At 38.3% G+C, this 230,686-nt stretch carries 225 protein-coding genes, 1 pseudogene and 1 riboswitch (2 of these 227 only partly in view); of the genes and pseudogenes, 211 read left to right on the forward strand and 15 right to left on the reverse strand.

Annotated features, from left to right (window positions below; translation table 11 throughout):
• The 9 genes from H9632_RS01305 to H9632_RS01345 form a co-directional block, all read left to right on the forward strand.
• Nucleotides 1-707 carry the 3' portion of a dihydroorotate dehydrogenase electron transfer subunit gene (locus H9632_RS01305; RefSeq protein ID WP_191702324.1) on the forward strand. 67 nt of this gene lie to the left of the window's left edge, so 707 of the gene's 774 nt are visible here — the last part of the coding sequence; its start codon lies beyond the left edge, outside the window; its stop codon occupies nt 705-707.
• Nucleotides 704-1,615, forward strand: a complete 912-nt coding sequence (locus H9632_RS01310) for a dihydroorotate dehydrogenase (RefSeq protein ID WP_191702325.1) — start codon at nt 704-706, stop codon at nt 1,613-1,615. Before H9632_RS01305 ends, H9632_RS01310 begins: the two co-directional genes overlap by 4 nt.
• Before the next feature lies 1 nt (nt 1,616).
• On the forward strand, nt 1,617-2,324 hold the full coding sequence (gene pyrF, locus H9632_RS01315; protein ID WP_191702326.1) for an orotidine-5'-phosphate decarboxylase: 708 nt from the start codon (nt 1,617-1,619) through the stop codon (nt 2,322-2,324).
• 1 nt (nt 2,325) lies between these two features.
• Complete coding sequence (gene pyrE / locus H9632_RS01320; protein WP_191702327.1) at nt 2,326-2,958, forward strand: orotate phosphoribosyltransferase; 633 nt, start codon at nt 2,326-2,328, stop codon at nt 2,956-2,958.
• A gap of 629 nt (nt 2,959-3,587) precedes the next feature.
• The gene (locus tag H9632_RS01325; protein WP_191702328.1) at nt 3,588-4,604 is read left to right on the forward strand and encodes an ABC transporter ATP-binding protein; all 1,017 of its coding nucleotides are present in this window, start codon (nt 3,588-3,590) and stop codon (nt 4,602-4,604) included.
• Nucleotides 4,601-5,548: an ATP-binding cassette domain-containing protein gene (locus tag H9632_RS01330; RefSeq protein ID WP_191702329.1), complete on the forward strand. Its 948-nt coding sequence runs from the start codon at nt 4,601-4,603 to the stop codon at nt 5,546-5,548. Before H9632_RS01325 ends, H9632_RS01330 begins: the two co-directional genes overlap by 4 nt.
• A gap of 1 nt (nt 5,549) precedes the next feature.
• Nucleotides 5,550-6,512, forward strand: a complete 963-nt coding sequence (gene opp4B, locus H9632_RS01335; RefSeq protein ID WP_191702330.1) for an oligopeptide ABC transporter permease — start codon at nt 5,550-5,552, stop codon at nt 6,510-6,512.
• Between the two features lie 37 nt (nt 6,513-6,549).
• Nucleotides 6,550-7,461, forward strand: a complete 912-nt coding sequence (locus tag H9632_RS01340) for an ABC transporter permease (RefSeq protein WP_191702331.1) — start codon at nt 6,550-6,552, stop codon at nt 7,459-7,461.
• 19 nt (nt 7,462-7,480) lie between these two features.
• Nucleotides 7,481-9,322: an oligopeptide ABC transporter substrate-binding protein gene (locus H9632_RS01345; RefSeq protein ID WP_191702332.1), complete on the forward strand. Its 1,842-nt coding sequence runs from the start codon at nt 7,481-7,483 to the stop codon at nt 9,320-9,322.
• Between the two features lie 115 nt (nt 9,323-9,437).
• On the opposite strand, the gene H9632_RS01350 is transcribed toward H9632_RS01345, so the two are convergent.
• Nucleotides 9,438-11,120: an Rqc2 family fibronectin-binding protein gene (locus H9632_RS01350; protein ID WP_191702333.1), complete on the reverse strand. Its 1,683-nt coding sequence runs from the start codon at nt 11,118-11,120 to the stop codon at nt 9,438-9,440.
• Between the two features lie 239 nt (nt 11,121-11,359).
• Here H9632_RS01350 and H9632_RS01355 point away from each other — a divergent pair, with 239 nt between their 5' ends.
• From H9632_RS01355 to H9632_RS01420, 14 genes and pseudogenes are all read left to right on the forward strand, one after another.
• A complete protein-coding gene (locus H9632_RS01355; RefSeq protein ID WP_191702334.1) occupies nt 11,360-12,235 on the forward strand; it encodes a YicC/YloC family endoribonuclease in 876 nt (291 codons plus the stop codon).
• A gap of 16 nt (nt 12,236-12,251) precedes the next feature.
• Entirely contained in the window at nt 12,252-12,869 is a 618-nt protein-coding gene (gene gmk / locus H9632_RS01360) for a guanylate kinase (RefSeq protein ID WP_191702335.1), read from the forward strand.
• A 4-nt stretch (nt 12,870-12,873) separates the two neighbouring features.
• Nucleotides 12,874-13,098, forward strand: coding sequence for a DNA-directed RNA polymerase subunit omega (rpoZ, locus tag H9632_RS01365; protein ID WP_008403352.1), 225 nt, complete (start codon nt 12,874-12,876; stop codon nt 13,096-13,098).
• Nucleotides 13,099-13,186: 88 nt separating this feature from the next.
• Nucleotides 13,187-13,720 (forward strand): annotated as a pseudogene (gene coaBC / locus H9632_RS01370) (bifunctional phosphopantothenoylcysteine decarboxylase/phosphopantothenate--cysteine ligase CoaBC); the annotation flags it as partial.
• Nucleotides 13,721-13,746: 26 nt separating this feature from the next.
• Complete coding sequence (gene priA / locus H9632_RS01375; protein WP_191702337.1) at nt 13,747-16,155, forward strand: primosomal protein N'; 2,409 nt, start codon at nt 13,747-13,749, stop codon at nt 16,153-16,155.
• 24 nt (nt 16,156-16,179) lie between these two features.
• Entirely contained in the window at nt 16,180-16,671 is a 492-nt protein-coding gene (def, locus tag H9632_RS01380; RefSeq protein ID WP_191702338.1) for a peptide deformylase, read from the forward strand.
• A gap of 3 nt (nt 16,672-16,674) precedes the next feature.
• Entirely contained in the window at nt 16,675-17,616 is a 942-nt protein-coding gene (fmt, locus tag H9632_RS01385) for a methionyl-tRNA formyltransferase (RefSeq protein WP_191702339.1), read from the forward strand.
• A complete protein-coding gene (rsmB, locus tag H9632_RS01390; RefSeq protein WP_191702340.1) occupies nt 17,613-18,980 on the forward strand; it encodes a 16S rRNA (cytosine(967)-C(5))-methyltransferase RsmB in 1,368 nt (455 codons plus the stop codon). The genes fmt and rsmB overlap by 4 nt, the downstream gene beginning before the upstream one ends.
• A gap of 3 nt (nt 18,981-18,983) precedes the next feature.
• The gene (gene rlmN / locus H9632_RS01395) at nt 18,984-20,132 is read left to right on the forward strand and encodes a 23S rRNA (adenine(2503)-C(2))-methyltransferase RlmN (RefSeq protein ID WP_191702341.1); all 1,149 of its coding nucleotides are present in this window, start codon (nt 18,984-18,986) and stop codon (nt 20,130-20,132) included.
• A gap of 10 nt (nt 20,133-20,142) precedes the next feature.
• Nucleotides 20,143-20,889, forward strand: coding sequence for a Stp1/IreP family PP2C-type Ser/Thr phosphatase (locus tag H9632_RS01400; protein WP_191702342.1), 747 nt, complete (start codon nt 20,143-20,145; stop codon nt 20,887-20,889).
• Nucleotides 20,890-20,891: 2 nt separating this feature from the next.
• Nucleotides 20,892-22,856, forward strand: coding sequence for a Stk1 family PASTA domain-containing Ser/Thr kinase (gene pknB / locus H9632_RS01405; RefSeq protein ID WP_191702343.1), 1,965 nt, complete (start codon nt 20,892-20,894; stop codon nt 22,854-22,856).
• Between the two features lie 12 nt (nt 22,857-22,868).
• Nucleotides 22,869-23,750, forward strand: a complete 882-nt coding sequence (gene rsgA / locus H9632_RS01410; protein ID WP_191702344.1) for a ribosome small subunit-dependent GTPase A — start codon at nt 22,869-22,871, stop codon at nt 23,748-23,750.
• Between the two features lie 2 nt (nt 23,751-23,752).
• The gene (rpe, locus tag H9632_RS01415; protein WP_191702345.1) at nt 23,753-24,418 is read left to right on the forward strand and encodes a ribulose-phosphate 3-epimerase; all 666 of its coding nucleotides are present in this window, start codon (nt 23,753-23,755) and stop codon (nt 24,416-24,418) included.
• Nucleotides 24,415-25,044 (forward strand): thiamine diphosphokinase, encoded by a 630-nt coding sequence (locus H9632_RS01420; protein WP_191702346.1) that lies wholly within the window; start codon nt 24,415-24,417, stop codon nt 25,042-25,044. The genes rpe and H9632_RS01420 overlap by 4 nt, the downstream gene beginning before the upstream one ends.
• Before the next feature lie 198 nt (nt 25,045-25,242).
• Here H9632_RS01420 and rpmB read toward each other — a convergent pair whose 3' ends face one another.
• Nucleotides 25,243-25,431: a 50S ribosomal protein L28 gene (gene rpmB / locus H9632_RS01425; RefSeq protein ID WP_004227417.1), complete on the reverse strand. Its 189-nt coding sequence runs from the start codon at nt 25,429-25,431 to the stop codon at nt 25,243-25,245.
• A gap of 218 nt (nt 25,432-25,649) precedes the next feature.
• On the opposite strand from rpmB, the gene H9632_RS01430 reads away from it, so the two are divergent.
• From H9632_RS01430 to H9632_RS01890, 94 genes are all read left to right on the forward strand, one after another.
• Nucleotides 25,650-26,525 (forward strand): diacylglycerol/lipid kinase family protein, encoded by an 876-nt coding sequence (locus tag H9632_RS01430; protein WP_191702347.1) that lies wholly within the window; start codon nt 25,650-25,652, stop codon nt 26,523-26,525.
• Nucleotides 26,526-26,750: 225 nt separating this feature from the next.
• Entirely contained in the window at nt 26,751-27,113 is a 363-nt protein-coding gene (locus H9632_RS01435) for an Asp23/Gls24 family envelope stress response protein (protein ID WP_008403339.1), read from the forward strand.
• Nucleotides 27,114-27,131: 18 nt separating this feature from the next.
• Complete coding sequence (locus tag H9632_RS01440) at nt 27,132-28,778, forward strand: DAK2 domain-containing protein (RefSeq protein ID WP_191702629.1); 1,647 nt, start codon at nt 27,132-27,134, stop codon at nt 28,776-28,778.
• Between the two features lie 167 nt (nt 28,779-28,945).
• Nucleotides 28,946-29,134: a hypothetical protein gene (locus H9632_RS01445; protein WP_191702348.1), complete on the forward strand. Its 189-nt coding sequence runs from the start codon at nt 28,946-28,948 to the stop codon at nt 29,132-29,134.
• Nucleotides 29,131-29,793 (forward strand): L-serine ammonia-lyase, iron-sulfur-dependent subunit beta, encoded by a 663-nt coding sequence (gene sdaAB / locus H9632_RS01450; RefSeq protein ID WP_191702349.1) that lies wholly within the window; start codon nt 29,131-29,133, stop codon nt 29,791-29,793. The genes H9632_RS01445 and sdaAB overlap by 4 nt, the downstream gene beginning before the upstream one ends.
• A 12-nt stretch (nt 29,794-29,805) precedes the next feature.
• The gene (sdaAA, locus tag H9632_RS01455; RefSeq protein WP_191702350.1) at nt 29,806-30,726 is read left to right on the forward strand and encodes an L-serine ammonia-lyase, iron-sulfur-dependent, subunit alpha; all 921 of its coding nucleotides are present in this window, start codon (nt 29,806-29,808) and stop codon (nt 30,724-30,726) included.
• A gap of 149 nt (nt 30,727-30,875) precedes the next feature.
• Complete coding sequence (gene recG, locus H9632_RS01460; RefSeq protein ID WP_191702351.1) at nt 30,876-32,915, forward strand: ATP-dependent DNA helicase RecG; 2,040 nt, start codon at nt 30,876-30,878, stop codon at nt 32,913-32,915.
• 142 nt (nt 32,916-33,057) lie between these two features.
• Entirely contained in the window at nt 33,058-33,621 is a 564-nt protein-coding gene (gene fapR / locus H9632_RS01465) for a transcription factor FapR (protein WP_191702352.1), read from the forward strand.
• A gap of 5 nt (nt 33,622-33,626) precedes the next feature.
• The gene (gene plsX, locus H9632_RS01470; RefSeq protein WP_191702353.1) at nt 33,627-34,622 is read left to right on the forward strand and encodes a phosphate acyltransferase PlsX; all 996 of its coding nucleotides are present in this window, start codon (nt 33,627-33,629) and stop codon (nt 34,620-34,622) included.
• A gap of 24 nt (nt 34,623-34,646) precedes the next feature.
• On the forward strand, nt 34,647-35,600 hold the full coding sequence (gene fabD / locus H9632_RS01475; RefSeq protein ID WP_191702354.1) for an ACP S-malonyltransferase: 954 nt from the start codon (nt 34,647-34,649) through the stop codon (nt 35,598-35,600).
• A complete protein-coding gene (gene fabG / locus H9632_RS01480) occupies nt 35,591-36,337 on the forward strand; it encodes a 3-oxoacyl-[acyl-carrier-protein] reductase (RefSeq protein ID WP_191702355.1) in 747 nt (248 codons plus the stop codon). The genes fabD and fabG overlap by 10 nt, the downstream gene beginning before the upstream one ends.
• A 117-nt stretch (nt 36,338-36,454) precedes the next feature.
• On the forward strand, nt 36,455-36,691 hold the full coding sequence (acpP, locus tag H9632_RS01485) for an acyl carrier protein (RefSeq protein ID WP_191698438.1): 237 nt from the start codon (nt 36,455-36,457) through the stop codon (nt 36,689-36,691).
• A gap of 604 nt (nt 36,692-37,295) precedes the next feature.
• Entirely contained in the window at nt 37,296-38,057 is a 762-nt protein-coding gene (gene rnc / locus H9632_RS01490; RefSeq protein ID WP_191702356.1) for a ribonuclease III, read from the forward strand.
• A 1-nt stretch (nt 38,058) separates the two neighbouring features.
• Nucleotides 38,059-41,622, forward strand: a complete 3,564-nt coding sequence (smc, locus tag H9632_RS01495; RefSeq protein ID WP_191702357.1) for a chromosome segregation protein SMC — start codon at nt 38,059-38,061, stop codon at nt 41,620-41,622.
• 14 nt (nt 41,623-41,636) lie between these two features.
• Entirely contained in the window at nt 41,637-42,881 is a 1,245-nt protein-coding gene (gene ftsY, locus H9632_RS01500) for a signal recognition particle-docking protein FtsY (RefSeq protein WP_191702358.1), read from the forward strand.
• 134 nt (nt 42,882-43,015) lie between these two features.
• Nucleotides 43,016-43,351 (forward strand): putative DNA-binding protein, encoded by a 336-nt coding sequence (locus H9632_RS01505; protein WP_191702359.1) that lies wholly within the window; start codon nt 43,016-43,018, stop codon nt 43,349-43,351.
• A gap of 12 nt (nt 43,352-43,363) precedes the next feature.
• Entirely contained in the window at nt 43,364-44,722 is a 1,359-nt protein-coding gene (ffh, locus tag H9632_RS01510; RefSeq protein ID WP_191702360.1) for a signal recognition particle protein, read from the forward strand.
• Nucleotides 44,723-44,816: 94 nt separating this feature from the next.
• A complete protein-coding gene (gene rpsP, locus H9632_RS01515; protein ID WP_191698432.1) occupies nt 44,817-45,089 on the forward strand; it encodes a 30S ribosomal protein S16 in 273 nt (90 codons plus the stop codon).
• A gap of 27 nt (nt 45,090-45,116) precedes the next feature.
• Nucleotides 45,117-45,350, forward strand: a complete 234-nt coding sequence (locus H9632_RS01520; protein ID WP_008403311.1) for a KH domain-containing protein — start codon at nt 45,117-45,119, stop codon at nt 45,348-45,350.
• A 249-nt stretch (nt 45,351-45,599) separates the two neighbouring features.
• Nucleotides 45,600-46,121 carry a ribosome maturation factor RimM gene (rimM, locus tag H9632_RS01525; RefSeq protein ID WP_191698431.1) on the forward strand — a complete coding sequence of 174 codons (522 nt, stop codon included), beginning with the start codon at nt 45,600-45,602 and terminating at the stop codon, nt 46,119-46,121.
• Nucleotides 46,118-46,846: a tRNA (guanosine(37)-N1)-methyltransferase TrmD gene (gene trmD, locus H9632_RS01530; RefSeq protein WP_191702361.1), complete on the forward strand. Its 729-nt coding sequence runs from the start codon at nt 46,118-46,120 to the stop codon at nt 46,844-46,846. The genes rimM and trmD overlap by 4 nt, the downstream gene beginning before the upstream one ends.
• A 131-nt stretch (nt 46,847-46,977) precedes the next feature.
• Nucleotides 46,978-47,322, forward strand: a complete 345-nt coding sequence (gene rplS / locus H9632_RS01535) for a 50S ribosomal protein L19 (protein WP_191698429.1) — start codon at nt 46,978-46,980, stop codon at nt 47,320-47,322.
• Between the two features lie 207 nt (nt 47,323-47,529).
• The gene (gene lepB, locus H9632_RS01540) at nt 47,530-48,093 is read left to right on the forward strand and encodes a signal peptidase I (RefSeq protein WP_318245167.1); all 564 of its coding nucleotides are present in this window, start codon (nt 47,530-47,532) and stop codon (nt 48,091-48,093) included.
• A 209-nt stretch (nt 48,094-48,302) separates the two neighbouring features.
• Complete coding sequence (ylqF, locus tag H9632_RS01545) at nt 48,303-49,256, forward strand: ribosome biogenesis GTPase YlqF (protein WP_191702362.1); 954 nt, start codon at nt 48,303-48,305, stop codon at nt 49,254-49,256.
• 192 nt (nt 49,257-49,448) lie between these two features.
• Entirely contained in the window at nt 49,449-50,222 is a 774-nt protein-coding gene (locus H9632_RS01550; RefSeq protein ID WP_191702363.1) for a ribonuclease HII, read from the forward strand.
• A 4-nt stretch (nt 50,223-50,226) separates the two neighbouring features.
• Nucleotides 50,227-52,149 carry a hypothetical protein gene (locus H9632_RS01555; protein WP_191702364.1) on the forward strand — a complete coding sequence of 641 codons (1,923 nt, stop codon included), beginning with the start codon at nt 50,227-50,229 and terminating at the stop codon, nt 52,147-52,149.
• A complete protein-coding gene (locus tag H9632_RS01560) occupies nt 52,146-52,448 on the forward strand; it encodes an EscU/YscU/HrcU family type III secretion system export apparatus switch protein (RefSeq protein WP_191702365.1) in 303 nt (100 codons plus the stop codon). The genes H9632_RS01555 and H9632_RS01560 overlap by 4 nt, the downstream gene beginning before the upstream one ends.
• A 181-nt stretch (nt 52,449-52,629) precedes the next feature.
• Complete coding sequence (sucC, locus tag H9632_RS01565) at nt 52,630-53,811, forward strand: ADP-forming succinate--CoA ligase subunit beta (RefSeq protein ID WP_191702366.1); 1,182 nt, start codon at nt 52,630-52,632, stop codon at nt 53,809-53,811.
• Nucleotides 53,808-54,710, forward strand: coding sequence for a succinate--CoA ligase subunit alpha (sucD, locus tag H9632_RS01570; RefSeq protein WP_191702367.1), 903 nt, complete (start codon nt 53,808-53,810; stop codon nt 54,708-54,710). Before sucC ends, sucD begins: the two co-directional genes overlap by 4 nt.
• A gap of 105 nt (nt 54,711-54,815) precedes the next feature.
• Nucleotides 54,816-55,709, forward strand: a complete 894-nt coding sequence (dprA, locus tag H9632_RS01575) for a DNA-processing protein DprA (protein ID WP_191702368.1) — start codon at nt 54,816-54,818, stop codon at nt 55,707-55,709.
• A 123-nt stretch (nt 55,710-55,832) separates the two neighbouring features.
• The gene (gene topA / locus H9632_RS01580; RefSeq protein WP_191702369.1) at nt 55,833-57,917 is read left to right on the forward strand and encodes a type I DNA topoisomerase; all 2,085 of its coding nucleotides are present in this window, start codon (nt 55,833-55,835) and stop codon (nt 57,915-57,917) included.
• Between the two features lie 18 nt (nt 57,918-57,935).
• A complete protein-coding gene (gene trmFO / locus H9632_RS01585; protein ID WP_191702370.1) occupies nt 57,936-59,249 on the forward strand; it encodes an FADH(2)-oxidizing methylenetetrahydrofolate--tRNA-(uracil(54)-C(5))-methyltransferase TrmFO in 1,314 nt (437 codons plus the stop codon).
• Nucleotides 59,250-59,511: 262 nt separating this feature from the next.
• On the forward strand, nt 59,512-60,411 hold the full coding sequence (xerC, locus tag H9632_RS01590; protein ID WP_191702371.1) for a tyrosine recombinase XerC: 900 nt from the start codon (nt 59,512-59,514) through the stop codon (nt 60,409-60,411).
• 19 nt (nt 60,412-60,430) lie between these two features.
• The gene (gene hslV, locus H9632_RS01595; RefSeq protein WP_191702372.1) at nt 60,431-60,973 is read left to right on the forward strand and encodes an ATP-dependent protease subunit HslV; all 543 of its coding nucleotides are present in this window, start codon (nt 60,431-60,433) and stop codon (nt 60,971-60,973) included.
• Nucleotides 60,973-62,364, forward strand: a complete 1,392-nt coding sequence (gene hslU, locus H9632_RS01600; RefSeq protein ID WP_191702373.1) for an ATP-dependent protease ATPase subunit HslU — start codon at nt 60,973-60,975, stop codon at nt 62,362-62,364. Before hslV ends, hslU begins: the two co-directional genes overlap by 1 nt.
• An 85-nt stretch (nt 62,365-62,449) precedes the next feature.
• Nucleotides 62,450-63,229 (forward strand): GTP-sensing pleiotropic transcriptional regulator CodY, encoded by a 780-nt coding sequence (gene codY / locus H9632_RS01605; RefSeq protein ID WP_191698416.1) that lies wholly within the window; start codon nt 62,450-62,452, stop codon nt 63,227-63,229.
• Between the two features lie 539 nt (nt 63,230-63,768).
• Entirely contained in the window at nt 63,769-64,158 is a 390-nt protein-coding gene (gene flgB, locus H9632_RS01610; RefSeq protein ID WP_191702374.1) for a flagellar basal body rod protein FlgB, read from the forward strand.
• A gap of 2 nt (nt 64,159-64,160) precedes the next feature.
• On the forward strand, nt 64,161-64,625 hold the full coding sequence (gene flgC, locus H9632_RS01615) for a flagellar basal body rod protein FlgC (protein ID WP_191702375.1): 465 nt from the start codon (nt 64,161-64,163) through the stop codon (nt 64,623-64,625).
• 7 nt (nt 64,626-64,632) lie between these two features.
• Nucleotides 64,633-64,941: a flagellar hook-basal body complex protein FliE gene (gene fliE, locus H9632_RS01620; protein WP_191702376.1), complete on the forward strand. Its 309-nt coding sequence runs from the start codon at nt 64,633-64,635 to the stop codon at nt 64,939-64,941.
• A 57-nt stretch (nt 64,942-64,998) separates the two neighbouring features.
• Entirely contained in the window at nt 64,999-66,588 is a 1,590-nt protein-coding gene (fliF, locus tag H9632_RS01625; RefSeq protein ID WP_191702377.1) for a flagellar basal-body MS-ring/collar protein FliF, read from the forward strand.
• Nucleotides 66,589-66,602: 14 nt separating this feature from the next.
• A complete protein-coding gene (gene fliG / locus H9632_RS01630) occupies nt 66,603-67,616 on the forward strand; it encodes a flagellar motor switch protein FliG (RefSeq protein WP_191702378.1) in 1,014 nt (337 codons plus the stop codon).
• Entirely contained in the window at nt 67,609-68,406 is a 798-nt protein-coding gene (locus H9632_RS01635) for a FliH/SctL family protein (RefSeq protein WP_191702379.1), read from the forward strand. The genes fliG and H9632_RS01635 overlap by 8 nt, the downstream gene beginning before the upstream one ends.
• Before the next feature lie 5 nt (nt 68,407-68,411).
• On the forward strand, nt 68,412-69,737 hold the full coding sequence (gene fliI / locus H9632_RS01640; protein ID WP_191702380.1) for a flagellar protein export ATPase FliI: 1,326 nt from the start codon (nt 68,412-68,414) through the stop codon (nt 69,735-69,737).
• 2 nt (nt 69,738-69,739) lie between these two features.
• The gene (gene fliJ / locus H9632_RS01645; RefSeq protein ID WP_191702381.1) at nt 69,740-70,186 is read left to right on the forward strand and encodes a flagellar export protein FliJ; all 447 of its coding nucleotides are present in this window, start codon (nt 69,740-69,742) and stop codon (nt 70,184-70,186) included.
• A 28-nt stretch (nt 70,187-70,214) separates the two neighbouring features.
• Nucleotides 70,215-70,805 (forward strand): MotE family protein, encoded by a 591-nt coding sequence (locus tag H9632_RS01650; protein WP_225223615.1) that lies wholly within the window; start codon nt 70,215-70,217, stop codon nt 70,803-70,805.
• A 25-nt stretch (nt 70,806-70,830) separates the two neighbouring features.
• Nucleotides 70,831-72,120, forward strand: coding sequence for a flagellar hook-length control protein FliK (locus H9632_RS01655; RefSeq protein ID WP_191702383.1), 1,290 nt, complete (start codon nt 70,831-70,833; stop codon nt 72,118-72,120).
• A gap of 3 nt (nt 72,121-72,123) precedes the next feature.
• A complete protein-coding gene (gene flgD / locus H9632_RS01660) occupies nt 72,124-72,813 on the forward strand; it encodes a flagellar hook assembly protein FlgD (protein WP_191702384.1) in 690 nt (229 codons plus the stop codon).
• Between the two features lie 12 nt (nt 72,814-72,825).
• The gene (locus H9632_RS01665; protein ID WP_191702630.1) at nt 72,826-73,200 is read left to right on the forward strand and encodes a TIGR02530 family flagellar biosynthesis protein; all 375 of its coding nucleotides are present in this window, start codon (nt 72,826-72,828) and stop codon (nt 73,198-73,200) included.
• Between the two features lie 97 nt (nt 73,201-73,297).
• Entirely contained in the window at nt 73,298-74,278 is a 981-nt protein-coding gene (locus H9632_RS01670; RefSeq protein WP_191702385.1) for a flagellar hook-basal body complex protein, read from the forward strand.
• A 75-nt stretch (nt 74,279-74,353) separates the two neighbouring features.
• Nucleotides 74,354-74,578 carry a flagellar FlbD family protein gene (locus H9632_RS01675; RefSeq protein ID WP_191702386.1) on the forward strand — a complete coding sequence of 75 codons (225 nt, stop codon included), beginning with the start codon at nt 74,354-74,356 and terminating at the stop codon, nt 74,576-74,578.
• A complete protein-coding gene (fliL, locus tag H9632_RS01680) occupies nt 74,565-74,990 on the forward strand; it encodes a flagellar basal body-associated protein FliL (protein ID WP_191702387.1) in 426 nt (141 codons plus the stop codon). Before H9632_RS01675 ends, fliL begins: the two co-directional genes overlap by 14 nt.
• Before the next feature lie 42 nt (nt 74,991-75,032).
• Nucleotides 75,033-76,028 carry a flagellar motor switch protein FliM gene (gene fliM / locus H9632_RS01685; protein ID WP_191702388.1) on the forward strand — a complete coding sequence of 332 codons (996 nt, stop codon included), beginning with the start codon at nt 75,033-75,035 and terminating at the stop codon, nt 76,026-76,028.
• Entirely contained in the window at nt 76,021-77,250 is a 1,230-nt protein-coding gene (gene fliY / locus H9632_RS01690; RefSeq protein ID WP_191702389.1) for a flagellar motor switch phosphatase FliY, read from the forward strand. Before fliM ends, fliY begins: the two co-directional genes overlap by 8 nt.
• A gap of 24 nt (nt 77,251-77,274) precedes the next feature.
• Nucleotides 77,275-77,637 (forward strand): response regulator, encoded by a 363-nt coding sequence (locus H9632_RS01695; protein ID WP_191702390.1) that lies wholly within the window; start codon nt 77,275-77,277, stop codon nt 77,635-77,637.
• A 4-nt stretch (nt 77,638-77,641) separates the two neighbouring features.
• Nucleotides 77,642-78,325 (forward strand): flagellar biosynthetic protein FliO, encoded by a 684-nt coding sequence (locus tag H9632_RS01700; RefSeq protein WP_191702391.1) that lies wholly within the window; start codon nt 77,642-77,644, stop codon nt 78,323-78,325.
• On the forward strand, nt 78,322-78,987 hold the full coding sequence (gene fliP, locus H9632_RS01705; protein WP_191702392.1) for a flagellar type III secretion system pore protein FliP: 666 nt from the start codon (nt 78,322-78,324) through the stop codon (nt 78,985-78,987). The genes H9632_RS01700 and fliP overlap by 4 nt, the downstream gene beginning before the upstream one ends.
• Nucleotides 78,988-79,000: 13 nt before the next feature.
• Nucleotides 79,001-79,270, forward strand: coding sequence for a flagellar biosynthesis protein FliQ (gene fliQ / locus H9632_RS01710; RefSeq protein ID WP_191698397.1), 270 nt, complete (start codon nt 79,001-79,003; stop codon nt 79,268-79,270).
• 4 nt (nt 79,271-79,274) lie between these two features.
• On the forward strand, nt 79,275-80,051 hold the full coding sequence (fliR, locus tag H9632_RS01715; protein WP_191702393.1) for a flagellar biosynthetic protein FliR: 777 nt from the start codon (nt 79,275-79,277) through the stop codon (nt 80,049-80,051).
• Nucleotide 80,052: 1 nt separating this feature from the next.
• Nucleotides 80,053-81,147, forward strand: a complete 1,095-nt coding sequence (gene flhB / locus H9632_RS01720) for a flagellar biosynthesis protein FlhB (protein ID WP_191702394.1) — start codon at nt 80,053-80,055, stop codon at nt 81,145-81,147.
• A gap of 23 nt (nt 81,148-81,170) precedes the next feature.
• Nucleotides 81,171-83,204: a flagellar biosynthesis protein FlhA gene (gene flhA, locus H9632_RS01725; protein WP_191702395.1), complete on the forward strand. Its 2,034-nt coding sequence runs from the start codon at nt 81,171-81,173 to the stop codon at nt 83,202-83,204.
• On the forward strand, nt 83,201-84,397 hold the full coding sequence (gene flhF / locus H9632_RS01730) for a flagellar biosynthesis protein FlhF (RefSeq protein ID WP_191702396.1): 1,197 nt from the start codon (nt 83,201-83,203) through the stop codon (nt 84,395-84,397). The genes flhA and flhF overlap by 4 nt, the downstream gene beginning before the upstream one ends.
• Complete coding sequence (locus H9632_RS01735; RefSeq protein WP_191702397.1) at nt 84,381-85,259, forward strand: MinD/ParA family protein; 879 nt, start codon at nt 84,381-84,383, stop codon at nt 85,257-85,259. The genes flhF and H9632_RS01735 overlap by 17 nt, the downstream gene beginning before the upstream one ends.
• On the forward strand, nt 85,260-85,403 hold the full coding sequence (locus tag H9632_RS19105; protein ID WP_404828999.1) for a hypothetical protein: 144 nt from the start codon (nt 85,260-85,262) through the stop codon (nt 85,401-85,403).
• A gap of 26 nt (nt 85,404-85,429) precedes the next feature.
• Nucleotides 85,430-86,398: a protein-glutamate methylesterase/protein-glutamine glutaminase gene (locus H9632_RS01740; protein ID WP_404829000.1), complete on the forward strand. Its 969-nt coding sequence runs from the start codon at nt 85,430-85,432 to the stop codon at nt 86,396-86,398.
• Nucleotides 86,399-86,413: 15 nt separating this feature from the next.
• The gene (locus H9632_RS01745) at nt 86,414-88,507 is read left to right on the forward strand and encodes a chemotaxis protein CheA (protein WP_191702398.1); all 2,094 of its coding nucleotides are present in this window, start codon (nt 86,414-86,416) and stop codon (nt 88,505-88,507) included.
• A 21-nt stretch (nt 88,508-88,528) separates the two neighbouring features.
• Entirely contained in the window at nt 88,529-88,978 is a 450-nt protein-coding gene (locus H9632_RS01750) for a chemotaxis protein CheW (protein WP_191702399.1), read from the forward strand.
• 52 nt (nt 88,979-89,030) lie between these two features.
• Complete coding sequence (locus H9632_RS01755; RefSeq protein ID WP_191702400.1) at nt 89,031-89,669, forward strand: chemotaxis protein CheC; 639 nt, start codon at nt 89,031-89,033, stop codon at nt 89,667-89,669.
• On the forward strand, nt 89,666-90,169 hold the full coding sequence (locus tag H9632_RS01760; RefSeq protein WP_191702401.1) for a chemotaxis protein CheD: 504 nt from the start codon (nt 89,666-89,668) through the stop codon (nt 90,167-90,169). The genes H9632_RS01755 and H9632_RS01760 overlap by 4 nt, the downstream gene beginning before the upstream one ends.
• A complete protein-coding gene (locus tag H9632_RS01765; RefSeq protein WP_225223616.1) occupies nt 90,166-90,540 on the forward strand; it encodes a multidrug transporter in 375 nt (124 codons plus the stop codon). Before H9632_RS01760 ends, H9632_RS01765 begins: the two co-directional genes overlap by 4 nt.
• A 144-nt stretch (nt 90,541-90,684) precedes the next feature.
• Nucleotides 90,685-91,455, forward strand: coding sequence for a FliA/WhiG family RNA polymerase sigma factor (locus H9632_RS01770; RefSeq protein ID WP_191702402.1), 771 nt, complete (start codon nt 90,685-90,687; stop codon nt 91,453-91,455).
• Nucleotides 91,456-91,467: 12 nt separating this feature from the next.
• Entirely contained in the window at nt 91,468-91,773 is a 306-nt protein-coding gene (locus H9632_RS01775; protein ID WP_191702403.1) for an RNA polymerase subunit sigma, read from the forward strand.
• An 8-nt stretch (nt 91,774-91,781) separates the two neighbouring features.
• Nucleotides 91,782-92,378, forward strand: coding sequence for a DUF6115 domain-containing protein (locus tag H9632_RS01780; RefSeq protein ID WP_191702404.1), 597 nt, complete (start codon nt 91,782-91,784; stop codon nt 92,376-92,378).
• A gap of 159 nt (nt 92,379-92,537) precedes the next feature.
• Nucleotides 92,538-93,260 carry a 30S ribosomal protein S2 gene (gene rpsB / locus H9632_RS01785; protein WP_191702405.1) on the forward strand — a complete coding sequence of 241 codons (723 nt, stop codon included), beginning with the start codon at nt 92,538-92,540 and terminating at the stop codon, nt 93,258-93,260.
• Between the two features lie 158 nt (nt 93,261-93,418).
• Nucleotides 93,419-94,306: a translation elongation factor Ts gene (gene tsf / locus H9632_RS01790; protein ID WP_191702406.1), complete on the forward strand. Its 888-nt coding sequence runs from the start codon at nt 93,419-93,421 to the stop codon at nt 94,304-94,306.
• A 162-nt stretch (nt 94,307-94,468) separates the two neighbouring features.
• Complete coding sequence (gene pyrH / locus H9632_RS01795) at nt 94,469-95,194, forward strand: UMP kinase (protein WP_191698381.1); 726 nt, start codon at nt 94,469-94,471, stop codon at nt 95,192-95,194.
• Nucleotides 95,194-95,751 carry a ribosome recycling factor gene (gene frr, locus H9632_RS01800; RefSeq protein ID WP_191702407.1) on the forward strand — a complete coding sequence of 186 codons (558 nt, stop codon included), beginning with the start codon at nt 95,194-95,196 and terminating at the stop codon, nt 95,749-95,751. The genes pyrH and frr overlap by 1 nt, the downstream gene beginning before the upstream one ends.
• Nucleotides 95,752-96,115: 364 nt before the next feature.
• Nucleotides 96,116-96,910: an isoprenyl transferase gene (locus H9632_RS01805; RefSeq protein WP_191702408.1), complete on the forward strand. Its 795-nt coding sequence runs from the start codon at nt 96,116-96,118 to the stop codon at nt 96,908-96,910.
• On the forward strand, nt 96,907-97,704 hold the full coding sequence (locus H9632_RS01810; RefSeq protein ID WP_191702409.1) for a phosphatidate cytidylyltransferase: 798 nt from the start codon (nt 96,907-96,909) through the stop codon (nt 97,702-97,704). Before H9632_RS01805 ends, H9632_RS01810 begins: the two co-directional genes overlap by 4 nt.
• A 97-nt stretch (nt 97,705-97,801) precedes the next feature.
• The gene (gene dxr, locus H9632_RS01815; RefSeq protein ID WP_191702410.1) at nt 97,802-98,947 is read left to right on the forward strand and encodes a 1-deoxy-D-xylulose-5-phosphate reductoisomerase; all 1,146 of its coding nucleotides are present in this window, start codon (nt 97,802-97,804) and stop codon (nt 98,945-98,947) included.
• Nucleotides 98,948-99,084: 137 nt separating this feature from the next.
• Nucleotides 99,085-100,341 carry an RIP metalloprotease RseP gene (gene rseP / locus H9632_RS01820; RefSeq protein ID WP_191702411.1) on the forward strand — a complete coding sequence of 419 codons (1,257 nt, stop codon included), beginning with the start codon at nt 99,085-99,087 and terminating at the stop codon, nt 100,339-100,341.
• Between the two features lie 358 nt (nt 100,342-100,699).
• On the forward strand, nt 100,700-102,406 hold the full coding sequence (locus H9632_RS01825) for a proline--tRNA ligase (RefSeq protein WP_191702412.1): 1,707 nt from the start codon (nt 100,700-100,702) through the stop codon (nt 102,404-102,406).
• 381 nt (nt 102,407-102,787) lie between these two features.
• Nucleotides 102,788-107,113, forward strand: coding sequence for a PolC-type DNA polymerase III (locus H9632_RS01830; RefSeq protein ID WP_191702413.1), 4,326 nt, complete (start codon nt 102,788-102,790; stop codon nt 107,111-107,113).
• 302 nt (nt 107,114-107,415) lie between these two features.
• On the forward strand, nt 107,416-107,901 hold the full coding sequence (rimP, locus tag H9632_RS01835; RefSeq protein WP_191702414.1) for a ribosome maturation factor RimP: 486 nt from the start codon (nt 107,416-107,418) through the stop codon (nt 107,899-107,901).
• Nucleotides 107,902-107,914: 13 nt separating this feature from the next.
• Nucleotides 107,915-109,042: a transcription termination factor NusA gene (gene nusA, locus H9632_RS01840; RefSeq protein WP_191702415.1), complete on the forward strand. Its 1,128-nt coding sequence runs from the start codon at nt 107,915-107,917 to the stop codon at nt 109,040-109,042.
• A 38-nt stretch (nt 109,043-109,080) separates the two neighbouring features.
• Nucleotides 109,081-109,359 carry an RNase P modulator RnpM gene (rnpM, locus tag H9632_RS01845; protein ID WP_191702416.1) on the forward strand — a complete coding sequence of 93 codons (279 nt, stop codon included), beginning with the start codon at nt 109,081-109,083 and terminating at the stop codon, nt 109,357-109,359.
• Entirely contained in the window at nt 109,356-109,664 is a 309-nt protein-coding gene (locus H9632_RS01850; protein WP_191698370.1) for a YlxQ family RNA-binding protein, read from the forward strand. The genes rnpM and H9632_RS01850 overlap by 4 nt, the downstream gene beginning before the upstream one ends.
• A 14-nt stretch (nt 109,665-109,678) precedes the next feature.
• Nucleotides 109,679-112,186, forward strand: coding sequence for a translation initiation factor IF-2 (gene infB, locus H9632_RS01855; RefSeq protein ID WP_191702417.1), 2,508 nt, complete (start codon nt 109,679-109,681; stop codon nt 112,184-112,186).
• On the forward strand, nt 112,186-112,464 hold the full coding sequence (locus H9632_RS01860) for a DUF503 domain-containing protein (RefSeq protein WP_191698368.1): 279 nt from the start codon (nt 112,186-112,188) through the stop codon (nt 112,462-112,464). Before infB ends, H9632_RS01860 begins: the two co-directional genes overlap by 1 nt.
• A gap of 58 nt (nt 112,465-112,522) precedes the next feature.
• Nucleotides 112,523-112,867 carry a 30S ribosome-binding factor RbfA gene (rbfA, locus tag H9632_RS01865; protein WP_191702418.1) on the forward strand — a complete coding sequence of 115 codons (345 nt, stop codon included), beginning with the start codon at nt 112,523-112,525 and terminating at the stop codon, nt 112,865-112,867.
• Between the two features lie 407 nt (nt 112,868-113,274).
• On the forward strand, nt 113,275-114,186 hold the full coding sequence (gene truB, locus H9632_RS01870) for a tRNA pseudouridine(55) synthase TruB (protein WP_191702419.1): 912 nt from the start codon (nt 113,275-113,277) through the stop codon (nt 114,184-114,186).
• Nucleotides 114,187-114,196: 10 nt separating this feature from the next.
• On the forward strand, nt 114,197-115,144 hold the full coding sequence (ribF, locus tag H9632_RS01875; RefSeq protein ID WP_191702420.1) for a riboflavin biosynthesis protein RibF: 948 nt from the start codon (nt 114,197-114,199) through the stop codon (nt 115,142-115,144).
• A 137-nt stretch (nt 115,145-115,281) separates the two neighbouring features.
• A complete protein-coding gene (gene rpsO, locus H9632_RS01880; protein WP_191698364.1) occupies nt 115,282-115,551 on the forward strand; it encodes a 30S ribosomal protein S15 in 270 nt (89 codons plus the stop codon).
• A gap of 272 nt (nt 115,552-115,823) precedes the next feature.
• A complete protein-coding gene (gene pnp / locus H9632_RS01885) occupies nt 115,824-117,938 on the forward strand; it encodes a polyribonucleotide nucleotidyltransferase (RefSeq protein WP_191702421.1) in 2,115 nt (704 codons plus the stop codon).
• Nucleotides 117,939-118,046: 108 nt separating this feature from the next.
• Nucleotides 118,047-119,273, forward strand: coding sequence for a M16 family metallopeptidase (locus H9632_RS01890; protein WP_191702422.1), 1,227 nt, complete (start codon nt 118,047-118,049; stop codon nt 119,271-119,273).
• 42 nt (nt 119,274-119,315) lie between these two features.
• Here the strand turns inward: H9632_RS01890 and H9632_RS01895 are convergent, their stop codons facing one another.
• Genes H9632_RS01895 through H9632_RS01910 form a run of 4 tightly spaced genes read right to left on the reverse strand, consistent with a single transcriptional unit; the run spans nt 119,316 to nt 121,745 of the window.
• Complete coding sequence (locus H9632_RS01895) at nt 119,316-119,936, reverse strand: hypothetical protein (protein WP_191702423.1); 621 nt, start codon at nt 119,934-119,936, stop codon at nt 119,316-119,318.
• Nucleotides 119,933-120,529 (reverse strand): ATPase, encoded by a 597-nt coding sequence (locus H9632_RS01900; protein WP_191702424.1) that lies wholly within the window; start codon nt 120,527-120,529, stop codon nt 119,933-119,935. Before H9632_RS01900 ends, H9632_RS01895 begins: the two co-directional genes overlap by 4 nt.
• Nucleotides 120,526-121,371 (reverse strand): ABC transporter ATP-binding protein, encoded by an 846-nt coding sequence (locus H9632_RS01905; protein WP_191702425.1) that lies wholly within the window; start codon nt 121,369-121,371, stop codon nt 120,526-120,528. The genes H9632_RS01900 and H9632_RS01905 overlap by 4 nt, the downstream gene beginning before the upstream one ends.
• A gap of 2 nt (nt 121,372-121,373) precedes the next feature.
• Entirely contained in the window at nt 121,374-121,745 is a 372-nt protein-coding gene (locus H9632_RS01910) for a GntR family transcriptional regulator (RefSeq protein ID WP_191702426.1), read from the reverse strand.
• A gap of 407 nt (nt 121,746-122,152) precedes the next feature.
• Here H9632_RS01910 and H9632_RS01915 point away from each other — a divergent pair, with 407 nt between their 5' ends.
• The 60 genes from H9632_RS01915 to H9632_RS02210 all read left to right on the forward strand — a co-directional run bounded on the left by H9632_RS01915 (nt 122,153) and on the right by H9632_RS02210 (nt 188,060).
• On the forward strand, nt 122,153-122,425 hold the full coding sequence (locus H9632_RS01915) for a YlmC/YmxH family sporulation protein (protein WP_191702427.1): 273 nt from the start codon (nt 122,153-122,155) through the stop codon (nt 122,423-122,425).
• Nucleotides 122,418-123,194, forward strand: a complete 777-nt coding sequence (locus H9632_RS01920; protein ID WP_225223617.1) for a dipicolinate synthase subunit A — start codon at nt 122,418-122,420, stop codon at nt 123,192-123,194. The genes H9632_RS01915 and H9632_RS01920 overlap by 8 nt, the downstream gene beginning before the upstream one ends.
• A complete protein-coding gene (locus H9632_RS01925; protein WP_191698355.1) occupies nt 123,187-123,777 on the forward strand; it encodes a dipicolinate synthase subunit B in 591 nt (196 codons plus the stop codon). Before H9632_RS01920 ends, H9632_RS01925 begins: the two co-directional genes overlap by 8 nt.
• Nucleotides 123,778-123,861: 84 nt before the next feature.
• On the forward strand, nt 123,862-124,902 hold the full coding sequence (locus H9632_RS01930; RefSeq protein WP_191702429.1) for an aspartate-semialdehyde dehydrogenase: 1,041 nt from the start codon (nt 123,862-123,864) through the stop codon (nt 124,900-124,902).
• A gap of 15 nt (nt 124,903-124,917) precedes the next feature.
• Nucleotides 124,918-125,829 carry a 4-hydroxy-tetrahydrodipicolinate synthase gene (gene dapA, locus H9632_RS01935; protein ID WP_191702430.1) on the forward strand — a complete coding sequence of 304 codons (912 nt, stop codon included), beginning with the start codon at nt 124,918-124,920 and terminating at the stop codon, nt 125,827-125,829.
• A gap of 243 nt (nt 125,830-126,072) precedes the next feature.
• Nucleotides 126,073-127,740 carry a ribonuclease J gene (locus tag H9632_RS01940; protein WP_191702431.1) on the forward strand — a complete coding sequence of 556 codons (1,668 nt, stop codon included), beginning with the start codon at nt 126,073-126,075 and terminating at the stop codon, nt 127,738-127,740.
• Between the two features lie 268 nt (nt 127,741-128,008).
• Entirely contained in the window at nt 128,009-130,288 is a 2,280-nt protein-coding gene (locus H9632_RS01945) for a DNA translocase FtsK (protein ID WP_191702432.1), read from the forward strand.
• Nucleotides 130,289-130,494: 206 nt separating this feature from the next.
• A complete protein-coding gene (locus H9632_RS01950; RefSeq protein WP_191702433.1) occupies nt 130,495-131,223 on the forward strand; it encodes a GntR family transcriptional regulator in 729 nt (242 codons plus the stop codon).
• Between the two features lie 61 nt (nt 131,224-131,284).
• Nucleotides 131,285-132,388: a BMP family lipoprotein gene (locus tag H9632_RS01955; protein WP_191702434.1), complete on the forward strand. Its 1,104-nt coding sequence runs from the start codon at nt 131,285-131,287 to the stop codon at nt 132,386-132,388.
• A 320-nt stretch (nt 132,389-132,708) separates the two neighbouring features.
• Nucleotides 132,709-134,250: an ABC transporter ATP-binding protein gene (locus tag H9632_RS01960; RefSeq protein ID WP_191702435.1), complete on the forward strand. Its 1,542-nt coding sequence runs from the start codon at nt 132,709-132,711 to the stop codon at nt 134,248-134,250.
• Nucleotides 134,250-135,299: an ABC transporter permease gene (locus H9632_RS01965; protein WP_191702436.1), complete on the forward strand. Its 1,050-nt coding sequence runs from the start codon at nt 134,250-134,252 to the stop codon at nt 135,297-135,299. Before H9632_RS01960 ends, H9632_RS01965 begins: the two co-directional genes overlap by 1 nt.
• Before the next feature lies 1 nt (nt 135,300).
• The gene (locus tag H9632_RS01970) at nt 135,301-136,260 is read left to right on the forward strand and encodes an ABC transporter permease (protein ID WP_191702437.1); all 960 of its coding nucleotides are present in this window, start codon (nt 135,301-135,303) and stop codon (nt 136,258-136,260) included.
• 571 nt (nt 136,261-136,831) lie between these two features.
• Nucleotides 136,832-138,094: an EF-P 5-aminopentanol modification-associated protein YfmF gene (gene yfmF, locus H9632_RS01975; RefSeq protein WP_191702438.1), complete on the forward strand. Its 1,263-nt coding sequence runs from the start codon at nt 136,832-136,834 to the stop codon at nt 138,092-138,094.
• A gap of 3 nt (nt 138,095-138,097) precedes the next feature.
• Nucleotides 138,098-139,402 (forward strand): EF-P 5-aminopentanol modification-associated protein YfmH, encoded by a 1,305-nt coding sequence (yfmH, locus tag H9632_RS01980; RefSeq protein WP_191702439.1) that lies wholly within the window; start codon nt 138,098-138,100, stop codon nt 139,400-139,402.
• Nucleotides 139,399-140,127: an elongation factor P 5-aminopentanone reductase gene (gene ymfI / locus H9632_RS01985; protein ID WP_191702440.1), complete on the forward strand. Its 729-nt coding sequence runs from the start codon at nt 139,399-139,401 to the stop codon at nt 140,125-140,127. The genes yfmH and ymfI overlap by 4 nt, the downstream gene beginning before the upstream one ends.
• Nucleotides 140,128-140,176: 49 nt before the next feature.
• Entirely contained in the window at nt 140,177-140,434 is a 258-nt protein-coding gene (locus H9632_RS01990) for a DUF3243 domain-containing protein (protein WP_191698343.1), read from the forward strand.
• A gap of 203 nt (nt 140,435-140,637) precedes the next feature.
• Nucleotides 140,638-141,426: a DUF3388 domain-containing protein gene (locus tag H9632_RS01995; RefSeq protein WP_191702441.1), complete on the forward strand. Its 789-nt coding sequence runs from the start codon at nt 140,638-140,640 to the stop codon at nt 141,424-141,426.
• A gap of 54 nt (nt 141,427-141,480) precedes the next feature.
• Complete coding sequence (locus H9632_RS02000) at nt 141,481-142,377, forward strand: helix-turn-helix domain-containing protein (protein WP_318247656.1); 897 nt, start codon at nt 141,481-141,483, stop codon at nt 142,375-142,377.
• Between the two features lie 46 nt (nt 142,378-142,423).
• Entirely contained in the window at nt 142,424-143,002 is a 579-nt protein-coding gene (pgsA, locus tag H9632_RS02005) for a CDP-diacylglycerol--glycerol-3-phosphate 3-phosphatidyltransferase (protein WP_191702443.1), read from the forward strand.
• Nucleotides 143,003-143,162: 160 nt separating this feature from the next.
• Nucleotides 143,163-144,422: a competence/damage-inducible protein A gene (locus H9632_RS02010; RefSeq protein ID WP_191702444.1), complete on the forward strand. Its 1,260-nt coding sequence runs from the start codon at nt 143,163-143,165 to the stop codon at nt 144,420-144,422.
• A gap of 167 nt (nt 144,423-144,589) precedes the next feature.
• Nucleotides 144,590-145,654, forward strand: coding sequence for a recombinase RecA (recA, locus tag H9632_RS02015; RefSeq protein WP_191702445.1), 1,065 nt, complete (start codon nt 144,590-144,592; stop codon nt 145,652-145,654).
• Between the two features lie 560 nt (nt 145,655-146,214).
• Nucleotides 146,215-147,768 carry a ribonuclease Y gene (gene rny, locus H9632_RS02020; protein WP_191702446.1) on the forward strand — a complete coding sequence of 518 codons (1,554 nt, stop codon included), beginning with the start codon at nt 146,215-146,217 and terminating at the stop codon, nt 147,766-147,768.
• Nucleotides 147,769-148,425: 657 nt separating this feature from the next.
• On the forward strand, nt 148,426-149,337 hold the full coding sequence (locus H9632_RS02025; RefSeq protein ID WP_191702447.1) for an ATP-grasp fold amidoligase family protein: 912 nt from the start codon (nt 148,426-148,428) through the stop codon (nt 149,335-149,337).
• Between the two features lie 47 nt (nt 149,338-149,384).
• Nucleotides 149,385-150,338, forward strand: coding sequence for a glycosyltransferase family 2 protein (locus H9632_RS02030; RefSeq protein ID WP_191702448.1), 954 nt, complete (start codon nt 149,385-149,387; stop codon nt 150,336-150,338).
• Between the two features lie 246 nt (nt 150,339-150,584).
• Complete coding sequence (locus tag H9632_RS02035) at nt 150,585-151,403, forward strand: NAD-dependent epimerase/dehydratase family protein (RefSeq protein ID WP_191702449.1); 819 nt, start codon at nt 150,585-150,587, stop codon at nt 151,401-151,403.
• 95 nt (nt 151,404-151,498) lie between these two features.
• Complete coding sequence (locus H9632_RS02040) at nt 151,499-152,296, forward strand: TIGR00282 family metallophosphoesterase (protein WP_191702450.1); 798 nt, start codon at nt 151,499-151,501, stop codon at nt 152,294-152,296.
• 194 nt (nt 152,297-152,490) lie between these two features.
• Complete coding sequence (locus H9632_RS02045) at nt 152,491-153,399, forward strand: LCP family glycopolymer transferase (protein WP_191702451.1); 909 nt, start codon at nt 152,491-152,493, stop codon at nt 153,397-153,399.
• Nucleotides 153,400-153,732: 333 nt separating this feature from the next.
• Nucleotides 153,733-154,014 carry a stage V sporulation protein S gene (locus H9632_RS02050; protein ID WP_191702452.1) on the forward strand — a complete coding sequence of 94 codons (282 nt, stop codon included), beginning with the start codon at nt 153,733-153,735 and terminating at the stop codon, nt 154,012-154,014.
• A gap of 334 nt (nt 154,015-154,348) precedes the next feature.
• The gene (locus H9632_RS02055) at nt 154,349-156,082 is read left to right on the forward strand and encodes a 2-oxoacid:acceptor oxidoreductase subunit alpha (RefSeq protein WP_191702453.1); all 1,734 of its coding nucleotides are present in this window, start codon (nt 154,349-154,351) and stop codon (nt 156,080-156,082) included.
• Between the two features lie 2 nt (nt 156,083-156,084).
• Nucleotides 156,085-156,951, forward strand: coding sequence for a 2-oxoacid:ferredoxin oxidoreductase subunit beta (locus H9632_RS02060; RefSeq protein WP_191702454.1), 867 nt, complete (start codon nt 156,085-156,087; stop codon nt 156,949-156,951).
• A gap of 684 nt (nt 156,952-157,635) precedes the next feature.
• Nucleotides 157,636-157,962 (forward strand): geranylgeranyl pyrophosphate synthase, encoded by a 327-nt coding sequence (locus H9632_RS02065; protein WP_191702455.1) that lies wholly within the window; start codon nt 157,636-157,638, stop codon nt 157,960-157,962.
• Between the two features lie 137 nt (nt 157,963-158,099).
• Nucleotides 158,100-159,245 carry a radical SAM family heme chaperone HemW gene (gene hemW / locus H9632_RS02070; protein WP_191702456.1) on the forward strand — a complete coding sequence of 382 codons (1,146 nt, stop codon included), beginning with the start codon at nt 158,100-158,102 and terminating at the stop codon, nt 159,243-159,245.
• Nucleotides 159,246-159,411: 166 nt separating this feature from the next.
• Nucleotides 159,412-160,437, forward strand: coding sequence for a heat-inducible transcriptional repressor HrcA (gene hrcA / locus H9632_RS02075; protein WP_191702457.1), 1,026 nt, complete (start codon nt 159,412-159,414; stop codon nt 160,435-160,437).
• A gap of 82 nt (nt 160,438-160,519) precedes the next feature.
• Nucleotides 160,520-161,077: a nucleotide exchange factor GrpE gene (grpE, locus tag H9632_RS02080; protein WP_318247657.1), complete on the forward strand. Its 558-nt coding sequence runs from the start codon at nt 160,520-160,522 to the stop codon at nt 161,075-161,077.
• Between the two features lie 138 nt (nt 161,078-161,215).
• The gene (gene dnaK / locus H9632_RS02085; RefSeq protein ID WP_191702459.1) at nt 161,216-163,069 is read left to right on the forward strand and encodes a molecular chaperone DnaK; all 1,854 of its coding nucleotides are present in this window, start codon (nt 161,216-161,218) and stop codon (nt 163,067-163,069) included.
• A gap of 514 nt (nt 163,070-163,583) precedes the next feature.
• Entirely contained in the window at nt 163,584-164,705 is a 1,122-nt protein-coding gene (gene dnaJ / locus H9632_RS02090) for a molecular chaperone DnaJ (protein WP_191702460.1), read from the forward strand.
• 14 nt (nt 164,706-164,719) lie between these two features.
• Nucleotides 164,720-165,658: a 50S ribosomal protein L11 methyltransferase gene (gene prmA, locus H9632_RS02095; RefSeq protein ID WP_191702461.1), complete on the forward strand. Its 939-nt coding sequence runs from the start codon at nt 164,720-164,722 to the stop codon at nt 165,656-165,658.
• Between the two features lie 66 nt (nt 165,659-165,724).
• Nucleotides 165,725-166,468 (forward strand): 16S rRNA (uracil(1498)-N(3))-methyltransferase, encoded by a 744-nt coding sequence (locus H9632_RS02100; protein WP_191702462.1) that lies wholly within the window; start codon nt 165,725-165,727, stop codon nt 166,466-166,468.
• A gap of 336 nt (nt 166,469-166,804) precedes the next feature.
• Nucleotides 166,805-168,382 carry a phytoene desaturase family protein gene (locus H9632_RS02105; RefSeq protein WP_191702463.1) on the forward strand — a complete coding sequence of 526 codons (1,578 nt, stop codon included), beginning with the start codon at nt 166,805-166,807 and terminating at the stop codon, nt 168,380-168,382.
• Nucleotides 168,383-168,452: 70 nt separating this feature from the next.
• A complete protein-coding gene (locus H9632_RS02110; protein WP_191702464.1) occupies nt 168,453-169,067 on the forward strand; it encodes a PH domain-containing protein in 615 nt (204 codons plus the stop codon).
• A gap of 764 nt (nt 169,068-169,831) precedes the next feature.
• Nucleotides 169,832-171,181: a tRNA (N(6)-L-threonylcarbamoyladenosine(37)-C(2))-methylthiotransferase MtaB gene (gene mtaB, locus H9632_RS02115; protein ID WP_191702465.1), complete on the forward strand. Its 1,350-nt coding sequence runs from the start codon at nt 169,832-169,834 to the stop codon at nt 171,179-171,181.
• Nucleotides 171,182-171,366: 185 nt separating this feature from the next.
• On the forward strand, nt 171,367-171,843 hold the full coding sequence (locus tag H9632_RS02120) for a hypothetical protein (RefSeq protein ID WP_191702466.1): 477 nt from the start codon (nt 171,367-171,369) through the stop codon (nt 171,841-171,843).
• 19 nt (nt 171,844-171,862) lie between these two features.
• On the forward strand, nt 171,863-172,393 hold the full coding sequence (locus H9632_RS02125) for an adenylate cyclase (RefSeq protein ID WP_191702467.1): 531 nt from the start codon (nt 171,863-171,865) through the stop codon (nt 172,391-172,393).
• Between the two features lie 97 nt (nt 172,394-172,490).
• Nucleotides 172,491-173,159 (forward strand): deoxyribose-phosphate aldolase, encoded by a 669-nt coding sequence (gene deoC / locus H9632_RS02130; RefSeq protein ID WP_191702468.1) that lies wholly within the window; start codon nt 172,491-172,493, stop codon nt 173,157-173,159.
• Between the two features lie 110 nt (nt 173,160-173,269).
• Entirely contained in the window at nt 173,270-173,443 is a 174-nt protein-coding gene (gene rpsU / locus H9632_RS02135; RefSeq protein WP_004227078.1) for a 30S ribosomal protein S21, read from the forward strand.
• Nucleotides 173,444-173,893: 450 nt separating this feature from the next.
• A complete protein-coding gene (locus H9632_RS02140) occupies nt 173,894-175,228 on the forward strand; it encodes an NfeD family protein (RefSeq protein ID WP_191702469.1) in 1,335 nt (444 codons plus the stop codon).
• The gene (gene floA, locus H9632_RS02145; RefSeq protein WP_191702470.1) at nt 175,225-176,232 is read left to right on the forward strand and encodes a flotillin-like protein FloA; all 1,008 of its coding nucleotides are present in this window, start codon (nt 175,225-175,227) and stop codon (nt 176,230-176,232) included. The genes H9632_RS02140 and floA overlap by 4 nt, the downstream gene beginning before the upstream one ends.
• 23 nt (nt 176,233-176,255) lie before the next feature.
• A complete protein-coding gene (locus tag H9632_RS02150) occupies nt 176,256-176,723 on the forward strand; it encodes a hypothetical protein (RefSeq protein ID WP_191702471.1) in 468 nt (155 codons plus the stop codon).
• 135 nt (nt 176,724-176,858) lie between these two features.
• Nucleotides 176,859-177,401, forward strand: a complete 543-nt coding sequence (locus tag H9632_RS02155) for a hypothetical protein (protein WP_191702472.1) — start codon at nt 176,859-176,861, stop codon at nt 177,399-177,401.
• A gap of 56 nt (nt 177,402-177,457) precedes the next feature.
• Entirely contained in the window at nt 177,458-177,694 is a 237-nt protein-coding gene (locus H9632_RS02160) for an RNA methyltransferase (protein WP_191702473.1), read from the forward strand.
• On the forward strand, nt 177,691-178,800 hold the full coding sequence (locus H9632_RS02165; protein ID WP_191702474.1) for a sporulation protein YqfD: 1,110 nt from the start codon (nt 177,691-177,693) through the stop codon (nt 178,798-178,800). Before H9632_RS02160 ends, H9632_RS02165 begins: the two co-directional genes overlap by 4 nt.
• A gap of 2 nt (nt 178,801-178,802) precedes the next feature.
• The gene (locus H9632_RS02170) at nt 178,803-179,762 is read left to right on the forward strand and encodes a PhoH family protein (RefSeq protein WP_191702475.1); all 960 of its coding nucleotides are present in this window, start codon (nt 178,803-178,805) and stop codon (nt 179,760-179,762) included.
• An 893-nt stretch (nt 179,763-180,655) separates the two neighbouring features.
• Nucleotides 180,656-182,773 carry an HD family phosphohydrolase gene (locus H9632_RS02175; protein ID WP_191702476.1) on the forward strand — a complete coding sequence of 706 codons (2,118 nt, stop codon included), beginning with the start codon at nt 180,656-180,658 and terminating at the stop codon, nt 182,771-182,773.
• Nucleotides 182,774-182,784: 11 nt separating this feature from the next.
• Complete coding sequence (gene ybeY, locus H9632_RS02180) at nt 182,785-183,270, forward strand: rRNA maturation RNase YbeY (protein WP_191702477.1); 486 nt, start codon at nt 182,785-182,787, stop codon at nt 183,268-183,270.
• Nucleotides 183,257-183,607 carry a diacylglycerol kinase family protein gene (locus H9632_RS02185; protein WP_191702478.1) on the forward strand — a complete coding sequence of 117 codons (351 nt, stop codon included), beginning with the start codon at nt 183,257-183,259 and terminating at the stop codon, nt 183,605-183,607. Before ybeY ends, H9632_RS02185 begins: the two co-directional genes overlap by 14 nt.
• Nucleotides 183,608-183,723: 116 nt before the next feature.
• The gene (locus H9632_RS02190; protein ID WP_191702479.1) at nt 183,724-184,131 is read left to right on the forward strand and encodes a cytidine deaminase; all 408 of its coding nucleotides are present in this window, start codon (nt 183,724-183,726) and stop codon (nt 184,129-184,131) included.
• Complete coding sequence (era, locus tag H9632_RS02195) at nt 184,118-185,032, forward strand: GTPase Era (protein WP_191702480.1); 915 nt, start codon at nt 184,118-184,120, stop codon at nt 185,030-185,032. Before H9632_RS02190 ends, era begins: the two co-directional genes overlap by 14 nt.
• A 138-nt stretch (nt 185,033-185,170) precedes the next feature.
• Nucleotides 185,171-186,358: a CapA family protein gene (locus H9632_RS02200; protein WP_191702481.1), complete on the forward strand. Its 1,188-nt coding sequence runs from the start codon at nt 185,171-185,173 to the stop codon at nt 186,356-186,358.
• A gap of 61 nt (nt 186,359-186,419) precedes the next feature.
• Nucleotides 186,420-187,193 carry a DNA repair protein RecO gene (recO, locus tag H9632_RS02205; protein WP_191702482.1) on the forward strand — a complete coding sequence of 258 codons (774 nt, stop codon included), beginning with the start codon at nt 186,420-186,422 and terminating at the stop codon, nt 187,191-187,193.
• A gap of 81 nt (nt 187,194-187,274) precedes the next feature.
• Complete coding sequence (locus tag H9632_RS02210) at nt 187,275-188,060, forward strand: MBL fold metallo-hydrolase (RefSeq protein ID WP_191702483.1); 786 nt, start codon at nt 187,275-187,277, stop codon at nt 188,058-188,060.
• A gap of 78 nt (nt 188,061-188,138) precedes the next feature.
• Here H9632_RS02210 and H9632_RS02215 read toward each other — a convergent pair whose 3' ends face one another.
• Complete coding sequence (locus H9632_RS02215; RefSeq protein WP_191702484.1) at nt 188,139-188,951, reverse strand: EcsC family protein; 813 nt, start codon at nt 188,949-188,951, stop codon at nt 188,139-188,141.
• A gap of 65 nt (nt 188,952-189,016) precedes the next feature.
• The gene (locus H9632_RS02220; RefSeq protein WP_191702485.1) at nt 189,017-189,481 is read right to left on the reverse strand and encodes a hypothetical protein; all 465 of its coding nucleotides are present in this window, start codon (nt 189,479-189,481) and stop codon (nt 189,017-189,019) included.
• Between the two features lie 247 nt (nt 189,482-189,728).
• Here H9632_RS02220 and H9632_RS02225 point away from each other — a divergent pair, with 247 nt between their 5' ends.
• The 7 genes from H9632_RS02225 to H9632_RS02255 all read left to right on the forward strand — a co-directional run bounded on the left by H9632_RS02225 (nt 189,729) and on the right by H9632_RS02255 (nt 197,853).
• Entirely contained in the window at nt 189,729-190,871 is a 1,143-nt protein-coding gene (locus tag H9632_RS02225) for an acyl-CoA dehydrogenase family protein (RefSeq protein ID WP_191702486.1), read from the forward strand.
• Nucleotides 190,868-191,920: an acyl-CoA dehydrogenase family protein gene (locus H9632_RS02230; RefSeq protein WP_191702487.1), complete on the forward strand. Its 1,053-nt coding sequence runs from the start codon at nt 190,868-190,870 to the stop codon at nt 191,918-191,920. The genes H9632_RS02225 and H9632_RS02230 overlap by 4 nt, the downstream gene beginning before the upstream one ends.
• 13 nt (nt 191,921-191,933) lie before the next feature.
• On the forward strand, nt 191,934-192,740 hold the full coding sequence (locus H9632_RS02235; RefSeq protein WP_191698292.1) for an enoyl-CoA hydratase/isomerase family protein: 807 nt from the start codon (nt 191,934-191,936) through the stop codon (nt 192,738-192,740).
• Between the two features lie 23 nt (nt 192,741-192,763).
• Nucleotides 192,764-193,723: a TAXI family TRAP transporter solute-binding subunit gene (locus H9632_RS02240; protein ID WP_191702488.1), complete on the forward strand. Its 960-nt coding sequence runs from the start codon at nt 192,764-192,766 to the stop codon at nt 193,721-193,723.
• A gap of 26 nt (nt 193,724-193,749) precedes the next feature.
• The gene (locus H9632_RS02245) at nt 193,750-195,723 is read left to right on the forward strand and encodes a TRAP transporter permease (protein ID WP_191702489.1); all 1,974 of its coding nucleotides are present in this window, start codon (nt 193,750-193,752) and stop codon (nt 195,721-195,723) included.
• Between the two features lie 5 nt (nt 195,724-195,728).
• Complete coding sequence (locus tag H9632_RS02250; RefSeq protein WP_191702490.1) at nt 195,729-196,868, forward strand: CaiB/BaiF CoA transferase family protein; 1,140 nt, start codon at nt 195,729-195,731, stop codon at nt 196,866-196,868.
• A gap of 211 nt (nt 196,869-197,079) precedes the next feature.
• Nucleotides 197,080-197,853: an IclR family transcriptional regulator gene (locus H9632_RS02255; RefSeq protein WP_191702491.1), complete on the forward strand. Its 774-nt coding sequence runs from the start codon at nt 197,080-197,082 to the stop codon at nt 197,851-197,853.
• A 438-nt stretch (nt 197,854-198,291) separates the two neighbouring features.
• On the opposite strand, the gene H9632_RS02260 is transcribed toward H9632_RS02255, so the two are convergent.
• Nucleotides 198,292-199,680 carry a glycine--tRNA ligase gene (locus tag H9632_RS02260; RefSeq protein ID WP_191702492.1) on the reverse strand — a complete coding sequence of 463 codons (1,389 nt, stop codon included), beginning with the start codon at nt 199,678-199,680 and terminating at the stop codon, nt 198,292-198,294.
• 400 nt (nt 199,681-200,080) lie between these two features.
• Between H9632_RS02260 and H9632_RS02265 the strand changes: the two genes are divergently transcribed.
• The 9 genes from H9632_RS02265 (at nt 200,081) to H9632_RS02305 (ending at nt 209,318) form a co-directional block, all read left to right on the forward strand.
• Nucleotides 200,081-200,719: a helix-turn-helix transcriptional regulator gene (locus H9632_RS02265; protein WP_191702493.1), complete on the forward strand. Its 639-nt coding sequence runs from the start codon at nt 200,081-200,083 to the stop codon at nt 200,717-200,719.
• An 8-nt stretch (nt 200,720-200,727) separates the two neighbouring features.
• A complete protein-coding gene (locus tag H9632_RS02270) occupies nt 200,728-201,543 on the forward strand; it encodes a pyruvate, water dikinase regulatory protein (RefSeq protein WP_191702494.1) in 816 nt (271 codons plus the stop codon).
• 310 nt (nt 201,544-201,853) lie between these two features.
• A complete protein-coding gene (gene dnaG / locus H9632_RS02275) occupies nt 201,854-203,683 on the forward strand; it encodes a DNA primase (protein ID WP_191702495.1) in 1,830 nt (609 codons plus the stop codon).
• A gap of 30 nt (nt 203,684-203,713) precedes the next feature.
• Nucleotides 203,714-204,841, forward strand: coding sequence for an RNA polymerase sigma factor RpoD (gene rpoD, locus H9632_RS02280; protein ID WP_191702496.1), 1,128 nt, complete (start codon nt 203,714-203,716; stop codon nt 204,839-204,841).
• Between the two features lie 165 nt (nt 204,842-205,006).
• Complete coding sequence (locus tag H9632_RS02285) at nt 205,007-205,564, forward strand: hypothetical protein (protein ID WP_191702497.1); 558 nt, start codon at nt 205,007-205,009, stop codon at nt 205,562-205,564.
• A 176-nt stretch (nt 205,565-205,740) separates the two neighbouring features.
• The gene (locus tag H9632_RS02290; protein WP_191702498.1) at nt 205,741-206,877 is read left to right on the forward strand and encodes an acyl-CoA dehydrogenase family protein; all 1,137 of its coding nucleotides are present in this window, start codon (nt 205,741-205,743) and stop codon (nt 206,875-206,877) included.
• Between the two features lie 150 nt (nt 206,878-207,027).
• Entirely contained in the window at nt 207,028-207,366 is a 339-nt protein-coding gene (locus H9632_RS02295; protein ID WP_191702499.1) for a c-type cytochrome, read from the forward strand.
• Nucleotides 207,367-207,504: 138 nt separating this feature from the next.
• Nucleotides 207,505-208,200, forward strand: coding sequence for a tRNA (adenine(22)-N(1))-methyltransferase (locus H9632_RS02300; RefSeq protein ID WP_191702500.1), 696 nt, complete (start codon nt 207,505-207,507; stop codon nt 208,198-208,200).
• Nucleotides 208,197-209,318 (forward strand): Nif3-like dinuclear metal center hexameric protein, encoded by a 1,122-nt coding sequence (locus H9632_RS02305; RefSeq protein WP_191702501.1) that lies wholly within the window; start codon nt 208,197-208,199, stop codon nt 209,316-209,318. Before H9632_RS02300 ends, H9632_RS02305 begins: the two co-directional genes overlap by 4 nt.
• A gap of 536 nt (nt 209,319-209,854) precedes the next feature.
• Here the strand turns inward: H9632_RS02305 and H9632_RS02310 are convergent.
• Both H9632_RS02310 and H9632_RS02315 read right to left on the reverse strand, forming a co-directional pair.
• Complete coding sequence (locus tag H9632_RS02310) at nt 209,855-211,669, reverse strand: dihydroorotate dehydrogenase (RefSeq protein WP_191702502.1); 1,815 nt, start codon at nt 211,667-211,669, stop codon at nt 209,855-209,857.
• A 154-nt stretch (nt 211,670-211,823) separates the two neighbouring features.
• Nucleotides 211,824-212,792, reverse strand: coding sequence for a 4-hydroxy-3-methylbut-2-enyl diphosphate reductase (locus H9632_RS02315; RefSeq protein WP_191702503.1), 969 nt, complete (start codon nt 212,790-212,792; stop codon nt 211,824-211,826).
• 196 nt (nt 212,793-212,988) lie between these two features.
• Between H9632_RS02315 and H9632_RS02320 the strand changes: the two genes are divergently transcribed.
• Nucleotides 212,989-213,267: a DUF1450 domain-containing protein gene (locus H9632_RS02320; protein WP_191702632.1), complete on the forward strand. Its 279-nt coding sequence runs from the start codon at nt 212,989-212,991 to the stop codon at nt 213,265-213,267.
• 163 nt (nt 213,268-213,430) lie between these two features.
• Nucleotides 213,431-214,237 (forward strand): SDR family oxidoreductase, encoded by an 807-nt coding sequence (locus H9632_RS02325; protein WP_318247662.1) that lies wholly within the window; start codon nt 213,431-213,433, stop codon nt 214,235-214,237.
• A 115-nt stretch (nt 214,238-214,352) separates the two neighbouring features.
• Here the strand turns inward: H9632_RS02325 and vrrA are convergent, their stop codons facing one another.
• Nucleotides 214,353-214,889 (reverse strand): VrrA/YqfQ family protein, encoded by a 537-nt coding sequence (vrrA, locus tag H9632_RS02330; RefSeq protein WP_191702505.1) that lies wholly within the window; start codon nt 214,887-214,889, stop codon nt 214,353-214,355.
• Between the two features lie 324 nt (nt 214,890-215,213).
• Between vrrA and H9632_RS02335 the strand changes: the two genes are divergently transcribed.
• The 4 genes from H9632_RS02335 (at nt 215,214) to H9632_RS02350 (ending at nt 219,669) form a co-directional block, all read left to right on the forward strand.
• Nucleotides 215,214-216,530: a DEAD/DEAH box helicase gene (locus tag H9632_RS02335; protein ID WP_191702506.1), complete on the forward strand. Its 1,317-nt coding sequence runs from the start codon at nt 215,214-215,216 to the stop codon at nt 216,528-216,530.
• An 85-nt stretch (nt 216,531-216,615) separates the two neighbouring features.
• Complete coding sequence (locus tag H9632_RS02340) at nt 216,616-217,503, forward strand: deoxyribonuclease IV (RefSeq protein ID WP_191702507.1); 888 nt, start codon at nt 216,616-216,618, stop codon at nt 217,501-217,503.
• A 123-nt stretch (nt 217,504-217,626) separates the two neighbouring features.
• Nucleotides 217,627-219,045 carry a D-alanyl-D-alanine carboxypeptidase/D-alanyl-D-alanine endopeptidase gene (gene dacB / locus H9632_RS02345; protein WP_191702508.1) on the forward strand — a complete coding sequence of 473 codons (1,419 nt, stop codon included), beginning with the start codon at nt 217,627-217,629 and terminating at the stop codon, nt 219,043-219,045.
• Nucleotides 219,046-219,057: 12 nt separating this feature from the next.
• Nucleotides 219,058-219,669 carry a pyroglutamyl-peptidase I gene (locus H9632_RS02350; protein WP_191702509.1) on the forward strand — a complete coding sequence of 204 codons (612 nt, stop codon included), beginning with the start codon at nt 219,058-219,060 and terminating at the stop codon, nt 219,667-219,669.
• A 110-nt stretch (nt 219,670-219,779) separates the two neighbouring features.
• Here H9632_RS02350 and H9632_RS02355 read toward each other — a convergent pair whose 3' ends face one another.
• Entirely contained in the window at nt 219,780-220,013 is a 234-nt protein-coding gene (locus H9632_RS02355) for an isopropylmalate synthase (RefSeq protein ID WP_191702510.1), read from the reverse strand.
• A gap of 110 nt (nt 220,014-220,123) precedes the next feature.
• Here H9632_RS02355 and H9632_RS02360 point away from each other — a divergent pair, with 110 nt between their 5' ends.
• The 12 genes from H9632_RS02360 to H9632_RS02415 all read left to right on the forward strand — a co-directional run bounded on the left by H9632_RS02360 (nt 220,124) and on the right by H9632_RS02415 (nt 228,759).
• On the forward strand, nt 220,124-220,870 hold the full coding sequence (locus H9632_RS02360) for a metal ABC transporter ATP-binding protein (RefSeq protein WP_191702511.1): 747 nt from the start codon (nt 220,124-220,126) through the stop codon (nt 220,868-220,870).
• Nucleotides 220,871-220,886: 16 nt separating this feature from the next.
• Nucleotides 220,887-221,753, forward strand: a complete 867-nt coding sequence (locus H9632_RS02365; RefSeq protein WP_191702512.1) for a metal ABC transporter permease — start codon at nt 220,887-220,889, stop codon at nt 221,751-221,753.
• Entirely contained in the window at nt 221,750-222,160 is a 411-nt protein-coding gene (locus H9632_RS02370) for a Fur family transcriptional regulator (protein ID WP_191702513.1), read from the forward strand. Before H9632_RS02365 ends, H9632_RS02370 begins: the two co-directional genes overlap by 4 nt.
• 52 nt (nt 222,161-222,212) lie before the next feature.
• A riboswitch (cobalamin riboswitch) is annotated at nt 222,213-222,394 on the forward strand.
• 157 nt (nt 222,395-222,551) lie between these two features.
• On the forward strand, nt 222,552-223,112 hold the full coding sequence (locus H9632_RS02375) for a hypothetical protein (RefSeq protein ID WP_191702514.1): 561 nt from the start codon (nt 222,552-222,554) through the stop codon (nt 223,110-223,112).
• A complete protein-coding gene (locus H9632_RS02380; protein WP_191702515.1) occupies nt 223,099-224,052 on the forward strand; it encodes an ABC transporter substrate-binding protein in 954 nt (317 codons plus the stop codon). Before H9632_RS02375 ends, H9632_RS02380 begins: the two co-directional genes overlap by 14 nt.
• A gap of 65 nt (nt 224,053-224,117) precedes the next feature.
• The gene (locus tag H9632_RS02385) at nt 224,118-224,660 is read left to right on the forward strand and encodes a bifunctional adenosylcobinamide kinase/adenosylcobinamide-phosphate guanylyltransferase (RefSeq protein ID WP_191702516.1); all 543 of its coding nucleotides are present in this window, start codon (nt 224,118-224,120) and stop codon (nt 224,658-224,660) included.
• A gap of 3 nt (nt 224,661-224,663) precedes the next feature.
• Nucleotides 224,664-225,446 (forward strand): adenosylcobinamide-GDP ribazoletransferase, encoded by a 783-nt coding sequence (cobS, locus tag H9632_RS02390; protein ID WP_318247658.1) that lies wholly within the window; start codon nt 224,664-224,666, stop codon nt 225,444-225,446.
• Nucleotides 225,419-226,015 carry a histidine phosphatase family protein gene (locus tag H9632_RS02395; RefSeq protein ID WP_191702518.1) on the forward strand — a complete coding sequence of 199 codons (597 nt, stop codon included), beginning with the start codon at nt 225,419-225,421 and terminating at the stop codon, nt 226,013-226,015. Before cobS ends, H9632_RS02395 begins: the two co-directional genes overlap by 28 nt.
• Nucleotides 225,967-226,395 (forward strand): bifunctional adenosylcobinamide kinase/adenosylcobinamide-phosphate guanylyltransferase, encoded by a 429-nt coding sequence (locus H9632_RS02400; RefSeq protein ID WP_191702519.1) that lies wholly within the window; start codon nt 225,967-225,969, stop codon nt 226,393-226,395. Before H9632_RS02395 ends, H9632_RS02400 begins: the two co-directional genes overlap by 49 nt.
• Complete coding sequence (locus tag H9632_RS02405; protein WP_191702520.1) at nt 226,382-226,876, forward strand: ECF transporter S component; 495 nt, start codon at nt 226,382-226,384, stop codon at nt 226,874-226,876. Before H9632_RS02400 ends, H9632_RS02405 begins: the two co-directional genes overlap by 14 nt.
• A complete protein-coding gene (locus H9632_RS02410) occupies nt 226,873-227,544 on the forward strand; it encodes a hypothetical protein (RefSeq protein WP_191702521.1) in 672 nt (223 codons plus the stop codon). Before H9632_RS02405 ends, H9632_RS02410 begins: the two co-directional genes overlap by 4 nt.
• A 144-nt stretch (nt 227,545-227,688) precedes the next feature.
• Nucleotides 227,689-228,759 (forward strand): branched-chain amino acid aminotransferase, encoded by a 1,071-nt coding sequence (locus tag H9632_RS02415; protein ID WP_191702522.1) that lies wholly within the window; start codon nt 227,689-227,691, stop codon nt 228,757-228,759.
• 289 nt (nt 228,760-229,048) lie between these two features.
• On the opposite strand, the gene H9632_RS02420 is transcribed toward H9632_RS02415, so the two are convergent.
• Both H9632_RS02420 and H9632_RS02425 read right to left on the reverse strand, forming a co-directional pair.
• Nucleotides 229,049-230,587: a flotillin family protein gene (locus H9632_RS02420; RefSeq protein ID WP_225223620.1), complete on the reverse strand. Its 1,539-nt coding sequence runs from the start codon at nt 230,585-230,587 to the stop codon at nt 229,049-229,051.
• 19 nt (nt 230,588-230,606) lie between these two features.
• A protein-coding gene (locus H9632_RS02425; RefSeq protein ID WP_191702523.1) for a hypothetical protein crosses the window boundary here: on the reverse strand, nt 230,607-230,686 show its 3' end. Its footprint extends 451 nt past the window's final position; only the last 80 of its 531 coding nucleotides appear in the window; its start codon lies off the right edge, out of view — the gene reads right to left on this strand; its stop codon occupies nt 230,607-230,609.

Below are 230,686 nucleotides of genomic sequence, written 5' to 3' on the forward strand. Positions count from 1 at the left end.
CACTACAAGGACAACTGGTTCAGGACATGACTCCTGGCCAGTTTGTTCATGTAAAGGTGTCGGATACATTCGAACCGTTGCTGCGTAGACCGATTAGTATCGCAAATGTAAATAAAGAAAAAAACCAATTTACAATGATTTATCGTGCAGAAGGCCGCGGAACAAAATTCCTTGCAACAAACCGTGAAGGACAAATAGTGGATGTATTAGGGCCTCTTGGAAATGGCTTCCCTGTTGAAGCAGCGGAACCTGGTCAAACAGCGCTTTTAGTCGGCGGAGGTATTGGTGTACCACCACTACACGAATTATCTAAGCAACTAAATGCGCGCGGTGTGAAAACAATCCATGTTTTAGGTTTCCAATCGGAAGATGTGTGCTTCTATGAGGAGCAATTTAAGGTTTTAGGCGACACTTACTTTGCAACTGTAGATGGAACGAAAGGAACGAAAGGTTTTGTCACAACTGTATTCGACCAAGTGAAACCTGAATTTGACGTATTTTACTCTTGCGGTCCGTTACCGATGTTGCGTGCATTGGAAGCCTACTATCCGGAAAAAGAGGGCTATTTATCTTTTGAAGAGCGTATGGGCTGCGGTATCGGGGCGTGCTTTGCCTGTGTATGTGATACAACTGAAAACTACGAAAAAGATTATGTTAAAGTGTGCTCTGACGGGCCAGTATTCCCGAAAGGAGTTGTGGCATTATGAGCCGATTAAATTTACAACTTCCAGGATTAGAACTAAAAAACCCAATTATGCCTGCTTCAGGTTGCTTCGGCTTCGGGCGCGAATATGCAAAGCTATATGACCTATCACTTCTTGGTGCAATCATGATTAAAGCAACAACTGTAGAAACACGTAAAGGGAATCCAACGCCACGTGTGGCAGAAACTTCTGCTGGGATGTTAAATGCGATTGGATTGCAAAACCCGGGTATTGAAAAAGTTATGGGGGAAGAACTTAAGTTTTTAGAAGACTATGATGTACCGATTATTGCAAATGTTGCGGGTACGGAAGTTGCAGACTATGTAGAAGTCGCAGAACGTATATCGAAGGCATCTAATGTAAAAGCCTTGGAATTAAATATCTCATGCCCGAACGTAAAATGCGGGGGGATCCAATTTGGAACAGACCCTAGTACTGCTCAACAATTAACTGCTGCTGTTAAGGCTGTTTCAAGCGTACCGGTTTATGTAAAATTATCGCCAAATGTAACGAATATTGTCGACATCGCAAAAGCTGTTGAGGCAGGCGGAGCAGATGGCATTACAATGATTAATACACTTGTGGGTATGCGTTTGGATGAGCGAACAGGCAAACCAGTCATCGCTAATGGAACAGGTGGATTATCCGGTCCAGCTATTAAACCAGTTGCTATTCGTATGGTATATGATGTTTATAAAGCGGTAAATATTCCGATTATCGGTATGGGTGGTATAACATGCGCGCAAGATGTCATTGATTTTATGTCTGCAGGTGCATCAGCCGTTGCAGTTGGTACTGCAAACTTTGTCGATCACTTCGTATGCCCTACGATTATTGAAGAATTACCAGGCTTGCTAGATGTATTGCAAGTTGAACATATTTCAGAAATTATCGGAAGGAGCCACCGTTAATATGAATACAAAACCAATTATTGCATTGGATTTTCCGAGTGAAAAGGATGTAATGGGCTTTTTAGCGCAGTTTGAAGAAAAGCTTTTCGTTAAGATTGGAATGGAGCTTTATATGCAGGAAGGTCCTAGCATCGTTCATCGAGTAAAAAGTGAAGGACATGACATCTTTTTGGATTTAAAGCTTCACGACATACCTAATACTGTAAAGTCGGCTATGAAGGGCTTAGCACGACTTGGAGTGGACTTGGTGAATGTTCATGCGGCGGGAGGACGTGCCATGATGGAAGGCGCTTTGGACGGGTTGGAAGCCGGAACAGAAGCAGGGAAAAAACGTGCTGCACTCATTGCAGTGACACAGCTAACATCAACAACAGAACTGCAAATGCAAAATGAACAAAAAACCGGCTTATCGCTTCAAGAGTCAGTTTTACATTATGCTCAGTTAACGAAACAAGCTGGCCTTAACGGGGTAGTATGCTCAGTTCATGAAGCGCACGCAATACGTGAAGCTTGCGGTGAAGATTTTTTACGGGTAACCCCAGGTATTCGTATGCTTGGCGGTGAGGCGCATGACCAAAAACGTATTGCTACACCAGATGGAGCAAAAAAAGATGGTTCATCCCTTATCGTAGTCGGTCGAGCTATAACAGGGGCAGACAATCCTGTCGCTGCCTATAAAAAAGTTTCTAAACTTTGGGAGGAAAACTAATATGTCATTACAAAATAAAATCGCACACGCAATGTTAAAGGTAGGAGCTGTTGAACTGAATCCAACCGATTTATTTACATGGGCTTCTGGTATTAAATCTCCTATATATTGTGATACACGTTTAACAATTTCTGATCCAATTATTCGTAAACAAATTGCTAATGGATTAGCAGAGATTATTAAAGAAGATTTTTCAGACTGTGATGTAGTAGCAGGTACAGCAACAGCAGGTATCCCACACGCTGCATGGGTTGCTGATATTTTGGAATTGCCAATGGTATATGTACGTTCAAAAGCAAAAGAACATGGGCGCGGCAAACAAATTGAAGGGAAATATTCAAAGGGTCAAAAAGTAGTCGTAGTAGAGGATATCATTTCGACCGGTGGCTCAGCGATCACCGCAGTAGAGGCATTGCGAGCGGCGGGCTGTGAAGTTTTAGGTGTTGTCTGTGTATACACTTATAATTTACCTAAAGCAGAGCAAGCATTTGAAGCAGCGGATGTAAAATATACTTCATTAACAAATTTTGATTTTTTAGTTGATGCGGCTAAAGAATCAGGTAATATTCAAGAAAAAGAAATCCCATTCTTGAAAAAATGGCATAAAGACTTAAAAGATGGAAAATTAAAATAAAAAATTATTATAAATTTTCGAAAACGTGTGAAAGTAAAAAAAATTTACTTTACACGTTTTTATTATAGTTATATAATCCAGTTATAAAAATTTTCAGTTTTTTTAAAAGTGAAGTTTAATAGAATGTTAGTGTATTAAACTTTTTTAGTGAATTTGTTAAGTTTGTTTTATGTAAAAAAGATATAAATACAGTCATAAACGCAATTTATTTATAAAAAATTAATGGAAAATTTTAATTTTAAAGAATAGTTTGCTATTGATAATTTCCAAATGTTAAATTAGAATAGTTAGAAAGTTTAATAATTAATATGTAAATTTATTTCTTTATAAATTTGACAAAAAATCAACAAATTATTAACACTTGAAAAATCTGATTATTATAAAAAGTTTTAATCTTTTAAACAAGGGTATATAACCCGTTTGGGAAATTTAAAGCTGGAGTAACAATCGTAGATTTGAGCTAAGTACATATGAAAAACAGTTGGTCAAAAGTATTTCATAAACTATCGGCTACTGAGGAAAATGTACTGTAGTTCTCGAGTAAAGATGCAATTACGCCAGAGCGTACTTGATTATAGGATGAGCTTAGCTGAGTTGAAAGAATGTTTGTGAAGAAAGGAGCGATTTTAATGTCTACGAATACGAACGAATTATTAGAAATCCGAAATTTACGTACGAGTTTCCGTATTAAAGATACATACTACCCAGCTGTAGACAATGTTTCATTAACGCTTCGTAAAAATGAAATTTTAGCAATTGTAGGAGAATCAGGTTGTGGGAAGAGTACATTAGCAACTTCAATCGTTGGATTACATAATTCAATTAATACAAAAGTTGAAGGTGAAATACTTTATAACAATCAAAATTTAGTAAATTTAACGGATACTCAATTTAACAAACTGCGAGGCAACGACATTGGATTCATATTCCAAGATCCTTTATCGGCATTAAATCCGTTAATGAGAATTGGAGAGCAAATTGAGGAAGGTTTAGTTTATCACACTAAATTAAACAAAACACAGCGTGAGAATCGTGTATTGGAACTATTGGATCAAGTGGGAATTCCAAACGTTCAACGTGTTGCCAAACAATTCCCTCACCAATTATCAGGTGGTATGCGTCAACGTGTAATGATTGCGATTGCTTTGTCAGGAAAGCCGGCAATTATAATTGCTGACGAACCGACAACGGCACTTGACGTAACAATTCAAGCACAGATTTTGGACTTATTAAAAACACTACAGGATGAAATTCAGTCAGGCATTATTCTGATTACGCATGACTTAGGTGTTGTTGCTGAAGTAGCAGATCGCGTAGCTGTAATGTATGCCGGAGAAGTTATTGAAGAAGCATCGGTTGTAGAGTTATTTAGAAATCCAAAGCACCCTTATACAAGATCATTACTGAAATCTATCCCTCAAACGAATAGTGAGAATGAACAATTGGAAGTAATTCAAGGGATGGTACCTTCTCTTGTGAAGCTGCCGCGCCAGGGCTGTCGTTTCTCCTCTCGTATCCCGTGGATTCCACAATCAGCACATGAAGAAAACCCAGAGCTTCACGAAGTGGCTCCAGGACATCTTGTACGCTGTACTTGCTGGAAGGAATTCCATTTTGAGGATGAGGAAGGGAGCGTAAATCAATGAGTTTTATGCAAGTAGAAGATTTAAAAGTTCACTATCCTATCCGAGGTGGATTTTTTAACACAGTAGTTGACCATGTTTATGCAGTAGATGGTGTAACAATGGAATTTGAACGTGGAAAAACTTACGGTCTAGTAGGAGAATCTGGTTCAGGGAAGTCAACGACTGGTAAAGCGATAATTGGACTAGAGAAAATTACATCAGGCCGCATTATTTACGAAGGTGAAGAAGTTACGAATGCACGACGTAAACGTGATTCAGCATATAACCGGGATATTCAAATGATTTTCCAGGATTCACACTCCAGTATGAATCCCAAAAAACGTGTTTTGGATATTTTAGCAGAGCCAATTCGCAACTTTTTGAAATTGTCTCCGCAGGAAGAACGTAAACGCATTAATGAGCTTCTTGCAATCGTTGGTATGTCAGAAGATGTTTTACTGAAATATCCGCATGAATTCTCAGGTGGTCAAAAGCAACGTTTAGGGATTGCTCGTGCAGTAGCATGTAACCCTAAAATGATTATTGCAGATGAGCCAGTATCAGCACTTGATTTATCTGTTCAGGCACAAGTTTTAAACTTTATGAAGGACATTCAGGAGCAATACGGAATAAGTTATTTATTCATTTCGCATGATTTAGGGGTAGTTCGTCATATGTGTGACAACATCTCAATTATGTATAAAGGTAGATTTGTAGAGACAGGAAAGCGTGAAGATATATACACAAATCCAAAGCATATCTATACGAACCGACTACTTTCTGCTATTCCTGATATAGAGCCAGAAACGAGAAATGAGCGAAAGCTTGAACGTCAAAAAGTAGAAGCAGCATACCGTGAAGAACAGCATAAATATTATGATGAGGATGGAAAAGTATATCCTTTAAAATCGATTTCAGACACACATAAAGTGGCCATGTCTGTAGATGAAAAGGAGCGTGTATAGTATGTGGAAAACGATAATTCGCCGTGTATTAATAATGATTCCGCAGCTATTTATTTTAAGTCTCCTAATTTTTATATTAGCGAAACAAATGCCGGGGGATCCTTTTACAGGCTTAATTACACCGGAAACGGACCCGAATGTACTTGAAGAAATGAGAATTAAAGCCGGGTTCTATGACCCATGGTATGTTCAGTACTATAACTGGATTGCCAATGCTGCACAAGGAGACTTTGGACAAAGTTATACGTATAAAAAACCGGTTGCCGATATTATCGGAGCTCGTGGATTGAATACTTTATTACTTTCATTATTAAGTGTAATTTTAGTATATTTAATTGCCATTCCACTTGGGGTGCTTGCAGGTCGTTATCAAGAATCGTTTTTGGATAAATCAATCGTCCTATATAGCTTTATCTCTTATGCTATCCCGACGTTTGTATTATCGTTGATTTTCGTATACGTATTTGGGTACAGGCTCATGTGGTTTCCAACAAGTGGTACGGTAGATATATCTCTCGATGCAGGGACGTGGGAGTATTATTGGAGCCGTTTCTACCACCTGCTGTTACCAGCTATAACATATGCGCTGTTAGGGACAACAGGGATTATTCAATATTTACGTACAGAGATTATTGATGCAAAGACGATGGATTATGTGAAAACAGCGCGCAGTAAAGGGATTCCGATGAAGAAAGTATATTCTCGACATATCTTCCGGAACTCACTATTACCAATCGCAGCATTTTTAGGATTCACGATTACCGGATTACTTAGCGGATCAATTTTCATTGAAACTGTATTCGGATATCAGGGTATGGGTAAATTATTTATCGATTCAATTTTAAGTCGTGACTACAGTGTCATTACAGCACTAGTTATGTTATTTGGCTTCTTAGCATTATTAGGTAGTCTATTGTCCGACATTATTTTAAGTATTGTTGACCCGCGTATTCGCATAGACTAATCAAATTAATAATGACTAAGGAGAGGTGATTTTAATCATGGAAAATAATAATGCACAGACAGTAGATAAGTTAGAATCTCAAAGCTCTCCGCCAACTGGAATTCAAGTTATTTTGCGGGAGTTTAAAAAAGATAAATTAGCAATGTTCTCTTTAATAGGGGTTATTTTATTAATAGTTACAGTTATGGTTTTAGCGGTTGTGATCGACCAAGCTAAAATCATGAACATTCAATTATTGGAGCGCTTTACTGAACCGGGGGTAAGAGGTTATATTCTTGGTGCCGATGAAGCTGGTCGAGATATGTTCGGTCAGCTAATCATAGGTGCAAAAAACTCGATTTTAATTGCAATCGCCATTACGATTCTTGCCAATTTTGTTGGTATTGCTTTAGGGATTATCATGGGGTACTACGGTGGATTTATCGATAACTTCTTCATGCGTATTATCGACTTTTTCATCACTCTACCAACTCTTATGATTATCATCGTAGTTATAACAATCATTCCATCATACGGAATAATGGATTTAATTTTAATTATTGCAGCATTTCAATGGATGTCGACGGCAAGACTTGTGCGCTCAAAAGCACTATCTGAAGCACGTCGTGATTACATTAGTGCCTCTAAAACAATGGGTACTAGCGATTTCGCGATTATGTTTAAAGGTTTATTGCCAAACTTAAGCTCATTGCTAATTGTCGAAGTGACATTAAGCTTTGCAGGTAACGTAGGGATCGAAACAGGTCTCTCGTTCTTAGGTTTCGGTTTACCACCGTCAACACCTAGTTTAGGTACTTTAGTAAGTTATGCTATGAACCCGATAATCTTATCGAGTAAATGGTGGATATGGTTACCCGCGTCATTATTAATTTTAATTATGATGCTTGGTATAAATTACGTCGGCCAAGCGCTACGTCGTGCAGCTGACGCAAAACAACGTTTAGGATAAAAAAAGGGAGGAAAAACAAATGATGAAAAAGAAAGGTCTTATGCTTTCTTCTGTATTTGCTACTGCGTTAGTATTAGCTGCTTGTGGAGGGGACGATACAGAAACTACAAATGAAAAACCGGTTGAAAAGGAAGGCACTGCAACAGAAGATACTAAAAATGACGGTGCTACTACAGCCGAAGCACCTACATTACCAGAAGAAGTAACAAACGATGGTGAAGTTATTCAAGGCGGTACTTTAAAGTTCGCTTTAGTAACAGACACTCCATTCTCAGGAGTTTTGTTAGCTGAATTATACGAAAATGGTTATGACGCTGATATTATGGACTTTATGACAAACTCTATTTTTGCTACAGATGGTGACTTCTTAATTACTGATGAAGGTATCGCAAAATTAGATGTTGACGCTGATAACAATAAAGTTACAGTAACAATACAACATGATGTTAAGTGGTCGGATGGTACGCCATTAACTGCTGATGACGTTATTTATGCATATGAAATTATTGGTCACCCAGATTATACAGGTATCCGTTTTGATGCTGACTTCCAAAACATTATCGGTGCTACAGAATACAAATCAGGCAAAGCAGATTCGATCTCAGGTATTAAAAAGATTGATGACAAAACTGTAGAAATTTCTATGACTAAAGTTTCACCAGCAATTTACTCTGGTGGTGATGGTTTATGGGGTTATGCAGCGCCTAAACATTACTTAGAAACAACACCAGTCAAAGATTTAATTTCTTCACCACAAGTTCGTAAAGCTCCAGTAACTTTAGGTGCTTTCAAATTAGACAAATTAATTGACGGTGAATCTGTTCAGTTCGTAGCCAACGAGCACTACTGGAAAGGTAAACCGAAATTAGATAAAGTTGTATTGCAAGTAGTACCTCCAACTTCTATCGGTGAAGCATTACGTACTGGTCAATATGATATGGCATCATCTTATCCGACTAATCAGTATGACGGCGTAAAAGATTTAGAAAACTTAACAGTTTTAGCTCGTCCAGAGTTAGCATACTCTTATATTGGTTTCAAACTTGGTAAATGGGATAAAGCTGCAGGTGATGCAGGTTTAAACATTACTGATGAAAATGCAAAAATGAACGATGCTAAGTTACGTCAAGCTGTTGCTTATGCAATGGATATCGAGCAAGTTGGAGAGCGCTTCTACCAAGGCTTACGTTCTCGTGCAACATCATTAATTCCACCGGCGTTCGCATCATTCCATGACAACACTTTAGAAGGATATAACTATGATCCTGAAAAAGCGAAAGCATTATTGGAAGAAGCAGGTTATAAAGACGTTGATGGCGATGGTATCCGTGAAGATAAAAATGGTGAGAAATTTGCAATCCGTTTAGCGAGTATGTCAGGTTCAGATACTGACGAAGCAATCGTAGAGTACTACCGTCAAAACTGGAAAGCTGTAGGTTTAGATGTACAGTTAACTACTGGGCGCCTAATCGAGTTCAACAGCTTCTACGATAAAGTAAAAGCAGATGATCCAGAAATCGATATGTTTATGGCAGCTTGGGGTACAGGTACGAACCCATCACCACTAGGTTTATACGGTGAAGCTTCTGCATTCAACTACAGCCGTTTCGTAACACCTGAACTACAAACTTTATTAGCAGATATCGACTCAAAAGAAGCGATTGATGCAGGTTACCGTGCTGATGCATTCCGTAAATGGGAAGAGTACATGTTTGAGCAAGCAACAACAGTTCCAATGTACTTCCGTACAGAAATCATCCCTGTTAACAAACGTGTGAAACAATACAATGTTAACTACGCAAATGATTCAATGGATAATTTACATTTACTTGAAGTAACAGCTGAAGACCCAATTAAATAATCTTTAGCACAAAGAGAGCCGCTTAGAATAATTTTCTAAGCGGCTCTTTGTATTTAAATAAACATCTATACAATTTCATAAAAAATAGACGGAAAAATTCCAGGAAGATTTTTAGCTATTTTTTCAACTGCATAACGACTGCTTCATCAGGTGTAACATAAAGTGTTTTTTGTTCAAAATAAATCACAAATCCGGGTTTTGCACCATTTGGTTTTTTTACATGGCGGATTTCAGTATAATCTACTGGAACCGAAGACGAATCACGTGCTTTTGAGAAATAAGCACTTAATACCGCGGCTTCTTTCAATGTTGTTTCATCCGGATTTTCAGAATGAATGACAACATGTGAGCCTGGAATATCCTTCGTATGCAGCCAGGTTTCATTACGCTTCCCAATTTTGAATGTCAAATAATCATTTTGCTTATTATTTTTGCCCACAGAAATGGGTACTCCCGTTGAAGAAATAAACTTTTCAGGATCTGGTTTCGTCGGTTTCTTCTTACGTTTCGCTTGGCGAATACGAAGTAATCCCTGTTCAGCAAGTTCTTCGCGAATTTCTTCAATGTCAGAAGGAGAAGCCTGCTGTACTTGCTGTGTAAGCATTTCTAAATAGTTGATATCTTCGGCTGCTTTTTTCTTCTGTTCCTCTATCATAATTAAGGCTGTTTTTGCCTTATTGTATTTCGTGTAGTAACTTTGTGCATTTTCAATCGGTGTTTTCCTTGGGCTGATTGGAATTCTAACTGTCTCCGCATTTTCACTATAGTAGTTCTCTACATCTACAAACTCCGCACCTTTTGAAAAATTATAAAGGTTTGCCATTAATAACTCTCCGTAAAGTTGGAACTGATCCAAGTTTTGTGCACGTTCGTAATCTTTTTGGAGCTTTTTTTGTTTGAGTTTTAATTTGTTTAATTCATTTTGCAGCCAGCGTTCCAAATCACCGGCCTGCTGCTTCACACGGTCACGTTTGGCACGGGCAAAAAATACTCGGTCCAGTAATTCGCCTAGCGTTTCATATATTGTTGAGACACCGGATAGATGTGTCAAATTGGTAGGTGAAAAATAAATTTTACCTTCTTGCTCCATATAGGTTGGCTGAGCGCTTGTTGCAATTTCATTCATTAGCTGTCGGCAGGCCGTAACTGCATCCGTTGTGGATAAACGATATAATAATTCGGCAGCATGGAGAGGAGAAAAACCTGCAAAATGCTCAATTATTTCCTTCGTCGTTACTTCCTTAGAAAAGAACTGCTTAATTTCTTCATCTGATAAACTAGTAAGCGCAATCTTTTGCTGTTTTGGTGGCGCAATATACTGCTGACCAGGCAAAACAGTTCGGAAGCTGTTCATCGATGGGGGTAAATGTTTTAAACTATCGATAATCGTATCTGTTTTAGCATCGATTAATAATAAATTACTGTGACGTCCCATAATTTCGATAATAAGTTTTCGCTTTACTGCGTCACCTATTTCGTTTTTGCTATCTATTTCCAGTGTAATTACTCGTTCAAAGCCATCTTGAACAACAGACTGAATAAACCCGCCTTCAAGATGTTTGCGTAAAAGCATGCAAAACATAGGGGGGTCTGAAGGGTTTTCTATAGATTGATTAGTTAGGTGAACACGTGAGTATGAAGGGTGAATAGAAAATAATAACTTCACGTTTTGACCGGCTGCACGGATTTGTAATACGACTTCAAGTGCATTCGGCTGATAAATTTTTGTAATTCGTCCAGATGTTAAGTTTTGTAATTCCTTGCTCATTGAACGAGTAAATAGTCCGTCAAATGCCATCTCTATGCCTCTTTCATTAAATAAGTCTATTTGATTATTTTATCATACCATTTTTTCATTCAATTCTGTAGTTGCTCCAATATACTGTAATGATAATTAAACATTTATTAAAAAGATAAAAACTATTTTATTACAACCTAACTATGATAAAATATGTTTCTATACAATAAACGTTAAAGCAATATATGTAGAACATATGCTATAATTGAAACAATATGTAAAGAAGGATGTGACGAACCTTGGTACGCAGTATGACCGGATTCGGCAGGGGGGTCACAACAACGAAAAACTTTCAACTGACTGTTGAGATTCGTGCTGTGAATCATCGTTTTTTAGAAATTAATACTAAGTTTCCAAAAGAATGGATGGAATCTGAAGTTATAGCCAAAAAAATGTTGTCGGATACTATTTCCCGTGGGAAAATAGATGTTATCATTTTTTTGAAGGAGCTTCATGATACACAACAAACAATCCATATTAATTGGTCGCTGCTTAATTCTTTCCTTCAGGCAAAAGAAGAATTGTCCCAGACGGTTCCGATGCAGGAAAAATGGACAATGCAAGAAATTGTAAGTCTTGAACAAGTGCTTCAAGTGGAAAAGGTAGAGCTCCAGCAGGAGGAAATCGTTGAAGCTGTAAAAAGTGCTTTGTCTGAAGCCATTACAAACTTGATTGCCATGCGTGAACGCGAAGGACAGGGCTTAGAGGGCGTAATGTTACAGTATAAAGCAGAGCTTGAAGCGCAAATTGCACATATAAGACGAAGTGCGCCACTTGCTGTTGAAAAATATCGGAATCGTTTAATGAATCGATTGGAAGAAGTAGCGATTGGGCAAACTTTAGATGACCGCCTGCTTACAGAAGTTGCGATTTTTGCAGAGAGAATTGATATTACAGAAGAGCTGGATCGTCTGGATAGTCATTTTAATCAGTTAACAGAAACGCTAAACGAACGAGTTGCAATTGGTCGGAAGCTTGACTTCATCATGCAGGAAATGAACCGTGAGATTAATACAATAGGTTCAAAAAATCAATCAACCGATTGTTCAGCTGCAGTTGTGCAAGCTAAAACAATTTTAGAAAAAATGCGAGAACAGGTTCAAAATATTGAATGAAATAAAGGAGTTACTTATGAAGAAACAACGTGGATTATTAATTGTTTTATCTGGTCCATCAGGTGTGGGAAAAGGTACGGTACGTAAAGAACTTTTTTCGCAGCCTGATACAAATTACGAATACTCGATTTCGATGACAACACGTAATCCTCGCGAAGGCGAAGTAGATGGTGTAGACTATTTCTTTAGAACACGTGAGGAATTCGAAGTATTAATCGAGCAAGGAGGGTTACTTGAACATGCAGAGTTTGTCGGCAATTACTACGGTACACCGCTTGCATACGTACAAGAAACACTAGAAGCCGGGCGCGATGTCTTTTTGGAAATCGAAGTTCAGGGAGCAGCCCAAATTCGTGAGAAAGCACCAGATGCGTTGTTTATCTTTTTAGCACCACCAAGCATAACAGAACTTGAGCAACGTTTAGTTGGACGTGGTACGGAAACAGAAGATGTCATCGCCCGTCGTATTGCAACCGCTCGTGAAGAAGTCGAAATGATGAGTTTATACGATTATGTTGTAGAAAACGACCAAGTTCATAATGCATGTGATAAAATTAATGCAATCATTGTAGCAGAACACTGCCGTCGTGAACGTGTAGAAAAACGCTATTTGTCAATGTTGAGAGGAGAATGAAACCATGTTATACCCATCAGTGGATAAATTAAAAAAACAAATCGATTCTAAGTATTCTTTAGTGAGCTTAGCATCAAAACGCGCCCGCCAAATGCAAGAAGAGGGTGGCGAGCATTTAAGCTCATATGTTTCTTATAAGCCAGTAGGAAAAGCATTGGAAGAGGTAGCTGCTGGTAAGCTGCGTAAAGTTCAGCAAGATGCTTCTACTGTTTATGAAGACGAAATTTAGTTTTTGCGCATAATCGAATAATTTTTGAGTAGAAGCTCCCTAAGAATCTTTCTTTGGGAGCTTATCCTTTGAAAGGACGGTTAAAGTGATGAAGAAAAACAATGTATTACTGTGTGTTTCCGGTGGAATAGCCGTTTATAAAGCTGTGGCGTTAGTAAGTAAGCTGTCACAGGCAGGGTTTAATGTAAAAGTAATAATGACGGCATCTGCGCAAAAGTTTGTTACACCTTTAAGCTTTCAAGTGATGTCAAAAAATGATGTGTTTTATGATACTTTTGATGAAAAAGATTCAAATGTCATTGCCCATATCGATTTAGCAGATTGGGCAGATTTAATCATCGTGGCACCAGCAACAGCAAATGTTATTGCTAAAATGGCACATGGAATGGCTGATGATATGTTGACGACTACACTTCTGGCAACTACTGCTCCAGTCTGGGTAGCACCCGCGATGAATGTACATATGTATGAGCATCCAGCAGTTCTACGCAATATCAATCAACTACATGAAGATGGCATTCGCTTTATCGAGCCGTCTGAAGGATTTTTAGCATGTGGGTATGTTGGAAAAGGTCGTTTGGAAGAGCCGGAGAAAATTACAGAACTTGTAGTGAATCATTTTTATCATCAATTAGGAAGCGATGAACAATGAAATTTGCACAAGTAATCGTCGATGTTTCAGCTTATCCGGTGGACCGTCCGTTTGATTATTTAATACCGGAAGATTGGGAAGAATTAATCGATTTGGGGTGTCGAGTAAAAGTACCATTTGGGCCACGGAATGTACTCGGTTTTGTCGTAGGTATTACGTCCGAGTCTGAAGTGCCAGTAGAAAAAGTGAAGCCGATCACCGAAATACTTGATATAGAATCGATTTTAACAGAGGAAATGCTCAGTTTGGGAAAATGGCTAAAGCACCAAACAATCTGTTACGAAATTGATGCTCTGCAAGTAATGCTGCCAGGTGCTTTGCGGGCAAAGTATGAAAAGTATGCAGTCTTAAATGGGGAACCTTCACATTTACCAGCAATACTTCAGCCATACTATTTGAAAACAGCAAAAGTCAATTTATCTCATTTTGAAAAAGCAAATTTATTAAAACCGATAAAGCGTGCAGTTAAAGATGGTCTTATAATTATCGACAATGAAGTGAAACAAAAAGGGCAAGTTAAGCAAATACGGAAAGTCCAAATACATTCCCAGGAACAATTGGAAAATGTATTGCAGCAAATAGGTAAACGTGCACCGAAGCAAGTAGCGTTAGTCGAATGGATGATGCAGCATGCGGGGGAAATCTTATTGCCTGATGATATTTGCGAAGCAGTGCATATTACAAATAGTGTCTTGAATAGTGTCATTGATAAAGGTGCTGCAGCGTATATTCAAGAGGAAGTATATCGTGATCCGTTCACAAAAAATGTTGAGAAAACTGAATTTCTACAGCTAACAGATGAACAGGATCATGCTCTATCTAAAATTATTGCTGCTATAGATGATCAGCGCCAGGAAACGTTTCTCCTGCACGGTATTACAGGTAGCGGGAAAACAGAAGTGTACTTGCAGGCGATTCAACGTACTATCGCTGATGGAAAAGAATCAATCGTATTAGTACCTGAGATTTCACTGACACCCCAAATGACAGAGCGTTTTAAATCACGTTTCGGCGATGAAGTAGCTGTAATGCATAGTGGGTTATCTGTTGGTGAAAAATATGATGAATGGCGAAAAGTACAACAAGGAAAAGTAAAGGTTGTCGTTGGAGCTCGTTCAGCTATTTTCGCGCCTTTTAAAAATTTAGGATTAATTATTCTGGATGAAGAGCATGAGTCCACATATAAGCAGGAAGATTCACCTCGTTATCATGCTAGGGATGTAGCAATCTGGCGTGGGAAATATTATAACTGTCCGGTTATTTTAGGTAGTGCGACGCCTGCTTTGGAATCTTTTGCGCGGGCGAAAAAAGGTGTATATACATTGCTTACATTAGCCCATCGTGCGAAAAACCAAGCATTGCCTACAGTTCGTATTGTAGATATGCGTGAACAACTGCAGGCGGGAAATCGCTCAATGTTTTCCGAACCATTAATGGAGGCCTTGCAGGATCGACTGGATAAAAAAGAACAAACCGTGCTTTTTTTAAACCGCAGAGGGTACTCTTCCTTTGTTTTATGTCGTGATTGCGGAACAACCGTACAATGTCCGAACTGTGATATTTCCTTAACATATCATCGTTATCAGGAAAAGCTGAAATGCCATTATTGCGGTCATGATGAATACATTCCGGAAACTTGTCCTGAATGCCAAAGTGAAAACATTCGTTATTTTGGAACAGGTACACAGAAGGTAGAAGAGGAAATTTATAAATTGTTTCCTGAAGCACGTGTACTGCGAATGGACGTAGACACGACAAGGCAAAAAGGGGCACATGAAAAAATGCTCGATGCATTTGGGCGCGGGGAAGCGGACATTCTGCTCGGTACACAAATGATTGCAAAAGGTTTGGATTTCCCAAATATTACGTTAGTCGGGGTTTTAAGTGCAGATACTTCCCTCCATTTACCGGATTACCGGGCGGCAGAAAAGACGTTTCAGCTTATGACCCAAGTAAGTGGACGAGCAGGGCGCCATGAAAAATTAGGTGAAGTATTTGTACAGACGTATACGCCCGATCATTATGCGATCCAGTTATCGAAAGATCAGGATTATACACCGTTTTACGAACGGGAAATGCATGCCAGGCATATAGCGGGATATCCACCGTATTATTATATTGCGCTTGTTCAAGTTTCTCACGAAGATGTGATGCTTGCTGCAGAATATGCAGGACGTGTAGCGGAATATTTGCGAGAGAATTTATCATTTAATGTTTCGGTGATTGGGCCAACGACTGCCAGTATTGCCCGGCTCCAAAATAGATATCGCTATCAATGTTTGATAAAATATAAAGTAGAGCCTCAATTAATTCCAGTCCTTTTACAGCTTATTAAGCTGTATCGCTCGGAATGGATAAAAAAAGGCATTGTGCTGACAGTTGATTTAGATCCAACAATGATCTAATGCATATAGAAAGAGGTAGTAGAAATGGCTATTAAAGAAGTAGTAAAAAACCCAGCGAATGTATTATCGCAAGTAACAAAAGAAGTAGAAGTGATTGATGAAAGTACGATTCAGCTTCTGGATGATTTATATGACACAATGGTCGAAAACGATGGAGTTGGAATCGCGGCACCTCAGATCAACGTAGGCTTACGAGTAGCGATTGTGGAATTAGGTGAAGATATTCTTGAAATGATTAACCCAATTGTACTTGAAACCCGAGGTGAAGCAGAAGATGTGGAAGGCTGCTTAAGCTTCCCTGACCTTTTTGGTATGGTAAAGCGACCAACTTACGTAAAAATTGAAGCATCTGATCGTGAAGGCCGTGTATATGAGCTTGAAGCGGAAGATTTTGAAGCACGCTGTATATTGCATGAAATCGATCATTTAGATGGTGTATTATTTGATTCCAAAATGACGCGGGTGTTGACAGACGAAGAAATAGAAGAGCTGTACGCGGATGTTGAGGAGGAATAATCGATGACAAAAATCGTATTTATGGGAACGCCTGCCTTTTCAGCGCCAATTTTGCGTATGCTTCATGAAGAAGGCTATGATGTTCTAGCTGTTGTTACTCAACCGGACAGACCTGTAGGGCGGAAAAAAGTATTGACGCCACCACCTGTAAAAGAAGAAGCACTAGCATTAGGCTTACCAATAATTCAACCTGAAAAGTTGCGCGGTTCGAAGGAGCTTGAAGAAATTTTAGCATTAAACCCGGATTTAGTCGTAACAGCTGCATTCGGTCAAATTTTACCGAAAGAACTTCTTGAAGCCCCACGACTAGGCTGTATTAATGTACATGCCTCTCTTTTACCTTTATATCGAGGCGGGGCACCAATTCACCAGTCGATTATCGATGGTCAGTCAAAAACGGGTGTGACGATTATGTATATGGCGGAAAAGCTTGATGCAGGAGATATCATTTCCCAAAGCGAAATTGCAATTGAAGATACGGATCATACAGGCAGTATGTTTGAAAAGCTTAGTATGGTCGGTCGTCAATTATTAAAAGAAACAATGCCTTCGATTATTGATGGGACGAATGAACGCATCGTTCAAGATGAATCGCTTGTGACATATGCTCGCAATATTAGCCGTGAGCAGGAGTTGATTGATTGGAATAATGATGCACGTGCATTGTATAATCAAGTGCGCGGACTACATCCATGGCCAGTAGCATATACAACTTTTGAAGGGGCTAATTTTAAAATTTGGTGGGCAAAAGTTGGGGATACTACAACGAATGCGACACCAGGAGCAGTAGTGAAAATAGCAAAAGATTACTTCGAAGTTGCAACAGGTGATGGAAATACCTTGGCACTATATGATGTCCAGCCAGCCGGGAAAAAACGTATGACCGCAGAAGAATATTTACGTGGAACGGGCTCGAAATTACAGATTGGGGACCGTTTTGAATGAGTAAAAATAAAAAAAAGCAAGAAATTTGGGATGGCAATGTACGGGATGCGGCTTTGACGATTTTATTAACGGTCGATAAAAGCCAAGCCTACAGTAATTTATTATTACACCAAACGATTGAAAAATATAAAATAGAAGCAAAAGATCGCGGCCTGTTAACCGAGCTGACATATGGAACTTTACAGTATAAGCTGACACTGGATTATTATTTAGAACCCTTTATTCATGGCAAGGTTGATATTTGGGTTCGTTGGCTGCTCCGCATGTCGCTGTATCAAATGCATTACCTAACACGTATTCCGGCACATGCTGCAGTTAATGAAGCTGTGGAAATTGCAAAACGTCGTGGTCATAAAGGAATTGCATCAATGGTAAATGGAATTTTACGTTCCATTTTACGAGAGGGTGTTCGTTCGACAGATTTAATTGAAGATGCTAATGAGCGTTTAGCTGTGGAAACGAGTCATCCACAGTGGTTAGTCAATCGTTGGGTTGAAAGCTATGGCTATGAACAGACGCGTGAAATGCTTCTTGAAAACAATATTGCACCGTTGCAAACTGTGCGAGTAAATACGACGAAAGCAACTGTTGAACAGGTTTTGACAACACTTGAGCGTGAAGGTGTAAAAGCGCGTCGCAGTGAATTTATGCCTGAGTGTATACATCTGGAAAGTGGTCAAGCAGCACGAACAGGAGCTTTCCGAAATGGACTTATTACGATTCAGGATGAAAGCTCAATGCTACCGGCAAAAGTACTGAATCCACAGCCGGGCATGAAGGTGCTGGATATGTGTGCAGCTCCTGGCGGGAAAACGACGCATTTAGCGGAAGTGATGAAAAATGAAGGCTCAATTTTAGCGACCGATCTACATGTAAAAAAATTGGATTTAATCGATGAGAATGTTGCACGTTTAGGATTGAATATTATCGAAACAGCACCGCTTGATGGAAGAAAGGCAGCTAACTTATTAGCGAAAGAAAGCTATGATGCAATACTTGTTGATGCCCCTTGTTCAGGACTTGGTGTAATGCGACGTAAACCGGATATTAAATATACGAAGCGCGAAGAAGATTTGGAAAGTTTACAAACAATCCAGCTAGCAATTTTAAATAATGCAGTACAGCTACTAAAGCAAAACGGACGATTAGTGTACTCAACGTGTACAGTTGACCGGAGAGAAAATGAAGGCACGGTACAAGCCTTCCTAAAAGAGCATCCTGAAATGAATTTGGAGCCAATAGAAAATTTACCAGAACAACTAAAAGCGAAACAACAGAACGGGATGCTGCAAGTATTCCCACAAGATATCGGTAGTGACGGATTTTTCGTTGCTGCATTCGTAAAAAAAGGAGCGTCCAATTAACTAATGGAGCAAGAACAATTAAAACAATTTGATGAACGAATTCAGGATTTAGTGGAAGAAACAACAGATAAACCAGTACGTCGTGTGAAAAAGGAAAAACCTCAGTTAAAACCTTCAATCTATTCATTGCGTCTGGATGAAATGAAAGAATGGTTAACATCGAATGGGGAAAAAGCCTTCCGTGCAGGGCAAATTTATGAATGGCTTTATGAAAAGCGTGTTCAAACATTTGAGGATATGTCAAACTTGCCGAAAGCATTACGTGAAAAGCTAGAGGCTGAATTTGCTTTAACTACGCTTTCAACAATTATTAAACAGGAGTCGAAAGACGGCACTATTAAGTTTTTATTCCAATTGCAAGATGGTTATTCAATCGAAACGGTATTAATGCGTCATGATTACGGAAATTCAATCTGTGTAACGACTCAAGTAGGCTGCCGGATTGGCTGTACATTCTGTGCTTCAACGTTAGGCGGTTTAAAACGCCACTTAATGGCTGGCGAAATTGTTGAGCAAGTTGTAAAAGTGCAGCAGCAATTGGATGAAACAGATGAACGTGTATCATCAATCGTAATTATGGGAATCGGTGAGCCATTTGATAACTATGATGCGATGATGAACTTCCTGAAAATCATGAATGATGACAAAGGTCTAAATATCGGTGCACGTCATATTACCGTTTCGACATCTGGTATCGTACCGAAAATTTATGAATTCGCCGATGAAGGCATGCAAATTAACTTTGCTGTATCACTTCACGCGCCAAATCAGGAAGCTCGCCAAAAACTAATGCCGATTGCAAAAGCATATAAATTAGAAGATCTGATGGAAGCGGTAAAATATTATACGAAGAAATCTGGACGCCGTGTAACGTTTGAATATGGCCTAATGTCCGGAGAAAATGACACAGAAGAAGTAGCGTTAGAACTTGCCAAGCTTATTAAAAATATTAAATGTCATGTCAACTTAATCCCTATTAACTACGTGCCGGAGCGCGATTATATTCGTACGTCACGCAGTAAGATTTTTGCCTTTGAAAAAACGCTTAAAGAGCAAGGTATTAACGTAACAATTCGTCGTGAGCAAGGTGCTGATATTGCAGCTGCTTGTGGCCAGTTACGTGCACAGGAACGATCACACGAAACAAAGTAGGTGGACTATAGTGAACTTTACAGTGGAAAGTGATATTGGGTTAAAGCGAAAAATAAATGAAGATCGGGCCGCGTTTTTTGAGCGTCCCGATCATTTTAAGCTTGCAATTTTAGCAGATGGTATGGGTGGACATAATGCAGGTGATGTTGCGAGTGAAATGGCCATCACGGAAATGCACAGGCTTTTTAAACTGGTGGATGCAGAAGATTTTGCATCGAAACAATTAAAGTTGGAATGGTTACGCAATGCGGTTTCACATATTAATCAAAAAATTTATCAATATTCCTTAACACATGAAAATTGTCAAGGTATGGGAACGACGATGATTGCGGCGCTGCTTGATGAAAATGAATGCCTTATTAGTCATGTAGGCGATAGTCGCGTTTACCATTTTGCAGATGAAGAAGTAAAGTTAGTAACAAGAGATCATTCTTATGTAAATATTTTATTAGAAAATGGGGAAATTAGTGAAGAAGAGGCAATAAATCATCCTCAGAAAAATTTTATTTTAAAAGCATTAGGTACAGAAATTTCAATTGAACCAGATTTTTATGAATTGACTTTATCGAATGAAGCCTACTTACTCATTTGTTCAGATGGTCTAAGCAATAAGCTAACGACAACAGAAATGGCCACAATTATTTCGCCCCAAATCTCCATAGAGGAAAAGGGGAAAAAATTAGTGCAACTGGCAAATGACCGTGGTGGCGAAGATAATATTTCCCTTATTTTAATGACAACGGTGCAGGAGGTGTAGCAATGCTTGTAGGAAAACATATAAGTGGCCGTTATAAGATATTACAATTAATTGGCGGAGGCGGTATGTCAAATGTGTATTTAGCACATGACATTATTTTAGGTCGTGATGTCGCGATCAAAATTTTACGCTATGATTTAGCAAATGAAGAAGAATTGCACCGTCGTTTTCAGCGTGAGGCATTGTCCGCTACAAGTTTAACAAATCCTAATATCGTTAGCATTTATGATGTTGGCGAAGATGGAGATATGCACTATATTGTTATGGAATATATTAAAGGGAAAACATTGAAACAATACATACAGGAGTTTTCACCTTTATCAGCAGCGCGCAGTGTTCATATTATGAAACAGCTCACTTCTGCGATGGCACATGCACATGAAAATGGCATTATTCACCGGGATATTAAGCCGCAAAATATATTAATGGATGAAGAAGGCAATGTGAAAATTACCGATTTCGGGATAGCGACATCGCTTGGAGCCACAAGCTTCACTCAAACAAATTCTGTCATAGGGACGGTTCATTATTTATCGCCGGAGCAGGCGCGTGGCGGCATTGCAACGATGAAATCCGATATTTATGCACTTGGTATCGTGTTATATGAGCTGTTAACAGGGGAATTGCCATTTTCAGGTGAATCAGCTGTATCAATTGCCTTAAAGCACTTACAGACAGAAACACCTTCTGTTAGAGAATTTGATGCGAGCATTCCGCAAAGTGTAGAAAATATCGTATTAAAAGCAACTTCAAAAGATGCAAATCACCGTTACAATAACGCAGAAGAAATGGAAGAAGATTTAGATACTTGTTTATCTATTCAACGAGTGAATGAACCTAAATTTGTACCACCTGTAGATAATGGTGCAACAAAGCTGATCCCAATCATAAAAGACCCTAAACCTGTAGTAGCACCCGTTCAACAACCATCTACAGGATTGACTGAAGAAACAGTACGCATGGAGTCAAAACCGACAATAGAACCGCAAGAGCAGAAGAAAAAAAAGAAGAAAAAATGGCCGTTAATTGTCGGCATATTAGCTGCTTTAGCGATAATTTTTACCGTCATTGCATTTATGATGACCCCGAATAAAGTCGTGATAGAAGATGTGACAAACGAAACATTAGAGGATGCCATCCGTATTTTACAGGAACAAGGCTTTGTTATTGGCGAACAAGAGGAACGTAATTCTGAAGATATTGAAGCCGGTAAAATCATTGAAACAAATCCGATTGCCGGTCGAGAAAGAGAAAAAGGTTCGGAAATTGATTTAATTGTCAGCATTGGGAAAGCACCTACCTCTATGACGGATTTTGTAGGGATTCAACGGGATCAAGCTATACCTCTCTTAGAGGAAGGTGGCTTTAAGGACTACAAATTTGAAGAGGTGTATTCTTCTGATCATGTACCAGGCGAAATTATTGAGCAAACACCAGAAGCTGGAGAAGAAGTACTCTTCAATGAAACGGATGTCGTATTGACGGTTAGTAAAGGAAAAGAAGTTGTAGAGGTTCGAAATTTACTTACTTTTAACGAAGCCAACCGCAAAGAATACGAACTTAGTTCAGGTTTTAAAGTGAATGTAACAGGTGAGGAACATTCGGATAAACCAGTCGGAGAAGTAATTAGTCAAACACCAAAGGCAGGCACAAAGCTTGAAAAGGGTGGAACGATTAATGTAGTAGTGTCTAAAGGTCCACAGGCGAAAAAAGAAAAGTCATATAGAGATACTATCGAAATTCCGTACGAACCGACCGAAGAAGGTATGGAACAAACGGTAACGATATATATTCAGGATAAAACACGTTCGTTGGTTGAGCCTGTAGAGACATTTACGATTACCCAAAACACGATGTATCAAATTGAACTATTTATTGTGGAAGGTGATAAAGCAGCCTACCGAATTGATCGTGATAACAGTGTCATCGAAAATAAAACAATTACGTACGAAGAATTAGTGGAATAGAGGAGGAATTGGATGGCGAAAGCCCAAATTCGAAAAGCATTAAGTGGTTATTATTATGTTGAAAAAGAAGGCGAATTAATTCAATGCCGTGGACGTGGGATTTTCCGTAATCGCGGAGAATCTCCACTTGTCGGTGACTTTGTAGAATATTCGTATGATGGAGAATCGGATGGTTCTATTGATAAAATTCTGGAACGACAAAATGAGCTAGTTCGACCACCGATTGCGAATGTTGACCAGGCATTACTTGTATTTTCTGCAAAAGAGCCTGATTTTAATACGGTTCTGCTTGACCGATTTTTAGTCGTGCTCGAATCGTTCCAAGTACAACCGATTATTATTTTAACGAAAATAGATTTATTGAATGATGCAGAACGTGCGCATTTACAAACATATATCGACGACTATAAAGAAATTGGTTATGAGATTATTGAAACATACATTGATGATCCAACATTACTGGAGAAAATCAAACCATTCTTGCAAGAAAAGACATCAGTGCTTGCGGGACAATCAGGTGTTGGAAAATCAACCTTATTAAATACATTACTTCCTGAATTGGATTTGAAGACAGGCATTATTTCAAAAAGCTTAGGGCGCGGGAAACATACAACACGCCATGTTGAACTAATTGAAGTTTGTGGCGGGTTGTTGGCGGATACACCAGGGTTTAGTTCATTTGATTTTGAAATGATAGAAAAAGAAGAGCTGACATCTTGTTTACCGGAGTTCGAGCGAATCAGCGAGAATTGTAAGTTCCGTGGGTGCCTACATATTAAGGAGCCGAAATGTGCGGTAAAACAAGCGGTAGAAGCTGGTGAAATTCGCTCGTACCGTTACGAGCATTACGAACAAATTTTACAAGAAATTATCGATCGAAAGCCGAGGTATTAGACATGATTAAAATTGCACCATCGATTTTAGCAGCAGATTTCGCAAAGCTGGGGCAAGAAGTGAAGGAAGTAGAAGCGGCAGGAGCAGAATTGATTCATATCGATGTAATGGACGGTCATTTTGTACCGAATATTTCATTCGGTGCGATTGCATTGGAAGCGATTCGCCCACTATCAACTTTACCGATGGACGTACATTTAATGATTGAAAATCCAGACCAATATATTGAGCAATTTGCTAAAGCAGGCGCGGATTATATTACTGTTCATGTGGAAGCATGTAGACATCTGCACCGCACAATCCAATTGATCCGCTCTTACGGTGTAAAGCCGGGTGTCGTGTTAAATCCACATACGCCGATTGAAACGATTCAGCATATTTTGGAAGATGTAGATATGGTATTATTTATGACTGTAAATCCCGGCTTTGGCGGACAAAAGTTCATCGAATCGGTAGTGCCAAAAGTAGCGGCATTATCCAAAATTATTAAAGAACGCGGTTTAAATATCGAAATTGAAATTGATGGTGGCATTAACGCAGAAACTATTGTTCCGTGTGCTAAAGCAGGAGCAACGGTCTTTGTAGCAGGCTCAGCTATTTACAGTAAAGAAGATCGCGCACAGGCTTTACAGGAAATTAAACAGGCAGGACTAGCGGCAATCCAGTGATTGTAGCAATCTGCTCAGGCGGCCCCATAGATGAGGTCGCCTTTTCTTTAATGCCTGATAAATGGATAGGGGTAGACCGGGGTGCTTTATATTTAATTGACGAAGGCATTTACCCGAACCATATTGTAGGGGATTTTGATTCAGTCACAGCGGGGGAATTTGCGCGAATCTCCGAAGTTATTGATCATATTGAACAATTTCAGGCAGAAAAGGACGAAACAGATACAGATTTGGCATTGCAAAAAGCAATAACCTTTGAGCCGACGGAAGTATTGTTGACGGGTGTTACAGGTGGTCGTTTAGATCATTATGAAGCGACATTACGATCAGTATTTTTAATGCAGCAACAATATCCTCATATAGTATTTAAAATTATTAATTTACAAAATACTATTCAATTTTTACTCCCGGGCACACATATGCTGGAACAATCCGATTATTCATATGTTTCCTTTTTTGCATATGGCAAGACACTTCAAAATGTTACTTTGCGCGGTGTTAAATATGAAACAGTGAATGAATTGATTGAGCAAGGCACATCTCGTTTTACAAGTAATGAAATAATAGGCGAAGGGTCTATTTCATTTACGGGTGGCATATGTTTAATGATAAAGAGTAAAGATTAAGGAGGAACAACACTGAAAGTTTATACATTTCAAATGCCGAAATGGTTAAGTGGGGTAGCGAGAGGCTGTGTGAAGTTGTTTCGTAGAGAAAAGAAAGAAAAATAAAGTTCCTGACTACAGCTCATAAAGATTGGGGGCTGTAGTTTTTTTTTGCATAAAAATAGAGTACCAGCAAAAGAGCCGATACTCTATACGCGATTAAACGCGTTCGATTTTACCTGATTTTAAAGCACGAGCAGAAACCCATACACGTTTAGGCTTACCGTCAACTAAGATACGAACTTTTTGAAGGTTAGCACCCCAAGTACGTTTGTTAGCGTTCATAGCGTGTGAACGGTTGTTGCCTGTACGAGCTTTACGGCCAGTAATTACGCATTGTTTTGGCATTGTAAAATTCCTCCTTACAGCTGAATCTGAAATCTTTATTTCAGTTCGTTATTTCACATACCATAATAATTTAACATACCAAAGCAATGAGTGCAAGACATTTTACATAACCTTTCAAGAAAAAAACCTTTACACCATATTTAAAATTATAGATTAAAAATTCTTGATAAAAGGTAATAGAATATATGAAAAAATATATTTTATTGGGGGAAATTTACATGAAAAAATGTATGGTCATTATAAATCCGTCTTCAGGAAAAGAGAAAGCGTTAGAATACGAAAAAAAAATTATTGCCCAGTTACATAATTATGAAGTGGTGATGAAAGAAACAACGGGTGAAGGGGACGCGACCAAACATGCTAAAAAGGCATGTGATGAGCACTATGATACTGTGATTTTAGTAGGTGGAGATGGAACATTAAATGAGGGGATTAACGGTATTGCTGAACAGCCGCATAGACCGGTTGTCGGAATTGTCCCATTAGGAACAGTTAATGACTTTGCACGTGCGCTAAATATTTCCCTCAATCCGGATGAAGCTATAGCTTTACTTGGAGGACGTACAAGAAAGGCGGATATCGGTAAGGTAAATAATAAATATTTTACAAACATTATTGCCATCGGTTCATTGGCGGAAGCAGTTGGAGAAGTATCGGTAGAGCAAAAAACATCACTTGGTGCACTCGCCTATTTATTGGAGGGCGTAAAAGCAGCGATCGAAAATGACTCTTGCAATATAGAAATAACAGCAAACGGACAAACTTATAAAGAAGATATAATGCTTTTTATATGTGTGTTAACCAACTCTGTCGGCAGCTTCCGACAAATCAATGAAGACGCTGACACGTCGGATGGTCTACTGCACGGTTTTATCGTGAAAAGCACTAATACATTACAGGTAGTCGGTACAGCAAAAAATCTCATAACTGGAAATCATGAGAAGGACGATAATATTACTAAATTTGATGCACAAGAAATTCAAATTAATGCAGATGAAGCACTTCCTTTAAATGTTGATGGTGACTTAATTAGTCAATTGCCGGCGAAAATTACAGTTTTGCATAATCATATCGAATTTTATTGTAATAATTAGCAATTATTAATTATGCTCCCGTATAACAATTGGATTTTGTCGAATACTAGATTATCAAGTTTGAACAACTCCATAAAGGAATGGAATGGAAATTTTTTAAATAAAAAAATTGAAGTTTGGTAAAAAGATGACTTCAAGCTAGACGTGGATGAACGTTTTCTTTTATAATCAACTTTTGTGTAGTACAATATAGATTAGTTAAATAGAGCCAAGGGGGCATTCACTATGTCAGTAGAATTAAATAACGAATTCGGTCATATTGATATTTCCAATGATGTTATTGCTCAAATTGCTGGTGGAGCAGCGATTGAATGTTATGGCATTGTAGGCATGGCATCAAAACATCAAATTCGTGATGGATTAACAGATATTTTACGAAAAGAGAATTTTGCTAAAGGTGTGCTCATCCGCCAAGAAGGTGATGACTTACATATTGATATGTACATTATTGTAAGCTACGGTACAAAAATTTCTGAAATCGCTTATCAAGTACAATCAAAAGTAAAATATACAGTAAATAAAACATTAGGTATGAGCGTTAAATCAGTCAATATTTTTGTACAGGGCGTTCGTGTTGCGAATGTGTAAGAGGAGGAAATGAATCGAATGAAGTCTCTAGACGGAATTAAATTTGCTGAAATGGTCCAAATGGGTGCACATCACCTATACCAAAATGCAGCATATGTTGATTCACTAAATGTATTCCCTGTGCCGGATGGTGATACAGGGACAAATATGAATTTATCAATGACATCTGGTGCAGATGAAACAGAAGCAAATGTAAGTGCACATATCGGTAAAACTGCACAAGCGCTATCAAAGGGCTTACTTATGGGAGCACGTGGTAACTCAGGTGTAATTTTATCTCAATTATTCCGAGGCTTCGGTAAAGCAATCGAGAAAGATGCTGAAATTGATGCTAAGGGCTTAGCGAATGCATTCCAAGCAGGAGTGGATACTGCCTATAAAGCCGTTATGAAACCAGTGGAAGGTACTATTTTAACGGTAGCACGTGAAGCTGCGGCAAAAGGTGTCGAAGTAGCAGAAACTGAAGATAATATGATTACGGTAATGGAAGCATTTATCGAAGAAGCAAAACAATCATTAAATCGTACACCAGATCTTTTACCAGTATTAAAAGAGGTTGGTGTTGTAGATAGTGGTGGCCAAGGCTTACTATTTGTTTACGAAGGATTCCTTGCTTCAATGAAAGGTGAACCTTTACCAGCGAAAAATGAATCTTCACTAGATGATTTAATCAATGCTGAACACCATCGTGTACAGGATTTCATGGACACATCTGATATTGAATTCGGATATTGTACAGAGATCATGGTGCGATTTGAAGAAGATAAAACGCCATTTGACGAAGAGCAGTTCCGTCAAGAATTAAATCCAATGGGTGATTCATTATTAGTGATTTCAGATGATGAAATTGCGAAAGTACATATTCACTCGGAAACTCCAGGAGCTGTACTTGCAGCTGGTCAAAAATATGGCAGTCTAATTAAAATTAAAGTAGATAATATGCGTGAACAGCATTCTGCTATCGTAAATGATGCACCAAAAGCACCTGCTAAACAGCAAAAAGCAAAAGTTCCATATGCAATTGTAACGATTGCAATGGGAGAAGGTGTTTCAAATTTATTACGTTCAATCGGTGCTTCCTATGTAATTGAAGGTGGTCAAACTATGAACCCTTCTACAGAGGATATCGTAAAAGCAGTACAGGAAATTGGTGCAGAACGTGTATTAATTTTACCGAATAACAAAAACATTATTATGGCAGCAGAACAGGCAGTGGAACTTTTAGAAATTGAAGCTGCTGTTGTGCCAACAAAAACAATACCTCAAGGGATGGCTGCTATTTTAGCATTCAATCCTGCCGAGTCGGTTGAAGACAACAAAAATAATATGACATCAGGCTTTGCACATGTGAAGACAGGTCAAGTAACATTTGCAGTACGCGATACATCGATTGATGGTGTTGAAATCCGCAAAGATGATTACATGGCATTAGCTGAAGGCAAAATTATTTTATCGACTCCTGAATTGATGAATGCAGCGAAAAAAGTGCTTGAAGGATTAATGGATGAAGATTCAGAAATCGTTACAATCATTTTTGGTGAAGATGCTACAGCAGAGCAGGCAGATGAATTACAAAACTTTATTGAAGAAAATTATCCAGATGCAGAAGTGGAAATTGTTGAAGGTAAGCAATCCCTTTACCCATTCATTCTCTCTGTAGAATAAATAGTAAAAGCAGCTGGGATAATCCGAAAAACATCAATTTTTCTCACAGAGAAATAATTGATGTTTTTCTGTTTGCAATAATGTGGGATTTAATTTACGAGGTAACCTATAATAAGTGGAGATATTCCGCTTTTATTATAGATAAAGTACTTATATGGGCTAAAATAATGAAAGATATTCCGCTTATCCACGGAATAGGATTTCTTCGTTTATTTTTCAATCAGGAAGAAATGGCCGTTTATCCTTATAATGGTTATTATTCTGTTTTAACAACAAGAAGTTTGTTAATTGCAGAGAAAATGAGTACACTAGAGGTATATGAAAGTATGAAAGAAAATGGGGGATTATCATTATGAAATTTACATCTGTTTTTGATATTATCGGTCCAGTCATGATTGGACCATCCTCTTCACATACAGCTGGTGCAGCACGCATTGGTCGTGTCGCGCGTGATTTGTTCGGACGTCAACCTAAATGGGTAAAAATATATTTATATGGTTCATTTGCTGAAACTTATCGGGGACATGGCACTGATGTGGCTATTGTCGGAGGATTACTGGACTATGATACAGATGACGAACGTATTAAAACAGCTTTTGCCGAAGCGGAAAAAGCCGGTTTACAATTTGAATTTATTCCAGAAACAGCAAATAAAGAACATCCAAATACAGCACGTCTTTTAATGGGCGATGACGAATCGGAAATGAGTGTTGAGGGTATTTCAATCGGTGGCGGTAAAATTGAAATTAGTGAAGTAAATGGCTTCAAGCTGCGACTTACTGGAGGAATGCCGGCTATTTTAGTCGTACATGATGACCGTGCTGGATGTATCGCAAACGTAGCCAATTGCTTAGCCATGCATGACGTAAATATTGGGCATATGGAAGTATCACGCATCGAACGTGGCTTAACTGCTTTAATGGTTATTGAAGTGGACCAGAATATAGATCACCGTCTATTAGAACAAATTTCTTACATCCCGCATATTACGAAAGTTTCAAAAATTAATAATTAAGGGGTGACAAATATGGATGTATTATTTCGTAGTGTACGAGAATTGGTGGAATTAGCAGAGACAGAAGGAAAGCTTATTTCCGAATTAATGATAGAGCAAGAAATGTTAATTACAGGCCGGTCGCGGGAAGATATTTTTGCACAGATGGATCGTAACTTGACAATCATGGAAGAAGCGGTTGAGCGCGGCTTAAAAGGAGTACAGTCCGTAACAGGTTTAACTGGTGGAGATGCTGTACTCATTCAAAATTATATTAAAAAAGGCAATACATTAGCCGGAGACCTTTTACTTGATGCTGTCAGCAAAGCTGTTGCAACAAATGAAGTGAATGCAGCAATGGGTACAATTTGTGCGACTCCAACTGCAGGTTCAGCGGGAGTAGTTCCGGGCACATTATTTGCTGTGCAAAATAAATTGAACCCAACGCGTGAACAAATGATCCGCTATTTATTCACTTCAGGAGCATTTGGTTTTATCGTGGCAAACAATGCCTCGATTTCAGGAGCAGAAGGTGGCTGTCAGGCAGAAGTGGGAAGTGCATCCGCAATGGCTGCTGCAGCGATTGTCGAAATGGCTGGAGGCACTGCTCAGCAAAGTTCGGAAGCATTCGCAATTACATTAAAAAATATGCTTGGTTTAGTTTGTGATCCGGTTGCCGGCCTTGTAGAAGTACCATGTGTAAAGAGAAATGCAATGGGTGCATCGAATTCACTCGTTGCAGCGGATATGGCGTTGGCAGGTGTGACAAGCCGCATCCCTTGTGATGAAGTTATTGGTGCCATGTATCGTATCGGCCAGGCAATGAGTCCGAACCTAAAAGAAACGGCACGGGGTGGCTTAGCGGCAACACCAACTGGCAAAGCCATTACACATGCGATTTTTGAAGGTGGAGACTTAAAAAGCCTTTTGAAATCACGGGTAAACAGCAATTAATATTTAAGTGGATACCGTCAGAATAACTGTTTGTGCTAAAGATCTTTAAGATTTTTTAGCACAAGCTTTTTTTAGTTTTAAAAGGGAACGTATGCACTTGTTTTATGCTATTCTAAAAGGACAAATATTTCGTAAAGGAAGTGTCGACAATGATCCATGAGCCAGTTTCACAATTAAAAGGTATCGGAAAAGAAACAGCTGAAAATTTAATGAAAATTGGCATACATACCGTTCATGATTTGATTTGGACATTTCCGTATCGCCATGAAGACTTTCGATTGAAAGATTTAACAGAAACACCCCATAATGAGCGTGTCACTATTGAAGCTCGTGTTGAAAGTGAACCAACAGTATTATTTTTAGGAAAAAATAAATCGCGACTTCAATTTACGGCACTCGCAGGAAGACATTTAATAAAAGTAGTATTTTTTAATCAAAATTATTTGCGACAAAAGCTATTAACCGGCAACATTATTACGGTAACAGGAAAATGGGATCGTGGTCGTCAGGTAATTGTTGGTTCCTCAGTAACATTTGGACCGAAAATCGATCAGGTTGATTTCGAGCCGGTATATAGTTTAAAGGGAAATATCCAGCAAAAGCGTTTTCGTAAATATATGCGACAAGCATTAGATACTGTAAAGGAACAATTAACTGACACATTACCGACAGCATTGCGCGAAAGTTATCAATTGGTAAGTATTCAGGATGCGCTTGAAGGTGTACATTTTCCGTTAAATGCTGAACATGCAAAACAGGCGCGCCGTCGTTTTGTTTATGAGGAGCTATTACAATTTCAATTGCGTATTCAAGCCTTAAGAAAAGCAAATAAGGAAAATGAAAAGGGAATTTCAATTCGCTTTGACTTAGAAAAATTAAAGGTCTTTATCGCCACATTACCCTATGAGCTTACGGGTGCTCAAAAGCGAGTAGTCAATGAAATATGTAAAGACTTACTACTCCCGCAACGTATGAACCGCCTTCTCCAAGGGGACGTAGGTTCCGGTAAGACTGTTGTGGCTGCAATCGGTCTTTATGCGGCGGTAACAGCGGGCTATCAAGGGGCTTTAATGGCGCCAACCGAAATTTTAGCAGAGCAGCATGCTGAAAACTTACATACATGGTTTGATGCAATTGGTGTCAAAGTCGCTTTATTATCTGGCTCGACAAAAGCAAAGGCCCGTCGTGAGTTATTGGCACAGCTCGCAACAGGAGAAATTGATATACTGATTGGTACACATGCACTGATTCAGCCGGATGTTCAATTCCATAAATTAGGTTTTGTAATTACAGATGAACAGCATCGTTTTGGAGTGGAGCAACGTCGTGTATTACGTGAAAAGGGAGAAAGTCCAGATGTATTGTTTATGACCGCCACTCCTATTCCCCGTACATTGGCAATTACAGCCTTTGGTGAAATGGATGTTTCTATCATTGATGAATTGCCTGCAGGACGTAAGGAAATCGAAACTCATTGGCTAAAAAAAGAGCAGTTAAATAGTGTATTAATGCGTATGAAACAAGAACTTGCATCAGGTCGCCAAGCTTATGTTATTACGCCATTAATTGAAGAATCCGATAAGCTTGATGTGCAAAATGCAGTCGAGGCTTACGAACAATTGAAAGCATATTTCGGTAATCAATTTGAAATAGGGCTCATGCATGGGCGCTTACATTCAGATGAAAAGGATGCGGTAATGCGCGGTTTTAGTGAAGGTAACATCCATGTTCTTGTTTCAACGACCGTAGTTGAAGTAGGGGTAAATGTTCCAAATGCAACATTTATGACAATTTATGATGCGGAACGATTTGGTTTAGCCCAACTTCACCAGCTGCGTGGACGTGTTGGCCGGGGAGAGCATCAATCGTATTGTGTGCTTATAGCGGATCCAAAAACAAATGAAGGAAAAGAACGCATGATGAGCATGACGGAGACGAATGACGGATTCCGATTAGCTGAAAAAGATTTGGAGCTTCGGGGCTCAGGAGATTTTTTCGGTAAGCGTCAAAGTGGATTGCCGGAATTTAAATTGGCTGATCTTGTCCACGATTACCGTGCTTTGGAAACCGCAAGACAAGATGCTGCTAAAATGCTGTATGAAGAAGCATTTTGGCACGATGATGAATATGAGTACCTTCGTAAAGAGTTAGAGGCTTCCGGTGTTCTGCAAGGTGAACGGATTGATTAGTTATTAGAACAGCTAGAAACATAGGTTTTTTTGGAACGCAGCAAAAATATGTTGCGTTCCTTTTTTTATACCTGTATATTGATATTAGTACCAAGTGCTAATACTAATCTTTTATAAAATTAAAGGTAGGTAACAAATACGTATGAAGCGTTCCAAAAAAGAGCGACAGTCATTATTGACTGAAAAAATCGCCGACAATCCTTTCGTTACTGATGAACAATTAGCAGCTGAATTTAATGTGAGCGTTCAAACGATTCGACTGGATCGGATGGAACTTGCTATCCCGGAATTACGAGAGCGTATTAAAGATGTTGCTGCTAAAAAGTATGATGAAGTAAAATCATTACCACTAGATGAAGTTATCGGTGAAATTATTGACATTGAGTTGGATAATCGGGCTATCTCCATTTTTGATGTTGGAGAAGAGCATGTATTCCAACGCAACGGCATAGCACGTGGGCATCATTTATTTGCACAGGCTAACTCTTTGGCGGTAGCGGTAATTGATGACGAGCTTGCCCTTACAGTAAAATCAAATGTTGCTTTCGTAAAACCTGTTCGTGCGGGTGACCGTGTCGTAACGAAAGCAATTGTAAAGGGGAAAAACCCGGAAAAAAACCGTACATTTGTTGAAGTAATTTCTTCTGTTGATAACGAATTGGTTTTCAAAGGGGAATTTGAAATGTACCGTACGAAAGGTGAATAAATAATATGAAAATAGCAGTAGACGGTATGGGTGGAGACAACGCCCCACAAGCTATCGTAGAAGGTGTGCTACTCGCACTGGAAGACTTTGAGAATATAACAATTGATTTATATGGTGACGAACAAAAAATGGCTCCATATTTAAAAAAACATACCCGTTTAACGATCATACATTGCGGTGAGGTAGTAGAAGCCGAGGATGATCCGGCGCGTGCTGTACGTCGTAAAAAGGACTCTTCAATGGCACGTATGCTGGATGCTGTTGCTGAAGGAAAAGCAGATGCTTGTTTATCAGCGGGAAATACAGGTGCTTTAATGGCGGGTGGTCTATTTAAGGTAGGACGTATAGAAGGCGTATCACGCCCTGCATTAGCAACGACATTACCAACGATGAATGGGGAAGGCTTCTTAATGCTGGATCTAGGTGCCAATGCGGATGCCAAAGCCGAAAATTTACTTCAGTTTGCCATTATGGGTGATATTTATGTAAAGCAAGTACGTGCGCAAAAAGCTCCGCGCATTGGATTACTGAACATCGGTACAGAAGATAAAAAAGGCAATGAGCTGACAAAATCAGCATTTACAATGTTGAAGGAAGCTGACTTTAATTTCAAGGGGAACGTGGAAGCGCGTGAATTATTGAATGGTGTTGCAGACGTTGTCGTAACAGATGGTTTTACTGGGAATATGGTACTCAAAACAATCGAAGGAACTGCGGGTACAATTTTCAAAATGCTGAAAGAAACATTGTTTTCTACAACAAAAACGAAAATCGCAGCTGCTTTAGTAAAAAATGATTTAAAACAATTAAAAGATAAAATGGACTACACAGAATATGGTGGTGCAGCATTATTCGGTTTGAAAGCACCGGTTATTAAAGCTCATGGTTCATCGAATGCACGTGCCATTTATAGTGCTATTCGCCAAGCGACGATTATGGTAGAGCATGAAGTTTGCGAAACGATTGCCAAAACAATCGAGCAAATGCCAAAGCCAGAATAAGAACTTTACAAAGGGGATTATGTAATGACAAAAATTGCTTTTATTTTTCCAGGACAAGGTTCACAATCTGTAGGGATGGGCGCGGAGTTCGTTGGTAATGATGAAAAAAGCAAACAGTTTTATGAGCGAGCAAATGACGTTCTGCAACTTCCGTTGTCGGACTATATGCTGAACGGTCCTCAAGAAACGTTAACGCTAACTTACCATGCTCAGCCTGCCTTGTTAACAACTGGGGTAATGATTGCCAATAAGCTGATGGATGCGGGCGTTACACCGCATTATACGGCGGGACACTCATTAGGAGAGTATAGTGCATTTGTCATTTCGGGAGTTATTGGATTTGAGGATGCAGTAAAAACGGTTCATGAGCGGGGTGTATTTATGGACGAGGCGGTACCTGCAGGTCAGGGAGCGATGGCAGCGATTTTAGCGTTAGATGCTGAAAAACTAGACGCTATATGCCAAAAAGTTTCCGCTGAAGGTGAAGTTGTGCAAGTAGCAAACTTCAATTGCCCGGGTCAAATTGTGATTTCAGGGACGAAACAAGGTGTTGACGAAGCATGCAAAAGAGCAAAGGAAGCAGGAGCTAAACGAGCATTGCCATTAGTCGTAAGTGGTCCATTCCATAGTTCATTAATGCAGAAGGCTGCACATAACTTAAAAAATACGGTAGAAAAATTAATCCTACAAGAACCTAAGATTCCAGTAGTAAGCAATGTTACTTCAGAGCTATTAACATCAGTAGAATCAATTAAACAAGAAATGGTTGCACAAGTAACTAGCTCAGTAAAATGGGAGCAAAACATTGAGAAGCTGATTGCAGAAGGCGTAACAATTTTTATTGAATGTGGACCTGGAAAAGTATTATCAGGTTTAGTGAAAAAAATTGACCGCAATGTACAAACATATTGTGTTTATGATGAGGCGAGTTTAACGCAAGTTATCGAAGCATCAAAGGAGTGGAAACAATGGGTTTAGTTGGTAAGTGTGCAGTCGTAACAGGGGCTTCCCGAGGTATTGGTCGCGCTATAGCGTTACATTTGGCAAGCGAAGGGGCTAAAGTGGTTGTCAATTATAGCGGCAGCGAGCAAAAGGCACTAGAAGTTGTAGAAGAGATTAAAAATAACGGCGGAGAAGCTATTGCCGTACAGGCGAATGTTGCAGAATCCGATTCCGTTCAAAACTTAATGAAAACAGCAATTGATACGTATGGATCGATTGATATTCTAGTAAATAATGCAGGTATTACACGCGATAATTTATTGATGCGTATGAAAGAAAACGAATGGGATGACGTCATCGATACAAATTTAAAAGGCGTTTTCCTATGTACAAAAGCTGTAACACGCCAAATGATGAAGCAACGTTCAGGTCGTATTATTAATATTTCCTCTATAGTAGGTGTAGCAGGAAATGCAGGACAGGCAAATTACGTGGCGGCAAAGGCCGGTGTTATCGGATTAACGAAAACAACTGCCCAGGAACTCGCATCCCGGAATATATTAGTGAATGCTATCGCTCCAGGTTTCATCACAACTGAAATGACGGAAGCATTGCCGGAAGAGATAAAAGAAACAATGTTGAAGCAAATTCCATTAGCGAAACTAGGTCAACCAGAAGATGTTGCGAAAGCGGTTGTATTTTTTGCCTCGGACAGCGCCAACTATATTACAGGACAAACACTGCAAATAGACGGCGGCATGGTGATGGCTTAATATTAAATATATAAGTTTCACCGCCCGTGAAAAGCGAGCTCTAGTTTCGCTTGTTAGTAGTAGAAACCATTATTAGTTATATTATTAATCAGTATTCATTGAGGGGAGGTGACTGATTTGTCTACAGTATTTGAGCGTGTTTCAAAGGTTATCGTTGACCGTTTAGGCGTTGATGAAAGCGAAGTGAAATTAGAAGCATCATTCCGTGAGGATTTAGGTGCAGATTCATTAGATGTTGTTGAGTTAGTAATGGAACTTGAAGATGAGTTCGATATGGAAATTTCTGATGAAGATGCAGAAAAAATTGCTACAGTTGGTAATGCAATTTCATACATCGAAAGCAAAATTAGCTAATTCATAGAATTATTGGGGCTGTATTAAAAGTCGATTTGACTTTTATACAGCCCTTTTATGTATTGGGGGGAGATAAACGGAGGAATTTTGCTAATTTGGATTTAGTCTTTTAGCAAAAATATAAGTTTTCAGCGCCCTCCTAAATAAGGGGAGATTTTACCGTTATTTGAATGATGTAGCTCATTTTTAGGATAAATAAGGGAACGTTTTACCGTTATTTCAAATAAAATCGTGAAATTTCATGTTTTTTTTAGTCAATAACGGAAATTCCTTCCCTTATTTTTACTATTTTTTTATTTATTTTCGAAATAAGGGAAATTTGTTCCGCTATTTATCTCATTATGCAATTCAATTTCTCTAACGTGCTTTCCCCGTAGCGTAGCAGAACGGACTTCATGAGCAAATCTTATTTTTCAATTTTTACTTTCCCCTCAAACCAAAATTCCGGAAGGGGAAATTAACTGACTTTTCAGGTGAATTATCCGAATTTATTGGAGAAACAAAATAAAAAGGTTTTCGGTACTATTTTGGCTGATACCCTTTGCACAATACTATAGAACAAGGTAAACTAAACGTGAGAAACTAATAGGAAGGCAGAAACTCTATGACCCAAAGAAGAAAAGGGAACAACCACAAACCTGGTGTACTCCCTGAAAAAGTAAAATCGCAATTCCAAATTTTCCAAGATGAAATGAATATTCATTTTCAAAATAAAGCTTTATTATATCAAGCTTTTACGCATTCATCCTATGTGAATGAGCATCGCCGCAAACTATTTACGGACAACGAACGATTAGAATTTTTAGGGGACGCTGTACTAGAATTATCTGTATCCAAATATTTATTTGAAAAATTCCCAAATATGAGTGAAGGCGAGCTTACTAAATTACGTGCATCAATTGTATGTGAGCCGTCGCTCGTTGTATTTGCGAATGAACTTGATTTCGGACAATATGTTTTATTAGGTAAAGGGGAAGAACTAACTGGTGGTCGTGAGCGTCCAGCATTGCTTGCTGACGTATTTGAATCATTTATTGGTGCCCTTTATTTAGATCAAGGCTTAGATGTAGTTGTAGCCTTTTTAGAGCGTATCGTATTCCCTAAAGTTGAAGTCGGTGCTTTTTCGCATGTGATGGATTTTAAAAGTCAATTGCAAGAAATTATACAACAAACAAATAACGGTCTTTTATACTACGAAATTGTTGATGAAAAAGGTCCGGCACACAATAGGACATTTGTTTCCCGTGTGCTGCTAAATGATGACGAATTGGGTATTGGCCGTGGAAAATCAAAGAAAGAGGCTGAGCAGCAAGCGGCGCAGAGTGCCATGCTAATGCTTAAGCAGTCAAAGCAAGAGGGGGAATAACATGTTCCTTAAGAGACTCGAAGTAATAGGTTTTAAATCTTTTGCCGAGCGAATCGGAATCGATTTTGTCCCGGGTGTTACAGCAGTTGTAGGACCAAATGGAAGTGGGAAAAGTAATGTAACTGATGCGGTTCGCTGGGTATTGGGTGAACAGTCTGTTAAAAGTTTACGTGGTGCTAAAATGGAAGATGTTATTTTTGCAGGAAGCGAATCACGTAAAGCATTGAATTTTGCAGAAGTAACACTTGTACTGGATAATACAGATCAGCAAGTAGCGATACCATACACTGAAGTAAGTGTAACTAGACGTGTATATCGTTCAGGTGAGAGCGAATATCTACTTAACAATCAGCAATGTCGCCTAAAGGATATAACGGATTTATTTATGGATTCAGGACTTGGAAAAGAAGCATTTTCCATTATTTCGCAAGGACGAGTTGATGAAATTTTAAACAGCCGTCCCGATGATCGCCGCAGTATTTTTGAGGAAGCGGCTGGTGTACTCAAGTACAAGCAACGCAAGAAAAAAGCGGAGCATAAGCTTGTTGAAACGGATGAGAATTTAAATCGTGTTTTAGATATTCTGCATGAAATTGACCAACGTCTTGAACCGTTAAAAATTCAGGCATCAAGTGCAAAAGATTATGTACGTATGACAGAGGAATTAAAAGATTTTGATATTGCATTAATGGTGCATGACATCAGTACATTTGAAAATACATTGCAAAATTATATTAAAGAACAGCAAAAACTAAATACGGCAGAAAAAGAACATGCCATCGAGATATCAAAAGTTGAACAACAATTGCGTAAAATGCGCAATGAGTTAAAAGCAATTGATGACGTATTGGATAGTTCGCAAGAGCAGCTTGTTGAAGCCAGTGCTGAAGTAGAGCGCTGGGAAGGACGGAAAGCGCTATTTAACGAAAAGCGCTCGAATGCCGAAAAGCAAGCGCAACAATTGCATGAAAGCTTAACAGAAGCATCAAACACTGTTATTGAACTGGAAAAAGCAAAGCAGGAAAAACATCAGCAATTCACTGAAAAACAAAAAATAGTTTCACAAATTCGTTCGGCCTTGAAACAAGTTGATCAGGCATTGACGCGTTCAGCTTCTGAAATTGAACAGGAAATTGAAGAAGCAAAAAATACGTATATCAATTTGCTTAATGAAGAGGCAACAGTTAAAAATGAATTAAAACATATTGATCAACAATTAACGCAAGAGCAGGCTTCTGTAGAACGTATGACAGGTCGTTCTTCAGAAGTACAAAAAGATCTGACGGAAGCCCTTTTGGCAAAGGAAATGACAGAGCAGGCCCTTGAGCAGACTGTACAATCCGTTAAAGAACAACTTAGCCAATTTGATGTAATGCAAGTTCAATTAAAAGCTTCTTCATCAGATTTAGATGAGAAGCAGGCGCTATTATATAAGGCATATCAACATCATCAGCAATTAAAGGCACGAAAAGAAACATTGGCGGAATTAGAGGCTGATTTTTCCGGGTTTTTCCATGGTGTTAAGGAAGTGTTATTAGCACGTGATCGTGGGGAGCTGCATGGAATTGAAGGTGCTGTAGCGGAACTGATTCAAGTTGAGGCAAAGTACTCTCAAGCAATTGAAACCGCATTAGGTGCAGCATCTCAGCATATTGTTACAGTAAACGAACAACATGCCCAAAAGGCAATAACTTGGCTGAAGCAAAAGCGTGCAGGACGGGCAACATTTTTACCGAAAACAGTTATGCGTTCTCGAAAAATCCATGCACAGCAACTAAGTGATATTCAATCACACCCAGCATTTATAGCATTAGGATATGAGCTTGTTAGCTATGCACAGGAAAATACGACAATAATTGAAAACCTTTTAGGTAATGTACTTGTAGCCTCTTCGTTAGAGGGTGCGAGTCAAATAGCGCGTTTATGTGGATTTAAATACCGTGTTGTAACTCTTGAAGGAGATATCGTAAATGCAGGTGGTTCATTGACAGGTGGTGCTTTGAAACAACAAAGCTCACTATTTTCAAGGAAAGCCGAGCTCGATAAACTTGTCGCTACATTAGAGGGGATGGAAGCAACAATCCATTCCGCTGAGCAGACAGTAGCGAAGAAAAAAGAACAAATTGCCGAAATGCGTGATGCATTGGAAGAGTTGAAGCTTCAAGGTGAGTCGATGCGAGAGCAAGAACAGATTCATCGGGCAAAGCTTTTAGAGTTGGATATGATTGTGAAAAGTTTGCAGACGACTGCTACGATTACACAATCGGAGCAATCATCCGTTTCTACAAGAAAGCAATCGTTAAGTGTAGAGCAAAAAATTGCCCAAAAAAGATTAGCAGAATTGAGCGAAGAATTGCAGGAAATACAGCAAACGGTTGATGAGCTCACACTCGCTAAAACTCAAAGTGAAACGCAAAAAGATGTATTACGTGAACAGTTGGCAGTCCAACGATCAGAACTTGCAGTTGCACAAGAACAGTTAACGCAAGTACAGGCATCCATTGCAGGAATTGAGCTAAACTTAACGAAAGCACAGAATACGGTCGAAAAAATTTCCCAGGAAATAGAGTGGATCGAATCTGAAGATGGATTAAACGGACCTTCTGCAGATGAGTTGGAACAAACAATCATTCAATGGGTGACAAAAAAGGAAGCATTAACAGAGATTATTCAAAAAAATCGTTCATCTCGTTCAGTTCTACACGAACAAATTACGGAAAATGAAATTCATTTACAGGAAATTCAGCGTGTACATAAAAGTTATGTTGATGCATTGCGAGCTTTAGAATTAAAGCGCAATCGCACTGAATTTGAAATGAATAATTTACAAGAGCAGCTACTCGAACAGTATGAGCTGGATTTCTTATCTGCTCAGGCCGAAGTAATTGATATAGAGAATGAAGAAGATGTGCGCCGTAAAGTAAAGTTATTAAAACAATCCATTGAAGAGCTTGGTCCAGTCAACCTGTCAGCAATCGAAGAGTATGATCGGGTGCAGGAACGTTATACATTTTTAAGTGAACAGAGAGAAGATCTAGTCTCTGCAAAAGATACGCTACACAAAGCGATTGGTGAGATGGATGAAGAAATGACGGAACGATTTAGCGAAACATTTAGGCAAATTCGTCAGCAATTCGTTATTTCATTTAGGGAGCTATTCGGAGGCGGTACAGCAGATCTAGTATTAGTGGATCCTAGTAACATGCTAGAGACAGGCATTGAAATTATTGCCCAACCACCAGGAAAAAAACTGCAAAGCTTAAGTTTGCTCTCTGGTGGTGAACGTGCATTGACAGCCATTGCTCTATTATTTGCTATTTTAAATACACGACCTGTCCCATTCTGTATTTTGGATGAGGTTGAGGCAGCATTGGACGAATCGAATGTAGCACGGTATAGCGATTATTTACGTAAATATAGTGACCATACACAATTTATCGTCATTACTCACCGTAAAGGTACGATGGAAGGTGCGGATGTTCTATATGGAATTACAATGCAGGAATCAGGTGTGTCGAAGCTTGTTTCGGTAAAACTGGAAGAACAAACGGAATTAGTAATGTAAGGGAGTGTCAATAAATGAGCTTTTTTAAACGACTAAAAGAAAAGCTAACTGGCGGTAATGAGGAACTGGAACAAAAAGTTGACCAACCAGAGCTGGATGAACAGCAACTGGCTGATAACCTCCAACCTAAATTGATTGAAGAAACGGCAATTAAAAACTCCGTGGAACAAGAAGCCGTTGAAGTAGATGTTTCACATGTGGAAGAATCAACACCTCAAGAAGAACCGTCACTGAGCGATAGTGATACAGCGTTAGTAGTTGTTGATGAACAGGCAGAAGAACAAATTAAACCTTCTGCGTGGTCCATCACACAAAAATTCAAAGCCGGTTTGGAAAAGACGCGTAATTCATTTACTTCCAAAGTGAATGATTTAGTAGCCCGTTACCGTAAAGTTGACGAAGATTTCTTTGAAGAACTAGAGGAATTACTGCTACAAGCAGACGTAGGATTTGAAACGGTTATGGATTTAATGGATAAATTGCGCTATGAAGTACAGCGTGAAAATATTAAAGATACAAACGGTATTCAATCCATTATCTCTGAAAAATTGGTGGAAATTTATGAATCTGGTGAAGAAAACTTAACTGACTTAAACATTCAGCAAGATGGCGATTTAACAGTTATTTTGTTCGTTGGTGTTAATGGAGTTGGTAAAACAACGACAATTGGTAAATTAGCACATCGTCTGAAATCTGACGGTAAATCAGTTATGCTTGCTGCAGGTGATACATTCCGTGCAGGCGCAATTGATCAGTTACAAGTGTGGGGCGAACGTGTTGGGGTGGAAGTAATTGCGCAATCTGAAGGTTCTGACCCAGCAGCGGTGATGTATGATGCGATTCGTGCAGCGAAAAAACGCGGTGTCGATATTTTAATTTGTGATACAGCAGGTCGTTTGCAAAATAAAGTCAACTTGATGAACGAACTTCAAAAAGTACACCGTGTCATTTCACGTGAAATTCCAAATGCACCACATGAAGTGCTGTTGGCATTGGATGCAACAACAGGTCAAAATGCGCTTGTACAGGCACAAACTTTCAAAGAAGTAACGAATGTTACAGGTATTGTGTTAACAAAGTTGGATGGTACTGCTAAAGGCGGTATTGTATTGGCTATTCGCAACAAATTGCACATTCCAGTAAAATTCGTTGGCCTTGGTGAAAAAATGGATGACTTGCAGCCATTTGATGCAGAACGTTATGTTTATGGTTTATTTGCTGATGGATTGGAAAAGGAATTAGAAAAAATAGAAGATTAAATATGAACGAGCAACTGTGGAAATTTGTTGCTCGTTTTTTCCGTTAACATTTTCCTTGGACAAGGAGATTACCTTGACAGTAACTGCTCACAAGATTATGATAAGATAGACAAATTATGATTGGAGAGATAAAAATGCTACTTGAAAAAACAACACGCATGAACTTTCTCTTCGACTTTTATCAAGCACTATTAACAGACAAACAGCGCAGCTATATGGAACTTTATTACTTGGACGATCACTCGTTAGGAGAGATCGCCGAAAGTTATAACATTTCACGCCAGGCAGTTTATGATAATATTCGCCGTACTGAGGCGATGCTTGAAGAATATGAAGAAAAATTAAATTTATTCGAAAAGTTTCAACAACGTCAACAAGTATTAAAACAATTGACGAATGCGATACAAGATGAAGCTTCTACAGTAGAATTGAAGCTGGCATTGGTTGAACAATTAAAGGAATCGGATTAGGAGGCGAACGAGTTGGCTTTTGAAGGTTTAGCAGAGCGACTCCAAGGTACGATCCAAAAGATTAAAGGTAAAGGGAAAGTTACGGAACAAGACGTTAAAGAAATGATGCGTGAAGTCCGATTTGCCTTAATCGAAGCGGACGTAAACTTAAAAGTAGTAAAAGAATTCGTTAAAAAGGTTAGTGAGCGTGCGGTCGGCGTCGACGTTATGAAGTCATTAACGCCTGGTCAGCAGGTCATTAAAATTGTACAGGATGAATTGAAGAACTTAATGGGTGGAGAACAAAGCCCTATTAAATTCAGCAACCGTCCCCCAACAATCATTATGATGGTAGGGTTACAAGGTGCCGGTAAAACGACGACTACAGGTAAATTGGCAAATGTATTACGTAAAAAATACAATAAAAAACCACTATTGGTTGCAGCGGATGTATATCGTCCAGCCGCTGTTCAGCAATTACAGACAATTGGGAAGCAGCTTTCTTTACCAGTGTTCTCACTTGGTACAGAAGTCTCCCCAGTTGAAATTGCACGTCAAGCGATTGAACATGCAAAAGAAGAGCATCATGATGTTGTATTAATCGATACTGCAGGTCGTCTCCATATTGATGAAGAGCTGATGCAGGAACTGAAAGACATTCGCGGATTAAAAGAGCCGGACGAAGTATTTTTAGTTGTAGATGCGATGACAGGTCAAGATGCGGTAAATGTTGCGCAAAACTTTAATGAAGCAGTCGGCATTACGGGCGTTGTTTTAACAAAATTAGATGGTGATACACGTGGTGGTGCGGCTTTATCAATCCGTGCCGTTACTGAAAAGCCGATCAAATTTGTTGGTATGGGCGAAAAAATGGATGCATTGGAGCCATTCCATCCAGAACGCATGGCATCACGTATTTTAGGAATGGGTGACGTATTATCACTCATTGAAAAAGCTCAGGCGAACGTTGATATGGAAAAAGCGAAAGAACTTGAAGAAAAGTTTATGACGCAATCTTTCACGTTTGATGACTTTATTGAGCAGCTTCAAGCCGTGAAAAAAATGGGACCGCTGGATGAATTACTAAAAATGATTCCAGGTGCAAACAAAATGAAGGGCTTAGATAATGTCAAGGTTGATGAAAAGCAAATGGGGCGCATTGAAGCGATTATTTATTCGATGACACCAAAAGAAAAGACAAACCCTGAAATTATTTCGGCGAGCCGCAAAAAACGTATTGCAACTGGTTCAGGCACGACAATACAAGAAGTAAACCGCTTATTGAAACAGTTTGAAGATATGAAAAAAATGATGAAACAAATGACAGGTATGACGCAGGGTAAAGGTAAGAAAAAGATGAAAATGCCTGGTTTAGATTCGTTATTTAAATAAAAAAATAGGGTGTTAAGAAAAAACACTTTACAAACCACTAAGACATTGATAATATAATATCTTGTGTGAAACTTATTCGGAGGTGCTATATAAAATGGCAGTTAAAATTCGCTTAAAACGTATGGGAGCTAAAAAATCTCCTTTCTATCGTATCGTAGTTGCAGACGCTCGTTCACCACGTGACGGCCGTCAAATCGAAACAGTAGGTACTTACAACCCACTTACAGTTCCAGCTACAGTACAAATCGATGAAGAGAAAGCTCTTAAATGGTTAGCTGATGGTGCAAAACCATCTGATACTGTACGTAACCTGTTCTCAGAACAAGGTATCATGGAGAAATTCCATAACGCTAAATACAGCAAATAATTCAATGATTAATTCGGAGGTGGCATTATGCAGCAGCTGATTGAAGCAATTGTTAAACCATTGGTCGATTATCCTGAAGACGTTCGTATTGAGACGGACGAAACTTCAAATCGAGTTGTTTATAAGCTTTTTGTTCATCCAGAGGATCGAGGGAAAGTGATAGGCAAGCAAGGACGTGTTGCGAAGGCAATTCGTACGATTGTGTACTCAGCAGCGGGCGGCCACCAGAAGAAAAAGACATATGTCGATATATTGGATTAATAAAAGAAGGGTGGCATTTTGCTGGCCCTTCTTTTTTTTGTTATGATAATTCAATCAGCGATATTTTATTGAATGATTACAACTAGTTGATTGGAATGGAGGTGGCGACTCCAGCGGGAAGAGCGAAATTTATTTTGCGACGAAAGCATAGCGTCAGGAGCACCGTCGCCTGAGATACAGGCTCAGGCCGTGCCCGCGGAAAGCGTCCACCGAAATGGAAATCAACGGGATATTAGAGGTGGAATATACATGGAATGGTTTAATGTAGGACGTATTGTAAATACACATGGAGTTCGTGGAGAACTTCGGATTTTATCGACAACAGATTTTGAAGAAGAGCGTTTTGCTGTAGGTTCTAAATTAGCGGCATTTAAAAAGGATGATAAAAAGCCGACTTGGGTAACAATCGCTTCATCCCGTCGCCATAAAAACTTTATTTTAGTAACATTTGAAGGAATGGAAAACATTAACCTAGTGGAGCCTTTTAAGGAAGGTCTACTGAAAATAACGATGGATCAGCTGGAAGAAGACGAGCTGGATGAAAACGAATACTATCACTTTGAAATTAAAGATTGTGAAGTGTTTTCAGAAGAAGGCGAATTAATTGGAGTTGTAACCGACATTCTGGAAACCGGCGCCAATGATGTATGGGAAGTTAAAGCATCAGGCGGTAAAAAGCATTACATTCCTTATATTGAGGATATCGTAAAAGAAATCGATGTCGAAGAGAAGAAAATTATTATTCATGTAATGGAAGGTCTATTAGAATGAAGATTCATGTATTGAGTTTATTTCCTGACATGTTTTCAGGTGTCTTTGGTGCATCGATATTAAAAAAGGCTCAGGAAAAAGGTGCGGTGGAGTTAGCAGTAACAGATATTCGGGACTATAGTGAAAATAAGCATAAGCAGGTTGATGACTACCCGTATGGTGGTGGTGCAGGAATGGTATTAAAGCCAGAGCCAATGTTTAATGCTGTTGAGGCTATTACGGAAGGTCGCAAGCCACGCGTTATTTTAATGTGCCCACAAGGTGAGCGCTTCACCCAGAAAAAGGCAGAGGAATTAGCGAAGGAAGAAGATTTAGTATTCTTATGTGGTCATTATGAAGGATATGATGAGCGTATTCGTCAATATCTTGTAACTGATGAAATTTCCATTGGTGACTTTGTGTTAACAGGAGGAGAGCTTCCAGCCATGACGGTAATCGACGCGGTTGTCCGCTTATTGCCGGGGGTACTTGGGCAGGAAGATTCGCATATCCAAGATTCATTTTCCACAGGGCTACTAGAGCATCCACATTATACACGACCGGCTGATTTTAGAGGCATGAAGGTACCGAATATACTGTTGTCAGGTAATCACGCGAAAATCGACGCCTGGCGTGAGGAGCAATCATTTGTCCGTACATTGGAACGCAGACCCGATTTATTCGATGCATTAGAATTGACGGATAAACAATTGAAATTGCTTGAAAAGATTAAGAGTGAAATGTAAAGCAAAACTACTTGCAAGCTTGTAAATTTTATGATAAGATTCATTTTGTGCTTCTATGTAGGCACTGAATTACGGTGTTCCGCTGTGGCTGAGATTAGCGTGCAAGAGCATCTGTCCAAGGAGAGAAAACAATGTCAAACATTATTACAGAGATCACTAAAGATCAATTACGTTCAGACTTACCGTCATTCAAACCAGGTGACACAGTTAAGGTACACGTTAAAATCGTTGAGGGTACTCGTGAGCGTATCCAATTATTCGAAGGTGTAGTTATTAAACGTCGTGGTGGCGGAATTAGCGAAACTTTCACAGTACGTAAAATTTCTTACGGCGTTGGTGTAGAGCGTACTTTCCCAGTACACACTCCAAAAATCGCTAATTTAGAAGTAGTTCGTAAAGGTAAAGTACGTCGTGCTAAACTTTACTACCTACGTAACCTACGTGGTAAAGCTGCTCGTATTAAAGAAATTCGATAAGAACTATTTAGAAGGGGCTTGTATCTACAAGTCCCTTTCTTTCTTTCTTTCTTTCTTTCTTTCTTTCTTTCTTTCTCAAATAAATTGTATTAAATATACGTTTATATACATAAAGCTTATTAGTTGGATAAATAAATACAGGTTAGATTTTTGCTTGAAATACATATTTCGTATACAATAAATGTGATGAGCAAGGGGGATAGCTACGTGGAAAAAACTGAAAAAGAAAAAAATGAGCTGTGGGAATGGACGAAAGCTCTACTTATTGCGTTTGCAATTGCCGCATTTATTCGCTACTTTTTATTTACACCGATTGTAGTAGATGGGGACTCAATGATGCCAACCCTTGAGAATGGTGATCGGATGATTGTTAACAAATTTAGCTATAAAATCGGCGAGCCTAGTCGCTTTGACATCGTCGTATTCCACGCACCTGAACAAAAAGATTATATAAAACGCGTCATTGGCGTTCCAGGAGACTTTGTGGAATATAAAGATGACCAACTATACATTAATGGTGAAGCGATTGATGAACCATATTTAGATGCATATAAAGCACAAATTAGCGAAGGCAACTTAACAGGTGACTTCTCCCTAAAAGATATTGATCCATCATTAGATGTAATTCCAGAAGGTTATGTATTCGTAATGGGCGATAATCGCCGCTTCAGTAAAGATAGTCGTCATATCGGTATTGTCGAGCAAAAGGAAATTATCGGTAATACGAGTATTATTTTCTGGCCATTAAGCGAAATTGAAATCGTAAAATAATATTTATCGTTCTAAATTATAAATATTGTCTAAAATGAGGGGGATAGTCTAAACTCCTCATTTTTTTGTTTAAGAAATTATCATTATCACAAATGTGAATAACTAAGCAATGGGTTTCTAAGTTTTAAAAAAAAGCAGGAAGTCTGGGCTGAACGAGTAACACAATTGTAAATGAATAGAGATATGAACTATTTTCAGGAGGTATTAATATGACAATTCAATGGTTTCCCGGACATATGGCAAAGGCGCGTCGTCAAGTATCGGAAAGTTTAAAGCTAGTAGATATCATTTTTGAACTGGTGGATGCACGTTTGCCTTTATCATCACGTAATCCAATGATTGATGAGGTAATCCATCAAAAACCACGTCTACTTGTTTTAAATAAACAAGATATGGCAGATGAGCATGAAACACGTCGCTGGATTCAATATTTCGCTGACAGAGGATTTAAGGCAGTGGCAATCAACTCATTGGAAGGTAAAGGCTTACAGGCAGTCACAAAAGCTGCACAGGAGATCCTAGCTGACAAATGGGACCGTATGAGATCAAAAGGTATGAAGCCTCGTGCAATTCGGGCAATGATTGTAGGGATTCCGAATGTAGGGAAATCAACATTGATTAACCGTTTGGCAAAGAAAAACTTAGCGAAGACGGGAAATACACCAGGGATCACGAAAGCACAGCAATGGATTAAAGTCGGTAAAGAGATCGAACTTCTGGATACACCAGGTATTTTATGGCCGAAGTTTGAGGATCAGGAAGTCGGCTACAAGCTTGCTCTGACAGGTGCCATTAAAGATACAATTACTAATATGGAAGACTTGGCTGTATACGGCTTAAACTTTTTAGCATTACATTACCCAAATCGAATGGAAGAACGTTATAAAATTTCCTCTGTGTCTGAAGAATTAGTTGAAACATTTGATGCCATTGGAAAATTACGTCGTGTATTTGGACAAGGTGGGGAAATTGATTACGATCAAGTAGCAGTATTGATTGTACGTGATATTCGTGATCAGCATCTTGGAAAGCTCACATTCGACTTTGTGTCTGAGCAAGTTGAAAAAGAGCAATTAGCGGAAGCGATTGAAATAGAAAATGAAGAACGTCGACAAAAAACAGCAGCACTTCGTCGCCAACAAAAACAAGAAACTGAGCAATAAAATTAGGAGCAAAGCCTTTTTCATTATTTGAAAAAGGTTTTTTCTTTTATAATAAAAAAGAATAGACGATATAACAGTTAGATCCAAAGTTAAGTTGATTGGAATTAAGGGTAGGATCAAAAGTTATACCCGTAATAGAAATCAACTCTATATAATTAGTTACTATGAACATAAAAGATTAGAGGAATATAAATGAAAACAATCAAAGAGATAACAGAAGCATTAAAGGCATCTACACAAATTGAGCCGTGGATGGATCAGATTGCACAAGATGAACGTGCAGGTGTAATGAAAGTATGGACGCAATTTCAAAAACGTTTAGAAAAAGTAGAGGTACTGCAAAAAGCGCATGACGAGAAACTACAATTTGATGCAGGGTATCTGCCATATGAAGACGCTTATATAGCAGGTACTGATGAAGCGGGACGAGGTCCATTAGCGGGACCTGTAGTAACAGCGGCAGTTATTTTACCAAATTACTGTCAGGAATTGTTAGGTGTAAATGATTCAAAGTTATTGTCTAAGGAGAAGCGCAAAGAGTATGCGGAGCGAATAAAAAAACATGCACTTTACTATGCCGTTCATTTTCAAAGTGTAGAAGAAATTGACCGCTTGAATATTTATGAGGCGACACGGCAATCGATGTTAAAAAGTATAGAAGCACTTGAGGCAACGCCACATTTTATTTTAGCGGATGCAATGACGTTATCGGTAACGATTCCCCAAGCGTCAATAATAAAAGGTGATGCACGTAGTTTAGCGATTGCAGCAGCGTCCATTTTAGCTAAGACAGCACGTGATGAGTATATGGAAAACTTGGATTTACAACACCCACAATACGGATTTGCACAACATGCCGGCTATGGTACAAAGCAGCATTTAGAAGCACTCCAGCAGCATGGACCAACAGCTCATCACCGAAAAACATTTGAACCGATAAAATCGATGCTTCAAAGAAGGGAGTAATGGCATGAACTTCGCATCTTCAAATTCCATCCAAACAAATATGACACAACAAACGACAGCAAATCAGCCATTATCATTGAAACAAGACCAAATATTTCACGGGACAATTAAGCAGCTATATCCAAATCAAATGGCGGAAGTTCAAGTAGGAAATCAAAAGCTTATGGCTAAGCTTGAAGTGCCTTTAAAGTTAGGGGACGCACATTTCTTTCAAGTAACCGCAACGAATCCACAAACAGAGCTGAAAGTTGTAACAGGTCCCATGTCCCAATCTATGACAGCGGGACAGCAGTTGTCCCAATTATTAGAAACGATGAATTTACCCAAATCGAATGAAATGCAACAAGTACTCTCACATTTTATGAAGAATCAGATCCCACTTGCAAAAGAACAGTTGCTAGCTGCAGAAAGTTGGATGAAAGCCTTGCCTCCCGGAGTAGATAAAAATAATGCTCTACAAGCATTGCAGCGAATGGTTGAGTTAAAGATGCCATTTACGAATACAGTGTTCCAAGCGTTAACACAAGGAATAAAAACTGATGGATTATCTACCAATTTGGCAAATTTGGCTCAACTGTTGGCAAATCAACCAGGCGGAAATGAAACGATTAAATTAAATTTACGCCAACAAATCGAGCTGCTGGCAAAGCCGTTGAACAATGAAACAGGTGGCATACTACTTGCACGGGCAACACAAACACTAGTGGATAATGGTGCGCCCATTGCTTCCAAGCTTCAAGCACTGACAATCTTAAAGGAAGCGGGAATTTTACCGCAAAATGCAACTATACACAATTGGCAAAATATTAATCAACAGGCAAACCAACAAGCCATTAATCAATCTCCTGCATCACCGTTACTAAAGGAAGCAGGGCAAATGCTGCGACAGTTGACGCAAACTGCCCCCGAGCATATAAAGCCGATGATGGATCAAGTAAAGGCTTGGATTAATAACGAAAATCTGTTGTCCCAAACACAAAAGCAGCAATTACAGCAGTTATTGACACGTTTTGAACAGATACCTGCGTCAAAACAGGGAATAGAAGCATTGACAAACCAAATACAGCAACACTTGACAAGTGGATACAGTGAAAGTATAACGTCAAAGTTATTTATACAAAATGACCAAGGAATTTCCGCAAAGGACCAGCTTCTTTCATTGATTAAGCCGGATTCTAATCTCCCGCTCGCTGATCAGCTTTTGCGAAATTTAGTGAAAGTTACGGCTGATAGTCCACAGCCAGTCATGCAAAGCACTCTTACTCAAGCTGAGGCACAAGTACAATCAGCTGTAGACAGCCGTGCAATGGAACAAGCAATAAAAACAGTTTTAAAAGGGCTGGGAGTTAGCTATGAGGCAACGCTTGCAAACAAGGCTGGTGATATACAAGTGATTGCACAGCAGCTTAAGCCGCAGCTATTAGCACTTCTTCAAGATGTTCAGACCCCCACTGTCTTAAAGGACACGGCTGAGATGGTAATGGCCAGACTGAATGGCATGCAGCTGTCTTCAGGAGAAAACGGGCATCAGCATCAGCTTGTAATGCAACTGCCATTGGACTTTTTCGGAAAGAAAATGGATGCAACACTTCAATGGAATGGCCGTATGAAGGAAGATGGTAAAATTGATGCCAATTTTGCGCGGATTATGTTTTATTTAAATATGGAATCGTTGCAACAAACCGTCATTGACATGCAAGTACAAAATCGGGTAGTAACGATTAATGTATATAATGATATTCCAAATCTGAATTCATTAGCTGAATCATTAAAAGCTACACTAAAGACGGGTTTACTTGACAAGGAATATACATTATCCGGTTTATTCATCAAACCTTTTGGAAATCAGGAAATAAAAACAACTGGCTCAAAGCTTTCAAAACAATCGGAAGAACAACAACAAGGTGGTGTGGATATTCGGGTATGAACGAAAAAAAATATGTGCGAAAAGAAGCAATTGCTCTATCATATGACTCTCAGAAAAGTAGTGGACCTACAGTTATCGCAAAAGGGAAAGGTAAAATTGCAGACAACATACTAGAGCAAGCCACCATGCATGATGTACCTATATATGAAGATCCAAACTTAGTAGAACTGCTCGGCCAATTGGATTTAAATACGTCCATACCAGAGGAACTGTACCAGGCTGTTGCTGAAGTATTTGCCTTTATTTATCACTTAGATGACAAGCACAAGCTAACCTTAAACAGCAAGAGAATAACGTGAAGTTTATCTTTTTAGGAGGATATATCTTTCGGGAAATCAGAAAATATATTTAGAGAGAATTTTTTGACATAAAATAAAGTAAAAATTGCTTGTGTGACAAATATAGACATTGTCTGAATTATTGTATAAAATAGATTATGTTAGTAGAATAATTTCCAAATGTCCGATGGGAGGATGTATCATGAATATCCATGAGTATCAAGGGAAAGAAATATTAAGGCAGTACGGCGTTGCGGTTCCAAAAGGGAGTGTCGCGTTTTCACCAGACGAAGCAGTAAAGGCTGCGAAAGAACTAGGTTCAAATGTAACAGTTGTAAAAGCACAAATCCATGCAGGTGGGCGCGGTAAAGCAGGGGGCGTAAAAATCGCAAAAAACTTAGATGAAGTTCGCTCTTACGCAAAGGAACTGCTAGGCAAAATTTTAGTGACACACCAAACAGGTCCAGACGGTAAAGAAGTAAAACGTCTTTATATAGAGGAAGGTTCGGACATTAAAAAAGAGTACTATTTAAGTTTAGTATTAGACCGTGCAACTTCTAGAGTAGTAATGATGGGTTCTGAAGAAGGCGGTATGGATATTGAGGAAGTAGCAGAATCAAATCCTGAAAAAATCTTCAAGGAAATCATTGATCCAGTGACAGGCTTAAATGCCTTCCAAGCGCGACGCATGGCGTTCAATATGAATATTCCGGCTAAATTAGTCAACAAAGCAGTAGGGTTGATGCTGGGCATTTATAAAGCATTTATCGATAAGGATGCATCGACAGTGGAAATTAACCCACTTGTAGTTACTGGGGATGATCAAGTAGTGGCGCTTGATGCAAAATTCAATTTTGATGCGAATTCACTCTATCGTCATAAAGATATTGTTGAATTACGTGACTTTGATGAAGAAGATGCAAAGGAAATTGAAGCATCTAAATATGACTTAAGCTATATTTCTTTAGATGGCAACATTGGCTGTATGGTAAATGGTGCAGGTCTTGCAATGGCAACGATGGATACGATTAGCTACTACGGCGGTTCACCCGCAAACTTCCTTGATGTTGGGGGCGGTGCAACAGCTGAAAAAGTAACAGAAGCATTTAAAATTATTTTATCAGACAAAAATGTAAAAGGTATTTTTGTCAACATTTTCGGTGGAATTATGAAGTGCGACATCATTGCAGAAGGTGTTATTACAGCTGCAAAAGAAGTAGGCTTAAAAGTTCCGTTAGTTGTGCGTTTAGAAGGAACGAACGTAGAACTTGGTAAAAAATTATTAAATGAATCCGGTTTAAATATTGTAGCCGCTGACTCTATGGCTGATGGCGCACAAAAAATCGTGGAATTAGTTGAATCTGAAGGCGGGGTTAAGTCATGAGCGTATTCATTAACAAAGACACAAAAGTAATCGTACAAGGGATTACAGGAGAAACAGCCCTTTTCCATACGAAACAAATGTTGGAATACGGAACAAAAATCGTTGCTGGGGTAACACCAGGTAAAGGCGGTCTTGAAATTGAGGGTGTTCCTGTATTCAATACTGTCCAGGAAGCTGTGGATGCTACTGGTGCAAACGTATCGGTAATTTATGTTCCGGCACCATTTGCAGCAGATGCAATTATTGAAGCGGTGGATGCTGGTTTGGATATGACTATTTGTATAACAGAGCATATTCCTGTCCTTGATATGGTAAAAGTTAAGCGTTATATGGAAGGCAAAAAAACGCGCTTAGTTGGACCAAACTGCCCTGGTGTTATTACTGCAGAAGAATGCAAGATTGGTATTATGCCAGGTTATATTCATACAAAAGGTCATGTTGGTGTTGTATCTAGATCTGGAACATTAACATATGAAGCAGTACATCAATTATCTCAAGCAGGTATTGGTCAAACAACAGCAGTAGGAATCGGTGGAGACCCAGTAAATGGTACAAATTTCATCGATTGTCTTAAAGCGTTCAATGAAGACCCTGAAACATATGCAGTAGTAATGATTGGGGAAATAGGCGGTACTGCGGAGGAAGAAGCTGCAGAATGGATTCAGGCTAACATGACGAAACCAGTAGTAGGCTTTATCGGCGGTCAAACAGCTCCTCCAGGTAAACGTATGGGTCACGCAGGTGCCATCATTTCCGGAGGTAAAGGAACAGCTGCTGAGAAAATTAAAGCAATGAATGCAGCGGGAATTGAAGTTGCCCCAACACCTTCCGTTATTGGTGAAACATTAATTAAAGTAATTAAAGAAAAAGGTCTATACGAAGTTTGTAAAACACATTAATATTAAAGATGTAGCGGACGCCTCGCTACATCTTTTTCGTATGTCTACCTCACTATTTTTAAAAGCGGTCATTTTAATTTCTTCTATTATAAAAGGAGTGTTGAAATGATGAATCTATTGAATGAACAACTATTAAAACTACACTATATCCTTCCTCTAACATGGCAAAAATTCCAAAATTTGATGACTATTTTAGATGATTTCGACAAAATATTACATTTTTCACCAAAAAATTTAGCAATACATTTAAATATTAAAGAAGAAAAAGCAATACAGCTTATTCGACATTACAAAGAACTATTGTCAAAATCGATGACGAAATATTATGAACAAGAAAATATTCACGCCATTCCCTATACAAGCCAATTTTATCCGCAACGCTTGAAACAACTATACGATGCACCAGCAGTTCTTTATGCAAAAGGGGATATACAATTATTAAATAAGTCAAAAATAATTGCGATCATTGGTTCCAGAGGTGCAACAAACTATAGTGAGGAAGTATTGAAAATGCTGATTCCTCCACTAATCGATGAACAATTTATCGTAGTCAGCGGTCTTGCTAAAGGAGCAGACCGACTTGCACATGAGGCAACAATTGGTTATGGTGGAAAGACAATTGGTGTATTAGGGCATGGGTTCTTCCATAATTATCCGAAAGAAAATATAGTACTAAGCAAGTATATGGCAAGCCAACATTTATTAGTAACAGAATACCCTCCCTATGTAGGAGTGCAGAAATGGCATTTTCCTGCACGTAACCGGATTATCAGCGGTCTAAGTGAAGCACTTATTGTCACAGAAGCAGCGCTTAAAAGCGGTACATTAATTACTACAGAGCTTGCACTTGAACAAGGAAAAGAAGTGTTTGCGGTGCCTGGGAATATATTCAGTGAGCAGTCGCGCGGGACAAATAAATTAATAAAAGAAGGGGCAATTCCGGTATGGAATGGCTTTCAAATCCTTCAGGAATTACAAATGTTTTCAAAATACCGTTGAAAAAAAGTTGCATTATTAGCCAATCTGTTATACATTTTGCAACAGGAAAGCTTTGAAAAACATTGACAAATTCATTTGATTGAATTTAAGAAAATAACAATACCTCTATAAGGAGGAAAACAGATGGCAGATTATTTAGTAATTGTAGAATCACCTGCAAAGGCAAAAACAATTGAACGATACTTAGGGAAAAAATATAAAGTAAAAGCGTCAATTGGACATGTTCGTGATTTACCACGCAGTCAAATGGGAATTGATACCGAAAATAATTATGAACCAAAATATATTACGATTCGAGGTAAAGGTCCGGTACTCCAGGATCTGAAATCAGCAGCAAAAAAGGTAAAAAAGATTTATCTCGCAGCCGATCCAGATCGTGAAGGGGAAGCAATTGCCTGGCATTTAGCCACTGCATTGAATGTAGATATTCATTCCGATTGCCGTGTCGTATTTAATGAAATCACGAAAGAAGCCATATTAGAAAGCTTCAAACACCCACGTCCGATTAATATGGATCTAGTTGATGCACAGCAAGCGCGTCGTATTCTAGATCGTCTAGTAGGTTATAATATTAGCCCGATTCTATGGAAAAAAGTGAAAAAAGGATTATCGGCAGGCCGTGTGCAATCGGTTTCATTGCGTTTAATTATCGATCGGGAAAATGAAATTAAAAGCTTTATACCAGAAGAATATTGGTCAATTGATGCTAGTTTCGAGAAAAGTAAAAAGCAATTTGATGCTTTCTACTACGGAGACGGTAAAGAAAAAATTAAGCTAACAAATGAAGCACAGGTGAAGGATGTTTTAAAACGTGTAAAAGGCTCTGACTTCGAAGTTATGAATGTTGTAAAGAAAGAACGTAAGCGCAATGCATCACCAGCCTTCACAACATCGTCACTGCAACAAGAAGCCGCGCGTAAATTAAACTTCCGTGCGAAAAAAACAATGATGCTTGCCCAACAACTTTATGAAGGGATAGAGCTAAGCAAAAAAGAAGGGGCAGTCGGATTAATTACGTATATGCGTACAGACTCTACACGAATTTCCGATACTGCCAAGTCGGAAGCAATGTCGTATATCGAAACAAAATACGGCAAAGATTTCATCGCTTTAGAGCAAAAGCAAGTGAAATCAAAGGCGAATGCACAAGATGCCCATGAAGCGATTCGACCAACGAGTGCGATGCGAACGCCAGAAGAATTAAAAACGATTTTAGGCCGTGACCAGCTTCGTCTGTACCGTTTAATTTGGGAACGTTTTATTGCTAGTCAAATGGCGCCAGCTGTCCTAGATACGGTAACAGTGGACCTTCAGAATAACGATGTATTATTCCGCGCAAATGGTTCTCAAGTAAAGTTTGCGGGGTTCATGAAACTTTATATTGAAGGAACAGATGATCAAGCAGAAGAAACGAATAAACTTCTGCCTGAAATGAATATTGGCGATAAAGTAAAGTCACTTGAAATCGAGCCGAAGCAACATTTCACACAACCACCACCGCGCTATTCGGAGGCACGTCTTGTGAAATCGTTAGAAGAGCTGGGTATAGGTCGACCATCAACATATGCGCCGACATTGGATACAATTCAAAAACGTGGTTATGTTCAACTGGATGCAAAACGTTTCGTACCTACGGAGCTTGGAGAAATTGTCCATCAGGCAACACTGGAGTTTTTCCCGGAAATCATTAACATAGAATTTACTGCACAAATGGAACAGAACCTGGATGAAATCGAAGAAGGCATTACACAATGGGTAAATGTAATCGATGAATTCTATAAAGATTTTGAACCACGTGTTAAACACGCAGATGAAGTGATGGAAAAAATCGAGATAAAAGATGAGCCGGCAGGGGAAGACTGTGAAAAGTGCGGCAATCCAATGGTATTTAAACTTGGACGTTACGGGAAATTTATGGCTTGTTCAAACTTCCCTGATTGCCGTAACACAAAAGCGATAGTCAAACCAATCGATGTAAAATGTCCAACATGCGACGATGGTGAAATTGTTGAGCGTAAATCCAAAACGAAGCGTATTTTCTACGGGTGCAATCGCTATCCGGAGTGCGACTTTGTATCATGGGATAAGCCGATTAGTAGACCTTGTCCGAAATGTAGTTCATTATTAGTAGAGAAGAAATTGAAAAAAGGTGTTCAAATTCAATGTACAAACAGTGAATGTGATTATGAAGAAACACCGTCACAATAAAATGAAGAGGTAACAAAAATGACACAACAAATAGTAAATGTAATTGGAGCAGGTTTAGCTGGTTCAGAAGCAGCTTGGCAAATTGCGAAGCGCGGTGTGAACGTACGTTTATATGAAATGCGCCCAGTAAAGCAAACACCTGCACATCACACAGATAAATTCGCTGAGCTTGTATGCTCAAACTCTTTACGTGCAAATGGCTTAACAAACGCTGTTGGTGTAATCAAAGAGGAAATGCGTAAATTGGATTCTGTTATTATAGCAGCAGCGGACAATAGTTCAGTACCTGCCGGTGGTGCCTTGGCTGTAGACCGACATGAGTTTGCGGGACATGTAACAGATAAAGTTAAAAATCATCCGCTAATTGAGGTTATCAATGAAGAAGTAACTGAAATTCCTGAAGGGATTACTGTTATTGCGACAGGACCATTAACTTCCGAAGCGTTAGCGAAGGAGATTCAAGGTCTTACTGGGGAAGAATATTTATACTTCTATGATGCAGCGGCACCTATCATCGAAAAAGATTCAATCAACATGGACAAAGTATACTTGAAATCACGCTATGACAAAGGTGAAGCAGCATATTTGAACTGTCCAATGACGAAAGAAGAGTTCAATGCATTCCGTGAAGCATTAATTACTGCAGAATGTGCACCACTAAAGGAATTCGAAAAAGAAAAGTATTTCGAAGGCTGTATGCCAATTGAAGTGATGGCTGCCCGTGGTGAAAAAACGATGACATTCGGTCCGATGAAGCCAGTAGGTTTAGAAGATCCTAAAACAAATAAACGCCCATATGCCGTTGTTCAATTGCGTCAAGATGATGCTGCAGGAACACTTTATAATTTGGTAGGTTTCCAAACACACCTAAAATGGCCGGAACAAAAGCGTGTATTCTCCATGATTCCGGGTTTAGAGAATTTAGAAATTGTAAGATACGGGGTAATGCACCGTAATACATTTATCAACTCACCAAAGGTATTAACGCAAACTTATCAATTAAAGGCTCGTCCAAATCTATTCTTTGCTGGTCAAATGACAGGTGTGGAAGGCTATGTAGAATCTGCAGGCAGTGGGTTAATTGCAGGAATCAACGCAGCTCGCATGGCGCTAGGTCAAGAGTTGCTGTACTTCCCGCACGAAACAGCTTTAGGTGCGATGGCTCGTTACATTACACATACAGATGCGAAAAACTTCCAACCAATGAACGTAAACTTCGGCATTTTCCCGGAGCTTGGCGAACGTATTAAATCAAAGCCGGAGCGAGCAGAACGCCATGCAAACCGCGCATTAGAATCAATTCAGAATTTTATTAATACTCAAGTAGTTTAATTGCGAAAAGCCCTTAAAGACTGATATACTTTAGGGGCTTTTACATTTATGCTATAAAATTCAGTGAAATATTGGGTAAACTAGAAAAATATTGTGATAATTATTGGAATTGCCGAATAAATACAAGAAAAGTGAATAATTCTAGCATATTTTACTTGAAAAGTTATCATGATAGGTATAGTGTCAATATGTATGTTTTTTTAGGAAATATTAAGTGTCCATACACATCATTTCTCTTTTGGAATAACTGGGGGTATACAGGATGGATGTAACATTGCAAAATCATTTAGAACAATTTATTCGCTACGTACAGTTGGAAAAGAACTTTTCTCTACATACTGTACGAGAATATCAATCTGATTTACATGAGTTCTTTGCATTTTTACATTCTGAAGGTGTACAAAAAATTACAGAAGTTGAATATATCCATGCACGTTTGTATGTAACAAAGCTTTATGATGAACAAAAAGCAAGAACTTCCATCTCAAGGAAAATCTCATCTATCCGTTCTTTTTTCCGGTTTTTAAATCGAGAACTGAATATTGATGATGCTCCGTTTCGTTCACTTTATCATCCGAAAAAGGAAGAGCGATTACCGAGCTTTTTTTATGAGGAAGAATTAAAACAACTATTCGAAAAAAATGAAGGCAATGAGCCTATCCAAATTCGTAATATCGCATTGTTGGAGATTCTATATGCTACCGGCATGCGTGTAAGTGAATGTGTAAGTTTAGAGCTTGCAGACATCGATTTTCATTACAGTATCGTCCGTGTCATGGGAAAAGGCCGTAAAGAGCGAATTATTCCCTTTGGACAGTATGCACATGAGGCACTTACTCGTTATATAGAGCAGGTCCGTCCATCTTTAATGAAAAAAGAAAACCATCAAAAAGTCTTTGTCAATATGCGAGGTGGCGAACTTACTACCCGTGGTGTGCGTTATATATTAAGTGAAATGATCGATAATGCAAGTATGCACACTAAAATTTATCCACATATGCTGCGCCACACATTTGCTACGCATTTATTAAATAATGGAGCGGATATGCGTACAGTTCAGGAATTACTTGGACACGCGAATTTATCTTCAACTCAGATTTATACTCATGTAACGAAAGAAGCTTTAAGAAAGACATATATGAATAGTCATCCGAGAGCATAAAGTTAAGGGGGAATGAAATATGGGTCAAATTCATGCGACAACGATATTCGCCATTCATCATAAAGGTGAATGTGCAATGGCAGGGGATGGTCAAGTTACATTAGGGAATGCAGTTGTAATGAAGCATACGGCACGTAAGGTCAGACGTCTGTTTAATGGGAAAGTTTTAGCGGGATTCGCAGGTTCTGTCGCAGATGCTTTTACATTATTTGAAATGTTTGAGGCGAAGCTCAATGAGTATAATGGGAATCTACAAAGGGCTTCAGTCGAAGTAGCAAAGCAATGGCGTGGAGATAAAATGCTACGACAGCTTGAAGCGATGCTGCTCGTCATGGACGAATCAACATTGCTGCTTGTATCAGGTACAGGTGAAGTTATTGAGCCGGATGATGGGATTTTAGCGATCGGCTCCGGAGGTAATTATGCTTTATCGGCTGGTCGAGCATTGAAGAAACATGCTGGAGATCATTTATCGGCAAAGGAAATCGCAGAAGCTGCATTAACGACTGCTGCGGATATTTGTGTGTTTACAAACCATAATATAATCTTGGAGGTATTATAATGACTTCGATCAATTTAACACCAAGACAAATTACGGAACATTTGAATCGACATATTGTTGGTCAGGAAACAGCCAAGCGCGCTGTGGCGATTGCATTACGCAACCGTTACCGCCGTTCATTGCTAAGTGAAGAATTAAAAACTGAAGTAATACCGAAAAATATATTAATGATTGGACCTACTGGTGTAGGGAAGACAGAAATTGCGCGTAGAATTGCTAAACTAACAAATGCCCCATTTATTAAAGTGGAAGCAACAAAGTTTACGGAAGTTGGATATGTAGGTCGTGATGTTGAATCAATGGTGCGTGACCTAGTAGAAGCGTCTCGGCGCCTTGTGAAAGACGAAATGGTTGAAGCAGTAAAGGAACAGGCTGAGCGCAATGCAAATGAAGTGCTAATAAAATTATTAGTCCCTTCAAAAGTAAAAGAAAAGCTGACGCAAAATCCATTTGAAATGCTCTTTGGACAAAAAGACACAGCACAAGAAGATGCTGCTCAACAAGAAGAGCCTGAGATTCGTACTAGACGTGCGCAAATTGCTCAGGATTTAAAAGACGGAAAATTAGAAGAACAGTGGGTAACGATAGAAGTGACGGAAAGTGCACCATCACTTTTTGATGCGATGCCCGGAATGAATATCGATAATGCGAATGGTATGCAGGATATGCTGTCTAATTTAATGCCGAAAAAAACAAAAAAACGTAAAGTCCAAGTAAAGGATGCACGCCGCATTTTAGTTCAGGAAGAAGCCAATAAACTAATCGATACAGATGCTTTATCCAGTGAAGCAATTAACCGTGCAGAGCAGTCCGGTATTATTTTTATTGACGAAATTGACAAAATTGCGAGTAAAGGTTCTTCATCTGCCGAAGTATCCCGTGAAGGGGTGCAACGTGATATATTACCGATTGTAGAGGGGTCAACTGTAACAACGAAATATGGAACTGTAAAAACCGATTACATGCTTTTTATAGCAGCAGGTGCGTTCCATATATCTAAGCCGAGCGATTTAATCCCAGAATTGCAAGGGCGATTCCCAATTCGTGTAGAACTTGAAAAATTAACGAAGGACGATTTTGTACGTATATTACAGGAGCCTGATCAATCGTTAATTTTACAATATAAAGCATTACTTGAAACGGAAGGCGTTACACTTGAATTTACAAAAGAAGCAATTGAACGTATTGCAGAAATTGCTACTGAAGTAAATCAGGAAACGGATAATATTGGTGCGCGTCGACTTCACACAATTTTAGAACGATTACTTGAAGAACTTTCTTATGAGGCTTCTGAAATTGCACCAGCACATATCGACATTACCCCGAACTATGTCGATCAAAAATTGTCGAATATAGTAAAAAACAAAGATTTATCACAATTTATTCTTTAATTATAAGTTGAATTAGTATCTTTAAATTGTAAAAACCTTTAGAATATTAAGTGAATTAAACAAGTCCTGTAGGAGGAAAATAGAAATGAATTTATTAACAAAAACACGAAAAATCAATTCGATGTTACAAGCATCTGCTGGGAAACCGGTTAACTTTAAAGAAATGGCAAATACTTTAGGTGATATAATCGAAAGTAACGTATTTATCGTAAGCCGTAAAGGGAAGTTACTTGGTATTTCCATTCACCAGCAAATCGAAAATGAGCGTATGAAAAAAATGTTTGAAGTGCGCCAATTCCCAGAAGCATATACACAAAACTTATTCAATATTACTGAAACATCTCCTAACTTGGATGTTAATAATGAACATACAGCATTCCCTGTTGAAAACAAAGACTTGTTTTCAAACGGATTAACTACTATTGTTCCTATTATTGGTGGCGGTGACCGTTTAGGAACGTTAATTTTAGCTCGCATTAGCGATCAGTTTGAAGATGATGATTTAATTCTTGCTGAATATGGCGCAACAGTAGTTGGTATGGAAATCTTACGCGAAAAGTCGGAAGAGATTGAAGAAGAAGCTCGTTCGAAGGCTGTCGTTCAAATGGCAATTAACTCGTTATCTTATTCTGAACTTGAAGCGATTGAGCATATTTTTGAAGAGCTTGATGGCAATGAAGGTTTGCTTGTAGCTTCTAAAATTGCAGACCGTGTAGGAATTACTCGCTCGGTTATCGTTAACGCTTTACGTAAGCTGGAATCCGCAGGTGTTATTGAATCGCGTTCGTTAGGGATGAAGGGAACATATATTAAAGTATTGAACGATAAATTCCTTACAGCTTTGGCAGAAATCAAAATGAAATAAATAATAAACAGACATGATGAGGTTTTTCTACCTTGTTGTGTCTTTTTTTTTGAGGGCGATTTGGGTACTTTTTACTGTTTATGTAAAACAAATGATAGTTATGGATTGGTTGCTACAATAAAATAAATAATATTTATACCTATATAAAAATAAAACCGTATGACAAAGGGTTTGTTACAATTTTATGAATTATTATTATAAAGTCCAACTTTTACAGGGTTTTAGTGTATGATATTTGAGTCTAATTTATATATTAGTTCTATTAAATCATTTATAATGAAAGGTATTATATATTATAAATTAGTATTTTCCTGATTGCAGGATAGAATGATAGGTTCAAAAGGATTATATTACTAGGAAATATATATTTGTTTTTCACTAAAATGCCAATTAATAAAGAAAAAAAATCGCGAAAAATGGTTAATTTAGACTATCTAATAGGGTCTAAAGTCGATAGACACTGCGAAAAAATATAATTACAATTGTATTATTAAGATTTCCTGTACATTATTTAGTAAACAATGAATGAGGTGAGCATTTTGGATTTATTTGGTGGTACTATAAACAGTCTGGAAAAAGGACTTTCGTACGCTACATTAAAGAATAAAGCAATTTCCCAAAATATTGCGAATGTTGATACACCGAACTATAAAACGAAAGAAGTAAGCTTTAAAGATGTTTTTAATGATGTGAAAAAAGATTCAATCTCGGCCAATCGAACAGATGCTAGACATTATGATTTTAAAATGGAAATCGGTGGCAATGGTGTGTACTCAAATAATTTCCGTACTAGGCCAAATGGTAATGCAGTGAATATGGATGCGGAACAAGCTAAATTAGCTGAAAATACCATTTACTACAATGCCCTTATCGATCGAATTGGTAGTAAATTTTCTACGTTAAATAACGTTGTCAAAGGGGGGAGATAGTCATGTCGATTTTTCATAGTATGAATACGACAGCTTCTGCCTTAACAACGCAACGTTTGCGAATGGATGTTATATCGTCAAATATAGCAAATGTAGATACGACCCGGGCAAAGCAAGTGAACGGGGAGTGGGAGCCGTACCGTAGGAAATCTGTTACTTTAAAAGAACAGGAAGGTCAATTTTCCAGCTTCCTGAATAGTGCGATGGGTAAAACGGTGAAAAGCGGTGCTGGGAATGGCGTGAAAGTTTCTTCTATTAAAGATGATACTGAGACACCATTTAAGCTAGTTTATGACCCTACACATCCTGATGCGAATGCAGATGGCTATGTACAAATGTCAAATGTTGATTTATTAAAGGAAATGGTTGATTTGATTTCAGCGAGCAGATCGTATGAGGCGAATATAACTGTTTTTAATGCAAACAAAAACATGTTAACAAAAGCTTTAGAAATTGGGAAAGGATGATTATTAAATGGCAATTAATCCAATATCGTTTATGTCTCCCGCACAATCTGTGAATGAATTAAATGTTCAGAATCAAATAACACCTGCAAATGCACAGCAACAATTTGCTAATACTTTAAAAGAAGCGATTGCTAGTGTAAATGAACATCAAAAAACATCAGATACAATGACACAAAAATTAATCAATGGTGGAGATGTTGATTTATTTGAAGTAATGGTTGCAGCGCAGAAAGCAAGTGTTACTTTAAACACAACAATTGAAGTTCGTAATAAAGCTGTAGAGGCTTATCAAGAAATTATGCGTATGAGTGTGTAATGATTTGAACAACGAATAATAAATTGTTGGGCATTCACTATTAGCGGAGGATTCATAATGAATGAACGACTTACTAAAATTAAAAGCGACTCCACTGGTTTTTGGCAAAGTCGCACAAAAAATCAAAAAGGTGCGATAATTGGAGCACTTTTAGCTGTTATTGTAATTGCAGCTACTATTACATATTTTTCTACCCGCACTACAATGGCACAATTATTCCCGGAAATGTCTCAAGCTGAGGTAGGAAGAATTACGGAAGTGCTTGCTTCGCAAGGTGTAAAATATGAAGTGACAAATGGTGGAACAATAATATTGGTCCCGGAAAATAAAGTGCAGGATCTGCAAGTATCCTTAGCAGCACAGGGGTATCCAGATTCTGGTGAAATTGATACTTCATTCTTTACATCAAATGCCGGGTTTGGGATGACGGACAACGAATTTAATGTTATAAAACAAGCGACAATTGAGACAGATTTAGCTAATTTAGTCCGTAAATTCGAAGGTGTTAAAGATGCAAGTGTCATGATAAGTTTGCCGGAAGAAGGCGTATTCCTTAAAGATGCAAAAGGTGAAGCGCAAGCGGCTATAGTATTAAATACAGCTCCAGGGCATAAGTTTTCGGATGACCAAATTAAAGGATTATTTAATTTAGTTTCAATGAGTATTCCGAACTTACCAAAAGAAAATATAACGATAATGAATCAATATTCTGAATATTATGACCTTGCTTCTGCAGAAAGTGGAGGTAATGGGATAAATACTGTTACTGGGCAGATGGAAGTGAAAAAAACGATTGAACGTGACTTGCAGCGTCAAGTTCAGCAAATGCTTGGAACGTTAATCGGTCCCGAAAAAGTCGTAGTAAATGTTTCGGCCGATATTGATTTTAAAAAAGAAAATCGTGAAGAAAATTTAGTACAGCCTGTAGATGAAGAAAATATGACAGGTATAGAAATAAGTGCCCAACGTATCACTGAAACATATTCAGGTGGGACCATGGCAGACGGTACTACAGAAGCTGGAGGGGTTACGGATAACTTTGTTGATTATGTGGAAGGTTCTACAGGGGATGGCGATTATGAACGTGTAGAAGAAACAATTAACAACGATGTAAACCGTATACGCCGAGAAATCCAGGAAAGTCCATACAAAATCCGTAATTTAGGCATTCAAGTAATGGTAGAGCCACCTAACGCAGTGGATGAATTTGATCAAGGTGTTCGTACAGATATTGAACAAATTTTATCGACAATTGTACGTACTTCAATTGATCAAGAAGCTGCCGGTAATTTAACAGATGAAGAGATTGCTAATCGTATAGTTGTATCTGTTCAGCAATTCCACGGTAACGATTCGACTAATGAACAACCAGAATCAGTTATTCCTTGGTGGATATGGGTAATAGGTGGAATTTTACTGGTTGCAATTATATTGCTAATAGTTTACGTAATTCGTACACGTAGACGCAAACAAGAAGAAGAAGAGCTGGAAATATTAGAACAGCAACAACAATTAATTGAAATAGAAGATATTTCTGAAGAAAAAGAAACTGAAGCGACTGTACGCCGTAAGCAATTAGAAAAAATGGCAAAAGAAAAGCCAGAAGATTTTGCAAAGCTATTGCGTAGTTGGATTGCTGAAGACTAATAGGAGGTTCAGCTGTGTCCAAGAAAGATAAAGACTTGTCAGGAAAGCAAAAGGCTGCTTTACTGCTGATTTCTCTAGGACCGGAAGTCTCGGCTTCTGTATATAAGCATTTAAGCGAAGAGGAAATTGAACGCCTCACACTGGAAATTTCCGGTGTAAAAAAAGTAGAATCGAATGTTAAAGAAGAGATTATAGAAGAATTTCATCAAATAGCACTTGCGCAAGATTATATTACGCAAGGTGGTATTGGTTATGCAAAGACAGTTCTTGAAAAAGCATTGGGTGCTGAACAAGCGCAGGCTATTTTAAATCGTCTAACTTCCTCGTTGCAAGTAAGACCATTTGATTTTGCTAGAAAAGCAGATCCGTCACAAATTTTTAACTTTATTCAAAATGAACACCCTCAAACAATTGCGCTTATTCTTTCTTATTTGGAACCAGGGCAAGCAGGGGTAATTCTTTCTTCATTGCCTCAGGAAGTTCAGGCGGATATTGCTAAGCGAATTGCCATTATGGAATCTACTTCACCAGAAGTAATTAGTGAAATTGAATCTGTACTGGAACGTAAATTATCATCGACAGTTACGCAGGATTACACGGAAACAGGTGGCGTCGATGCAGTGGTGGAAGTATTAAATGGTGTAGACCGTCAAACAGAAAAGACAATTCTCGATGCGCTTGAAATTCAAGATCCAGAACTTGCAGAGGAAATTAAGAAACGCATGTTTGTGTTCGAGGATATTGTTACGCTGGACAACCGTTCAATTCAACGTGTTATCCGCGACTGTGAAAACGAAGACTTACTATTATCAATGAAAGTTTCTTCAGACGAAGTTAAGGAAATTATTTTCCGCAATATGTCGCAACGTATGGCTGAGACATTCCGTGAAGAAATGGAAATTATGGGGCCAGTACGTCTGCGTGATGTAGAAGAAGCTCAATCCCGCATCGTTGCAGTAATACGCCGCTTAGAAGATGCAGGGGAAATTATAATTGCACGTGGTGGAGGAGATGACGTAATTGTCTAGAATCATCCGTTCAACAAATGCACAAAAAGCAGAAGAAGCGTCTACTGTAGAAATTAAACTTCAAAACTTCTTCGAGCCAATTCATTATGCGAAAACGGAAGAAGAACAAATGGACGATACACCTCAATTAACTATTGAAGACATTCAACATGAGCGTCAAAAAATGTTAAAAGAGACATCAAATGAAATAGAGAATCAAAAACTTCAGTTTGAGCAATATCGTAATGAACAGCTCGCTACAATTGAAGCGCTAAAGCAATCGTGGGAAGAAGAAAAAAAATCACTTCAACTGGAAGCGTATGATGCAGGATTTGCACAAGGGTACGAGGATGGTGTCCAAAAGGCAAATGCAAATATGCAACAGCAATTGCAAATAGCCAATAATACAATGACTGATGCACAGAAAAATGCTGCCGCCTATATTGAATCGCAAGAAGCGGTATTACTGGAACTAGCTATGACGGCTGCGGAGCGTATTATTAATGCACAGCTTGACCGTAATGATCAGCATTTTGTTTCAATTATTGAACGTGGATTAAAAGAGGCGCGTGAAATGAAAGAAATAAAATTGTATGTAGCGCCTGAATACCATGCGCTCATTACAGAGAATCATAATGAATTGGCTGAAATGTTTCCTGTTAATGTACCCTTTATGATTTTTGTGAATGAAGATTTAGAGTCTACTGAAAGTTATATAGAAACGAATCATGGACGAATTGTCGTATCGATAGATGACCAATTGCAAGAACTTCGCCGACAATTATATGAACTAATCGAAAGTAAGGACTGATATAGATGAAAGCGGCTCAATTAGTTGAACAGATTCCTAATTTAAATACATTTAAAAAATATGGAAGAGTTACTCGGGTTGTAGGCTTAATGATTGAGTCGCAAGGTCCGGAAAGTTCTATTGGTGACGTATGTAAAATCCATGTTCAAACGTCCAAAAATGGTACACAAGTTTTGTTAGCTGAAGTAGTGGGCTTTAAAGATGAAATCGTCATTTTAATGCCGTATTCGTCTTTGAAGGAAATATCAATCGGCTGTCTCGTAGAAGGAACTGGAACACCGTTAGAGGTGAAAGTAGGTCCGGAACTAATCGGGAAAGTATTGGATGCGATGGGGAATCCGTTTGATGGGCAATCGTTGCCGAGAGGTTTAACAACAGTCCAAACAGAAAAGGAGCCCCCAAATCCATTAAGTCGTCCCCCAATAAATGAACAATTGGAAGTTGGGGTAAAGGCTATAGACGGGATGCTTACTGTAGGAAGCGGTCAACGTGTCGGTATATTTGCCGGCTCAGGCGTTGGTAAAAGTACATTGCTAGGTATGATTGCACGTAATACAGAGGCGGATATTAATGTAATCGCTCTTGTTGGTGAGCGTGGACGGGAAGTTCGTGAATTTATTGAACGTGATTTAGGTCCTGAAGGATTACAGCGTTCTGTCGTAGTGGCAGCCACAAGTGATCAGCCAGCACTTATGCGAATAAAAGCAGCGTTTACAGCTACAGCGATTGCAGAATATTTCCGTGATCGTGGGAAAAACGTAATGTTAATGATGGATTCCGTAACCCGTGTAGCGATGGCCCAACGTGAAATTGGACTTGCTATCGGGGAACCCCCTGCGACTAGAGGGTATACACCTTCTGTATTCGCCATTTTACCAACGTTATTGGAGCGTTCCGGAACGAATGTTAACGGGACAATTACCGCATTTTATACTGTGTTGGTAGACGGTGATGATATGAATGAGCCGATTGCTGATGCAGTGCGCGGAATATTAGATGGACATATCGTATTGGATCGGAATCTTGCGAATAAAGGGCAATATCCTGCGATAAATGTGTTAAAGAGCGTAAGCCGATTAATGAATCATATCGCTGATCCGGAACATGTTAGTGCAGCAAGCCGATTGCGGGAGTTGTATTACACGTATTCGAAATCGGAGGACTTAATAAATATTGGTGCTTATAAACGTGGTACATCTAAAGAAATCGATGAAGCCATTTTGCATGAACCGCTTATTACCGAGTTTCTAAAGCAAGGATATAAAGATAAAGTTTCAATCGATCAAACTGTAAATGAAATTATCGCGTTATCGAATGGTGGTGCACGTTAAGTATGAATTACAATTATCGTTTTGAAAAAATTCTTATTGTAAAAGATCAGGAAAAAACAGAATCTGAACTCGCATTTAAAGAATCAGTCCATGTGTTTGAGGAAATTGCGACAAAGTTATATGAACTATTGAAGAAAAAAGAAGATTTAATTGACTATCAGCAGGAACGCTTAAAAGTAGGCTCTTCCATAGATGAAATTAATCATTATTCCAAATTCATCGATAGTATGGAAAAAACAATTGAAGATGCCCAGCAAAAAGTAACACAGGCACGGGCGAAAATGAATTGGCATGAGCAAAAATTATTAGAAAAAAACTTGGAAGTACGTAAATATGAAAAAATGCGTGAAAACGATTTTGAAAGATTCAAAGAAGATCAGTTACGCATTGAAGCAATGCAACTAGATGAGCTTTCGACGATTGCGTTTTTCAAGAAAGAAATTAGGTGATTCCGTGGCAAAAAGAGATAAAAATAAAATGGAACAACACATGAAAGATAATGAAGTAGAAAATCAAGCCGGTTTTTTCAAAAAGTTTTTCTATTTATTTTTAATTCCATTTATGTTCCTCATTGCAATTTTATTAATTATTACATCTGTGACGGAATATAACGTGTTTAAAATGGCGGATGGTGTCGTTGAGAAAATTCCATTTATCAGCTCGGATGAAGGCGACGGCGTAATTGAAAACAGTTTATTAAATGAAGAAAAAGTTGTAGAACTACAAGCGGAAATTCAGGAAAAAGAGGCTCAAATTTCCCAACTGCAATCACAAATAGATTCTTCTGCACTTGAAAAGGAAGAGCTGTTAGTTGAGCAGGAACGTCTACTGTTTGAAATTGAAAAACTAAAGCGCAATCAGGAAGAGACGCAAAAGGAATTTAAAGAAATCTTATCAACTTTTGAAAAAATGTCGGCTAAATCAGCAGCACCGATACTGGTTCAAATGAGCGATACGGAAAGCTTACGTATAATGTCGAGCATGAAACCCGATACATTATCAGCAATTTTTACAAAAATGACTCCTGCAGATGCGGCTCGTTATACCGAACTATTATCTCAACAATAAGTGACTTTGAAGGGAGGTGGAACAAATGAATATAGGAATGTTACAAACAAAAATGCCAAAGCAGATATCGAACTCAAATACAGTACAATCTTCTGTACCCGATGCAAAGGCTTTTGGAAGTGTGTTTCAATCCATCGTCTCATCAACAAAGCAAACTGTTCAACAAATAGAATCAACTGAAGATTCTTTAGCTAACAGTGTGATAGGCATTTTAGAAAATGATTCATTGCCAAGTTTGTTACAGCAGTTAGGTATTGAGATGGACGAGTCGGAGTTATTTGCTTTCATTGGCGAGGAAGGTACACCAATTGCAGTTGATGAAATGTTGTCACTTGAAAACATAGCAGAACTTGTAGGCATGACTGAGGAGCAACTTACTCGAATTATTGATCAGTTATTAGGTAATACGAATCATGAAAGTAAAGATATTTGGTCAATTATCGAGCAAGCACCACAAATTTTGAGTGAAATATTAGCGACAATTCAAGGGTTACAACAAAATGATTCCTTAAATGTTCAACCGAAAGAATTACAACAAGTCGTTCAATTTTTAAAGTTGACACAGCTTTTAGGAAATAAAGTTGACACAGTGTATCAGCAGGAAGTTCAATTAGCACAATTAAAAGAAGCGTTATTAGCATTAGCAAATGAAGCTCGAAAAACAGTTGATCTAGAGCAAAATACGACGAAAACAACTAATTTCCAACAAATAGTACAACAAGTAACACAGCAATCGGCTCAGCAAAACAGTCAAAATCAGTCACAACAAAATCAACCAGCTCAACAGACTACTGTGAAAATTGAATCTGATACACAACCGGCTATTCAATTACAGCAACAAGCAACTCAAATAAAAAACGTAACAATTACATTACCAGCTGAAAAACCAGCGCAATCAGAGGCACTATTAAAAGAAATTCAAAACCTAATCAATCGTAGTCAACTTTCTGGTCAACAAGGCAATATGAAATTATTTTTAAAGCTATTCCCAGAAAACTTAGGTCAAATCCGTATTGAATTAGTGCAAAAAGATGGTGTACTTACTGCTCGATTATTAGCAACGACTGCAATTGGTAAAGAACTATTAGAAAATAATATGAACCAATTAAAAGCTGGTTTTGTAGCGCAAAATATCCAAATGGATAGAATAGATGTCGCGCAATCATTACAGGATGCGGATCGTAATACTCGTGACCAAAGCTTCTTGAATAACTTCTTTGGTAAACAAAAGGAAGAAGATGAAGTAGAGGAAAAAGAAGATAATCAAGAAGAAGAAGTTATCTCGTTTAAAGATTTATTAAGTGAGGAGGTATAGTAAATGACAAACCCAATTTCAAACGATTATTATTTACCTGCAAATAATCCCAATTTCAAAGTAACAGATAAGCAAGATAATGGAGCACTTGGAAAAGATGCGTTTTTAAAAATATTAATTACTCAGCTTCAAAATCAGGACCCAACAAGCCCGATGGACGATAAAGAATTCATTGCACAAATGGCTCAATTCTCATCTTTAGAGCAAATGCAAAATATGACAAAGGCGATGGAGAATTTACTCGCATCTCAAGAGCAAACACAGTTGATGAATTATTCTACTTTCGTAGGCAAAGAAGTAAAATGGCATGAGCTTACAGATAAACTAGATGCAGATAAAAAACCAATTTATAACGAAGGTACAGGCGTTATTAAAGAGTTGAAATTTGTAGACGGTGACGCAGTATTCGTCCTAGCAGACGGAAAAGAAATAAAGCCTGGTAATATTTCATCTATTTTAGGTAGTGACAGTTCAGCACAACCGAGTATCCCAGCTGGAAACCCATTAGCAGAAGCTAGTCAGCTTATTGGACAAAAGATTCAATATACGAGTGGAGACCAGTTAATTGAAGCCATTATTGAAGCTATTAAAACGAATAACGTGAATATCGAGTATATTTTAAATGATGGATCACGTTTAACGAAAGAACAATTTACTATCATCACACCAAATACTGAAACAGCACCAGAGTAAGAGGGGAATATGATGAATAGAGTAAATATACAACATATACCGTATTATCCACCTACTCAGCCAGCCGTGAAACAAAAAACTGAACAAGTTTCAAAGCAATCATTTATTGACCATTTGAAACAAGTAACAGTCGAAGAACTTAAAATGAGTAAGCACGCATCGGAACGTCTGAAAGAACGTAATATTTCAATTTCAGCGAAAGAATGGCAGCAAATTACTGAAAAGGTTTCCGAGGCAAAAGATAAAGGTGTGAAACAGCCATTGGTTCTTCTTGAACAGGCGGCTTTAATAGTAAGTGCCAAAAATGCAACGGTCATTACAGCTTTAGACCGTACCGAAGCAAAACAGCAAATATTCACAAATATCGATGGAACAATTCTCTTATAGGCTGGACCTTCAGAAGTAAGGAAGCCTACAGTTGTTGACTGATTGAGACAACTGAACAAAAATATAAAAGTGGAAATTGAAGGGAGAACGACATAATATGTTACGTTCAATGTATTCAGGTATCTCAGGGTTAAAAAACTTCCAAACGAAATTAGACGTGATTGGGAATAATATCGCAAATGTTAATACTTACGGATTTAAAAAGGAGCGCACAATTTTTAAAGATTTAATTTCACAAACACAAGCAGGTGCATCTGCTCCTACTCCAACTCGTGGGGGAGTAAACGCAACTCAAGTAGGTTTAGGTTCTCAATTAGCAGCAATTGATACTATTCATAATCCAGGATCAATGCAAACAACAGGACGTATTCTTGACTTAGCAATTTCAGGTGATGGTTTCTTCATGGTAGCCGACTCGTTGGGTGAACCAGATCCTATTACTGGTGATATTGCAGACCCAGGTTATGAAAACATTCTTTATACGCGAGCTGGTAATTTCTATATGGATAGAAATGGTTATTTAGTAAATGGAGAAGGTAAATATTTAGTAGGTCATGCTAATGATGCTTTATCGATTGACGATACAACTACAATTGATGGTAGTGAAGCGGATAATGATAAAGCAAATAATGGTTTACTTTTACCAGGAAACTTAATTGATGGGAGTGGTGGTGCGCCGCAAATTGATTTAGCAGCATTTAGTAACCCTATTCGTATTCCTACTACAGCACAATCAATGACAATTGGTCAAGATGGAACAGTTAACTATGTTGACTATAAAGGAGACCTCCAATATGCTGGACAACTTATATTAGCGAAGTTTCCAAATGCATCAGGGTTACAGAAAAATGGAGGTAACTATTTCCAAGAAACTGCAAACTCGGGAGTTGCATATGGTCAAACAGCTACTGTTGAAGGTATTGGCTCTGTTCAATCAGGATTCATGGAAATGTCCAACGTAGACCTTTCTGAAGAATTCACTGAAATGATCGTGGCACAACGTGGATTCCAGGCGAACTCACGAATTATCACAACTTCAGATGAGATTTTACAAGAGTTAGTTAACTTAAAACGATAATCTAAAATATATATTATATATTCATTGTAAAGGAGGGTCGGGCCGGCTCTCAAGTGCAGGTCCGGCCCTATTTCAATGATCGAAATCACTCGCTTAAATGGCAAAGCATTTACTTTAAATGCATTATACATAGAAACAGTCGAAGCTTTCCCAGATACTCAAATTACGCTGACGACTGGGCGTAAATTCATTGTTTTAGAAACTGAAGAACAGGTGCGGCAAAAGGTAAAGGTCTTTTATCAGAATATACAAGTTTTATCAAACCCGCATCTAAGAGGTGAAAAAGATGAAGAACAATAAATTATTAACAATTATGCTAATTATATTAGTGACGATAACACTTATAGGTGTTATTGTAGTGGTGTTATTAACACAGCTAGACAAAGAATCGCCAAGTGGTCCAACGATTGATGATATCGTTGAGTCTTCTGTCGATATACCTGAAATCACAACAAATTTAGCTGATGGAAGCTTTGTTCGAATTTCATTAAAAATTCAAGCATCAGATAAAAAAGCAGGTGAAGAACTGTTAAAGCGTGACTTCCAAGTGAAAAATATTGTCATTCAGGAACTTTCAGAAACGGAAGAAGAGGCTTTAGAGGGGAAACAAGGTAAAACGGCATTCCAAAATGCAATAAAATCTCAAGTAAATGAGTTAATGCAAATTGGAGAAATTACACAAGTATATATTACTTCATATGTACTTCAATAAATTAGTTTACATTATTTTATATCTTGAAATGGAGGTGGGCAAATGGCAGGAGATATAATGTCCCAATCCGAAATTGATGCGCTTTTGTCAGCGATTTCAACAGGTGAAATGTCGGCAGCAGACATGAAAAAAGATGACGAAACACGGAAAGTTAAAGTATATGACTTTAAACGTGCTTTACGCTTTTCTAAAGACCAAATCCGAAGTTTGACCCGTATACATGAAAATTTTGCAAGGCTATTAACAACCTTCTTTTCCGCTCAGTTAAGGAGCTATGTACAAATAACAGTTGCATCTGTTGACCAAATTCCATTTGAAGAATTTGTTCGTTCTATACCGAATATGACATTGATCAATGTTTTCGAGGTTCCACCATTGGATGGTAATATTCTAATGGAAATTAACCCGAATATTGCCTATTCAATGTTGGACCGATTGATGGGAGGAACGGGTGCAAGTCATAGCAATGTCGATAATTTAACCGAAATAGAAACAAAAATTATGACCAATCTATTCGAACGTTCATTTGATAATTTGCGGGAAGCATGGGAAAATGTCGCTGAAATCGATCCTATGCTAGTAGAATTGGAAGTTAATCCGCAATTTTTACAAATGATTTCACCGAATGAAACAGTAGTTGTTATTTCTTTGAATACTATCATCGGGGAAACAACTGGGATGATTAATATTTGTATTCCACATGTTGTATTGGAGCCAATTGTACCGAATTTATCTGTCCGTTACTGGATGCAGACTAATACGAAGGAGATTTCTCCTGAGCAAACTAAGATGCTTGAAAAACGAGTGAAACAAGCAAAATTACCTGTTATTGCCGAATTAGGCACGACAGATATTACGATTGAAGATTTCTTGATGATGACGATTGGAGATGTCATTCCACTAAATCAAAAAATTGAACATCCGTTGACATTAAAAGTGGGGGATTTACCTAAATTCACCGTTCAGCCTGGTAAACTAAATAAAAAAATGGCTGTCCAGATTATCGAACCTTTGAAAGGAGGAGACGAAGATGAGTGATGAAATGCTCTCCCAAGAAGAAATTGAGGCCCTATTAAGAGGCGAGACATTGGATGATGTTTCAGCTAACCTTGAGCCTCAAAATGAAGAAGTAAAAGTTGAGGATTATTTAACTCCAATAGAAATTGATGCATTAGGTGAAGTAGGGAATATATCATTCGGTAGCTCCGCAACTGCTTTATCCGCATTATTAGGACAAAAGGTAGATATAACAACGCCAAGTATTTCAATGATTAATCGTAATCGTTTAGAAGAAGAATTCCCTAATCCGTATGTTGCCGTACAAGTAGAATATACAGTTGGCCTATCCGGCATGAATTTACTTGTTATTAAACAATCGGATGCTGCAATTATTGCGGATTTAATGCTAGGTGGGGATGGCTTAAACCCTAAACCCCAGTTAAATGAAATACAATTAAGTGCAGTTCAGGAAGCAATGAATCAAATGATGGGTTCTGCCGCTACATCTATGTCAACTGTATTTAATCAAAAGGTGGATATTTCTCCACCATCCATTGATTTAATGAATATTTCTCAAAATGAAGGTACAGATAATATACCGCCGGATGATTTATTAGTAAAAATTTCATTCAGACTACGCATTGGGGAATTAATAGATTCTAATTTAATGCAATTACTACCTTTAAAGTTTAGTAAAAAAATAGTAAAGTCATTAATGGGAGAAACTGATGAGCCTATTGCCGCAACTACAGCAGTTCCTCCTGCACCTGTGTCATCGTCAGCACCGCAACAAACGATACAGCAGCAGGAACAGGTACAGCAAGCGCAAGTTCAACAGCCAATGCCTGAACAACCGACACAACCAATGTATCAGCAACCAATGCCTGAACAACCGGCTCAACAGTCTATGTATCAACAACCAGTTTATTCGGCACCGCCAGCAAATGTACAGCAAGCTCAATTTGCCAACTTCGAATCTGCAAATATATCACAGACAGAAGCGCGCAATTTAAATATGCTGCTTGACATTCCATTGCAGGTTACAGTAGAGCTAGGGCGAACAAAACGTTCAGTAAAAGAAATATTGGAGCTTTCCAGTGGGTCTGTAATTGAGCTAGATAAGCTAGCTGGTGAACCTGTAGATATTTTAGTAAACAGCAGGTTAATCGCAAAAGGTGAAGTTGTAGTAATTGATGAGAACTTTGGTGTTCGAATCACAGATATTTTAAGTCAAGCCGATCGCTTGAACAATCTAAGGTAGTTTTCTAATTGGAGGAATCAGATTATGTCTAAAAGGATTTTAATTGTTGACGATGCGGCTTTCATGCGCATGATGATCAAAGACATTTTAACAAAAAATGGATACGAAGTAGTTGGGGAAGCAGCTGATGGTATACAAGCAGTTGATAAGTACAATGAGCTACGTCCGGATTTAGTAACAATGGATATTACAATGCCTGAGATGGATGGTATTGCTGCATTAAAAGCCATTAAGGGCACAGATCCAAACGCTGTTGTCATTATGTGTTCAGCAATGGGTCAACAAGCTATGGTAATTGATGCCATTCAAGCCGGTGCAAAAGACTTTATAGTCAAGCCTTTCCAAGCTGACCGTGTAATTGAAGCCATTCAAAAAGCATTAGGTTGATGTCATGAAAGCAAAAAAATCATTTCGATTTTGGCTCGCTGTTGGAATAGTATTGATAACGGCATTATTTACACCAATCTCAAATGGAACTTTTGCGATGGTTAGTAACGTTTACGAGAACTGTAATGAAAACCCTGAAGTATGTTCGGAAGAAAATATTTCAGAAGACAATGCTACAGATGCCGACGCAGAAAATACTGAATCGGCATCTGTCAGCATCGGGTTCTGGGACTACATAAAAGTTTTAATAGCGCTTGTATTTGTACTAGGGCTATTATTGTTTATTTTGAAGTATTTAAACAAGCGTAACTCAAACTATCAACAAAATGCCGTAGTTAAAAATATCGGCGGCTTGTCTGTAGGGCAGCAAAAGTCTGTACAATTACTGCTAATCGGTAAAAGTGTATATGTAGTAGGTGTAGGTGATAATATTCAGCTTCTCAAGGAAATTGATTCCGAAGAGGAGATTGAACAATTGCTTAGTCAAACTGAAAGTAACCAAAATATGATGAAAACATCACCTTATATTGCAGAGTTATTTAAGAAATTTTCAAAAAAGAATCGACCAGAGGATATTTCAAATAGCCCTAAATTTAATGATATGTTCAATGAAAAAATAGGGGAAATAAAGAAACAGCGTAGTAATGAGTTAGAGCGTTGGAAAGAACGGGAGCGTGATGAACGATGAACGATCTTCTTTCCGTCTTTTCTGAAAGCGATCCGGGGAATGTATCCACATCGGTTACGCTATTATTCTTGTTGACGGTTCTCTCTTTAGCACCAAGTCTTTTAATATTAATGACATCGTTCGCTCGTATTGTCATTGTTTTGTCTTTTACAAGAACGGCCTTAGCTACAAACCAAATGCCTCCTAACCAAGTCATTATTGGTTTGGCCTTGTTTTTGACATTTTTTATAATGGCACCAACATTCCAACAAGTAAATGAGCAGGCATTGCAGCCACTCTTTGATGAAGAAATAAATTTAGAGGAAGCGTATGAGCGAGCAACGATACCATTTAAACAATTTATGGCACAGCATACAAGGCAAAAAGATTTAGAGTTATTTATAGAATATAACCAAGCAGAGTATCCGGATTCGATTGAAGAAATTCCGATGACGCTAATAGTACCTGCATTTGCTTTAAGTGAAATTAAAACAGCATTTCAAATGGGTTTTATGATTTTCATTCCGTTTTTAGTTATTGATATGGTTGTCGCAAGTACACTTATGTCGATGGGGATGATGATGCTACCTCCAGTAATGATTTCACTACCATTTAAAATATTGTTGTTTGTACTCGTCGATGGTTGGTATTTAGTGATGAAATCTTTACTTCAAAGTTTTTAGGGGATGATACATAGTGACACAGGAAATGGTCATTGCAGTTGCAGAAAATGCAGTTTTTACAATATTGATAGTTTCGGGACCATTACTTTTAATCGCGTTAGCTAGCGGTCTAGTTGTAAGTATATTTCAGGCGACAACTTCCATTCAAGAGCAGACATTGGCGTTCGTACCAAAAATCGTAGCTGTACTGGTTGCGATTATATTTTTTGGTCCTTTTATGATTTCGAGAATGACAGATTATTTTCATGATATTTTGAATAATTTAGTCCGGTATATTGGGTGAGGAAATGACGGAAATAATACCGAATCTATCAATATTACTATTAATCTTAGTTCGCGTTTCTGCTTTTTTTGTCACTGTACCTTTATTTTCTTACCGTACAATTCCCCCACAAGTACGCATTACATTGGCGGTTGTTTTAGCGTGGATGATGTATTACACGTTTAATATGGAACCATTTGAAATAAATGGTGTGTATTTATTGCTCGTTTTAAAAGAGGCGATTATCGGGCTGATGTTAGGTTTAGCTGCGATGATTATTCTATCTGCTGTTCAGATTGCAGGTGGGTTCATCGATTTCCAAATGGGATTTGCGATGGCAAATATTATTGATCCTCAAACAGGAGTACAATCTCCTTTAATGGGGCAATTTCTAAACTTTTTAACGTTGCTTTTATTGTTGGCGATTAATGGTCACCATCTACTTTTGGATGGTATATTTTATAGTTATCAGTTTTTACCTATGGACCAATTCTTTCCGAACTTTGGGGAAGAAGGAACCGTATTGTTTATTATGAAAATGTTTGTTTCTGTTTTTGCCATTGCATTTCAAATGTCAGCTCCAATAGTTGCAACTCTGTTTTTAGTAACATTAGCGTTGGGGATTACCGGGAAAACCGTGCCACAAATGAATATTTTTGTTATCGGCTTTCCTATTAAAATAGCGGTAGGCTTTCTTGTAATGATAGTGACTATGGGTGTATTAGTTGGAGTTATGAAGGAACTGATTGAATTTATGATTGTTTCATTACGTGAATTAATGGTTATTTTAGGTGGTGGCTAAGATGGAGTTAAAACTTTTAATAGAAGTAGATCTTCAGTTTTTTGCAGGAGAAAAGACTGAAAAGGCAACACCAAAAAAGCGACAGGATGCACGTAAAAAAGGACAAGTATTAAAGAGTCAAGATGTAACTGCAGCTGTATTATTATTACTGTCATTTTTCTTTTTACTCTTTTTTGCACCATTTATGTATAACGGGGTAAAAGGATTTTTACTACAAGGGCTTGAGCGCAATATGTTAATTGAAACGCTGAATGCCGAAACAGTTATGTATATGTATGTCGAGTCCATAAAAGAGATGGCGATTATAGTTTTACCTATTATGGTTGTCGCCATGATTGCAGGTATTGGAGCTAACTTTTTTCAATTTGGCTTATTATTTACAACAGAAACTTTAAAAATCGATTTAAAGAAAATGGATCCTATTAAAGGGATAAAAAAAATTATATCTGTCCGGGCAATCGTCAATTTAATTAAATCATTATTGAAAGTGACATTGATTGGAACGGTTACCACAGTGGTAATCATCATCTACTTAGAAGATGTATTATCGCTTGCTTTACATAGTCCCGCAGAAATATTGGCGACTGTTGCCTATTTATCTGCCATTATGGGAATAGCGGCTTCTATAATGCTCGTGTTCATCGCATTGATTGATTATATTTATGAAAAATACGAATATGAAAAACAATTGAAAATGTCAAAGCAGGATATTAAAGATGAACATAAAAATTCGGAAGGCGATCCTTTAATTAAGTCCAAAATTAAACAGCGTCAACGGGAAATGGCGATGCGTAGAATGATGCAGGAAATCCCTGCCGCAGACGTGGTTATTACAAACCCGACCCATTATGCCATTGCGTTAAAATACGATGAGGACCAAATGGACGCCCCAAGAGTAGTGGCAAAAGGTACTGATTTTGTCGCACAAAAAATAAAACTCATTGCAAAAGAACATGATGTCATTATGGTCGAAAACAGGCCACTTGCCCGTGCAATGTATGATCAAGTGGAAATCGGCCAAGCAGTGCCTGAAGAATTTTTCAAAGCGGTCGCTGAAGTTCTTGCATATGTATACCGTATTAAACGCAAAATTTAACAGAGATTTCAGGAGGGACATCAATGCAAATACGCGATTTAGGGGTTTTAGCTGCAGTCATTATGGTTGTAGCGATGCTCATTATCCCTCTTCCACCTTGGCTATTAAGCTTTTTGATTATCGTCAATATTACATTGGCGCTTCTCGTATTATTAACAGCAATGAATATGAAAGAAGCCCTTGATTTCTCGATTTTTCCGACTGTTATACTTTTATTGACACTTTTCCGTTTGGCCTTATCCGTTTCTACTACGCGTGCAATTTTAGCAGAAGGTGATGCAGGACAAGTTGTAGAAACATTCGGGAATTTCGTGACGGGCGGTAACATTTTAGTCGGTTTAGTAATATTCCTATTACTAGTTATTATTCAATTTATCGTTATTACAAAAGGTGCTGAGCGAGTTGCAGAAGTAGCTGCACGTTTCACCTTGGATGCGATGCCGGGTAAGCAAATGAGTATTGATGCTGATTTAAATGCAGGGATGATTTCAGAAAAGGAAGCGCGTGAACGACGTGAAAAGGTAGCGGGAGAAGCGGACTTTTATGGTGCCATGGATGGTGCTACAAAATTCGTAAAAGGTGACGCTATTGCTTCAATTATCATGGTAGGAATAAACTTACTTTTCGGTATGATTATTGGTATGATCCAAATGGAGCTAAGCTTTGGCGAAGCTGCAGCAAAATATTCGTTACTAACAGTAGGTGACGGGCTTGTATCACAAATTCCCGCGTTATTAATTTCAACCGCTACAGGGATTGTAGTAACACGTGCTGCCTCTAAGGGAAATCTTGGTTCGGACATCACCGATCAATTATTTGCGCATTCAAAATTACTATATGTTGCTGCAGGTACGATTTTATTACTTGGATTGTTTACACCGATCCCAGATTGGATAACAATTCCAGTTGCTGCAGTATTGGCAATTGGTGCGTTCCTAATGGATCGTAAAAAGGATGAAACACCAGAAGAAATGTTGGAAATTGAGGAAGAAGTGGCTTCGGATACGATGAAGAGTCCCGAAAATGTTATTAACCTATTAAATGTAGATCCAATTGAATTTGAATTTGGATATGGGTTGATTCCATTGGTGGATGCTGCGCAAGGTGGAGATTTACTGGACAGAGTTGTTATGATTCGTCGTCAACTTGCATTGGAACTTGGGATTGTTATTCCAATTGTTCGTATTCGTGATAATATACAGCTACAACCGAATGAATACCGAATTAAGATTAAGGGTAATGAAATGGCAAGAGGTGAATTACTGCTGGACCATTATTTAGCAATGAGTCCTGGAGATGACGACTCTATTGATGGAATTGATACAATTGAGCCATCATTCGGTCTTCCTGCAAAGTGGATTACAGAAGCAGTAAAAGAAGATGCAGAAATGTTTGGATATACAGTAGTAGATCCACCGAGTGTGGTATCAACTCATTTAACTGAAATTATTCGAGCAAATGCCCATGATTTACTGGGACGTCAAGAAGCGAAACAATTAATAGACCACTTGCGAGAAACGCATGCGATATTAGTGGATGAATTAATTCCAGCGCCACTTTCAATTGGAGAAGTGCAAAAAGTATTGGCAAAATTATTGCGTGAAAATGTTTCCGTACGCAATTTACCAATCATATTTGAAACGCTAGCAGACTATGCAAAGCTTACGAGTGATACAGATATATTAACCGAGTATGTAAGACAAGCATTGGCAAGACAAATAACGGCTCAGTTTGTGGGTGGTCAACAAGCTTTGAAGGTCATTACTGTTTCTGCAAAGGTGGAAAAGTTATTGGCAGACAGCATTCAGCAAACAGACCATGGTAACTATTTAGCAATGGATCCACAAGAATCACAATTTGTTCTAGAAGCAATTGCAAAAGAAGTTGAGCGAGTTTCTTATATGGAGCAATCACCAATCATGCTATGTTCACCTGGTGTGCGTTTGTATTTAAGACAATTGACAGAGCGTTATTTCCCGCAGGTTCCAATTCTATCCTATAATGAGCTGGATGCAGCAGTAGAAATTCAAAGTGTTGGGGTGGTGAATGTCGAATGAAGATGAAAAAGTATAATGCACCTTCCATTGCCGAGGCTATGAAACAAATCCGGTCAGATTTAGGCGAGGATGCAGTGATTTTAAATTCAAAAGTTGTTATAACGAAAAAGTTTTTTGGTTTGGTAAAAAATAAAAGTTATGAAGTAATAGCTGGCTATGATCAAGTGGAGAAAAAATCAACCTACTTTCCTTTACAAGACATTCCCTCTATCCCATCTTTCAGGGATGGTGGATCAACACCTATGATTCAGCCATCTACACATGTGGAACAACCTAAAAAGGCTTCGCAAGTGGATGGATCTGCACTATCAGGAAATTTCGGGAAAGAAATTGCTGAATTAAAGTCTATGATACAATCAATGCAACGTATGTCGACACAATCTCAATATCCTGATGAATTCCTACCATTTGTCGATTTTTTACAACAGCAGGAACTTGGAGAGGAGCTTATCACAGCAATTAGTGATGAGCTTTTTGAATATTACAGTCAAAATGGCAATCAAATTACGTGGGATCAAATGCAGGAGATTGCTAAAGACTATTTAAGAAAAGAATTATACGATCTTCCGATTAGTGGAATATTGTATGATAAAAAATATATAAACGTTTTAGGTCCAACAGGTGTCGGAAAAACGACAACGATTGCAAAAATAGCAGCACGCTCAGTTTTGGAAAAGAAAAAGAAGATTGGATTTATAACGACCGATACATATCGAATTGCAGCGATAGAGCAATTGAAAACTTACGCGGCTCTATTACAGGCACCTGTAGAGGTCGTTTATAATGCTGCGGATTATGCTGAGGCGATAAAAAAATTAGCCCATTTAGACTTAATTTTTATCGACACTGCCGGAAGAAACTATAAAGAAGCTAAATATGTAGAAGATTTAAAGTCTCTAATTCAATTTGATGACCAACTGGAATCTTACCTAGTGTTGTCTTTAACGGCAAAGCAAAAAGACTTAGAATCAATTATTGATCAATTTAAAGACATAAATATAGAAAAATTTATCTTTACAAAGCTTGATGAAACAAATTCTATTGGCACTATGTTTAATTTAATGATTAAATATAATAAGGGACTCGCTTACTATACTAATGGTCAAGAAGTACCAGAAGATATAGAACAACCAAGTAGTGATAACTTACTAGAGCTTTTTTTCAAGGAGATTTTAGATGAAGGATCAAGCTGAGAAACTACGTCAAAAAATGCTTGGAAGCGAAGAACATATAGGAAGATCAATTGCAGTTGTAAGTGGAAAAGGCGGAGTAGGAAAAAGCAATTTTACAACCAACTTTGCAACACTATTAGCTAAAGCAGGTAAAAAGGTAATCATCCTGGATATGGATATCGGGATGGGGAATGTCCATATTTTAGTGGGCAAGTCTGTGAAATATAGTTTGAAAGATTACTTGGATGGTCAAGTGGCACTGGATGATGCTACGTTTAAAACAGAAGAAGGTGTCAGCTATATATCAGGCGGATCAGGTATGTCGTCATTAATGGATTGGTCCCCGGCTGTATTTGAACGTCTAATAAATGCTTTTGAATCACTGCAAAAGGAATATGATTTTGTATTCTTTGATATGGGTGCTGGTGTCGTTGAGTGGTCGCTCGATTTATTGACATCAATCGAGGAAATCATCGTTATTTCAACAGCTGAACCAACTTCCTTAATGGATGCCTATTCGATGATGAAGTTTATTCACCTAAAAGACCCTCAGAAGGAGTTTTATTTATTATGTAATCGTGCATTTACAGCAGATGAAGGCTTGGAAACGACTCAGCGGTTAAAAACGGTCATGGTGAAGTTTTTGGAAAAGGATGTCCACATTCTTGGGTCCCTTCCGGAGGATCCAGTTGTTCGCCAAGCAGTACGTCAGCAAACCTTGTTTACGACGTCCTATCCAGACGCTCCTATCTCAAAAACTATGGGCAAGCTCGTTCAGCAGTTTTTAACAGCAGCAACAGAAATGAAAGAAGTGCATGCTTCTAGTCAATCGAGTAAGTTTTTATCCAAATTAAAAAACATCTTTTCGAGAGGTCGTGGTTAAATGAACATCCTAAAGAAAAGTAAGTTATTGGTTGTTGACGATTCTGCCTTTATGCGGAAGTTAATAAGTGATTTTTTTTTGGACCATCCAGACATTGAAGTAATAGGAGCAGCACGCAACGGCAAAGACGCACTAAAAAAATAGAACAGCTAAAACCGGATGTAGTGACTATGGATGTTGAAATGCCCGAAATGAATGGCTTGGATGCTTTAAAGGAAATTATGCTAAAGTATCCTGTGCCTGTCGTCATGCTTTCAAGTACGACGAAACGAGGAGCAGATAATACCTTAATGGCCATGGAGTATGGTGCTGTTGACTTTGTAGCTAAACCGAGTGGAACAATTTCGTTAGATTTACATAAAATTCAAGATGAGTTAGTTCGGAAAGTGGTTGGAGCTTCGAAAATTTCCATCTCGAAGTTGAAAAAGCCGTTACGTACATCTTTAGCCATTAATCAACCAAAACGTATGACATTTGCGAATGAAGAATCCATTAACCGTAAAAAGACAAAACCGTTGGAAACGATTAATTCTGCAATCCCCCTAAAAGTATGGGGGAAAACGTCCAGAAAAATTATATTAATCGGTACTTCTACAGGAGGTCCAAGGGCATTACAGGAAGTGATTACAAAAATACCTGCATCTGTAAACGCACCGATTTTGATCGTTCAGCATATGCCTGCAGGATTCACAAAATCGTTGGCCACAAGACTTGATCATTTAAGTGATATTCATGTAAAAGAAGCAGAACAAGGTGATATATTACAAAATGGAACGGCTTATATTGCCCCAGGCGGATATCATCTTAAATTAAGAAAAGTCGGTTCAACGTTCGCTGTCTTACTGGACCAAAATGAGCCCCCACGATCGGGGCATCGCCCATCTGTAGATGTCATGTTTGAAGATGTAAGTCAATATTCCGAGTTTGATAAAATTGCAGTAATTATGACCGGAATGGGTTATGATGGTTCTAAAGGTCTAGTTTCACTAAAAAAAACAGGAAATGTAATTGCTATTGCAGAGTCAGCCGAAACGTGTATCGTTTATGGGATGCCAAAAGCTGCCGTGGAAACGCAGCTTATAGATGAAGTGGCGGATGTTGATATTATTGCACAGACAATTATGAAATATATGCCTTAAAAAGGGGTGTCTTAAATGGAATTAAATCAATATTTAGAAATGTTTATTGAAGAAAGCAAAGAACATTTACAAGCATGCAGCGAACATTTATTAGAATTAGAAAAAAATCCGGACGATTTAACAATTGTTGGAGAAATATTCCGTTCTGCCCATACATTAAAAGGGATGGCAGCAACAATGGGCTATGAGGATTTAGCAGATTTAACACATAAAATGGAAAATATACTAGATGCCATCCGTAACGGAAAAATTAAAGTTACTGCAGAAATTTTGGACGTTGTATTTGAATCTGTCGATCATCTTGAAGAGATGGTGTTTCATATCGCTGATGGTGGAGATGGAAAACGGAATGTCCAAGAGACTGTTGAAAAGTTAAAGCGTATTGAATCGGGAGAACCAGCTACAATGGTAGCCGAAGAAAAATTAGCACAATTGGAAAGTGCAGCTACAATGGTTGTCGAGCCAAATGAAAAAACTTTTCTTACAGCAGCTGATTTAAAATTATCTTATGATGACTTTGAAAAGACAGTTATTTTCCAGTCATCAGAACAAGATTTTAATGCCTATGAAATTACGATAGCTTTACGAGAAGATTGCTTATTAAAAGCAGCCCGTGTTTATATGGTATTTGAAATTTTGGAAAAAAACGGTGATGTAATTAAATCATCGCCAACCGTAGATAGACTGGAAGAAGAACAGTTCGACAGTGAATTCCATGTTGCTTTTATTTCGAGGGAGTCATCTGTAGATTTACATAAAATGTTGATGAAAGTTTCCGAAATTGATAGCGTCATTGTCAATGAAATTCATCAGGATGTGTTTGTTACAAAAACAAATGCGATTGACGTACAAGTACCTATTCAGGATGAGGTGGCACCGTCAGCCAATGATGTTTCTGTTCCTGCCGAAAAACAAAAAACGGCATCAAATACTAACAGTAAATCTAGCGGCCATACTACTAGCAAAACAATTCGTGTAAATATTGAACGTCTAGATATTTTAATGAATTTATTTGAAGAGCTTGCAATTGATCGAGGTCGTTTATTGTCGATTGCTAATGAAGTCAATCACGGAGAATTAAATGAAACGGTGGAACGTATGAGTCGCACAATGGGCGATTTGCAGAATATCGTCTTGACAATGAGGATGGTTCCGGTAGAAACAGTATTTAACCGTTTCCCTAAAATGGTACGTCAGTTATCCCGTGATTTAAATAAAAAAATTGAACTTAATATTGTTGGTGCTGAAACAGAGCTTGACCGTACAGTAATCGATGAAATAGGAGATCCACTCGTCCACTTAATTCGAAACTCTGTAGACCACGGCATTGAAAGTCCGGAAGTACGACGTTCAAAAGGCAAGCCGGAAGAAGGAACAGTCGAACTCCGCGCCTACCATAGCGGTAATTATGTCTTTATTGAAATAGAAGATGATGGTGCAGGAATTAATCGTGATAAAGTGTTGGCAAAAGCCCTTTCTAAGGGAATCGTAACACATGAACAGTCATTGGCTATGACAGACAAGCAAATTAATGAGCTGATTTTAGCGTCAGGATTCTCGACGGCGGATGTCATTTCTGATGTTTCTGGTCGCGGTGTAGGTTTGGATGTTGTTAAAACGACAATTGAATCATTAGGTGGTAATATTTCCATCGAATCGACACAAAATGTTGGTTCTGTATTCTCTATCCAATTACCATTAACTCTATCGATAATTTCTGTTATGTTAGTGGAAATTGAAAAGGAAATTTATGCAATTCCATTATCGTCAATTATTGAAACATCCATTATCCGTACTTCTGATATCTTAAATGCCCATAATCAAAAAGTTATTGATTTCCGTGGGAAAGTTGTACCGCTTGTCTTCCTTGAAGAGATTTTCGAAGTACCGCGTGAAGAGAAAAATGATGATGGCTTCCATTCTGTCGTTATTGTTCGTAAAGGTGACAAGTTAGCGGGATTAGTAGTGGATTCATTTATAGGACAGCAGGAAATAGTCCTGAAGTCATTAGGGAATTATTTGACAAATATTTTTGCGATTTCTGGTGCAACGATTTTAGGAAATGGTCAAGTGGCATTAATTGTGGATTGTAATGCATTAATGAAGTAAAAAGGATAAGAGGTGTGAAAGATGACGAATGCAATAGAGCAAAAAAACTTAAAAGTAATTGTATTTCAATTAGCTGATAAAGAATATGCAATTCCTGTTTCTCACGTTAAGGGAATTGAAAAATTAATGCACATTTCCCGTGTACCAAAAACAGAGCGTTATGTTAAAGGCGTGATTAATCTTCGAGGCGTCGTAACACCAGTTATCGATTTACGTGAACGTTTTGACTTGCCGATATCGGGAAATGAAGATACAACACGAATTATTATAATAGCATTGGAAACAATGGAAGTTGGTTTTATAGTTGATTCTGCAAATGATGTGTTAGACATTGATGCGACATCTATTGAACAGCAACCAGAAGTAGTTGGCTCCCTTGACGAGGATTTTATCGCAGGGGTTGCCAAATTAGAAAACCGTTTATTGATTTTACTTCATTTGGATAAAGTGTTAAATACAATTGAGAAATAATAAATTTTCCAATATTATCTTATGTGGATTCTATTTAAAGTAGGGATTATAAATGAACTTCAATGAAAATATTACTTCGATCCATTTAGATGTATTGAAGGAAATTGGAAATATCGGTGCTGCACATGCTGCTACGGCATTATCAAATTTATTGCAGAAGAAAATAGATATGCGCGTACCAGATGTAAAAATGGTTTCATTTAATGAAATGATGGAACTGGCGGGTGGGGCGGAAAATGTCGTTGTTGGAATTTATCTTCGTATTGAAGGTGATGCTAATGGGAGTATGTTTTTTATCCTACCGCTTGAGCAGGCCAATCGATTTATTCGTAGCTTAATACGTGATGATTCTTTTGATTTTAATACGCCTCCTTATTCTGACTTAGGTTTATCTGCAATGCAGGAAATGGGCAATATTTTATCGGGCTCTTATTTATCTGCTTTATCTGATTTTACTGGACTTAAAATCTATCCGACTGTACCGGGATTAAGTATTGATATGTTCGGGGCTATTATTAGTATTGGGCTTATTGAACTATCGCAAATAAGCGACACTGTAATTGTTATAAATACATCTATTTATGAGGAAGCGATTTCCGATGATAAGGCGGTGAAGGGGCATTTCTTTTTAATGCCGGAACCGGATTCATTTGCAACAATTTTTAAAGCATTAGGAGTACCTACTACATGATTGTTACTAATTTAAATGATGTGATTAAAGTAGGGATTGCACAAATGGATATCGTTAAAGCTCCTAATACGATTCGTACTTCAGGTCTAGGTTCCTGTGTTGGAGTTGTTATTTATGACGAATCTAAAAAAATAGGTGGAATGGTTCATGTAATGTTACCTGATTCAAGCCTGAATCGTACCAACACTATTAATGAAGCCAAATTTGCTGATACGGGTATTCTTGCTTTAGTAGACAGTTTAAAGCGAGAAGGGGCACAAAGCTATAAAATGAAAGCTAAAATTGCCGGTGGGGCACAAATGTTCCAATTTACATCAGATAAAGATTCGATGCGTATCGGTCCAAGAAATGTCGATGCCGTAAAAACCCAATTGAAAAAGCTGAACATACCCATTATTTCAGAAGACACTGGTGGAAATAGTGGTCGCACAATCGAGTTTAGTCCAGTAACAAACATGCTCAATGTCCGAACAGTTAATAAAGGAGTGAGTGAAATATGATGTTTGGTTCAATATTTTATAACTTATGGGCAGCATTACTATCGTTCGCTGTTTATTTTATTTGGGCAATTCAAAATCCATATGCTTTGCCATTCCAAATAATAAGTACATCTTTTTTAGTCGCGTTCATTGCATTTTGTGGTACGTATTTCCTTCGTTATTTCCTAGGCTATGTTTTCTATACACCGGAAACTCCTGTCTTTGTAGAAACCGAAGATGAGATTATAAGTAAAACAACGATAGACGAGAGTAATCAGCAATTCACAACTCGTAGTAATCAGTCCACAATGGAATTTGATGAAGAAAATACGGAGGATATTGCTCAAGTTGTTCGAACGATGTTGCATGGCGATGAGGCACTTTCACGATAAAAGAGTCGTACTTTCGGCTCTTTTTTTGTATTCAGGAAAATGTGTAGATGTTGTGTCTCACAGTTCCTTACATGTTTATTTTTGGGCTTTTTGGTATAATGAATAGTAATTATACTCACTTTAAAATAAAAGGGGGAGGTACGTTTGACTGAGCAAGGACATGGAGACGAACAAGCATTATGGATTCGTTGGACAAAAAACCGAGATCCCGAAGCAGGAGACATTTTAATCAAAAAATATAAGCCACTTGTAACGTATCATGTTCAGCGTATAGCTACTGGACTTCCTAAAAATGTTTCGAGAAATGATTTAATGAGTCTCGGAATGATGGGACTCTTTGACGCATTAAATAAATTTGATATAAATCGAGATTTAAAATTTGATACGTATGCTTCCTTTCGCGTACGTGGTGCAATAATCGATGGACTGCGAAAAGAAGACTGGCTTCCACGTTCAGCACGTGAAAAGGCTAAAAAGTTGGAAGCTCAAATTGAAACACTTGAGCAAAAACTCATGCGCCATGCAACACCTGAAGAAGTTGCTGCACAGATGAATTTACCTGTGGAAGAAGTTTATCAAACCTATCAGGAGCACTTCTTTTCGAATGTGCTCTCAATAAATGAACAGCTTGATCAAGAAGACAGTGAAGGCAAATCTTTCGTCATTCGCGATGACCAAACAAAGACACCCGAACAGCAAACAATACATTTAGAGCTTTTAGGAGATTTGGCGGAAAATATAAAAAAGCTAAACGAAAAAGAACAGCTTGTCATTAGCTTATTCTACACAGAAGAAATGACATTGACTGAAATTGGGGAAGTATTGGAGTTATCTACGTCACGCATTTCTCAAATACACTCTAAAGCACTGTTTAAATTACGTAAATTATTATCTTCAGAAATGATTAATACGTAAGGAGGCGTCTGTATGAGTCTAAAAGGGCTGGAGCTGCAAATTGCTATACCAAAAACATTTGATGCTGGCAAAATGGCGGATCAGCGTCAACAAAACAATATTCTTCAGCAAATGCATGCTAATGAAACACTTAAAAAGGAAATAGAACGCAAGCAACTATCGGTAAACGAATCGGATAAAATGGATGCTCTAAAAGATGATGACGAACAATCTGAACACAATCAGTCACAAACGCAGCAAAATAAGAAAAATAAAGACCAATTGGAACAAAAAGCACAACATCCTTTTAAGGGAAATCTTTTTGATTTTAGTGGTTAGGAGAAGTTATGACGACAGTACTAATAGTTACGCTCTTTCTTGTTCAATTAATAACAATTTTTGCCATTGTCATCTTGAACAGCAAACTTTCCAAATTTCATGATTTGGAAAAGCGTCAAAATGAATTGGTGAATGAGATGGATAACGCCATTAGTGTGTATTTAATGGAAATGAGAGAAGAAAATGACCGACTAATTAATGAACTGAAAAAGCAGCCTGTTCTTCAAAGATCAGTGCATTTAAATACAGATAAACAGAGTAGTACACAGTATTCGGCAGATGAACAGATGGTAAAGAGCCAAAATCAAGCTGCCACTGTAACAAACAAAATAAATCAGGTTTCAGAACCAGAACCGCGTAAATTTATTCCTGTCAAGCAAGCTGCACATGCCTACAAGAAGCAAAAAAATCAGCAGTTTGATGAGGTTGAAGAGTCCGTGGAAACAGAATTATTCAAAGATGCCGAACATGTACCGTCAAAACCGTTAACAACTGAACAGCAAGCAGTCGAGCTTTACCGAAACGGAAAGTCAATAGAAGAAATTGCTAAAATTATGCAACGAGGCAAAACTGAAATTGAACTTCTAGTAAAGTTCCATGCGTAAAGGAGTTGCACTTGAAAGACGAGTATGATATAGTTACAAGCGGTGTTAACAATACACACGTATTTTGATGTAGTAAGTGGTGCTCGTAAGTCTACGGGTAGCTTGTTGCAGATGAAAAATGCGGAGGAAAAAAACCAAACATATTAGGAGGAAACACTCATGTCAGTAATTTCAATGAAACAATTACTAGAAGCTGGTGTACATTTCGGTCACCAAACTCGCCGTTGGAACCCAAAAATGAAGAAATATATCTTCGTAGAGCGTAACGGTATTTACATTATCGATTTACAAAAAACGGTTAAAAAATTAGAAGAAGCATACGATTTCATGCGTCAAGTTGGTCAAGACGGTGGTAAAGTTTTATTCGTAGGTACGAAAAAACAAGCACAAGAAGCGATCAAAGAAGAAGCTGAACGTTCAGGTAACTACTACATCAACCAACGTTGGTTAGGTGGTACTTTAACAAACTTCGGTACAATTCAAAAACGTGTAAAACGTATGAAAGATATCGAAAAAATGGAAGAAGACGGTACTTTTGCTGTACTTCCTAAAAAAGAAGTAATCCAACTTAAAAAAGAACACGAACGCTTAGTTAAATTCTTAGGCGGTATCCGTGATATGAAAGCTGTTCCAGACGTAATGTTCGTAGTAGACCCTCGTAAAGAGCGTATCGCAGTTGCAGAAGCAATCAAATTAAACATCCCTCTAGTTGGTATCGTAGACACTAACTGTGATCCAGATGAAATTGATTACGTAATCCCTGCAAACGACGATGCTATCCGCGCGGTTAAATTATTAACTGCTAAAATGGCTGACGCTTTATTAGAAGCAAAACAAGGTGAAGAAGAAGCTCCAGAAGTAGAAGAAGCTACAGCTGAGTAATTCACTGTTAAAAAAGGTGATAAGTGGATGAACCCCTTATCACCTTTTTTTGAGAAATGAATGTAAAAATGTGTGAATCGTTGAAACTTCGCGATTTATCGCTTAAAGTATGAAATAGTGTGAATAAATTTTTCAATATATCTAGGAGGAAACTCAACATGGCAAACGTTACTGCACAATTAGTAAAAGAATTACGCGAAAAAACAGGCGCAGGTATGATGGACTGTAAAAAAGCTTTAGTATCTACAGAAGGTGACATCGATGCTGCAATCGATTTCCTACGTGAAAAAGGTTTAGCTGCTGCTGGCAAAAAAGCTGACCGTATCGCTGCTGAAGGTACAACTTACATTTTAGAAAACGGTAATGAAGCAATTCTTTTAGAAGTAAATGCTGAAACAGATTTCGTTGCGAAAAACGACAAATTCCAATTCTTAGTTTCTTCATTAGCAGAGCAATTATTAACTGCTAAACCAGAATCAGTAGAAGCTGCTATGGAATTAGAAAAAGACGGCGTGAAAATCGTTGATCAAATTTCTACTGCTACTGCAACTATCGGTGAGAAAATTTCATTACGCCGTTTCGAAATTAAAACTAAATCAGATGCAGATGCTTTCGGTTCATACTTACACATGGGCGGCCGTATTGGTGTATTAGTAGTTCTTGAAGGTTCTACTGACGCTGCCGCTGCAAAAGATATCGCAATGCATATCGCTGCAATCAACCCAACTTATATTTCTCGTGATGAAGTTTCTGCTGACGAAGTTGAACGTGAGCGCAAAGTATTAACTGAGCAAGCGTTAAACGAAGGTAAACCAGAAAACATCGTAGCGAAAATGGTAGAAGGTCGTCTTGGTAAATATTTCGAAGACGTATGTTTATTAGACCAAGCTTTCGTTAAAAACTCAGATCAAAAAGTACGTGACTTCGTGAAATCTTTAGATGCTACTGTAACAAGCTTCACTCGTTATGCTGTTGGTGAAGGTATCGAAAAACGTGAAGATAACTTTGCTGAAGAAGTAATGAGCCAAGTTAAAGGTAACAACTAATTAAATTACAACTTAAATTTACCATAATTTAAGCAAACAGTAGGGAGCACCATTTGCGTGTTCCCTATTTTTAAAGAAATCTATTTTTGATTTAAGTGAAGTACGATACATAGAAAATACAATCGTATTTCCTTATAAATAAATGAGTAACGGAGGTCTACTATGAGTGTGTCACAATACAAACGAGTAGTAATTAAACTAAGCGGGGAAGCATTAGCTGGGGAATTGGGCTTCGGTTTCTCACCAGATGTAATTAAATCAATCGCTGCAGAAATTAAAGATGTTATCGACTTAGGCGTAGAGGTCGCATTAGTTGTCGGCGGCGGCAACATTTGGCGCGGGAAAATCGGTGCTGAAATGGGTATGGAGCGTGCCAATGCAGATTATATGGGAATGTTAGGAACAGTGATGAATGCACTTGCCCTACAAGACTCTCTAGAAAATCTAGGTGTTCCAACACGTGTTCAATCATCAATCGTTATGACACAAGTGGCAGAGCCATATATTCGACGTAAAGCAGTTCGTCATCTGGAAAAGTCACGTGTCGTAATTTTCGCTGCAGGAACAGGTAACCCTTATTTCTCGACTGATACAACAGCAGCATTGCGTGCCGCAGAAATTAATGCAGATGCAATTTTAATGGCGAAAAACAACGTGGACGGCGTTTATTCGGCAGATCCAAAATTAGATTCTGAAGCAGTTAAGTATGACACACTTACGTATTTAGACGTTATTCAACAAGGTTTACAAGTAATGGATTCAACAGCTTCAACATTATGTATGGATAATGATATTAAGCTTGTCGTTTTCAACTTGTCAGAACGTGGTAATATTAAACGTGCCGCAATGGGCGAAAAAATTGGAACAGTTGTTAGGAGAGATGCATAATGACTAAACAAGTATTGAATCAAGCACAGGAAAAAATGACAAAATCAATTGGTGCCTTCTCACGTGAATTAGCTTCAATTCGCGCTGGTGTAGCGAATGCTGCATTATTGGATCGAATTTCAGTGGATTACTATGGCTCACCGACACCTATTAACCAAATGGCTGGTATTTCTGTACCAGAAGCGCGTCTTTTAGTTATCCAACCATATGATAAATCTATTTTAGGTGAAATTGAGAAAGCAATTATGCGTTCTGATATTGGTATTACACCGACAAACGATGGTAATGTTATTCGTTTGGCAGTACCTGCTTTAACAGAAGAGCGTCGTAAAGAGCTAGTAAAACAGGTGAAAAAAGAAGCAGAAGAAGCAAAAGTGGCTGTACGTAACGTACGTCGTGATGCAAATGATGACTTGAAAAAGTTAGAGAAAAACGGAGAAATTACAGAAGACGAATTACGCGGCTTCGGTGAAGATATCCAAAAACTAACAGATAACTCAATTACAAAAATCGACGAGTTAGTAAAAGAGAAAGAAAAAGAAATTTTAACAGTTTAATCCTAAAACTTCACTAAAAGATTGTTATTGAATCCGTATTGGAATTTACTTTCCTCGGTGAAGACACTTTCGCGCTATTGGACCACTTTAGCGCGAAATCTTTTTTCTACCGTTAAAAGAACTTTAAATGGATTAAAACGTCCTGTTAGTAAGGACGTTTTTTTAATAATGGAGATAGATGATCTATGTTAACTTTTATCTGAAGTTAAAGTATAAATTGTGAATATGATACATATGCAAGTTAATAAAAGGACAATTTTGATTATTTCAAAGAAGAGTTAGTGATGTGATAAGGACATGCTATCCCTTTTTTGATATGATGGAGAAGTAGGTAGTCCGATTTGTGCAGTTGGGGGAATTAACTATGTTTAAAAAACTTTTTGGGAAAAATACAAGTAAAGAGCAACCATTCAGTGATGGAAGTATGGACTTAGTTAAGGGAGAGGATATCCCTACCCATATTGCAATTATTATGGACGGAAATGGACGTTGGGCGAAAAAACGTTCGATGCCAAGAGTTGCAGGACATCATGAAGGAATGAAAAATGTCCGGAAAATAACACGTTGTGCTTGTGATTTAGGAGTAAAAGTATTAACGCTGTATGCATTTTCGACGGAAAATTGGAAGCGGCCTAAATCAGAAGTTGAATTTTTAATGCGTTTACCAGAGCAATTTTTAACATCCTTTTTACCGGAGCTTATGGAGCGTAATATTAAAGTCGAAATGATTGGTGTAATGGATTCCTTGCCGGAGTATACTCAATCAGCTCTTAAAAAAGCGATGAATGAAACGAAAGATAATACAGGATTAGTTTTAAATTTTGCGATGAATTATGGTGGTCGCGCGGAAATTGTTATGGCGATGCAGCAACTGATGAATGACGTTGAAGCTGGAAGACTGACAATCGACGAATTAAATGAACAACATATTTCAAAATATGTAATGACAGCTCATTTACCAGAACCCGATCTATTGATTCGGACAAGTGGAGAAGTTCGCATAAGTAACTTTATGCTATGGCAGCTTGCTTATACGGAGTTTTGGTTTACTGATACGCATTGGCCGGATTTTAACGAAGCATGTTTAAAAGAGGCGATTTCTGTGTATCAAAACCGTAACCGTCGTTATGGAGGGCTGAAAGGAGAAGAAACAAATTGAAACAGCGCATCATTACTGGAGTAATTGCTGCAGCACTATTTATTCCATTCGTAATTTATGGAGGCGGACCGTTTGCGGTTTTAATGAGTATCATCGCAGTTGTTGGCTTTTATGAATTATTGAAAATGAAAGGAATTTCAATTGCATCCGTTCCGGGAATGTTAGGGACACTTGCATTGTTACTATTAGTAGTACCGAGTGATTGGTCCAAAAACGTAGTTGAATTTCTACAATATGAATCAACTTTAATGATTGTATACGGTATAATTGCCTTATTATTAATTTATACAGTCCTTGTAAAAAATAAAATGACTTTTGATGAAATCGGTTTTATATTAATTGGCGCCTTTTATGTCGGACTTGGTTTCCATTATTTTATCGAAACCCGGTTTATCGGATTAGAATATGTCGTATTTGTATTGTTAATTGTTTGGACAACAGATTCTGGCGCATATTTTGTTGGGCGTAAGCTAGGGAAAAATAAATTATGGCCGGAAATATCCCCAAAAAAGACTGTTGAAGGTTTTGTCGGTGGCATCGTCATCGCGGTATGTTTTGCTATCGCATTGCAACTTATGTACCCGATCACTTCAAGTTGGATTCAATTAATTATTGTAACGATTGTAGCATCGATTGTCGGGCAAATGGGTGACCTTGTTGAATCTGCAATTAAGCGACACTACGGTGTGAAGGATTCAGGCAATATTTTACCAGGGCATGGGGGCATTTTAGATCGTTTTGACAGCCTCTTATTTGTAGTGCCTTTACTTCATTTCTTGCACTTTTTTGCTTAATTTCTTTCAGTAAGTATGTAGATACACGCAAAAAAACAGGCTGTATCAAACGAAATTGCGTTGTAACGCAATTGATTTGTTAGGAGGAAGTATCATTGTGAAAAAAATCAGTTTATTAGGTGCAACGGGCTCCATTGGATGGCAAACGTTTGATGTTTTACTTGCACATCCAAATGCTTTTCGGCTTGTTGCTTTTTCTGCCGGAAAAAATATTGAAAAATCCCGTGAAATTATTCAAAAGTTACAACCGGAGCTAGTTTCAATGCAGACAGAGGAAGCGGCGAAAACTTTACAGAAGGAATTTCCGCACGTTTCCTTTACATATGGTGAAAAAGGATTAGTGGAAGTTGCGACACATTCCGATTCAACGGTACTTGTCAATGCAGTTTTAGGCAGTGTCGGGTTGGAATCTACACTTGCAGCAATACGTATGGGAAAAACGATTGCCATTGCGAATAAAGAAACACTTGTAACAGCAGGACACCTTGTGATGTCAGAAGCACAAAAGTACAATGCACCGATATTGCCTGTAGATAGTGAGCATTCTGCTGTTTTTCAATCAATGAACGGCGAAAATAAAAAACGTATTGAACGGATCATTTTAACAGCTTCAGGTGGTTCATTCCGCGATAAGGCACGTGATGAATTAGTCGGTGTAACGGTAAAAGACGCTCTGAATCATCCGAACTGGTCGATGGGGGCTAAGATTACGATCGACTCTGCAACGATGATGAATAAAGGACTTGAAGTTATTGAGGCACATGTATTATTCAATATGCCGTATGACAATATCGATGTATTACTGCACCGTGAAAGTATTATTCACTCTATGGTGGAGTATGTAGATACTAGCGTTATAGCGCAGCTTGGAACACCGGACATGCGTGTGCCGATACAGTATGCGCTTAGCTATCCGGATCGCTTGCCCCTTTCAAATGGTCAACGTTTAAACTTAGCCCAAATTGGACAACTTCACTTTAAGGAAGTTGATTTTGATCGATTCCGTGCCCTAAAACTTGCCTATGACGCCGGTCGAATGGGCGGTACAATTTTAACGGCAATGAATGCGGCAAATGAAGCGGCTGTCGAATTATTTTTACAAGAAAAAATAACATTTTTAGAAATTGAAGAATGTATTGAGCGTATTATGAATAGTCATAACAATATCGCATTACCAGATTTAGAAACAATTTTACATGTAGATAGTGAGACAAGAAAAACAGTAGCAAGCATGGTAAAATAGTGAAGTGCGAGAAAAAAGAGTGTCAGTCAACTATAAGTTGGACATTCATATGCGCATAGAGCGTATTTTTTAATCAGTTAACGCTAGAAAAAAAGAGAACTAACTTTATGACTCAGTTCCAATGAAGGTGGGAGATTATGCAAACAGTTATAGCCTTTATTTTAATTTTTGGCTCACTCGTTTTTTTCCATGAGCTAGGTCACTTCTTACTTGCAAAGCGCGCGGGCATAATGGTACGCGAATTTGCGATAGGTATGGGACCGAAAATTTTCGGTATGACGAAAGGTGAAACCATTTATACGCTGCGTCTTTTGCCAATTGGCGGCTACGTGAGGATGGCTGGTGAGGATACTGATACCGTAGAATTACAACCGGGTTATCGGGTAGCTTTAATAACGAACGAAGACAATATTGTAGAAAAAATTATACTAAATCAAAAAACACATTATCAAAATGTTATATTTTTGGAAGTGGAACGAGCAGATTTAGAACGTGAACTTTGGATTGAAGGCTATGATGAGGATGACCAATTCGTACGCTACAATGTATCGCGTACAGCAATGGTTGTTGAGAACGGAATGGAGCAAATGATTGCACCTCTAGACCGCCAATTTAATTCAAAATCTGTCGGTGCTCGTGCAATGGCGATTTTCGCAGGTCCATTATTCAATTTTATTTTAGCGTTTTTCATCTTCCTTGTTATCGGACTTATTCAGGGAATCCCTTCCGAAGAGCCAATCATTGCAGAAGTAATCGATAATAACGTTGCGAGCAATGCAGGTATAATGGAAGGCGATAAAGTCGTGAAGGTAAATGGTCAAGCTATTTCTACCTGGGAGCAATTATCAACACAAATATACGATAATCCGAATAAAACACTAACATTTGAAGTTGAACGTGAAACAGGAAATGAAATAATTGAACTGACACCAAAACAAGTTGAGCAGGAAGACGGCGCAACTTATGGACAAATTGGTGTTATGCGTACGATGGAAAAAAATCCACTCAAGGCAGTTGTCTATGGTGTGGAGGAAACTTACAATATGATTGTTCTCATTGGTACTCTTGTTGGTAAATTGGTTACAGGCCAATTCTCGATTGATGCTTTGTCCGGTCCGGTAGGGATATATAAAACAACTGAAACTGTTGTAACTTTCGGTCTTTATAATATTCTATACTTCGCCGCAATGCTAAGCGTAAACTTGGGAATCATGAACTTGCTTCCTTTACCGGCACTTGACGGAGGCCGCCTATTATTCTTCGCAGTAGAAGCGGTAAGAGGTAAACCAATTGATCGTCAAAAAGAAGGCATGGTTCACTTCGTCGGAATTCTGCTCTTGATGATATTAATGGTCGTAGTGACCTGGAACGATATCCAGCGATTCTTCTTCTAAAATTAATTAAGATGATTTAGCTAAGTGACCAGCAAGTAGATTGGAATGAAGGGGAGGCGACTCCTGGGGGAATAGCGTGACGCCTGAGACTACAGGCTCAGGCCACGCCCCCCGGAAAGCGTCCGACCCGTAATGGAAATCTACCCCATGTCGATGTAGAATCTCTTTTAAACAAAATAGGTTTAAAAATGACGGCTTTGAGCGTTTGTATGAATAATACTAGCGTTCAAAGCTAAATTTGATTAGTATTATAGAAGTAGCATTTAATTTAGTTAATGTGTATTCAACAATCATTGGCTATAGCGCAGATAATAATGAAATATAGATCATTCTTAAATTAAAAAAGGTGGCACTACTTATGAAACAAACAAAAACGTTTATTCCTACTTTAAGGGAGAATCCAGCTGATGCCGATGTAAAATCACACCGCATGCTAATGCGTGCAGGCTTTATCCGCCAAAACGCATCGGGAGTATACTCATACTTACCATTAGCTCGCAAAGTATTAGCGAAAATCGAGCAAATTATCCGTGAAGAAATGGAAGCAGTTAATTCCATTGAGTTATTAATGCCAGCACTTCAACCAGCTGAACTATGGCAGGAATCAGGTCGTTGGGAAGCATATGGTCCAGAACTTATGCGCTTAAAAGACCGTCATGACCGTGATTTCGCATTAGGGGCAACACATGAAGAAGTAATTACAACTTTAGTTCGTGATGAAATAAAATCATACAAAAAGTTACCGTTAACACTTTATCAAATTCAAAGTAAATTCCGTGATGAAAAACGTCCACGCTTTGGTTTATTACGTGGTCGTGAATTTATCATGAAAGATGCGTATTCATTCCATGCTTCTCGTGAGTCGTTAGATGCGACTTATGATGATATGTACCGTGCATATTCAAATATTTTCTCTCGTCTTGGCTTAAACTTCCGTGCAGTAATTGCGGATGCTGGAACAATCGGCGGTAAAGGTACTCATGAATTTATGGTTCTATCTGAAATTGGTGAAGATACAATCGCCTACTCGGATTCTTCGGACTATGCTGCCAATATTGAAATGGCGGAGGTTGTTGTAGAATATACAGCACCTACAACGCCAATGAAAGAAGTTGAAAAGATCGCAACACCTGATCAAAAGACAATCGAAGAAGTTTCGGCATTCTTAAATGTAGAAGCATCGAATGTTATTAAATCATTAGTATTTAATGTTGATGGGGAACTGGTTGTTGTTTTAGCACGTGGCGACCACGAAATTAACGATATTAAGCTTAAAAATGCATTGGGAGCTACATCTGTAGAGTTAGCTGATGATGCTGCTATAAAAGAATTGCTGGGCTGCGCACCAGGTTCAATTGGTCCAGTTAAATTACCGGTCAATGTAAAAGTTATTGCCGATAATGCAATTAAATCAATTCGTAATGGTGTAGCCGGTGCGAATGAAGATGGCTTCCACTTATTAAACGTAAATCCTGAGCGTGACTTTGCAATCGGTTCTTATGAAGATATTCGCTTTATCCAAGTAGGAGACCCTTCTCCAGATGGTGAGGGAGTTATTAAATTTGCTGAAGGAATTGAAGTTGGTCATATCTTCAAATTAGGTACAACTTATTCAGCAAAATTAAATGCTACGTTCCTTGATGAGCAGGGGAAAGCACAACCGTTTATTATGGGATGCTACGGTATTGGGGTTTCACGCTTATTAGCTGCTGTTGCAGAACATTTCCAAGATGAAAACGGATTTGTATGGCCTGCACAATTAGCTCCATATGATTTACAATTAGTACCGATTAATACAAAAGACGAAGCACAAGTACAATTAGCAGACGAACTATACGGTGTATTAAAATCGTATCGTTATGACGTGCTATATGATGACCGTGCTGAGCGTGCAGGCGTTAAATTTGCCGATGCAGACTTAATTGGCTTGCCTGTCCGTATTACAGTAGGTAAAAAAGCTTCTGAAGGTTTAGTAGAAGTGAAGTTCCGTGCGACTGGCGAATCGGCAGAATGGGCTAAAGAAGAAGTAGTAGATCGTTTAAACGAATTTTTCCGTCAAAACTAATAATTTGTTAAGATAGAGAGAATGGGAAAGTACAATTTACATGTACTTTCTTTTCTTTTTCATGTGAAGGGTCTGTTGTTGATGGGGGAATGAAGTTATCACTGAATAAGGGTGAAATTTCCGCTTATTTGATAAATTAATTGAAATTCAGCCAAAATAGAGGTAAAAATTCCTCTTATCTATGCTGAATAACATGAAAGACACTGATTTTTCAATGGATAACCGGAAAAACTACCCTTATTTACCTCTAAATGATGCTTATTTTGCAAATAACGGTAAAAACTCCGCTTATTTTAAACGAAGGGGATTGCTTTTTCGTGCCCTGCCGGAATTCCTCCACCTCATATTGAAAAAAGCATTAAAAAGAAAGGGTTGAAACAATTGTCAAAACAGGAAGGAAGACAAAAATTCCTACTATTAATCCAACAACTTGAATTAACTGATGATGTCTACATGTCCTTTTTTGAAAATGGCACACTCGAACGAGTAACCGTCCATAAAAAGAAAAGAATTTGGCATTTTAAAATTAAAATAGAAAATATTTTGCCATTCCAAGTGTATCAATTACTTCGTATGCGTCTAGCAGAGAAGTTTTCTCATATAGCCAATGTCCTATTAACAGTAGAATCCCACAATCCTGTAGTGAATGAGCAGCATATTCTTGACTATTGGCAAGTGGCAATTGAACAAATGGGTGACATGTCGCCATTATTGCGCGAAAACCTCATGAAACAAACACCACGATGGACAGGTCATAAGCTTGTAGTGACATCGATGCTGGAAGTGGAATATTTATCATTAAAATCAAAGTATACGGAGAAAATTGCAGAATCCTATAAAACATTTGGTTTTCCACATATTCCGTTAGAATTCCAACTTATCGAAGAGTCGGATGAGTTCATCGCACAGCAGGAAGCTTTTTACGAGCAGCGTAAAGAAGAGGAAGAACGTTTGTCAAAACAGGCAATGGCCGATTTTGCAGCACGTGAAAAAGAGAAGGCGAATAATCCGGGTGCTGCGATGCAAGGAGATGCTCCATTCCAAATTGGTGCACTTATAAAAAATCCAGAGCCAGTTGAAATCCGTACAGTGTTGGAAGAAGAGCGTTCAATTGTATTGGAAGGCTTTATTTTTGCTTGTGAAGTGAAGGAACTGAGAAGTGGCCGTTCATTATTGGAGCTTAAAATTTCCGACTACACCGATTCTCTACTCATAAAAATGTTCTCAAACGGTGACGAAGATGTTGTGAAAATGAAGCAAATAAGTAAAGGAATGTGGGTTCGTGTACGCGGCTCAATCCAACTTGATACATTTGCCCGTGATTTAGTTATGATGGTGAAGGATATTAATGAAATCAAGCATGAACCTCGTAAAGATCATGCTCCAGAAGGTGAAAAACGAGTTGAGCTTCATTTGCATACGCCGATGAGCCAGATGGATGCTATGACGTCCGTTGATAAATTAGTTGCCCAAGCAGCAAAATGGGGGCATCCCGCAATTGCGATAACCGATCATGCAGTCGTGCAGGCATTCCCTGATGCATATGCTGCAGGGAAGAAAAATGGCATAAAGGTTATTTATGGTGTGGAAGCAAACTTAGTGGATGACGGGAAGCCAATTGTGTATGATCCGATTGATATTGATTTGGAGGAAGCTACGTACGTCGTATTTGACGTAGAGACAACAGGTTTTTCAAATGTATATGATACGATTATCGAGCTAGCGGCTGTAAAAATAAAAAATGGCCAAGTTATAGATACGTTTGAACGTTTTTCAAATCCCCATCGCAAACTAACAGCAAAAATCATTGAACTTACACATATTACAGATGATATGCTCGTCAATGCACCAGAGCTTAATGATGTAATCCGTGAATTCCATGACTTTATTGGCGACGGGGTTGTCGTTGCCCACAATGCAGCGTTCGATTTAGGTTTCTTATATGTTGCCTACAAAAACGCAGGCATTGAAGTAAGGCATCCAGGTATTGATACGGTCGAGCTTTCCCGACTTGTAAATCCCGGACAAAAATCGCATAGCTTAAAAACATTAACGAAAAAATATAATATTGAATTAACACAGCATCACCGGGCAATTTACGATACGGAAGCTACCGGTGAACTATTCCTGCATTTACTCAAACAGTCCGCCGATTTAGGTATAAAAAACCTGATTGAAATGAATGACCATGTCGGCGGCGAAGAAGGATATAAGCAGGCACGCCCAAGTCACTGTACAGTATTGGCAGTGGATGATGCTGGCTTGAAAAATCTTTTCAAATTAATTTCGATATCGCACACGGAAACATTTTATCGAGTACCACGTATTCGCCGTTCGGATCTGCAGCGGTTACGCCAAGGTTTAATTGTCGGTTCAGGCTGTTCGAATGGTGAGTTGTTTGAAACAATGATGAATAAAACACAGGAAGAAGCCGAACGCATTGCAAAGTTTTATGATTATTTGGAAGTCATGCCAAAACCTGTTTACTCTCAATTGGTTGATGGGGGTACGGTACATGATGAATGGGCTTTGGAGGATATTATTCGCCGTATCGTAAAACTTGGTAAAAAGTTGAACCTGCCTGTTGTTGCAACAGGAAATGTCCATTACCTGCATGAAACAGATGCAAAGTTCCGCCAAATTCTAGTCGGTTCGATGGGTGGTGCAAATCCACTGAATCGTAACCCTTTGCCAAAAGTCCACTTCCGTACGACAAATGAAATGTTGAAGGAATTCGACTTTTTAGGACCAGATTTAGCGAAAGAAGTTGTTGTAACGAATACACAGCTAGTTGCAAATATGATTGGTGATGTAAAACCGATTAAAGATGACTTGTATACACCGAAAATTGAAGGTTCTGATGACGAAGTAACGAATTTAACATACGAAATGGCACATCTGATTTACGGGGAAAATTTACCGGAAATTGTACAAGCTCGAATCGATAAAGAGCTAAAATCCATTTTAGGACATGGATTTGGCGTTATTTATTTAATCTCGGCAAAGCTTGTAAAAAAATCATTGGCAGATGGATACTTAGTAGGTTCACGTGGTTCGGTCGGATCATCACTCGTTGCCACATTTATGGAAATTACTGAAGTGAATCCGTTGCCTCCGCATTATGTCTGCCCTAATTGTAAACATTCGGAGTTTATCGCAGATGGATCGGTTGCATCCGGTTATGACTTACCGAACAAAGAATGTCCAGAGTGTGGGGCACAGTATAAAAAAGACGGTCAGGATATCCCGTTCGAAACCTTCCTTGGATTTAAGGGAGATAAAGTACCCGACATCGATTTGAACTTCTCGGGAGAATATCAGCCGCAAGCCCATAATTACACGAAGGTGCTTTTCGGTGAAGAATATGTATTCCGTGCTGGAACAATAGGGACAGTTGCGGAAAAGACAGCATATGGCTATGTAAAAGGTTATGGAAGCGATAATGGTATAACGTACCGCAATGCCGAAGTAGATCGCTTAGTTCAAGGATGTACAGGCGTAAAACGTACAACAGGGCAACACCCAGGCGGAATCATTGTTGTACCGGATTATATGGATATATATGATTTCTCTCCAGTACAGTTCCCTGCAGATGCGCAAGACTCTGAATGGAAAACAACTCACTTTGACTTCCATTCGATTCATGATAATATTTTAAAACTCGATATACTTGGTCACGATGATCCAACTGTAATTCGTATGTTACAGGATTTATCAGGAATTGATCCAAAGACAATTCCAACAGATGACCCAATTGTCATGAAAATTTTTAGTTCGACAGAGACACTTGGTGTGACAGATAAACAAATAGGTGCAAAAACAGGTACGCTTGGCATTCCTGAGTTTGGTACAAAGTTTGTTCGTCAAATGCTGGAAGAAACAAAACCAACGACATTTAGTGAACTTGTACAAATTTCCGGACTTTCTCATGGAACGGACGTTTGGTTAGGAAATGCAGCCGAGCTTATTAAAGACGGTACTTGTGTATTAAAAGAAGTAATTGGCTGTCGTGACGATATTATGGTGTATTTAATCTATCAGGATTTAGAGCCATCATTTGCCTTTAAAATTATGGAATCTGTACGTAAAGGAAAAGGCTTAACAGAAGAAATGGAAGCTGAAATGCGCGCGAAAAAAGTACCGGAATGGTATATCGATTCATGTAAAAAGATAAAATACATGTTCCCGAAAGCCCATGCCGCAGCCTATGTTTTAATGGCGGTACGTATCGCATGGTTTAAAGTCCACCATCCAATACTTTATTATGCAGCCTACTTTACAGTGCGTGCATCTGATTTTGATTTAATTGCGATGACACAGGGTTCTGTCATGATTCGTAAAAAAATTGATGAAATTAATATGAAGGGGCTCGATGCAGCTCCGAAAGAAAAAAGTTTGTTAACGGTTATGGAAATTGCGCTTGAAATGTGTGAACGAGGCATGAGCTTCAAGAAAGTGGATTTATACCGTTCACATGCGAGTGAGTTTATAATTGAAGGGAATTCGTTGATTCCACCGTTTGATGCGATACCTGGACTTGGTACAAACGTAGCAAAACAAATCGTAGAAGCGCGAAAAAACGGTGAATTCCTATCAAAAGAGGATTTACAGCAACGTGGTCGTGTATCGAAAACTTTAATTGAGTACATGGATGAATTAGGCTGCCTTGAAGGTATGCCGGATGCCAATCAGCTTTCACTATTTTAAGACGAAATTATATTGTAGCATACAGCAAAAGGCAATATTTGCATTCAATAAGCCTTTATGCTATGCTAAAATCAATAATTTGTTGATAGTTCGCCAGCAAAAGAGTGGGTTTTCCCGCTCTTTTCTGTTGTTTACACAACTATTTATCTTCATTCAGCAAGCGTTTTAAAACGCTTGCTGAATGAAGATAAACCACTGGCGAATATCACAAATTTCAATTGAAACAATTCAATGAATACTCGTCTTTTGTTTAACAAATAACATCATGATTTTTAAGAGACAAAGACGCTAGGGAGGATACGATGAGCAAAGTTACGTCGATCATTGAAGAGCTAGTGACACCGATCGTGGAAGAGCTTGAATTAGAATTAGTTGATATCGAGTTCCTAAAAGAAGGACGCGACTGGTTCCTTCGTATTTACGTTGATACACCTGAGGGCGGCATTGATATTTTACAATGCGCACAAGTGAGTGAACGTTTAAGCGAGAAACTGGATGAAAACGATCCAATCGAGCAAAACTATTATTTAGAAGTTTCTTCACCAGGAGCCGAACGTCCATTAAAAAAACAACAGGACTTTGAAAAAGCAATCGGCAAATACATTTTTGTAAAAACTTATGAGCCAATTAAGGATTTAAAAGAATTCTATGGTTATTTACGCGCATATACAGATGAATATTTAGAGATCGAATTCCGTATTAAAACACGTAAAGTTACAGTACAAATTGAAAAAGAAAAAATTGCGCAGGCACGTCTTGCCATCGATTTTTCAGATAAGCAAATTTAGGAGTGAAAACAAAATGAGTAGTGAATTACTAGATGCCCTAACTGCCCTTGAAGAGCAGAAAGGTATTTCAAGAGATGTATTGATTGAAGCGATTGAAGCGGCTTTAGTAACTGCGTATAAACGTAACTTCAACCAAGCACAAAACGTTCGTGTCGACCTTAACCTTGAAACAGGTTCAATGGTCGTTTATTCGCGTAAAGACGTAGTGGAAGAAGTAGAAGACGATCGCTTAGAAATCGCATTGGAAGATGCGAAGTTTATTAATGCAGCTTATGAAATTGGTGACATCGTAGAAGAAGAAGTAACACCACGTAACTTCGGGCGCATCGCAGCACAGACTGCAAAACAAGTTGTAACACAACGTGTACGTGAAGCAGAACGCGGTTTGATTTATGAAGAATATGTAGACCGTGAAGATGATATCGTTACTGGATTAATTGAGCGTCAAGATGCACGTAATATTTACGTATCCATCGGTAAAGTAGAAGCAGCATTACCAGTGAACGAACAAATTCAAGGTGAAGTGTATAAGCCAACTTCACGCATCCGTGTTTACATTACTAAAGTTGAGCGCACAACACGTGGTCCACAAGTAATCGTATCTCGTACTCATCCTGGATTACTGCGTCGTCTATTTGAAATGGAAGTTCCGGAAATTTATGATGGCACAGTTGAAATTAAATCAATTGCACGTGAAGCGGGAGACCGTTCAAAAATCTCTGTATATGCACATAATGAAGAAGTAGATCCTGTAGGCTCATGTGTTGGTGCAAAAGGTGCACGTGTGCAAACAATTGTAAACGAACTAAACGGCGAGAAAATCGATATCGTTGAATGGTCTGAGGATCCAGTCGTATTCGTTGCAAATGCATTAAGTCCTTCAAAAGTTTTAGACGTTCAAGTAAATGAAGAAGAAAAGTCAACAACGGTTGTTGTACCGGATTATCAACTATCTTTAGCAATCGGTAAACGCGGTCAAAATGCACGTTTAGCCGCAAAATTAACTGGTTGGAAAATCGACATTAAGAGTGAAACTGATGCACGTGAATTAGGAATCTATCCTTCTGAAACGAGCACATTCATACCACATGAAGATAATGAAGATGTACAATTTGATTTATATGGTGACGATGAAGAATAATCATCTGTTGGAATGATTTTGCAAGGAGGGTGAGCAAAATGGTCGTTAATAGAAAAATTCCTTTACGTAAATGTGTCGCAACAGGTGAGATGCTTCCAAAAAAGTCAATGATTCGAGTCGTTCGTTCTAAAGAAGGCGAAGTAACAGTTGACATTACAGGAAAAAAATCCGGTCGTGGAGCATATGTTTCTAAAACGGAACAAGCGGTGGAAATCGCACGTAAAAAGAATATTTTAGATCGCCAGCTTGATGCAAAAGTGCCGGATGAAGTGTATGAGGAATTGCTGACACTAATCCGCAGGGAGTCGATTTTATGACAAACCCTGCATTGCTACAGCTATTAGGCTTAGCGGCACGTGCTCGAAAAACAATCTCTGGAGAAGAGCTTGTCATAAGGGAAATTCGTAATGGCAAAGCTAAACTAGTATTTTTAGCATCGGATGCTTCAGCGAATACAAGTAAAAAAATTCAAGATAAATGTACGTTTTATAACGTTGAGTATTATGTTTTCGGAGATCGATATGATCTTGGACATGCTACCGGGAAGGAAGCCCGTGTAGCGATTGCTATTACAGATAGCGGATTTGCTAAAAAAATGTCTAGTCTACTCAACGAAAATTAATCGGGGGTGAGCAGATGAGCAAAGTAAGAGTTCATGAATATGCGAAAAAGGTAAATAAAACAAGTAAGGAAGTTATTGAGAAGCTTGCAAGTTTCAATCTGCCAGTGAAAAATCACATGGCGGTAATTGATGAACAGGCGGTATCAAAACTAAATTCTGTCTTTAAGCAAGCAGCAGAACCAACGAAAGATTCTCCTGCAAAACCATCTGTCAAAGCTGTAAATGCATCGCCAAAACCTGGTGAGCAAGGGCAGAGAAACGCACAACAGAATCTAAAGCAGGATCGTCCACAATCTGCTTCAACTAACCAACAACCGAACAAACCAAGAAACGCCCAAGGGCAAACAAGATCGCAACAACCGAATAAACCGGCAAACGCCCAAGGGCAAACAAGATCGCAACAACCGAATAAACCGGCAAATGCCCAAGGGCAAACAAGATCACAACAACCGAACAAACCAGCAAATGCCCAAGGGCAAACAAGACCGCAACAACCGAACAAATCAACAAATGCCCAAGGGCAAACAATATCGCAACAAGGCGAAAAACAAAGAAATGAAAAAGGTAACCAAAATCGAAATATGACTCAAAATACTAATAACAACCGCAAAGGCGGAACGAACCAAAATAATAGTAATAATAAAGGCGGTAACACGCAGAATAAGGGTGGCTACCAACAACGTAGAAAGCCAGGAATTAATGGCGGTAAACGTCGTACGCATCGCCCAGCACCGCAGCCAATGGTACAAAAAGAATTACCGGAAAAAATCACGTTCTACGAAAGCTTGTCAGTTGCAGAACTTGCAAAAAAATTACACCGTGAGCCATCGGAAATTATTAAAAAATTATTCATGCTTGGTGTAATGGCAACAATTAACCAAGAGTTAGACAAAGATGCGATTGAGCTTATTTGTGCTGACTACGGTGTAGAAGTGGAAGAAGAAATTCGTATCGACAAAACAGATTTAGATACGTACTTCGATGATTCAATCGTAGAAGTGGATGAAAATGCTTTAGAAGAGCGTCCACCAGTTGTAACAATCATGGGTCACGTTGACCACGGTAAAACAACTTTACTTGACTCAATTCGTAACACAAAAGTAACTGCTGGCGAAGCAGGTGGTATCACTCAACATATCGGTGCTTACCAAGTTACTGAAAATGGCAAGAAAATTACGTTCTTAGATACACCAGGACACGCAGCATTCACTACAATGCGTGCGCGCGGAGCATCTATAACAGACATCGCGATTATCGTTGTAGCAGCTGATGACGGTGTAATGCCTCAAACAGTAGAAGCAATCAACCATGCGAAAGCAGCCGAAGTACCAATTATCGTAGCTGTAAACAAAATGGATAAACCTTCAGCAAACCCTGACCGCGTTCAGCAAGAATTAACAGAGCATGGCTTAGTTCCTGAAGCATGGGGTGGAGAGACAGTCTTTGTTCCAATTTCAGCACTAAAAGGTGAAGGAATCGATGAATTATTAGAAATGATTCTTTTAACTGCAGAAGTTGGGGAACTAAAAGCGAATCCGACTCGTGCTGCTATCGGTTCAGTAATCGAAGCACAATTAGACAAAGGTCGCGGTGCTGTTGCAACATTATTAGTTCAAGATGGTTCATTACGTGTTGGTGACCCAATCGTAGTTGGTCACGCATATGGTCGTGTACGTGCTATGGTAAACGATTTAGGTCGTCGTATTAAAACTGCTGGCCCATCAACTCCAGTAGAAATTACTGGTCTAAATGAAGTACCACAAGCGGGTGACCGTTTCGTTGTATTCCAAGACGAAAAAACAGCTCGTCAAGTTGGTGAGTCACGTTCAATGACTGCGATTCAAGCACAGCGTTCTGAAAAGCAACGTGTAACACTTGATAACTTATTTGAACAAATGAGCCAAGGCGAGATGAAAGAATTAAACTTAATCGTAAAAGCAGACGTACAAGGTACAGTGGAAGCAATGGCTTCTTCATTAATGAAAATTGATGTTGAAGGTGTTAACGTAAAAATCATCCACACAGGTGCGGGTGCTATTACAGAATCAGATATTTCACTTGCTGCTGCATCAAACGCTATTGTTATCGGATTTAACGTACGTCCTGATACGAACGCTAAGCGTGCTGCGGATGAAGAAGGTGTAGATATTCGTCAACACCGTATCATCTATAAAGTAATCGAAGAAATCGAACAAGCGATGAAAGGGATGCTTGATCCAGAATACGAAGAAAAAATCGTTGGTCAAGCGGAAGTTCGTCAAACAATCAAAGTCTCTAAAGTCGGTACAATTGCAGGTTCATACGTTATTGAAGGTAAAATGGTACGCGATGCGGGTGTACGTGTAATCCGTGAAAACGTTGTTGTTTTTGAAGGCGAATTAGATTCATTAAAACGCTTTAAAGATGACGCAAAAGAAGTAGCAAAAGGCTATGAGTGTGGTATCACAGTTAAAAACTACAATGACATTAAAGAAGGCGACATTATCGAAGCCTTCGTAATGGAAGAGATTGTTCGTAAGTAATGATTGTGTATGCAGAGATTGAATTCATCATTCAGACTGCCCACTCATTAAAAGAAAAGCGTGCTGTTCTACAACGAATGGTAATGCGGACGAAACAAAAGTTCAATGTTTCCGTTGCTGAAATTGACCATCAAGATGTATGGCAGCGTACAAGATTAGCACTTGTGTCAGTTGCTTCTTCCAAAGAAGCTGCTGAACGCGAGCTAATGCGTGCAGTACACTTTTTACAGTCAAATCCACAATGGGAACAGTTGGATTTTTATCGTGAATATTTGTAAAGTCCACATATAGTGGAAATTAAAACATCAATTACGCAAGTTAAATGAGGTGACATTTATGTCTCTACGTTCTAATCGAGTTGGCGAGCAAATGAAAAAGGAAATTACTGAAATCATTGCACGCAAAATCAAAGACCCACGCGTAGGTTTCGTTACAGTTACAGATGTAGCCGTAACAGGAGACTTACAGCAAGCAACTGTTTATATTACATCGTTAGGTAATGACCGAGAACGTTCGGAAACATTGCAAGCTTTAGAAAAAGCATCTGGTTTTATCCGTTCTGAAGTTGGTTCACGTATTCGCTTACGCCGTACGCCTGAACTAGCATTCGAATTCGATACAGCAATCGAATACGGTAATAAAATTGATGCATTACTACGTGGATTACACGAAGATAAATAAAACTAAGAAGTCTGCACTGCATAACTATGCAGGCAGACTTTTTTGTTTTAGAAGTTACTTTAAAATCAGAGGTTTTGTGAAGGAAATAAATTTTATGCTAAGGTAGAGTCACAATACAGCTGGAGCCACAACCTCAGGAAAGCGGGCACTTCACTTTGATTAAATTTAAGGAGAAATTCCGCTTATTTGGAAAATCGAGTGAAAAAAGGTCAAAATAGCGGTAGGAATTTCCTCTATTCACCTAAAAACCATTTAAAAATATGATTTTTCGATGAATAAGGGAAATATCTACCCTTATTTCTCTCAAAATAAGACCTTATCTACAAATAACAGTAAAACTTACCGTTATTTTAATTTCGACTAACCTGGGATTCGCACACATGGAGTACAAATAAAGGAGCAAGCATATGAACGGTATTTTGCCATTATGGAAAGAGCGCGGCATGACAAGTCATGACTGCGTGTTTAAATTACGAAAAATATTAAAGACAAAAAAGGTAGGACATACAGGGACACTGGATCCAGGTGTTGAAGGTGTTTTACCAATTTGCATAGGCCAGGCTACAAGAATTGCAGAATATTTAACTGATGCAGGCAAAACGTATGAAGCGGTCGTTTCAATCGGACGTACGACTACAACAGAAGATGCAGAAGGGGAAACTGTCGAACAAAACAGCGATGTTAAATCCTTCTCGCGTGCTGATATTTTACAGGCACTTACAACGTTAACGGGAGAAATCGAACAGACGCCTCCAATGTTCTCGGCTGTAAAAGTAAACGGGAAAAAGCTTTATGAATATGCGCGGGCAGGTCAGACGGTAGAGCGCCCAACACGTAAAATTAAAATATATGAGCTGGAATTATTAGATGATGCCGAAAAATTTGAGGGAGAAGAAGTGACATTCCAGGTCCGCATTAAATGTTCAAAAGGCACTTACATTCGAACATTAGCCGTTCAAATTGGGGAAGCATTAGGCTACCCGGCACATATGCATGAACTTGTTCGTACTGCTTCAGGTACATTTACAAAGGACAATTGTTTCACTTTAGCACAAATCGCTGAAATGATGGAATCCGGAGAACAGGGGAAATTTTTACTGCCTGTTGAATATGCCTTGTCGGATTATCCCTTTATTGAAATTACGGCTGATATTGAAAAACAAATTTTCAATGGACAAGTTCTCCCAATGCATGCATTATTAAAAGAACATGATAAAATTGTGTATGGTGTAGAGGGACGAGCATTTGCGGTTTATATCGCCCATCCGACTAAACAAGGGCAAATGAAGCCAGATAAAATGTTCCCCGAAATTAATTAGGAGGCACATAATGAACGTTATTCATTTAAAATACCCCCATCAATTAGCTCAAAAAGGAAAACAGCCCTATTCATTGGCAATCGGTTTTTTTGATGGGGTACATAAAGGGCATCAAGCGGTTATTGAGGCTGCAAAACAAAAAGCAGAAGAACTAAATATTAAAAGTGCTGTCATGACATTTGATCCACATCCATCAATCGTATTAGGTGGACGCAATGAAAAGGTGTTTTATATTACGCCACTTTCACAAAAGTTGGATACGCTGGAAAAACTAAATGTCGATACTGTATTTGTTGTGAATTTCACATCAGATTTTGCGAAGCTAACACCTGAACAATTTATCGAGTATTTTATTATTGATTTAAACGTTTTGCATGTTACTGCAGGCTTTGATTTCTCATTTGGAGCATTCGGAAAAGGGAATATGGAGCTTATGGCACAATTATCAAACGGTAAATACGGTGTGACAGTTATTGATAAGCTTTCAGATATTGAAGAAAAAATAAGTTCTACGCGTATTCGAAAAGCGTTACAAGACGGTGAGATGGAGCAAGTTCGTAACTTATTGGGGCGTGCATTTGAAGTTCCAGGTATTGTTGTCCATGGGGATAAGCGCGGACGTACGATGGGATTCCCTACAGCAAATGTGCAGGCAATGGAAGGATGTTACATACCAGCTACTGGTGTCTATGCAGTAAAAATTTTAGTGCAAAATGAGTGGTATAAAGGTGTATGCAATGTTGGCTATAAACCGACTTTCCACAATCCGGACGAAAAGCGACTATCCATCGAAGTGCATATTTTGGATTTTGATAAAAATATTTACGGTGAAGAGGTAATCGTAGGCTGGTATAAACGTATTCGCAGTGAACGGAAATTCAACGGAATAGAAGCTTTAATTGAGCAAATCGAAATGGATAAACAACAAGCAATCGCCTATTTTGAAGAACTGCGCTAAATAGTTGCACACATATAAAGAACTATGGTACTATTCATAAGTACGAAACTCTCGTATGAACCTTAGCTCGGCTTTCACGCAACTCCAGCGATTGCTGTGCTATTGGGGATATTTTATTTATTAGGAGGTCATTTTAAATGGCAATTACACAACAACGTAAAAACGAAATTATCGCTGAGTACCGCGTGCACGAAACAGATACTGGTTCTCCAGAAGTACAAGTAGCTGTATTAACTGCAGAAATCAACGCTTTAAACGCTCACTTAGCTACTCACAAGAAAGATTTCCACTCTCAACGTGGTCTTCTTAAAATGGTAGGTAAACGTCGTCATTTATTAAAATATTTACGTGAAAACGATGTAGCTCGTTACCGTGAATTAATTACTAAACTTGGATTACGTCGCTAATCTGACAATATAAAAAGCGGGATTTTTCCCGCTTTTTATTATGTTTTGAAATCAGTCAGCTTTCCATAACAATGGTGCGATGTTTAACTTCTTTGAGCAGGTGTATAAACGCCTGTTGAAAGAAGTTAAACCATTGCTGGAAAGTTTAAAATAATGATTAAATTTATATAAATTTAATCAAAAAATTTAGCATAGAAAACGCTTTTTTGATACACTTACTATGGTACATAAAATGATACGTAGAGTGTTTCAATAAGAAAGGGGTTCAATTAATGAACGAAAAAAAAGTCTTTTCGTATGAATGGGCAGGTCGTCCACTCGTAGTAGAAGTAGGTCAGTTAGCAAAACAAGCAAATGGTGCGGCAATGGTACGCTATGGCGAAACAGCAGTGTTAGCTACAGCAACAATGTCTAAACAACCAAAGCCATTAGATTTCTTCCCGTTAACAGTTAACTTTGAAGAACGTCTATACGCAGCAGGAAAAATCCCAGGCGGTTTCATTAAACGTGAAGGACGTCCATCAGAAGCGGCAGTATTAACTTCTCGCTTAATCGACCGTCCAATCCGTCCAATGTTCCCGGATGGTTTCCGTAATGAAGTACAATCAATTTTAATGGTTATGTCAAATGATTCAGATTGCCCAGCAGATGTAGCGGCAATGTTTGGTTCTTCATTATCATTAGCTATTTCGGATATTCCATTCGATGGACCAATCGCTGGTGTTCATGTAGGCTATATCGACGGTAAATTCGTTGTGAATCCTACAGTGGAACAAGCAGCAAAATCGACTGTTCACTTAACAGTAGCAGGTAATAAAGATGCGGTTAACATGGTAGAAGCAGGTGCTTTAGAAGTAACTGAAGACATCATGCTTGAAGCAATTATGTTTGGCCATGAAGAAATCAAAAAGTTAATTGCCTTCCAAGAGCAAATTATTGCTGAAGTAGGTAAAGAAAAATTAGAAGTAACATTATATGAACTAGATGCAGACTTAACAGTAGCGATTAAAGCTGAATGTGAAGCTGATATGAATACAGCGATCCAAACAGTGGACAAGCAATTACGTGAAGAAAATATTACAGCTGTAAAAACACGTATTATCGAAGGATATGAAGCTCAAGAAGCTGATGATGCGACGATGAAGCAAGTTAAGGCTATTTTAGATAAAATGGTAAAAGATGAAGTGCGTCGTTTAATTACAGAAGACAAAGTTCGTCCGGATGGTCGTAAGCAAGATGAAATCCGTCCACTTTCTTCTGAAGTTGATTTATTGCCACGTGCCCACGGTTCAGCTTTATTCACACGTGGACAAACGCAGGCATTATCAATTTGTACATTAGGTGCTTTAGGTGATGTACAAATTATTGACGGCATAGGTATTGAAGATTCAAAACGTTGGATGCACCATTACAACTTCCCACAATTCTCAGTTGGGGAAACAGGTCGATACGGTAGCCCAGGTCGTCGTGAAATCGGTCACGGTGCATTAGGTGAGCGTGCGATTTTAGCAGTAATGCCATCAGAAGAAGAATTCCCGTATGCAATTCGTTGTGTATCGGAAGTATTAGAATCAAACGGTTCTACTTCTCAAGCATCGATTTGTGCTTCTACAATGGCACTTATGGCTGCCGGCGTTCCAATTAAAGCACCAGTTGCAGGTATTGCAATGGGTCTTGTTAAAAAAGGCGAGCACTATACAGTATTATCAGATATCCAAGGTATGGAAGACCACCTTGGTGACATGGACTTTAAAGTGGCAGGTACAGCTAAAGGTGTAACAGCACTTCAAATGGACATTAAAATCGATGGTCTATCTCGTAATATTTTAGAAGAAGCATTAACTCAAGCGAAAATCGGTCGTTTGCACATTTTAGATCATATGATGTCAACGATTTCTGATTCTCGTACTTCATTATCACAATATGCACCAAAAATCGTTTCAATCAAAATTAACCCTGACAAAATCCGTGACGTAATCGGACCGGGTGGTAAAGTAATCAATAAAATTATTGATGAAACAGGCGTTAAAATTGATACAGAACAAGACGGCACAATCTACATCGCTTCAGCAGATGAAGCAATGATTAACCGTGCAAAAGAAATGATCGAATCAATCGTACGTGAAGCTAAAGTAGGCGAGTACTACTTATCAACAGTAAAACGTATTGAAAAATTTGGTGCATTCTGTGAAATCTTCCCAGGTAAAGACGGCTTACTACACATTTCGGAAATTCAGGAAGAACGTACGAAAGAAGTAGAAGACGTATTAAAACTAGGCGATGAATTACTTGTGAAGTGTATTGAAATTGACAAGCAAGGTCGCGTAAACTTATCACGCAAAGTAGTTATTAAAGAAGAAAAAGAGCGCGCAGAACAAGGGAAATAATTAATTCCAAGCGCTTTTAACAAGATGAAAAGGGAGGTTGTACACTATTGTACAGCCTCTTTTTTAAATAAGATGATTAATAAGAGCCGAATTAAAGGAGAAAATTTTATGGTACAAGTAATTACAGCAAAAAATGGTGTGCGCATTGTGACAGAGCAGATGCCTCATGTCAGATCTTTATCGGTCGGAATATGGGTCAATGCAGGCTCACGCTATGAAATGAAAGAAGAAAATGGGATTACCCATTTTATCGAGCATATGCTATTTAAGGGAACAAAAAACCGGACAGCCCGTCAAATTGCCGAAGAATTTGACCGTATTGGTGGGGAGATTAATGCCTTCACGTCAAAAGAGCATACGTGCTATTATGCAAAAGTGCTGGACCATCATGGGGAGCTGGCAGTTGATATTTTAGCCGATATGTTTTTTAATTCCTTATTTACGCAGGAAGACATCGAGCGGGAACGACAAGTTGTGCTAGAAGAAATTTATATGAGTGAAGACGATCCAGCTGATGATGTACATGAAAAATTATGGGGAGTAATGTTCCCTGAAGATGCGTTAGGGCGACCAATTTTAGGAACACCCGAAACGTTGGCAACATTTGACGAAAAGATGATTCGCGGATATATGGCGAAACATTACGGTCCTCAAAATGTTGTCATTTCGATTGCTGGTAATATTGAAAAAGATTTATTGGAAAAAGTAGAAGCTTTATTTGGAAACTATGAAGCAAGCTCGGAATCGATTGTTTCCAAGCCTTCTTATCCTACATTTATACCAGGTGAAATTGAAAAAGTAAGAGATACAGAACAGGCACATATCGCCATTTCATTTCCCGCGATTTCTGTAAAAGATCCAAAAATGTACAGCTTTATTGCACTGAACAATATTATTGGCGGTAATATGAGCTCTCGTCTATTCCAGGAAGTACGGGAAGAGCGCGGACTGGCGTATTCCGTATTCAGCTATCAGTCAAGTTTTGAGGATGTTGGAACATTTACAATTTATGCTTCAGCTTCCAAACAAAACTTGGATGCGTTAAAGCAGCAAATAGATCAAACTTTATTTGATCTCGTAACAGGCGGGATAACGGAAGTTGAACTTGATAATGCAAAGGAACAACTAAAAGGCGGCTTCGTATTAGGCCTTGAAGGAACCGAAGACTTTATGAACCGTAACGGGGTTAATGAGCTTATTCATCAAAACCATCGTACTGTTGATGAAGTATTGGAAAAAATTGATGCAATCTCAATGGAAACCATCGATGAGCTCATTACACAAATTTTATTAACCGAGCCCGCGATTGCCATTATCGGACCGGAAAACGAATAAAAGAAAGGACAGCGCAGCTAACATTTAGCAAGCGCTGTCCTTTTAAAATTCAGCTGTCTTAAATTTTGTTACGGCTGTTTTATAGTATTGATAGTAAACAATTAACCCAATAATCGGCAAGAAGATTGCCCCCATTAGTTTGATGTCCATAATACTAAATATAAGCATGATGAAGAAATGCACAATAGTAAAGATGAACAAATAACCGATAATGGACCAAATTGAAATACTTTTCGTACCCTGTGAAGGATTGCTTAAATAGTTTTTCAGCATCGAACCAATAGAAGCAATTCCTGCAGTAAAGAAGATGACGATAAATGATAATTCAAAGGCCTCTATTTGATTATCCGAATATATAATCGTTTGATAAATTCCAATAGGAAGCAGAATGATAAGTATCTGTAGTAAACTGAAAATAAATAAACTTTTCACAAAGTCTTTAGGCGCAATCGGCATTACCCGAAACTTTCTTATGAAGTGGTTTTCGAGTAAATAACTAATACTTAATACGGGCGTTAAGCTTATAAAATATATTGTCACAAAACCTAAATTAATTTCTCTAAGGATAACCCACTGAATTGCTATGAGCCCTATAATGAATAAAAATGCGGTAAAGAGTAGCTTTCGTGATAAATAAAAATGTATTTTTAACAGTGAAATCATGTGACGTCCCTCCTGTTTTCACGAAAATAAGTGATGCTTGCTGCGATGATAATAAGTACTAGTGAACTAAAGAATAATAGTATGCTGTGAAATGTTGAAAGCCTAATAATCAAGGATATTAATTGTGTAAAAGCTAACGGGATAAAAAACATGGAAAGGTTAACGTAATACCCATATTTGATACGGCGTAACAGCAGGAAAATACTAATTATTAAAAAGCTGATAACAATGCTTAACAAAATTTGTTTGGCAGAAGGAAGTACAAGCTGCTGCTCTAGTAAAGTTTGAATAACCGAAGTTACTACGATTGTATAAAGTATATAGTACAAGGCGTACCGACCGATAAAAGAAATATCCACAATGAAAAACGTCTTTTTTGAAATAGGAAATAAACTTGTCATGACGAGCTGGCTTTCGCGTAAATCCAAATAAGTTGCACACAGCACCGTTATGCTGATAGAAAGAATAAAATAGGCAGCGAATTCGCCACCTTCAAATAATAGAGGGAGCGCGAAAAATGATGCCACAAGTGGTGTAAACAAAATCCATGCAGACAACTCTTGTTCATAATAACGGAAAAGCATCTGTTTCATCGTTGTCGCCCCTTTACGAAAAACAGCATCAGATCATCAATCGTCGGTTTTTGCAGTTCAATAACAGGGTTCACAAATTCACGCATAACTAAGTACTCGACTCCAAATAAATAATCCCGTTTACCGACAATCGAATGATTCGGAATTACTTTCGCTTCTTCAAGTGATCCTTTCCAAATCCCATAGCCGTACAGCAAATCGTCTTTGTTTTCACTAAACAGAATTTCGCCTTCATGAATAAATGTAATCGTATCCGCAATTTTCTCTAAATCAGTTGTATTATGAGAAGAAAACAGTATCGCATGGTCTTCCTGTTCCATAAAGTTTTGTAGCATACCCAGCACTTCATCGCGTACAATCGGATCAAGTCCGGCCGTTGGTTCATCCAACAGTAAAAGTTTCGGTCGATGTGCCAATGCCAATGATAGAGCTAGCTTCATTTTAGTTCCTTTGGACATCGTTTTGATTTTGTCGTATTTTTGTACATCTAGCTGTTCTAGTAAATCATTAAAATAAGGACGATCCCAGGTAGGGTACACATTGCCGTAAAGTACATCTAATTCTTTAGTAGTAAAGTTTTCAGGTACGTGCAGTTCATCAAACACTACCCCGATTTGAGCCTTTAACTCCACTTCGTGCGCAATATGGTCCTTTCCGAACAGGAGAATATCGCCCTCTATTTTTTTGAGTAAATTTAATATGACTTTTATTGTCGTAGATTTCCCCGCACCATTTTGCCCGATAAAACCTGCAATCGTTCCGCTTTCAACAGTAAAGGATATATTATTTAACCGGAAATTCTTGAATTGTTTCGATACATTTTTTACTTCAATTGCATTCATCGTCATTCCTCCAATAGTAAATCGAGTAAGTCATGCAGTTCCTGTTTTTGCACATTTGCCGTTCTTGCAATGGATACTGCTTTAGTAAAATGAATTTCAATCTGACGAATTAGCTCTTCGCGCAAAAAATCCTGATTGCGCTCGGATACATAGCTACCTTTGCCGGCAATGGTTTCAATAAATCCATCCCGTTCTAAATCTGCATACGCCCGCTTTGTCGTCATTACACTAATTTTCAGTTCTTTCGCCAATGCTCTTATAGAAGGAAGGGAATCCCCTGTTACAAGAACACCAGTCAATATAGCCTGTTTTAACTGGTCGGTAATTTGCTCATAAATCGGCTTGTCGCTATTATTACTTAATTTGATTATCACTGTTTTCACCACCTAATGTAAAACTGTATATGTACAGTATATACAGTTATTCGATGTGTGTCTACTGAAAAGTTAGAAAAATTTGGATGTACTGAAATAAGTGGAAATTTTACCCTTATTTTAAAAATTACTTATTTTTATAGGAAGATAAGGGAATAGATTTCCGTTATCCTTCGAAAAATTAATTTTTTTCATTGATATTTACTCAATAAGGGAAATTTCTACCGCTATTTCAGCTGTTTTTAATGAGATTTATCAAATAAGGGAAATTCTTACCTCTATTTTTACAAAGCAAATACCTAGTAAATCTGGAGTCACCGCCGTTTAAACTTAATATGAGAACCATTTCACTTCTAACTGACTTGATGCATATAGTAATGGTAGGCTCTTACAAGAGGAGGGATACAATGCTTTTATCAGAGCTCGCTGAGAAAGAATTGATCGAAATGGAGAACGGGGTTCGTTATGGCTTTTTAGCAGAGACCGAATGTATTTTCGATGCAAAAACAGGGAAAATTACAGGCTTTGAAATGCCGCCACAAATGGTGAAAATGCCATTTCAAAAGAAAAAGCCGGGTATGGTGAAGTATATTCCTTGGGAAGAAATTATTTTGATTGGCGAAGATCGGGTATTATTTCAAAAAACAACATCAACTTTAAAGCATGCAAATGATGAATGAACGCTGGCTTATAATTGGAACAGATGAACGAATGCGTTTTTTAGCAAAGCATTTATCTACGAATGAACGAACGGTTTATTACAAGAACACTGCTGTATGGGATGAAGCGTTAAACAAAGTAGCATTAGAGTTACACCCAACAGAAATTGTTCTGCCAATCCATCCTTTAACGATTCAAGTGGATGAACTATTAGGTATACGCCAAGCGCAGTTTTTTTCAGGAAAACTTAACGACCAATGGCAACAACTTCTACAGGGGAAACGCATTCATTATTATTTAACAGATGAAACATTTATCTGGAAAAATGCGGCGCTTACTGCAGAAAGCTTTTTAGCTCATTTATATCAGGCAAAAGTAAATGTGCAGTATAAAACATTCATCATCACAGGATTTGGACGCGTAGCAAAAATGCTTGCTTTGTTTTTAACACGTTTAAATGCAAAAGTCATTATCGCAGTAAGGTCCGAACATCAGAAGGCTGAAGCGCTTGCATATGGTTACAAAGGCGTAGAATTAAAGGGAGAAAACAGTGTGGATGCTGATTTCCTTATAAATACGATTCCAACTAATTGGCTAACAAAAGACTACGCATCATGGACTACTCGCCCTATTTACGACCTTGCTTCAAGTCCAGGGTGTCTAGATGATTTAAAATTATCTCAGTATGAGTTGCTGCCTGGATTACCTGGTATATACTTTCCGCAGGCTGCAGCCAAGTTATTAACAGAAACAATAGTAGAATTGCGAAAGGAGGAAACAAGTGCTTGAAGGAAAACGCATTGGTTTAGGGATAACTGCATCACATTGTACCTATGAAGATGTTGTACCGAAAATTTCACAATTTCGGGAAGCCGGTGCAACGGTAGTACCGATCATTACTCCTTCTGTATTACATGCTGCAACACGATTCGGAACAGGTGAAGAGTGGATTGCAAAAATAGAAGAGCAGGCGGGGGAAAAGGTGGTCAGTTCAATAGCGGAGGCAGAGCCGTTTGGACCCAAAAATCCATTGGATTGTATGGTGATTGCACCAATGACAGGCAATTCAATCAGTAAATTTGCCAATGCTGCTACAGACAGTGCAGTATTGATGGCTGCAAAGGCGACATTGCGTAATGGCTCACCTGTTGTACTTGGTATATCAACGAATGATGCACTTGGTTTAAATGGGATGAATTTAATGAAACTTATGAATGCCAAAAATATATTTTTCATTCCATTCGGTCAGGATGATCCAATTAATAAACCTACATCGCTAATAGCAGATTTCACAAAAATGCTCGATACTGTAGCATATACGCTCGCTCATAAAAAACAGATTCAACCTATATTTATACAATATTTTAAATAATCAAAAAATCTAACACAATTCAAATAATATATGATACAATATCCAACATTATATACATACCGATATTTTTAGGAGAGATGAGACATGTTGAAAAAGTTAAATGTTGCGGTAGTAGGAGCAACTGGGGCAGTTGGTACAAAAATGATGGAGAAATTAGTGGAGCGTAAATTTCCGATTGCATCTATTAAATTTTTAGCCTCTGCTCGTTCGGCAGGTAATAAAATAGAATTCAACGGTGAAACATATACAATAGAAGAAGCAAAACCGGAAAGCTTTGAAGGTATTGATATTGCTTTATTTTCTGCAGGTGGCGCTGTTTCGGAGGCTTTGGCACCCGAAGCAGCAAAACGCGGCGCAATTGTAATTGATAATACGAGCCACTTCCGTATGGATCCGGAAGTACCGCTTGTAGTACCTGAAGTAAATCGCCATGCATTAAAGACAATTCCTAAAGGGATTATAGCAAACCCAAACTGTTCGACAATTCAAATGGTCGCAGCATTACAGCCAATCCGTGAAAAGTTCGGCTTAACAAAAATTGTCGTATCGACATATCAGGCTGTATCAGGTTCAGGTATAGCAGCGATTGAAGAATTGCGCGATCAAAGTACACAATGGGATGCAGGAAAAAACGTAGAAGCAAATGTTCTTCCTGTGAAATCCGATAAAAAGCATTATCCAATCGCTCGTAATGTCATTCCGCAAATTGATAAGTTTACGGATAATGGCTTTACATATGAAGAAATGAAAATGATTAACGAAACAAAAAAAATTATGGAAGCACCTGAATTAAAAGTTGCTGCTACTTGTGTCCGTGTTCCTGTCGTATCTGGCCACTCGGAATCAGTGTATATTGAGCTTGAGGAAGAAGCGACAGTACAGCAGATTTTCGACGTATTAAAAGATGCTCCAGGAATCGTTTTACAGGATGATACAGCACAGCAAGTTTATCCTATGCCAATATTTGCAGAAAACGAAGAACCGACATTCGTTGGACGTATTCGCCAAGATTTGGACAATAAAAAAGGATTCCACTTATGGATTGTGTCAGATAACTTACTAAAAGGTGCTGCACTTAATTCAATTCAAATTGCAGAAGCTATGCTAGAGGATAACTTACTATAAGGGGAGGATTTAGTAATGGATTTTGGACGAATTGGTACAGCGATGATTACACCGTTTAAAAAGGACGGCACGATTAATTATCCTGAATTAGAGCGAATTATTAACCATTTGATTGACAATGGCACAGATTCAATTATCGCTTGTGGAACAACTTCAGAAAACCCAACGATGTCAACAGAGGAAAAAATTGAGGTCGTTCGTTTTACTGTGGAAAAAGTGGCAGGTCGTGTGCCTGTTATTGCAGGTACAGGAGATAATGAAACTGCCTATTCAATTATGATGACACATAAAGCTGAAGAAAATGGCGCAAATGGCATTATGCTCGTTACACCATATTATAACAAGCCAAACCAGCGCGGTATGTATGCTCACTTTGAAACTATTGCCAAGGAAACAACACTACCTATAATGCTATATAATGTACCTGGTCGAACGGGTGCAAATATTTTAGCGGAAACAACTATTGCATTAAGCAAGGATGTACCGAATATTACATGCATTAAAGAAGCGAGCGGCAATTTAGATCAAATGGGTGATATTATTGAAAATGTCGATTCGGATTTCTTCGTATACTCAGGAGATGACGGGTTGACGTTACCATTACTTGCAATCGGCGGTCGTGGCATCATATCAGTTGCTTCACATGTAGTCGGAAAAGATATGCAGCAAATGATTCGTGCTTTTGAAGAAGGTCGTCATCAGGAAGCTGCCCAGATTCACCGTGCCTTACTACCACTAGTCCGTGCATTATTTGCACAGCCTAATCCATCACCAATTAAGTATGCAATGACAAAATTAGGCTTTGATACATTAGATGTTCGAATGCCAATGATGGAAATGCTACCTGAAGAAAAAGCTGCATTTGATGAAATTTGGAATACGTATCAGGCAAAAGCAGAACAGTTCCGCGCTCTACAAACAAACTAATAAGTAAACAACCACTACTTTCAAAAGGAGGTAGTGGTTGTTTTTTTATAAGTAATATAAATCGATTAGAACGCACAATATGTTATATTGAGAATAACAAACTCTTTAGGCACTGTAATAGTTTTAGTTTTACATATTTTTCATAAAAAAGATAAAATCACTTTTTTATTTGTACTAACGACATTCTCACCGTATAATGAAGTTTAAGTGGTTGCTGTTCGGAACAATTTAGGAGGAAATAAAGTGACAAAAACAAAAAATGAACTAATCCGTGTCATTCCATTAGGTGGAGTTGGCGAAATCGGAAAATCAATGTATGTAATAGAAATCGATGAAGAGCTATTCGTAGTAGACAGTGGGCTCATGTTCCCAGAGGACGAAATGCTGGGCATAGATATTGTAATTCCAGATATTACTTATTTAGAGGAAAACAAAGATCGCGTAAAAGGCATTTTCCTTACGCACGGACATGAAGATGCAATTGGATCGATTGCGTATGTATTGAAAAAGGTAAAGGCACCTGTGTACGGGTCTAAATTAACAATTGCACTGGCAAAAGAGCATTTAAAAGAATTGCCGGCACCATATCAGGTGAAATTCTTTGAAGTAACGAGCAATAGCCGTATGAACTTTAATTCAACGTATGTGACATTCTTCCATACGACACATAGTATTCCTGATTCTTTAGGTATTGTGTTCCATACTTCCGAAGGGGCAATCGTTCATACTGGTGAATTTAAATTTGACCAATCGGCAACAGGCAAGTTTAAGCCGGATTTAGCGAAAATGGCGATGCTTGGAGAAGAAGGCGTCTTTATGCTTTTATCGGAGTCTATTGAAGCAGAACGCCCAGGCTATACAACAAGTGAAGCGGTTGTTGCAGAAGAATTGCAAAAAACGTTCCACTCGGCACCAGGCAGAATTATAGTAGCACTATATGCTTCCAATTTCATTCGTATTCAGCAGGTATTTAAACAAGCTGCTTCATCGCACCGAAAAGTTGCAGTAGTAGGGAAATCTTTGGAGAAAATTGTCGATATCGGGGTTAACTTAGGATATTTGGAAGTGGACGATGAAATCATTGTGCCAGTAAATGAAATCCATAAATATCAGGACGATGAAATCATTGTGATGGCAACAGGCAATAAAGGCGAGCCACTTGATGCACTTGATAAAATTGTCCGTAAACATCACCGAGATATTAAAATAAAAAATACAGATACAGTATTAATTACATTCACACCTTCACCAAGCATGGAAGTGCAGATGTACAATACAATGAACCAGCTTGCAAAAGCGGGCGCAAACGTCATGACTTCAAATAAGAAAGTACATGTATCGGGTCACGGTAGTGCAGAAGATTTAAAATTAATGCTTAACTTTATGAAGCCTAAATACTTTGTGCCAATTCAAGGAGAGTACCGTATGCTAATTGCGCACTCTAAGCTGGCGCAACAAGTAGGTTTACAAAAGTCACAAATTTTCATCGCGGATAAAGGCGATATTATCGAATACAAAAACGGTAAAATGCGCATGACAGGCCGTGTACAAGCCGGAAATGTTCTGATTGACGGAATTGGAGTAGGCGATGTAGGAAATATCGTACTACGTGATCGTAAGTTACTTTCTCAAGATGGAATTTTTATTGTCGTTGTGACACTGAACCGTGCACAGAAGAAAATTGCATCAGGTCCGGAAATTTTATCACGTGGATTTGTTTATGTGCGTGAGTCAGAGCAGTTAATGGAAGAAGCGGCTGACATGGCACGTGAAGTAATTGAAAAATACGTTGGCAAAGAAACGTTTGAATGGACGAATATTAAACAGGAAATACGAGATACATTAAATCAATACTTATTCCAAAAAACAAAGCGTCGTCCGATGATCATTCCAATTATTATGGAATATTAATCAATTCAATTACACAATGGCGTAATTGCGTCAGTTTGTTTGAAGGCAGTGCAAGCTGCTGAATGAAGATAAAAAGGGTTTTCTTACTATTTGCGTGAGAAAACCCTTTTTCTAACTTAATTTTAATTCATCATTCAATTACCACCATTAATGGAAATGAAGGTTTCCAGGGTATACGATGAATTTGCTAAGGGAAAAATGATACAGAAGCCAAATAGCATACTTTTGGCGTTTACAATTAGGAACAACTTGAAGTAGGTGACAACGATTGGAAAGAAAGAAAAATAATAAATCAAAAGCAAAAGCAAAGCCATCTTTAAAAGCAAAAAGTAAACAGGAACTCCATCCACTCGCATATGAAATTATCGGTGTCCTGTTGATTGCCATTGCCATTATAGAGTTTTTTGAATTTGGTTTGGTTGGTAGATGGCTCCATTCATTAGCGTTGTTTTTCTTTGGGAATTTGCATTTCATTATTCCGTTACTGTGTTTTTTAGTGGCGGGGATGTTAATGGTAAAACGACGTGGAGTTGCTTTTACAAGCCGTGTTGTTTACGGAGTGCTTTTTGTTGGGGCAAGCTTAACAGTTTTCAGCCATAGCTTGTTATTTGAACAATTACTTGCCACAAACACGTTACTATCAAATTCGGTATTAAAGGAAACTTGGAGAATACTAATCAGCATGGATGGTATCGCTAACCGCAGTAACTCTCTTGGTGGCGGAATGATTGGTGGACTTTTGTTCAGTATGTTTCATGTACTGTTTGATGCATCAGGGGCAAAAATTGCCGCATTCGTATTATTGACAATCGGAGTTATTTTAATTACCGGTAAAGCAATCGTCCCGTTTCTACTGGAAAAAGCACCAGTTATTAAGGGCTCATTGAAAAGAAAGAAACGAAGCACACTAAATAAAGCAAATGCCGAAAGCAAAAAGAAAGTTCGACGATCTAAAATCGAGCCACCTATGGAAGAAGACGCCGCAGATTTGGAAGAACTGATTATTTCAACCGCACCAATCCGACAGGAGCCAATTATTTCGAATTTTGTTGAACAAGTGAAACAAGAGAAGCATAAAGACATTGATGTGGAAGAAGTGCAAATAAGTGAGCCAATTATTAATGTGACAGCTGATTCGGATCAAACATATACGCTGCCGTCGCTTCAGCTATTAAATGCGCCGCCTGAACACGACCAAAGTGGAGAATACTCGGTAATTCAAATGAACGCTAAAAAGCTGGAACAAACTTTTTTAAGCTTCGGTGTAAAAGCAAAAGTTACGCAAGTCCATTTAGGACCGGCAGTAACAAAATATGAGGTTTTGCCAGATACAGGCGTGAAAGTAAGTAAAATAGTTGGTCTGCAGGATGATTTAGCACTCGCGCTAGCTGCAAAGGATATTCGGATTGAAGCGCCGATACCCGGAAAGTCTGCCATTGGGATAGAAGTTCCAAACAGTGAAGTTGCTATGGTCACGTTACGTGAAGTAATTGAAGCAAACGAACAAGTAAAAGTAGGCTCAAAGTTGTTCGTTAGTTTAGGCCGGGATGTCACAGGTCAATCCATTTCCGCTGAATTGAATAAAATGCCACATTTACTCGTTGCTGGTTCTACAGGTAGTGGTAAAAGTGTATGTATTAATGGCATTATTATATCGGTGTTAATGCGTGCTAAGCCAAGCGAAGTGAAAATGATGATGATTGATCCAAAAATGGTAGAGCTCAGTGTGTACAATGGGATTCCACATTTATTGGCCCCTGTTGTAACTGATGCAAGAAAAGCTGCCCAAGCATTGCAAAAAGTAGTTTCGGAAATGGAACGCCGCTATGATTTATTTTCGCACTCGGGTACAAGAAATATCGAAGGCTATAATGATTTCATTGAGATGAACAATGAAGGGTTATCTGAAAAACAGCCAAAACTTCCATATATAGTCGTTATCGTGGATGAGTTGGCAGACTTAATGATGGTCGCTTCTAGTGAAGTAGAAGACGCAATTACAAGGCTTGCACAAATGGCCCGAGCTGCAGGTATCCATCTTATCATTGCTACACAACGACCGTCTGTAGATGTTATTACCGGAATAATAAAAGCCAATATTCCATCGCGAATTGCATTTGCCGTATCTTCCGCAGTTGATTCACGGACGATTTTGGATATGGGTGGTGCTGAACGTTTACTTGGACGCGGGGATATGCTGTATCTACCAGCAGGTGCATCGAAGCCAGTACGTGTTCAAGGTGCTTTTGTAAGTGATCAGGAAGTGGAAAAAGTAATCGGAAGTGTCATCCAGCAGCAAAAAGCACAATACGAGGAAGCAATGATTCCTACGGATGAACCGATAATAGATGCAATGGATGAAACCGATGAATTGTATGATGATGCAGTTCAACTTGTAATGGAAATGCAAACCGCTTCTGTTTCTTTATTGCAGCGAAGATTTAGAATTGGGTATTCACGGGCAGCCAGAATTGTTGATCAAATGGAACAGCGCGGTGTCGTAGGACCACCAGAAGGAAGCAAACCACGACAAGTTTTAAAGTATTAGAAAGCCCATTATAACGGACTATTCCAACATTTCTGAATATATTATTTTCTATAAGTTTTTAAATAAATTCGCTAAAATTTCACAATAACATAACACATTTAAAGAAATATGTTTTCTTTTTACGTTGAAAGTGTTATATTATTCACGAATTAGTAGGAATGTTGTACATCAGATGTCTGATCTCTATGTTATGGTGGTGATACTAAATGACTATTAAAGCGGATCATCGTCATCTATACTTACAAGTTATTGATCGTTTAAAATCAGATATAGATAAAGGGATTTATTGTGAAAACGAAAAATTACCTTCTGAATTTGAACTTTCAAAAACACTCGGAGTAAGTCGTGCAACGCTTCGTGAAGCACTTCGACTGTTAGAAGAAGAAAATATCATAGTCCGTCGTCATGGAGTAGGAACATTTGTAAATCCAAAGCCGGTATTTTCATCAGGCATTGAGCAATTATCGAGTGTATCATCTATGATAGAAAACGCTGGGATGAAGCCTGGCGCAATTTTTATTAGTGCAAAGGAAGAAACGGCTACGGAAGATGATGTGGAACGCTTCCAAACGGACATTGATGACAATGTTATCACGATTGAACGTGTAAGGACGGCAGACAATGAGCCAGTAGTCTACTGCGTAGACAAAGTACCGGCAAGTTTACTGCCAAAAGAATTTATAAGTGATCAAAACGTTTCAATATTTTCGGCATTAGAGCAAACTGGTGCCATCCGTGTTGCATATGCGGTGACCTATATTGATCCTGTAGGCTTCCATGATGAAGTATCACCGATATTAAAATGTGGCCCGGAAACATCTTTACTTGTATTGAAACAGCTACACTATGACGAAAGTGATCGTGTAGTGCTTTATTCAAAAAATTATTTCAGAGCTGACAAATTTAGTTTCCATGTAGTACGAAAACGGGTGTAGAACAATAATTTCTATTATTTAATTCCTGCTAATATCAATTACCTTTGAGGGGGACTCATTAATGAAAAAGCGTAAATTTGGTTTATTAATTTCATCTGTAGTAGCAACTGGAGCAATCTTGGCTGCATGTGGTACCGACGAAGAAAAAACGGATTCAAAAGACACTTCAAACAACAACACTGGTTCTGAAACAAACACAGGTTCTGACGATGATTTTTCTATCGCAATGGTAACTGATGTTGGTGGCGTTGATGATAAATCATTCAACCAATCAGCTTGGGAAGGTGTTCAACAGTTCGGTGCTGACAACGGCTTAACTAAAGGTGACGGTGGTTTCGATTACTTACAATCACAATCAGATGCTGACTACAACACAAACTTAAACAACTTATTACGCCGTGACTTCGATTTAGTATTCGGTGTTGGTTATATGATGGCTGACGCAATTGGAGAAATCGCAAATGATAACCCAAATGCAATGTTAGCATTAATCGACTCTGCTGATGTTACTGCATCAAACATTGCAAATATCCTTTTCAAAGAGCAAGAAGGAGCATTCTTGGCTGGTGTTGTTGCTGCTTCAATGTCTGAGTCTGGTAAAATCGGTTTCGTTGGTGGCGTAGATATTCCAGTAATTAACCGCTTCCACGCTGGTTTCGTAGAAGGTGCAGAAGCAGTTAACCCGGATATCGAAATTCAAGTGAACTATACAGGTGCATTTGATGATGCTTCTAAAGGTAAAATCGCTGCAAACTCTATGTTCTCTTCAGGTGTAGATATTATTTTCCACGCTGCTGGTGGTACAGGTAACGGTGTATTCTCAGAAGCAAAAGAACGTAAAGCAAAAGACAAAGATGCTAACGTATGGGTAATCGGTGTTGACGCTGACCAATACGCAGAAGGACAAGTAGATGATTCAACAAACATCACTTTAACTTCTATGTTAAAAGGTGTTAACTCTGCTGTAATTGATATCGCAACTAAAGCGAAAAATGGTGAGTTCCCAGGTGGTACAACAACTGTTTACGGTTTAGCTGAAGATGGTGTTGGCTTAGCAGATTCTCGTGGCGCAATTCCACAAGAGGTAATGGATAAAGTAGAAGAATATAAAGAAAAAATCGCTTCAGGCGAAATTACAGTTTCTGAAGAAAAACCAAAACAATAATATAAACTTTTACGGAGTAATCATCATGGGGGGTTTATTCCCCCATGATGATTTTCTACTGTATACAATAATTTATTTAAATATTCTGCAAAGTGTAATCTCTATTACCAGAAATTTCATAATTGCAGAAATTGTGAAAATGTAAGCGTTCTATTTCAATATAATATTGAAAAGGATATAATTGTTAATGCGTCGAATGGTATAATTGGAATAAAAGATTGGAATAAAAGTTAATAGATGAAAGATTTTGTAAAAAATCTTTCATGTGTTAATTTCAAAAAAATTTTTTAAATATAAATAAGCCTAAGGGAGTGAGTCTTGTGGAATACGTGATTGAAATGCTAGGAATCCGGAAAGAATTCGGGAATTTCGTAGCGAACAATAATATCACCCTCCAATTAAAAAAAGGCGAAATTCATGCACTACTCGGTGAAAATGGTGCAGGTAAGTCGACTTTAATGAATGTGCTTTTCGGTCTTTATCAACCCGAAGCAGGTGAAATAAAAGTACGTGGGGAATCGGTAAAAATTACTGATCCAAACAAAGCAAATGATTTAGGAATCGGAATGGTTCATCAACACTTTATGCTTGTTGAAAACTTTACGGTAACGGAAAATATTATTCTAGGTAGTGAGCCTACAAAACTAGGAGCTATTAATATTAAAGATGCGGCAAAAGATATTGCAGCATTATCAAAGAAATATAATTTAGATGTTGATCCATACGCAAAGATTGAGGATATTTCTGTAGGAATGCAGCAGCGTGTAGAAATTTTAAAAACTTTATACCGCGGTGCAGAAATCCTGATTTTTGATGAGCCTACAGCTTCATTAACACCACAGGAAATTACGGAATTGATAGCCATCTTAAAGCTTCTGATTAAAGAAGGTAAATCGATTATTATTATTACTCATAAATTAAAAGAAATTATGGAAGTATCTGACCGTGTAACGATTATCCGTAAAGGTGAAGGGATTGGAACAGTTGTTACTGCTGAAACGAACCCGGATCAACTTGCTGAATTAATGGTTGGCCGTCAAGTAGAGTTCAAAACAGAAAAAGGGGAAGCTCATCCTACAGAAGAGATTCTTAATATAGAAAATCTAATCGTAGCCGATTACCGTAATATTGATAAAGTAAAAGGTCTGAACTTATCGGTGCGTCGAGGTGAAATTGTCGGTATTGCCGGTATTGACGGGAATGGTCAATCGGAATTGATCGAAGCGATTACAGGATTACGTAAAATTAAAAGTGGTAAAGTCACTTTAAACGGCAAAGATATTACCGGTTTAAAGCCGCGTGATATTACAGAAACAGGTCTAGGGCATATACCTCAAGACCGCCATAAGCACGGACTAGTATTGGACTTTCCGATTGGGCATAATATCGCACTTCAAACGTACTACAAGTCGCCAATTTCTAAAGGCTTCATCATGGACTACCGAAAAATTAACGAAAAAGCTCGTCAAGTAATTGAAGAGTTTGATGTTCGTACAGGTCAAGGTGAAATGACTCCTGCCCGTGCACTTTCAGGTGGTAACCAACAAAAAGCAATTATTGGTCGCGAAGTGGATCGGGATCCTGATCTTCTAATTGCTGCACTTCCTACACGAGGACTGGATGTAGGGGCTATTGAATTTATTCACTCACGCTTAATTGAACAGCGTGATAAAGGGAAAGCCGTATTACTAATTTCCTTTGAATTGGACGAAGTAATGAACGTTTCTGACCGTATTGCGGTAATTTATGACGGAACGATTGTCGATAATGTATATCCGAAAGAAACTTCGGAACAGGAACTTGGCTTATTAATGGCCGGTGAAAAGCGTAAGGCAAAAGCCATCAAGGAGGGGAACGAATAATGTCAAATCGCGTTGTGAATATACTCGTTCCATTAATCTCAGTAGTTTTAGGTTTACTAGTTGGTGGTATTATCATGGTTGTCAGTGGATATGACGCCATTGACGGGTATATTGCTTTATGGAATGGTATTTTTGGAGATGCCTATTCAATTGGTAATACAATTCGCCAAATTACACCATATATTTTATCAGGTCTTGCAGTAGCGTTTGCATTCCGTACAGGTCTATTTAACATCGGAGTAGAGGGCCAGTTGCTAATGGGTTGGCTTGCTGCTGCATATGTAGGTTATGCAATCGAAGGGTTACCAAGAATTATCCACTTGCCATTGGCATTACTTGCAGCAGCGGCAGCAGGTGCTTTCTGGGCATTTATCGTAGGTTTCCTAAAAGCAAAACTTCATGTACACGAAGTAATTGCTTCAATTATGTTAAACTACACAGCATTATACTTAACGAATGCTGCAATTAAATCATTATCGGACGGTAGCTTTAAAACACCGACAGTTTTAGAGTCTGCTACATTACGTAATCAGTGGCTACGTGAAATTACTGATAACTCAAGTTTGCACTTAGGAATCTTTGTCGCCATTTTAATGGTCGTAGTTATGTGGTTTATTTTAGAAAAAACAACTCGTGGTTATGAGTTGAAATCAGTTGGTTTCAATAAAAATGCTGCCGAATATGCAGGTATGAATGTAAACCGCAATATAATTCTAGCTATGACAATTTCAGGTGTATTTGCAGGTTTAGGTGGTGCAATGGAAGCGTTGGGTACATATCAAAACGCATCGATTAAAGCTGCTGCATCAGGAATTGGATTCGACGGGATTGCCGTTGCATTACTTGGTGCAAACAATCCAATCGGGGTATTCTTCGGTGCCTCTTTATTCGGTTCCCTAAAATACGGCGCTTTAAACATGCCAAACGCAGCTGGGATTCCAGAAGAAATTGTATCAATCATTATCGCAGTTATTATTTTATTCGTAGCATCAGGCTATATTCTGCGTGTCGCATTAGAGAAATTTGGAAAGAAAAAGGAGGGCAAGTAACATGAGCTTTTTAGAAGTGTTATACTTTATCGTCCCTTCCGCTCTTTTATACGCAACACCGCTTATTTTAACAGGTATCGGGGCTCTATTCTCGGAGCGTGCTGGGGTAATTGGTCTTGGTGTTGAAGGGTTAATGATTGTCGGTGCATTTACTGGTATTTATATAAACTTAGAATACTATGCTGACTTTGGGAAAAATGTTATTTGGCTGGCTTTATTGGCTGCATTGTTAGCAGGAGCAGTGTTCTCGTTAATTATTGCGGTTGCTGCTGTAACGTTCCGTGCAGACCAAACTGTTACGGGTGTAGCAGTAAATATGCTTGCGGCAGCGATTACAGTATTCTTAGTAAAATTAATTTACGGTAAAGGTCAAACGGATATGGTTTCTGCACCATTACAACGTTTTGAAATACCATATTTATCAGATATACCGTTTTTAGGTCCGCTATTGTTCCAAAATGTCTATTCTACAACAATAATTGCATTGATTGTTGCTGTAGGAGCATGGTTTGTTCTTTACAAAATGCCATTTGGTTTACGTATCCGTTCAGTTGGAGAACATCCAATGGCAGCAGATACAATGGGGATTAACGTAGCAAAAATGCGTTATATCGGCGTTATGATTTCCGGAGCATTAGCAGGTGTTGGTGGTGCGTCATTAGCAATGACATCATCTGGTGATTTCTCTGGTTCTACAGTAGCAGGACAAGGGTTCATTGCCATTGCAGCAATGATCTTCGGTAAATGGCATCCACTAGGTACATTAGGTGCAGCGCTGTTCTTCGGATTAGCACAAACGTTAAGTATCGGTGGAGGTAACATTCCTTTCGTTCAGGATATTCCATCCGTTATTCTGCAAGTTTTACCGTATGTGTTGACGATTTTAGCGTTGGCAGGATTCATCGGTAAAGCAGTTGCTCCGAAAGCTTCAGGGGTTCCTTATATTAAAGGGAAACGATAAATTTTAAAAACTGTCTGTACAAAGTATCTTTTGTGCAGACAGTTTTTTTGTGTCGATTAAGTGGATAGCGCGGATTTTATTAGCAAATTATATGAGTAATTAGATAAATCTAATCAACGAACCTTGACTCAAATTAACTAATTAGCTCAAACCTTATATCAAAACTTAGTTGTGCGGAGTGGAGGGGCAGACTCCTTGGGGATTAAGCATGCGCGGAAAATCCAGGTTGCTCCTGCGGTTACTAGTCGCAAAGCTTTATTCAAAGCTTTGGAGCCATGCCCTCAGGGTAAAAGGAACGAATGCTAAGAGCGTCACATCGTGTGACAACGCATTCGTGACCAACATCGTGTTGGCTTCCCGGAACGCAGTACAACGAACGTATTAAGAAAAGCAGAAAGTGTAAAGAAATCAATTTTTTAAATTTAAAACAGCAAATACTTTTTGTTCATATTTGTCACGTTTTAGGGAACACTTAGTACGTATAATAACTTTGCACAAATGAAGGTAACACATGTATAGTAGAGAAGAAGCAATTTTATCCATATTCAAGAGGTAGTCAGGAGGAGTTTTTTTGTTTTTAAAGACAGAAATTGCGAAAGGTGTTTCGCTTCATATACGACAAACCGCTCAATTTAAGACGGTTAACTTTTCGATCAAGTGGAGAGCGCCATTAAATGAAGAAACAGCGGCAGAGCGTACTGTATTATCGAATGTACTGCAGCACAGTAACGAGAAATTTCCAACAGCGGCTAGTTACCGTAGCTATTTAGATGACCTTTTTGGGACGGTATTGTATTTTGATACGACAAAGCGCGGTCAAGAGCATACTGTACTATTAAATGTCGAAACGGTTAATGACCAGTACTTATCGCATGGCAATGTACTAAATGAAGTAATTAGCCTTATTCAGGAAGCCATCTTTAAACCGAATTTTGAAAACGGAGTATTTAAAGAGGCCATTGTAAAACGTGAAAAAGAAATGGTCATCCAACGTATCCAATCGATTTTTGATGACAAATCGCGCTATGCACAAAAACGTTTAACAGAAATTATGCGTCCTAATAGCGCAGCGTCTATTTCTGCGAACGGAACAATTGAAACGGTAAAAGCAATTACACCACAATCACTTACAAAAACATATGAAGAGATGATCGCAAATGATGTGATTGATATTTATGTTGTAGGTGATATTAATGTTCAAGAAATGACTGAGCAGTTAAAAGCAGCATTCCCATTTGCTGACCGTAATGTACCACAATCGACAAAAGAAAATTCCACTTCGACAAAAGTTGAGCCATATACAAAAGAAACACAGGAAATGAAGCAAGGAAAGCTGCATATCGGCTACTCGACACCTGTACGTTTTGGAGACGAAGATTTCCCGAAAATGCAAATTTTCAACGGGATTTTTGGCGGCTACGCACATTCAAAATTATTTATGAATGTGCGTGAAAAAGAAAGCTTAGCTTATTATGCTTCAAGCTCTTATGCTTCACACTACGGATTATTATTTGTCGTTTCAGGCATTGAACCGGCAAATGAAGAAAAGGCGCGCAAATTAATTGACGAACAATTAAAAGTGATGCAGAACGGTGAAATTTCTGATTTAGAATTGGCGCAAACGAAGGCAATGCTCATTAACCAGTTAAAAGAAGCATTAGATTCGCCACGTGGGCAAATTGAAATTTTTGACCAATATAAAACTTTAGACGAACCGTTTACATTAGATACGTGGACATTGCGCTGGCAATCTGTCACAAAAGAAGATGTGCAGAAAATGGCGCAGCAAATCGAATTGCAAGCAACGTATTTCTTATGCGGTAAGGGGGAGTAATCCATGGAGACAATTGAATTCCAGCAACTAGATGAAACATTATATTTTAAGCGATTAAATAATGGATTAGACGTATATATTTTGCCGAAAAAAGGTTTTTCCAAAACATTTGTAACGTTTACAACTAAATATGGTTCGGTTGACCGTACTTTTGTTCCGCTTGGAGAGACTGAACCAATTACCGTTCCTGATGGTATTGCCCACTTTTTGGAGCATAAAATGTTCGAAAAGGAAGATGGGGATGTATTTCAAAAGTTCAGCGAAGTAGGGGCACAGGCAAATGCCTTTACATCGTTTACAAGAACGGCTTATTTATTCTCGGCAACAGATCATATATACAAAAGCACCGAGACATTACTGAATTTCGTTCAAGAGCCTTATTTCACTGAGGAAACGGTTAATAAGGAAAAAGGAATTATCGGTCAGGAAATTACGATGTACGATGATCAGCCTGATTGGCGTTTATATTTTGGTGCAATTGAAAATATGTATCATAATCACCCTGTGAAAATCGATATCGCCGGTACGATTGAATCAATTGATGGTATAACGGCGGAGCATTTATACACATGCTACAACACATTTTATCATCCATCGAATATGCTGCTATTCGTTATCGGGGCAGTAGATCCTGTTGAAATGATGGCATTTATTGAAGACAATCAACGTAAAAAGACGTTCCCAGAACCGACTGATATAACAAGAATGTTTGATGAAGAGCCGACAGATGTTGCGAAAGCAGAACGCGTTCTTCACATGGATGTTCAAAAGCCGAAAGTTTATGTTGGATTAAAGGCTAAACAAGTCGATCTTAGCGGCGAAGAAATGCTCAAACATGAACTTGCTGTACAAATTGCCGTAGAATGCTTATTCGGGCGTGCTTCTTCGTTTTATACGGATGTTTATGAAGACGGCTTGATTGATGAGTCATATGGATATGATTTTACTTTGGAAAAAGGATTTGGTTTTGCTTTAATTGGATCCGATACAGAACAGCCAGAGCAGCTTGTTAACTTGATTAAAGAGAAGTTGGCACAGGCAGAAAGTGATAACTTATTCACGACTGAAGATGTAGAACGAATTAAACGCAAAAAAATCGGATTCTTCCTGCGAGCACTAAATTCAATTGAATTTATCGCAAATCAATTTACACGTTATAAATTCAACGATATGAACTTATTCGATGTTGTCCCGGTTCTTGAGACAATTACTGTTGAAGATATTGAAAAAGCATTTGAAACAATTCAAGGTGAAGACCAACAAACCGTGTTTACAATCATGCCGATTAGTGAGCGCGATAAAAAATGAAGAAATTTGCATTAGTGTGCGGTGCTTCCGGTGCGATTGGGCAAGCTATTTGTCAGCAATTGGCACAGGATGGTTGGTCACTCTATCTGCATTACCATACTGGGCATACTGTCATTGACGGTATGCTTCAGATTTTTACCGAAAAGTACCCGAATCAGGAATTTATGCCAGTAAAAGCAGATTTCAGCAGTGACACCGGTGCGGAGCAAATTGCCGCCCAAATTTTTTCGTTGCAGGCGATCGTCTATGCGAGCGGCCATGCATTTTATGATTTATTGGAAAATACACCAGCCGAGGAAATGACGAAACTTTGGCATGTCCATGTACAAAATCCAATGCGTACGACGGCATTGCTCGCGAACAAATTACGAGCGAATAAAGTCAGCTATGTACTTGTAATTGGTTCGATATGGGGTGATGTCGGTGCAGCCGGCGAAGTCGCATACTCAGCTGTAAAAGGCGCCCAGCACAGCTTCGTGAAAGCATACTCGCAGGAAGCGGCGTTTAGCGGCATCCGCGTTAATGCGATTGCACCTGGTATCATTAATACGAGCATGAACGCAAAGTTAAATGCTGAAGAGCGCGAAATGATCGAAAGTCAAATACCATTGCAATCATTTGGTGAGGCGATTGATATCGCGAATATGGCGGCTTTTTATTTGAGTGGACGAGCTAATTATGTAACCGGACAAATAATTCGTGTTAATGGCGGATGGTACATATAATTTCCCGATATCCGCACATACTATTTGTGCGAGAGGAGGGATAAGCCATATGGGAATTTTACAAAACTGGGAGCAATGGACAAGCTTTTTAGGTAAACAAGTATCTGACGCAAAAGAAAGCGGCATGCCTACTAAAATGATTGAGAAGGCCGCAGTTCAGATTGGTGAGTATCTAGCGAAAAACGTTGACCCACAAAATGAGCAAGAGCGTGTATTATCAGATTTATGGTCAGTTGCTGAGAAAGATGAAAAGCAAGCAATTGCCAGCTGTATAATGAAACTTGTTCAAAATAAGCCAACACATTAATTGAATTTTGAAAAAAATGTCACTCACAAATCAGTGAGCGGCATTTTTTTCGGTCTTAAGATTTCTGTAAGAGGTTTTTCAAAAATAATTTCAAGAAATCTAAGAAAAACGTGGGTTTCTAACTTTTCAATAGGTACAAAATCCGCTATGATGGAACTTATAAGAAATAAAAACGTTTCTATTACGAGGGGACAGATAAAAAAATGGGCGAATGGTATTTTGAATACGAAATTCAAGTGAATCGACCAGGTTTATTAGGCGATATCGCTTCGCTACTAGGGATGCTTCGTGTTAATATTGTCTCGATTAACGGTGTGGATGAAGGGCATCGAGGTATGTTGCTGTCTACAGAAAACGAAGAATCAATTCAACGGTTTATTTCAATCGTTTCCACAATGGAAAATATTAATGTGACCAGATTTCGTGAACCAAAGTTGCGGGACCGGCTGGCAGTTCGCCATGGGCACTATATCCCAAGGGATGCTGATGAAAAGAACACATTCCGATTTGTCCGGGATGAATTAGGAATTTTAGTTGATTTTATGGCTGAATTATTTAAGAAGGACGGTCATAAATTAATTGGAATTCGAGGAATGCCTCGTGTAGGAAAGACAGAATCGATTGTTGCTGCAAGTGTTAGTGCCAACAAAAGATGGATTTTCATTTCTTCTACAATGATTAAACAAACAGTTCGTAATGCTTTAATGGGCGATGAGTTTAATGGGAATAATATTTTTATTTTAGATGGTGCTGTGACGCGTCGTTCTACTGATGAAAGGCATCAGCAGTTAGTTCGGGAAATCATGGGAATGCCGACGATTAAAGTCATTGAACATCCAGATCTTTTTGTACAGCATTCATCATATAAAATAGAGGATTTCGATTATATTATTGAGTTACGCCACGATCCAGACGAAGAAATTACTTATGAAATAATTGAAAAGAACAATATGTTATCAAGTACCGATCATTTTGGAGGATTTGAATTTTAAAAATAAAGTAATTCATATTATTATGAATTAATTAGTTTAATATATTAAAAGTAGGTGTTTTTTTTGACAGAACTAGGAGCTCGCTTGAAAGAAGCGAGATTAGCTAGAGGCTATAGTTTAGAAGATTTACAAAATATCACGAAGATTCAGAAGCGGTATTTAATTGGAATAGAAGAGGGCAATTATGCGATTATGCCCGGGTCATTTTATGTACGAGCTTTTATTAAGCAGTATGCAGAGGCTGTTGGATTGGATGCGGATGAAGTTTTAACAGAGTATCGTAAAGATATTCCGGAGATTCAGAAAGAAGAGGTAGCGCAATCTTTCTCACAAAGTCCAAGTCGACGTTCAATGAAGGCATCATCTAGTAATAAAATGATGGAAACAATGCCTAAAATAATAGTAGCTTTATTTGCAATTGTTATTATCATTGTGATTACTACACTTTCTATGAAAAAAATAGGTAGTGTTCCAGATGTAGTGGAAGAAGATAATAAACCCGTTGAATATGAACAAAATCCAAACTCAACACCGAGTAAACCTGTAGAAGATACAGTGGAAAACAACGAAGAAGATGAAGAACCAGTAGTAGAACCGATTGAAGAAGATCCTGAACCTGCACAAGTTATTAGCTCAGGTGTTGTTTCCGGTGAAGATACAACGTTTGAAGTATCCGGAACAGATACATTAAATGTCCGTGTTGAAGTGTCAGGCGATACATGGGTTGGTATTCGTAATGAAAATCGTGATGAGAAAATCCCGGCACGTGTTTACAAAGCAGGAGAAATTGCGGAAAATGATTCAACATCAGATGGCTATGCAAGAATTCGTTTAGGAAACTCAAAAGTGGCTAAAGTGTATATAAATGATGTAGAATTAACATACGCACAAGATCTTATGACGCAAAATATTATTTTGAAATTAGTGAATGAAGAACAACAAGGAGAGTAGTCATCTATTAAGATGGCTCTTTTCTTTCGATGAAAGGTGTTAACAAATGAACATTCCAAATAAGATTACAGTCTCCCGCATTTTATTAATCCCAATATTTGTGATTATAATGATGTTTGATTTTGGTTGGGGGAATATGACGTTGTTTGGCGCAACGATGCAAGTGAACTATTTTGTTGGTGCACTCGTTTTTATTTTAGCGTCCGCAACGGATTGGGTAGATGGCTATTATGCCCGAAAATATAATTTAGTGACGAATTTAGGGAAGTTTTTAGACCCGCTTGCAGATAAACTGCTCGTTTCAGCTGCTTTTATATTATTGGTGGAAATTGATTTAGCGCCTGCCTGGATTGTCATTATCATCATTTCACGTGAGTTTGCGGTAACAGGCTTACGACTGATTTTGGCCGGTCAAGGTGAAGTAGTGGCTGCAAATCAGCTTGGTAAAATTAAAACATGGGCCCAAATTGTTGCGATTTCAGCATTGATTTTGCACAATACCATTTTTACTTTAGTTGGCATACCATTTGATATGATTATGCTATATGTTGCACTTTTCTTTACAGTATGGTCTGGATGGGATTATTTCTACATTAACCGTCGTGTATTGTTGGATTCAAAATAAATAAATATATTTCAAAAACTAGGTTAGATTTTCTTTATGGATAGGAATAGTAGTATTATGAATCCATATAGGATAAAACAAATTCCCGCACTTTTACGTTTGTACGGGGGAGTGTTTTTCTAATCTAGTTTTTCTTTTATTTTATATAGGGGGTCTTTGAATGAATGCAGAAATTATTGCGGTAGGATCGGAACTGTTATTGGGGCAAATCGCCAATACGAATGCAAAGTTTATTTCAAGTCAGCTATCTGAGCTTGGCATTAATGTATATTATCATACCGTTGTAGGAGACAATGAGGCGCGACTTCTAGAGGCAATCCGTATTGCAGAACAGCGTGCAGACCTTATCATTTTCTCTGGCGGCTTAGGACCGACAAAGGATGATTTAACGAAGGAAACGATTGCAAAGCACTTAAATCGTAATTTGGTATTTGACGAGACAGCACTATATGCAATTGAAGAGTTCTTTTCGAAACAAAAACGTCCTATGACGGAAAACAACCGTAAACAGGCACTTGTATTGGAAGACTGCGATGTGCTGCTAAATCAGCATGGAATGGCACCAGGAATGTTTTTATCCGAAAATGACCGTATTTATATTTTGTTACCTGGACCACCAAAAGAGCTTGAGCCAATGTTCCAATATGAAACAAAGCCGAAGCTAGCGGCACTTTTACATGATGGTGGCGTTATTTTATCGCATGTTCTGCGCTTTTATGGCATTGGGGAAGCTGAACTGGAACACCGTATACAAAAAATATTGGATGAACAAACGAATCCTACCGTTGCGCCGCTTGCTTCAGATGGAGAAGTTATGCTGCGGATTACAGCGAAAGCGCAAAATGAACAGCAAGCATTTCGTTTAATTGAATTAAAGAAACGTGAAATTTTGGATATCGTCGGAGAGTATTTTTACGGGGTTAATGATGAATCACTAGGTTTTAATCTTGTCCAAATGCTATTGGAAAATGAATTAACGATTTCTGCCGCAGAAAGTTTAACTGCCGGTCTGTTCCAATCAGAACTTGCGGAGATTCCTGGTGTCGCATCCGCTTTAATTGGCGGCGTCGTGACGTATACGAAGGAAACAAAAATAGAACAGCTCGGTATTTCTGCCGACCTTCTTGAAGAATATGGGATTGTAAGTAGTGAATGTGCTGCTGCAATGGCTACAAAAGTTCGCGAAAAATTTCATACAGATATTGGTATTGGGCTAACGGGCGCAGCAGGACCAGGCAGTCATGACGGTCTACCTGCAGGGGCCATTTGGGTAGGAATTAGTATCTGCGACCTTGAGCCCTTCACGTATCGTTTGCAGCTAACAGGATCCAGAAACACAAACCGGATTAGGGCGGTTAAATTTACATTCAGCTATTTAATGAGAGAGCTAGCGAAACAGGGTTATAAAAAGTTGATCTAGTTTAAGGTTTATTGGAAAACTGAGCCTTTGGAAGCGGAAAATAAGGCTTTCAGAAGATTTCTAAGAAAAAGCGAAAATATGTTCGCTTTTTTCTTGAATGTTATCTCATTAGCAAGTATAATAGAGACATAAGTTAAATAAAGCTTTTTTCTTAAGGAGGAAATAGTTTGAGCGATCGTAAAGCAGCGTTAGACATGGCGTTAAAACAAATAGAAAAACAATTCGGTAAAGGTTCTGTCATGAAGTTGGGTGAAAATTCAAACCGACATATGGAGACAACTTCATCAGGCTCTATCGCAATTGATGCCGCATTAGGTATAGGCGGGTATCCACGTGGACGTATTGTGGAAGTATACGGACCAGAGTCTTCAGGTAAAACAACGGTAACTTTGCATGCCATTGCGGAAATTCAAGCAAATGGCGGAACAGCTGCATTTATCGATGCTGAACATGCATTAGACCCGGTATATGCACAAAAATTAGGTGTTAATATTGATGAGTTATTATTATCTCAACCGGATACAGGTGAACAAGCACTTGAAATCGCAGAAGCCCTTGTACGTTCAGGCGCAATTGATATTATCGTAATCGACTCTGTTGCAGCATTAGTGCCAAAAGCAGAGATTGAAGGCGAAATGGGTGACTCACACATGGGTCTGCAAGCTCGTTTAATGTCCCAGGCATTACGTAAATTATCAGGTGTTATTAATAAATCAAATACACTGGCAATTTTCATCAACCAAGTTCGTGAAAAAATCGGTGTAATGTTTGGTAACCCTGAAACAACAACTGGTGGACGTGCCCTTAAATTCTACTCATCTATTCGTCTGGAAGTCCGTCGTGGTGAGGCAATTAAGCAAGGTACGGAAATTATCGGTAACAAAACAAAAATTAAAGTTGTAAAAAATAAAGTAGCACCACCATTCCGAACAGCGGAAGTGGATATTATGTACGGCGAAGGGATTTCGAAAGAAGGAGAAATCGTCGATATCGGTGCAGACCTGGATATTATCCAAAAGAGCGGATCATGGTATTCATACAATAATGAACGAATTGGTCAAGGCCGTGAAAATGTAAAACAATTTTTAAAAGAAAATCCTGCAATTAAAGAGGACGTTACAGAAAAAATCCGTCAACATTTCGGAATCGGTGAGCTTGGCTATACAATCGGTGCCAATGACACAGCAGAAGAAGAAATCGACGAACTGGAATTATTTGAAGAAGAAAAATAATTATTGTGTACCCAAGCGAATGGCTCCGCTTGGGTTTTATTTGTTTGTTTAGGGCAGGCAGGTTAGCTAGTAGCAAATGGCAATTATATAAGAGCAGTGACGAATATGTTGCTTGAAGTGGCGAATAAATTTCAAAGTGGCGATTAAATATAAGAGAGTGACGAATAAGTTACTGGAAGTGGCGAATACGCGCTGGGATTTGACGAATAAAATACAGGGAGTGACGAATAACCGGATGAATTTGGCGAATATATGTTTAGGGAAGTTCTTTAAGCGATACTTTCTTCATAAAAATGTGAGAGAAAGTTGAGGAATGTGTCTATAAAAACTATATAAGTGTCGAATAAAGTTATCTTTCCGGCAAAAAAGTCTCTCAAATCAATAAATATAAAAAAACCTTTAAACATGGCTATTCTTGACATACCTAATTATGAACTATACAATTAAAATGTATAATTTCTAAATTTTGAAATGAAATAGGCAATATGTTTGAATATTTGAAAACATATATAGCCGACTAGAAGAACATCAGACATATCAGCTTAGGAGGGATTAGTATTATGGAAATGATTCTCCCTGCTTTGCTAGGATTCGCTGTCGGTGTTGCTGTTATCTATTTTTACATGAAAAACGTGAATGAATCAAAAGTCACTGGTGCAAAGCATGTAGCTGAACAAATCGTAGAAGATGCGAAACGTGAAGCAGATGCTCTGAAAAAGGAAGCACTACTTGAAGCAAAGGATGAAACTCACAAATTTCGTTCTGAAGCAGAAAACGACATTCGTGACCGTCGTGGAGAGCTTCAGAAACAAGAGAACCGTTTATTGCAAAGAGAAGAAAATCTTGACCGCAAAGATGATGCTCTGAATAAAAGAGAGACGAGCCTAGAGCGTAAGGAAGAAGCTCTGGCAAGCAGACAACAGCATATTGAACAGATGGAAAGCAAAGTAGAAGAACTTGTTGCAAGTCAAAAAACAGAGCTTGAGCGTATTGCGGCTCTGACACGTGAAGAAGCAAAAGAGGTCATTTTGAAGGAAGTTGAAAATGAACTTTCAACTGATATTGCAGTAATGACAAAAGAAGCGGAAACACGTGCGAAAGAAGATTCAGACAAAAAAGCTCGCGAAATATTATCACTTGCACTACAACGCTTTGCAGCTGACCATGTTGCCGAAACAACAGTGTCCGTTGTAAATTTACCAAATGATGAGATGAAAGGTCGCATCATTGGTCGTGAAGGTCGTAACATTCGAACACTGGAGACGCTAACTGGTATTGATTTAATTATTGATGATACACCTGAAGCAGTTATTTTATCCGGCTTTGATCCGATTCGCCGTGAGACAGCACGCCTTGCACTAGAAAAGCTAGTTCAAGATGGTCGTATTCACCCGGCACGTATTGAAGAAATGGTTGAAAAATCCCGTCGTGAAGTGGATGAACAAATCCGCGAAACAGGTGAGCAGACAACATTTGAAGTAGGTATTCATAACCTACATCCAGATTTAATGAAAATTCTAGGTCGTATGAAATACCGTACAAGCTATGGTCAAAATGTATTAAAGCATTCTATCGAAGTTGCGCATTTAGCAGGGTTGCTTGCTGCAGAACTAGGTGAAGATGTTACATTAGCCCGTCGTGCAGGTTTATTGCATGATATTGGGAAAGCGATTGACCATGAAGTTGAAGGTAGCCACGTAGAAATCGGTGTGGAACTGGCAACGAAGTATAAAGAACATCCAGTGGTGATTAACTCAATTGCTTCTCACCACGGTGATACAGAAGCTACTTCTGTTATAGCAGTACTTGTAGCAGCAGCCGATGCATTATCAGCAGCTCGCCCGGGTGCCCGCAGTGAAACTCTTGAAAACTATATTCGCCGATTAGAAAAGCTTGAAGAAATTTCTGAAAGCTATGATGGTGTTGAAAAATCCTTTGCGATTCAAGCAGGTCGTGAAGTCCGCATTATCGTACAGCCTGAAAAGATTGATGATCTTGCTTCACATCGTTTAGCGCGTGATATTCGCAAACGTATTGAAGAAGAACTCGATTATCCAGGTCATATTAAAGTAACGGTAATCCGTGAAACACGTTCGGTAGAATACGCAAAATAAGCACTTGCCCTATTTATAACTATTAACCCCATTCCGTAGAAAAATTACGGGATGGGGTTTCTTGTTTAAATAAGGTTATGAAATTCTCAAAATTTGGTTGCATTTACAACAACATAGAAACAAATATAATATAGCCTTGAAAATTCATAAGGGACGAGGTTGCGTCTCGTTGTACATCGTTAGAGATAAAGGAAGTTTTGACTCTAGCAAATTCTAAATATATGCTTCTTAAATATCCTTCTATTACCATCAGAATATTCACGAAAAACGTTAGGGCAGCCCCAAATTTCATAAATCCCTTTTTTAAAAGCATTTTATATAAAATATTCAAAAGTATTTAGGGTGATATTATTCTAAATACTTTTTCTGTTTTAAAGAGTTAGATAAATTTGAGTAATGTACATTTCCTTTAATATAAGAAATATTAAAGGAATCTTACAATATTAGGTATATATTAAATAACTCGTGACTATAATATTAAAAAAGAATAGTTATGGTATTTTATGTAATCATTAGTAAGTTCATCCTATAATCTATTAACAGCAATATTCCAAGCTATCAATATAAACCTATCCGTACTATGCCTATTTTATTATTCTCACTTACATCCCACTAATCTCTGTAAGCTATTAGTAATGTGAAAGAGGAGGCTAGTTAATGCAAACAACATTAAGAGCAAAGCGTTTTACATTTGCGCAAATTGTGAAATTATCGCCGATTTTTGCAAGTAGGATGCTGTTTTGGAAAACGTTTAAATATAATTTGAACTTGGAAAACCCGCAAACGTTCAGTGAAAAACTTATGTGGCTTAAATTGTTTGAGGATGTAGAGTTCAAAGTGAGGTTTACTGATAAGGTGAAAATGCGGGAATATATGATTGCCCTCGGATATAGCCATTTACTAGTACCGATTATCGGTATTTTTGAAGAAATAGAGGACATTATTTTTGAACAATTACCAAGAAAATTCGTAATAAAATGTACCCATGGATCGGGGTTTACGATTGTCTGTGAGAATAAAAGAGAATTGGATTACCAAAAAACGAGATTACAATTAGCGGCAATGATGGCAACGAACTATGCACTTAGAAATGCGGAGCCTCATTATTCAAAGATTAAACCGAGAATTATTATTGAGCATTATATAGAGCCTTCAAGAAGCGACATTTCCAATGCATACAAAATTCATTGCTTCCACGGTGAGCCTAAAGTTATTGAACTTGCATTAGATCACAACACATCAAAGCAGCAAACAATTATGTTGACACCCGATTGGAATGATACGGGGTATATCGAGAAGAAGTTTCCTTATGAGATTTCGGAATCTAAGCCAAAACAGCTGGAAGAGTTAATGGCAATTGCTAAAAAGTTAAGTAAGCCATTTACGTATGTTCGCGTAGATTTAAATATCGTTGATGAAAAAATTTATTTTAATAAGCTGAGCTTTACTCCGGATGCTTGCCTAAATACCGAAATTAATGAGCAGGCCAACCGAGAGCTTGGGCAATGGCTTGAATTGAATATTGAGAAACGAAAACAACCTATTTCAATCGCTCGATCAAAATCTTAACAATGCTTTAAGTTATTTAATCAACTAATTCGCAAGGAGGATTTTACATGATTCCAGTTGTATCAATAATTGTCGCTACCAATAGTATGGAAGGCTCTGTTAAACAGTGTCTCCATAGCTTACAAAACCAATCATTGCAAGCGATCGAAGTGCTTATTATTAATCATGCTTTTACCGATGACACTGTCCGTCTTTGTGAAGAATTCATAAAAGAGGATGACCGTTTTCGTCTTATTGCATGTGATCAACCAAGTTTAAGTGAAGCAAGAAATAATGGAATAAAAGAGGCTAAAGGGAAATATATTGCATTTATTGATGGTAATGATTTCGTTGAATATACAATGTATGAAAAGCTGGTTCAGCGGGCAGAGCAAAAATATGCAGATTTCGTTTTATGTGGCTATACGAAATACTGGCCGGAAACGAATCGCAAAAAGCATTATAAAATCAATGAAGCGCTATTATCTAATTCTAATCCTGTAGATTATTTTCTGGCAAAGCATAATGAAGCATATGTTGTGGCGTGGAATAAGCTATTTTTACGGAAAATCATTCAGGATGAGCAACTGTATTTTGAAAATCGCACCTTTTTTGAGGATGTAGGGTTTGTTGCCCGTTATTTATCGTTTGCGAAAAAAATCGCAATTGTCAATGAGCCACAGTATAACTACGTACAAAGCGAGGGCAGGCCTACTAAAATCTACAATCCGTCCATCGCACAATCACATGAGCAAACATACTCACAACTCAAGCAGTTTTTTGATAAAAGGCAGTATCGAAATGTGATAGAAGCGTTAAATTTACGGCTCTATATTTACCGCTATCATTATGTATTATTGACAACTTCGAATACAAGGCATTTAAAATCCCTTGAACGGCAAATTATAAGGGAGAGTAAAAACTTCTCGCAGCTGCCGTGGAAACACCGGATGATGAAGCCGTTAGTAAGATTAAGAATATATCCAACGTTCTTCCGACTAGTACGTAAAGTTAAGGTATAAGAACTATTGTTTGCCAATAATTGAGGATGCTAAAACAAAATGACAAAGAAATTGATTGGAATGAGGGGGGCGACTCCTAGTGTACAAGCACTCGTGTCCTAGAAAACGTCTGCCCCCACAATGAAAATCACCCCCACTTTATGAGGAGGGGTCAAATTAATCTAAAAGCAGCTAAATGCATCATGGTTGACATCATTACCGTACAAATAGATTTATTCACTTTGATATTGGAAGGGGTAATGTCCGATGATTTTAGTCGTTGGGGGAGCAGGTTATATTGGAAGTCACGTTGTAAATCGATTAGTAGAAACAGAACAGGTAGTTGTCTACGATAATTTATCTACAGGTTGCCGAGAAGCAGTGAATGAACAGGCAATTTTTATAGAAGGTGAGTTAGCGGATGAGAAGCGTTTAACACATGTTTTTTCTCTTTTCTCAATAAAGACTGTTGTGCATTTGGCAGCAGCAAGCCCGGAAGTTGAATCTAATGAAAATCCACAACTTTATTATGAAAATAATGTTACAGCAACGTTAGTGTTGTTGAAGGTGATGCGGGAACATCATGTTAAAAATATTATTTACTCATCTACAGTGTTAACTTATGCCCGGACCAATGAGCCTTTACATGAGCAAAGTTATATCGAGACGACGAACTCATATGCAAGGTCTAAATACTTTAGCGAACAAATTTTGCAGGATTATACTTTGGCCTATAAGATGAACTGTATTGTGCTCCGCTATTTAAATGGTTCGGGTTCACAAGAAGGGGATTTAGTGAATGCCTTTTCTTTAGCATTGGAAACGGTTGCAAAAAATGAGCAGGTATTTAAAATTTATAATTTAGGAAATGGCCAAGGTTCCTTGGTAAAGGAAATAAAAGAAACTAATGAAGAAATAACGAATAATAATATTAATTTGTCCAGCAGCCGAATAGAAGATCAACCGGTATTTATTGAGAGTCTAAAAAAAATACAGCAAGAACTAGGCTATTATGCAGAGAAAAATCTGCAGCATATGATTTCTAATGCATGGAATGGTCACCAAAATAAAAATTTCAACTTCTGATTCTGTTACAATTCATTTTGTAGCAGTTTTTTTGCGTACATTCTAAAAACAATGGTAAAATGAATGCTTAAGATGAGAAAGTGTGGTTTTATAAAATGAAAGTATTATTTATTGGAGACATTGTTGGTTCCATTGGTCGAGATGCTGTTGAACAGTATTTACCTCGTCTAAAGAAAAAATATAATCTGGATGTTGTTATTGCAAACGGAGAAAATGCTGCAGCAGGGCGTGGCATTACACGTGCAATCTATAATGATTTGCTGCAAATGGGCGTAGATGTCATTACAATGGGCAACCATACGTGGGATAACAAAGACATTTTTGATTTTATCGATGATGCGGATTACTTAGTTCGTCCGGCGAATTTTTCAAAAGATGCTCCAGGACGTGGGATGACGCAAGTTTCGAAGAACGGTGTAACAATTTCAGTCATTAATTTACACGGGCGTGTATTTTTGCCGCCGCACGAAGATCCGTTTGCGATGGCAGTGGAAATGGTCGAAGAAGCGAAAAAAACGTCGCCAATCGTATTTGTAGATTTCCATGCAGAGGCGACAAGTGAAAAGATTGCATTAGGTTGGCATTTGGATGGTAAAGCCTCTGTTGTTGTTGGAACGCATACCCATGTACAGACAGCTGACAATCGTATATATCCGGGGGGGACTGCATATATTACGGATGTTGGTATGACCGGACCGTACGATGAAGTACTCGGTATGGGAAAAGACAATGTCATTTATAAGTTTTTGACTAATATGCCTACGCGCTATGAAGTACCAAAAAAAGGCCGTGCTGTATTGAGTGCATTCTTTGTCGAAATTGAAGATAAAACAGGAAAAGCGATCAGGCAGGAACGTGTTCTTATTAATGAAGACAATCCTTTTCGAGCATAGATAAAAGTAAATTTCGGACAAAATATAACACCTACCATTGAAAAAACTTGGCGATTGCCTATTTTTATTCAATGCGTAGGTGTTTTTTTAAAGGATATTAATTGAATAAAGTGAGTGAATAATTAGCAATTGCGGTGGAAACTATAGTTCATATGCTCTCTATTATAGTTGAAAAGAGTCTGAGGAGAATCAGGATGAAAAAAGCATGGAAGTGGCTAATTAGTATCGCTGTTGTTTTAGTCAGTACGAGTCTCATTGTAATTGTTAATGTATATGGAGATATAAAAAGTACAGCAAATGAAATTTATACACCGATGGACGAAAAATCATCTGATATACGGATGCAGCCAGTCGATATTACAACAAAAATGGAGCCGTTTTCAGCACTAGTTTTAGGGGTGGATGAACGTGAAGGTGATGTGGGGCGCTCTGATACGATGATTGTTTTGACCGTCAATCCAAACCTTCAAACGACAAAAATGCTAAGCATACCCCGTGACACCTATACCGAGATGATTGGAAAAGGGTTTAAAGACAAAATCAATCATTCCTATTCCTTTGGTGGAATGGAAATGTCGATGGAAACAGTGGAAAATTTATTGGGTATTCCGATTGATTATGTGGTGAAAGTGAATATGGTAAGCTTTGTCGATATTATAGACATCCTAGGTGGTGTTAAAGTTAAAAATACACTGAACTTCAATTTTCAGGGGGAACATTTTCCGATTGGGGAATTGGTGCTCGATGGAGAGAAGTCTTTGAAGTATGTAAGAATGCGCTATGACGACCCTACTGGTGATTTCGGCAGACAAAATCGACAGAAACAAGTCATTCAGGGCATTATAAACGAAAGCTTGTCAATAAAAAAAGTATGGAATTATAAATCAATTTTTAAAACTTTGGAGAAAAATGTGGAAATGAATGTTCCTTTTGATGATCTCCTTAGTATACAAAAAAATTATAGTGATAGTTTAAAAAAGATAGAGCAGCTTTATATGAACAAAGGCTCGAATGCGAAGTTGGACGGTATTTATTACTATATGCCGGATGAAGGTGAATTACTGGAGATTCAGGCAGATTTGAGAAAACATATGGAGATGTAGCAAAAGTTTATAGCAGCAGGTCCGATTTCATCAAGTAAATGCGATGGTTCGATACTAATTTTAAATATTGAAGTGTCGATAAAAAGGCTGTCAAAAAAGCCACGACTATTTTGGCTTCTTCACAGACAAAAATTTTAAGGGTTGTATTGAATAATCATAAATCACCTAACCCTCATCATTATTAAAATGAGAACTATAGTTTAGCAGATTAATTTTTCTTAATGTATCTATAATTTTGGAAGTCTATTTTGGAAATAGCGCGCATACAATGACGTACAGGCAATAAAAATTGTCTTAAAAGATATTGCAGTACTAGATGAGGGGGAAATAGCTGTGGATTCATTAAAAGTATCATCTCGTTCTAATCCTAATTCTGTTGCAGGAGCACTCGTTGCGGTAATACGAGAGCAAGGTTTTGCAGAAATGCAGGCTGTAGGTGCAGGTGCGTTAAACCAAGCAATTAAAGCAGTAGCAATCGCTCGAGGGTTTGTGGCTCCAAGTGGTACAGATTTAATTTGTGCCCCGGCTTTCGCAGACATTACAATTGCAGGAGAAGATCGGACGGCGTTAAAACTGCTCGTTGAAAAAAGAACTCGTTCAGCTAATCATCAATAGTCCTACACCCGCTTAGCACCTAAGTAGTGCTAAGCGGGTGTTTTTTATTTTCAGGAATTTTGTTATAACAAATACATAATAGTGAAACAAAATGTGAAAAATTTCGTTTCTTAAATAAACTGCATAAATAATCAAGATTACCCGCAAAACAAATTGTGTACAGAAACTTTCCGTCAAAGGTCTGATTTTTACTACTATATGACATTTGCAATAGAAGAGACTTACACTTCATGTTAAACTAATGTAGGAAAAATAACTATACGTAGCTCAGCTTGATGCCAGCTACATCCGAGCTAACAACTATATAATACAGAAATTTTAAGGAGATGTTGATATGTTACATCAGCTTTCATGGAAAGTCGGTGGGCAGCAAGGTGAAGGGATTGAGAGTACAGGTGAAATTTTCTCAATGGCAATGAATCGTTTAGGTTACTTCCTATACGGTTACCGTCATTTCTCTTCTCGAATTAAAGGTGGCCATACGAATAACAAAATTACGGTTCGTCCAACAGAAGTACGCGCTATTGCGGACGATTTAGATATACTAGTGGCGTTCGACCAGGAAACAATCGACGTAAACTATAAAGAATTAACACCAGGCAGCATCATTTTAGCCGATGCGAAATTCAATCCAACAAATCCGGAAGATTGTGTAGCACCATTATATGCTGTGCCATTTACGGAAATTGCGGCTGAACTTGGTACATCTTTAATGAAAAACATGGTTGCAATTGGAGCAACAGCTGCGCTTTTAAACTTAGATGAGGCAGTTTTCCAAAGTGTTGTTGATGAAATTTTCGGGCGTAAAGGTGAAGAAGTCGTAGCAAAAAATATTGAAGCGATTGAACGCGGACGTCAAGCAATTACAGAACAGATTGGTGACCGTGTAGGTACATGGGAGATTGCTCCTGCTGACGGGAAACGCCGTATGTTCATGATCGGAAATGATGCAGCAGCATTAGGCGCATTAGCAGCAGGCTCTCGTTTTATGGCAGCTTACCCAATTACACCGGCTTCAGAAATTATGGAATACATGATTAAAAAGCTTCCTTTAGTAGGTGGAGCAGTTATTCAAACTGAAGACGAAATTGCTGCAGCGACAATGGCTATCGGAGCAAACTACGGTGGTGTGCGTGCGTTTACAGCATCAGCGGGTCCTGGTCTTTCATTAATGATGGAAGCTATTGGTCTTTCAGGTATGACAGAACAGCCGCTTGTTATTTTTGATACTCAGCGTGGCGGTCCATCAACTGGTTTACCGACAAAGCAGGAACAGTCCGATTTAATGGCAATGCTTTACGGTACACACGGTGAAATTCCGAAAGTTGTGATTGCGCCTTCTACAATGGAAGAAGCATTTTACGATACGATTCAGGCATTTAATATTGCGGAAGAATTACAATTACCAGTTATCGTGATGACAGACTTACAATTAGCATTAGGTAAACAATCTGTTGAGCCTTTTGATTACAGTAAAATTGAAATCCGTCGTGGTAAAATTGTTGATTCAGTAGAAGATGAAGAAACAAAAGAATACTTTAAACGTTATGAAGTTACAGAAGACGGTGTATCACCGCGTGTATTCCCAGGTTTAAAAGGCGGTATTCACCACGTAACAGGTGTTGAGCACGATGAAACAGGGAAACCATCTGAAGCGCCGGGCAATCGTCGTAATCAAATGGACAAACGTATGCGTAAATTACAGCAAGTCCGTTTTGAAAATCCTGTGTATGTGAATGCCCCACATGAAGATGCTGATGTCTTATTAGTAGGCTTCAACTCAACGCGCGGTGCATTGGAAGAAGTACAGGAAAACTTAAATGCTGAAGGCGTGAAAGTGAACCACGCACATATTAAGCTGATCCACCCATTCCCATCTGAAGAGATGAGTGCATTAATGGATCAAGCGAAAAAAGTGATTGTTGTGGAAAACAATGCGACAGGTCAGCTTGCAAATGTTATGAAAATGAATATCGGTGGTCACGCGAAGACGAAATCGATTTTAAAATACGATGGTACTCCTTTCTTACCACGTGAATTAACAAACTTAGTGAAGGAGGAAATTTAATCATGGCAACATTTAAAGATTTCCGAAATTCCGTAAAACCTAACTGGTGTCCTGGCTGTGGTGACTTCTCCGTACAAGCGGCGATTCAACGCGCAGCAGCAAACGTAGGCTATGAACCAAGTGAATTGGCTATCATCTCAGGTATCGGTTGTTCAGGTCGTATTTCCGGGTATATTAATTCATACGGCTTCCACGGCATTCATGGCCGTGCGTTACCAATTGCACAAGGTTTGAAAATGGCCAACAAAGACTTGAAAGTTATCGCATCTGGCGGTGACGGAGACGGCTTTGCAATTGGTATGGGTCACACGATTCATGCAATCCGCCGTAACATCGACATTACGTATGTTGTAATGGATAACCAAATTTACGGATTAACAAAAGGTCAAACTTCTCCACGTTCTGCTGCTGGTTTCATTACGAAATCAACACCAGGTGGGGCAATCGAGCCGTCATTAAAACCGCTAGAAGTTGCTTTAACAGCAGGTGCGACATTTGTGGCACAAGGCTTCTCCACGGATATTAAAGAACTGACAGCAATGATCGAAGCCGGCTTAAACCATAAAGGCTTCTCATTCATTAACGTATTCTCGCCATGTGTAACGTACAATAAAGTGAACACATACGACTGGTTCAAAGAAAATTTAACAAAGCTCGCTGACATTGAAGGCTATGATTCTTCTAATCGAGAAATGGCAATGCAAACAGTAATGCGCCACGAAGGTCTTGTAACAGGCGTTATTTATCAGGATACAGAAACAACTTCTTATCAAGATAAAATTAAAGGCTATTCAGAGTTGCCGTTAACAGATATCGATATTAGCTTATCGGAAGATCAATTTGATCAACTTATTAAAGAATTTATGTAAATAATAATTTTAGGGCTATATAGGCTGAATTTTTCAGCTTATATAGCTCTTTTTTCATTTTGGAGTGAAAAGTGGCGAATATCTGGGATCGGGTGGCGAATATGTGAGATGAAGTGACGATTATGCTAAGTGATTTGACGATTATCCATTTGTAGATGGCGAATAAGTATAAAGTAGTGGCGAATATCACACTAATTGTCTAATATTTAATTATTTGTTTACGAATAATTTACTAAGTATTACTATAAAGTCATTTATAATTTAGGTAGTTTAAGTTTTTTTAGCATACTATTTTTTTGATATTTAATAGAAAAAAATAAAAATGTGAAAATTAATAATTATTTTCAGAAAAATAATGAAATTCAATAAAATAACTGGTATATTTAATCAAGAAGATATATTACTGAATAATATGTTAAATAATTCCATGTGTTAAAATACCTAATATTTTGGAATAAATATTAAGATTTTTGGAATAATTTCTTTTATTAAGTTGCTCTTTGTAGTAAAATAGAATTAATTATTATGTGTAAACTGTAATAATATTGGGTTTTTATGCTTATGTTAAGGTAGTGGGAAACACTTAACTCCAGTAAACAACGTGCTATTTTAAAAGTTGGGGAAACTGCTGTAAAAAAATATAAAACACAGCATGAATATTACATTTTAGGGGGATGGATTTTTATGAACAGTCAAATTCAACTTATGGTACCTGAGTGGTTTGTCCAAGATGAGCTGCATATTATTGAAACAATTATTAATAAAGTTTCCGGGACATCAGGTATTGTAATTGCTGGAGAAAACTTCGATGCTTCAAAGCAATACAATCCAATTGTACGTCTGTATACAATTGGCTTAGTTGAAGATCAATATGAATTAATCAAGGAACTCGATTCATTCCAATTTAAAACAGTAGAAGATGCGAAATTATTTTGCTCAAAGCTGCCTGAACTTAATGCTATTGATTTGATTATGCTTATGAATAAAGAAGAGCCTGTGCTTTCCGTGTAATAGATTATAAAGCTTTGTTAGATGAAATCTCATTTAACAAAGCTTTTTTTGTCGTTCCTTTCTGAGTGCCTCTATTTGTATTTTAATGTAGAAAGGCTACAATAAAGAAGAATAACATTATTAAGGAAGTGATTTAAATGGCTAGAGGTGTATATATTCACATTCCTTTCTGTCATCAGATTTGTAACTACTGTGATTTTAATAAAGTATTTTTTAAAAATCAGCCAGTTGATGAGTATATTGAAGCACTTGGGCGTGAAATGGCAATGACGGTAGCCAAAACCCCTGAAGCTTTTACTAATATTGAAACAATTTTTCTCGGTGGGGGCACACCTACTGCATTATCCGCACAGCAAATTGAAAAATTATTGCAGCTAATAACGAAACATATTCCCATGTCATCCGTAAAAGAATTTAGTAGTGAAGCAAATCCGGATGAACTCACTATCGAGAAATTACAAGCTCTTTACAATGGTGGAGTAAATCGCTTAAGTATGGGTGTACAATCTTTTGATCAATCCTTACTAACAAAGATCGGTCGCACACATTCCAATGACCATGTATATGAAACGATTCAAAACGCAAAAAACGTAGGCTTTGAAAATATTAGCATTGATCTAATGTATGGATTGCCTGGGCAAACGATGGAGCAGTGGCAAGATACGCTGGAAAAAGCATTGGCATTAAAGCTTCCTCATTATTCAGCATATTCCTTAATCGTCGAACCGAAAACAATTTTCTACATTCAATATGCAAAAGGGAAATTAAATTTGCCGACCGAGGATCTTGAAGCCAGCATGTATGGTGTATTAATGGATACGATGGAAGCGCACGGACTGCAGCAGTATGAGATTAGCAATTTTGCGCATGAAGGATATGTATCTACACATAATAAAATTTATTGGGATAATGATGAGTATGCAGGCTTTGGTGCAGGTGCTCACGGATATTTAAACGGCATTCGATACTCAAATGTAGCACCGATAAAAAAATATATCGAAACAGTTATGGAAGGAAATCTTCCACTATTGCAACAACATGAAGTGACAGTTGAGGAAAAGTTGGAAGAGCAAATGTTTTTAGGGCTAAGAAAAACGGCAGGTGTCACACATGAAGAGTTTGAAATTAAATTTAATCGATCAATGATATCGCTCTATGAAGAAACCATTTCACGCTTACATCAAGAAGATTTGATCGAATTTGATACAACGGGAATTCGCTTAACTAGAAAAGGGCGATTTATAGGCAATGAAGTTTTTCAACGTTTTTTAGTAGGGGAATAATTTGAAGATTAAGTGCTGTTCGATGTAAATCATCTACTGCGTGTAAAATAATCACAAAAAGAATATTAAAAATTTTGGACGAATTCATTGACATCAATTTAGAGATTTGCTAATTTATATAATATATTAGCACTCCTCTTAATCGAGTGCTAACAGAGGTGAAGAGATGTTAACAAATCGGCAGTTACAAATATTGCAAGCAATCGTAGATGACTTTGTGATGTCTGCTCAGCCTGTTGGTTCGCGTCAACTTTCGAAAAAAGAAGGTATTACGTACAGTGCAGCTACAATACGTAATGAGATGGCTGATTTAGAGGAATTAGGCTATTTGGAAAAAACGCATACTTCTTCAGGAAGAGTGCCATCAGAAAAAGGTTATCGCTTTTATGTTGACCATTTACTTAAGCCTCAAGTCATTTCGACTGGCGAAGTAGCACAAATTCACTCGCTCTTTGAAAAACAAATTGTCGAAGCGGAGCAGATTATTAAAGAATCGGCGAATATCCTATCGGAGTTAACAACGTATACGACAATATTACTCGGTCCCGATGTTCAAAAGCACCGTGTAAAAAAATTCCAGATAGTTCCTTTAACAGAGGAAACAGCAGTGGCTATTATTGTGACGGATAACGGTCATGTAGAAAATCGTACTTTAACGTTACCATCGGGTTTTAGCCCGCATGATATAGAAAAAATGGTAAATATTCTGAATGATCGATTAGTAGGTGTGCCATTATATGACCTTCCAATAAAGCTTCAAACAGAAGCATTATCGGTATTGAAATCGCATATTAACGCATCTGAATCAATTGTCCGGTCTTTATTGTCCATTACTTCACAACAGAATGAGAGTAAAGTTTATTATGGTGGAAAATCGAATATGTTAAACCAGCCTGAATTCCATGACTTAGCCAAAATGAGAATGCTGATGGATTTATTTGATAAGGAAAATCAAGTTCAAACGCTATTTAATCAGGGAAACCATGGTATTCAAATTCGAATAGGTTCTGAAAACAATCATTTAGCAATGGAAAATTGCAGTGTAATTACCGCTTCCTTTTTAGTCGGTGAAGAACAGCAAGGGGCTATCGCAATTATCGGTCCAACACGCATGGATTATAGACGGGTTGTGACATTGTTGGATGTTATGACAAACAGCCTTTCCCAAGCGTTTTTCGATAAGAAACATTAGTGACCCGGTGATATTGCGTCAGCGAGTATTTCTATATTCTGCTGAATTTAAATAAATGGTTGATACTCGAGGAGGAAAAGAAGTGTCTGAAACTACAAAAACAAATGAAGAATTGCAGCAAGAAGAAATAGCTGAGCAAGAAGAGGTAGTAGAAACAGCTGAAACTGAAGAGACAGTATTAGATGAAAAAGAACAGAAAATTGCTGAATTAGAAGCGAAATTAGCAGAAGAAGATGCACGTTACTTACGTTTACGTGCAGATTATGATAATTTATCACGCCGTAGTCGCCTGGATCGTGAATCTGCAGAAAAATACCGTGCGCAAAGCCTGTTAACTGAATTATTGCCGGCATTGGATAATTTAGATCGCGCCCTTAAAGTCGAAGTAAATTCGGAAGAAGCGGCTTCATTATATAAAGGTGTGGAAATGGTGTATCAGCAATTATTAGCTGCGACTGAAAAAGAAGGTTTAGTAGTTATTCCTGCTGAAGGAGAAACATTTGACCCGAATTTCCATCAAGCGGTGATGCAAGAGCAGGATAGTGAAAAAGAATCAGGTATCATTTTACGCGAATTACAAAAGGGATATAAATTAAAAGACCGTGTTCTACGACCTTCAATGGTATCTGTAAACGAATAATTCAGTACTTTTTAGTACTAGTTATATAAATAAGGCTGTCAAAACTTTAACCTTATGTAAATAAGGTTGGTTGGACAGGATTTGTTAAACTATAAACAAATACATTCTGTTTTTTAATATTAGGAGGAAAATTAAATTATGAGCAAAATTATCGGTATTGACTTAGGAACAACAAACTCTTGTGTATCTGTACTAGAAGGCGGCGAGCCAAAAGTAATTCCCAATCCAGAAGGTAACCGTACATCTCCATCTGTAGTAGCATTTAAAAACGGTGAAAAACAAGTGGGGGAAGTTGCTAAGCGTCAAGCAGTAACAAATCCGAATACAATCATTTCTATTAAATCTAAAATGGGTACTAACGAAAAAGTTAAAGTGGATGATCAAGAGTACACGCCTCAAGAAGTATCTGCTATGATTTTACAATACTTAAAAGGTTATGCTGAAGACTACTTAGGTGAAAAAGTAACGAAAGCTGTTATTACAGTTCCGGCTTATTTCAACGATGCACAACGTCAAGCAACTAAAGACGCTGGTAAAATCGCAGGTTTAGAAGTAGAGCGTATCATCAACGAACCAACAGCTGCAGCATTAGCTTACGGTTTAGATCAACAAGACGTTGACCAAAAAATCCTAGTATTCGACTTAGGTGGCGGTACATTTGACGTTTCAATCCTTGAATTAGCTGACGGCGTATTCGAAGTATTAGCAACAGCAGGTGACAACAAACTTGGTGGTGACGACTTCGACGACAAAATCATTGCTTACTTAGTAGAAGAATTCAAAAAAGAAAATGCAGTAGATTTATCAAAAGACAAAATGGCAATGCAACGCTTAAAAGATGCAGCTGAAAAAGCGAAAAAAGACTTATCGGGTGTAACTTCTACTCAAATCTCATTACCATTCATTACTGCAGGTGCTGACGGCCCACTTCACTTAGAAGTGTCATTATCACGTGCAAAATTCGATGATTTAACTAAAGATTTAGTAGAACGTACAATCGTACCTACTCGTCAAGCGTTATCAGATGCAGGTCTTTCTGCTTCAGAATTAGATAAAGTAATTTTAGTTGGTGGTTCTACTCGTATTCCTGCAGTAGTAGAAGCAATCAAAAAAGCAACAGGTCATGAGCCACACAAAGGCGTAAACCCTGACGAAGTAGTAGCGATGGGTGCTGCTGTACAAGGCGGCGTATTAGCTGGTGACGTACAAGGCGTATTATTATTAGACGTAACTCCATTATCATTAGGTATCGAAACTATGGGTGGCGTTATGACGAAATTAATCGACCGTAACACGACAATCCCAACATCTAAATCTCAAGTGTTCTCAACAGCTGCAGACAATCAACCAGCAGTAGATATTCACGTATTACAAGGTGAGCGTTCAATGGCTGCAGACAATAAAACATTAGGTCGCTTCCAATTATCTGATATTCCACCAGCACCACGTGGTATTCCACAAATCGAAGTAACATTCGATATTGATGCGAACGGTATCGTATCAGTTAAAGCGAAAGACTTAGGTACACAAAAAGAGCAAACAATCGTTATCCAATCTGATTCAGGATTATCAGAAGAAGAAATCGAGCGTATGGTAAAAGATGCTGAAGCAAACGCTGAAGCAGATGCAAAACGTAAAGAAGAAGCAGATCTTCGCAACGAAGCAGACCAATTAGTGTTCCAAGTTGATAAAACAATTACGGACTTAGGTGAGCAAATTACAGAAGAAGAAAAGAAATCTGTTGAAGATGCACGCGATGAGTTAAAAGCTGCTTTAGAAAAAGGCGAAATCGATGGAATTAAAGAGTCTAAAGAAAAGTTAGAAGGCGTATTACAGCCGTTAGTAATGAAAGTATACGAGCAAGCGGCAGCAGCTGCACAAGCACAAGGCGGAGCTGAAGGCTTTGAAGGCGCTGCAGATGCAGGTAAAAAAGATGACGGCGTTGTAGATGCTGACTTTGAAGAAGTAAAAGACGATAAAGACAATAAATAATCAAACGTTCTATAATAAAAGCCAAAGACCGCTTGCGGCTTTGGCTTTTAAGTTTGTTGATGTCCTCTGTTTTGAAAGTAGTAAGCGTGGTGGAGCGAGGAAAAATAGAGGGAGAAATTTCCGTTATTTTATAAAAATCATTTAAAAAGCCATAAATAACGGAAGGAATTACCCTTATTAAGCTAAAAAGTAAGATAATAACGGCTTTTTTTATGAATAAGGGAAAAAATTACCTCTATTTTCTCTTAAAATAAAGGTCTTTAAGAAATAAGAGAAAAATCTTCCCTTATTTCATATTATTTCGCCAATCCCATTGAAGTAGAGGACCAAAAGTGAAGTAGGAAAGTACGCTTGAAAATACTCGATACCTTCAAGCAGTACCCCGAGAAAGCACTGGACAACATGAAATAGCAAACACTATTTATTTGATATTAAAAGTAATATAGCAAATGGTATACATCATTTTTTCAACATGCTAAAATAGACGTTATGTAAAAAGAGCGGAGAGTGAACAATGAGTAAGCGCGATTACTATGAAGTGCTTGGCCTAAGTAAAGGTGCAAGCAAAGATGAAATAAAAAAAGCATATCGTAAATTATCAAAACAGTATCACCCTGATTTAAACAAAGAAGAGGGGGCAGATCTAAAGTTTAAAGAAGTAGCAGAAGCATATGAAGTGCTGTCCGATGATCAAAAACGTGCCCGCTATGATCAATTTGGTCACGAGGATCCAAATGCTGGCTTTGGCGGCGGTGGTTTCAGTGGCGGTGGCGGTTTTGGAGGCTTCGAGGATATTTTCAGTTCGTTCTTTGGAGGCGGTCGACGCCAAGATCCGAATGCACCACGTAAAGGTGACGATCTGCAATTCCGTATGAATATTACATTTGAAGAGGCAGTATTCGGAAAAGAAACTGAAATCGAAATTCCGAAAGAAGAAACTTGTGATACATGTCATGGTTCAGGTGCGAAGCCAGGTACTCAGCCTCAAACATGTTCACAATGTAATGGTGCAGGTCAAATTAACCAAGCCGTTGATACACCGTTTGGCCGTATGGTAAACAAACGCTCTTGTCCAAGTTGCCGTGGTCAAGGGAAAATTATTGTTGATAAATGTACACCATGTCGAGGTACAGGTAGCATAACGAAAAAGAAAAAAATCAAAATTACAATCCCGGCTGGTGTTGATGATGGTCAACAACTGCGAGTGGCAGGTCAAGGTGAAGAAGGCTACAACAATGGTCCGGCAGGAGATTTATACATTATCTTTGCTGTTCGCAAGCACGAACAATTTGAACGTGATGGCGACGATATTTTATATGAACTAAACTTAACATTCCCGCAGGCTTCATTAGGGGATGAAATAGAAGTACCGACAATCCATGGTAAAGTGAAGCTGAAAATTCCAGCGGGTACTCAATCAGGAGCGCAATTCCGTCTAAAAGATAAAGGTGTAAAAAATGTACATGGTTATGGTATGGGTAATCAATACGTAATCGTAAAAGTTGTCACACCTACTAAATTAACAGAAAAACAAAAGCAATTACTAAGAGAATTTGCAGAAATCAGTGGTGACATTCCGGAAGAACAAGGTAGTTCACTATTCGATAAGATTAAGAAAAAAATTAAAGGTGACTAAGGAGTGTATTGCAAGTGAAATGGACAGAACTTTCGATTTTAACGACGCATGAGGCCGTTGATGCAGTGACGAACATTTTGCATGAAGCTGGTGCAAGTGGTGTAGTGATTGAAGATTCAAAGGAACTAGATAAAGAAAGAATCGATAAATTTGGTGAGATTTATGCACTGAATCCAGAAGACTTTCCAAAAACAGGTGTCATTGTAAAAGCATATTTATCAGCTTCAAGCTTTTTGGCGGAGACAATCGAAGAAATTAAGCTTGCAATTGCAAACCTTGTAAACTTTGATATAAATATTGGTGAAAATATTTTAACGCTTTGTGAAGTTGATGAGGAAGATTGGTCAACGGCATGGAAACAATATTACCATCCTGTTAAAATTTCCGAACGCTTTACAATCGTACCAACTTGGGAAGATTATAAACCAGTGTCAACGGATGAACTTATTATTGAACTAGATCCTGGTATGGCGTTTGGTACAGGTACGCATCCAACTACTGTTATGTGTCTGCAAGCGCTTGAAAAAGTTGTACAGCAAGGTCATACAGTTATCGATGTTGGTACAGGATCGGGTGTTCTATCTATCGGTGCTGCAATGCTTGGAGCGGAAAAAGTCCATGCACTGGATTTGGATGAGGTAGCTGTTAGAGCGGCACGTGAAAATGTGGAATTAAATAAAATGGATGCTATTGTTGAAGTATTCCACGGCAACTTATTGGATACAGTTAAGGAGCCTGCCGATATTGTAGTGGCGAATATTTTGGCTGAAATCATTATGTCATTTACTGATGATGCATTTTCAATTGTTAAACCTGGTGGACTTTATGTTACTTCAGGAATCATTGGTGCCAAAAAAGATGAAGTAAAAGAAGCGTTGGAAAAATCCGGCTTCGAAATTGAAGAAGTTCTAATGATGGAAGACTGGGTAGCGATTATTTCGCGCCGTCCTTAATTGAATTTCAGAGAACAACAGCTGTTTTGTGCAGCTGTTGTTTTTGTATAACAAGGAGTGAACACGATGCAACGGTATTTTATTGAATCACCCGGAAATAAAGAAAATGAATTTATTGTAACAGGTGAAAATGCACGTCATATTAGTAAAGTAATGAGGATGACAGTAGGGGAAGAAATCATCATTGTCCATGAGAATGTAGCAAATATATGTGAAATTGTTGAGATAGATCAGGATGTACGTGTCAAAAAGACCGGACAAACAATTCCATCACCGGAAATGCCCATAAAGGTGGATATCGCATGTGGGTTGCCAAAAGGGGATAAACTGGAGCTGATTGCACAAAAAGCGACGGAACTAGGGATGTATGCAATGATTCCGTTTGCGGCAGAGCGCTCTATTGTGAAATGGGATGCTAAAAAAGCGAAAAAAAACCAAGAACGCCTGCAGAAAATTGCGCAGGAGGCTGCGGAGCAATCACACCGGACACATATACCACAAGTTGAAGAGCCGATAAGCTTTAAACAGCTTATACAAAAATTCGCTAAGTATGATGCGATTTTTATTGCAGATGAAGAAGATGCTAAATTAGAAAACCGGACGAGCTTTAAACAAAAGCTTCAATCGCTTAATACTGATGAGGAATTACACATTCTTTGTATTTTTGGTCCGGAAGGTGGAATTTCCCGCAATGAATCAAAGGTACTGATCGAAGCTGGTGCACAAACAATGTCACTCGGTCCTCGTATATTGCGAACAGAAACAGCGCCGTTTTATGCTTTATCAGCAATTTCCTATGAATTTGAATAAAACGAAGGGATTGATTTGAAAGGTAACTTTCGAATCAATCCCTTTTTGTATGTATGGATTAGTCCTATTTGATTAATTTTATCTCAAATTCGAAATTTTTACTTGTATAATTACGTTTAATAATTGTACAATGTTTGTATAACATTGTAGCTCTTTTAAAGGTGATGGATATATTAATAAAAGTTAAAGGTGAAATATCATGCTATAAGTCATTATTTCAACAGTTAATATTCAAATAAAGTAATAGGGCAATGAAGGAAGTTGCTAACGTTGTACAACAATTAATTATTTATTTTAATCATTGTCCAATGCTTGGAATAAAAGGAGGCAGTAGAGATGAAAAAAATTGCAGTAGTAGGTGCTGGACCTGGTGGATTAGCGGTAGCGATGTTGATGGCACATAAAGGTTATGACGTAACAATTTATGAGAAACAGGCCTATGTAGGTGGGCGTACAAGTGAAATTAAGCTTGGTGAATATAAATTCGATATGGGACCTACATTTTTGAACATGCTATATATAGCGGAGGAAATATTCGAATTAACTGGACGGAATATAAACGATTATGTGGATTTAATTGATTTAAATCCAATGTATCAGTTGATTTTCCATGATAAAAAGATCAATATGACGCGTGATGCAAACGAAATGATTCGTCAAATCGACGAACTTTTCCCAGGAAATGAAGGTAGCTATGAACGTTATATGGAGCGTACTCAAAAGAAGTTGGAAGTTCTCGCGCCTGTTTTACAAGCCCCTATGAATCGACTGACAGATTTATTGAATCCTAAAGTGATAAAAGCTGCGGGAGAATTAGAAATCGGTAACTCGCTTGTAGATACATTGTCAAAGTTCTATAAAGATGAAGATTTGCAGCTTGCCTTTACATTCCAAGCGAAGTATTTGGGGATGTCTCCGTGGGAAAGCCCGGGTGCCTTTTCGATCTTATCGTATATAGAGCATGCATTCGGTGTTTACCATATAAAAGGCGGTATCAATAAATTAACGGACGCGATGGCAAAAGTCGTGACTGAATTAGGTGGGAAAATCCATCTTAATAGCGGTGTGAAAAAATTGAAAGTAAGCGGGAAAAAGGTGACAGGCTTACTGCTTGAGGATGGTCAGGAGATTGTAGCGGATGAAGTTATTATTAATGGGGATTTTGCCAATGCAATGACTAGATTAGTAGAGCCAGGCGTATTAAAAAAATATACGCCTGAAAAATTGGAGAAGAAGCAATATTCATGTTCGACTTTTATGCTGTATTTAGGTGTGAATAAACGTTTTGATCTTCCGCATCATACAATTTGGTTTGCAAAAGACTATCGTAAAAATGTAGAGGAAATTACGAAATCAAAGCTATTATCTGAAGATCCTTCAATCTATATTCAAAATGCAGTGGTTACAGATGAAACTGTAGCTCCGGAAGGGAAATCGACGCTTTATGTATTGGTACCTGTGCCTAACAATACAAGTGAAATAGACTGGACGAAAATAGCTGCACCTTTCCGTGATCTAATTTTAAATATGATATCAGATAAATTGGGGATTACGGATATTAGAGAATATATTGAAGAAGAGCGTATGATTTCGCCTATAGACTGGGAACGAGACATTCATGTTTATAAAGGGGCAACATTTAATTTGGGGCACCAGTTATCGCAAATGCTTGTATTCCGTCCACGCAATAAATTTGAAGAGCTTGACCATTGTTGGCTAGTAGGTGGGGGCACACACCCAGGAAGCGGCTTGCCGATTATTTTGGAATCTGCCCGTATTACAGCCAACGGAATATTGAAAGAACATAAACAGCCGCTTCATCCAGTTAAGCCGTTACCGAAAGTCGAACACTATAAACCGGTACAAAAAGATAAGGATCTAGCCCATCAGCCAGCAGCAATTCAAGTAAATTAATACCGAATTTTTTGGAACTTTTAATTGTATAATACGTATTACAATGTATGCAATTAAAGGAGGCACAATAATGTTTAAAAAATTTGCTTCAGATGCTTTAGGCTTATCTGATATTGGTGTAGTTATTTCAAGGGAAGATTTTGACAAGACAGACGCAGATGATTTTATTTTTAATGAAATGGATGAAAAAATCTATTTTCTTATTAAGACGAAAGCAGATGAATATTGCTTTACAAACTATGCATTAATTCACGTAGATGGTGCTAATGCAATTAGTAAAAAGCGTATGCTGCGTCGCTATGACTATGAGTATTTCGCTCTTGATGAAGTGTTGTTGGAAACGGCGGGTACAATTGATTTAGACGTAGAAATTAAATTTGTCATCGGCAATATTCCTTTGAGCATCGATATTCATAAAAAGTATTTAACTGAAATAAAGGATTTATATAAAGCGCTTCATGCTATATCAATGGAACAAAAAGCGAATTCCTTCAATATGGATGCGGCAAAACAGAGTCTGAATTTGGCAGCTTCTTCACTAGGGCGTACAGGTGCTGACGGGGTTTCTCCGGCAGTTGCTTTTAAAGAAATTACGTCATTTTCACACAGCTGGCTCATCGATCAAAAGAAAGCATTTGTAAAAAAAGATTTTGGAGATGTTTTCGAAAAATACATTAATAACTAAAAGTAGAAGCGTGCGGTATTCAATACTGCGCGCTTCTACTTTTTGCAGGAATTTATAGGCTCCGTAATATGGGGACGGTTTTCTAATAAAATTCCACTTGATTGATTGGTGGGCTACGACAAGACAGCGCTAAAGCCACGTGATACATTTCTTTATCGTGAATTTATGTTTGCGAAGCCCACCAATCCCAAAATTTTTAATCTCGTTATAAAGTGGTGGAATAAAAGCTGTTTTTCAGTACACCCCTAAAATAAAGGGAGATTTTACTGTTATTTGAAATATGTAGCTCATTTTAGGGTAAATAAGGGAACGTTTTACCGTTATCTTAAATAAATTCCTGGAATTTTATGATTTTTAGGTCAATAACGGAAATTCCTTCCCTTATTTTCATCATTTTTTAAGTTATTTTAAAAATAACGGAAATTCCTTCCTCTATTTATCTCATTACACAATTCAATCTACAAAAGCTTTGGAGCCACGCCGCCTGGAATGTCTGCCCCGGAACGTCGGCGCTCAAGGTTACAAAAGTAATCAATTTTATAATTTAAGAGTAGTTATCATGTAAAAAGACTTTTAAGATGAAATGCGCATTTTAAAAGTCTTTTTCTATGCGCAAATTATTAAACATGAAGGTTAAAAAGATAGGCTTTGCATAGCGTTTTGTGCTATTATAAAACACGTTGATATTTTATCTGCAGTAAGCTAATTGAAGACTATGCCACTGGCAAATTGATAAGTGTAACCTTGAAAGGATGATATAAATTATGAGTTACGAACGTACTAAAACCGTATCTCTACATACATTAGGGTGTAAAGTTAACCACTACGAAACAGAAGCTATTTGGCAATTATTTAAAGAACAAGGATATGAGCGTACAGAGTTTGATCATCAGGCGGACGTTTATGTTATTAATACATGTACTGTAACGAATACAGGGGATAAAAAGTCCCGCCAAGTTATTCGCCGTGCAATACGCCAAAATCCGGATGCAGTAATTTGTGTTACAGGCTGTTATGCACAAACATCACCAGCTGAGATTATGGCCATTCCAGGTGTTGATATTGTCGTAGGTACACAGGATCGTGATAAAATGCTTGGCTATATCGAGCAATACCGTAATGAACGTCAGCCAATTAATGCTGTACGTAATATTATGAAAAATCGTGTGTATGAAGAGTTGGACGTACCAGCATTTACAGACCGTACGCGTGCATCGCTTAAAATCCAGGAAGGCTGTAACAACTTCTGTACATTCTGTATCATCCCATGGGCGCGCGGGTTAATGCGTTCACGTGATCCGGAAGAAGTTATTCGTCAGGCACAGCAGCTAGTGGATGCGGGATATTTGGAAATCGTCCTTACAGGTATTCACACAGGAGGATACGGACAAGACTTCAAAGACTATAACCTAGCACAGCTGTTACGTGACTTGGAAGCACAAGTTAAAGGCTTGAAACGTTTACGTATTTCTTCAATTGAAGCATCTCAATTAACGGATGAAGTGATTGAAGTACTGCAAAACTCTGAGATTGTAGTAAACCATTTACACATTCCGATTCAATCGGGTTCTGATACAGTATTAAAACGCATGCGTCGTAAATACACGATGGAATTTTTCGCAGAACGTCTTGAGAAACTGAAGATTGCTTTACCGGACTTAGCTGTTACGTCTGACGTAATCGTAGGTTTTCCAGGTGAAACGGAAGAAGAGTTTATGGAAACATTTAATTTCATTCGCGACCATAAATTTTCTGAGCTTCACGTATTCCCATACTCACAGCGTACGGGTACACCTGCTGCAAGAATGGACGACCAAGTGGATGAGGAAATCAAAAACGAACGTGTTCACCGTCTAATTGCATTAAATGATCAATTGGCAAAAGAATATGCGTCTCGTTTTGAAGGTGAAGTGCTGGAAGTTATTCCTGAAGAGCGCTTTAAAGATGGGGACAATGAAAATCTTTATGTTGGTTATACAACAAATTATTTAAAAGTTATTTTTGAAGGCAATGAGAACATGGTAGGTCAGCTAGTAAAAGTTAAAGTTACAAAAGCAGGCTATCCATATAACGAAGGGCAATTTGTTCGTGTTATGGAAGAGTTGTTAAATTAAATAGATAGGGTTGTATAGAAGTGAAAACTTTTATGCAACCTTTTTTTATTGTACGCAAAAGTTTTAGTTTGTAATTTCCAGCATATTATATAATACGTGTCCAAAAGATTTCTTAGTTTTATTGCTATTGGCATATTCTAATTAAAAGCGGGTATTGGTCATTTATGATGGACGGGAGATGGGAAATGGGACAAGAGTTTTCAAAAGATCAGTTGACGAAATTATCTATCGTAGAAATACCGGACGGGGTAATTGGAAACATACATCAATTCAAAAATTTCGATCCATCAAGAATTCTACACTATGAGTTGAAAGAGGACTGTTTATTAATTTATATGGAAGAGTGGGTTAGGTTGGAGGCAATTAATGAATTTTCTGGCACAGTTGAAGATTTTCGCAATGAGGTAGAACGGGGGATCAGACCGGAAGTAGAGGCTTTTGAATCGTTTGAGTACAATGAAGATTTATCCGAACTTAAATTTACAGTGAAACGGGATCTATTTGAACAGGACATTCTAGCCGAAATGCTGGAAATAAGTATAGTAGAGGATGCCATTAAATTTCAAATATATAGTCGTAAATCTATCGGTGTTCAAGTATATTATCTTGATGACAAGACGAAGCTAGTATTTGAGCAACGGTTTTATCCGGAATCTAGATAAAGAAGGTGAAGCAATTTATATGAAATGGATATGGATGCTTGCTATGTTATTTGTTTTATATGGTTGCACTGAGGAAAAAGTAGTTCAAACCGAATTGGAACTACCAACTGTAGAAGTGAATATACCTCCAGAAGTGGCACGTCAATATGGATCGCTGAATATTGAATATAAGGCTTCGGAAGTTCAAAAGACGATACAGCCTGATGGGGTTGTTTCTTTACAGATGAACGAGCGGCAACTTAGTGAAATTTCTCAACAGACGCAGCAGTTTCTTGAAGAATATAAAGAGGTAAGCGGAAAGAGTTCAGGCGATGGAGTGATTAGTATTACGTCAAATGACACGTACTCGGAATGGGAGATTACTTTATCGGACGATTCGATTATGCAACAAGAAGCATTTGATTTGGCACAAGAACATTTAGTAAAAAATATTTTAACTTACCAATTGGCGAATCGACATCAGCCTGAATTGAGAATCCGGTATTTGCAGAGCTCAGGTGAACAATTGGATGAGAAAATCATACGTACAGAATTTGCCTATTCCGATTAATAATTTGAATTGTATGATAATTTAACTCAAATAAAATACATGCTAAAATAGTAGATGTACGGACAACTAAAGAAATAGTAAAAGGAGTAATGATACAATGACTCAAAATTATGCGGTAATGATCGATCATACTTTATTAAAAGCTGACTCTACAAAAAACCAGGTAGAAAAAATCTGTGCAGAGGCGAAACAATACGGCTTTGCTTCAGTATGCGTGAATCCAACATGGGTAAAATTCAGTGCTCAACAATTAGAAGGAACTGAAGTAAAAGTATGTACAGTTATCGGTTTCCCATTAGGAGCTACAACTTCGGCGGTAAAAGCGTTTGAAACGAAAGACGCGATTAAAAATGGTGCCGGTGAAATTGATATGGTCATCAACATTGGTGCCTTAAAAGATGGTGACTTCGATTTAGTGCGTGAAGATATTAAAGCAGTAGTAGATGCTGCAAATGGTACTTTAGTAAAAGTAATAATTGAAACTTGTCTTTTAACGGATGAGGAAAAAGTAAAAGCATGTGAATTGGCAGTTGAAGCAGGTGCTGATTTCGTAAAAACTTCAACTGGCTTCTCAACAGGTGGAGCAACAGCGGAAGACATCGCTTTAATGCGAAAAACAGTTGGCCCGGACCTTGGTGTGAAAGCATCTGGAGGAGTTCGTAGCTTGGAAGATATGCAAAATATGATTGATAATGGAGCCACTAGAATCGGCGCATCATCAGGTGTTGCAATAATGAATGGATTAAAATCAGATTCTAATTACTAAATAGATAGTTTTTGTTGACTCTTTTTTAATGATAAGCTATACTACTTTAGTACACATTAACTAAATGTTAATGATTGTATTGACGTGTGTTCGGAGGGAGGGAAAGAGAGATGTCAAAAACTGTCGTTCGCAAAAACGAATCGCTTGAAGATGCTCTTCGTCGCTTCAAACGTACTGTATCAAAATCAGGTACAATTCAGGAAGTTAGAAAGCGCGAGTTCTACGAAAAACCTAGCGTTAAGCGTAAAAAGAAATCAGAAGCTGCACGTAAACGTAAGTGGTAATTTTCCCTATAAAAACCCTACGTTCATAACACGCAATTTTCAGATTTAACTGAGCAGACAAATGATATAATCCCCAAGCTACTAATGTGGCTTGGGGATTATTTATTTATAAAGAATAAATACAAATATAGGACTGTTACGAAATTTAGAAAGTTTAACATTCCCTAATACAACAAAAAGAGCATATGATGAATAAGATGAGCCTGTTTAGTAGAATCTAATTAAACAGACTCGTTTTTTTTGTTTACGAATGAGAATAAATTAACCGTAAATGATGATTTTTATTGCAAATTATAGAAAATTATTAATTTTATGGTGGATTTAGCGTATAATAGACCGGTGAGGAGTCATTTTGAAAGAGGCGCAGATAAAAGTTATTTTTTTGAAACCTTTTATCTTTTCATCCGTATACCTACTATACATACAAATCAGCAAAGAGAGGTGAGAATAATGAAACGGACTAAGATCTTTAGTTGGATTTTTCTAATGGTCATGTCAATCGTGTTAGTATTTCCTTCCTTAACAGCATTTGCGAATGGTAAAGTGTATGAAATATCGGTTAACAATGAAATTGAAAAAGGGTTAGTCGAGCATTTAAAGCGCGGATTTAATGAGGCGAAAAGCAATAATGCTGAGGCAATTATCCTCAATATGCATACACCTGGCGGATTTGTCGCTGCGGCTTCTGAAATTGGCAGGCTAATGGATAGTACGGATATACCGATTATCGCCTTCATCAATTCTGATGCGCTGTCTGCGGGTGCGTACATCGCATTGCATGCGGATAAAATTTATATGACGCCTAATGCGACAATGGGGGCAGCGGCGGTTATTGATTCTGCCGGAAATACAGCTGGTGAAAAGGCAGAAAGCGATTGGCTTGCAAAAATGACGTCAGCTGCTGAAAACTCCGGACGGGATCCAAAATTCGCCCAGGCAATGGTCAGAAATGACTTTGATTTACCAGAGTTGAGAGCCCCGAAAGGAAAGCTTCTGACATTGACTGCTGAAGATGCCGAAAAGGTGAATTACTCTGAAGGAACTGTTGCTTCCATTGATGCACTGCTTAAAACACTGCAGCTTGAGGATAGTGAAGTTGTAAAGGTTGAGCAAACATTTGCAGAAAAGCTTGCGCGCTTTATTACCAATCCGATAATTGTTCCTATACTGTTGTCAATTGCCAGTATTGGATTAGTAGTAGAGTTGTACTCGCCTGGCTTTGGCCTTGCCGGGTCAATGGGGCTTGCTTCATTAGGTATGTTTTTCTTTGGTCATCTCATTGCAGGATTTGCAGGATATGAAACACTTATCATTTTCGTCATCGGACTGATTTTAGTCATTGCCGAACTGTTTGTACCAGGTGGCATATTAGGTATCATCGGGGGCGCACTAATTATTGGAAGTTTACTTTTTGCAGGGGAAAGCTTCGCCCATATGGCATATTCGATTTTAATTGCAATGATAATTGCAGGTATAGGAATGGTGATACTTATGAAATTCTTCGGGAAAAAGTTGCATATGTTTAATCGTCTCGTACTGAGAGATGCTACGTCGACGGAAGAAGGCTATGTTTCAAATACGAACCGAATTGAATTGATAGGCAAAGTAGGTCAATCTATTACACCGTTGCGTCCATCAGGTACAGTTTTGGTTGGTCAGGAACGTCTTGATGTGGTAACACAAGGTGGCTATATGGATGCTGGTAAAACAGTAGAAATAGTAAAAGTAGAAGGCTCACGTATTGTCGTGAGAGAATTTATTGAAAAAGGTGGAGAAGGAATATGAGTATGTTTGAAGATGCAGGAACCATTACATTAATTATTGGATTAATTATTGCATTTGTCATCTTGGCAGTATTTTTCACATTTGTTCCAGTCGCACTATGGATTAGTGCACTTGCAGCAGGTGTAAGAGTAAGTATTTTCACATTAATCGGGATGCGTTTACGTCGGGTAATCCCTTCACGTATCGTGAATCCGTTAATTAAAGCACATAAAGCAGGTTTGGACGTAACAATTAACCAATTAGAATCCCACTATTTAGCAGGTGGTAATGTTGACCGTGTTGTAAATGCATTAATCGCAGCACACCGAGCAAATATTGAGTTAACTTTCGAACGTGCAGCAGCAATTGATTTAGCTGGACGTGACGTTTTAGAAGCAGTACAAATGTCGGTTAACCCTAAAGTTATTGAAACACCATTCATTGCAGGTGTAGCGATGAACGGTATTGAAGTAAAAGCAAAAGCGCGTATTACAGTGCGTGCTAACTTAGACCGCCTAGTCGGGGGTGCTGGTGAAGAGACGATTGTAGCCCGTGTAGGTGAAGGTATCGTATCAACATTAGGTTCTAGTGCATCACATTCAAAAGTATTAGAAAATCCAGATTTAATCTCTCAAACAGTACTTTCTAAAGGTTTAGACTCTGGTACAGCTTTCGAAATTCTATCGATTGATATCGCAGACGTTGATATCGGTAAAAACATCGGTGCCGAGCTTCAAATTGAGCAAGCACAAGCAGATAAAAACATTGCACAGGCAAAAGCGGAAGAACGTCGTGCTATGGCCGTTGCAAGTGAGCAAGAAATGATTGCAAAAGTTCAAGAGATGAAAGCGAAAGTAGTAGAAGCAGAGGCAGAAGTTCCTATGGCTCTAGCAGAAGCGCTTCGTTCGGGTAACTTTGGTATAATGGATTATATGAACTATAAAAATATTCAGGCAGATACATCAATGCGTGATTCCATTTCAAAAGTCTCAAATAACGAAAATCAGGATCCAAAGAATAAATAATCGAGGAAGGGAGTGAGCACTAGATGGAAGGATTTATCATAATGATCATTATATTTGTTGTCAGTTCCTTGTTAGGTAAAGGAAAAGAACAGCAAAAGAAAGAATCAAAACAGATGCCGCCATTTAGCAGTCAACCTGCTCCTCGAAAACAGGAAGTAGAACAAAGAACCGAGCAAAGACGTCCGAAATCTTTGGAGGACTTTGCAAATGAGGTATTTGGTCAGCTTAATGAAAAAGCAAAGCCAGTTGCACAAAAAGTGACTCAAGAGCTTCCTAAACAAGTAGAAAAGCCTGTTCTAGAAGCAAAGCGAGTTATAACTGATGTACGTACAGACAATCCAAATAGTGCACGTTCATTAAAGGAACGTCCAATTGTTGCATTGGCAAAAAAAGAGGCCGAAGCATTCCAGGTAGTGCCTTCTAGTCAACGTGATTTAATGCAAGCCATCATTATGACAGAAGTTCTGGGACCACCAAAGGCAAGAAGATAATCATAAGACTACCTATTACTGCGTAAATTAACGTAGAAATAGGTAGTTTTTTAGTTAAAAAAGTAACGGGCAGAATATAATTAATATTGAAGGGCATAAGAAATGGGTATATACATGATGAGAGGGGGAATTCAATTGAAAAGTGTTTGGATTAACGTCGTGATCATGAGTGCGTTCATTTTAGCAGCATGCGGGAATACTAGTAATGAGAATCTTTCAGATGCAGGTGAAACAAATATTGTTTATGAGAATGATGAGATGATTTCGCATAATCTGGAAGGGGTAACAGTTTCATTCGACTATCAAATCCAAAAGATAACTAATAGTGAGATGCTATCACAATCTACCAATTTACAATCTGGAGATTATTTACTTGAAGTTAGTGGAGAGATTTATAATGATTTTGAGCAAATGATTTATTATACACCTCATTTCAATATAGAAACTTCTGAAAAAGTGAAAATTGAGCAGTTGTCATCTACGGTTGGCGATGAGCAAATTTTAGTGAATCCGCAAATGAAAACGAATTTTACCGTTGTCTATTTAATTCCTAAGGAACAATACAATGAAAATGCATTTTTAAATCTCCGTGTTCCGGCAGCATTTAAAGAGCCGGACAGTGAAAGCTCCGGTGATGCGTTGGGAGATTCCGTAAATTGGGAAATTCCAATCAAATAAACTACACATGCCTTCTTTTTCCGTAGCATATAGTGACGTAAAAAGGAGGCTTTTTATTGAGAAAATTATTTCCTATAAATAATAAATTACAAATCTCCTCTTTTCTGGACATCCGCTATGATGGTTCCTATACGTTAGGAGATGTGTCCCCTACTGAATACAATTGTCATACGAAGGACTTTACTATGCATATTCGTGCTGGTGAGTTGGAAGTAATGCATCTGTTTGAGGAAGGCTTTTTAATTCATTGTAAAAAGCTTGAAAAATTGTCTATTGAGCGAATAAAAAAATGAAAAGGCCTTATAAAAAACTTATAACAATTAAGATGAAGCAATCGAAAGAAGCCCATACTTTTATTACGCTCCTGAAAAAAAATAATGTTCGAATTACACAACTTCGTTTTCCACAAAAGGAAATTACTTTCCAGCTTGCATACAATGACTTATCCTTAATTCGAAAGCTTAGAAAACAAGCGAAAGTTCGAATTGCAATTCGCTATAGTGAACCGGAAGTTATTTTGCAAAAGGATTTGAAGACAGGTATAGGGCTGATTTTGCTGCTTATAATCCCATTATTATTATCACGGTTTATTTGGCAAGTGGAAGTTGAAGCGCAAACCGTAGAACTCGAGGATGAGGTGATGGACTATTTGCAGCAGGAAGTAGGGATAGAATTTCCTGTGCGAAAGAGTGCATTTATTTCCGATAATGAAATTCGTCAAACAATGATGAGGCAGTTCAGGGAGTTTTCTTGGGTACATATTATGAAAAATGGCAGTAAAGTTACAATTAGCCCACAGTTAGCGCCGAAAATAGAACCGCCTCAAAAGCCAAGTACAAATCAATATTTAGTTGCTGCAAACAATGGAGTCGTTACACATTTTCAAATCGAAAAAGGAATTCGTAAAGTAGAGCCGAATACAACAGTTTATCGTGGGGATGTTCTCGTATCTGGCATTTTGGAGTACGGAGAAAAGTCAATAATGATAGGAGCGGAAGGTAAGGTATTTGTCGACTATTGGCTCGAAACCTCTTTTACCATTCCGAAAACAATTAAAATGGAAGTATTGGATGATTATGGTTGGAACTATAAAATTAACTGGAGTGAAATTGGAGCTTCAATTGAGCAAAAATCATTTAAACCGTTAAAGTCAATTGTGACTTACGAACCGTATAGAATGTTCCAGAAAAAAACGGAGAAGATAAGTGAGAAGGATATCGAATCAGTTATTTTACCATTACTACATGAAAAGATGATTTATTCATTGCCGCTTGAATCCGCGATTAAAGCAGAAAAACTTTTGCACGTGTACGCTGATGATGATACAGTTAAAGGGAAAGTCTTGTATTTAGTAAATGAAAATATCGCAAAACCACATCTAATTCACCAAGGAGAATGAGTATGTCAGAAAAATATGTTGAGCTACAAATCGACAATCCAAATGAAGCGGTCATGCTTTTGGGAATGTCTGATGCAAATATAACATTGATTGAAGAAACTTATAATGTCCAGATTATTACGCGTGGCGAAGTAATTCAGATTGCAGGCGATGATGCAGCAAAGAAAAAACAAGCACATTCAGTATTAGAAGCATTACTTAAAGTAATAAGGAAAAATATTAATATTGATCAGCGCGATGTGACGACAGCGATTGAGATGGAAAGTAAAGGCACAATTGAATATTATGCAGAACTATATGATGAAGAAATAGCGCGCAATACTAAAGGAAAGCCGATTCGTGCCAAAACAATTGGTCAGCGAGAATACATTCGGGCAATCCGTCATAAGGATTTAATTTTTGGTATTGGTCCAGCCGGTACAGGTAAAACTTATTTGGCGGTTGTTATGGCTACACAGGCCTTAAAGAATGGACATGTAAAACGTATAATTTTAACCCGTCCTGCAGTTGAAGCGGGTGAATCATTAGGGTTTTTGCCGGGTGATTTAAAGGAAAAGGTTGATCCTTATCTACGCCCTCTATATGACGCTCTGCACGACATTTACGGGCAGGAACAGACTCAACGTCTAATTGAACGTGGAACAATTGAAATTGCACCTTTAGCCTATATGCGCGGGCGTACATTAGACGATGCATTCGTTATTTTGGATGAAGCCCAAAATACAACACACCAGCAAATGAAAATGTTTTTAACACGTTTAGGTTTTGGATCTAAAATGGTAATTACTGGTGATAAAACGCAAATAGATTTACCAAAAAACACCGAATCAGGTCTCATCATTGCAGAACGCACATTAAAATACGTGAAAGACATTCACTTCCAAATATTAGAACAAGGGGATGTAGTGAGGCATCCTTTAGTAGCAAGAGTAATACAAGCTTACTCCGACCAGGAATTATAATTTTACGCAAAGAGCAGTTGCACCGTGCAATTGCTCTTTTTGGTCTTCTGATAATTTCAGATTAAAAGCTCAAAGTTACATAAATAAATGGTATCATTTGTAAATAGAAAAAATCTTTGGTTCATCACCATAAGTTGGGGATGACAAAATTGAAAGAATAAGATTTTTTAATGAAATCCGTTCTGTTGCGCTACGGGAAAAACGCGTTGAAGCAAGTGTTTTTGAAGCTCGCGTCCGTTGTACTACGTTCTGGGGCAGGCTTTCCGGGCGGAGTGGCTCCAAAGCTTTTGTAGATTAAATTGCGTAACGAGATAAATAGAGGAATGAATTTCCGTTATTTTTAAAATAACATAAAAAATAGTGAAAATAACGGAAGGGATTTCCGTTATTGACCTAAAAAACATGAAATTTCAGGATTTTATTTAAAATAACGGTAAAACGTTCCCTTATTTTTCCTAAAACGAGTTACATCATTCAAATAGCGGTAAAATCTCCCTTTATTTTAGGAGGGCACTGAAAAACTTAATAATAAGGCACTTTCTGTCTACTAAGGCGTTTTGCCCACTCAAAGTTGGTCGGATACTTCAGTGCTTTTATTCTACCACTTTATAACGAGGGAAAATTTTCGGATTGGTGGGCCTCGCAAACGGTAATAAAGGCAGTGATAAAGACATGTATCACGTGGTTTTAGCGCGGTCTACCGTAGCCCACGAATCAATCAATTGAAATTTTATTAGAAAATCTTCCCCATGTTATGGTGATGAGCGGAATCTTTCGTTTTTAATAGATAATTTTATAGGCGGAAAGACATTTATTAGAAAAACATACAAGCTTTTCGTAACAACGAGGATATAAATTTGTTAAAATAAAAGTAGAAAGTAAAGTGGAGGTGCATGATCATAGAGAAAATAAAAAAGCTCATCCAATTAATAAGTTTTCGTGCGTTGCTAATTATCGTACTTGCTGCTACGGCATTGTTACAATTTTCTTTGATGATTGATAATGTCCGTGGTGTTACATATGATATTAAATTAACAGAATTATCACCAGAAACAATTCGTTCAATAAAAACCATTGAAGATACTGTCAAAACAGAACTGGAAGTAGAGAATGCCGAACGTTCAGTAGAACCTGTTTACATATTTAAAGAAGATGTACCAAGCCATCGTGCTACTTTCGTTACGACTATATTTGATATTGTATTGGACGTAAAAAAGGATATTGGGAATCAGGATGGCGAAGTAGCCCAATCTGAACAGCTAGAGTTATTGCGTTCAAGTCTAAAAGATATAATAGAGAATCAGCAGACCCTGATTTTATCGGATGCACAGCTATTAAATTTACTGAATGCTACACAAGGGAATATTGAATCGACACGCGATTCGCTGGCCACATTGGTAGAAGCGAATTTAAATCGTCCTCTTCGGAAGGAAAATCTGATTACATATCGTAATGACCTTGAAAGTAAGATTCGTCAGCATCCTTCCATATCGGAAGGCTTAATGAGTGTAGCTGTTGCTGTTGGACGTGCTGCTGTCGTAGAAACAGAAATACTTGATGAAGAAAAAACAGCAATTGCTGTGCAGCAAGCTAAAGATGCGGTTGAACCGACCCGGATTCTGCAAGGACAAATCATTGTTCAGGAAGGCGAAGTGGTTACTAGGGAGATTTACCGACAACTCGAATTACTGGGGATGCTGGATAGTGAGGAATCGATCAAACCAATTGCCGGTCTATTCATATTAATTCTTCTGCAGATGTCATTTTTATTTGCATTATTCGATCGTTCAAAAAAGGACCCTGCAAAAAAGCGTAACGAATTATTCGTTACGATGATTGTCTATACTATTGCATTGGTTATGATGAAATTGATTGGTATGATTGCAGGGAATTTCGATCTAACGATTGCATTTATATTCCCTTCAGCCATGGTGACTATGCTTGTTCGTGTATTGGCAAATGACCGTACAGCAAGTATTGTAACGGTAATGACCGCAGCATCTGCAGGCATTATTTTTCATGAAGGTTATTCGGCCATTTTACAGATGGATATGGCACTTTATATTTTATTTGGTGGTTTTGCATCAATTATTTTCATGCGCAGTCTGGAAAAGAGGAAAGATATTTTACAGGCCGTTGGTATTGTAACGCTTGTTAACATACTATTTATTGCATTTTATTTACTTATGGCACAATCCGGCTATGGCTTTGTGGAAATTTCATTCTATGTAGCGTCTGCAATCATATCGGGATTATTATCCGGTGCACTGATGATGGGCTTACTTCCATATTTTGAGTCTGCATTTGGACTTTTATCAGTCATGCGATTAATTGAACTATCGAACCCAAACCATCCACTTTTGAAAAAAATCTTAACGGAAACGCCTGGTACGTACCATCATAGTATTATGGTAGCGAATTTAGCAGAAGCTGCCTGTGAAGCAATTGGAGCGGATGGCTTGCTGGCAAGAGTAAGTTGCTATTATCATGATGTAGGCAAAACGCGAAGACCGATGTTCTTTATAGAAAACCAAATGGGTACAAACCCACATGATTCCATGTCACCTGAAAGCAGTGCGGAAATTATCATTGCTCACACAACTGATGGGGCAGAGCTTCTCCGCAAGCATAAAATGCCTCAGGAGATTATTGATGTTTGTTTACAGCATCATGGGACAAGTACATTGAAATACTTCTTGTTTAAGGCGAAGGAAGAAGGGAAAGAATTGGATGAAAGTATATTCCGCTATCCTGGTCCAAAGCCACAAACGAAAGAGGCAGCAATTATTAGCATTGCAGATAGTGTAGAGGCTGCAGTAAGGTCATTGCATCAGCCGAGTGCAGAAAAAATTCAAAAGCTTGTACAGACGATTATTCAGGACCGTGTGCAAGATGATCAGTTTGATGAATGTGACATTTCTTTGAAAGAACTGAAAATTATTGAAGATATTTTATGTGAAACTTTAAATGGGACGTTCCACTCGCGTATTGAATATCCAAAGGAAAAATAGGAGGGAACAAATTGTTATTAATTGATTTTTTAGATGAAACAAATGAAGTGAAAGATTCGCATTTAAAATTGGTGGAAGAACTTCTGCAGCACGCTGCAGAGCATGAAGGAATTGAAGATGGATCAGAAGTTTCGATTACGTTTGTAACGAATGAGGCCATTCATGAAATTAATCGTGAATATCGCGATAAAGATCAACCGACTGATGTTATTTCATTCGCTCTGGAAGAAATGGGTGAAGGGGAAATGCAAATTATCGGAGAAGGTATACCGCGTATATTGGGAGATATTATTATTTCGACGGACCGCACAAGAGAGCAGGCAACAGAATATGGGCATACTTTTGAGCGTGAGCTAGGCTTTTTGGCGGTGCACGGATTCTTGCATCTACTCGGGTATGACCATATGACGCCAGAAGATGAAAAAGTTATGTTCGGAAAGCAGGATGCCATTTTACAATCATACGGCTTAGGTCGTGATACAAATGAACGTCCGTAAGTTTTTCCAATCATTCCGTTATGCAATGGAGGGAATACTTACAGCTCTAAAGGAACAAAATTTCAAATTTCACTTAGTGAGTGCAATAATAGTAATCCTTGCTGGTTTATTGACAGGCTTAACTGCAGTGGAATGGAGTATTATTCTAATGGTAATTTTCCTTGTCATAGGTGCAGAGCTGATAAATACAGCAATTGAACGTGTGGTTGATCTTGCATCCCCGGAATTTCATCCTATTGCAAAGCAAGCAAAGGATGTTGCAGCAGGTGCTGTACTTGTTTTTGCGCTCGCAAGTGTTATAATCGGACTACTCATATTTTTACCAAAATGGTTTTAATTTCTTTTGGAATATAAGAATACTTACTGGAAAGTTATTACTCTGCTCGACGGTTGAACTTGGAAACAAGGTCAGGTAGTGATTAAAATAATATGTATATGTTGGGGGAACTGACGATGAACATGGAACAACTAATGGAACAATCAAAAATTGCACGTGAAAATGCCTATGTACCTTATTCAAAATTTAAAGTAGGTGCAGCATTATTGGCCGAAGACGGTACTGTATACAATGGCTGTAATATTGAAAATGCAGGATATAGTATGACTAACTGCGCGGAACGTACAGCATTTTTTAAAGCGGTTTCGGAAGGCAATATGAAATTTAAAGCACTTGCGGTTGTAGCAGATACGCCAGGTCCATGTTCCCCATGTGGGGCCTGTCGACAAGTAATGAGTGAATTTTGTGCACCAGATATGCCAGTCTACTTAACAAATATGAATGGTGACGTTCAGCAAACAACAGTAGGCGAGCTAATTCCAGGTGCTTTTAATACGGAGGATATGAAAAATGCAGGAAAATAAAGGTTACAAGTCGGGCTTTGTCTCGATTGTAGGTCGACCAAATGTCGGCAAATCAACATTCTTAAACCGAGTGATTGGTCAAAAAATCGCTATTATGTCAGACAAACCCCAAACGACGCGAAATAAAGTTCAGGGTGTATTAACACAGGAAAACTCTCAGACGATTTTTATCGATACACCGGGAATTCATAAGCCTAAACATAAGTTAGGCGAATTTATGTTAAAAACATCACGTAATGCATTAAGGGAAGTTGATGTCATTATGTTTATGGTGAATGCAGAGCAGGCAATAGGTAAAGGCGATGAATTTATCATCGAGTTACTGCAGGGCAATAAAACACCTGTATTTTTAATCATTAACAAAATCGATTTAATACACCCAGATCAATTAATGAAAATTATTGATTCCTATAAAGATAAGTTTGATTTTGCGGAGATAATTCCAATTTCGGCTTTGCAAGGAAACAATGTAGAAAATTTATTGACGACAATTGAAAAGTATTTGCCGGAAGGTCCGCAATATTATCCAGCAGACCAAGTAACAGATCACCCGGAGCGCTTTATCATCTCTGAATTAATTCGTGAAAAAGTATTGCACTTAACACGCGAAGAAATTCCGCATTCAATTGCTGTAGTGATTGAACGCATCAAGCCTCATGAAGAAAAGGAAAATATGATTCATGTGCAGGCGACTATCATGGTTGAACGTGATTCGCAAAAAGGAATTGTCATTGGGAAGCGCGGCGCCCTTTTAAAAGAAGTTGGCGTACGTGCGCGCCAGGATATCGAAATGTTGCTAGGCTCAAAAGTTTATTTAGAGCTTTGGGTAAAAGTACAAAAGGATTGGCGTAATAAGCAAACGCATTTACGTGATTTCGGCTTTAGAGAAGACGAATATTAAAAATATGAACAGATGCAGCTTTTATGTTGCATCTGTTTTTTATTCATTTTTTCATTTTTGCTAGTGTATACTTGAATAAACTTTAGTATTATAAGATATAATAGGAATTATTTTACAATAAACTTAGTAGGTGAAAGATTGAATACATTGAATAAATTTTTGCTGTCACTGTGGGTCGTCTCATTGGCAATTTTAGTGTTCGTTATGGTGACAATGAATAAAGACAATCCAATACTCATGGCAGAAGGGCAAATGACTGCACCAGTTAAAGAGCAGATTGCCCAAAATAGTAATATAAAAAAAACTTTTGATTCGGTATCTGAGCTTGAATCAGTACAGGAACCAGAGATTGAGCCACAGCCAGAAATTATAAAAGAATCTATGCGACTGGCGATGGTTGGCGATGTCCTGCTTCATTTGAGGCTCGCTCAATACCAGGACTTTACGTCATCTTTTGCAGGGGTGGCATCTACCATGCAAAGTTATGATTATTTAATTGCGAATCAGGAATCACCACCTGTAGGGAACAAATATGCATTAAGTGGCTTCCCTCAATTCTCGAGCCCTCCTCATATTGTTCGAGATCTTCAAAATGCAGGTGTAGATATGGTTACTATTGCAAATAACCATATAGTTGACAAGGGGGAAGGTGGTGTCCGTACGTTTTTTGAAAATCTAGATGAGTACGGCATGCCTTACGTAGGGGCTTATAAAAATTCTGAAGATAAAGCAAACCACCGAATTATTGAAGTAGGTTCGATAAAAATCGGATTACTTGCATATACGTATGGTACTAATGGGTTGTATTTACCAAAAGGCTCCCCATATATTATCAATTATATCGATGAGGCAAAAATAAAGACGGATATAGAATTATTAAAGGGAGAAGTAGATGTCGTAGCAGTTTCAATGCACTGGGGACCAGAATATGTATATAGCGAAAGTGACTATCAGAAGCATTTCGCAAAAGTTTTAAACGAAGCAGGGGCACATATCGTATTGGGGACACATCCGCATGTGCTGCAACCTTATAAAAAGCTTATAACTGAACAAGGCCATGAAACACATGTCTTTTATTCCCTAGGCAATTTCTTTTCGACGATTTTAACAATTCCCAACACAATGATTGGCGGGATCGCTAGCCTGGAAATTATGAAGGAAGGCGATGTCATTACCATTCACCAACCAGAGCTTTATGCAACATCCGTATTAAAGGATGCTGATGGTGTTTATCGAGTATATCCATTAAAAGATGTAGAACAGCGCTCCGTTCAAAATTTAGATTGGGTAAAGAAAATAATTGGAGATGAGGTAACCGTTTATTAAACATTTGATGTAGCAGTACGGTATAATAATACTACGATAGAATTAGAAGGATGTGCAATAGATGCTACATAAATGGGAAGGCATCGTTTTAAAAGCGCGTGCTTACGGTGAATCAAATAAAATTGTTACAATTATGACTCGTGAAGCGGGGAAAGTAGCGTGTATGGCGCGTGGAGCAAAAAAACCTACAAGCCGCCTAGCTGGTGTGACTCAGCCTTTTATGCACGGCTCATTTTTAGTACAGCGTACGTCAGGTATGGGAACATTGCAGCAAGGTGAGCATTTCAATTCAATGCGCCATATTCAAACAGACATTACAGCAACAGCCTATGCGAGCTATATTGTGGAAATTGTTGATCGTTTAGTTGAAGAAGGTAAACCCGAGCAGTATGCCTTTGAAATTTTAATACAGGCGCTAAATGCGATTGAAGAAGGCTATGACCCTGAAGCGATTACATTATTTGTAGATTGGAAGATGCTCCCGTATGCTGGGGTGCAACCAATTTTACATGCATGTGCCGGCTGTGGTGCAGTAGACGGGGAATTTGCTTTTTCATTTTCACAAGGTGGCTTTATATGTCATCGTTGTTTTCATATGGACCAGTATATCATTCGACTATCTCCAACACAGTTAAAACTCATTCGCATGTTTTATACAGTGCCGATTGATCAAGTAGGTAAGCTTGAACTGAAGTCACAGACGAAGCAATTTATAAAGAAAATTGTCACGACTATCTATGAAGAACAAACAGGAATTAGGCTGAAATCACGAAGTTTTATAGAGCAATTGGAGCGTACACCTTTATTGCAACGTGAAAAAAAGGAAGAAAACTGAATTAATTGCCTAGGAAATAAGCTAGTCAGATGGAGCGTTTCTACATTTGACTAGCTTTATTATTTGGAAGGATGATAAAGGATGCATCAGTTTACAAATGAGAATATAACGGTTTTTCAAAGTGTGCTCTATCAAACAACGTCCGCAGTAGTTAAAACAAAGCAGGCAATCATTTTAACCGATCCAAATTGGTTGCCGAATGAAATTGATGAAATAAAAGCATACATCCGATCAATTATTGGGGGCAGGAAATTATTTATTATTTATACCCATAGTGATTATGATCATATTATTGCAGCCGGGGCCTTTCCAAATGCTACGACAATAGCGAGTGAGGCATTTGTGAACCGTCCGGATAAAGAAAAAGTGTTGGAGGAAATACATCAGTTTGACGCGCAGTACTATATACAAAGAGATTATCCGATAATATATCCAACGATTGATATCGTTATTAAAGAAGATGGTCAGACAGTAGATTTGGAAGATGCGTCATGCACATTTTATTTGGCACCCGGGCATACTCAGGATGGTTTATTTACTGTGATGGAACATTATGGGGTTTTATTGGCGGGAGATTATTTATCGGACGTTGAGTTTCCCTTTATTGAGGATTTGAAATCTTATAAGAATACATTACAAAAGGCAGCAGCAATTATATCTGATAAAAAAATTCAAACACTTGTACCGGGTCATGGCCAAGTTACAAATGATTTTATCGAAATGCAAAAGCGGGTAGACGAGTCGATGTTATATTTGAATAATTTGAGTAAGGGAATTGATCAAGAAGAAGCATTGCGAAATCAATATCCTTTTTACAATGGATTGAAAGATATGCACGAATCAAATAAAAAGATAGCTTCAACATAGAAAACGCCAAGTACTTAAGGGAAACTTAATTACTTGGCTTTATTTATAGTTTCATTTCACTTTTGCTTCTTGCTGACCTTATAGTTCACTACTTACCATTTGATCCATACGTTCCATTACACGTCTTTTCCGATAGAGCATCATTCCTGCTTCGGAAATATCTTCAATCATAGATTTGTTAATAAATGCCCCGAAAATCATACCTGCCACTGGAATCATCTGGAATAGCTTTTTCATACCAAAATTGTCTCTGTACGTATAAAATACTTCCTGCCATCCTTGCAGTTGGGATACCATATTTTCGGAAGAGCGGGGCTGTTCATAGTTTTGGGCAAGTTCATTTAATATCGCCTCTTTACCGACGATATCGGATGAAGCGAATTGCAGACATTTAACAATAAAAATACGCTCTGTTTTTTCATTTGGATCATAACCATGAATCAGCGCAATTTCCTGCAATGTTTTTAAAGCAATGCCCAATATAACGGGGATATCAATTGCTAATGTAAAAATACCGCCAACCCCCGTAGATGCCCCCTGTACCGTAGCAATATTCGCCCGGTTTTTCTGAAGCTTTTCACTAATTGCCACCATATCATCTATCGGCATTTGACCAATGTCTTGTATGGACGAAACCGAGTGCAATGTATGCTTTTGAATATGGCGCATCATTGTCTTCTCACTTACTAAATATTTACCGCCCGTTTGCACATAACTTACTAGTTCATCTACTAATACTGAAATTTTTTCCTGAATGAATTTAGGTGTTAATTTATCAAGTATTTTGAATGGAATACGACCAATTTTTTCCCAAAACCATAAGCCGCTTTGGTCTTTTTCCCATTGTTGAATAGCCTGTAAATAATCCTCCAGCTGTTGTTTAGTTTCCAAAGTTCATCCTCCTAATAGACCTGCTAGTCAATTTACGAATTCAAGCAGTAAAGGTTTCATCGCTGTTACTCCAATTGTGTTAACAAGGGAGCTACATCTTCCATTAATCGTTCATAAAATAATTCTTCAAGTTTGAGATGGTTATGATGCTGCTTCTGTTCGAAAAGACTGTACATTTTCTCGATTTTCTCGTTTGAAAAGCGGAAATGATGGTTGAAATGGTCACGTTTATTGTCCTCGCTTAAATGCATATAGCCTCGAATGATTGTATACAGTTGATGGTATTTTTTATTAGCTTGCTCATACGCTTCTCTACTTAAACAACCTAAAGCACTGCCTGGTTCATCAAAGCGGCGATAAAAATCCTTCGCTTCACGATAGGCTTCAAGCTGCATATTTGCGGTATATAAAATGTGGTGCTGCCCACGATGGTCCGGACATTCGAAATGGAGTATCGCTTTGACAAGTTGAGAGATTTTATCATACGTATCTAAAGGTTTTACAGATGTGTCTTTTAACTGAAAAAACATAATTCCACCTCGTTGTTTATCTTTTCAGAAAATTATAGCGTATATCAAATTGAAATGTTAGTAATCTCTTTCTATTTTTACCATTTTAATAAAGGAATTTGATGTTGGTATAAAATGCTCGTTTAGGAATAAAAAAGCTACAATAAACTAAAATATTGTAGAATAATTTTGACAATTCAGAAATTTATTATGTATAATATCGTTATAAGAAAGTAGTTACACAATATGCGTAATTGGAGGTTATATTATGAATCTACCTAAAGTTCAATTTACAGAAGAACAAAAACAATTTAGACAGGAAGTGCGGAGCTTTTTAAAACAACATATTGAGAAAGGGACCTTTGAGACTCGTTGTGACTCATGGTTGAGTGGATCGAATCCTGATTTCTCTAAAATTGTAGCAGAGCAGGGCTGGATTGGGATGACTTGGCCGAAGCAGTATGGAGGCAAAGAACGCAGTACGTTAGACCGTTACATTTTAACAGAGGAATTTTTGGCATTTGGAGCTCCAGTAGCTGCTCATTGGTTTGCTGACCGTCAAACTGGACCGCTGTTACTGCGTTTTGGTACAGAATATCAAAAGGAATTCTTCCTGCCAAAAATTATAAAGGGTGAATGTTTCTTCGCTATTGGGTTAAGTGAACCAAACAGTGGATCAGATTTAGCGTCCGTTACAACACGTGCCGAAAAAGTTGAAGGTGGCTGGATAGTAAACGGTGCAAAAACTTGGTCCAGTAATGCCCAGGATTCGCATTACATGGTAACGCTTATCCGAACAGAACCATTAGGTGAAAAAAAGCACGAAGGTCTTTCGCAGTTTATTATCGATTTGAAAGGTGAGGGAGTGACTATTACGCCAATTCGCTATTTGACAGGGGAGCCACATTTCAATGATGTATTTTTCGATAATGTATTTGTTCCGGATGAAATGGTCGTCGGAACACTAGGCAACGGGTGGAAGCAAGGTTTGGCAGAGCTGGCATTTGAGCGTAGTGGACCTGAGCGTATTTTAAGTACATTCCCGCTTTTAAATGAAGCGATAGAGCAATTAAAGAAAAAGAGAGATTATGCCGGATTGGAAGAGGCAATGAAACTAGTTGCAGAGCTTTGGTCATTGCGTAATTTATCTATCGGTGTCGCTAAAGTACTTGAAGAAGGTGGCGAAGTAAATATTCCTGCAGCACTTGTAAAAAGTATCGGCACGAAATTTGAACAGAAAATTCCGGAGATCGTACGTTTATTGCTTGACGTTTATCCGGATCTACAAAGCGAAAAAGAGATTGAACGCTATTTGGCAGAATCCATTTTACATGCACCTGGCTTCACGATTCGTGGTGGCACATCCGAAGTTCTATACGGAATTTTAGCAAAGGGGGTTATTGCACAATGAGTGAAATAAAAGAGATGGTCGCAGAAGTAGTAGAAAAAGTATTGAAACATAAAGTCGAAAAAGAAACGGTGGATTTACTGGAGGAGAATCTCTGGGCTGAAAATGTATGGCAACTCTTACTTGAAAATGAATTGCACAATGTAGCAGTCAGTGAAGAAGAGGGGGGGGCAGGTGGAGATATTGAAGATTTACTGGAACTGTATGGCCTGATTGGAAAGTATGCTGCACCTGTTCCATTCATTGAGCATACATTAGCCAACTATTTACTAAAACAGATTGATATAAAAGGGTATGAGCAGTTGACAACGTACAGTATTACTGCCCCGCTTCAGCTTAAGGAAGATGCTTTGTTTGGTACGTTAAAGCATGTTCCGTGGGCTAAATACGCTGAGAAGATCGTTGCATTGGCACAGGAGGGTTCACAGCAGTTTATCGTTGTTGCAGATCTGGAAAATGCGGTATTGAAAAATGGGACAAACCTAGCTGCAGAACCAAGATCAGAAGTTGTTTTCGAAAATATGAAAGCGCTTCAAAAAGTACCGATTACTGCAAAACAGTATATGTCACTTTCGAAATTGGTTACAGCAGCATCTGTCAGTAAAATGAACGGTGCCCTTACGACAGTATTCCAGCTAAGTGTGCAATTCAGCAAGGAGCGCGAGCAATTTGGCCGACCAATTCATCGATTCCAGCTCGTGCAGCAGCATTTGGCGAATATGGCTGGCGAACAGACGTTAATGACAGTAGCAACGAACAATGTGCAAACATTATTGGGCGACGGACAAGAGGGGCTCGAAGTAGCGTATACACGATTACGAATGGATGATGCAAGCCGCGCAGTTGCCACTGCCGCACATCAGGTTCACGCAGCAATCGGCGTTACACACGAGCATCGATTACATCAATTTACACGTCGCTTATGGGCTTGGAGAGATGAGGAATTTACGGCTCGCTATTGGAAGCAGCAGTTAGCTAAGCAGATGCTAGAGTCGAAAATGGATTTATGGGAAAGTATTACAGAACAAAATGAAGCGCATGTTCATGCATAAGGAGGAAGAAAATATGGCGGATTTATTATTTGATGTGAAGGATCATATTGCAACGATTACACTGAATCGTCCAGATAGTATGAATGCATTTAGCGAAGAAATGATTTTATCGTGGATTAAGGCTTTGGAAGAAGTACGGGATAATGATGATATACGTGTTGTCATTTTAAAAGGTAACGGCAAAGCATTTTGCGCCGGTGGTGATGTGAAAGCGATGATTGCTGGAAATGGATTTTTCAATAGTGAAGAAGATATTACTTCAACAGCTTTGGCTCGTAAAAACTCGTTATGGAAAAAGGTTCAGCGTGTCCCTCTTCTCCTTGAAGAAATCGATAAGCCGGTCATTGCACAAATGCATGGATTTGCGATGGGTGCGGGGCTGGATATGGCATTAATGTGTGATATCCGAATTGCTGCACAATCTGCTAAGTTCTCAGAAAGCTATATTAATGTTGGGATTGTTCCAGGAGACGGGGGTGCGTATTTTTTACCTCGTATTGTAGGAATTGATCAGGCGCTTGATATGTTATGGACAGCGCGCGTATTAACAGCCGAGGAAGCGAAGGAAACACGTTTAGTTACCTACGTTGTCAATGACGATGAACTTGAGGACTATACATTGAATTATGCGAAAAAATTAGCTGCTGGACCAATTGAATCAATAAAAATTATTAAGCGTGCGGTTTACCAAAGCCAAACAATGAGCTTACGTTCGTCGCTGGATTATATATCTTCAAAAATGGGCCTAGTAACGGAATTACCGACATACGAAGAAGGGGTTAAAGCAATTGTAGAAAAACGAAAAGCCGTATTTAAATAATACATCTCAAAAGGGGTATGCGGATGAAGAAAAAAATGCTCGCAGCTATTTCGATAGCTGCTATGTTGTTGGTAGGTTGTCAAAGTAATATTGAGCGATATGGGGAGCCTTTAATTTTTACTACAGGTACAACAACAGGTGTCTTTTATTCACTTGGTGCAGGAATTTCTACAATGTGGACAAATGAGCTGGAAAAGCGTGTCGCTTCACAGGCATCTAATGGAAGTATTGAAAACTTGAATTTAATGCGAAAAGGCGAGGCGAATATTTCCTTTACAACAGTCAATATTGCATATGAAGCTTACAACGGTGTAGGAAGCTTCGAAGGAAGGCAATATGAGAACGTTCGTATATTAGGGAACTTATATCCAAATATCAGTCATATTATTGTGAAAAAAAACGATAAATACAAATCGATTGAAGATTTAAAAGGAACTAGCTTCGTATTCGGAGCAGCGGGGAGTGCCACTGAAGTGGAATCTCGACTTGTCCTTGAGGCACATGGCATTGGGGAAAATGATATTAAAGCCAACTATGTCGGGTTTACGGAAGCTACAGATTTAATGCGAAATGGTCAAGTGGAAGGTGTCAATATATACACAGGGGTACCAGCAGCAGCCGCGACAGAGCTTATTTCAACAGTAGATTCCAGAGTATTAAGCATGTCTGATAGCGCAATTGACTATTTAGTGGAAGAATACCCTTGGAACTTTGCTTATACAATCGAGCCAAACACATATGATAAACAGCCGGAAGCAATTCAAACTGTCGGTCAATACAGTACGATCGTCATTGATGAAAGTATAAATGAAGAAACCGTTTATCAGTTAACGAAAGCTTTATGGGAAAACTTAAGTTCACTTGAAAAATCCTACAGTATTGCAAAGCAGTTCAGTCCGGAAAATGCGGTTTCGGGAACAGCGGATATTCCGCTTCATCCAGGAGCAGAGCGCTATTATCGCGAAATTGGTGTTGTCGAATAAAAGTAAAGGGATAAGGAGGAAACTTTATGACTGGAAAACCTCTTGAAAAAGATGAGCTACAGCAGCTAATGGATCTTGAAGATAAAAATATAAATTCACGTACCTATATTGGTCTATTTGGCAAAATCGTCGTTGGGGTTGCAATTATTTGGTCGATTTTTCAAATTTATATGAGCAGCATTGGCGTAATGGAAGCAACAAAGTTTCGTGCATGGCATTTAGGATTTCTACTTTTATTTAGCTTTATTTTTTATCCCGCAACAAAGAAAAGTGTAGGGACGAGAAGGTTGCCTACATGGTTTGACAGTATTTGTATTACGTTATCGATATTCGTGACATTATATTTTGTTATTGTATATGACATTCTTGTTCGTGACCGAGCAGGGGAAAATACGATTCTTGATCTATGGGTCGGTGCGATTGCCATTTTACTATTATTTGAAGCGGCACGTCGTGTAGTCGGCAATGCATTGACATTAATAGCATTATTTTTCCTAGCTTACAATTTCTTTGGTGCCTATATCCCAGGTATACTTGGACATTACGGCTTCAGTTTAGAGCGAATTATTAACATTATGTTCTGGGGTGGACAAGGTATTTTCGGTACAGCACTTGGTGTATCGGCAACATACATTTTCATTTTCGTACTGTTTGGTGCCTTCTTGAAAAATAGTGGCTTTTCGGATTTTATTAACGATTTAGCGCTAACGATTGCAGGTCGAACAGCAGGTGGACCGGCTAAAGTTGCAGTATTCGCGAGTGCGCTTATGGCAACTATTAGCGGGAGTGCTGTAAGTAATGTTGTAACAACAGGTACAGTAACTATTCCAATGATGAAAAAGGCTGGTTATTCGAAAAAATTCGCCGGTGCTGTAGAGGCAGTTGCTTCAACCGGGGGCTTGATTGCACCTCCTGTAATGGGGGCTGCTGCTTTCATTATGGCTGAGTACTTAGGAGTTTCGTATTCAGTTGTTATGCTGGCTGCGATTATCCCGGCAGTGCTCTACTATTTAACACTGTTTATGATCGTCCATTTTGAAGCGAAGAAAATGGGGTTATCGGGTATTTCAAAGGAAAATATTCCAATAGCCAAGCAAGTTTTGAAAAATGGTGGACACTTATTGATTCCATTATTTATTTTATTATTTATGTTGTTTGCCGGTTATTCGCCACTATATGCAGCCATTTTTGCGTTATTCTCGATCGTGCCGACAGCGGCCATCCGCAAGCACACACGCATGAACTTGAAAACGGTGATTGATTCGGTCGTCGAAGGGGTCAAAGGAGCAATCAGTGTAGGGATTGCCTGTGCCATAGTCGGTATCGTTATTGCAACAATTACGTTGACGAGTATCGGTTTAATCATCGGTAACAACGTATTAAGCTTTGCTGGCGACAGTGTTATGTTGGCGGCTATATTAACAGCGGTTATTAGTATCGTGTTAGGAATGGGTATCCCAGCCACTGCGGCATATATTATTGTGGCAACCATTTCAGTACCGATTTTAACGCAATTAGGTGTACCAGCGATAGCAGCTCATATGTTTGCCTTTTACTTTGCTGCTTTATCCAGTATTACACCACCTGTAGCGTTGGCGCCATATGCAGCGGCCGGTATTGCAGGGGAATCCCCAAATAAAGTATCGTTTGAGTCGGTTCGTTTAGGGATGATTGGTTTTATTGTACCGTTCTTCTTCATTTTCAATCCGGCCCTCCTATTAACAGGCGGTACAATTGGAGAATATATTATTGCAGCGATTACGGCATGTATCGGTGGGGTATCAATTGCGGCTGGGATTAAAGGTTATTTATTCCGCCGGACATATTTTATCGAGCGAATTATCTTCTTTTTTGCAGGCATAGCACTAATGGATACGACTTTACTCTATAACCTAATAGCATTGGCAATGATTGCTATTGCTGTTGCAACACAAATTATGATGAAGCAGCCTGAACGTAAAGTTGCACCATCATTAATAAAAGGTGAAGAAGCGAGGTGATGGGAATGCGCCCATTAGAAAATATAAAAATATTGGATTTATCCCGCGTTTATGCGGCACCAGCAGGAACGATGATTTTGGCGGATTTAGGTGCAGAAGTTATTCGAATTGAGCATCCGAATGGTTCTGATAGTATGCGTGAATGGGGGCCCTTCATAAATGGTGAGAGCACCTATTATATTAGTGCCAACCGTAATAAAAAGTCGATTACTTTAAACTTAAAGGAACACTCGGATAAAGAAGTTCTACTGGATTTAGTAAAAGAATCGGATGTCATTATTGATAATTTTAAAACGGGTGATATGAAAAAGATGGGGCTCAATTATGAGAATCTTAAACAAATTAATCCGCGCATCATTCAATGCTCTGTAACGGGCTTTGGCCAAACGGGACCCCTTGCCAATGAGCCAGGCTTTGATCCAGTTATCCAGGCAATGAGCGGCTTAATGGATGTAACAGGACATCCGGATGGGGAAGCAACGAAAGTAGGAGTGCCAATTGCCGATATTTTAACATCCCATTATGTAGTGATCGGTATTTTATCAGCGTTGCGTATGCGTGATTTAACAGGGAAGGGTCAGTTTATCGATTTAGCGCTGCTCGATGTCCAAATGAGCTCCCTTGCGAATATTTCAAGCGCATATTTAAATACAGGCTTTGAATCTTCCAGACTAGGAAACAAACATAATAATGTAGCGCCATATCAAGTATTTGAGTGCGAAGATGGTCCACTCATGTTTTGTGTAGGGACAGAAGATCAATTTAGAAAGTTTTGCGAGATGGTTAATCGACGTGAGTGGCTTTCGGATGAGCGTTTTAAGACGAATACACTTCGTAAGCAAAATGAACGTGCATTGACAGCATATATTTCTCAGGTCACGTTAACAAAAACTCGGGATGAATGGATTGAGTTATTGCAGCACTACAAAATTCCAGGTGGACGCGTCAATACTGTAGCAGAGGCTTTTCAACAACCTCAAGTTATTGCGCGTAACCTAATAGGGGAAATGGACCATCCGGTATATGGGACTGTAAAATTTGTGAAAAATCCCCTGCAATATTCCGAATTGAACATTTCCTATGATAGTAGCCCGCCGCTTTTAGGTGAGCATACTGAAGAAATCCTGAAAATGAATAAAAACTAAAGTAGTATAAATGGCATCACCAAAGACTATTTGGAATAATTCTTTTGGGATGAAGATATTAATAACTTGCTATTATATACTGGAAACAACTTTATTGTAGAGATTATTGCCATGAGTTAGATGGCGGGAAAGATAATGATGACTTTTAACATAAGCCCTTCTTTTTTCTTCCAATTAATTTTGATACTATTAGGAAAGGGGGGGCGTCTGAATGGAGCAAAACAAGTTTGAAAAAATGTATTTAATGCAGACCGTACAAAAAACAATTGTTATACTGCGTGCCTTTACAAAAGAACAACCTAAGCTGTCTTTAACAGAATTAAATAAAAAAACAGGTATCGGATTATCAAGTCTCCAAAGATTTGTAGCTACTTTAGTATATGAAGGATTTCTAATTCGAGATGATCGTACGAAACATTATCAACTTGGCTTATCGTTAATTCACTTAGGGAAGTTAGTGGAGGAAGAATCCAGTATCATTACAATTGCGCAGCCTATACTCCAGCAGCTTAATCAGAAAACAAATGAAAGTATTTCAATGAGTATTATTGATGGCAATGAGCGCCGTTGTATTATGAATATAGAAAGTAATTATGCATTATCAGCACGTAATCATGTTGGAGATACTTCGCCACTATATGCAGGGGCCTCTGCAAAATCAATGCTGGCCTTTTTACCCCAGGAAGAAATCGATGAGTATTTAAATAAGGTGGATTTGCAGCGTGTGACAGAAAATACTATTGTTGATCGTGAACAGTTACTGCAACAGCTACAGCAAGTGCGTGAACAACAATATATTTTTACAAGAGCAGAACGCATTGTTGGGGCCTGTTCCTTCAGTACTGCCATTATCTCAAATGGAAGACCGATTGCATCCATTGCAATTATTATTCCGGAAGCACGCTTTGATGAGGCGCAATTTGACGACTTACGGGATTTGATTCTGCAGGCGAAATTTGATATTGAAAGGCAACTTAATAAGTGAAACAATCCAACCGGGTATGAATCGGTTGGATTGTTTTTATTTTGATAGGGTAAGGAGTGAATAGGGAAATAGAGGAACGAATTTCCCTTATTTCACAAATAAATTAAAAAATAGTGAAAATAAGGGAAGGAATTTCCGTTATTGACCTAAAAAACATGAAATTTCAGGATTTTATTTAAAATAACGGTAAAACGTTCCCTTATTTATCCTAAAATGAGCTACATCATTCAAATAACGGTAATATCTCCCCTTATTTTAGCGTCGGGTACTCGGTAGGGAAGTTACTTTAATAAAAAAATAAGAAAAAGGCACTTTCTATTCGTAACGAACGGAAAGTGCCATATAAAATTAAAATACTAAATGCTTCTCAATATAAGCTTTAACTTCAGCAATCGGCAAATCCGCATGCCTACTGCAAGCTATAATTAAATTTTATAATTAGAATACTAAATGCTTTTCAATATAAGCTTTAACCTCAGCAATTGGCATACGGATTTGTTCCATAGAATCACGGTGACGAACTGTTACTTGGCCGTCTTCTTTTGAGTCGAAATCGTACGTGATACAGAATGGTGTACCGATTTCATCTTGGCGGCGGTAGCGTTTACCGATTGATTGAGACTCGTCGAAGTCAACAGGGAATGCTTTACGTAAGTCAGCCCATACTTCGCCTGCTTCGTCTGATAATTTTTTCGATAATGGTAATACTGCTGCCTTAAATGGTGCTAGTGCAGGGTGGAAACGTAATACGGTACGTTTGTCATCGCCTTCTAACGCTTCTTCATCATAAGCGTCACATAAGAATGCTAATGTTACACGGTCAGCACCTAAAGATGGCTCGATGCAGTATGGTACATAGCGTTCGTTTGTAATTGGATCAATGTACGTGAAATCTTCACCTGAATGCTCCATATGTTGTTTTAAGTCGAAGTCTGTACGGTCAGCGATACCCCATAGCTCGCCCCAGCCGAATGGGAAGCGGAATTCGATATCAGAAGTTGCATTTGAGTAGTGAGACAACTCATCTTCCTCATGGTCACGCATACGCATAGATTCTTCGTTCATGCCTAAGTTTAATAACCAGTTTTTACAGAAGTTTTTCCAGTATTCGTGCCACTCTAAGTCTTCACCTGGCTTACAGAAGAATTCTAATTCCATTTGTTCAAATTCACGTGTACGGAATGTGAAGTTACCTGGTGTGATTTCGTTACGGAAACTTTTACCTACTTGTGCGATACCAAATGGTGTACGTTTACGCATAGAACGTTGAACGTTTTTGAAGTTCACGAAGATCCCTTGTGCTGTTTCAGGACGTAGGAAGATTTCGTTTGTTGAAGATTCAGTTACACCTTGGAACGTTTTGAACATTAAGTTGAATTGGCGGATGTCTGTGAAATCGATTTTGCCGCAATCAGGACAAGCTACTTCAAGCTCTTCCATTTTTGCTTTCATTTGGTCGAATGTCATACCGTCAACGATGATTTCTTCGCCCGTTTTAGCTAAGTTTGCATCCTCGATTAATTTGTCCGCACGGTGACGCGCTTTACAAGATTTACAGTCGATCATTGGGTCGTTGAAGTTACCAACGTGACCAGAAGCAACCCAAGCTTTTGGATTCATTAAAATTGCTGCGTCTAATCCTACGTTGTGTTCAGATTCCTGAACGAATTTTTGCCACCAAGCTTTTTTAACGTTGTTTTTTAATTCCACACCTAATGGACCGTAATCCCAAGTGTTTGCTAAACCACCGTAAATATCAGATCCAGGGAATACGAATCCACGATGTTTTGCTAATGATACAATTGTTTCCATTGATTTTTCTGCCATGAAAAATCCCTCCTAATAAATATTAATGTACGTTGGCGCAGTGTCCGAATTTCTTCGGCACGCGCTGCAAGAAGATAAAAAGCACCCGTCTCCGGGCACAAACTCCATGCCCGGGGACGAGTGCATCAATGATGATATACCCGCGGTTCCACCCCGCTTGTTTTTAAATAAATAAAAACCTCTTTTATAAAATTAGCTCAGGGGTGCCGTTTCTCAATTCAATGTAGGCTTGCACTATCCCTACTCGCTCATGTTAGAATTGATACTTATTATTCCCTTCATCGCTTACATATGAAATTAAATTGTTCGCTCATATTGTAGCATGGGATTGTTTTCTTCGCAATATAGAAGAAAATAGTATATAATAATTGATGAAAAAGTATAACATTATTTGAAGCGGGTGAGTCCAATCGAACTCAATAAACGTCAAGATGCAATCTTGCAAATTGTAAAAGAAAATGGTCCTATTACGGGCGAACATATTGCTGAGCGCCTTGGATTAACACGGGCAACTTTAAGACCGGACTTAGCCATATTAACGATGGCAGGATTTTTAGATGCGCGACCTCGTGTCGGCTATTTTTATGCGGGGAAAAAATCGACGGCTGCCTTTACAGAATCGATGCTAAATTTAAAAGTAAAAGATTTCCAGTCTGTTCCTGTAGTTGTTTCAGAAGAGATGACAATATATGAAGCTATTATACATATGTTCTCTGAAGATGTAGGGACACTGTTTGTAGTGGATAAAAATGAAATGCTGCAAGGTGTATTATCGCGCAAAGACTTGTTACGTTCTAGTATCGGGACACAGGATTTAAATAAAATGCCTGTGCATATAATTATGACGAGAATGCCCAATATCGCTTATTGTCTTAATTCCGATTCATTAGTAAATACAGCTAAAAAGTTAATTGAACGAGAAATTGATTCCGTGCCGGTTGTAGAAGAGACGGAGCAAGGGCTTATTATTACAGGACGATTAACGAAAACGAGTATTACACGTGCATTTATTTCATTAGCTGAAACACATGATTTATAGGTGATTTTATGAAAAAATTAACAATATTTGTAGTATCCGATTCTGTTGGTGAAACAGGAGAAGCAGCTGTTAAAGCAGTTGTTAGCCAATTTCGACCAAACTTCGAAAAAGTAAGAATTCGTAAATTTCCACATATAACGCATATAGATGTACTTGAAAAAATAGTGCAGATTGCCCAAACGAATGAGGCAACAATTGTATTTACGCTAGTAGAAAAGAACATGCGTCTGGTCTTACAAAAAATTGCTTTGGAGTATAAGGTACCTGTTATTGACCTCTTAGGTTCTATGCTCGATTTAATCGAAACTTCTTTTGATGAAAAGCCTTTGCAAAAGCCGGGTTTAGTTCATCAATTGGATGATGATTACTTCAAGAAAATCGAGGCGATTGAATTTGCTGTAAAATATGATGATGGACAAGATCCGCGCGGTATTTTACTGGCTGATATTGTACTAATCGGTGTATCAAGAACTTCAAAAACACCTTTATCCCAATATTTGGCGCATAAAAGATATAAAGTAGCGAATGTCCCACTTGTACCTGAAGTTAAGCCGCCTATAGAATTGATGCAAATTGATCCGAAAAAGTGCTTTGGATTGGTTATTACGCCTGAAAAGTTAAATAACATTCGAAAAGAGCGCTTAATTACGTTAGGTTTAACAGAAGATGCTTTTTATGCACAACAAAAAAGAATTGAAGATGAAATTCGCTATTTTTATAGCATTGTTGATAAAATAGGCTGTCGGGCGATTGATGTAACGAATCGTGCTGTAGAAGAAACAGCCCACAAAATATTAGATATGCTAGAGCTTGAATGTAAATAAACTCTAAAGCCACCTCTAACAACTAGAAGAGGAGGTTTTTTTAGTGGAAGGATATTTTATACTTTTGAAATATTAATATCTATACTTTTGGTCTAGTTAAAACTTTTATAAATCGATAAAATTCGTTGTATTTAGCCTTTTTTCTTGATTTTTTTACGAAATAATATAGCAACAGTAGTCTTTTTGTTTTATAATATTAAAATTGTGGTAAAAATATTAATTATAGAGTAATTACAAATTTGTTTTATAAATTTTGTCGTATTTTAGAGGATTTTTGTAATTTATCTCGAATAGTGTAGATGGTGATAATGTGGCTGGAAAAATACCTGAACATGTGATTGAACAAATTCGCTCTCAGTCGGATATAGTCGATGTTATAAGCGATTATATGCAATTGACGAAAAAAGGGCGCAACTATTTCGGCTTATGTCCGTTTCATGGAGAGCAAACACCTTCATTTTCAGTTTCTACCGACAAACAGATTTTTCATTGTTTTGGCTGTGGCGCTGGAGGAAATGCAATCACTTTTGTTATGGACATCGAACAATTGTCGTTTCCAGATGCACTCATTAAATTAAGTCAGCGTGCAGGGATTCCGCTTGAAATGGAATTATCGACTGAACAGACAATGTCGAATTCGACCGTCTCAAAGAAAGAACAACAAATGAGAGAAGCTCATAATTTTGCAGTAGAGTTTTATCATCATATTTTGATAAACACTGAAGACGGCGAACCTGCATTAAATTATTTACTTGAAAGAGGATTTACACAGGAACAAATCGAAACACATCAAATAGGATGGGCTTTACCGAATTGGGATACGCTTTCTACATTATTGGAACGTAAAGGGTATGACTTAACGGAAATGGCTGAAAGCGGTCTTATTATTCAAAAAGAAAGCGACGGTAGTTATTTTGATCGTTTCCGTGGGCGGATTATGTTTCCTATTCGAGATGAAAATGGAAAGCCAATAGCATTTTCAGGCAGGATTTTAAATACGGATGGCGAAGATGCTAAGTACCTGAATAGTCCCGAAACGCCTATCTTTCATAAAAGTCAAGTGCTTTATAATTTAGATAAGGCACGAGCATCAATTCGAAAAGTAAGACAAGTTATTTTAATGGAAGGCTTTATTGATGTTTTGGCAGCTAATCGTGCAGGCATATTCAATGCAGTTGCAACGATGGGTACGTCGCTAACACCCCAGCATATTACAAAGCTCAAACGCTTAGTTCAGCAAGTTACAGTTTGCTATGATGGTGATAATGCTGGTTTTGAGGCGGCAAAGCGAGCTGCACAAATGCTTCATGAAGAACAGATTAAAGTCGAAGTTGCTGTTATACCGGATAAACTTGACCCAGATGATTATATTCGTACTCATGGTCAAGAGGCATTTAAAAACCAAATAATCGAAAAGCCACAAGCGTATATTGCATTTATGATGATGCATGCTAAACGTGGCAAAAATTTTCAGTTTGAAAATGACACACTTCAATACATTCAGGAAGTACTTGAGACGTTAAAGAATAATACTTCTCCTATTGAAAGAGATTTATACATTCGCCAACTTTCCAATGAGACAAATATTTCTCAAGAGGCGATAAGTACGCAATTGCGAAAAATCGCTGCGGATAATGTGAAAGAAAAAAAACGCGAGCAAAGTACAGTGAATGTGCCGAGTACCCAAATGCAGCGGGATCGCAAAAAAGATGCAACAGATCGTGCTGAAAGTATACTTTTAGCCTATATGTTGCATGATGTAAATATTGTGAACAAAGTGCTTAGAGAAGGAAATAATGAACCGTTCATTCATGAGGAATATTTATCCGTATTTGTTCGTTTAATTGGATTTTACGAAGAATATGAAATGGCTGATTTTCATCGGTTCGTTGAAGTTTTAAATGATAATGATTTACGCAAGATTGTGATGGATGCTGCGTTACTTGAACGTGACCCTGATAATGGAGAAGCGGAAATTAACGATTGTTTAAAACAAATCGAAAAACGTCGATTAGAACTAAAAATAGAAGAATTAAAGCACAAACAAAAAGAAGCAGAAAAGATGCACGAGCATAGACGAGCACTTGAGATTGCCCAACAGATTATCGAATTAAGCAGAAGGATAAAAAAGGGCGTTTAACTCGATTTGTTTTTAGAAGGAGGAAGGTTTATGGCGGACAAGTCAAAACATTCAAAAGATACGGTGGTAAACGGGGTTTCATTAGAGCAAGTAAAAAAGCAACTTTTAGCTAAAGCAAAACAAGTTGGCGAAATGTCAATGAAGGAAATATCTGATACATTAGCATTTTTCGAATTAGAAAATGAAGAAATTTTCAACTTTGCCGATGAAATCGAGAAAAATGATATAACTGTTGAAGGTAAAGAAGAATTTGAGGAAGAAGCACTTTCCAAGCAAGAATCTAGTGAAGAGGCTTTTGATTTAAATGATTTAAGTGTGCCTCCTGGTGTTAAAATTAACGATCCAGTGCGCATGTATTTAAAGGAAATCGGGCGTGTAGATTTACTTTCTGCAGAGGAAGAAATTCGTTTAGCAGAACGAATCGAGCAGGGTGATGAAGAAGCTCGTAAACGTTTGGCGGAAGCGAACCTGCGTCTTGTAGTTTCAATTGCAAAGCGCTATGTTGGACGAGGCATGCTGTTTTTAGACCTTATTCAAGAAGGAAATATGGGACTTATTAAAGCGGTTGAAAAGTTTGATCACCGCAAAGGGTTTAAGTTCTCAACATATGCTACATGGTGGATTCGTCAGGCAATTACACGTGCTATTGCAGACCAAGCACGTACGATTCGTATACCGGTACACATGGTCGAAACGATTAACAAATTAATCCGTGTTCAACGTCAACTTCTTCAAGATCTAGGTCGTGAGCCATCTCCTGAGGAAATTGGAGAAGAAATGGATTTAACACCTGAAAAAGTACGTGAAATTTTGAAAATTGCTCAAGAACCTGTTTCATTGGAAACGCCAATTGGGGAAGAAGATGATTCGCACTTAGGAGACTTCATTGAAGACTCGGAAGCACAATCGCCTTCTGATCATGCAGCGTATGAGCTTTTAAAAGAACAGTTAGAAGATGTACTTGATACATTGACGGACCGTGAAGAGAATGTTTTACGTCTACGTTTCGGTCTGGATGATGGTCGTACTCGTACATTGGAAGAGGTAGGAAAAGTATTTGGCGTTACACGTGAACGTATTCGTCAAATCGAGGCAAAAGCATTGCGTAAACTTCGCCACCCATCTCGTTCAAAACGCTTAAAAGATTTCCTAGAATAGGTTGAATATGGAAAAGATGAAGAAATTTTTTCTTCATCTTTTTTCTTATGTGTATTAGTTAATAAGTATTGTTTTTTATGGTAGATGCCATTACTTTTTGCTGATGTTCTTCCTTGAGGTATTAATTACAATAGTATATATAATTTACATATATGGGGCGAAGTCATGTCGAATCAGAAAAAGCAGATTATTATGAACGAAATTAGCTTTTGGAAACAAAATAAATTGTTGCCAGGGCAGTATTGCGATTTTTTAATGACACTTTATTCAGAAGGCAATAATAGCGATGATGAAATTACAGGTCAGGCCAAAAAAGCGATACATAATGTTGAAAAACGTAAAAAGTTTAATTTAGCTGTATTCTTTCCAATAAGTGCGATTGTTATTTTACTCTTGCTCTTCACTATTCAATTTGAATGGGTAGTCATTGCGGTGGCAGCTGTATTTGCAGTAAGCTGCCTAATCGGAGCGCTCTATTTCGCTAAAAGGAACCATCTATTGGCGGTCATGCTGCAACTGGCTACGGCTTTATCGACTTTAGGTGTTACCTTAAAAATAAGTACCACATATTTTACCGGCAATAATGAGATGCTTTATATTTTTCTGATTATTAACTGTGTATTTTGGTTGGTAAGTGGTGTAATGATGAAAATTATTTATTTTACGATTTCAGGCATTCTCGGTTTACTCGTAATAATTGGTGCTTGGATTTATTTCCTTTAAGCAACAATATATAATTATTAATTTAGGGCTATGTAGAAAGTTATGAACTTTTTATATAGCTTTTTTATTTTACCATTCTACAAAATTCTCTTTAAATTGCGTGTATTTTCTGTAAAAAACAAGATTTTTAGATTACAATAGAAATGTAGCAAATTGAGGGTGAGGGGATGAATGCCATGAATTTTGATTTAACAGCAGAGCAAGGTATGTTACAAAAAATGATACGGGAATTTTCAGATGAAGTAGTGGCATCTGGAGCAATCGAACGTGATAAGAATAAAGCCTTTCCAGTAGAGATTTTCAAGCAGCTTTCTGATATGGGAATTATGGGGTTACCGTTTCCGGAAGAATACGGCGGGGCAGGAGCAGACACGATTAGTTTTGCTATTGTAACAGAAGAATTAAGCCGTACATGTGCATCTACTGGTATTACGTATTCGGCTCATATTTCGTTAGGCGGCGCACCATTACATTTATTCGGTACAGAGAAGCAAAAGGAAAAATATTTGACACCGATTTGTACAGGGGAATCATTTGGCGCGTTCGGATTAACTGAACCTAACGCGGGATCGGATGCTGGGGGTACTGAAACGACGGCATCATTGGAAAATGGTGAATTTGTTATTAACGGGTCAAAAGTTTTTATCACAAATGCAAGTTATGCAAAACATTTGGCATTGACAGCGATTACAGATCGTAATGGTAACAATAAAGAAATCAGTGCAATAATTGTGCCGACTGATGCACAAGGATTCACTATTAAATCAGAGTACGAGAAAATGGGCTTAAATGCATCCAATACGACAGAACTTATTTTGGAAAATGTGCGTGTGCCAGAGGAAAATCTACTAGGTGTAAGAGGGAATGGCTTTAAGCAATTTTTAACGACCCTTGATGGTGGACGTATCGGCATTGCGGCGATGGCAGTAGGGATTGCCCAAGGTGCATTAAATAAAGCAGTTCAGTACGCAAAAGAACGTAAGCAATTTGGCAAGACTTTATCGCAGTTTCAGGCAACGCAGTTTAAATTGGCTGATATGGAGGTAAAAATACAATTAGCCCGAACTTTTGTTTACAAAGCAGCCTGGTTAAAAGACCAAGGACGTCCATTCGGGAAAGAGGCAGCCATTGCAAAATACTATGCTTCTGAAATGGCGATGGAAGTGTGCGATGAGGCGATTCAAATCCATGGTGGCTATGGCTATATGAAAGAATATGAAGTAGAGCGCTATTTACGTGATGCAAAGTTATTGGAAATCGGAGAAGGTACTTCGGAAGTACAGAAAATGGTAATTGCAAGACATATATTGTGATGAAAATGACAAATTGGATAAATTGTTACAAAGCTAGTAAAAGTTGTCCAATAGGTCTTTTAGTTTTCTAGTGAATCAAGTACAATTAGTATTGTTTACTAGGCATTTACCTAGAAAGAAATAGAATATTTAATGAGGGAGGGGAACGCAATGAAAAACAATCCACTTATTCCTTACACGCTTATCATGGCATTCGGTATAGCACTAATTTTCTTCATGTCATTTGAGGGTGCAGCTGATAAAAACAGTGCGGATGGTGATCATGCAGGCGAAACTGCTGAATTAAACGGTGAAGATATCGCTCAAAAGAACTGTATTTCTTGTCACGGTGGAGATTTAACTGGTGGCGGAGGTCCTAGTATTGTTGGCTTAGATGCAGAACATATTAAAGATGTAGCATTAAACGGTACAGAAAGCGGCGCTATGCCAGCAATTCTTAAAAACGAAGCTGAGGCTGAAGCGGTAGCAGAATATATTTCTGGTCTGTAAAGATCATAAAAGTGTAGAAATTAGAGAAATCTATTTTCTGCACTTTTTTGATATGCAAATATTTGTTGGAAAGAGACGTTTTTATAAAAGTTCTATATAATATAGTTAGTTTGTGATATAGAAATGAGGATATTTAATATGAACGCACAAAAACTTTCAAAACGACTAGAAAAGGTTGCTTCATTTGTACCTACAGGGGCAGTTGTAGCTGATATTGGCAGTGACCATGCATACCTACCATGTTATTTAGTGCATAAAGGGATTGCTTCTCGTGCAGTAGCGGGTGAAGTAGTTAAGGGGCCTTATGAATCAGCTGTTAAACAAGTACGGACAGAAGGTTTAACTGATAAAATTACAGTTCGCATGGCCGATGGTTTAGCCGCAGTAGAAGAAGGGGATGAGATAACTGCGGTAACAATTGCAGGAATGGGTGGCCCTTTAATCGTTTCAATTCTAGAAAAGCATCCACAGGCATTAAAAACGGTTACCCGCCTAATTTTACAGCCAAATATCCATGCTAAAGCGATACGGGAATGGGCGCTTGCGAATCAATGGGCAATTCAGGATGAAGTGATTTTGGAAGAGGACGGCAAAGTTTATGAAGTGCTCGTTTTACAGCGCGGTGAAATGAAGCTAACGGAGGCGGAAATTTTACTAGGACCAAAGTTAATGAATGCAAAAACACCTGTTTTTGTAGAAAAATGGTCTCGGGAAATCGCCAATTGGCAACGTGTTCAACAAGCGATTGAGCAAGCCGGTAAAACCCCTGAAAATCAGGCAAAGCATGAAGAATTATCACATTTAATAAAACTAGTACAGGAGGCGATTGCGTGAAGTCAGTAAATGGCAACGAAATTATTCAACTGTTCGAATCATGGTCACCGAAAAAATATGCATGCATGCCTAATGACCCTATTGGCTTAGCTATCGGAACATTAAATAAACCCGTCTCAAAAGTGCTTGTTACTCTAGACGTGACACATGAAATTGTTAATGAAGCGATTGAAAATGGGTGTGAACTTATCATTGCGCATCATCCACCTATTTTTATGAAATTATCCAATTTACGGACAGATAATCCGCAGGGGGCATTATATGAAAAGTGTCTGAAAAACGATATTGCGGTATATGCAGCCCATACAAATTTAGATGTTGCACCGGGTGGGGTAAATGACTTATTAGCAGATGCACTGCAATTGGAAGAGCGCAGGATTTTAGATATTTCCTATGAGGAAAAAATGATGAAGCTTGCTGTTTTTGTTCCTGTTGACGATGCCGATGCTTTACGCGAGGTTTTAGCAAAAGCCGGTGCCGGACGTTTAGGGAATTATGAGGCTTGCAGCTACACATTGGCTGGTAAAGGGCGTTTCCGTGCTGTAGAAGGAGCGGATCCTGCTGTAGGGGAAATAGGAGAACTGCATATCGAGCAGGAAGAGAAAGTTGAAGTCGTATTCCCGCAGTCTATGAAAAACAAAATACTAAAGGCTATGTTAAATAGTCATCCATATGAAGAGCCGGCGTATGATTTGTTTACGATGGATGTGGCGACAAACGAAGAAGGATTGGGACGTATCGGAAAATTAAAAGAACCGATGACGTTACGTGAATTTGCGGAGTTTGTGAAAGTTCAATTAGATGTCCCTTGCCTGCGTGCAGTAGGTCCTCTTGATCAGCCTGTGCAAAAGGTTGCTATCGTCGGTGGTGACGGCAATAAGTACATTCGTACAGCAAAATTTGCAGGTGCCGATGTATTTGTAACAGGAGATATTGGCTTCCATATGGCTCAAAGTGCGGAATTGGATGGCTTAAGCATAATTGACCCTGGTCATCATGTAGAAAAAGTGATGATTAAAGGGGTTGCAGAAAAAATGGCGACATTATGTACTGATAAAAAATTACCTGTCGAATTTCTTCAATCCAAGGTTCATACAGAGCCGTTTAAATTTATTTAGAATGTGATTAGAGATTAAAATAAGCGGAGTATTTCCCCTTATTTTCAGAATTCCGCTCATTTTAAGTGAAATAAAGGAAGTAATTCCGGTTATTTACATGAAATTCTTTAAATTACATGCTTTTTTAATCAATAGGCGTAATATCTCCGCTTATTTTGGTTGTTTTTTCGTTAAATTAATAATTAAGCGGAATTTGTCCGTCTATTTTGCGCACTATAGCAAACCCAAAAATGCCAATATTCTCCTTGAGGGAAATGGCATTTTTTTGCTGGCGTAGAAAATTGATTTCCATTCCGGGACGCTTTCCGCGGGCACGGCCTTAGCCTGTAGTCTGAGGCGTCGGTGCTCCTGCGGTTACTCGTCGCAAAATAAATTTTGCTGTTCCCGCAGGAAGCTTTGCTTGTAGCGAAAGGCGTTAGCCGTCAGCTACACTCGCCCTCCATTCCAATCAATTTTTAAAGTATCGTTTTTTTATTAAGGATCTTTTCCTTAATCAATGAAATCTCTACTTCTGTCCCAGCCCCTTTAATTTTGAATTAATTTTTTTCCGGTTGCTGCATTAAATAAGGATACGTCACTACTAATCCCAGTAAATAAATGACAACCAAAAAATAGAGAGGAAGCAAGTGGATGAATGTTGTATAACCGATTGCAAAGTGTGTGCCTATACCTGCTAAAAAGGCGGGAAGGGCACCGAAAGCATACGTAAACCATAACCAGCGTTCCCCGGCGCGAAATCCCCAAAGTGATAAACATAATACAAGGATACCTACACTAATAAGTGCACTGCCAAACCCAGCACGATCATGTGCAATCACTGGTATTAACATGTCGCTTATAGATTGCAGCATTTCAACAGGCATACATAAAAAGCTAATATCGGTTGAAACAAACACTTTTGTGATACCAATGAATGAAATCACGACTCCGCCGGCCAACAGTAAAAAGCCGAGCATAACGAACAGCAGTTGCCCATAAACACCACGCATCCAAATCCGGTCATTTGTGTCATGCCAAGATTGCGGGCTGCGGTTTGCTGTTTTGCTTTCCCGCCAGCTCAGTGCATAAAGAGGCAGCAAGAGTAGCCAAAAAAGTCCGTGCAGCCAATCAAAATAACCATAGCCTATAAATAATAAAATGCCTAAAAATCCAGTTATTGCTGCACTATGAAAAGTTACTTTGGCCCAGTGCAGCTGACGCCTTATCCCGAAATAGGAAAGCGACATATATAGAATACTTGCAGAAATCATCGTGCCAGCGAGTGACATCCGGTCATGTGCCATAAAGGCTAAAATCTGTGGATTAATGAGATTTAATTGTTGATGCGTTAAACCGATAAAATTTTCATCATAATTTAAAATGACGGTAGTAAGTGCAAAATATTGTGCAATTAAGCCACCGATCAAAATGGCAAGCCCGAATAAAAATGACCAATGCCAGCTCTGTGATGAGCTATGGATCTCTTTTTCATAGAGCAGCCGTTCATGAATCCTTTTTGGTAAGCCAGGACCTGTTTTTACATAACCTTCTGAAAGCATGATTAAGTCCGTACCGTATTCCTTTAAACATAGTGCCTGTGATGGCGACTCTACTCCACCTCTAGTAACGATAGGGTAGTCAGGAAAGGACTTTTTTAATTCCTGTACAGCTTGTTGCAATAATGGGAAAGCATTACTGTGTTCACTGTAATGGTCTTTGGTAGCTGTAATAGGGGCATCGATAACAAAGCCACGCACTGTTGCTGGAACTTGCCTAATCGTTTTTGCTGAATCCACTGAAACTATTTGATATAGAGTTGCCCCTATATCCAAATCGAGTTGCGCAATCTGATCTGAATATAGAAAGAATCCCTCTACATATGGGGTAAGCTGTGTTATGCATGTGTACAATTCTTGCTTACTTAAGTTTTCGTCGAAGCGGGCAAACAGTGGTATACGAATATTTTTCGTAATTACTAGTTTTAACACACTTTTTAGCAGTACTTTTTCCTCTGTATGGGAAAATGAGATATGCTGATCGTGCCATTGAGGTGGTAGCTGTACTGCAGGCTTTTTAACTACTATAGGGCCTATTTCAATAAAACTAAAGCCAAGTTCCTGAAAAGCGGTTACCCCAGTAAGTTGGGGGTCCAATTTACTGCTAAGACCTATTGGTGAATTAACGTGAGTACCGTTTACCTGTTGCTTCAAAAGTGGGTTAGTTCGGTTGTGACCTAAAAATTCGATGAGGTGCTTTCCACCGGGAATGGCAGCAATAGTCCGCATGGAATGATGGATAAATTGCCTACTGTTTTTCGCTTCCATCTTAGATAAAGCTATCTTTTTTAAAGGATGATAGGACCAATCAGGCATTTGAAGTCACCCCATTTTTGTTTTATTTCCAGTTTACCATACGGAAAAGGTATATTTGGAAACTGATTTTATGTAATAGTATAGAGGAAAAAATCGATTATATCGCCGATGAGCAATATAATCGATTTACGTTTTTTTTGGAAGTCCTCATAGATTAGTGAGGCATAATTTTTTCTACTGGCTTTGGTGTTTTGATTTTCGGTAAAATTTTATCCAACGTTACCGAACGTACAATTTCGTGTGTTGCCGGATCGTTTTTATCGAATTTCTCCAAAAATGCAATGACTTCCTTTACGATTGGTGTTGGTGTTGAAGCTCCGGCTGTAACCGCAACTGTTTCAACATTTTCCAACCACTCGATTTGGAGCTCTGAAATATCGGAAATGCGGTAAGACGGGGTACCTGCTATTTCCACTGATACTTGAGTTAAACGGTTAGAGTTGTTTGATTTTGGGTCTCCGACGACGATTAATAAATCAGAAGCCCCGGCTTGGTCAGCTACTGCTTCTTGACGTACTTGTGTCGCTAAACAAATTTCTTTGTGTACTTCTACATGTGGAAATTTTTCTTTTAAACTATCCATTAGGAAAGCTACATCCCATTGACTCATCGTCGTTTGGTTCGTAACGAGAATTTTTTGGTTTTCAAATGATAGATTATCAATATCTTTCATCGATTGGACTAAGTGAACATGGTCCGGTGCTACACCAATAGCACCTTCTGGTTCTGGATGTCCTTTTTTACCGATGTAAATAATGTCATAACCTTCTGCTGTTTTTTCGCGAATTAAATCATGTGTAACCGTGACGTCCGGACATGTGGCATCAATTGATACCAATCCTTTACGCTTCGCAATTTCACGTATTTCAGGTGATACCCCATGTGCTGTAAAAATAACCGTCCCTTGTTCTACTTGCTCAATAATATCTTTTCTGTTATCGCCATCAAGCGTAATAATACCATCTTGTTCAAATGCATCTGTTACATGTTTATTGTGGACAATCATACCTAAAATATAAATTGGTCTTGGTAATGACTTGTCAAGTGCAGCATTGCGAGCGATTACCATAGCGTCAACTACGCCATAGCAGTAACCACGCGGATTAATTTTAATTACTTTCATTTTACGTAACTCCTTTCAAAGCCCTGTAAGTTCATTATATAGGACGTATATACTTTATTCAAAGTTCGCTTACTGAATTTGATAACAAATTATGAAGTAGGCTGCTAAAGAAAGAGACTAAGCACGAATCACATGGAGAAACCATATGAGTTTGCTATAATGAAAGAAATAAATGGAAGTAAAGCGGGGGGATGACATGGTATTTTCTTTTTTAAAACGTAGCAAGACAAAAGAGTTAAAAAATCAGGTTGAGTTTTGCATGACAAATTTATCGCTCGGTGCAGCAGATGTATATGATGTATTGGTCGAAAGAGATGATGTAGAAATTACTGAATTAGGCTGTACATCCAACTGTGAAATATGTGAAGCCAATCTTTTTACTATAGTTAATGGCGATATTATTAAAGCGGAAGATTCTCAGCAATTGCTGGATTTAGTTGAAAGAGAGTTGGAAGAAAACTCTGTCCTATCTTAAGTTCACTTGTTTTAAATAATTTCAATAGGGAAGAAATATTACGGAAATGAAAAAAATATTTTTATTTCAAATTGTTCATTAGAGGAGTGTTTCTTTCATGACAAATGTTGAAAATAAACAAGTTGGTGGCACACCCGCACAAACGTAACCATCCCAGCCTGGTATCGAAAGTGAAATGAATCCCTTGCCAACGCAGCCTTATGATTATATAGGCAGCAATAAGCTAAAAGGGAAAGTAGCGATTATTACAGGTGGCGATTCAGGAATTGGTCGAGCTGTAGCGGTTGCATATGCAAAAGAAGGTGCAAACCTTGTCATAAACTATTTGGAAAAAGAACAATCTGATGCGGAAGATACAAAACGCATTGTTGAAAAAGAAGGTATTAAAGCCATTTTGGTTGAAGGGGACATTGCAGACTATGAAACAAGTAAAAAGCTTGTTCAGTCAGCGATTGATCATTTCGGTCAAATTAATATTGTTGTCAATAATGCAGCGGTTCAATATCCGGTAGATTCATTTTTGGATATTACAGTAGAGCAATGGGACAAAACGTTCCGTACAAATATTGATAGCATGTTTTATTTAAGTAAGGAAGCCCTCCCACATTTGGGACAGGGAGATTCCATTATATGTACGACATCCGTCAATGCATATAGAGGACATTCTATTTTAATCGATTATACAGCGACTAAAGGAGCTATCGTAGGCTTTGTAAGAAGTCTCGCACAAAATGTAGCAGACAAAGGAATTCGAGTTAATATGGTTGCCCCAGGACCTATTTGGACGCCATTAATCCCATCAACCTTTGATGCAAGCCAAGTTGAAGAGTTTGGTACAGATACACCATTGAAACGACCTGGTCAACCGAGTGAGCTGGCGGGATCGTATGTTTTATTGGCATCTCAGGATGGCTCATATATTACAGGACAGTGTATTCATGTAAACGGTGGAAGTATAATGAGTTCTTAAAAAAGAATATATGATGAAATAATAAACTACCCCATATTCGAATTAGAGGTGACTCGTTACTTAATTGACGAATCACCCCTAATTTGTTAAATGTGGGGTAGTTTTTTTGTTGTTATTAGTCAAAGGGTGGCTGAAATATCATTGGTCGGGAAGGTTTTGTTGCTATAGGTTGAACCGGCTCAGGATTTTGTCTTGACCCTCTACCTCTGCCGGACCGTTCTCTCTGCGACCGTTCTCCAGGTGTTGTATCTCCCCTAGGACGTTCTGTTGGCATAGCAACAGTGGATGATTCAAGTGGATCCGGAGAATCTTTGAAACCTCTGTACATACGCCATAAAGCTGGCAAATTTTTAAACATTGGAGCAGCTTGCTGAATATAAGGGGTGAACTTTTGTGCATTACTAAATAAAGAGTTTGCTCCTGCTAAAAAACCTTCTAGCCTAGGTGCACCTGCTGCAACACCAGCAGCACCTGCCGCGGCAGCAGCGCCTGCAGCATCCATAGGTATTTGTGGCGGCATTTGCATTGGCATTTGGTTCATCATTGGTGTCCGCATCATATAAGGTGCATACATTGGAAAACGTGGTGCAACAGGTGCAGCAGGCATTTGATTCATCATACCTTGAGGTGGAAAATAATAGGGTGGGCGCATAATGAACTCCTTTCTTAATGTCCTCATGAAATTGTAATTTCTTTTATGCCTCGGCGTAATTGCTTCCAGATTTTTTTAAGATACTAAAAAAATCTATGACATGCGCCGGGGTCTTTCTTCATTCAGTGGGCGCCTTAGACACCTGCTGAGCCTAACAAAACCAAGCATTCATTAGCCCCTTGAAGATGAGAGTGATTTTTGCTGAATGAAGAAAATTCATCTCAACTGTTTGACGTTGAAACTATTTATAAGTTATGATATGCAGATGGTCACTTAAATGTACGAAACATGGTACAATAGGAAAGATGTAAGGAGGTACGAAACATGTCAAAATATACTGATTATCAATTCAAGCCATTTTTGCAGGACGCCATTGCAAAGCTTGGATTTACAGAACCGACACCAATTCAAAAAGAAATAATTCCACTCGTACTAAAAGGAAAGAGTGCGATTGGACAAGCTCATACAGGTACAGGGAAAACACATAGTTTTTTATTGCCAATTGTTGAGCGTATTGTAGAAGAAAAACAAGAAGTACAGGCCGTAATTACTTCACCAACACGTGAATTAGCCCAACAGATTTTTGATGCATTAAATCAACTTGTTGAAGGAACGGAAATTTCAACGAAGTTATTTATCGGAGGTACGGATAAACAACGTACAATTGACCGCTTAAAAACTCAACCACAAATTGTTGTTGGTACACCAGGACGCATTAGGGATCTAGTGAAAGAAAATGCGCTACTCGTACACACGGCACCAATACTTGTGGTGGATGAAGCAGATTTAGCATTTGATATGGGATTCATTGAAGAAATTGACGGATTTGCTTCCGCAATGCCTGAAAAGCTTGAAATGTTTGTGTTCTCCGCAACCATTCCAGAAAAATTAAAACCATTCCTAAAAAAATATATGGATGCACCTATCCATATTCATATGAATGACAAACGCCCTGTAGCTGAAGGAATTAACTTCCTATTAGTACCTGTGCGTTCTAAGTCACGTAATACCCGCCTGCTTGAAGTTATGAAAGCAATCAATCCATTTTTAGCTGTTATTTTCTGTAACACACGTAAAAATGCAGAGGCTGTAGCGAACTTCTTAGCTGAAGAAGGTATTCGTGCCGGTCAAATTCACGGAGATTTAAGCCCGCGTGATCGTAAAAAAATGATGAAACAAGTTCGTGATTTAGAATTCCAATACATCGTTGCAACAGACTTAGCTGCACGTGGTATCGATATTCAAGGTATTTCACACGTTATTAACTACGAAATCCCGGAAGATTTAGAATTCTTCATTCACCGAGTGGGCCGTACAGCCCGTGCAGGTACAAAAGGGACAGCCATTACTTTGTTCCAGCCTGAAGATGAAGATGCAGTAGTACGCATCGAAAAAATGGGTATTCCATTTGAGCAAAAAGATGTGAAAAATGGTGAATGGACAGACTTAAAAGACCGTCACCAGCGTGCAAATCGTAAGACTGAGCGGAAGCAAGATGAAATCGATGTAAAAGCAAAAGCCCTCGTACGTAAGCCGAAGAAAGTAAAACCAGGCTATAAACGTAATATGAAGTGGGAAATGGAAAAAGTGAAGAAGCGCGAACGCCGTATTAAAGCGCGTCGTAATAATAGAGAACAATAAATAATTTTCGCAAGGGGCTGCTTAGAATGTATTTCTTTGCGGTCTCTTTTGTTTTTTATGGACAGCAAATTTGGAGGGAAGAGTAATGTTATTAGGTTCACATGTTTCAATGAGTGGTAAGAAAATGCTGTTAGGCGCTAGTGAAGAAGCATTAAGCTACGGTGCCAATACATTTATGATTTATACAGGTGCTCCTCAAAATACGCGCCGTAAACCGATTGAAGAGCTTAATATTATGAAGGGCTTACTTCATATGCAGGAAAATAATATTTCGAATATTATTGTGCACGCACCATATATTATTAACTTAGGTAATACGACGAAGCCAGAAACATTTGAGCTAGGCGTAAATTTCTTGCAAGAAGAAATTAAACGAACAGCAGCATTAGAAGCGACGCAAATCGTTTTGCATCCAGGTGCTCATGTTGGTGCAGGTGTCGATGAAGGCATTGCACGAATTGTAGAAGGCTTAAACGAAGTACTGACACAAGACTACCCTGTGCAAATCGCATTGGAAACGATGGCTGGAAAAGGCTCTGAAATCGGTCGTACATTTGAAGAGTTAGCCCGTATTATAGATGGTGTAACGAATAATGAACGTTTATCAATTTGTATGGATACTTGTCATATTCACGACGCAGGTTATGATGTAGTGAATGATTTTGATGGGGTTTTAAATGAATTTGATAAAGTGATTGGTTTAGATCGTTTAAAAGTGATCCATGTTAATGATTCAAAAAATGTGCGCGGTGCAGCAAAAGACCGCCATGAAAATATTGGATTTGGTGAAATTGGCTTTGATGCAATGAAATATATTGTTCATCATCCGCAACTAATGCATTTACCTAAAATATTGGAAACACCATTTGTCGGTATTGATGCAAAAAATAAAAAAGCACCTTATTTACATGAAATTGCAATGCTACGTGATGGGGAATTCCGCCCAGCATTAATTGATCAATTGCGTAATTAATAAGAATAAATGAACATACTTTGCACGAATTTGATGCAAAGTATGTTTTTTTACATTTTTTTATTACATTATTTGCTATAATTAATTAACTGTAAATTTCAAAAATTAAACGGGGGTACTGTTATGAAAAAAGTTATACAACTTATCATTTTATTTGCATTATTCTTTTCATTACCTATTCAAGGTTTCGCCTCGGTCAGCGGTGCCGTTACGTCGAACTTAGGGAAAAGCAATGCAGCGGTGACAATCCGCGATATTGATAGTGGGAAAATCGTTTATTCTCAAAATGGGAATAAGCTTATGCGTCCAGCTTCTAATATGAAATTAATCTCCGGTGGTGCCGCACTATCCATTTTAGGAGAAGATTACCGTTTTACTACAGACTTATTTATTGATGGAAAGGTTGTCAACAAAACGTTGAACGGCAACGTTTACATAAAAGGCAGTGGAGATCCGACTTTGAATAAAGAGGATTTTCAGGAGTTTGCTAAAATATTGAAGCGCAATGGCATACGGACTATTAACGGCCATTTAATAGGTGATGACACAGCCTTTTCTGGCAGTACATTACCGCCAGGAGTCGACAAAACAGATGAGACGTATTACTTCGGTGCACGTACATCAGCTATTACGATGTCTCAAAATGCTGACTTTGATGCAAGTACAATTATTATTACAGCAAAGCCAGGAAAAGTTGGGGCTAAACCAAGCTATTCAGTGGAGCCGAATTTAAGTGGCATGGTAATTACTAATCAGGCGAGAACTGTTAATAAAGGCAGTAAAAATACACTTACGATTAAACGATCCTACAATACGAATCGCATTATTATTTCCGGAAACATTCCACAGGGGAGTAGCAAAAAAGAGTGGGTAACACTGCAGGATCCTTCGCAAAACACGATGCAGGCAATTAAGCTAACATGGCAAAGTGCAGGCATCAAGTTCTCAAAGGATTCAAAAATTCAATTGGGTAAAGTACCACAAAAGGCTAAGTTGCTCTACACAAATGAATCACGTACTTTAGCGTCCATTTTCCCTGCATTTATGAAGCTGAGTAATAATAGTATTGCAGATATCCTCGTAAAAGCGATGGGCAAGGAGCAGCTAGGGGAAGGAAGCACGAAAAAGGGCGTAACGCTATTAAAGAGCTATGCAGAGTCATTGGATATTCCTGTGGATAATTGGCGTATCGTAGATGGTTCAGGGTTGTCCAATTCAAATCTTGTGACGACAAATAGTTTGTCCCAATTATTATTTAAAGTTCAAAAAGAACCTTATTTCAATACGTTTTATCGATCATTGCCAATCGCAGGTAATGATGAACGTTTTGTCGGAGGGACATTGCGTAAGCGTTTAACGAGCGCTAATTTACAAAACCGGATTTATGCGAAGACTGGATATATCCCAAATGTTTATACATTATCAGGCTATATTAAAGGACAAAGTGGCAAAGAGTATATATTCTCGATTTTATTGCATAACACGGCGAACGGAAATGCATATATAGATCGTACAATGACAGCGCTTGTTAAAAATTTGTAGAGGTGTAATGAGATGAAAAAAGTATTAGTAACAGGATTCGAGCCATTCCTGACAAATCCGATTAATCCAACGATGGATATTGTACAGGCACTGAACGGGAAAACTATTGGTCAATATGAAGTAGTTGGGCATGTACTATCTGTTGATTTTCAAAAAGCACCTGAACAATTTTTGAACCTTATTGAAGAAGTACAGCCTACAATCATTGTTTCACTGGGACTTGCAGCAGGTATTTCGAAAATTTCACCGGAACGTGTTGCCATCAATGTAAAGGATGGAGAAAAAGATAATGCAGGTCATGAATTTGAAGATGCATCAATTCGAACAGATGGCGATGTTGCCTATTTTTCAACATTGCCAATACGAAAAATTATCAATCGTTTGAATTCGGCAGGGTATCCAACGGCGATCTCTAATTCAGCAGGAACGTACCTCTGCAATAATATTATGTATGAAGGACTGTATTACGCAGTAAATCATGAGTCGATTCGTGCTGCCGGGTTTATCCATATACCGGCGTCATTTGAATTGGCTATCCAACATGGTAGAATACCCGGCTGGTCTGGACGTGATTTGGAAGCTGCAATAGAGCTTGCATTAGAAGTATGTATAGAAAACGTTTAATTGGAATATATTATTAAATAACTAAGCTTGGAAATTTATAAAGTTCTTAAAAAGGAACTAACTATAAATTCCAAGCTTTTTTACTGGCCACAATAGCCTTTCAGATAAGACTAAAATCCGATTACTTTTCTTAGTTTTTTATATCTTTTGGAGCCGATCAGCTGCTCTATTTCCTCGCGTACATTTTGTGGTATCCCGTAAATGCCCCAAGTAATGGAAGCATTACTTAAAATTTTGCGCAGCTTTTTAATTTCTTCAATAGAAAATTCAAGCTCCTGTTGTTTGGCAAACTTCTGTAACTGTTTATCATTCATTCCTTTAAGATTTTCAAACCATTGTAACATTTGAATAGTCATCATCCTTTCAAGTTTATTTCCTTTACATGAACCAAAAAGTCTATTATACTAACATGATGTAAATCGTAATGATTTTGAATTAGAAAGAAGCGAACGATATGAAAAAAATACTAATTGAATTGAAGGATGTTTCATTTCAATATGAATACACACAAGCTTTGAAAAATATTTCTTTACGCGTTCATGAGGGCGACTTTTTGGCGTTAATGGGGCAAAATGGCTCTGGAAAATCGACACTTTTAAAATTAATTTTAGGTCTATTGAAGCCAATGTCTGGAGAAATTAAATTATTTGGCGAACAAGCCAATCATTTTAAGCACCGTGAATGGATTGGCTATGTGTCGCAAAAGTCCAATGCCTTTAATTCCGGTTTCCCTGCAACAGTTGAAGAAGTTGTAAAAAGCGGTTTGGTACAAAAGGTTGGGTTATTTAAACGATATCCAAAAGATGCTGACATTTTAGTGAAGGGTGCTTTAAAGGATGTCGGTATGGAAAAATATTTGAAGCGTAATATTGGGCAGCTTTCTGGTGGCCAACAGCAACGCGTATTTATCGCACGTGCTTTAGTGTCAGACCCTAAGCTCCTTATTTTAGACGAACCTACAGTAGGAATTGACCGCGAAAATGTGCAGGCATTCTATGATATGCTTGCACACTTGAATAAGCATCACAATATGACGATGATTTTAGTTACGCATGATGTTGATACGGTTTCGGATCGTGTCAGTCATGTAGCATGCCTAAATCAATCGATCCATTTCCACGGATATAAAAATGATTTTGATACGATTTCGGAAGAACAGATCGCTAGCTGGAACGGTCACTCTGTTCGAAAGATTCATTAAGGAGTAGACCGCCGTTATGATAGAAGCAATATTAAACTATGAATTTTTACAAAATGCCTTTTTCTCGGGATTGATTATTGGCGTGATTGCACCGCTTCTAGGGGTGTTTATCGTTGTTCGTCGATTGTCGTTAATAGCAGATGCTTTATCGCATGTAACACTTGCCGGTATCGCTGGAAGTCTTTACTTAAGTCAGTCATTCGCAGGACTGGCATTGCTAAACCCTATTTATCTAGGTATTGTGGCATCTGTAAGTGGCTCGATTTTAATTGAGCGTTTACGTCGACTGTATAAACATTATGAAGAACTTGCGATTCCGATTATTATGTCAGGTGGTATCGGAATTAGCGCGATATTTATTTCGTTGGCAAGTGGCTTTAATACCGATCTGATGAGCTATTTATTCGGCTCAGTTTCCGCTGTATCGCGGCAGGATTTGTATGTTGTGATGGCGATTGCGGTCGTTGTCGTATTATTTTTAGTTCTGTTTTTTAAAGAACTCTTTGTTTTATCGTTTGATGAAGAATACGCTAAAGCGAGTGGCTTACCTGCAAAGTGGATTCATCTGCTGTTTATGGTAGTGGTTGCATTAGTCATTGCCGCAAGTATGCGAATCGTAGGGATTTTACTTGTATCAAGCTTGATGACATTACCGGTAGCCGCTGCGATGCGGTTGGCGCGTGGATTTAAAGAAGCCATTATTTTAGCAATTGTATTTGGAGAGCTGGCAGTAATTATTGGATTGATTTCTGCATTTTACTTAAACTTAGCACCTGGTGGAACAATTGTTGTCACATCGATCATTATTTTATTGCTAGTTATATTTATCAAAAAAATTGTGCTAAAAGTATCGATTAAATCGAAAGGGGAAGAAGTACTATGAATGCAACTCGCGCGTGGGAAATATTAAAGGAAAACGGCTATAAAAAGACCGATAAACGAGAATTGATTTTGGATATGTTTGCAGCTACTGATAAATATTTGACTGCCCGTGATTTGCTGTCAGTATTGAAAAAGGATTTCCCTGGGATGAGCTTCGATACGATCTATCGCAACTTAGCGACTTTTGTCGAGCTTGATATTTTGGAAGAAACGGAATTAAACGGTGAGCGTAATTTCCGCATGCACTGCGAGTCAGACCACCATCACCATCATTTTATTTGCCGTGATTGTGGTAAAGTAAAAGAGCTATCCGTCTGCCCAATGGAAATGCTTGGTGAAAAGTTGCCGGGGTATGCTGTAGAAGCACATAAATTTGAGATTTACGGCAAATGTCCTGAATGTTTATAAAATGTAGTTTGCATAAAATTTTTTATATGCTAAAGTGATAAAGACAAATTGAATAAATTTGCAGGAAAAAGATGCATGATGCATAAATGGGAATTCGGTGTAAATCCGAAGCTATATCCGTAACTGTAAGCGTTGATGAAAATAAGTGTAATACCACTGCTAATATAGCGGGAAGGTACTTGTGAGTAAAGTGAAACGCAGAGCCAGGAGACCAATCTTTTTCTTATCGTAACATCCCTCTTCGGAATTAAAGAGAATGTACGGCAATCACTGATCGAATGAGCGTTTTGCACCCTTTTATTGATTTTTGAAGCCATCCATTTTCTTGGGTGGCTTTTTTTCGTTCACTCAATAATTGCGAGGAGGCACTACTTGAAGTGAGGAGAACTATATGAAAAAAGATATTCGTTATTCCTGCTATCCGTTTATGCGGGAAAAATCAAGCTGTGTTGACTATGAGATTCGGACGGATTCTTTAACAACGCGAATCGGCGCAGTATTTCCAACATTAGTCGATGATGCATTAGGTCAGATTGTGCTTGAAGATTTAAAAAAGATTCAGCCGCTAGCCTATCATGCCAATGGTTCGGTCCGCGGTAAATTAGCTATTACATCTGAAGATTTACTATGGTTAAGCGATCGATACGATTTTTATGTAAGTGAAGTCGGGGAAACGATTCAGCAGTTTGTCCTGCCACAGGGAATTGAAAGTGCCGCAAGACTGCATATTTGTCGCAGCGAGGCGAAAAAGTCTTACAGGGCATTACATAAAGTAAGCGAAGAAAGAGAAGTGGATGAAATTCTGTTTGATTTTCTCGGGCTGCTTGCCAATGTATTTTTTGTCATGGCGGTCTATATGAATCAACAGCATCAGCAGGAAGAAATTCCATTTATCTCAAAATCTTATCCAACGAAAAAGAAAAAAGGAGTTACAACAAATGAAATTGAATAACAAATGGGTCGTTGCATTAGCGGCAACATTATTACTAGCAGCATGTGGATCAGATGAGGAAAAAACAGAAAAGGACGTTAAAAATGAGGAGCAAGCTACAACCAAAAATGATGGCGCTCCTTATACAGTTGTCGATGACCGTGGTGTTGAGGTGACATTTGATGAAGTCCCGGAAACGATTATTTCACTACAGCCAAGCAATACAGAGATTTTGTTTGAACTAGGAGTAGGTGAACAAATTATCGGTGCAACGGACTTTGATACATATCCGGAAGCAGCACAAAAAATTGAACGTGTTTCAACGTCTACCGTCATTAATGCAGAACGAATTTTGGAATTGGATCCGGATGTAGTTGTGGCATATACAATTGGGGAGGAAGCACAAATTGCTCAACTGGAAGATGCGGGTCTGAAAGTATTTGTTATTGCTTCTGCCACGACATTCGATGATGTTTATTCAGATATTATTCAGTTGTCAGAAGTAATGGGTATCGAAGAAAAAGGTGAAGAAGTTGTAGCCGATATTAAAGCACAAATTAAGACAGTACAAGAAAAAACAGAAACAATCGATACGAAGAAAAAAGTGTATTACGAAGTGTCCCCAGCTCCGGATCTTTGGACAACCGGCAACAGTACTTTCCAGCAAGAAATAATGGATTATGCAAATATCGAAAATATTTATGCTGATCAGACGAGCTGGATTAGTGTGACAGAAGAGGATGTTATTACTCGCAATCCTGAAATTATTATTTCACCTGCAACTTATATGGAAAATGCGGTCGAAGAAATTTTAGGACGTACAGGGTGGGATAAAATACAAGCAGTCACAGACAAGGCAGTTTATTTAGTGGATGGCGATATTATGTCACGTCCTGGACCACGTATTGGTGAAGCAGTAGAAATTATGGCACAATCAGTATATCCGGAATTGTTTAAATAGTTATAGAATAGAAGAACATGCCTTAGTTGGGCATGTTCTTTTTGAACTGGAAAGGAGGCATACGATTGATTTTTATAACAGGTGGTGTACGCAGCGGGAAAAGTGCTTTTGCAGAAAAATATGCGAGGCGGTTAGGTGAAAATAAGTTGCTTTACTATGTCGCTACGGGAGTATCATTTGATGATGAAATGAAAAAACGGATTGTCCGCCATCAGTGGGACCGTCAAAACCAAAACGCTACCTGGAACACGGTGGAAATGCAAGTACAGATTCCTTTAACGATACAACAACTTTCAAAAGATGCAGTCGTGCTTTTTGAATGTGTGACAACCTGGCTTTCGAATGTACTTTTTAACTATGAAGCAGAATGCAAAAATAGCGAATATATCAATAATTGTATTGAATCGCTGCAAAAGCAATTGCTAGCTTGGCATCAGCAAGGTGCTACAATAGTAGTTGTATCAAATGAAGTGTTAGACGAATTGCCTTCTCGTTATAATGAGGTAAATTTATATCGTAAACTTTTGGGAGAACTTCATCAGTGGATTGTCCAACATAGCGATGAAGCATATGAAGTACAATATCAGCTTGTACAGCAATGGAAATAAGGAGTGGGCAAGTTGAAAAACAGCTTTACAGGATTTTTATTAGCATGGCAGTTCTTCTCGGCAGTACCAATTAAGAGGCAGCTCGATATGAATGCCAAGTCGGTTACATGGATGTACGCTTTCTTACCGATCGTTGGTTTATTCATAGGCGTAATGATTAGTGGTGGTGTTTTTGTCATCTCAAGTTATAGTGACATTTCGAGTCTGCTTTTGGCGATTTTAATCGTAATTATGTTCATTATTCTGACAGGCGGTCTGCATTTAGATGGCTGGATTGATATGAGCGACGCCTTTTTTTCCTATGGTGAAAAAGAAAAACGATTGGAAATTTTGGATGATCCGCGTACAGGTGCTTTCGGTGTCATCAGTGTTTTTTGCTTATTGCTGTTAAAAGTCGGTGTTATTTATGAAATGCTTTTAAATGGTCATGAGGAGATTATTCCCTTTATTATTTTTATCCCTTTTATTGCACGTTTAGGGATGCTCATTTACTTTTTAACGATGCAAACGGCCAAGCAGACAGGGCTCGCAGCTTATTTTAAATCCATTATCATTCCAAAGAAACTGATGCTAATCATAAGCTTTTTTTCTATATTATTTTTAGGGGTATGGATTTATTTTTCGATGTACAGCTTATTTATTTTAGTTATTGTTATGCTGCTATCTATTTTCTTTTACCGGAAATGGACGCAAAAGCATTTTGGCGGGATGAGCGGTGATTTACTCGGTGCTTTAGGAGAAGGGTTGGAGGTTGTACTATGGCTGACGGTATTACTTTGCATTTAATTCGTCATGAAAAGACAAAAGCGAATATAGAAAGAAAATATATTGGCTGGACAGATGAGCCGATATTAAAGATGGTTCAGGCACAGATGCCAATCCACACAAATGAAGTATTTGGAAGTGATTTGTTGCGTTGCCGTGAAACAGCGCAATGCTATTTTCCGCATGCTTCATATTATCAAAACAAAAACTTAAGGGAACTGCATTTCGGGGATTTTGAAATGTGTACATATGAACAACTACAGCATAACGATACTTACCGGGCCTGGATAGATGATCCGGTAAATATGCCAACTCCTAACGGGGAGCACTTTTTACAGTTTCAACAGCGCGTTTTAACGGGTGTTCATGAAATTGTTCAACAAGAGAAAGAATATACATTGATTGTTCATGGTGGTGTCATTCGGATACTGCTTGCGAAATATGGTTTTACAGAGCAGACATTTCAGCAAACGATTGCCAACCACCGAACAATTTATACGCTTAGCTGGGATTCCATTGAAGACTTTATAGGAGGTGCAAGATGTTCATTATACTCGGAGGCGCACATAACGGTAAACGAGCATATGTAGAGGATTTAATTGCACAATTACCGACAAAAAAGCTTGTCAAATACGAAGGGATATTACCTCGGATAGAGGAAGAAACTGAAGATAAACGAATTATTATTAGCAATTTCGAACAGATTGTATTACCGCATCTTCATCAGCCAGAGGAGCTGGTTGCACAGCAGATTTTTGAACGTATTGCTGAAACTTCCGCACTCGCTGAAGTATTTTGTATTTGTACAGATACGAGCAGGGGGATAGTGCCGCTTGAAAAGGAAGCACGTCAATTAAGAGATACTTGTGGTCGACTATACCAAAAGCTTTGCAACGAAGGGCATACGGTTGTTCGTGTATGGTACGGTATTCCACAAATTTTAAAAGGAGCACATTATGGACAAAACTAAATTACGTTATATCATTTTAACCGCTTTAATCGCTGCAATGTGTGCGATTGGAAGTTTTATTAAAATACCGGTAGGCATTGTTACAACAGCAGCACTGGATTCGGCTCCCGCATTTATTAGTGCCATTTTTTTACCGCCTATTTTCGCAGGCGCAGCAGGATCACTCGGTCATATTGCAACAGGACTCACATCCGGCTTTCCATTGGGTGTTTTTCATATCATTATTGCAGTAGAGATGTTCATTATTGTCGCAATTTTCGCTGTAATGCATCGAAAAGGACTGCATATTTCAAAATGGATATTTGTCGTAATTGGAAATGGAGTTATTGCACCACTACCATTTTACTTCCTTATTTCGCCGGCATTTTATATCGGATCCATTGCTTCACTTTCTATTGCAACATTAGTGAACTGTCTCATTGCCATTGGCGTAATGCCGCTCATTAAAAACGTTGTACAGCGTGTTGGAGTGAACGCATGAGAAACGCGATAGAAGTAAACGGGTTAATCGTAACAATCGATAATTCAGGATGTATTGGAACAAAAGAGCATGATCTTGTGAAAGTGCCAAATGAAATTACAGCATATTTTACAGCACGTACCGCCATTTTGGAGCAGTTATGTGCGGGGGCAATCCCTGTACAGTTATTAATGGCCAACTTTTCGGGTGACAACGTATGGAATGAGTATGCAGAAGGGTTTAAAAAGACGTTTAATGAAATGGCGTTAAATATGCCACCATTGACCGGCTCGAGTGAAACGAATTTCTCCGCTCTGCAGTCGGCTGTCTCCTTAACAATAATAGGGAAAAAGCAATTTAACGGTGATCGGTCGAACTGCCTGTATTATGTTGTCGGTGAACCGCTAGTAGGCAATGATGTAATGAAAAACCTTCACAAAATTGCAAACTTAAAAGAGCTGTTCGAAGGGTTACAAAGTGGGGTCATTGAAGCAATCTGGCCTACAGGTTCAAAAGGAATTGGTGCCGAAATTAAGCGCTTTATCGGTGAAGGATACAGTGCACATATCAATTTAGAAATATCGGCCGGACCATCATGTGCTGTTCTAGTCGCAGTAAAAAAGGAACACGAGGAGACTTTCAAAAATAATATGACAGCACCTTTAACTGGAATTGTAAAAATGAATTAATTTTAAATGCCGAAATATGCTCGAAAACTATTTGAACTGCTAGGAAAAAATATTTTTTGTTTAAAATTAAAAAATACTAAATATTCTAAAAATAAAGTGGTATGATAGAGTGTATCAATTTCAATAAGTTAAGGAGCATGAATTATGACAACGTACCAAATTACAACTGAGTTATCAACAAACAAAAAAGAAAAGACACCTGCAGAAAAGCTTGGTTTTGGTCAAATTTTTACGGACCACATGTTTGTAATGGATTATGAAGAAGGTAAAGGGTGGCATAATGCATCTATTGAACCTTATGAACCGATTACATTAAGCCCTGCTGCAATGGTATTTCATTACGGACAAGCGGTTTTTGAAGGTTTAAAAGCATACATGACAGAGCAAGGTGACGTACAATTATTCCGTCCTGAACGTAACTTCCAACGGTTGAATACTTCAAATGCACGCCTTTGCATCCCACCAATCGATGAGGATTTTGCACTGGAAGCATTAAAGGAATTAATCCGAGTGGACCGCGAATGGGTACCAACAGAACCAGGTACATCTCTTTATATTCGTCCATTCATTATTGCAACGGAAAGCTATTTAGGTGTAAACCCTGCGAAAAGCTATAAATTCATGATTATTATGTCACCAGTTGGCTCTTATTATAAAGAAGGCATTAACCCGGTTAAAATTTTAGTAGAGCAGCATTATGTACGTGCTGTAGTTGGGGGTACCGGCGAAGCAAAAACAGCGGGTAACTACGCTTCAAGCTTAAAAGGTTCGGAACTTGCCGCAAAACAAGGATACTCTCAAACATTATGGTTAGACGGTAAGGAAAATAAGTATGTAGAAGAAGTAGGAAGCATGAACATCTTCTTCAAAATTGCAGGAACAGTCATTACACCTGCATTAAATGGCAGTATTTTACCCGGTATTACACGTGACTCGATGATTCAAGTATTAAAATCAAAAAACATTCCGCTTGAAGAACGTGCAATCGAGTTTGCAGAAATTGTCGCTGCAGCCCAAAACGGTACGCTGGAAGAAGCGTTCGGTACAGGTACAGCTGCAGTTATTTCTCCAGTTGGTGAATTAAAGTGGCTGGATGATGTGATTACAGTCAACAACGGCCAAATTGGTGAAGTGACACAAATGCTGTATGATACATTAACAGGCATTCAGTACGGTAAAATGGAAGATCCATTTGGCTGGACGGTTAAAATCTAATTTAGAGGCCGGGACAAAACAAAACTACAATTTTTCTCCGCGGAGAAAAATTGTAGTTTTTTGAATGTCCTAAAAATTGGTTTCCGTTACGGGTACGCTTTCCGCGGGCACGGCCTTACACGAACGTCTCAGGCGTCGTGCTCCTGCGATTACTCGTAGCAAAATAATTTCGCTGGTCCCGCTGGAGTCGACCCTTCACTTCAACCAATTTTAATAAAGATTATTTTTATTATACAGTTTCTGCTCATTTAATAAATTCTCTACTTAGGTCCCGGTCACTATTTTCACTTTATTTTTCCACTAATTCCTCTACATGGTTAAATCTTTCGTGAGAAACGGGAGCTGCTTTTTCAAATGCATTTTTACCGACATATGATTCGATTAATGTTTTTACATCAATACCAGATGATGCTTTTAAAGTTTCCTGCAGACCGGCCATTAAGTCTGTTGCATAGCCTGTAACTTTACCGGCGCCACCATTTGCACCGCCTCCAGTATCAACAACAGTAATTTTATCGATATTGGCAAGTGGACTTGCAACTTGTTTTGCATATTCAGGTAACATTTTCACAATCATATCAAGGACAGCTGCCTGACCGTATTGTTCAAACGCTTCTGCAATTTTTTCCTTCGCTTCTGCTTCCGCAAGACCGCGTAGACGGATAATTTCTGCCTCTGCCGTACCTTGTGCACGCTCTGCATCAGCTTTAGCAAGACCATCTAATCGAATACGTTCTGCTTCAGCTTGTGCATGTGTTTCGATACGATATTTCTCAGCATCTGCCTGCGCTAGCTCTTTCCGTTTTTGGGCTTCTGCGTTTTGCTCGATAGCATAACGATCAGCATCTGCCTTTTTCTTCACTTCAGAATCATATTGCTTTTCTCGACGCAGAATCTCTTTTTCTTCTAATTCGATTTGCTTTTGACGTTCAATGATCTTAACTTGCATTTCCTGTTCTGTTACTTCCTGTTTTGCACGTGCGGATTCCAATTCATAAGCCTGGTCGGCACGAGCTTTTGCGATATCTTGCTCACGACGGAATTCAGCCACTTTTAACTGGTTATTTTTTTCAGCTTCTGCAATCTCAGTAGCGCGCTCTAATTCGGCTTGTTGTGCTTCCTGAGCTGCCTGAGCACGTTTAATACGTGTTTCTTTATCCGCCTCAGCTGTTGCAATATCAGCATCACGCTTAACTTGAGCAATTCGAGGTTTACCGAGTGAATCTAAATAGCCGTTTTTATCGCGGACATCTTTAATCGTAAATGAAACAATGACTAAGCCCATTTTTGCTAAATCCTGTGATGCGACACGCTGTACTTCCTGCGAGAATTTATCACGATTTTTATAAATTTCTTCAACAGTCATCGATCCTAAAATAGAACGCAGATGACCTTCTAGTACTTCACGTGCTTCACTTTCACGGTCTTGCTTTGCTTTCCCTAAAAACTGTTCGGCAGCTGTAGCAATTTCCGCAATGGAACCGCCAATCTTAATGATGGCTGTACCATCTGCCATAACCGGTACACCTTGCTCTGTGTATACTTCAGGTGTTGTTACTTCTAATTTACTAGAAAGTAAACTAAGCGGTTTTGCCTGTTGGAAGACAGGGAACACAAATGTACCACCACCACGGATAATCTTAATGCGATTACCTGATTCGTCTGTATGTACATTTTTACTCCCTAAATAACTACCTGTTACGATTAATGCTTCATCTGGACCTGCTGTACGGTATTTCATTATATAAACCGCTACAAGAGCAACAATCAGAAATACGACAACCCCCACTGCAATTAAAATACCTGACATTTCTACAATACTTGACATGTACTTTTCCTCCTAAAATTTAAAATTGAAACTCCTCTTTCTCATAAACCGCAACCATTGCCGTACCATTACGCATCTCGATTATTAAAACTTTTGTAT

Origin of the sequence: Solibacillus merdavium, from assembly GCF_014836935.1 — a bacterium.
GTDB classification, from domain to species: domain Bacteria; phylum Bacillota; class Bacilli; order Bacillales_A; family Planococcaceae; genus Solibacillus; species Solibacillus ferritrahens.

Bases quoted from the DNA above. Each gene is read 5' to 3' on its own strand.
- rpsU (WP_004227078.1), top strand. From the start codon at position 173,270: ATGTCAAAAACTGTCGTTCGCAAAAACGAATCGCTTGAAGATGCTCTT.
- H9632_RS02410 (WP_191702521.1), top strand. From the start codon at position 226,873: ATGAGAAACGCGATAGAAGTAAACGGGTTAATCGTAACAATCGATAAT.
- H9632_RS01330 (WP_191702329.1), top strand. From the start codon at position 4,601: ATGAGTTTTATGCAAGTAGAAGATTTAAAAGTTCACTATCCTATCCGA.
- rpe (WP_191702345.1), top strand. From the start codon at position 23,753: ATGATTAAAATTGCACCATCGATTTTAGCAGCAGATTTCGCAAAGCTG.
- H9632_RS01675 (WP_191702386.1), top strand. From the start codon at position 74,354: ATGATCGAAATCACTCGCTTAAATGGCAAAGCATTTACTTTAAATGCA.
- H9632_RS02105 (WP_191702463.1), top strand. From the start codon at position 166,805: ATGAAAAAAATTGCAGTAGTAGGTGCTGGACCTGGTGGATTAGCGGTA.
- H9632_RS02240 (WP_191702488.1), top strand. From the start codon at position 192,764: ATGAAGAAAAAAATGCTCGCAGCTATTTCGATAGCTGCTATGTTGTTG.
- sucC (WP_191702366.1), top strand. From the start codon at position 52,630: ATGAATATCCATGAGTATCAAGGGAAAGAAATATTAAGGCAGTACGGC.
- era (WP_191702480.1), top strand. From the start codon at position 184,118: ATGCAGGAAAATAAAGGTTACAAGTCGGGCTTTGTCTCGATTGTAGGT.
- H9632_RS02150 (WP_191702471.1), top strand. From the start codon at position 176,256: ATGGAAGGATTTATCATAATGATCATTATATTTGTTGTCAGTTCCTTG.
- H9632_RS01310 (WP_191702325.1), top strand. From the start codon at position 704: ATGAGCCGATTAAATTTACAACTTCCAGGATTAGAACTAAAAAACCCA.
- dacB (WP_191702508.1), top strand. From the start codon at position 217,627: ATGAAAAAAGTTATACAACTTATCATTTTATTTGCATTATTCTTTTCA.
- dnaJ (WP_191702460.1), top strand. From the start codon at position 163,584: ATGAGTAAGCGCGATTACTATGAAGTGCTTGGCCTAAGTAAAGGTGCA.
- fliF (WP_191702377.1), top strand. From the start codon at position 64,999: ATGAATGAACGACTTACTAAAATTAAAAGCGACTCCACTGGTTTTTGG.
- H9632_RS02235 (WP_191698292.1), top strand. From the start codon at position 191,934: ATGGCGGATTTATTATTTGATGTGAAGGATCATATTGCAACGATTACA.
- fabD (WP_191702354.1), top strand. From the start codon at position 34,647: ATGACAAAAATTGCTTTTATTTTTCCAGGACAAGGTTCACAATCTGTA.
- H9632_RS01750 (WP_191702399.1), top strand. From the start codon at position 88,529: ATGACGAATGCAATAGAGCAAAAAAACTTAAAAGTAATTGTATTTCAA.
- H9632_RS01895 (WP_191702423.1), bottom strand. From the start codon at position 119,936: ATGATTTCACTGTTAAAAATACATTTTTATTTATCACGAAAGCTACTC.
- pyrE (WP_191702327.1), top strand. From the start codon at position 2,326: ATGTCATTACAAAATAAAATCGCACACGCAATGTTAAAGGTAGGAGCT.
- H9632_RS02310 (WP_191702502.1), bottom strand. From the start codon at position 211,669: ATGCCTGATTGGTCCTATCATCCTTTAAAAAAGATAGCTTTATCTAAG.
- recO (WP_191702482.1), top strand. From the start codon at position 186,420: ATGCTACATAAATGGGAAGGCATCGTTTTAAAAGCGCGTGCTTACGGT.
- H9632_RS02270 (WP_191702494.1), top strand. From the start codon at position 200,728: ATGAAAAAATTAACAATATTTGTAGTATCCGATTCTGTTGGTGAAACA.
- rpsP (WP_191698432.1), top strand. From the start codon at position 44,817: ATGGCAGTTAAAATTCGCTTAAAACGTATGGGAGCTAAAAAATCTCCT.
- H9632_RS02170 (WP_191702475.1), top strand. From the start codon at position 178,803: ATGTCAGAAAAATATGTTGAGCTACAAATCGACAATCCAAATGAAGCG.
- rsmB (WP_191702340.1), top strand. From the start codon at position 17,613: ATGAGTAAAAATAAAAAAAAGCAAGAAATTTGGGATGGCAATGTACGG.
- H9632_RS02395 (WP_191702518.1), top strand. From the start codon at position 225,419: ATGGCTGACGGTATTACTTTGCATTTAATTCGTCATGAAAAGACAAAA.
- H9632_RS02295 (WP_191702499.1), top strand. From the start codon at position 207,028: ATGAAAAACAATCCACTTATTCCTTACACGCTTATCATGGCATTCGGT.
- H9632_RS02125 (WP_191702467.1), top strand. From the start codon at position 171,863: ATGAAATGGATATGGATGCTTGCTATGTTATTTGTTTTATATGGTTGC.
- priA (WP_191702337.1), top strand. From the start codon at position 13,747: ATGAAATTTGCACAAGTAATCGTCGATGTTTCAGCTTATCCGGTGGAC.
- H9632_RS02025 (WP_191702447.1), top strand. From the start codon at position 148,426: ATGCAAACAACATTAAGAGCAAAGCGTTTTACATTTGCGCAAATTGTG.
- H9632_RS19105 (WP_404828999.1), top strand. From the start codon at position 85,260: ATGAACATCCTAAAGAAAAGTAAGTTATTGGTTGTTGACGATTCTGCC.
- H9632_RS01695 (WP_191702390.1), top strand. From the start codon at position 77,275: ATGTCTAAAAGGATTTTAATTGTTGACGATGCGGCTTTCATGCGCATG.
- H9632_RS02290 (WP_191702498.1), top strand. From the start codon at position 205,741: ATGAATTTTGATTTAACAGCAGAGCAAGGTATGTTACAAAAAATGATA.
- fliY (WP_191702389.1), top strand. From the start codon at position 76,021: ATGAGTGATGAAATGCTCTCCCAAGAAGAAATTGAGGCCCTATTAAGA.
- H9632_RS02380 (WP_191702515.1), top strand. From the start codon at position 223,099: ATGAAATTGAATAACAAATGGGTCGTTGCATTAGCGGCAACATTATTA.
- rpoZ (WP_008403352.1), top strand. From the start codon at position 12,874: ATGTTATACCCATCAGTGGATAAATTAAAAAAACAAATCGATTCTAAG.
- H9632_RS01505 (WP_191702359.1), top strand. From the start codon at position 43,016: ATGCTACTTGAAAAAACAACACGCATGAACTTTCTCTTCGACTTTTAT.
- H9632_RS01965 (WP_191702436.1), top strand. From the start codon at position 134,250: ATGTCAAATCGCGTTGTGAATATACTCGTTCCATTAATCTCAGTAGTT.
- H9632_RS02065 (WP_191702455.1), top strand. From the start codon at position 157,636: ATGAACAGTCAAATTCAACTTATGGTACCTGAGTGGTTTGTCCAAGAT.
- H9632_RS01555 (WP_191702364.1), top strand. From the start codon at position 50,227: ATGAACTTCGCATCTTCAAATTCCATCCAAACAAATATGACACAACAA.
- truB (WP_191702419.1), top strand. From the start codon at position 113,275: ATGAACGGTATTTTGCCATTATGGAAAGAGCGCGGCATGACAAGTCAT.
- H9632_RS01780 (WP_191702404.1), top strand. From the start codon at position 91,782: ATGACGACAGTACTAATAGTTACGCTCTTTCTTGTTCAATTAATAACA.
- H9632_RS01930 (WP_191702429.1), top strand. From the start codon at position 123,862: ATGTTGAAAAAGTTAAATGTTGCGGTAGTAGGAGCAACTGGGGCAGTT.
- rnc (WP_191702356.1), top strand. From the start codon at position 37,296: ATGACCCAAAGAAGAAAAGGGAACAACCACAAACCTGGTGTACTCCCT.
- H9632_RS01765 (WP_225223616.1), top strand. From the start codon at position 90,166: ATGATGTTTGGTTCAATATTTTATAACTTATGGGCAGCATTACTATCG.
- H9632_RS02190 (WP_191702479.1), top strand. From the start codon at position 183,724: ATGAACATGGAACAACTAATGGAACAATCAAAAATTGCACGTGAAAAT.
- H9632_RS01655 (WP_191702383.1), top strand. From the start codon at position 70,831: ATGAATATAGGAATGTTACAAACAAAAATGCCAAAGCAGATATCGAAC.
- codY (WP_191698416.1), top strand. From the start codon at position 62,450: ATGAATTTATTAACAAAAACACGAAAAATCAATTCGATGTTACAAGCA.
- rnpM (WP_191702416.1), top strand. From the start codon at position 109,081: ATGGTCGTTAATAGAAAAATTCCTTTACGTAAATGTGTCGCAACAGGT.
- H9632_RS01430 (WP_191702347.1), top strand. From the start codon at position 25,650: ATGAAAAAATGTATGGTCATTATAAATCCGTCTTCAGGAAAAGAGAAA.
- flhF (WP_191702396.1), top strand. From the start codon at position 83,201: ATGAAGATGAAAAAGTATAATGCACCTTCCATTGCCGAGGCTATGAAA.
- flhB (WP_191702394.1), top strand. From the start codon at position 80,053: ATGGAGTTAAAACTTTTAATAGAAGTAGATCTTCAGTTTTTTGCAGGA.
- H9632_RS01550 (WP_191702363.1), top strand. From the start codon at position 49,449: ATGAAAACAATCAAAGAGATAACAGAAGCATTAAAGGCATCTACACAA.
- H9632_RS02110 (WP_191702464.1), top strand. From the start codon at position 168,453: ATGTTTAAAAAATTTGCTTCAGATGCTTTAGGCTTATCTGATATTGGT.
- H9632_RS01325 (WP_191702328.1), top strand. From the start codon at position 3,588: ATGTCTACGAATACGAACGAATTATTAGAAATCCGAAATTTACGTACG.
- trmD (WP_191702361.1), top strand. From the start codon at position 46,118: ATGAAGATTCATGTATTGAGTTTATTTCCTGACATGTTTTCAGGTGTC.
- H9632_RS02370 (WP_191702513.1), top strand. From the start codon at position 221,750: ATGAATGCAACTCGCGCGTGGGAAATATTAAAGGAAAACGGCTATAAA.
- H9632_RS02375 (WP_191702514.1), top strand. From the start codon at position 222,552: ATGAAAAAAGATATTCGTTATTCCTGCTATCCGTTTATGCGGGAAAAA.
- H9632_RS02415 (WP_191702522.1), top strand. From the start codon at position 227,689: ATGACAACGTACCAAATTACAACTGAGTTATCAACAAACAAAAAAGAA.
- H9632_RS01755 (WP_191702400.1), top strand. From the start codon at position 89,031: ATGAACTTCAATGAAAATATTACTTCGATCCATTTAGATGTATTGAAG.
- H9632_RS02300 (WP_191702500.1), top strand. From the start codon at position 207,505: ATGAACGCACAAAAACTTTCAAAACGACTAGAAAAGGTTGCTTCATTT.
- H9632_RS01915 (WP_191702427.1), top strand. From the start codon at position 122,153: ATGCTTTTATCAGAGCTCGCTGAGAAAGAATTGATCGAAATGGAGAAC.
- H9632_RS01740 (WP_404829000.1), top strand. From the start codon at position 85,430: ATGGATGTTGAAATGCCCGAAATGAATGGCTTGGATGCTTTAAAGGAA.
- rpoD (WP_191702496.1), top strand. From the start codon at position 203,714: ATGGCGGACAAGTCAAAACATTCAAAAGATACGGTGGTAAACGGGGTT.
- flhA (WP_191702395.1), top strand. From the start codon at position 81,171: ATGCAAATACGCGATTTAGGGGTTTTAGCTGCAGTCATTATGGTTGTA.
- H9632_RS01955 (WP_191702434.1), top strand. From the start codon at position 131,285: ATGAAAAAGCGTAAATTTGGTTTATTAATTTCATCTGTAGTAGCAACT.
- H9632_RS02175 (WP_191702476.1), top strand. From the start codon at position 180,656: ATGATCATAGAGAAAATAAAAAAGCTCATCCAATTAATAAGTTTTCGT.
- gmk (WP_191702335.1), top strand. From the start codon at position 12,252: ATGAAGAAACAACGTGGATTATTAATTGTTTTATCTGGTCCATCAGGT.
- H9632_RS02055 (WP_191702453.1), top strand. From the start codon at position 154,349: ATGTTACATCAGCTTTCATGGAAAGTCGGTGGGCAGCAAGGTGAAGGG.
- vrrA (WP_191702505.1), bottom strand. From the start codon at position 214,889: ATGCGCCCACCCTATTATTTTCCACCTCAAGGTATGATGAATCAAATG.
- hslV (WP_191702372.1), top strand. From the start codon at position 60,431: ATGGGTCAAATTCATGCGACAACGATATTCGCCATTCATCATAAAGGT.
- fliI (WP_191702380.1), top strand. From the start codon at position 68,412: ATGAAAGCGGCTCAATTAGTTGAACAGATTCCTAATTTAAATACATTT.
- rseP (WP_191702411.1), top strand. From the start codon at position 99,085: ATGCAAACAGTTATAGCCTTTATTTTAATTTTTGGCTCACTCGTTTTT.
- fliL (WP_191702387.1), top strand. From the start codon at position 74,565: ATGAAGAACAATAAATTATTAACAATTATGCTAATTATATTAGTGACG.
- infB (WP_191702417.1), top strand. From the start codon at position 109,679: ATGAGCAAAGTAAGAGTTCATGAATATGCGAAAAAGGTAAATAAAACA.
- H9632_RS01775 (WP_191702403.1), top strand. From the start codon at position 91,468: ATGAGTCTAAAAGGGCTGGAGCTGCAAATTGCTATACCAAAAACATTT.
- ribF (WP_191702420.1), top strand. From the start codon at position 114,197: ATGAACGTTATTCATTTAAAATACCCCCATCAATTAGCTCAAAAAGGA.
- H9632_RS02335 (WP_191702506.1), top strand. From the start codon at position 215,214: ATGTCAAAATATACTGATTATCAATTCAAGCCATTTTTGCAGGACGCC.
- H9632_RS01650 (WP_225223615.1), top strand. From the start codon at position 70,215: ATGGAACAACACATGAAAGATAATGAAGTAGAAAATCAAGCCGGTTTT.
- nusA (WP_191702415.1), top strand. From the start codon at position 107,915: ATGAGTAGTGAATTACTAGATGCCCTAACTGCCCTTGAAGAGCAGAAA.
- H9632_RS02400 (WP_191702519.1), top strand. From the start codon at position 225,967: ATGTTCATTATACTCGGAGGCGCACATAACGGTAAACGAGCATATGTA.
- sdaAB (WP_191702349.1), top strand. From the start codon at position 29,131: ATGAAATTTACATCTGTTTTTGATATTATCGGTCCAGTCATGATTGGA.
- H9632_RS02220 (WP_191702485.1), bottom strand. From the start codon at position 189,481: ATGTTTTTTCAGTTAAAAGACACATCTGTAAAACCTTTAGATACGTAT.
- H9632_RS01445 (WP_191702348.1), top strand. From the start codon at position 28,946: ATGAAAGATATTCCGCTTATCCACGGAATAGGATTTCTTCGTTTATTT.
- hrcA (WP_191702457.1), top strand. From the start codon at position 159,412: ATGTTAACAAATCGGCAGTTACAAATATTGCAAGCAATCGTAGATGAC.
- fapR (WP_191702352.1), top strand. From the start codon at position 33,058: ATGAAGCGTTCCAAAAAAGAGCGACAGTCATTATTGACTGAAAAAATC.
- flgD (WP_191702384.1), top strand. From the start codon at position 72,124: ATGACAAACCCAATTTCAAACGATTATTATTTACCTGCAAATAATCCC.
- tsf (WP_191702406.1), top strand. From the start codon at position 93,419: ATGGCAAACGTTACTGCACAATTAGTAAAAGAATTACGCGAAAAAACA.
- dapA (WP_191702430.1), top strand. From the start codon at position 124,918: ATGGATTTTGGACGAATTGGTACAGCGATGATTACACCGTTTAAAAAG.
- plsX (WP_191702353.1), top strand. From the start codon at position 33,627: ATGAAAATAGCAGTAGACGGTATGGGTGGAGACAACGCCCCACAAGCT.
- def (WP_191702338.1), top strand. From the start codon at position 16,180: ATGGCTATTAAAGAAGTAGTAAAAAACCCAGCGAATGTATTATCGCAA.
- H9632_RS02040 (WP_191702450.1), top strand. From the start codon at position 151,499: ATGAAAGTATTATTTATTGGAGACATTGTTGGTTCCATTGGTCGAGAT.
- flgC (WP_191702375.1), top strand. From the start codon at position 64,161: ATGTCGATTTTTCATAGTATGAATACGACAGCTTCTGCCTTAACAACG.
- rpmB (WP_004227417.1), bottom strand. From the start codon at position 25,431: ATGCCAAAACAATGCGTAATTACTGGCCGTAAAGCTCGTACAGGCAAC.
- ymfI (WP_191702440.1), top strand. From the start codon at position 139,399: ATGAAGAAATTTGCATTAGTGTGCGGTGCTTCCGGTGCGATTGGGCAA.
- H9632_RS02420 (WP_225223620.1), bottom strand. From the start codon at position 230,587: ATGTCAAGTATTGTAGAAATGTCAGGTATTTTAATTGCAGTGGGGGTT.
- H9632_RS02010 (WP_191702444.1), top strand. From the start codon at position 143,163: ATGAATGCAGAAATTATTGCGGTAGGATCGGAACTGTTATTGGGGCAA.
- rimM (WP_191698431.1), top strand. From the start codon at position 45,600: ATGGAATGGTTTAATGTAGGACGTATTGTAAATACACATGGAGTTCGT.
- dprA (WP_191702368.1), top strand. From the start codon at position 54,816: ATGATGAATCTATTGAATGAACAACTATTAAAACTACACTATATCCTT.
- rny (WP_191702446.1), top strand. From the start codon at position 146,215: ATGGAAATGATTCTCCCTGCTTTGCTAGGATTCGCTGTCGGTGTTGCT.
- hemW (WP_191702456.1), top strand. From the start codon at position 158,100: ATGGCTAGAGGTGTATATATTCACATTCCTTTCTGTCATCAGATTTGT.
- trmFO (WP_191702370.1), top strand. From the start codon at position 57,936: ATGACACAACAAATAGTAAATGTAATTGGAGCAGGTTTAGCTGGTTCA.
- pyrF (WP_191702326.1), top strand. From the start codon at position 1,617: ATGAATACAAAACCAATTATTGCATTGGATTTTCCGAGTGAAAAGGAT.
- H9632_RS01905 (WP_191702425.1), bottom strand. From the start codon at position 121,371: ATGAATGCAATTGAAGTAAAAAATGTATCGAAACAATTCAAGAATTTC.
- H9632_RS01345 (WP_191702332.1), top strand. From the start codon at position 7,481: ATGATGAAAAAGAAAGGTCTTATGCTTTCTTCTGTATTTGCTACTGCG.
- H9632_RS02120 (WP_191702466.1), top strand. From the start codon at position 171,367: ATGGGACAAGAGTTTTCAAAAGATCAGTTGACGAAATTATCTATCGTA.
- H9632_RS01850 (WP_191698370.1), top strand. From the start codon at position 109,356: ATGACAAACCCTGCATTGCTACAGCTATTAGGCTTAGCGGCACGTGCT.
- opp4B (WP_191702330.1), top strand. From the start codon at position 5,550: ATGTGGAAAACGATAATTCGCCGTGTATTAATAATGATTCCGCAGCTA.
- H9632_RS02245 (WP_191702489.1), top strand. From the start codon at position 193,750: ATGACTGGAAAACCTCTTGAAAAAGATGAGCTACAGCAGCTAATGGAT.
- H9632_RS02100 (WP_191702462.1), top strand. From the start codon at position 165,725: ATGCAACGGTATTTTATTGAATCACCCGGAAATAAAGAAAATGAATTT.
- H9632_RS01665 (WP_191702630.1), top strand. From the start codon at position 72,826: ATGAATAGAGTAAATATACAACATATACCGTATTATCCACCTACTCAG.
- ftsY (WP_191702358.1), top strand. From the start codon at position 41,637: ATGAGCTTTTTTAAACGACTAAAAGAAAAGCTAACTGGCGGTAATGAG.
- fliP (WP_191702392.1), top strand. From the start codon at position 78,322: ATGAACGATCTTCTTTCCGTCTTTTCTGAAAGCGATCCGGGGAATGTA.
- H9632_RS01760 (WP_191702401.1), top strand. From the start codon at position 89,666: ATGATTGTTACTAATTTAAATGATGTGATTAAAGTAGGGATTGCACAA.
- deoC (WP_191702468.1), top strand. From the start codon at position 172,491: ATGACTCAAAATTATGCGGTAATGATCGATCATACTTTATTAAAAGCT.
- H9632_RS02140 (WP_191702469.1), top strand. From the start codon at position 173,894: ATGAAACGGACTAAGATCTTTAGTTGGATTTTTCTAATGGTCATGTCA.
- sdaAA (WP_191702350.1), top strand. From the start codon at position 29,806: ATGGATGTATTATTTCGTAGTGTACGAGAATTGGTGGAATTAGCAGAG.
- H9632_RS02355 (WP_191702510.1), bottom strand. From the start codon at position 220,013: ATGTTACAATGGTTTGAAAATCTTAAAGGAATGAATGATAAACAGTTA.
- H9632_RS02255 (WP_191702491.1), top strand. From the start codon at position 197,080: ATGGAGCAAAACAAGTTTGAAAAAATGTATTTAATGCAGACCGTACAA.
- rpsO (WP_191698364.1), top strand. From the start codon at position 115,282: ATGGCAATTACACAACAACGTAAAAACGAAATTATCGCTGAGTACCGC.
- pgsA (WP_191702443.1), top strand. From the start codon at position 142,424: ATGAACATTCCAAATAAGATTACAGTCTCCCGCATTTTATTAATCCCA.
- rplS (WP_191698429.1), top strand. From the start codon at position 46,978: ATGTCAAACATTATTACAGAGATCACTAAAGATCAATTACGTTCAGAC.
- H9632_RS02350 (WP_191702509.1), top strand. From the start codon at position 219,058: ATGAAAAAAGTATTAGTAACAGGATTCGAGCCATTCCTGACAAATCCG.
- H9632_RS02230 (WP_191702487.1), top strand. From the start codon at position 190,868: ATGAGTGAAATAAAAGAGATGGTCGCAGAAGTAGTAGAAAAAGTATTG.
- yfmH (WP_191702439.1), top strand. From the start codon at position 138,098: ATGGAGACAATTGAATTCCAGCAACTAGATGAAACATTATATTTTAAG.
- H9632_RS01670 (WP_191702385.1), top strand. From the start codon at position 73,298: ATGTTACGTTCAATGTATTCAGGTATCTCAGGGTTAAAAAACTTCCAA.
- H9632_RS02340 (WP_191702507.1), top strand. From the start codon at position 216,616: ATGTTATTAGGTTCACATGTTTCAATGAGTGGTAAGAAAATGCTGTTA.
- H9632_RS01700 (WP_191702391.1), top strand. From the start codon at position 77,642: ATGAAAGCAAAAAAATCATTTCGATTTTGGCTCGCTGTTGGAATAGTA.
- fliE (WP_191702376.1), top strand. From the start codon at position 64,633: ATGGCAATTAATCCAATATCGTTTATGTCTCCCGCACAATCTGTGAAT.
- fliJ (WP_191702381.1), top strand. From the start codon at position 69,740: ATGAATTACAATTATCGTTTTGAAAAAATTCTTATTGTAAAAGATCAG.
- smc (WP_191702357.1), top strand. From the start codon at position 38,059: ATGTTCCTTAAGAGACTCGAAGTAATAGGTTTTAAATCTTTTGCCGAG.
- H9632_RS02060 (WP_191702454.1), top strand. From the start codon at position 156,085: ATGGCAACATTTAAAGATTTCCGAAATTCCGTAAAACCTAACTGGTGT.
- H9632_RS01520 (WP_008403311.1), top strand. From the start codon at position 45,117: ATGCAGCAGCTGATTGAAGCAATTGTTAAACCATTGGTCGATTATCCT.
- hslU (WP_191702373.1), top strand. From the start codon at position 60,973: ATGACTTCGATCAATTTAACACCAAGACAAATTACGGAACATTTGAAT.
- H9632_RS01860 (WP_191698368.1), top strand. From the start codon at position 112,186: ATGATTGTGTATGCAGAGATTGAATTCATCATTCAGACTGCCCACTCA.
- H9632_RS01805 (WP_191702408.1), top strand. From the start codon at position 96,116: ATGTTTAAAAAACTTTTTGGGAAAAATACAAGTAAAGAGCAACCATTC.
- rsgA (WP_191702344.1), top strand. From the start codon at position 22,869: ATGGCGAAAGCCCAAATTCGAAAAGCATTAAGTGGTTATTATTATGTT.
- ylqF (WP_191702362.1), top strand. From the start codon at position 48,303: ATGACAATTCAATGGTTTCCCGGACATATGGCAAAGGCGCGTCGTCAA.
- H9632_RS01900 (WP_191702424.1), bottom strand. From the start codon at position 120,529: ATGAAACAGATGCTTTTCCGTTATTATGAACAAGAGTTGTCTGCATGG.
- frr (WP_191702407.1), top strand. From the start codon at position 95,194: ATGACTAAACAAGTATTGAATCAAGCACAGGAAAAAATGACAAAATCA.
- H9632_RS02165 (WP_191702474.1), top strand. From the start codon at position 177,691: ATGAAAAGGCCTTATAAAAAACTTATAACAATTAAGATGAAGCAATCG.
- rbfA (WP_191702418.1), top strand. From the start codon at position 112,523: ATGTCTCTACGTTCTAATCGAGTTGGCGAGCAAATGAAAAAGGAAATT.
- H9632_RS02250 (WP_191702490.1), top strand. From the start codon at position 195,729: ATGCGCCCATTAGAAAATATAAAAATATTGGATTTATCCCGCGTTTAT.
- floA (WP_191702470.1), top strand. From the start codon at position 175,225: ATGAGTATGTTTGAAGATGCAGGAACCATTACATTAATTATTGGATTA.
- H9632_RS01950 (WP_191702433.1), top strand. From the start codon at position 130,495: ATGACTATTAAAGCGGATCATCGTCATCTATACTTACAAGTTATTGAT.
- H9632_RS02285 (WP_191702497.1), top strand. From the start codon at position 205,007: ATGTCGAATCAGAAAAAGCAGATTATTATGAACGAAATTAGCTTTTGG.
- topA (WP_191702369.1), top strand. From the start codon at position 55,833: ATGGCAGATTATTTAGTAATTGTAGAATCACCTGCAAAGGCAAAAACA.
- H9632_RS02210 (WP_191702483.1), top strand. From the start codon at position 187,275: ATGCATCAGTTTACAAATGAGAATATAACGGTTTTTCAAAGTGTGCTC.
- rimP (WP_191702414.1), top strand. From the start codon at position 107,416: ATGAGCAAAGTTACGTCGATCATTGAAGAGCTAGTGACACCGATCGTG.
- H9632_RS02360 (WP_191702511.1), top strand. From the start codon at position 220,124: ATGAAAAAAATACTAATTGAATTGAAGGATGTTTCATTTCAATATGAA.
- H9632_RS01995 (WP_191702441.1), top strand. From the start codon at position 140,638: ATGGGCGAATGGTATTTTGAATACGAAATTCAAGTGAATCGACCAGGT.
- pyrH (WP_191698381.1), top strand. From the start codon at position 94,469: ATGAGTGTGTCACAATACAAACGAGTAGTAATTAAACTAAGCGGGGAA.
- recG (WP_191702351.1), top strand. From the start codon at position 30,876: ATGATCCATGAGCCAGTTTCACAATTAAAAGGTATCGGAAAAGAAACA.
- pknB (WP_191702343.1), top strand. From the start codon at position 20,892: ATGCTTGTAGGAAAACATATAAGTGGCCGTTATAAGATATTACAATTA.
- H9632_RS01435 (WP_008403339.1), top strand. From the start codon at position 26,751: ATGTCAGTAGAATTAAATAACGAATTCGGTCATATTGATATTTCCAAT.
- H9632_RS02225 (WP_191702486.1), top strand. From the start codon at position 189,729: ATGAATCTACCTAAAGTTCAATTTACAGAAGAACAAAAACAATTTAGA.
- H9632_RS02260 (WP_191702492.1), bottom strand. From the start codon at position 199,680: ATGGCAGAAAAATCAATGGAAACAATTGTATCATTAGCAAAACATCGT.
- H9632_RS01440 (WP_191702629.1), top strand. From the start codon at position 27,132: ATGAAGTCTCTAGACGGAATTAAATTTGCTGAAATGGTCCAAATGGGT.
- H9632_RS01560 (WP_191702365.1), top strand. From the start codon at position 52,146: ATGAACGAAAAAAAATATGTGCGAAAAGAAGCAATTGCTCTATCATAT.
- H9632_RS02365 (WP_191702512.1), top strand. From the start codon at position 220,887: ATGATAGAAGCAATATTAAACTATGAATTTTTACAAAATGCCTTTTTC.
- H9632_RS01970 (WP_191702437.1), top strand. From the start codon at position 135,301: ATGAGCTTTTTAGAAGTGTTATACTTTATCGTCCCTTCCGCTCTTTTA.
- H9632_RS02320 (WP_191702632.1), top strand. From the start codon at position 212,989: ATGGTATTTTCTTTTTTAAAACGTAGCAAGACAAAAGAGTTAAAAAAT.
- dnaK (WP_191702459.1), top strand. From the start codon at position 161,216: ATGAGCAAAATTATCGGTATTGACTTAGGAACAACAAACTCTTGTGTA.
- fabG (WP_191702355.1), top strand. From the start codon at position 35,591: ATGGGTTTAGTTGGTAAGTGTGCAGTCGTAACAGGGGCTTCCCGAGGT.
- rpsB (WP_191702405.1), top strand. From the start codon at position 92,538: ATGTCAGTAATTTCAATGAAACAATTACTAGAAGCTGGTGTACATTTC.
- H9632_RS01890 (WP_191702422.1), top strand. From the start codon at position 118,047: ATGGTACAAGTAATTACAGCAAAAAATGGTGTGCGCATTGTGACAGAG.
- H9632_RS01825 (WP_191702412.1), top strand. From the start codon at position 100,700: ATGAAACAAACAAAAACGTTTATTCCTACTTTAAGGGAGAATCCAGCT.
- H9632_RS02035 (WP_191702449.1), top strand. From the start codon at position 150,585: ATGATTTTAGTCGTTGGGGGAGCAGGTTATATTGGAAGTCACGTTGTA.
- xerC (WP_191702371.1), top strand. From the start codon at position 59,512: ATGGATGTAACATTGCAAAATCATTTAGAACAATTTATTCGCTACGTA.
- H9632_RS01350 (WP_191702333.1), bottom strand. From the start codon at position 11,120: ATGGCATTTGACGGACTATTTACTCGTTCAATGAGCAAGGAATTACAA.
- H9632_RS02405 (WP_191702520.1), top strand. From the start codon at position 226,382: ATGGACAAAACTAAATTACGTTATATCATTTTAACCGCTTTAATCGCT.
- H9632_RS01735 (WP_191702397.1), top strand. From the start codon at position 84,381: ATGAAGGATCAAGCTGAGAAACTACGTCAAAAAATGCTTGGAAGCGAA.
- fmt (WP_191702339.1), top strand. From the start codon at position 16,675: ATGACAAAAATCGTATTTATGGGAACGCCTGCCTTTTCAGCGCCAATT.
- H9632_RS02045 (WP_191702451.1), top strand. From the start codon at position 152,491: ATGAAAAAAGCATGGAAGTGGCTAATTAGTATCGCTGTTGTTTTAGTC.
- rlmN (WP_191702341.1), top strand. From the start codon at position 18,984: ATGGAGCAAGAACAATTAAAACAATTTGATGAACGAATTCAGGATTTA.
- pnp (WP_191702421.1), top strand. From the start codon at position 115,824: ATGAACGAAAAAAAAGTCTTTTCGTATGAATGGGCAGGTCGTCCACTC.
- mtaB (WP_191702465.1), top strand. From the start codon at position 169,832: ATGAGTTACGAACGTACTAAAACCGTATCTCTACATACATTAGGGTGT.
- H9632_RS01745 (WP_191702398.1), top strand. From the start codon at position 86,414: ATGGAATTAAATCAATATTTAGAAATGTTTATTGAAGAAAGCAAAGAA.
- sucD (WP_191702367.1), top strand. From the start codon at position 53,808: ATGAGCGTATTCATTAACAAAGACACAAAAGTAATCGTACAAGGGATT.
- H9632_RS01990 (WP_191698343.1), top strand. From the start codon at position 140,177: ATGGGAATTTTACAAAACTGGGAGCAATGGACAAGCTTTTTAGGTAAA.
- H9632_RS02030 (WP_191702448.1), top strand. From the start codon at position 149,385: ATGATTCCAGTTGTATCAATAATTGTCGCTACCAATAGTATGGAAGGC.
- H9632_RS01340 (WP_191702331.1), top strand. From the start codon at position 6,550: ATGGAAAATAATAATGCACAGACAGTAGATAAGTTAGAATCTCAAAGC.
- H9632_RS02315 (WP_191702503.1), bottom strand. From the start codon at position 212,792: ATGAAAGTAATTAAAATTAATCCGCGTGGTTACTGCTATGGCGTAGTT.
- H9632_RS01920 (WP_225223617.1), top strand. From the start codon at position 122,418: ATGAATGAACGCTGGCTTATAATTGGAACAGATGAACGAATGCGTTTT.
- fliR (WP_191702393.1), top strand. From the start codon at position 79,275: ATGACGGAAATAATACCGAATCTATCAATATTACTATTAATCTTAGTT.
- H9632_RS02185 (WP_191702478.1), top strand. From the start codon at position 183,257: ATGAACGTCCGTAAGTTTTTCCAATCATTCCGTTATGCAATGGAGGGA.
- fliM (WP_191702388.1), top strand. From the start codon at position 75,033: ATGGCAGGAGATATAATGTCCCAATCCGAAATTGATGCGCTTTTGTCA.